At 52.6% G+C, this 230,686-nt stretch carries 202 protein-coding genes and 2 tRNA genes (1 of these 204 running past the window's edge); 115 read left to right on the top strand and 89 right to left on the bottom strand.

The annotated features are described in order from the left end of the window. The 25 genes from R3I13_RS16525 to R3I13_RS16405 form a co-directional block, all read left to right on the top strand. Window positions 1-96, top strand: partial view of an aminopeptidase P N-terminal domain-containing protein gene (locus R3I13_RS16525; protein WP_346319058.1) — the final stretch only. The gene continues 1,197 nt to the left of window position 1, outside the view; the window shows 96 of its 1,293 coding nt (coding positions 1,198-1,293); its start codon lies off the left edge, out of view; it ends in the stop codon at window positions 94-96. Between the two features lie 138 nt (window positions 97-234). After that, window positions 235-1,002, top strand: a complete 768-nt coding sequence (locus R3I13_RS16520) for a CDP-alcohol phosphatidyltransferase family protein (protein ID WP_346319057.1) — start codon at window positions 235-237, stop codon at window positions 1,000-1,002. A 66-nt stretch (window positions 1,003-1,068) separates the two neighbouring features. Beyond that, window positions 1,069-1,314, top strand: coding sequence for a phosphoribosylformylglycinamidine synthase subunit PurS (purS, locus tag R3I13_RS16515; RefSeq protein WP_120518552.1), 246 nt, complete (start codon window positions 1,069-1,071; stop codon window positions 1,312-1,314). 2 nt (window positions 1,315-1,316) lie between these two features. After that, window positions 1,317-1,991 carry a 16S rRNA (cytidine(1402)-2'-O)-methyltransferase gene (gene rsmI, locus R3I13_RS16510; protein ID WP_346319056.1) on the top strand — a complete coding sequence of 225 codons (675 nt, stop codon included), beginning with the start codon at window positions 1,317-1,319 and terminating at the stop codon, window positions 1,989-1,991. Between the two features lie 216 nt (window positions 1,992-2,207). Further along, the gene (locus R3I13_RS16505) at window positions 2,208-2,801 is read left to right on the top strand and encodes a DUF4255 domain-containing protein (RefSeq protein ID WP_346319055.1); all 594 of its coding nucleotides are present in this window, start codon (window positions 2,208-2,210) and stop codon (window positions 2,799-2,801) included. A gap of 9 nt (window positions 2,802-2,810) precedes the next feature. Beyond that, the gene (locus R3I13_RS16500) at window positions 2,811-3,566 is read left to right on the top strand and encodes a hypothetical protein (protein WP_346319054.1); all 756 of its coding nucleotides are present in this window, start codon (window positions 2,811-2,813) and stop codon (window positions 3,564-3,566) included. A gap of 15 nt (window positions 3,567-3,581) precedes the next feature. Further along, window positions 3,582-5,027, top strand: a complete 1,446-nt coding sequence (locus R3I13_RS16495) for a phage tail sheath C-terminal domain-containing protein (RefSeq protein ID WP_346319053.1) — start codon at window positions 3,582-3,584, stop codon at window positions 5,025-5,027. An 18-nt stretch (window positions 5,028-5,045) separates the two neighbouring features. Next, a complete protein-coding gene (locus tag R3I13_RS16490; RefSeq protein ID WP_346319052.1) occupies window positions 5,046-7,070 on the top strand; it encodes a phage tail sheath C-terminal domain-containing protein in 2,025 nt (674 codons plus the stop codon). Window positions 7,071-7,106: 36 nt separating this feature from the next. Next, the gene (locus R3I13_RS16485; protein ID WP_346319051.1) at window positions 7,107-7,538 is read left to right on the top strand and encodes a phage tail protein; all 432 of its coding nucleotides are present in this window, start codon (window positions 7,107-7,109) and stop codon (window positions 7,536-7,538) included. A 5-nt stretch (window positions 7,539-7,543) separates the two neighbouring features. Then, window positions 7,544-8,056 (top strand): phage tail protein, encoded by a 513-nt coding sequence (locus tag R3I13_RS16480; RefSeq protein ID WP_346319050.1) that lies wholly within the window; start codon window positions 7,544-7,546, stop codon window positions 8,054-8,056. Between the two features lie 12 nt (window positions 8,057-8,068). Then, entirely contained in the window at window positions 8,069-8,254 is a 186-nt protein-coding gene (locus R3I13_RS16475; RefSeq protein ID WP_346319049.1) for a DUF5908 family protein, read from the top strand. A 3-nt stretch (window positions 8,255-8,257) separates the two neighbouring features. Next, window positions 8,258-9,034, top strand: coding sequence for a hypothetical protein (locus R3I13_RS16470; RefSeq protein ID WP_346319048.1), 777 nt, complete (start codon window positions 8,258-8,260; stop codon window positions 9,032-9,034). Then, window positions 9,031-10,767, top strand: coding sequence for a type VI secretion system tip protein VgrG (vgrG, locus tag R3I13_RS16465; RefSeq protein WP_346319047.1), 1,737 nt, complete (start codon window positions 9,031-9,033; stop codon window positions 10,765-10,767). The genes R3I13_RS16470 and vgrG overlap by 4 nt, the downstream gene beginning before the upstream one ends. A gap of 6 nt (window positions 10,768-10,773) precedes the next feature. Next, a complete protein-coding gene (locus R3I13_RS16460) occupies window positions 10,774-11,064 on the top strand; it encodes a PAAR domain-containing protein (RefSeq protein WP_346319046.1) in 291 nt (96 codons plus the stop codon). Between the two features lie 125 nt (window positions 11,065-11,189). After that, complete coding sequence (locus tag R3I13_RS16455) at window positions 11,190-11,591, top strand: GPW/gp25 family protein (RefSeq protein ID WP_346319045.1); 402 nt, start codon at window positions 11,190-11,192, stop codon at window positions 11,589-11,591. A gap of 1 nt (window position 11,592) precedes the next feature. After that, window positions 11,593-14,889 (top strand): baseplate J/gp47 family protein, encoded by a 3,297-nt coding sequence (locus R3I13_RS16450; RefSeq protein ID WP_346319044.1) that lies wholly within the window; start codon window positions 11,593-11,595, stop codon window positions 14,887-14,889. Between the two features lie 19 nt (window positions 14,890-14,908). Further along, a complete protein-coding gene (locus tag R3I13_RS16445) occupies window positions 14,909-15,964 on the top strand; it encodes a tail fiber domain-containing protein (protein WP_346319043.1) in 1,056 nt (351 codons plus the stop codon). A 3-nt stretch (window positions 15,965-15,967) separates the two neighbouring features. Continuing rightward, window positions 15,968-19,300 carry a hypothetical protein gene (locus R3I13_RS16440; protein ID WP_346319042.1) on the top strand — a complete coding sequence of 1,111 codons (3,333 nt, stop codon included), beginning with the start codon at window positions 15,968-15,970 and terminating at the stop codon, window positions 19,298-19,300. Continuing rightward, window positions 19,287-20,921, top strand: a complete 1,635-nt coding sequence (locus R3I13_RS16435) for a contractile injection system tape measure protein (protein WP_346319041.1) — start codon at window positions 19,287-19,289, stop codon at window positions 20,919-20,921. Before R3I13_RS16440 ends, R3I13_RS16435 begins: the two co-directional genes overlap by 14 nt. A 54-nt stretch (window positions 20,922-20,975) precedes the next feature. Beyond that, window positions 20,976-23,273 carry a VWA domain-containing protein gene (locus tag R3I13_RS16430; RefSeq protein ID WP_346319040.1) on the top strand — a complete coding sequence of 766 codons (2,298 nt, stop codon included), beginning with the start codon at window positions 20,976-20,978 and terminating at the stop codon, window positions 23,271-23,273. A 20-nt stretch (window positions 23,274-23,293) separates the two neighbouring features. After that, on the top strand, window positions 23,294-24,691 hold the full coding sequence (locus R3I13_RS16425; protein WP_346319039.1) for a DUF4157 domain-containing protein: 1,398 nt from the start codon (window positions 23,294-23,296) through the stop codon (window positions 24,689-24,691). After that, on the top strand, window positions 24,684-26,048 hold the full coding sequence (locus R3I13_RS16420) for an ATP-binding protein (RefSeq protein WP_346319038.1): 1,365 nt from the start codon (window positions 24,684-24,686) through the stop codon (window positions 26,046-26,048). The genes R3I13_RS16425 and R3I13_RS16420 overlap by 8 nt, the downstream gene beginning before the upstream one ends. 28 nt (window positions 26,049-26,076) lie before the next feature. Continuing rightward, entirely contained in the window at window positions 26,077-26,751 is a 675-nt protein-coding gene (locus tag R3I13_RS16415; RefSeq protein WP_346319037.1) for a chitosanase, read from the top strand. Between the two features lie 2 nt (window positions 26,752-26,753). Continuing rightward, window positions 26,754-31,127, top strand: a complete 4,374-nt coding sequence (locus R3I13_RS16410; RefSeq protein WP_346319036.1) for a DUF4157 domain-containing protein — start codon at window positions 26,754-26,756, stop codon at window positions 31,125-31,127. Window positions 31,128-31,198: 71 nt separating this feature from the next. Beyond that, window positions 31,199-33,076: a M1 family metallopeptidase gene (locus R3I13_RS16405; protein WP_346319035.1), complete on the top strand. Its 1,878-nt coding sequence runs from the start codon at window positions 31,199-31,201 to the stop codon at window positions 33,074-33,076. An 86-nt stretch (window positions 33,077-33,162) separates the two neighbouring features. On the opposite strand, the gene R3I13_RS16400 is transcribed toward R3I13_RS16405, so the two are convergent. From R3I13_RS16400 to R3I13_RS16375, 6 genes are all read right to left on the bottom strand, one after another. Continuing rightward, window positions 33,163-34,167 (bottom strand): patatin-like phospholipase family protein, encoded by a 1,005-nt coding sequence (locus tag R3I13_RS16400; protein WP_346319034.1) that lies wholly within the window; start codon window positions 34,165-34,167, stop codon window positions 33,163-33,165. A 20-nt stretch (window positions 34,168-34,187) separates the two neighbouring features. Continuing rightward, entirely contained in the window at window positions 34,188-34,709 is a 522-nt protein-coding gene (locus R3I13_RS16395) for a hypothetical protein (protein ID WP_346319033.1), read from the bottom strand. Window positions 34,710-34,901: 192 nt separating this feature from the next. After that, a complete protein-coding gene (locus R3I13_RS16390; RefSeq protein ID WP_346319032.1) occupies window positions 34,902-35,462 on the bottom strand; it encodes a DinB family protein in 561 nt (186 codons plus the stop codon). Between the two features lie 19 nt (window positions 35,463-35,481). Then, window positions 35,482-35,718 (bottom strand): hypothetical protein, encoded by a 237-nt coding sequence (locus R3I13_RS16385; RefSeq protein WP_346319031.1) that lies wholly within the window; start codon window positions 35,716-35,718, stop codon window positions 35,482-35,484. Between the two features lie 16 nt (window positions 35,719-35,734). Beyond that, window positions 35,735-36,118, bottom strand: coding sequence for a hypothetical protein (locus R3I13_RS16380; RefSeq protein WP_346319030.1), 384 nt, complete (start codon window positions 36,116-36,118; stop codon window positions 35,735-35,737). A 10-nt stretch (window positions 36,119-36,128) separates the two neighbouring features. Beyond that, entirely contained in the window at window positions 36,129-36,689 is a 561-nt protein-coding gene (locus tag R3I13_RS16375) for an RNA polymerase sigma factor (RefSeq protein WP_346319029.1), read from the bottom strand. A 113-nt stretch (window positions 36,690-36,802) separates the two neighbouring features. Between R3I13_RS16375 and R3I13_RS16370 the strand changes: the two genes are divergently transcribed. After that, window positions 36,803-37,699 carry a cation diffusion facilitator family transporter gene (locus R3I13_RS16370; RefSeq protein ID WP_346319028.1) on the top strand — a complete coding sequence of 299 codons (897 nt, stop codon included), beginning with the start codon at window positions 36,803-36,805 and terminating at the stop codon, window positions 37,697-37,699. Window positions 37,700-37,957: 258 nt separating this feature from the next. Here the strand turns inward: R3I13_RS16370 and R3I13_RS16365 are convergent, their stop codons facing one another. From R3I13_RS16365 to R3I13_RS16345, 5 genes are all read right to left on the bottom strand, one after another. Beyond that, complete coding sequence (locus R3I13_RS16365) at window positions 37,958-38,896, bottom strand: pentapeptide repeat-containing protein (RefSeq protein ID WP_346319027.1); 939 nt, start codon at window positions 38,894-38,896, stop codon at window positions 37,958-37,960. 219 nt (window positions 38,897-39,115) lie between these two features. Next, the gene (gene rsmG / locus R3I13_RS16360) at window positions 39,116-39,736 is read right to left on the bottom strand and encodes a 16S rRNA (guanine(527)-N(7))-methyltransferase RsmG (RefSeq protein ID WP_346319026.1); all 621 of its coding nucleotides are present in this window, start codon (window positions 39,734-39,736) and stop codon (window positions 39,116-39,118) included. A gap of 1 nt (window position 39,737) precedes the next feature. Next, entirely contained in the window at window positions 39,738-40,877 is a 1,140-nt protein-coding gene (locus R3I13_RS16355; protein WP_346319025.1) for a glycosyltransferase, read from the bottom strand. 58 nt (window positions 40,878-40,935) lie between these two features. Further along, entirely contained in the window at window positions 40,936-41,328 is a 393-nt protein-coding gene (locus tag R3I13_RS16350; RefSeq protein WP_346319024.1) for a helix-turn-helix transcriptional regulator, read from the bottom strand. 17 nt (window positions 41,329-41,345) lie between these two features. Continuing rightward, window positions 41,346-41,639 (bottom strand): type II toxin-antitoxin system HigB family toxin, encoded by a 294-nt coding sequence (locus R3I13_RS16345; protein WP_346319023.1) that lies wholly within the window; start codon window positions 41,637-41,639, stop codon window positions 41,346-41,348. A gap of 126 nt (window positions 41,640-41,765) precedes the next feature. Between R3I13_RS16345 and tgt the strand changes: the two genes are divergently transcribed. From tgt to R3I13_RS16270, 15 genes are all read left to right on the top strand, one after another. After that, window positions 41,766-42,893 carry a tRNA guanosine(34) transglycosylase Tgt gene (gene tgt, locus R3I13_RS16340; protein ID WP_346319022.1) on the top strand — a complete coding sequence of 376 codons (1,128 nt, stop codon included), beginning with the start codon at window positions 41,766-41,768 and terminating at the stop codon, window positions 42,891-42,893. 95 nt (window positions 42,894-42,988) lie between these two features. Continuing rightward, window positions 42,989-44,068, top strand: a complete 1,080-nt coding sequence (locus tag R3I13_RS16335; protein WP_346319021.1) for an LptF/LptG family permease — start codon at window positions 42,989-42,991, stop codon at window positions 44,066-44,068. A gap of 132 nt (window positions 44,069-44,200) precedes the next feature. Further along, complete coding sequence (locus R3I13_RS16330; RefSeq protein ID WP_346319020.1) at window positions 44,201-45,526, top strand: citrate (Si)-synthase, eukaryotic; 1,326 nt, start codon at window positions 44,201-44,203, stop codon at window positions 45,524-45,526. A gap of 126 nt (window positions 45,527-45,652) precedes the next feature. Further along, window positions 45,653-47,764 carry an ATP-dependent DNA helicase RecG gene (gene recG, locus R3I13_RS16325; RefSeq protein WP_346319019.1) on the top strand — a complete coding sequence of 704 codons (2,112 nt, stop codon included), beginning with the start codon at window positions 45,653-45,655 and terminating at the stop codon, window positions 47,762-47,764. 317 nt (window positions 47,765-48,081) lie between these two features. Further along, window positions 48,082-51,654: a PKD domain-containing protein gene (locus tag R3I13_RS16320; RefSeq protein ID WP_346319154.1), complete on the top strand. Its 3,573-nt coding sequence runs from the start codon at window positions 48,082-48,084 to the stop codon at window positions 51,652-51,654. Between the two features lie 11 nt (window positions 51,655-51,665). Then, window positions 51,666-52,685: a PorP/SprF family type IX secretion system membrane protein gene (locus R3I13_RS16315; RefSeq protein WP_346319018.1), complete on the top strand. Its 1,020-nt coding sequence runs from the start codon at window positions 51,666-51,668 to the stop codon at window positions 52,683-52,685. Window positions 52,686-52,769: 84 nt separating this feature from the next. Then, complete coding sequence (locus R3I13_RS16310; RefSeq protein WP_346319017.1) at window positions 52,770-54,176, top strand: FAD-linked oxidase C-terminal domain-containing protein; 1,407 nt, start codon at window positions 52,770-52,772, stop codon at window positions 54,174-54,176. A gap of 84 nt (window positions 54,177-54,260) precedes the next feature. After that, window positions 54,261-54,839 (top strand): hypothetical protein, encoded by a 579-nt coding sequence (locus R3I13_RS16305; RefSeq protein ID WP_346319016.1) that lies wholly within the window; start codon window positions 54,261-54,263, stop codon window positions 54,837-54,839. Between the two features lie 257 nt (window positions 54,840-55,096). Next, window positions 55,097-56,215 carry a TIGR03364 family FAD-dependent oxidoreductase gene (locus R3I13_RS16300; RefSeq protein ID WP_346319015.1) on the top strand — a complete coding sequence of 373 codons (1,119 nt, stop codon included), beginning with the start codon at window positions 55,097-55,099 and terminating at the stop codon, window positions 56,213-56,215. 113 nt (window positions 56,216-56,328) lie between these two features. Then, window positions 56,329-57,834, top strand: a complete 1,506-nt coding sequence (locus tag R3I13_RS16295; RefSeq protein ID WP_346319014.1) for a sodium:solute symporter — start codon at window positions 56,329-56,331, stop codon at window positions 57,832-57,834. A gap of 35 nt (window positions 57,835-57,869) precedes the next feature. Then, window positions 57,870-58,568, top strand: coding sequence for a TIGR00730 family Rossman fold protein (locus tag R3I13_RS16290; protein WP_346319013.1), 699 nt, complete (start codon window positions 57,870-57,872; stop codon window positions 58,566-58,568). A gap of 222 nt (window positions 58,569-58,790) precedes the next feature. After that, a complete protein-coding gene (locus tag R3I13_RS16285) occupies window positions 58,791-59,432 on the top strand; it encodes an O-methyltransferase (RefSeq protein WP_346319012.1) in 642 nt (213 codons plus the stop codon). 45 nt (window positions 59,433-59,477) lie between these two features. Continuing rightward, on the top strand, window positions 59,478-60,842 hold the full coding sequence (locus R3I13_RS16280) for a glucosaminidase domain-containing protein (protein ID WP_346319011.1): 1,365 nt from the start codon (window positions 59,478-59,480) through the stop codon (window positions 60,840-60,842). A gap of 10 nt (window positions 60,843-60,852) precedes the next feature. After that, window positions 60,853-61,389: a hypoxanthine phosphoribosyltransferase gene (gene hpt / locus R3I13_RS16275; protein ID WP_346319010.1), complete on the top strand. Its 537-nt coding sequence runs from the start codon at window positions 60,853-60,855 to the stop codon at window positions 61,387-61,389. An 86-nt stretch (window positions 61,390-61,475) separates the two neighbouring features. Beyond that, window positions 61,476-63,248, top strand: coding sequence for a von Willebrand factor type A domain-containing protein (locus R3I13_RS16270; RefSeq protein ID WP_346319009.1), 1,773 nt, complete (start codon window positions 61,476-61,478; stop codon window positions 63,246-63,248). On the opposite strand, the gene R3I13_RS16265 is transcribed toward R3I13_RS16270, so the two are convergent. The 4 genes from R3I13_RS16265 to R3I13_RS16250 all read right to left on the bottom strand — a co-directional run bounded on the left by R3I13_RS16265 (window position 63,232) and on the right by R3I13_RS16250 (window position 67,475). Then, window positions 63,232-64,620, bottom strand: coding sequence for a sodium:solute symporter family protein (locus tag R3I13_RS16265; RefSeq protein WP_346319008.1), 1,389 nt, complete (start codon window positions 64,618-64,620; stop codon window positions 63,232-63,234). The genes R3I13_RS16270 and R3I13_RS16265 overlap by 17 nt on opposite strands. Before the next feature lie 10 nt (window positions 64,621-64,630). Beyond that, entirely contained in the window at window positions 64,631-65,575 is a 945-nt protein-coding gene (locus R3I13_RS16260; RefSeq protein WP_346319007.1) for a class I SAM-dependent methyltransferase, read from the bottom strand. 96 nt (window positions 65,576-65,671) lie between these two features. Further along, window positions 65,672-66,832 carry a molecular chaperone DnaJ gene (gene dnaJ / locus R3I13_RS16255; RefSeq protein WP_346319006.1) on the bottom strand — a complete coding sequence of 387 codons (1,161 nt, stop codon included), beginning with the start codon at window positions 66,830-66,832 and terminating at the stop codon, window positions 65,672-65,674. A 73-nt stretch (window positions 66,833-66,905) separates the two neighbouring features. Beyond that, on the bottom strand, window positions 66,906-67,475 hold the full coding sequence (locus tag R3I13_RS16250) for a nucleotide exchange factor GrpE (protein ID WP_346319005.1): 570 nt from the start codon (window positions 67,473-67,475) through the stop codon (window positions 66,906-66,908). A 165-nt stretch (window positions 67,476-67,640) separates the two neighbouring features. Between R3I13_RS16250 and R3I13_RS16245 the strand changes: the two genes are divergently transcribed. Next, complete coding sequence (locus tag R3I13_RS16245; protein ID WP_346319004.1) at window positions 67,641-68,813, top strand: class I SAM-dependent rRNA methyltransferase; 1,173 nt, start codon at window positions 67,641-67,643, stop codon at window positions 68,811-68,813. Window positions 68,814-68,966: 153 nt separating this feature from the next. Here R3I13_RS16245 and R3I13_RS16240 read toward each other — a convergent pair whose 3' ends face one another. From R3I13_RS16240 to R3I13_RS16225, 4 genes are all read right to left on the bottom strand, one after another. Then, window positions 68,967-69,317: a T9SS type A sorting domain-containing protein gene (locus R3I13_RS16240; RefSeq protein ID WP_346319003.1), complete on the bottom strand. Its 351-nt coding sequence runs from the start codon at window positions 69,315-69,317 to the stop codon at window positions 68,967-68,969. A gap of 214 nt (window positions 69,318-69,531) precedes the next feature. Further along, on the bottom strand, window positions 69,532-70,557 hold the full coding sequence (locus R3I13_RS16235) for a PorP/SprF family type IX secretion system membrane protein (RefSeq protein WP_346319002.1): 1,026 nt from the start codon (window positions 70,555-70,557) through the stop codon (window positions 69,532-69,534). A gap of 19 nt (window positions 70,558-70,576) precedes the next feature. Then, window positions 70,577-73,408 (bottom strand): PKD domain-containing protein, encoded by a 2,832-nt coding sequence (locus tag R3I13_RS16230; RefSeq protein WP_346319001.1) that lies wholly within the window; start codon window positions 73,406-73,408, stop codon window positions 70,577-70,579. A 72-nt stretch (window positions 73,409-73,480) separates the two neighbouring features. Then, window positions 73,481-78,334: a PKD domain-containing protein gene (locus R3I13_RS16225; protein ID WP_346319000.1), complete on the bottom strand. Its 4,854-nt coding sequence runs from the start codon at window positions 78,332-78,334 to the stop codon at window positions 73,481-73,483. A gap of 202 nt (window positions 78,335-78,536) precedes the next feature. Between R3I13_RS16225 and R3I13_RS16220 the strand changes: the two genes are divergently transcribed. Beyond that, a complete protein-coding gene (locus R3I13_RS16220; protein WP_346318999.1) occupies window positions 78,537-79,142 on the top strand; it encodes a methyltransferase domain-containing protein in 606 nt (201 codons plus the stop codon). 98 nt (window positions 79,143-79,240) lie between these two features. After that, entirely contained in the window at window positions 79,241-79,915 is a 675-nt protein-coding gene (locus tag R3I13_RS16215; RefSeq protein WP_346318998.1) for a rhodanese-like domain-containing protein, read from the top strand. A 68-nt stretch (window positions 79,916-79,983) separates the two neighbouring features. Here the strand turns inward: R3I13_RS16215 and R3I13_RS16210 are convergent, their stop codons facing one another. Next, the gene (locus tag R3I13_RS16210; protein ID WP_346318997.1) at window positions 79,984-81,495 is read right to left on the bottom strand and encodes a carboxypeptidase M32; all 1,512 of its coding nucleotides are present in this window, start codon (window positions 81,493-81,495) and stop codon (window positions 79,984-79,986) included. Window positions 81,496-81,528: 33 nt separating this feature from the next. On the opposite strand from R3I13_RS16210, the gene R3I13_RS16205 reads away from it, so the two are divergent. The 5 genes from R3I13_RS16205 to R3I13_RS16185 all read left to right on the top strand — a co-directional run bounded on the left by R3I13_RS16205 (window position 81,529) and on the right by R3I13_RS16185 (window position 87,511). After that, entirely contained in the window at window positions 81,529-82,623 is a 1,095-nt protein-coding gene (locus tag R3I13_RS16205) for a Nif3-like dinuclear metal center hexameric protein (protein WP_346318996.1), read from the top strand. A gap of 3 nt (window positions 82,624-82,626) precedes the next feature. Then, a complete protein-coding gene (locus R3I13_RS16200; protein WP_346318995.1) occupies window positions 82,627-83,379 on the top strand; it encodes a C4-type zinc ribbon domain-containing protein in 753 nt (250 codons plus the stop codon). A 139-nt stretch (window positions 83,380-83,518) separates the two neighbouring features. Then, entirely contained in the window at window positions 83,519-84,958 is a 1,440-nt protein-coding gene (locus R3I13_RS16195) for a tetratricopeptide repeat protein (RefSeq protein ID WP_346318994.1), read from the top strand. A 39-nt stretch (window positions 84,959-84,997) separates the two neighbouring features. Beyond that, on the top strand, window positions 84,998-86,650 hold the full coding sequence (gene recN / locus R3I13_RS16190; protein WP_346318993.1) for a DNA repair protein RecN: 1,653 nt from the start codon (window positions 84,998-85,000) through the stop codon (window positions 86,648-86,650). A 48-nt stretch (window positions 86,651-86,698) separates the two neighbouring features. Beyond that, the gene (locus R3I13_RS16185) at window positions 86,699-87,511 is read left to right on the top strand and encodes an SDR family oxidoreductase (protein WP_346318992.1); all 813 of its coding nucleotides are present in this window, start codon (window positions 86,699-86,701) and stop codon (window positions 87,509-87,511) included. A 128-nt stretch (window positions 87,512-87,639) separates the two neighbouring features. Here R3I13_RS16185 and R3I13_RS16180 read toward each other — a convergent pair whose 3' ends face one another. Beyond that, a complete protein-coding gene (locus R3I13_RS16180; RefSeq protein ID WP_012794455.1) occupies window positions 87,640-87,861 on the bottom strand; it encodes a DUF2795 domain-containing protein in 222 nt (73 codons plus the stop codon). Between the two features lie 100 nt (window positions 87,862-87,961). On the opposite strand from R3I13_RS16180, the gene R3I13_RS16175 reads away from it, so the two are divergent. Continuing rightward, entirely contained in the window at window positions 87,962-88,615 is a 654-nt protein-coding gene (locus R3I13_RS16175) for an ABC transporter ATP-binding protein (protein WP_346318991.1), read from the top strand. Between the two features lie 4 nt (window positions 88,616-88,619). On the opposite strand, the gene rfbD is transcribed toward R3I13_RS16175, so the two are convergent. The 6 genes from rfbD to R3I13_RS16145 are packed head-to-tail and all read right to left on the bottom strand — an operon-like array spanning window position 88,620 to window position 94,509. Beyond that, complete coding sequence (gene rfbD / locus R3I13_RS16170; RefSeq protein WP_346318990.1) at window positions 88,620-89,471, bottom strand: dTDP-4-dehydrorhamnose reductase; 852 nt, start codon at window positions 89,469-89,471, stop codon at window positions 88,620-88,622. Window positions 89,472-89,477: 6 nt separating this feature from the next. After that, the gene (rfbC, locus tag R3I13_RS16165) at window positions 89,478-90,038 is read right to left on the bottom strand and encodes a dTDP-4-dehydrorhamnose 3,5-epimerase (RefSeq protein ID WP_346318989.1); all 561 of its coding nucleotides are present in this window, start codon (window positions 90,036-90,038) and stop codon (window positions 89,478-89,480) included. Next, the gene (rfbB, locus tag R3I13_RS16160; protein WP_346318988.1) at window positions 90,038-91,096 is read right to left on the bottom strand and encodes a dTDP-glucose 4,6-dehydratase; all 1,059 of its coding nucleotides are present in this window, start codon (window positions 91,094-91,096) and stop codon (window positions 90,038-90,040) included. Before rfbB ends, rfbC begins: the two co-directional genes overlap by 1 nt. 7 nt (window positions 91,097-91,103) lie before the next feature. Then, window positions 91,104-92,048: a UDP-glucuronic acid decarboxylase family protein gene (locus tag R3I13_RS16155; RefSeq protein ID WP_346318987.1), complete on the bottom strand. Its 945-nt coding sequence runs from the start codon at window positions 92,046-92,048 to the stop codon at window positions 91,104-91,106. Between the two features lie 12 nt (window positions 92,049-92,060). Further along, window positions 92,061-93,374, bottom strand: a complete 1,314-nt coding sequence (locus R3I13_RS16150; protein WP_346318986.1) for a UDP-glucose/GDP-mannose dehydrogenase family protein — start codon at window positions 93,372-93,374, stop codon at window positions 92,061-92,063. A gap of 7 nt (window positions 93,375-93,381) precedes the next feature. Then, complete coding sequence (locus R3I13_RS16145; protein ID WP_346318985.1) at window positions 93,382-94,509, bottom strand: DegT/DnrJ/EryC1/StrS family aminotransferase; 1,128 nt, start codon at window positions 94,507-94,509, stop codon at window positions 93,382-93,384. Window positions 94,510-94,610: 101 nt separating this feature from the next. On the opposite strand from R3I13_RS16145, the gene R3I13_RS16140 reads away from it, so the two are divergent. Continuing rightward, a complete protein-coding gene (locus R3I13_RS16140; protein WP_346318984.1) occupies window positions 94,611-95,876 on the top strand; it encodes a glycosyltransferase N-terminal domain-containing protein in 1,266 nt (421 codons plus the stop codon). Here R3I13_RS16140 and R3I13_RS16135 read toward each other — a convergent pair. Further along, window positions 95,846-96,625: a hypothetical protein gene (locus tag R3I13_RS16135; protein WP_346318983.1), complete on the bottom strand. Its 780-nt coding sequence runs from the start codon at window positions 96,623-96,625 to the stop codon at window positions 95,846-95,848. The two genes, R3I13_RS16140 and R3I13_RS16135, sit on opposite strands and share 31 nt — an antisense overlap. Before the next feature lie 89 nt (window positions 96,626-96,714). Between R3I13_RS16135 and R3I13_RS16130 the strand changes: the two genes are divergently transcribed. Beyond that, on the top strand, window positions 96,715-97,314 hold the full coding sequence (locus tag R3I13_RS16130) for a thymidine kinase (RefSeq protein ID WP_346318982.1): 600 nt from the start codon (window positions 96,715-96,717) through the stop codon (window positions 97,312-97,314). Here R3I13_RS16130 and R3I13_RS16125 read toward each other — a convergent pair. Together R3I13_RS16125 and R3I13_RS16120 are read right to left on the bottom strand one after the other, a co-directional pair. Then, window positions 97,292-97,771 (bottom strand): GtrA family protein, encoded by a 480-nt coding sequence (locus R3I13_RS16125; RefSeq protein WP_346318981.1) that lies wholly within the window; start codon window positions 97,769-97,771, stop codon window positions 97,292-97,294. The two genes, R3I13_RS16130 and R3I13_RS16125, sit on opposite strands and share 23 nt — an antisense overlap. An 89-nt stretch (window positions 97,772-97,860) precedes the next feature. Continuing rightward, complete coding sequence (locus tag R3I13_RS16120; protein ID WP_346318980.1) at window positions 97,861-99,351, bottom strand: acetyl-CoA carboxylase biotin carboxylase subunit; 1,491 nt, start codon at window positions 99,349-99,351, stop codon at window positions 97,861-97,863. A 79-nt stretch (window positions 99,352-99,430) separates the two neighbouring features. Between R3I13_RS16120 and R3I13_RS16115 the strand changes: the two genes are divergently transcribed. From R3I13_RS16115 to R3I13_RS16100, 4 genes are all read left to right on the top strand, one after another. Further along, complete coding sequence (locus R3I13_RS16115; RefSeq protein WP_346318979.1) at window positions 99,431-100,093, top strand: heme exporter protein CcmB; 663 nt, start codon at window positions 99,431-99,433, stop codon at window positions 100,091-100,093. Window positions 100,094-100,229: 136 nt separating this feature from the next. Next, window positions 100,230-100,895: a cytochrome c biogenesis protein CcsA gene (gene ccsA / locus R3I13_RS16110; protein WP_346318978.1), complete on the top strand. Its 666-nt coding sequence runs from the start codon at window positions 100,230-100,232 to the stop codon at window positions 100,893-100,895. After that, on the top strand, window positions 100,888-101,142 hold the full coding sequence (locus R3I13_RS16105) for a CcmD family protein (protein ID WP_346318977.1): 255 nt from the start codon (window positions 100,888-100,890) through the stop codon (window positions 101,140-101,142). Before ccsA ends, R3I13_RS16105 begins: the two co-directional genes overlap by 8 nt. 62 nt (window positions 101,143-101,204) lie before the next feature. After that, window positions 101,205-102,641 (top strand): Glu/Leu/Phe/Val dehydrogenase, encoded by a 1,437-nt coding sequence (locus tag R3I13_RS16100; RefSeq protein WP_346318976.1) that lies wholly within the window; start codon window positions 101,205-101,207, stop codon window positions 102,639-102,641. 206 nt (window positions 102,642-102,847) lie between these two features. On the opposite strand, the gene R3I13_RS16095 is transcribed toward R3I13_RS16100, so the two are convergent. Further along, on the bottom strand, window positions 102,848-103,348 hold the full coding sequence (locus tag R3I13_RS16095; RefSeq protein ID WP_346318975.1) for a type I restriction enzyme HsdR N-terminal domain-containing protein: 501 nt from the start codon (window positions 103,346-103,348) through the stop codon (window positions 102,848-102,850). Window positions 103,349-103,413: 65 nt separating this feature from the next. Here R3I13_RS16095 and R3I13_RS16090 point away from each other — a divergent pair, with 65 nt between their 5' ends. From R3I13_RS16090 to R3I13_RS16075, 4 genes are all read left to right on the top strand, one after another. Next, complete coding sequence (locus tag R3I13_RS16090) at window positions 103,414-104,184, top strand: AMP nucleosidase (RefSeq protein WP_346318974.1); 771 nt, start codon at window positions 103,414-103,416, stop codon at window positions 104,182-104,184. Beyond that, a complete protein-coding gene (locus tag R3I13_RS16085) occupies window positions 104,181-105,908 on the top strand; it encodes an ABC transporter ATP-binding protein (RefSeq protein WP_346318973.1) in 1,728 nt (575 codons plus the stop codon). Before R3I13_RS16090 ends, R3I13_RS16085 begins: the two co-directional genes overlap by 4 nt. A 66-nt stretch (window positions 105,909-105,974) precedes the next feature. Continuing rightward, window positions 105,975-107,024 carry a tRNA preQ1(34) S-adenosylmethionine ribosyltransferase-isomerase QueA gene (gene queA / locus R3I13_RS16080; protein WP_346318972.1) on the top strand — a complete coding sequence of 350 codons (1,050 nt, stop codon included), beginning with the start codon at window positions 105,975-105,977 and terminating at the stop codon, window positions 107,022-107,024. A 79-nt stretch (window positions 107,025-107,103) separates the two neighbouring features. Beyond that, window positions 107,104-107,787 (top strand): 2-C-methyl-D-erythritol 4-phosphate cytidylyltransferase, encoded by a 684-nt coding sequence (locus tag R3I13_RS16075; RefSeq protein ID WP_346318971.1) that lies wholly within the window; start codon window positions 107,104-107,106, stop codon window positions 107,785-107,787. Between the two features lie 2 nt (window positions 107,788-107,789). Here R3I13_RS16075 and R3I13_RS16070 read toward each other — a convergent pair whose 3' ends face one another. Both R3I13_RS16070 and R3I13_RS16065 read right to left on the bottom strand, forming a co-directional pair. Continuing rightward, complete coding sequence (locus R3I13_RS16070; protein ID WP_346318970.1) at window positions 107,790-108,128, bottom strand: hypothetical protein; 339 nt, start codon at window positions 108,126-108,128, stop codon at window positions 107,790-107,792. Window positions 108,129-108,183: 55 nt separating this feature from the next. After that, on the bottom strand, window positions 108,184-109,161 hold the full coding sequence (locus R3I13_RS16065) for a Gfo/Idh/MocA family oxidoreductase (protein WP_346318969.1): 978 nt from the start codon (window positions 109,159-109,161) through the stop codon (window positions 108,184-108,186). Between the two features lie 91 nt (window positions 109,162-109,252). Between R3I13_RS16065 and R3I13_RS16060 the strand changes: the two genes are divergently transcribed. Beyond that, on the top strand, window positions 109,253-111,277 hold the full coding sequence (locus R3I13_RS16060; protein WP_346318968.1) for a gliding motility-associated C-terminal domain-containing protein: 2,025 nt from the start codon (window positions 109,253-109,255) through the stop codon (window positions 111,275-111,277). 171 nt (window positions 111,278-111,448) lie between these two features. Here R3I13_RS16060 and radC read toward each other — a convergent pair whose 3' ends face one another. Continuing rightward, entirely contained in the window at window positions 111,449-112,201 is a 753-nt protein-coding gene (gene radC / locus R3I13_RS16055) for a DNA repair protein RadC (protein ID WP_346318967.1), read from the bottom strand. A gap of 127 nt (window positions 112,202-112,328) precedes the next feature. Between radC and R3I13_RS16050 the strand changes: the two genes are divergently transcribed. The 4 genes from R3I13_RS16050 to R3I13_RS16035 all read left to right on the top strand — a co-directional run bounded on the left by R3I13_RS16050 (window position 112,329) and on the right by R3I13_RS16035 (window position 115,379). Next, complete coding sequence (locus R3I13_RS16050; RefSeq protein WP_346318966.1) at window positions 112,329-113,279, top strand: ribose-phosphate pyrophosphokinase; 951 nt, start codon at window positions 112,329-112,331, stop codon at window positions 113,277-113,279. A 36-nt stretch (window positions 113,280-113,315) separates the two neighbouring features. Continuing rightward, window positions 113,316-113,906, top strand: coding sequence for a 50S ribosomal protein L25 (locus R3I13_RS16045; RefSeq protein WP_346318965.1), 591 nt, complete (start codon window positions 113,316-113,318; stop codon window positions 113,904-113,906). A gap of 92 nt (window positions 113,907-113,998) precedes the next feature. Further along, a complete protein-coding gene (pth, locus tag R3I13_RS16040) occupies window positions 113,999-114,574 on the top strand; it encodes an aminoacyl-tRNA hydrolase (protein ID WP_346318964.1) in 576 nt (191 codons plus the stop codon). 193 nt (window positions 114,575-114,767) lie between these two features. Further along, a complete protein-coding gene (locus tag R3I13_RS16035) occupies window positions 114,768-115,379 on the top strand; it encodes a fumarylacetoacetate hydrolase family protein (RefSeq protein WP_346318963.1) in 612 nt (203 codons plus the stop codon). Window positions 115,380-115,455: 76 nt separating this feature from the next. On the opposite strand, the gene R3I13_RS16030 is transcribed toward R3I13_RS16035, so the two are convergent. Further along, a complete protein-coding gene (locus R3I13_RS16030; RefSeq protein WP_346318962.1) occupies window positions 115,456-115,890 on the bottom strand; it encodes a MarR family winged helix-turn-helix transcriptional regulator in 435 nt (144 codons plus the stop codon). A gap of 73 nt (window positions 115,891-115,963) precedes the next feature. On the opposite strand from R3I13_RS16030, the gene R3I13_RS16025 reads away from it, so the two are divergent. The 3 genes from R3I13_RS16025 (at window position 115,964) to R3I13_RS16015 (ending at window position 119,047) form a co-directional block, all read left to right on the top strand. After that, complete coding sequence (locus R3I13_RS16025; RefSeq protein ID WP_346318961.1) at window positions 115,964-118,045, top strand: thiamine pyrophosphate-dependent enzyme; 2,082 nt, start codon at window positions 115,964-115,966, stop codon at window positions 118,043-118,045. 35 nt (window positions 118,046-118,080) lie between these two features. Next, window positions 118,081-118,157: transfer RNA gene (locus R3I13_RS16020), tRNA-Met, on the top strand. A 335-nt stretch (window positions 118,158-118,492) separates the two neighbouring features. After that, complete coding sequence (locus tag R3I13_RS16015) at window positions 118,493-119,047, top strand: hypothetical protein (RefSeq protein WP_346318960.1); 555 nt, start codon at window positions 118,493-118,495, stop codon at window positions 119,045-119,047. A gap of 572 nt (window positions 119,048-119,619) precedes the next feature. Here the strand turns inward: R3I13_RS16015 and R3I13_RS16010 are convergent. The 3 genes from R3I13_RS16010 to R3I13_RS16000 form a co-directional block, all read right to left on the bottom strand. Next, entirely contained in the window at window positions 119,620-119,925 is a 306-nt protein-coding gene (locus tag R3I13_RS16010; protein WP_346318959.1) for a hypothetical protein, read from the bottom strand. Window positions 119,926-120,074: 149 nt separating this feature from the next. Next, a complete protein-coding gene (locus R3I13_RS16005) occupies window positions 120,075-120,815 on the bottom strand; it encodes a serine hydrolase (RefSeq protein WP_346318958.1) in 741 nt (246 codons plus the stop codon). Window positions 120,816-120,989: 174 nt separating this feature from the next. Next, window positions 120,990-121,484: a thioredoxin family protein gene (locus R3I13_RS16000; protein WP_346318957.1), complete on the bottom strand. Its 495-nt coding sequence runs from the start codon at window positions 121,482-121,484 to the stop codon at window positions 120,990-120,992. A 146-nt stretch (window positions 121,485-121,630) separates the two neighbouring features. Between R3I13_RS16000 and R3I13_RS15995 the strand changes: the two genes are divergently transcribed. After that, window positions 121,631-122,224 carry a hypothetical protein gene (locus tag R3I13_RS15995; protein ID WP_346318956.1) on the top strand — a complete coding sequence of 198 codons (594 nt, stop codon included), beginning with the start codon at window positions 121,631-121,633 and terminating at the stop codon, window positions 122,222-122,224. A gap of 12 nt (window positions 122,225-122,236) precedes the next feature. Further along, the gene (locus R3I13_RS15990) at window positions 122,237-123,004 is read left to right on the top strand and encodes a hypothetical protein (RefSeq protein WP_346318955.1); all 768 of its coding nucleotides are present in this window, start codon (window positions 122,237-122,239) and stop codon (window positions 123,002-123,004) included. A gap of 18 nt (window positions 123,005-123,022) precedes the next feature. On the opposite strand, the gene R3I13_RS15985 is transcribed toward R3I13_RS15990, so the two are convergent. From R3I13_RS15985 to R3I13_RS15975, 3 genes are all read right to left on the bottom strand, one after another. Next, window positions 123,023-124,357, bottom strand: coding sequence for a serine hydrolase (locus tag R3I13_RS15985; RefSeq protein WP_346318954.1), 1,335 nt, complete (start codon window positions 124,355-124,357; stop codon window positions 123,023-123,025). Between the two features lie 126 nt (window positions 124,358-124,483). Then, entirely contained in the window at window positions 124,484-125,527 is a 1,044-nt protein-coding gene (locus R3I13_RS15980) for a right-handed parallel beta-helix repeat-containing protein (protein WP_346318953.1), read from the bottom strand. Between the two features lie 335 nt (window positions 125,528-125,862). Continuing rightward, the gene (locus tag R3I13_RS15975; protein ID WP_346318952.1) at window positions 125,863-126,147 is read right to left on the bottom strand and encodes a hypothetical protein; all 285 of its coding nucleotides are present in this window, start codon (window positions 126,145-126,147) and stop codon (window positions 125,863-125,865) included. Window positions 126,148-126,265: 118 nt separating this feature from the next. Between R3I13_RS15975 and R3I13_RS15970 the strand changes: the two genes are divergently transcribed. From R3I13_RS15970 to R3I13_RS15960, 3 genes are all read left to right on the top strand, one after another. Further along, window positions 126,266-126,649, top strand: coding sequence for a hypothetical protein (locus tag R3I13_RS15970; RefSeq protein ID WP_346318951.1), 384 nt, complete (start codon window positions 126,266-126,268; stop codon window positions 126,647-126,649). Window positions 126,650-126,709: 60 nt separating this feature from the next. Continuing rightward, the gene (locus R3I13_RS15965; RefSeq protein ID WP_346318950.1) at window positions 126,710-127,219 is read left to right on the top strand and encodes a hypothetical protein; all 510 of its coding nucleotides are present in this window, start codon (window positions 126,710-126,712) and stop codon (window positions 127,217-127,219) included. A gap of 139 nt (window positions 127,220-127,358) precedes the next feature. Next, complete coding sequence (locus tag R3I13_RS15960; RefSeq protein ID WP_346318949.1) at window positions 127,359-128,039, top strand: hypothetical protein; 681 nt, start codon at window positions 127,359-127,361, stop codon at window positions 128,037-128,039. Here the strand turns inward: R3I13_RS15960 and R3I13_RS15955 are convergent. Genes R3I13_RS15955 through R3I13_RS15945 form a run of 3 tightly spaced genes read right to left on the bottom strand, consistent with a single transcriptional unit; the run spans window position 128,033 to window position 129,623 of the window. Next, on the bottom strand, window positions 128,033-128,479 hold the full coding sequence (locus R3I13_RS15955) for a DUF4265 domain-containing protein (protein ID WP_346318948.1): 447 nt from the start codon (window positions 128,477-128,479) through the stop codon (window positions 128,033-128,035). The two genes, R3I13_RS15960 and R3I13_RS15955, sit on opposite strands and share 7 nt — an antisense overlap. After that, a complete protein-coding gene (locus tag R3I13_RS15950) occupies window positions 128,480-129,235 on the bottom strand; it encodes a class I SAM-dependent methyltransferase (RefSeq protein WP_346318947.1) in 756 nt (251 codons plus the stop codon). 13 nt (window positions 129,236-129,248) lie between these two features. Then, complete coding sequence (locus R3I13_RS15945; RefSeq protein ID WP_346318946.1) at window positions 129,249-129,623, bottom strand: hypothetical protein; 375 nt, start codon at window positions 129,621-129,623, stop codon at window positions 129,249-129,251. 137 nt (window positions 129,624-129,760) lie between these two features. On the opposite strand from R3I13_RS15945, the gene R3I13_RS15940 reads away from it, so the two are divergent. After that, window positions 129,761-130,273: a hypothetical protein gene (locus R3I13_RS15940; protein ID WP_346318945.1), complete on the top strand. Its 513-nt coding sequence runs from the start codon at window positions 129,761-129,763 to the stop codon at window positions 130,271-130,273. Between the two features lie 57 nt (window positions 130,274-130,330). Here R3I13_RS15940 and R3I13_RS15935 read toward each other — a convergent pair whose 3' ends face one another. Further along, window positions 130,331-131,017 carry a GNAT family N-acetyltransferase gene (locus tag R3I13_RS15935; protein WP_346318944.1) on the bottom strand — a complete coding sequence of 229 codons (687 nt, stop codon included), beginning with the start codon at window positions 131,015-131,017 and terminating at the stop codon, window positions 130,331-130,333. A 166-nt stretch (window positions 131,018-131,183) separates the two neighbouring features. Between R3I13_RS15935 and R3I13_RS15930 the strand changes: the two genes are divergently transcribed. After that, entirely contained in the window at window positions 131,184-133,649 is a 2,466-nt protein-coding gene (locus tag R3I13_RS15930; RefSeq protein ID WP_346318943.1) for a mechanosensitive ion channel domain-containing protein, read from the top strand. 36 nt (window positions 133,650-133,685) lie between these two features. Here the strand turns inward: R3I13_RS15930 and R3I13_RS15925 are convergent, their stop codons facing one another. After that, window positions 133,686-136,199 (bottom strand): phospholipase C, phosphocholine-specific, encoded by a 2,514-nt coding sequence (locus tag R3I13_RS15925; protein ID WP_346318942.1) that lies wholly within the window; start codon window positions 136,197-136,199, stop codon window positions 133,686-133,688. A gap of 96 nt (window positions 136,200-136,295) precedes the next feature. After that, complete coding sequence (locus R3I13_RS15920) at window positions 136,296-140,648, bottom strand: caspase family protein (protein ID WP_346318941.1); 4,353 nt, start codon at window positions 140,646-140,648, stop codon at window positions 136,296-136,298. 226 nt (window positions 140,649-140,874) lie between these two features. On the opposite strand from R3I13_RS15920, the gene R3I13_RS15915 reads away from it, so the two are divergent. The 6 genes from R3I13_RS15915 (at window position 140,875) to R3I13_RS15890 (ending at window position 150,891) form a co-directional block, all read left to right on the top strand. Then, a complete protein-coding gene (locus tag R3I13_RS15915) occupies window positions 140,875-141,417 on the top strand; it encodes a sigma-70 family RNA polymerase sigma factor (RefSeq protein ID WP_346318940.1) in 543 nt (180 codons plus the stop codon). 18 nt (window positions 141,418-141,435) lie between these two features. Beyond that, window positions 141,436-142,548: a FecR domain-containing protein gene (locus R3I13_RS15910; protein ID WP_346318939.1), complete on the top strand. Its 1,113-nt coding sequence runs from the start codon at window positions 141,436-141,438 to the stop codon at window positions 142,546-142,548. 177 nt (window positions 142,549-142,725) lie between these two features. Next, window positions 142,726-146,172: a TonB-dependent receptor gene (locus tag R3I13_RS15905; protein ID WP_346318938.1), complete on the top strand. Its 3,447-nt coding sequence runs from the start codon at window positions 142,726-142,728 to the stop codon at window positions 146,170-146,172. A gap of 18 nt (window positions 146,173-146,190) precedes the next feature. Further along, window positions 146,191-148,020, top strand: coding sequence for a RagB/SusD family nutrient uptake outer membrane protein (locus tag R3I13_RS15900; RefSeq protein WP_346318937.1), 1,830 nt, complete (start codon window positions 146,191-146,193; stop codon window positions 148,018-148,020). 36 nt (window positions 148,021-148,056) lie between these two features. Beyond that, on the top strand, window positions 148,057-149,352 hold the full coding sequence (locus tag R3I13_RS15895) for an IPT/TIG domain-containing protein (protein ID WP_346318936.1): 1,296 nt from the start codon (window positions 148,057-148,059) through the stop codon (window positions 149,350-149,352). Between the two features lie 21 nt (window positions 149,353-149,373). After that, window positions 149,374-150,891 carry a right-handed parallel beta-helix repeat-containing protein gene (locus R3I13_RS15890; protein ID WP_346318935.1) on the top strand — a complete coding sequence of 506 codons (1,518 nt, stop codon included), beginning with the start codon at window positions 149,374-149,376 and terminating at the stop codon, window positions 150,889-150,891. Between the two features lie 9 nt (window positions 150,892-150,900). On the opposite strand, the gene R3I13_RS15885 is transcribed toward R3I13_RS15890, so the two are convergent. Next, the gene (locus tag R3I13_RS15885) at window positions 150,901-151,173 is read right to left on the bottom strand and encodes a hypothetical protein (protein ID WP_346318934.1); all 273 of its coding nucleotides are present in this window, start codon (window positions 151,171-151,173) and stop codon (window positions 150,901-150,903) included. A gap of 108 nt (window positions 151,174-151,281) precedes the next feature. Between R3I13_RS15885 and R3I13_RS15880 the strand changes: the two genes are divergently transcribed. From R3I13_RS15880 to R3I13_RS15870, 3 genes are all read left to right on the top strand, one after another. Continuing rightward, on the top strand, window positions 151,282-152,064 hold the full coding sequence (locus R3I13_RS15880; protein WP_346318933.1) for an NIPSNAP family protein: 783 nt from the start codon (window positions 151,282-151,284) through the stop codon (window positions 152,062-152,064). Window positions 152,065-152,093: 29 nt separating this feature from the next. Then, the gene (gene yiaA, locus R3I13_RS15875; RefSeq protein ID WP_346318932.1) at window positions 152,094-152,504 is read left to right on the top strand and encodes an inner membrane protein YiaA; all 411 of its coding nucleotides are present in this window, start codon (window positions 152,094-152,096) and stop codon (window positions 152,502-152,504) included. A 168-nt stretch (window positions 152,505-152,672) separates the two neighbouring features. Next, window positions 152,673-153,818 carry an MFS transporter gene (locus R3I13_RS15870; RefSeq protein WP_346318931.1) on the top strand — a complete coding sequence of 382 codons (1,146 nt, stop codon included), beginning with the start codon at window positions 152,673-152,675 and terminating at the stop codon, window positions 153,816-153,818. A gap of 121 nt (window positions 153,819-153,939) precedes the next feature. Here the strand turns inward: R3I13_RS15870 and R3I13_RS15865 are convergent, their stop codons facing one another. Together R3I13_RS15865 and R3I13_RS15860 are read right to left on the bottom strand one after the other, a co-directional pair. Beyond that, a complete protein-coding gene (locus R3I13_RS15865) occupies window positions 153,940-155,904 on the bottom strand; it encodes a M56 family metallopeptidase (RefSeq protein WP_346318930.1) in 1,965 nt (654 codons plus the stop codon). 10 nt (window positions 155,905-155,914) lie between these two features. Then, the gene (locus tag R3I13_RS15860) at window positions 155,915-156,307 is read right to left on the bottom strand and encodes a BlaI/MecI/CopY family transcriptional regulator (protein ID WP_346318929.1); all 393 of its coding nucleotides are present in this window, start codon (window positions 156,305-156,307) and stop codon (window positions 155,915-155,917) included. A gap of 147 nt (window positions 156,308-156,454) precedes the next feature. Between R3I13_RS15860 and R3I13_RS15855 the strand changes: the two genes are divergently transcribed. Continuing rightward, window positions 156,455-156,925: a group II truncated hemoglobin gene (locus R3I13_RS15855; RefSeq protein WP_346318928.1), complete on the top strand. Its 471-nt coding sequence runs from the start codon at window positions 156,455-156,457 to the stop codon at window positions 156,923-156,925. A gap of 124 nt (window positions 156,926-157,049) precedes the next feature. Then, window positions 157,050-157,123 (top strand) — tRNA-Met (locus tag R3I13_RS15850). Here the strand turns inward: R3I13_RS15850 and R3I13_RS15845 are convergent. From R3I13_RS15845 to R3I13_RS15830, 4 genes are all read right to left on the bottom strand, one after another. Further along, on the bottom strand, window positions 157,105-158,628 hold the full coding sequence (locus R3I13_RS15845; RefSeq protein WP_346318927.1) for a recombinase family protein: 1,524 nt from the start codon (window positions 158,626-158,628) through the stop codon (window positions 157,105-157,107). The two genes, R3I13_RS15850 and R3I13_RS15845, sit on opposite strands and share 19 nt — an antisense overlap. A 365-nt stretch (window positions 158,629-158,993) precedes the next feature. Further along, on the bottom strand, window positions 158,994-159,248 hold the full coding sequence (locus R3I13_RS15840) for a hypothetical protein (RefSeq protein ID WP_346318926.1): 255 nt from the start codon (window positions 159,246-159,248) through the stop codon (window positions 158,994-158,996). Beyond that, the gene (locus R3I13_RS15835; RefSeq protein ID WP_346318925.1) at window positions 159,229-159,603 is read right to left on the bottom strand and encodes a hypothetical protein; all 375 of its coding nucleotides are present in this window, start codon (window positions 159,601-159,603) and stop codon (window positions 159,229-159,231) included. The genes R3I13_RS15840 and R3I13_RS15835 overlap by 20 nt, the downstream gene beginning before the upstream one ends. A gap of 663 nt (window positions 159,604-160,266) precedes the next feature. Next, entirely contained in the window at window positions 160,267-164,034 is a 3,768-nt protein-coding gene (locus tag R3I13_RS15830; RefSeq protein ID WP_346318924.1) for a hypothetical protein, read from the bottom strand. Between the two features lie 300 nt (window positions 164,035-164,334). On the opposite strand from R3I13_RS15830, the gene R3I13_RS15825 reads away from it, so the two are divergent. Beyond that, window positions 164,335-168,147 (top strand): hypothetical protein, encoded by a 3,813-nt coding sequence (locus R3I13_RS15825; protein WP_346318923.1) that lies wholly within the window; start codon window positions 164,335-164,337, stop codon window positions 168,145-168,147. A gap of 57 nt (window positions 168,148-168,204) precedes the next feature. Here the strand turns inward: R3I13_RS15825 and R3I13_RS15820 are convergent, their stop codons facing one another. Beyond that, entirely contained in the window at window positions 168,205-168,966 is a 762-nt protein-coding gene (locus R3I13_RS15820; protein WP_346318922.1) for a relaxase/mobilization nuclease domain-containing protein, read from the bottom strand. Further along, window positions 168,963-169,325 (bottom strand): hypothetical protein, encoded by a 363-nt coding sequence (locus R3I13_RS15815; RefSeq protein ID WP_346318921.1) that lies wholly within the window; start codon window positions 169,323-169,325, stop codon window positions 168,963-168,965. The genes R3I13_RS15820 and R3I13_RS15815 overlap by 4 nt, the downstream gene beginning before the upstream one ends. Before the next feature lie 434 nt (window positions 169,326-169,759). Here R3I13_RS15815 and R3I13_RS15810 point away from each other — a divergent pair, with 434 nt between their 5' ends. The 5 genes from R3I13_RS15810 to R3I13_RS15790 all read left to right on the top strand — a co-directional run bounded on the left by R3I13_RS15810 (window position 169,760) and on the right by R3I13_RS15790 (window position 172,834). Further along, window positions 169,760-170,320: an SMI1/KNR4 family protein gene (locus R3I13_RS15810; protein WP_346318920.1), complete on the top strand. Its 561-nt coding sequence runs from the start codon at window positions 169,760-169,762 to the stop codon at window positions 170,318-170,320. A 188-nt stretch (window positions 170,321-170,508) separates the two neighbouring features. Then, window positions 170,509-170,985, top strand: coding sequence for a DinB family protein (locus tag R3I13_RS15805; protein ID WP_346318919.1), 477 nt, complete (start codon window positions 170,509-170,511; stop codon window positions 170,983-170,985). A gap of 84 nt (window positions 170,986-171,069) precedes the next feature. Then, entirely contained in the window at window positions 171,070-171,726 is a 657-nt protein-coding gene (locus tag R3I13_RS15800; protein WP_346318918.1) for an alpha/beta family hydrolase, read from the top strand. 94 nt (window positions 171,727-171,820) lie between these two features. Next, window positions 171,821-172,315: a DUF1569 domain-containing protein gene (locus R3I13_RS15795; protein ID WP_346318917.1), complete on the top strand. Its 495-nt coding sequence runs from the start codon at window positions 171,821-171,823 to the stop codon at window positions 172,313-172,315. Between the two features lie 21 nt (window positions 172,316-172,336). Further along, window positions 172,337-172,834: an SRPBCC domain-containing protein gene (locus R3I13_RS15790; RefSeq protein WP_346318916.1), complete on the top strand. Its 498-nt coding sequence runs from the start codon at window positions 172,337-172,339 to the stop codon at window positions 172,832-172,834. Window positions 172,835-172,847: 13 nt separating this feature from the next. Here the strand turns inward: R3I13_RS15790 and R3I13_RS15785 are convergent, their stop codons facing one another. The 6 genes from R3I13_RS15785 to R3I13_RS15760 all read right to left on the bottom strand — a co-directional run bounded on the left by R3I13_RS15785 (window position 172,848) and on the right by R3I13_RS15760 (window position 178,527). After that, window positions 172,848-173,426, bottom strand: a complete 579-nt coding sequence (locus tag R3I13_RS15785) for a hypothetical protein (RefSeq protein WP_346318915.1) — start codon at window positions 173,424-173,426, stop codon at window positions 172,848-172,850. A 23-nt stretch (window positions 173,427-173,449) separates the two neighbouring features. Beyond that, the gene (locus tag R3I13_RS15780; protein ID WP_346318914.1) at window positions 173,450-173,911 is read right to left on the bottom strand and encodes an NUDIX domain-containing protein; all 462 of its coding nucleotides are present in this window, start codon (window positions 173,909-173,911) and stop codon (window positions 173,450-173,452) included. A 109-nt stretch (window positions 173,912-174,020) separates the two neighbouring features. Next, a complete protein-coding gene (locus R3I13_RS15775) occupies window positions 174,021-175,352 on the bottom strand; it encodes a hypothetical protein (RefSeq protein WP_346318913.1) in 1,332 nt (443 codons plus the stop codon). Window positions 175,353-175,507: 155 nt separating this feature from the next. Next, entirely contained in the window at window positions 175,508-176,257 is a 750-nt protein-coding gene (locus R3I13_RS15770; protein ID WP_346318912.1) for an AAA family ATPase, read from the bottom strand. A gap of 46 nt (window positions 176,258-176,303) precedes the next feature. Beyond that, window positions 176,304-177,812 (bottom strand): hypothetical protein, encoded by a 1,509-nt coding sequence (locus R3I13_RS15765; protein WP_346318911.1) that lies wholly within the window; start codon window positions 177,810-177,812, stop codon window positions 176,304-176,306. Window positions 177,813-177,984: 172 nt separating this feature from the next. Further along, the gene (locus tag R3I13_RS15760; protein ID WP_346318910.1) at window positions 177,985-178,527 is read right to left on the bottom strand and encodes a hypothetical protein; all 543 of its coding nucleotides are present in this window, start codon (window positions 178,525-178,527) and stop codon (window positions 177,985-177,987) included. Window positions 178,528-178,776: 249 nt separating this feature from the next. On the opposite strand from R3I13_RS15760, the gene R3I13_RS15755 reads away from it, so the two are divergent. Next, a complete protein-coding gene (locus R3I13_RS15755) occupies window positions 178,777-180,864 on the top strand; it encodes a polysaccharide lyase family 8 super-sandwich domain-containing protein (RefSeq protein ID WP_346318909.1) in 2,088 nt (695 codons plus the stop codon). Between the two features lie 5 nt (window positions 180,865-180,869). On the opposite strand, the gene R3I13_RS15750 is transcribed toward R3I13_RS15755, so the two are convergent. Further along, window positions 180,870-181,994, bottom strand: a complete 1,125-nt coding sequence (locus tag R3I13_RS15750) for an alpha/beta fold hydrolase (protein WP_346318908.1) — start codon at window positions 181,992-181,994, stop codon at window positions 180,870-180,872. 80 nt (window positions 181,995-182,074) lie between these two features. Here R3I13_RS15750 and R3I13_RS15745 point away from each other — a divergent pair, with 80 nt between their 5' ends. Continuing rightward, the gene (locus R3I13_RS15745; RefSeq protein ID WP_346318907.1) at window positions 182,075-182,470 is read left to right on the top strand and encodes a c-type cytochrome; all 396 of its coding nucleotides are present in this window, start codon (window positions 182,075-182,077) and stop codon (window positions 182,468-182,470) included. Between the two features lie 50 nt (window positions 182,471-182,520). On the opposite strand, the gene R3I13_RS15740 is transcribed toward R3I13_RS15745, so the two are convergent. Continuing rightward, window positions 182,521-182,964 (bottom strand): YqgE/AlgH family protein, encoded by a 444-nt coding sequence (locus R3I13_RS15740; RefSeq protein ID WP_346318906.1) that lies wholly within the window; start codon window positions 182,962-182,964, stop codon window positions 182,521-182,523. 15 nt (window positions 182,965-182,979) lie between these two features. Then, window positions 182,980-183,372, bottom strand: a complete 393-nt coding sequence (locus R3I13_RS15735; protein WP_346318905.1) for a DUF2809 domain-containing protein — start codon at window positions 183,370-183,372, stop codon at window positions 182,980-182,982. Window positions 183,373-183,485: 113 nt separating this feature from the next. On the opposite strand from R3I13_RS15735, the gene R3I13_RS15730 reads away from it, so the two are divergent. Next, window positions 183,486-184,664: an acyltransferase gene (locus R3I13_RS15730; protein ID WP_346318904.1), complete on the top strand. Its 1,179-nt coding sequence runs from the start codon at window positions 183,486-183,488 to the stop codon at window positions 184,662-184,664. Between the two features lie 25 nt (window positions 184,665-184,689). On the opposite strand, the gene R3I13_RS15725 is transcribed toward R3I13_RS15730, so the two are convergent. From R3I13_RS15725 to R3I13_RS15695, 7 genes are all read right to left on the bottom strand, one after another. Next, window positions 184,690-185,781 (bottom strand): suppressor of fused domain protein, encoded by a 1,092-nt coding sequence (locus R3I13_RS15725; RefSeq protein WP_346318903.1) that lies wholly within the window; start codon window positions 185,779-185,781, stop codon window positions 184,690-184,692. A 32-nt stretch (window positions 185,782-185,813) separates the two neighbouring features. Beyond that, window positions 185,814-186,338, bottom strand: coding sequence for a DinB family protein (locus R3I13_RS15720; RefSeq protein WP_346318902.1), 525 nt, complete (start codon window positions 186,336-186,338; stop codon window positions 185,814-185,816). Between the two features lie 18 nt (window positions 186,339-186,356). Then, a complete protein-coding gene (locus tag R3I13_RS15715) occupies window positions 186,357-187,496 on the bottom strand; it encodes a VCBS repeat-containing protein (protein WP_346318901.1) in 1,140 nt (379 codons plus the stop codon). Between the two features lie 208 nt (window positions 187,497-187,704). Next, window positions 187,705-188,103, bottom strand: a complete 399-nt coding sequence (locus tag R3I13_RS15710; protein ID WP_346318900.1) for a hypothetical protein — start codon at window positions 188,101-188,103, stop codon at window positions 187,705-187,707. 83 nt (window positions 188,104-188,186) lie between these two features. Beyond that, on the bottom strand, window positions 188,187-188,783 hold the full coding sequence (locus R3I13_RS15705; RefSeq protein ID WP_346318899.1) for a hypothetical protein: 597 nt from the start codon (window positions 188,781-188,783) through the stop codon (window positions 188,187-188,189). A 101-nt stretch (window positions 188,784-188,884) separates the two neighbouring features. After that, complete coding sequence (locus R3I13_RS15700; protein ID WP_346318898.1) at window positions 188,885-190,201, bottom strand: AarF/UbiB family protein; 1,317 nt, start codon at window positions 190,199-190,201, stop codon at window positions 188,885-188,887. Window positions 190,202-190,220: 19 nt separating this feature from the next. Further along, window positions 190,221-190,847: a TetR family transcriptional regulator C-terminal domain-containing protein gene (locus tag R3I13_RS15695; RefSeq protein ID WP_346318897.1), complete on the bottom strand. Its 627-nt coding sequence runs from the start codon at window positions 190,845-190,847 to the stop codon at window positions 190,221-190,223. Window positions 190,848-191,054: 207 nt separating this feature from the next. Between R3I13_RS15695 and R3I13_RS15690 the strand changes: the two genes are divergently transcribed. Then, the gene (locus tag R3I13_RS15690; RefSeq protein ID WP_346318896.1) at window positions 191,055-191,450 is read left to right on the top strand and encodes a VOC family protein; all 396 of its coding nucleotides are present in this window, start codon (window positions 191,055-191,057) and stop codon (window positions 191,448-191,450) included. Next, entirely contained in the window at window positions 191,434-191,691 is a 258-nt protein-coding gene (locus R3I13_RS15685) for a hypothetical protein (RefSeq protein WP_346318895.1), read from the top strand. Before R3I13_RS15690 ends, R3I13_RS15685 begins: the two co-directional genes overlap by 17 nt. Here R3I13_RS15685 and R3I13_RS15680 read toward each other — a convergent pair. The 4 genes from R3I13_RS15680 to R3I13_RS15665 all read right to left on the bottom strand — a co-directional run bounded on the left by R3I13_RS15680 (window position 191,688) and on the right by R3I13_RS15665 (window position 194,870). Continuing rightward, window positions 191,688-193,007: an MFS transporter gene (locus tag R3I13_RS15680; protein ID WP_346319153.1), complete on the bottom strand. Its 1,320-nt coding sequence runs from the start codon at window positions 193,005-193,007 to the stop codon at window positions 191,688-191,690. The two genes, R3I13_RS15685 and R3I13_RS15680, sit on opposite strands and share 4 nt — an antisense overlap. Then, a complete protein-coding gene (locus R3I13_RS15675; protein ID WP_346318894.1) occupies window positions 193,004-193,249 on the bottom strand; it encodes a hypothetical protein in 246 nt (81 codons plus the stop codon). Before R3I13_RS15675 ends, R3I13_RS15680 begins: the two co-directional genes overlap by 4 nt. A gap of 41 nt (window positions 193,250-193,290) precedes the next feature. Continuing rightward, window positions 193,291-193,851: a helix-turn-helix domain-containing protein gene (locus R3I13_RS15670; RefSeq protein WP_346318893.1), complete on the bottom strand. Its 561-nt coding sequence runs from the start codon at window positions 193,849-193,851 to the stop codon at window positions 193,291-193,293. A gap of 650 nt (window positions 193,852-194,501) precedes the next feature. Continuing rightward, window positions 194,502-194,870, bottom strand: coding sequence for a hypothetical protein (locus tag R3I13_RS15665; protein ID WP_346318892.1), 369 nt, complete (start codon window positions 194,868-194,870; stop codon window positions 194,502-194,504). A 132-nt stretch (window positions 194,871-195,002) separates the two neighbouring features. Between R3I13_RS15665 and R3I13_RS15660 the strand changes: the two genes are divergently transcribed. The 12 genes from R3I13_RS15660 (at window position 195,003) to R3I13_RS15605 (ending at window position 212,794) form a co-directional block, all read left to right on the top strand. Continuing rightward, entirely contained in the window at window positions 195,003-196,166 is a 1,164-nt protein-coding gene (locus tag R3I13_RS15660) for a PepSY-associated TM helix domain-containing protein (RefSeq protein WP_346318891.1), read from the top strand. A 58-nt stretch (window positions 196,167-196,224) separates the two neighbouring features. Then, a complete protein-coding gene (locus R3I13_RS15655; RefSeq protein ID WP_346318890.1) occupies window positions 196,225-196,719 on the top strand; it encodes a cupin domain-containing protein in 495 nt (164 codons plus the stop codon). Window positions 196,720-196,767: 48 nt separating this feature from the next. After that, window positions 196,768-197,460 carry a GntR family transcriptional regulator gene (locus R3I13_RS15650; RefSeq protein ID WP_346318889.1) on the top strand — a complete coding sequence of 231 codons (693 nt, stop codon included), beginning with the start codon at window positions 196,768-196,770 and terminating at the stop codon, window positions 197,458-197,460. A 584-nt stretch (window positions 197,461-198,044) separates the two neighbouring features. Then, on the top strand, window positions 198,045-201,410 hold the full coding sequence (locus R3I13_RS15645; RefSeq protein WP_346318888.1) for a SusC/RagA family TonB-linked outer membrane protein: 3,366 nt from the start codon (window positions 198,045-198,047) through the stop codon (window positions 201,408-201,410). Between the two features lie 17 nt (window positions 201,411-201,427). Further along, on the top strand, window positions 201,428-202,915 hold the full coding sequence (locus R3I13_RS15640) for a RagB/SusD family nutrient uptake outer membrane protein (protein ID WP_346318887.1): 1,488 nt from the start codon (window positions 201,428-201,430) through the stop codon (window positions 202,913-202,915). 2 nt (window positions 202,916-202,917) lie between these two features. Beyond that, window positions 202,918-203,847, top strand: a complete 930-nt coding sequence (locus tag R3I13_RS15635) for a dihydrodipicolinate synthase family protein (RefSeq protein WP_346318886.1) — start codon at window positions 202,918-202,920, stop codon at window positions 203,845-203,847. Window positions 203,848-203,865: 18 nt separating this feature from the next. Beyond that, on the top strand, window positions 203,866-206,424 hold the full coding sequence (locus R3I13_RS15630) for a sodium/solute symporter (protein ID WP_346318885.1): 2,559 nt from the start codon (window positions 203,866-203,868) through the stop codon (window positions 206,422-206,424). Beyond that, window positions 206,421-207,557 (top strand): sialidase family protein, encoded by a 1,137-nt coding sequence (locus tag R3I13_RS15625; protein WP_346318884.1) that lies wholly within the window; start codon window positions 206,421-206,423, stop codon window positions 207,555-207,557. The genes R3I13_RS15630 and R3I13_RS15625 overlap by 4 nt, the downstream gene beginning before the upstream one ends. Before the next feature lie 67 nt (window positions 207,558-207,624). Next, window positions 207,625-209,043 (top strand): glycoside hydrolase family 125 protein, encoded by a 1,419-nt coding sequence (locus tag R3I13_RS15620; protein WP_346318883.1) that lies wholly within the window; start codon window positions 207,625-207,627, stop codon window positions 209,041-209,043. 47 nt (window positions 209,044-209,090) lie between these two features. Continuing rightward, the gene (locus R3I13_RS15615) at window positions 209,091-209,441 is read left to right on the top strand and encodes a PadR family transcriptional regulator (RefSeq protein ID WP_346318882.1); all 351 of its coding nucleotides are present in this window, start codon (window positions 209,091-209,093) and stop codon (window positions 209,439-209,441) included. A gap of 10 nt (window positions 209,442-209,451) precedes the next feature. After that, window positions 209,452-210,942: a glycerol kinase GlpK gene (gene glpK / locus R3I13_RS15610; protein WP_346318881.1), complete on the top strand. Its 1,491-nt coding sequence runs from the start codon at window positions 209,452-209,454 to the stop codon at window positions 210,940-210,942. Window positions 210,943-211,246: 304 nt separating this feature from the next. Next, complete coding sequence (locus R3I13_RS15605) at window positions 211,247-212,794, top strand: glycerol-3-phosphate dehydrogenase/oxidase (RefSeq protein ID WP_346318880.1); 1,548 nt, start codon at window positions 211,247-211,249, stop codon at window positions 212,792-212,794. A 4-nt stretch (window positions 212,795-212,798) separates the two neighbouring features. Here the strand turns inward: R3I13_RS15605 and R3I13_RS15600 are convergent, their stop codons facing one another. From R3I13_RS15600 to R3I13_RS15585, 4 genes are read right to left on the bottom strand one after another with little or no spacing between them, the layout of a single operon-like run. Further along, window positions 212,799-213,371 (bottom strand): nitroreductase, encoded by a 573-nt coding sequence (locus tag R3I13_RS15600; protein WP_346318879.1) that lies wholly within the window; start codon window positions 213,369-213,371, stop codon window positions 212,799-212,801. Beyond that, window positions 213,368-213,808 (bottom strand): thioesterase family protein, encoded by a 441-nt coding sequence (locus tag R3I13_RS15595; RefSeq protein ID WP_346318878.1) that lies wholly within the window; start codon window positions 213,806-213,808, stop codon window positions 213,368-213,370. The genes R3I13_RS15600 and R3I13_RS15595 overlap by 4 nt, the downstream gene beginning before the upstream one ends. After that, window positions 213,795-214,382, bottom strand: a complete 588-nt coding sequence (gene rdgB / locus R3I13_RS15590) for an RdgB/HAM1 family non-canonical purine NTP pyrophosphatase (RefSeq protein ID WP_346318877.1) — start codon at window positions 214,380-214,382, stop codon at window positions 213,795-213,797. Before rdgB ends, R3I13_RS15595 begins: the two co-directional genes overlap by 14 nt. Before the next feature lie 41 nt (window positions 214,383-214,423). Continuing rightward, window positions 214,424-214,921, bottom strand: a complete 498-nt coding sequence (locus R3I13_RS15585; protein ID WP_346318876.1) for a hypothetical protein — start codon at window positions 214,919-214,921, stop codon at window positions 214,424-214,426. A gap of 124 nt (window positions 214,922-215,045) precedes the next feature. Between R3I13_RS15585 and R3I13_RS15580 the strand changes: the two genes are divergently transcribed. From R3I13_RS15580 to rpsG, 4 genes are all read left to right on the top strand, one after another. Next, window positions 215,046-216,152: a branched-chain amino acid aminotransferase gene (locus tag R3I13_RS15580; RefSeq protein ID WP_346318875.1), complete on the top strand. Its 1,107-nt coding sequence runs from the start codon at window positions 215,046-215,048 to the stop codon at window positions 216,150-216,152. A 347-nt stretch (window positions 216,153-216,499) separates the two neighbouring features. Next, the gene (locus tag R3I13_RS15575) at window positions 216,500-216,799 is read left to right on the top strand and encodes a hypothetical protein (RefSeq protein ID WP_346318874.1); all 300 of its coding nucleotides are present in this window, start codon (window positions 216,500-216,502) and stop codon (window positions 216,797-216,799) included. Between the two features lie 136 nt (window positions 216,800-216,935). Next, window positions 216,936-217,316: a 30S ribosomal protein S12 gene (gene rpsL / locus R3I13_RS15570; RefSeq protein ID WP_026751391.1), complete on the top strand. Its 381-nt coding sequence runs from the start codon at window positions 216,936-216,938 to the stop codon at window positions 217,314-217,316. A 32-nt stretch (window positions 217,317-217,348) separates the two neighbouring features. Beyond that, window positions 217,349-217,816: a 30S ribosomal protein S7 gene (gene rpsG / locus R3I13_RS15565; protein ID WP_346318873.1), complete on the top strand. Its 468-nt coding sequence runs from the start codon at window positions 217,349-217,351 to the stop codon at window positions 217,814-217,816. A gap of 433 nt (window positions 217,817-218,249) precedes the next feature. Here rpsG and R3I13_RS15560 read toward each other — a convergent pair whose 3' ends face one another. The 4 genes from R3I13_RS15560 to R3I13_RS15545 are packed head-to-tail and all read right to left on the bottom strand — an operon-like array spanning window position 218,250 to window position 223,460. After that, window positions 218,250-221,360 (bottom strand): hypothetical protein, encoded by a 3,111-nt coding sequence (locus R3I13_RS15560; protein ID WP_346318872.1) that lies wholly within the window; start codon window positions 221,358-221,360, stop codon window positions 218,250-218,252. Window positions 221,361-221,365: 5 nt separating this feature from the next. Further along, window positions 221,366-221,749: a hypothetical protein gene (locus R3I13_RS15555; protein ID WP_346318871.1), complete on the bottom strand. Its 384-nt coding sequence runs from the start codon at window positions 221,747-221,749 to the stop codon at window positions 221,366-221,368. 26 nt (window positions 221,750-221,775) lie between these two features. Further along, window positions 221,776-222,936: a type IX secretion system outer membrane channel protein PorV gene (gene porV / locus R3I13_RS15550; RefSeq protein WP_346318870.1), complete on the bottom strand. Its 1,161-nt coding sequence runs from the start codon at window positions 222,934-222,936 to the stop codon at window positions 221,776-221,778. Between the two features lie 17 nt (window positions 222,937-222,953). Further along, window positions 222,954-223,460, bottom strand: a complete 507-nt coding sequence (locus tag R3I13_RS15545) for a T9SS type A sorting domain-containing protein (protein WP_346318869.1) — start codon at window positions 223,458-223,460, stop codon at window positions 222,954-222,956. Between the two features lie 640 nt (window positions 223,461-224,100). On the opposite strand from R3I13_RS15545, the gene fusA reads away from it, so the two are divergent. Continuing rightward, window positions 224,101-226,248: an elongation factor G gene (fusA, locus tag R3I13_RS15540; protein ID WP_346318868.1), complete on the top strand. Its 2,148-nt coding sequence runs from the start codon at window positions 224,101-224,103 to the stop codon at window positions 226,246-226,248. A gap of 67 nt (window positions 226,249-226,315) precedes the next feature. On the opposite strand, the gene R3I13_RS15535 is transcribed toward fusA, so the two are convergent. The 4 genes from R3I13_RS15535 to R3I13_RS15520 form a co-directional block, all read right to left on the bottom strand. Beyond that, window positions 226,316-226,756, bottom strand: a complete 441-nt coding sequence (locus tag R3I13_RS15535; RefSeq protein WP_346318867.1) for a hypothetical protein — start codon at window positions 226,754-226,756, stop codon at window positions 226,316-226,318. Between the two features lie 9 nt (window positions 226,757-226,765). Then, window positions 226,766-227,164 (bottom strand): helix-turn-helix transcriptional regulator, encoded by a 399-nt coding sequence (locus R3I13_RS15530; protein WP_346318866.1) that lies wholly within the window; start codon window positions 227,162-227,164, stop codon window positions 226,766-226,768. A 10-nt stretch (window positions 227,165-227,174) separates the two neighbouring features. Then, window positions 227,175-227,624 (bottom strand): hypothetical protein, encoded by a 450-nt coding sequence (locus R3I13_RS15525; protein ID WP_346318865.1) that lies wholly within the window; start codon window positions 227,622-227,624, stop codon window positions 227,175-227,177. A gap of 170 nt (window positions 227,625-227,794) precedes the next feature. Then, the gene (locus tag R3I13_RS15520; protein WP_346318864.1) at window positions 227,795-228,904 is read right to left on the bottom strand and encodes a PQQ-dependent sugar dehydrogenase; all 1,110 of its coding nucleotides are present in this window, start codon (window positions 228,902-228,904) and stop codon (window positions 227,795-227,797) included. 192 nt (window positions 228,905-229,096) lie between these two features. Between R3I13_RS15520 and R3I13_RS15515 the strand changes: the two genes are divergently transcribed. Beyond that, on the top strand, window positions 229,097-229,696 hold the full coding sequence (locus tag R3I13_RS15515) for a hypothetical protein (RefSeq protein WP_346318863.1): 600 nt from the start codon (window positions 229,097-229,099) through the stop codon (window positions 229,694-229,696). A gap of 60 nt (window positions 229,697-229,756) precedes the next feature. Here R3I13_RS15515 and R3I13_RS15510 read toward each other — a convergent pair whose 3' ends face one another. Continuing rightward, complete coding sequence (locus R3I13_RS15510) at window positions 229,757-230,536, bottom strand: energy transducer TonB (RefSeq protein ID WP_346318862.1); 780 nt, start codon at window positions 230,534-230,536, stop codon at window positions 229,757-229,759. Between the last annotated feature and the right edge of the window lie 150 nt (window positions 230,537-230,686).

Genomic DNA, 230,686 nt, shown 5'->3' with positions numbered 1-230,686 from the left:
GAGAACAATATCTGGGTGAAATCTACCGGCAACGTAGACCTGATGAAGAACATCCCCATCACGGCGGAAGAGATCGAAGCCCTGATGAAGCGATAAATCAACAAAACATACAAGGCTGGCCGGAATATACAAACTGTTCCCGGCCAGCCTTTTTTTGACCCGCCCTAAAACAGGTTTATACCCGGGATGACTGGAAAAAATGTATAACTTGCCCCGCTGAAGAAAATCCGATCAATGAAACAGATTCCCAATATCCTTACGCTTTCCAACCTCTTTTGCGGTGCGCTGGCCATCATCTTCATTTTGCATGCGCCGGAATACATCGCAGAGTTCAACGGCACCACGTACACCGTTACCAATCCCGAGCCCATCTACTGGGCTTCCGGCCTGGTGGTGCTCGCCGGTATCATCGATTTTTTTGACGGATTTGTGGCCCGTTTGCTGAAAGTGGCTTCCCCCATGGGCCGGGAGCTGGATTCACTGGCGGATGTAGTAACGTTCGGCGTAGTGCCCGGCATGATCCTTTTCCGGCTGCTGCGCAGCGCCTACCTGCAAACCCCCGATGTGTTCGACGTTTCTTACTTTAACCTGGCCCCGGCCCTGCTGGTGCCCTGTTTTGCCGCATACCGCCTCGCCGTGTTCAACCTTGACACAAGGCAGAGCGAGCATTTCATCGGCGTGCCTACTCCCGCGGTAGGTTTCCTGGTGGCTTCATTCCCGCTTATCGTGCTCTACAATCCCTTTAACCTCGCGCCGCTGTTCGGTAATGTCTGGATACTGTATGCCATCATTGCCGTGCTGTGTTACCTGATGGTGAGCTCCCACCCCATGATCAGCCTGAAGTTCAAGAACCTCTCCGTGAAAGACAACTGGCCCCGCTTTTTGCTGGTGCTGTTCACCATTGCCAGCATCCCGGTGCTGAAGTATGCCGCCGTGCCTTTTGTGTTCATCGTATACGTGGGCCTTTCCCTGGTGGTGCCTCCAAAGGCCAGCCATGGCTGATCTTCGAAATTGGTAAACCGGAATTCGTAATAAATTGCTAGGTTTGCGTCTAAATTTTTTAGAAAAATGACATTTACTGCGCATATCAACGTGATGCCGTTGAAGGAACTGCTGGACCCTCAGGGTAAGGCTGTATTGGGCGGATTAAAGAACCTGGGCCTTGGAAATGTACACGACGTACGCATTGGCAAACATATTACCCTGCAAATTGAAGCTTCCAGCCGCGAAGAAGCGCAGCAGATAGCAGAGAACGCCTGCCAGAAACTGCTGGCCAACCAGGTAATGGAATTTTACGAAGTTAATATCCAATAAAATTGTCCCGGCTCTACCTCATTCCTTCACCCATCGGCAACCTGGCGGATATCACTTACCGCGCCGTGAAAGTATTGGAGAGCGTGGAGCTGGTGCTGGCGGAAGATACCCGTACTTCGGGCGTTCTGCTGAAGCATTACAATATCAACAAGCCTGTAACGCCTTATCATCAGCACAATGAGCATAAGGTGTTGCAGCACCTTGTACAGCAGCTGCAAAGCGGCAAACAAATGGCCCTGCTTACGGATGCGGGCACGCCGGGCGTTTCAGACCCCGGTTTCCTGCTGGTGAGGGAATGCATCCGCGAAGGCGTGCCGGTGGAATGCCTGCCGGGCGCCACTGCCTTTGTACCCGCGCTGGTGAACAGCGGCATCCCCATGAACCGCTTTGCGTTTGAAGGTTTCCTCCCTCCCAAAAAAGGCCGCCATACTTTACTGACGCAACTCTCCACGGAAGAACGCGCCATGGTGTTCTACGAATCTCCCCACCGCCTCGTCAAAACGCTCGAAGATTTTATACAGTATTTCGGCCCGGGAAGACAATGCTGCGTATCCCGCGAGCTCACCAAAATGTTCGAAGAAAACAAACGCGGCACCTTGCAGGAAGTGCGCGACCACTTCCATGAAAAAGGCGTAAAAGGCGAAATTGTGATCGTCGTGGAAGGGTTTGCCGGTTAATATATGCAGGTCATATTTGAAAACGCATTCATTGAAATTTTTTGCAGATTGAATTTTATTACCTAATATTACAACGAGCATTTAGTAGAAGTTAGAATAGTAGATTTACCCCAAAGGAAAAAAGAGCATAACAAGATTCTGACAAAGATTCGAATAAAGAGTAGCATAACCCCGGTTTCAAACGACATATAGCTGGACCCCATAAATCTTAAATCAATGATTGATCAGGTATTGAGCGCAATCATTAGTAAGCTGAATACGTATATCGGTACCCTTGACCCCGAAGTAACGCCCGGGAACATATCCTTTGCCGATGCTTTCCAGGATACGCCCTCGCAAAACCTGACCGATAAGATCGTGGTGTCTGTTGTGAACATCCAGCAGGAAGAAAGCCTGCGCAACATCCCGTTCCGCCGCACCGTGCAGGTGGGCGGCCTACCCCAGGGCGTGGAGCAGCAGGCTGAAATTTACCTGAACGTGTATGTGCTGTTCAGCGCCAATAAAAACAATTACCTGACGGCGTTGCAGCGCATCTCACAAGTGATCGCATTCTTCCAGCGGCAATTCGTTTTTACCCCGGCGGATACGCCCGTGCTCACCGCCCTGAACCTGAACAAACTCATCTTCGACCTGTACAGCACGCGTTTTGAAGAACTGAACCAGTTGTGGAGCATGATGGGAGGGAAGTACATCCCCTCCGTTATTTACAAGATGCGCATGGCCGTGATACAGGATGCACCGGTGAGCGACGCTGGCATTATTACCGAGATCAATCTGCAATCCCAGTTGCTGAGTACACAAACTGAATAGCATTCCGTTATGGAAAAAATTGTTTGGCGATACACCCCCGAATTCAGGATCGGCATCCGTGTGAACGGCAACGATCCGGGAGAGACCTTCCGCCTGCGCCCTTCCCCGGCCAGCGCCGAAACGATCCGTAATTACGGGTTGCTCACCAGGCCCGTGCCCGGCGGACTTGTGGCATATATGAAACAACACCATAACGGCATCGCCTGGGTGCCCGCGGTGCCTATCACGCAGCCCATACTTTTTTCTTTCTGGCTCACGGTGGCCAATGGCACACCTTTTCCTTCGATAGATTTTTTTGAGCAAGGCACGCAGCAGTTGGGAAGAAAAATATTCTATGCGAATAATCTTTCCGCCGCAGGCGCTATTGATGCGAACCTGGCTGCCAATACCGTGGTGCTCACTGCCGCGGCTGCAGCAGGCAACGCCGAGCGCGGCGCACTGAGCGGTTTCCTGCTTTCCAAAAAAGTAGCGCCGGGCGCATTTACACAAATAAGAGCGGGGAAGATCGCGGCAGGCGCGCCGGTGAGCTTTACGCTTAACAACGCCATCGCCGCTACGCAGGAGCTGGTGGGACTTGACCTCCGGCTGCTGCCCAAAGGCGCGTACGTAGTGCGTTTGGAAGGAGGCAGTCCTGTTGAAGAACGCGTGGTGTTCGACCAGCAGGCGGCGGGCGGAGAAGTGAGCGGCATGATCGACCTGTATAAAAGTGCATGGCATATGGCTCCCCAGCCACGGGAATACACGATTAATTTTTTAAGTACTTGATTAAACTTTTCGCAAATGTTAAATCTAGCTAACCTCAAAACACCCGGCGTATACATCGACGAGGTGCCTAAGTTTCCGCCCTCCGTGGCGCAGGTAGAAACGGCCATCCCCGCATTTATCGGGTACACCCGTTTAACCACCCTCAACGGGGAATCACTCATCAACAAACCGGTGCGCATCACCTCGCTCGTGGAATACGAAGCTATTTTCGGCGCCCGGCTGGAAACCTTTACTGCCGCGGTGAACACCGTTACCGGCGTGAACGTGGTGGCCACTCCACCCGCTGCGCCCACGGCCCTGTACAGGATGTACTATTCCCTGCAGATGTATTTCTCTAACGGCGGAGGGCCCTGCTACATCGTTTCTATCGGAGCTGACACTACCACCCCCACCACTTTGCTGAACCACACCGCCGGGCTTGCCGCCATTGGCAAGGAAGATGAGCCTACGCTGCTGGTGTTTCCCGATGCGCTGTCGCTTGCCCGCGGCGATTTCTATAACCTCTACGCCCTTGCCCTGGCGCAATGCGCAGAGCTGAAAGACCGCTTCGCTATCATCGACGTGTTCAACGGCCACCTGGACTACACCATTCCCGCCGGCGACAATGTGATAGACGACGCCACCAACGGCTTCCGCACGCTCATCGGCAACAGCAACCTGCCTTATGGCGCGGCGTATTACCCCCAGCTGGAAACATCGCTTTCCTTCAACTACAACGAAGAAGCGGTGACTATCACCGGGACGCTTAACGGCGCGCCCGTGGTGGCCAACTCGGTGCTGCGCATCTTTGAGCCCGCCAATGCGGCGGCAGAAGCGCGTTCGCTGTACCATGTATCCAACAAACTATACCACGAGATAAAGAACAGGATCACGGCCATGCCGCTTGTATTGCCGCCCAGCAGCGCGATAGCGGGCATTTATGCACAGGTAGACGGTACGCGCGGCGTGTGGAAAGCGCCGGCCAACGTAAGCCTCCGCTTCGTGCGCCGCCCGATGGTAGCGGTAGACGACAATTCGCAGGAAAACCTGAACGTGCATACCACCGGCAAATCTGTGAACGCCATCCGCACCTTCAGCGGCAAAGGCGTGCTGGTATGGGGCGCAAGAACGCTTGCAGGCAACGACAACGAATGGCGTTATGTGAGCGTTCGCCGTTTCTTCAACATGGTGGAAGAATCTACCAAAAAAGCCACCGAGCCTTTCGTGTTTGAACCGAACGACGCCAACACCTGGATCAAGGTACGCGCGATGATCGAGAACTTCCTCATCCTGCAATGGCGCGCAGGCGCATTGGCCGGCGCAAAACCGGAACATGCTTTCTACGTGAGCGTGGGCCTGGGCCAGACCATGACCGCGCAGGATATCCTGGAAGGGAGGATGATCGTGGAAATAGGCATGGCCGTTGTGCGCCCTGCCGAGTTCATCGTGCTCCGCTTCAGCCATAAAATGCAGGAATCTTAATCACTAATCTGAACGAACATGGATTATAAAACCCCGGGCGTATTCGTGGAGGAATTGCAGCTCATCCCGCCTTCAGTAGCCTCCGTTGCCACGGCCATACCGGCCTTCATCGGCTATACCGCCATCACGGCAGACGCCAAAGGCGCCACCCTGGTGAACGTGCCCGTCCGCATCACTTCGATGCTGGAGTTCACCACCGTTTTCGGCGGCGGTTATTCCCCCGCTTCCTATACGATCAGGACAGACGCACAGTTCAATATCACCAGGATAACACCCGTGAACGGCAGGCGCTACCACCTCTTCGACGCCATCCAGCATTACTTCGATAACGGCGGAGGCCCCTGTTACATCGTGACCGTAGGGGATTACACCGCGGACATTATCCTCGGCACTGCCACCACCGGCCTGTTGGGCGGCCTTCAATCCCTCGAAAAGGTGGATGAGCCCACGCTGCTCGTTTCGCCGGACAGCGTTTCCCTCCACCTGCCCGACGGCTCGCCGGATTACATCAACGGCGGCAATTTCCACCAGGCCGTGATCGAACAATGCGCGCGGCTGCAGGACCGCTTCGGCATACTGGATATGCTGGGCGGCGGGCTGGCGCTCAGTCATGCAGACAATCCCGTACAGAAATTCAGGACCGGCGTGGGCAACCAGGAATTAAAATATGCCGCAACATATTATCCCTGGCTGCAAACCTCTTACCTGAAAGACATCAGCTACTCCCAGCTCAACATCGTAGATGCCGGGGATGTGGCCGTTACCCCCGCAACGCTGGAAGGCATGCTGCAGAACCCTGCGCTGGACGGGCTGGTGGTTGACATGCATACACGGCTCGCAGAAGAGAACCGCGTGTTCAGCAAGATCACGGCGCCGGCGTTGAACAGGAGCAACTACAACCCGATGTCTGCCCATCTCGCGCGGCTGCGCCAGGATGTAGTACTGGCGGGCAATGCAACCCAGGCGCGTAATGCTTTTTCCGCACTCATTAAATTTGTGCGCGATCTTGCACTGGCGCTCCGCGACCTGGAAGATGATGCAGGCAACCCTCCCGGCATGATCCACGTGATCGCCGGGCTGAAGGCCAACACGGCGTTGCGCACACAGATCATCAATCTCATTGCTTTCGAGAAGAACCAGCATGTGCGGGGCTCTGTGGCCGCAGGCCGTTTAGAGACCCATGTGGATACGGATTATGTCACATTAAATACGCAGGATTGGGTAGCCGGCGCTGCTATTAATACCATCGGCGCCAATGGCACCAACTTTGATGGCGGCACCGTACAGGCCACGGCTATTAACGTTGCCAACGCAGTAATGCTGCAAACTGCTTTCGAAGCCATTTCCGGCGCTTACCTCGCCATTTTACAGGATGCCATTTTCAGGACGGACCAGGCGCAGCAGCAGCTGTTCCTCAAACATCCGTTCTTCAAAGCCGTGTACGAACGCGTGCGTGCAGAGATGAGCCTGCTGCCGCCTTCGGGCGCAGTGGCCGGTATCTATGCCGCTACAGACCGTTCGCGGGGCGTATGGAAAGCGCCTGCCAATGTGAGCCTCCGCTCAGTGGTAACGCCCGCATACAAGCTCACGGACCAGGAGCAAAGCTCGCTGAACGTACATGAGACCGGCAAATCCATCAACGCCATCCGCGCCTTTACCGGCAAAGGCATCCTCGTTTGGGGCGCGCGCACACTGGCGGGCAACGATAACGAATGGCGCTACATCAACGTGCGGCGTTTCTTCAATTACGTGGAAGAGTCCACCAAAAAAGCGTCCGAGCCTTTCGTGTTCGAAGGCAACGACGCCAATACCTGGGTACGCATCCGCGCAATGATAGAAAATTTCCTCACGCTGCAATGGCGGCAGGGCGCGCTGGCAGGGGCTACCACCAAACAGGCTTTTTATGTGAAAGTGGGACTGAACGAAACAATGACAGCGCAAGACATTCTCGAAGGCCGGCTGATCGTGGAAATAGGCATGGCGGCCGTACGCCCCGCAGAATTCATCGTGCTGCGCTTCAGTCACAAAATGCAGGAATCTTAATCACCATTGATAATTAACATCCAAAAACCATAAGTTATGGCGAATTATCCGCTTCCCAAATTCCACTTCCAGGTTGAATGGGGTGGTGCCAGCATCGGGTTCACAGAAGTTTCCGGGCTGGACGTGCAGACCGACCCCATCGAATACCGGGACGGCGCTAACCCTGAATATGTAAAGACCAAAATGCCCGGCATGCAGAAATTCAGCAACATCACCCTGAAACGCGGCACGTTCAAAGGCGACAACGAATTCTACGCCTGGTGGAACACTGTAGCACTCAATACCATCGAACGCCGCAACGTTACCATCAGCCTGCTCAACGAAAACCACGAGCCGGTGGTAGTATGGAAGGTGAAGAATGCCTGGCCCATCAAAGTGCAAAGCACAGACCTCAAAGCCGATGGCAACGAAGTAGCGATAGAATCCATTGAACTGGTACATGAAGGCCTGGTGATCCAAAACGAATAACCGATATGTCTGCATTTGATACCCCGCAGGTCGGGTTCCATTTCCTGGTGCTGTTCGAAATACTGCCCCAGTTTCCCAACGATGTGCGCTTCCAGGAAGTATCCGGGCTGAGCGTGGACATTGAGATGGAAACGAAGCCGGAAGGCGGCGAGCACCGCTTCGTGCACAACCTGCCTGTGCGCACCAAGTACGGGGATGTAACGCTGAAAAGAGGCAAGTTCCTCGGCTCAGGTATCCTGCACTGGGCGCGGCAGGCGATAGACGAATTCAAATTCAAACCGAGCAATGTCATGATCTCCCTCATGAATGCCGATCATGTGCCGCTGTACAACTGGTACCTGATCAACGCCATTCCCAAAAAGCTGGAGGTCAGCGGCATCAACGCCGGCAACAACGAGATCGTGGTGGAAACGCTGGTGCTGTCGTACCAGTATTTCAAATACTACGACCCCGTGAGCGTGGCGCTCGACCTGGCCGCAGGGCTTACTGCTTCGGTAAGTGTTGATATCAGCATCTAAAAAAATGCACACATGCCCATAGAGATCCGAGAACTGGTGATACGCGCGCGCGTGGAGAACAGTCCGCAGGCCACATCCGGCGGCAGCTCCGGCGGTTCGTCCCCGCAAAGGGGCATGAGCCCCGCAGATATGCAGCAGATCATTGCCAGGTGTGCGGAAGAAGTCATGAAAGCGCTCAATCAACAAAAAGAAAGATAACCGATGTTGGACTCCTTATTTGGCACCGGCAAGCTGGAGAAGATGATCATTGTCGCCTTCAATCCCCCGCAACAAGCGGGAGAAGCGCCCGTGCTGAGCACAGACGATAAGGACAAATACAGCGTGCAGGTGAACCCGGATAATTATACCATCAATTACCAGGTGAACTACGACCGCGCACCCGCTCCCGGCAACTCCGGCAGCGATGCCAAATATGTGAGCACTTCCCCGCCCGCGCTGGAATTCACTTTCCTGTTCGACGGCACCGGCGTGATACCGCCGCCAGCCGGCCCGCTGGATAATGTGCCCATCGCAGGCGCGGTGGCCGGCCTGTTCAGCGGCGACGAGCCGTACGATGTGACCAAAGAGCTGCAAAAATTTGCCAAGGTCGTATACACTTTCGACAGCAGCGGCCACTCGCCCCGGCGGGTGCAGCTCACCTGGGGCAAGCTCGTGTTCGAAGGCGTGCTCGGGAGCCTTTCACTCAACTACAAACTTTTCGGGCCCGACGGTTCACCGCTTCGCGTGGAAGCGCGGGCCACTTTCGAAGGTTCCATTTCAGACATACTGCGCGAGCTGGAAGAAAACAAGAACTCGCCGGACCTCACGCACGTGCGGAAAGTAGTGGCCGGCGACAATATCCTGCTGATGAGCAACAGCATTTACGGCACGCCGGGTTATTACATCGAAGTAGCGAAGGTGAACAAACTTTTCAATTTCAGGCAACTCAGGGAAGGACGGGAAATCTTCTTTCCTCCCGCTAAAAAAACTAAACCATGAGCGGCGTTGGATTATTACCGGTAGAGCAGGACATGGGCCTGGTAACCTTCACCGTGAATGTAAACGGACAGCCCATACCCGGCGACATCCCCGTGTATTCTATTTCCGTTCACAACGAGGCCAACCGCATTCCTTCCGCATGCATCGTGATCTCGGATGGAGACGCTGCGCTGGCAGACTGGCCCGTGAGCAACCAGGACCATTTCCTTCCCGGCAACGAGATAGAGATACTGGCAGGTTACCGTATGGTGGATGAACTGATCTTCAAAGGGATCATCACCCGCCATTCCATCCGCGTGCGCCAGCAACGGTCTGAACTGGTGGTAGAATGCCGCGACAAGGCCGTGCTGCTCACCATTGGCCGCAATAGCGCTTTGTATGAAGAGATGAAGGACAGCGATATCGCCTCCGCCATTCTCGACAAAGAAGGATTGACCGGCGACGTGGAAGACACGCCTGTAACGCATGCCGGGATGGTGCAGTTCGATTGCACAGACTGGGATTTCCTCGTGAGCCGGATAGAATCCGTGGGTTTCATCACGATTGCGCACGATGGGAAAATAGACGTTAAAAAACCGTTGGTGGAATCCACCGCGCTGGCTACGTTGCGTTATGGCACGAACCTCATTGAGTTCGACGCGGAGATAGATGCCAACAACCAATACGGCAGCGTGAAAGCCCAGGCCTGGGACCCCGCCGGCCAGGCTTTGCTGGAAGCGGAAAGCAACGACCCGGGCTGGACGACGCCCGGTGATCTTGACCCCGCGGAACTGGGCATACCGCTTTTCACCGTACGCCAAACCGGGCGTATGAGCGAAGAAGAAGTGCAGAACTGGGCAGATGCCCGCGCGCTGCGCAGCCGCATGGCATTTATGTGCGGCAGGGCCAGGGTGCAGGGGTTTTCAAAAGCGCTGCCGGGCATCACCGTGGCGCTGGAAGGCGTGGGCACGCGTTTCAACGGCATGGGCTGGGTGAGCGGCGTACGCCACGAGATCAGCTGCGGCAACTGGCTGTGCGACCTGCAATTGGGGATGACGCCCGAACTGCATACCGAAAAATTTGACGTGCAGGCCAAAGCCGCCGGCGCATTGCTGCCCGGCATCAATGGTCTGCATATCGGGATCGTGACCGCGCTGGAGGGCGACCCCGAAGGCGAAGGGCGCATCAGGGTGAAAGTGCCGTCTGTAGACCTGGAAGGCGAAGGCGCCTGGGCGCGTGTATCCACGCTGGATGCAGGCGGTTCCCGCGGCAGCTTCTTCCTCCCTGAAGTGGACGATGAAGTGATCGTAGGTTTCCTGGACGACGATCCGCGTTACCCCGTAGTGCTGGGTGCCCTGCACAGCAGCGCAAAAGCTGCCCCGCTTACCGCGGCTGACGATAACCACGAAAAAGGTTTTGTGACCCGCAGCGGCATGCGCATCCTTTTCAACGACGACAAAAAAACACTCACCATAGATACCCCCGGCGGCAATATGCTCGTGATGGACGAAGACGCGAAAGAGATAAAAGTGGAAGACCAGCACGGCAACAAGATCGTGATGTCGCAGGACGGTATCAGCATCGAAAGCGCGAAAGACCTGGTGATGAAAGCCTCCGGCAGTGTGAAGCTGGAAAGTTCCACCGGTTGCGAAGTGAAGGCCGGCACACAGTTCAAAGCGGAAGGATCGGCGGGGATGGAGATCAGCTCGAGCGCGAATACGGTGATCAAAGGAGCGATTGTACAGATAAACTGATCAGATATGTCATTGGCAGCAAGAGTAGGCGATATGCATGTTTGTCCCATGGTAACGGGAACAGTGCCCCACGTGGGCGGCCCCGCACTGCCGCCGGGCGGCGCCACGGTGATGATAGGAGGAGTGCCCGCGTTGCGCGTGGGCGATATGTGCACCTGTACCGGCCCGCCGGACACAGTGGTGAAAGGCTCCGCCACTGTGATGATCGGCGGAATGCCCGCGGCCCGGCTCGGCGACAGCACAGCGCATGGCGGCACGATAGTGGCAGGCTGCCCGACCGTGATGATCGGCGGTTGAAGATCACGCTGCTTGTTTGAAATTACACGTTTGAAGACAGTATGATGTTCCCCAGGACGAAAAGAAAGTTTGTTGTGCGCCCCGGTTGATTAATGAAGACCTGAAGAATTAAAAATTGTTTTGCGATGCCCCAGGAAAATGCTTTTCTCGGAAGAGGATGGAGCTTCCCGCCCGTCTTCTCCAAACTCGACAAAGAAGTGAAAATGCTGGAAGCGGAAGAAGACATCCGCAGCAGCATCTCCCTGATCCTTTCTACGGAACTGGGTGAGCGCGTTATGCAGCCCGGCTTTGGCTGGAAGCGCGACCGCTGGATATTCGAATCGCTCGGTACTACCACCGCTACCGCTATCCAGCATGAGATCAGGACAGCGCTCCTGCTGTACGAACCCCGCATAGACCTCAACGAAGTGAAGCTGTTGCCCGAAGACAGGGAAACCGGCAAAGTGAGCATCCATGTGGATTACACCGTCAGAAGCACGAACAGCCGCAGCAACCTGGTATTTCCTTTCTACCTAACAGAAAAGTAACATGAGCATTACCAGTAAAAATATTTTTCAATACCTGCTGTCTACCGACGGCGTGAACCAGACTGCCCGCGTGCAGCCCGCGCTGGACCCCGGTACCGTGAAGATAGACGGCCGTACAACCAGCGAACTGGTACGCTTTGTACATCAGATGGCCGGGCAGATCAGGTATTACGATGAAAACAAAATGCCGCAGGGCGACTGGCAGGCCTTCTTCGACCTTTTAAAGAACATGGACGAAACCGGGCTCCAGGCCTTCCTTGCCAATACCCGTGACCTCAGCCCGCACCTGGCCCTGCTGCTGGCCTACCTCCGCGTATATGCCATTGCGCGCGACGATATGAACCAGCTCACCAAAAAGCGCCTCGACTATTACTACGAAGAAGTTCTGCAGCTCAAAAGAAATCCCGCCACGCCCGATAAAGTGCATGTGCTGTTTGAGCTGGCGAAGAACGCGGCGCCGCTGCTGGTAAACGCCGGCACCCTGCTGGATGGCGGGAAGACCGCCACGGGCCTGCCATTGCATTATGCGCTGAATAACGACCTCGTGATCACGCAGGCCGCCGTGGGCATGCTTCGCAGCAGCTTTACCGAATATTCCATCAACAACAAGGGCATCATATTTAAAGCAGACGATGCAACGCAGGTGCTCAACAGCACGGCCACCGCTTTCAGGCCGTTCGGGGCGCGGCAGTTGTCTACCCCGCAGGAATCGCGGCTGATGCAAACGGCCTCTCTCGGGTGGGCGGTTGCTTCGCCGAATCTTTTCCTTTCAGAAGGCAAAAGGGTGATCCTTATGAAAGTGCGGCTCAAGTCCCTCCCGGGATTCAAACATCCCTTCCAGATATTCACGCCTTTTTTTGAACCGCAGCTCACCACCGAAAAAGAATGGCTGAGAACCGGTATGGAAACCAAAGTGGAACTGAAACCGGATCTGACCGTTCCTAACCAGTCCAGTACTTTACAGAATGATTTTACGCTGGAAGTGACCGTTACCCTGAATGAATCGCTGCCCGCTGTTACGGCTTATAACGAAGCCGTGCATGCAGCGTCCTTTGGCACCGCCTGGCCCGTGATGCGGGTGTTGCTGCTGCCGGATAGTTTCCTGATGGAGACCTTCCGGAATTTCACCGTGGAAAGCGTGACGGTGGATGTGGCCGTAACAGGGATGAAGAACCTCGTACTGCAAAACGACCAGGCCATACAGCCTTCAGACAAACCGATCCTTCCCTTTACGGCGCAGCCGCTGATCGGTTCCAACTTTTATATCGGCAACAACGAGATCTTCAGCAAAACGCTGAAGTCGCTGAACATAAAACTTGAATGGCAGGACGCGCCCGCTGATTTTGGTTCCCATTACGCCCACTACGGCAGCAATGAAGAACTGAGCCCTTTAAGCTTCCATGTGGCGATAGACCTGCTTAGCAAGCGCAACTGGAACACGCGCCTGCTGCATACCTTCCCGATATTCGACGCGGGAAATACAGCTAATCCCAAAGACCTCACCGTCAACGAATTCACCTTTTCGCTGAAAACAGCCAACGCGCCTTTCGTGCGTGACCCCTCGCTGCAGATCGGCGCAGGTTTCACCAACATGGTGAACCAGGGATTTTTGCGCGTGGTGCTTACGGGCCCTACCAAAGAAGAGCTGGGCAATGCTTCATCTGAAGCACCTTTCGAAGCTTTTGGCCACAAAGCGTTTTCAGCCGCTTATACCAAACAGGTGATCGCATTGAGCAAACATACCGGCAGCAGCGCTACGGCGCCCAAGCTGCCGAAACCGCCGTATACGCCTACGCTCAAGACTGTCACGATGGACTATGCCGCAGCGGACACTTTCCGCCCGGATGCCCCCAACGGTACAGACCAGTTCTTTTTGCAGGATGTGTTCGGTCCTGCTGAATCGCAGAAGAGCGATATCTCTCCATTGATCCCCGCGCAGCCCGGCGATGGCGCTTTATATATCGGCCTGCAAAATGCGAATGCGCCGCAATCCGTATCGCTGCTGTTCCAGGTAGAAGAAGGCAGCGTGGAAGGCGATGCATTGCTGGACAGCAACGACCTGCAATGGAGCTATCTCGCAGGCCACCGCTGGCAGCCTGTAGCCGTTGCGGATATTCTTGAAGAAAGCACCGGCGGCTTCCAGAAGCCCGGCATCATTAGGCTGAATATGGGGCGCGATGCATCGCTACAGCACAGCCTGATGCCTGCGGGCATGCGCTGGCTGCGCGTGCACGTAGCCAATAATCCCGGCGGGGCGGCGGCCATTGGCAAGATATTTACGCAGGCCGGCACGGCCACACTGGTGTTGCCCGATGCAGGGGCCGCGGGCTACGAAGCGCACCTGGCGCAGCCGCTGGCGCCCAATACCGTGGGCAAGCTGGTGCGCAAAGTGCCTGCGCTCAAAAAAGTAACACAGCCTTACCCTTCATTCGGCGGCCAGCATCCCGAAGCGGACGCCGCTTTTTACCGCCGCGTAAGCGAAAGGCTGCGGCATAAGAACCGCGCTGTGGCGGGCTGGGATTATGAAAGGCTCATCCTCGAATATTTCCCCGAACTGTTCAAAGTAAAATGCCTGCCCCATACCGATACCGAAGACTGGTTCAGGCCCGGCAACGTACGCCTGGTAGTGGTACCGGATTGGCGGCAGCGGCCCACCGGCGACCCGCTTCAGCCCAAAGTGAACCTCCAGCGGCTGCGCGAGATCGGCACTTTCATGAATGAAACATTCACTTCACCCTTCGTGAAGCTGCATGTTACCAATCCCGTGTACGAAACATTGCTGGTGGATTGCAAAGTAAGCTTCCACCCTGAGTTCGACCCCGGGTATTATGCAATAGTGCTGGAAGAAGAGATCAAAAAATTCCTCAGCCCCTGGGCTTACCGGGAAGGGCAGGACATCATGTTCGGCGGCAAGCTGCATGCATCTGAGATACTGGCTTTCATTGAAGGGCGCGGGTATGTGGATTTTGTAGTGGACTTCGAATTATACCACCGCCACAACAGCAACATCGGCGGTGGTATCGGGGAAATGGAGATCGGCGCGGATTTTATCATCGGCTTTTCACTGGAACCCTCCGTGTCTGACTCCGTGACGGGATTAGGCGGGAAGGCCATCAACGTGGATTTTGTGATCGGCGAGCCCGTGGATGTGGCCATGGCAACAAGGCCAGACACCATCCTGGTATCCAACACCGCGCACCGCATCGAGGCATTGCAGGCAGGCGCTTCCGTTTGCCAGGGCACGCAGATCGGTATCGGGCAAATGATCATCGGACTTGATTTCATTATTATTTCATAATTGTTTAAAAACTTTCATCATGGCGGAACGTAGCAAAACCCATTTAAAACAGGAATTCAGAGATGGGGAACGCCCAACCGGAGCAGATTTTGGAGACCTCATCGATTCCTTCATCAACAAGCTGGACGATTCAGTGACCGTTGACCCGGTGAACAGGAATCTCAACATCCCCGCCGGCCTCAACCTGGCGGATGCTACCGTGGGCAAACCCGGTACCCTGCGCTTCAACAGCGGGCAGGTGCAATTTTTCAACGGCGCAGTATGGGGGGCCGTAGCCGGCGCCAGCGGCCCGTTTGTATCTGTTGCCAACAGTCCGCACTTCGCTTATGGCGCCGGCAACATCGGCCTCGGCAACTTTGGCGTGCCGCCGGTGAACAGGCTGGATGTGAACCTGGCCAGCAACGAAGTAGCAGGCGAACGCGTGCGTTTCGGTACAGCGGTGATCAGCAACGGACAAGGCGGCTCAGTGAACATGGCGCAGTTTGCGCATGTGAACCAGGCCACCGGTAATAACACCTTCGCTTTAAGGCAGGGCCCCAACGGCGACGTGAACATCAACGCGCCGGCAGGCCAGCCCATTGCTTTCACACATGGCCGCCTTACTCCCCGCATGCATATCGATCTGAACGGCATCGTGATCATAGGCAACAATGCAGTGCTGCCCACGACAGACGGCACGCACCTGCTGCAGGTAGCCGGACACGCCGCCAAATCAGTAGGAGGCGGCACCTGGTTCGCCGTTTCGGACGAGCGCGCCAAACAGAACGTGCGCGACTTTGAAGACGGCCTGGAAAAACTCATGAAGGTGAGGACCGTACGTTTTAACTACAACGGCAAATACAACACGAACCCCGACATAGAAGAATTTGGCGTGATAGGGCAGGAGATCCGCGAGATATTTCCCTACATGACCTCTACCGGCGCTGTTACAGACGATGGTTCGAAAAAAGAGGAAGACCTCGTGATGTTCAACAGCAGCCCGCTGATCTTCGTGATGGTAAACGCCATACAGGAGCTGACGCAGCGGGTGGCGGGCCTTGAAGCGCGCATCAAAAAACTGGAAGGAAAAAAATAACCGATGGACGAAGTAACCCACATCTATACCGGTCCGCCTGAGATGAAGAGCCAGGACTTCGCCTTCCTCCGTGAAGAAGGCCTGAAGCTCCTGCGCAGCGTGGCAGCTACCAGCTGGACGGATCACAACCTCCACGATCCGGGTATCACGCTGCTGGAAGCATGCTGTTATGCCATCACCGAAATGGGCCTCAGGAGCAGCATGCCCATGCGCGACCTGCTGGCCAGCGATGCAAACGGCCGCCCGCAGGACTTCGTGACCGCCGCCAACATCCTGCCCGTAGCGCCTGTCACCCAGAGGGATATACGAAAAATCCTCATCGACCACCCGATGGTGCAGAACGCATGGGTGTTCCCGCTGGAATCAGAACCCGCCGGCAAAATAAAGGTGCTGCTGGAATTCGCGGACAAGCAGCTCAACAGCAACAATTTTGCCGTAACCGTACTGCCATTGCTGCTGGGGTTTGAAGTGGAAATAGATGTGGCCCTGCCTTTCTGGGACGAAGAAGAAGCCCGTCCTTTCAGCCAGGATGTAACTCTGCAGGATGTGACCTTCCAGGCTTTTGCCCCCGGCGTATTCTGGACGCCGATCGAAGGCACTACCTCCTGGTTTGCCCGTATCACCGTGCAATACCAGCCGCCGGTAGGCCCCGTAGCCAACCAGGACCTTACCATAGTGGCGCAGATCAACACTCCACTGGCGGACCCGCTGACGCAAATACCGATTGTGCTGAACGAGCTGATGACCTTGATAGACACGCTGGGCGATAATTCCCCGGCAGACCAGTCGGTGATGAAACAATACAACCGCTGGGTAACACGCGCCGGCAGCGCCGTACAAACCATCCAGCGGCACATGGCCGCTTACCGCAATCTCTGCGAAGATTTCACCGCGTTCAAGGCCGTGAGGTTACAGGAAGTGGCCGTTACCGCGAACATCGACGTGAATGCCGGCGTGATACTCGAAGAACTGCTGGCAGACATCCTGCTGAGCATAGACCGTTATATTACACCTGTAAACCTCTTCCGTAGCCTGCCTGCGCTGCAGCGGCAACTGGAAGCAGATGATATCTTCGAAGGGCCGCAGATGGCCTCCGGTTTTTTGCCGGATGCTGAGCTGACGGCTACCAACCTGCCGGAACACGTATTCACTTCAGATATCCTGCGCCTCATTCTCCAGCACCGCGATTCGCGCCTTACAGACGTAGAGCAGCGCGAAGACGTGACCTCCCGCCGCATCAGTGCTGTGCGCAACCTAAGCCTGGCGCTGTTTATGGACAACCGGGTGATCACCACCAATGCCCGCGACGCACTCTGCCTGATCAACAGCCAGCAGCATGTGCCGCATCTCAGTCCTACCAAATCGAAGATCGTATTTTACAGGAACGGGCTGGCCATCCCTTACGATCTGAACCTGGCCATCACCTTGTTTGAAACCCGGAAGCAGGAAGAATTGAGCAGTCCCGTTACAGGGCCTGACGACATCCCGCTGCCTTCCGGCGACAATTACCCCGTATCTTCTTATTACCCGATCCAGCAGGATCTGCCGGTGGTGTATGGCGTAGGTTATGCCGGCCTGCCGGAAACCGCCACTGAGGCCCGACGTGCGCAGGCTTTGCAGTTGCAGGGTTATCTTTTCTTTTTCGAACAGCTCACTGCCGGCCTCTCCAGCCAGCTGGGCAATCTGAATTCATTCTTTTCCACTGCGCCTGATGAGGAAAGGACCGTGTTCCAGCAACCGCTGTATCACCTGCCGCAGGCAGCGCAACTGCTGCGCGGCTTTAACGGTACAGACTTCGGGCAGTTCATGAACGACGAAAATAACAGCTACCGCACTGCGCTGACGCAGGCCTCCGAAAGCAGGGAGCAGTTCCTCGCGCGCCGCAACCGCGTGCTGAATCATTTGCTGGCCATGTTTGGCGAAGACATGTATGATACTACTTCGCTGGCGTACCATGAAGCTTCCATTGTGCCGAACGCCGCATTGCTGACTCTGCCGCAGCTGTTGCAGGTGCAGCAGGCACAGCGTGACCAGGCTTCGCAACAGCTGATCCGCGAGAAGTCTGCCTTCCTGCGCGACCTGCCTGCCCTCAGCCGGCACCGGGCGCAATCATTCGGCAATCCCGTGTGGAATGCGGCGCACCTGCTGCGGGTATTTCCCGCACAAGGCGCTACCGGCTGGCAGCTGCTGGATGCCGCGGGTGTGCCGGTACTGCGCCATGCCGTGCCGGTAGCCTCCGAAGCCGTTGCGCATATGAATGCGGCCACGGCTATGGCGCTTGCCAAATTCACCGCGAACTTCAGCACGCAGGCCGAAGGCGCATCGCTGAGAGTAGTGCTGAAGCCGCATCCTGATGAAGACGCCGTGGCAGTAAGCCAGGTCGTATTCCCGGATCCGGCAGCGGCTACTGTTGCGATCAACTCCATTGTGGACGCGATGTTGCAGCACTGGAGAACCTATTCTTTGACACCCCTGGAACGCCGCCTGCACCACCTGCTGGAAGTAGTGGTGAAAGAACGCAGGCCATTGCTTTTTGAGCCGGGCGTTTATTTTGAAATATACGACGAGCCACCGCCTATCCAGAAGATGTTCAGGTTATGGTCGCTGCCGGGCTTTGCCGGCGTGGAACTGCTGCGCAGCAGCGCCGGGTACACAGCCGCTACGGACCCGCTGGCCGTTGCCGCCGCGGAAGCCGCCATTCAAACTACGATCAGCCGCGGTCTGCGTTATGATAATTTTCACATCACCCAATCGGGCCCGAACTTTTTCGGCGTGGAGCTGCGCCTGCAAGATGGTACACCGTTAGCGGAGGCGCCGGCGGTATTCGCCACCATGGCGCAGGCCAAGGCCGCTGTAATGCAGATATGGCAGCATCTTCACCGCTTTATGAGTGCGGAAGGCTTTTATATGGCCGAGCATATTTTGCTGGCGCCGAAAGAGCCGCCTGCTACGGAGCTGGCGATCAAGGATGTGAAAGACCCGTATTCATTCCAGGTGACTTTTGTATTCCCTTCAGGATATGCGCAGGACTTCAACGGCGGGCCAAGAGTGCTTTCCCGCCCGGAAAAATACCGTGACGCCGAGTTCCGGAAACATGCGGAGCAGCAGGTACGCAAAAGCTGCCCTTCACATATTCTCCCGCGCGTGTTGTGGGTAGACCGTGAGTTGCCCGGCGCGCCGGTGAACCCGCCAGGCTTCGGGAATTTCGAGACCCGGTACCGTGCATGGCAGGAAGCATGGATCGCAGATGAAACCAATGAAACAGTGATCGCGCCATTGAGGAATTCGCTGGTAACAGTGCTCAACCTTATTTACGAAGATCTTGAAAACGGATAAACATATCATCCAGAAACAGGTATTCGAAATGCAGGGCGATAGCAAGCGCCCTGGTTTTGAATGGGAGCAGTCTGTGGCAAACCACCACAGGACTATCATTGCGCCTGGCATTGAAGAATGTTTTGATGCGCTGCCGCCCTCGGATGAGCACCTGGTCATCGATTCCATTGAAATTGACCTTGGCGTTTTTACGCAGGAAAGTTTCGTGAAGGAAGGGCGAGGACGGCTCGTGCAAATGCTTAGCGAGCGCCTGCTGGAATGCAGGGAAAAAGCAATCGCGCAGGAAACACTTGTTTCTCAACAAACAGCCAGTCAATCATCTGCTAGTGTTTCCCCGGCTGAAGTTCCGCCTGAAAGAGTATTGAACACTGCCACGGCAGATGAGGAAGCGCTGTTATATTTTTTATCGGAAGGCCGGTTGCCCTGGTGGTTTACGGCAGCCGAAAGACTTTTCAATGCCAACATCTTCAGCGAACAACTCATTTCCCGGCTGCTGCAATTATTGATGAGGAACGAAGTTGCGCTGGTGAGGGCCATTAATCATTTTCCTGATGAAATGATGCTGGAATTCCTGCACCGGTGCGGATTACATGGCATGTCGGCAAAGAAAGAGTGGGAAGTGTTCGCGGATGTTGTGAGGAAAGATATTTCCATGTACCCGTACTTCCGCGAGCGCTTTTGGAAGGCCCGCGTGAATGCCACGGAGGAGATGCTTTCCAGGGAAACAGTCCTGCTGCTCTTTTCAGAATGCAACAAAGAAATTGTCGCTGGAATATATGCAGCATGCGCTGAACGAAAGGATCATGAGGCTTTGAGGCAATATGCCCTTTACCTGGAGCCGCTGGTAACCGGGCCAGGGAAATATGATGTCGATAAAAAATCTGCGGAGGCTGACGAACATGTACCGGTTAAAGACCCCGGCAAACTTAATACCCGCAAGGAAACTCCTGATGTAGAAGCAGGAGATACAGCGGCAGGGAAATCTTCCGGCAGCGAACAGGCATCAGGAAAACAACAAACATCTCAGCATACCGCAGCAACAGCGAATGCTCCGAAACCTGGTTATGCCGGAGAGAAAGGAGAACCAGCATTCCCCGCACTCCGGAAACTATTACCGGACGAGGCTTTATATGTGGAAGCGGCCGGCCTCATATTGTTACACCCCTTTCTTACTGAACTGTTCAGCAGCACCGGCCTGTGGAAAAACAAACAATGGTCCTCCGCGGCAGCGCCTTTTCGTGCGGTGCGGCTGATGGCATACCTCACGTACGGCAACAGCGAAGTGCCGGAATACAGGTTGTTGTTCCATAAAATACTGGCCGGCATGGATGCTGCCACGCCTTTACCCGCCGAAGAGCCGCTGCTGCCTGAAGAGACAGCCACCTGCACGGAACTGCTCGAAGCAGTACTCCGCCACTGGACAGCCCTGCGCAATACCACGGCAGACGGCTTACGCGAAGGATTCCTGTCGCGCAATGGCAAGCTGCAACAATCGCCGAAAGGCATCCAGCTGGATGTGGAGCGCCTCGCGCAGGACGTGCTGCTGGCGCGCCTTCCATGGGGCTGCTCTACCGTGAAGCTGCCCTGGCTGGAACCGTTGCTGCTGGTAAACTGGATGTAGAACTAAAACAAAAAACCAAATATCATGAAGCCAAAAGTGAAAAACTTACTTCAAATGTTCAGGCAGCTATTCCTGTGCATCCTTGTTGTATCCCTCCCCATCCTGGTAAATGGCCAGGAAACGATCAATGTAGGCGTGGTGAATCCAGACCACATCTATAACCTCCCTATCAACGTAGCCATACCCATGGGATCCCCATTAACGATCAAGCCAGGCGGCACCGGTGGTACCGTGTTATGGGAATTTGCCGCGGCGTTCCCCGGCGGGGCAGTTGCTTTGCCAGGCGGCGACGGGTTCACCAAAGACGGCCTTACCATTCAGCTGCCTGCCGCTGAAAACGCGCCGATAAGCGACCTGGAGACGGTGAAGATATTCGGTACCCCCACAGTAGCGGACGCCTGGAGCTTTTCCCTCCGTGTAACAGACCAGGCTTCTGCCACCAACGGAACGCGTAATTTCGAAATACGCGTCACCCAATCGCTGGACCTTGTGCTGGTGCTGGACCGGTCAGGCAGCATGCTGTCGCCCACCTCGGCCGATGCCGGCGCGCCCACCCGCTGGAATGCCCTCAAGGAGGCAGTGAGCGGGTTTGCTAACCTCTACCAATCCATCGGCGGCAGCAACCGCCTTGGCATCACTTATTTCGCCACTACGCCCACACCGGCTTCCACCTGCTGCGGAACGCTTCGCGCGGTAGACAATACGCTGGCCACAGCAGTGGGTACAGATATCGATAATGTTGCCGTAACGCCTGTTCCTACCGGCATGACCGCGTTGGGCGCAGGCCTGAAATCAGCCACCACCATGCTTTCCGACGCAACGAAAGCCCGCAGCATACTCGTGTTCACCGACGGTGAGCAGAACCAGTTGCCCATGGTTAACGCGATGGGCACAGGTTACAGCGATGGCACCACTATTCCCGGCGGCGCAGGCGCGGGCGGTATTAAAATAGCGACCATCGGCATCGGCAGCCCCAGCGGCCCTTTCCATACTACCTTGCTTGCATTGGCCACCGCCAACCGCGGCAGTTACAACACCACGCTGGACGGTACCAACTTCACCTTCGTGGGCGGTCTGGCAAGCGGCAGCCTGTCTATGGGCTTCGTGAACCAGTTCGTGACCATGCTCTCGCAGTTCAGCCCGCAGATCGTAACCACTGCGTTCAAATCGTTACCCACCATGGGCGCCGTTCCCGTAGAAACATTCCCGCTCAATAAAAGAGTAGACAAGCTCCTGCTTGAATTCACCGTAGGCCGCAAGCTGGAAGTGCCGCAGCTGATGCAGGTATACAAACTTCTCCGCGTGGAAAAGGACGGGAAGGATGTGAAAAATTATGCCAGGGTGACCTGGGTAGGCAATTATACCAACAGCATCCTGCTCACGATCGATTTCAGCGATCCCCCGGAAAGCCATCCCCCGCTGGATCCGGCCGGCAAATGGAGCGTACAGGCAGCAGATTCGGGCATGAACCTGCGTTTCGTGAACCTGAATGTATTGGCAGACGATCACCGGCTGCACATGAAACGTACGCTGGGCAATACTGCGCCGAAAGTGAACGACAAATTGCCCATTTCATTTTTGCTCGATAAACTGCGGCTGCCTGTTAAAGACGCCGACGTGAAATGCGTGGTGCTGCGCCCCGGCGAAGACCTGGGTGATGTGCTGGCCCGCAGTGAAAAGAACATAAAGCCGGATGGTACAGACTCCGCATCGGCAGGCGTACAGAAATACAACAAGCTGTGGGAAACGGATTCCGCTTTCCGCGCGCTCTTTAAACCAGTGGAAAACATCGTGCAGCTTAAACATACAGCCGACGGGAAATACGAAGGCAGCTTCGATGGTTTATCCGTAGCCGGCGTGTACAAACTCGTGTACCTCGTGAAAGCGAAGAACGACGACATTGGCGAGTTCCAGCGTACATTCATGGAAAGCATATATGTGACCTTCTCCAGCGTGGACCTTTCCAAATCCGAAGTGACCTCCACCATCCAGAACGGCCAGCTGGTAATGAACCTCAGGCCCATGACCAGTTACGGGAAGTATGTCGGTCCTGCTATGGGCCCCGCTTTCTCCGTTTCCAATACAGATATAAAGATCGCGGGCGTGGTAGACCACCAGGACGGCCGTTACACCATCACCTTCACCGGCGCGATAGACCAGCCTACCAAACTGGTGTTGCTCGGCCAGGAGATCTATACCGGCAAGCTTGAAAATGCAGGCAAGAGCGATTCTTTCATAGACAAGATCAAAAAATGGCTGGAATCCATCGGGCTGCCGGCATGGAGCATCTGGATCATCCTGTTGCTGATCATCCTGCTGCTGTGGCTGTTGTTCAGGAAAAAGAAACCGTAAAGTTCTTTTAACCACGGATCATGAACAGAGAATTAAAGGCTAATACTGCAAAAAGGCATCCTCCTGTTCCTGGAGGATCGCCTTTCTTCCAGCCCAAGCTCACCGTAAACGAGCCGGGCGATGCGCATGAAAAAGAAGCCGATGCGATGGCAGACCAGGTGATGCGCATGCCTGCCGCACAACCTTCCTTTTTCGGCAACGGCGTGCCCGGCCTACAACGCAAATGCGCTGCATGCGAGAAAGAAGAAAAAGAACATGCCCAGCGAAAGCCGCTGGCAGACGGCATTAGGCCCGTTCAGCGGCATGGCGCGGCACCTGTGCCCGCTGTAGGCGCGCATACCGAAGGCGCGATCAACAGCAGCCGCGGCGGCGGGCAGGCTATGCCCGGCGAAACGAGAGACTTTATGGAATCTCGCTTCGGGCGGGACTTTAGCGACGTGCGCATACATTCAGACAGCAATGCCGCGCAGCTCAGCAATGCGCTCAGCGCGCGGGCATTCACTACCGGTAAGGATATTTATTTCAACAAAGGCCAGTACTCCCCGGATTCGACATCCGGCAAACAATTGCTGGCGCATGAACTGACGCATGTGGTGCAGCAGAACGGATCGCTGCAGCGGAAAGTGATACAACGTTATCCATGGCCGTACCGGCTGCATATGCGCCGCGAGGTGAACGAGTCGCAGACGGAAACCATTTCCAACGCGCCCGCCGCCTTTGCAGCGTGGAACGGCACTTTCACCTGGGATGCGAAATTCACCATTGATCTCGATGCTATTTTCGGCAGGGTTTCCCTCATCATGCGCCTCAACTCCACCGCGCCGCGTGCCGTGAGAAGGGCCTGGGAACGGGCGATTGAACGGAAATGGAGCAACCGCATGTTCCTGCGCATCACACCTCCGGGTGTGGCTGAAGGGCCCTGCAAGCTGCCTATTATTGTCAACATTCAATGGGTGACAGACCCTGCGCGGGCCCACTATACCATCAACCCGCAGGCGCCCGGAACGGTTTCCCCCGGCGGCATTGCCGGCCTGGGCGGCACCACCAGCATGACGGACTGGGGCACGGGAGACACTGTGGATGTAACCCATGAGTTCGGTCATATGATCGGCAATGCAGAAGAATATTTCACTACCAACGGCACCAATTTCGCCACGGGCGGCCGTACCGGGTTCAGGGATCCGGGTGGCGGAGTGATGAACAATCCCGCCGAACGCGCGCACCGGCGGCACTTCAATCTTTTCCGCGAGCAGGTGGCCGCCATGCTCGGGCTCAGCACTTCCCGCGTGCGCGTGATCTACGACAACGACGCTCTCCCCAATTGCCAGGCGGACATTGGCGACTTCCCCGTTCCTGAAAGAGAACCCGGGGATTTTCCCGTAACGCCCGGCACAGATACTGGAACCGCAAATGCTTAAACCATCCAACATAACGCCCCCGCGCGCAGCCGCCAACGGCCTGCAGGACCCTTACCTCGTAACGGGCCTTGAATACCTCCGCGCCTTCGCCCATGCACGCCTGGCTTCGCATTTCAGGAATGAGGCCATGACCGTTCCCGAAGCGCCGCAGCCGCTGAAAACAGATGATTCTTCTTTCGCAAAATTTGTGCGGCACGCACAGCCTGCGCCGGAAGAGCTTGTGCTGTTGCTGAGCACGCTCGCGCCTTTCGTGGTCACCGGGTTCTTCGATCAGCTCATCCAGCAATTCCTGCCGCAGGGCGGGGAGTTCCCCGAATTCGGCGGCGTAAAAGGCGCCAACCACCGCGGCACGCTGGCTACCGGGGAAACCGTGCTCTTCCTGCTCGCAGGCGCCGATGCAGCGGCGAGGCTCAGAATGCTGCCATTGTTTGCCGAAGAAAGTTATTTCTTCAAACACAAGATACTCAGCATCGAAACCGTACGCCCGGGAGAACCCGCGCTGAGCGGCCGCCTCATTGCCGACCCCGAATATTCCGAAGTGTTCACCACCGGCAGGATCGGCCTGCCCCGCCTCAGCATGCACTTTCCCGCGGAGCACATCACTACTATGATGGAATGGGACGACCTTGTGCTGCCCGACGGCGTATGGCGGCAGATACGCGAACTCGAAAGCTGGATCAAACATCATGATACCCTCATGCAGGATTGGGGCATGAAACGCAAGCTGAAGCCCGGTTACCGCGTGCTGTTCTACGGCCCGCCCGGTACGGGGAAAACGCTCACCGCCACGCTGCTCGGCAAATACACCGGCCGCGAAGTGTTCCGCATAGACCTGTCGATGGTCATTTCCAAATACATCGGCGAAACAGAAAAGAACCTCGCTTCGCTGTTCGACAAAGCGGAGCATAAGAACTGGATCCTGTTCTTCGACGAAGCGGACGCCATTTTCGGGAAACGCACCGGCGTTCGGGATGCGCATGACAAATATGCCAACCAGGAAGTGTCTTACCTGCTGCAGCGCATCGAAATGCATTCCGGGCTTACCATCCTGGCGTCCAATTTCAAGAACAACATGGATGATGCGTTCATCCGCCGTTTCAGTTCTATCATCTACTTCCCGCCGCCCAGGCCTGAAGAGCGTCTGCAGCTGCTGCAGAAGGCCTTCCCAGGCGAGGTGAAGCTGCAAAAGGATGTGGATCTTCCGGCTATCGCCGCGGCGCACGAGCTGACGGGTTCCCACATCATGAACATGGTGCAATACGTTTGCCTGAATGCGCTGGAACGGGGGAACCTCGCGCTTTCCCACCAGGATATTCTCAGCGGCGTAAGGCGGGAGCTGGAGAAAGAAGGAAAATAATTTACTCACATCACCATAAACATGCATTATGATCACACCCGCAATTAAGAATAAGATCATGTCTGTCGTGAACGTATTCGAAACCGGCACGCCGGAAGGCAAATACGATGCGATCGCGATATTTCCCGACGGCAGGAACGGGAGCCGCCAGATCACTTATGGCCGCAGCCAGACCACCGAGCAGGGCAACCTGCGCAACCTGCTGGAACGGTACATTTCCCTCGGCGGAAAATTCGCCGGCGAATTCTCGGCCTTCCTCCCGAAAGTAGGTTCCGTACCGCTGGTAGACAACAAGCCGTTCAAGGACCTGCTGAAGCGCAGCGCGCAGGAAGACCCGCTGATGCGGCAGGCGCAGGATGAAACTTTCGAGATACTGTACTTCCAGCCGGCGCAGCATTTTTTTACGGCTGAGCAGTTTGCATTGCCATTGAGCCTGCTGGTGATCTACGACAGTTACATCCATTCCGGTTCCATCCCCGGTTTTCTCCGCACCCGTTTCCCTGAGCGCACGCCGTTGCGCGGCGGGGATGAAAAGGCCTGGATCACCGCCTATACCAAAGCCCGCCAGAACTGGCTGGCCACGCATAAGAAAAAAGTATTGCACCCGACGGTTTACCGCACCAAAACCTTCCTGGACCAGATGAGCAAAGGGAACTGGATGCTGGATCAACCGGTGACCACGCAGGGTAAAACGATCGCGTAGTTGTGGAGACTGTTGCCAAAACGGGTACTGCCGGGCATGTACATGCCGGGGCTGCGGCGTTGCATCACAACGCCGTACCGGATGTTGCGCCTGCAACGGAAGGGGCGCTACCTTTTTTTGGCGGATTGCCTGTGCAGGCAAAGCTGGAAGTGAGCCCGCCGGACGACCCGCAAGAGCGGGAAGCCGATGCCGCGGCAGACGCTGTGATGCGGATGCCGGAGGCGGGAGATATGGTACAGCCTTATACAGAGCCCGTTTCAGACGTAGTGCAACGAAAATGCGCATCCTGCGAAGCAGAAGACGCCGTTCATCGTTTCCCTGAGGCCGCCGTTTCCCGCCCAGATATTGTGCAGCGTAAATGTGCGGCTTGTGAACAGGAAGAACAGGTGCAACGCACATGCGCATCCTGCGAAGCAGAAGACGCCGTTCATCGTGTCCCTGAGGCCGCCGTTTCCCGCCCAGATATGGTGCAGCGTAAATGTGCGGCTTGTGAACAGGAAGAACAGGTGCAACGCACATGCGCATCCTGCGAAGCAGAAGACGCCGTTCATCGTGTCCCTGAGGCCGCCGTTTCCCGCCCAGATATGGTGCAGCGTAAATGTGCGGCTTGTGAACAGGAAGAACAGGTGCAACGCAAATGCGCATCCTGCGAAGCAGAAGACGCCGTTCATCGTTTCCCTGAGCCCGCCGTTTCCCGCCCTGATATTGTGCAGCGTAAATGTGCGGCTTGTGAACAGGAAGAACAGGTGCAGCGCAAATGTGCATCCTGCGAAGCAGAAGAAATGGTTCATCGTTTCCCTGAGCCCGCTGTTTCCCGCCCAGATATTGTTCAGCGTAAATGTGCGGCTTGTGAACAGGAAGAGCAGGTACAGCGCAAATGTGCATTCTGCGAAGCAGAGGACACCGTTCATCGTTTTCCGGAACCGGCTGTTGCGCGTCCGGATATTGTGCAGCGTAAAAACGCGGACTGTGACGCCGGAATGCCCGTTCCGCGCCGTTCCACGGCACATCATACTAACATCATCCAGCGGAGCTGCGATGAGTGCAGCATTGAGAAAGCTACGCCGGAAGAAACCAGTGAAGAGAAAGAAACCGAAAACCAGGAGGTGGAAGCCGGCAGCGACAACGACGAAGCAGGACCGGGCGGTGGCGGTACGGTAAATCCCAAAGCCGCCCCGGGCGGGCCGGGACCAGTGTCTTCCCAGTTCGAGGCAGGCCTGCAGGCATCCAAAGGCGGCGGCCAGCCCATGAACGCGCCGCTGCGCAAAAGTATGGAGAACCGGTTCGGGCAAGACTTCAGTCATGTCCGGATACATAACAACCACGCCGCGGGCAACCTCAGCGCAAGCATCAACGCGCAGGCCTTCACACACGGTTCGGATATTTATTTCAACCAGAATAAATTCGACGATACCTCCGCCAGCGGCCAGCGCTTGCTGGCACACGAGCTTACGCATGTGATCCAGCAAACAGGGCCTTCGGCCGTCAAACCGAAAATACAACGGGAAGAAGAAGACAAGATCAGCAACTGGGCGCATACCTGGATCGAGAACCGCATGCGCAAAAAAGACGGCAACCTCATCACCGAAGCAGGCGTGCCGGGTGCGGTGCGCTGGGGTAAAGGCATCAACCTGGCAGGCTTTGCGGACCTGTATAAAGCTGATGACAGCATCGTATCCGGCATGCAGGCCCATTATTCCAAGGCGAAAAAGAATTACGACTACATCCGTTTCATGGATAGCGGCAAAAGACTGGCGGAGATGAGGCGGGACGGCGGTCCTGTGAAACGCGGCCCTGTTAAAAAGCCGGACAATACATGGGATTTCACTATCAACTTCCCGCCCAATTTCGAGATAGGGGAGATCAAACCTTTGTTCATTACTGAATTCGGGCTTAAGTCCGCCGGGCTCGTAGGCAAAGGCATAGTACAGCAAAGCAATTACATCCTGGGTTTCAAAGAATTCGTAGAGCATGTGCATTCCGTGTTCCCCGATTCCATTCCTACTACCAAAGGTAAGACCATGGATCTTTCCAAGCTGCTGCCTAACTCGCTGAACTACGACCTCTTTGACCAGGAGCACACCAAGATGGATGCCGACGCAGTGATGAAACGGAATTCTAACCAGCGCCTATGGGTGGCCCTGCTGGGCGACGGCCTGGCAGGATACTTCCTGATGCCGCACCCCTACATTCCCAAAGAATATGCGGAAGACAAAAAGAAACACCGCGCGAAACTGGATGCGCTCATTTTATCCCTGAGAACAGAAGCGGGCAAATCCAAGATGCCGGGCGCTATTTCCCGCAAACCGATCCAAAGGAAAGTCATTCAAAGAAAAGACAACCCCAATGCCGCTGCCGAAGCCTGGGAGAAAAAACGGAAAGCATGGGCGAACGGAACGGAAGGAGACGTGCCGCAGAAGCCGAAAAAATTCCTGAAAGAGCGCGCGAAAGGCTTGCTCAAGCGGCATAAAGTGGATAAAGAGCTGAAAAAGACCACTCCTCCCGATCCCGCAAAAGAGATCAAAGATGTGAAGGACGTGAAGTTCTGGAGCAGCTTCAAAGGCCGCGTGTATGGCGCTTTGCGCTTCCGCTTCAGAAGGGCCTTCGATAAGATCGAGGAGCTGTTCAAGAAGATAAAGACCAAATTCGAAAAGCACCGCGAAAAATCCAAGACCCTGAAAGGCGGGGAGACGATGGAGTTTTCCTGGAAGAAACAGGCCGTGAACCTGATCGTCAAGCTGGCGGTAGACATCTTCCAGAAGATGATCGCCATTGCGTTCGAAGGATTTTCCAAATGCATGGACACCATCGTGGAGGCCGTGATCGGCAAATACGAAAAAGCGCTGGAAACCGCGGCGGAAGAACAGCTCAAGGAACACGAGCCCCTGTGCTGCAAGATCATGGAGTTCAAGAACAAGTGGGAGGCAGAGATAGACAAATACGATAAAACGATCGAAACATTCACCCTCACTGTGGATAAAATGCGGGAATGGACTGCCATCCTCGACAAAGTGGAACTGGCCGTGCGGCTGGGCGTTCAGATCATTTCCTGCGGCACGCCGCCCGCTTTGGGATGTTTATGGGGATTGGTGGCGCAACTCGGCATATCGGCCGGCATGGCTTTGCTGCAAAAAACGGATTTCTGGGAGCAGAATATTGCGAAGCCCGCCGCTCAGTCACTGATGGATGCCATCGTGGGCGATAAGCTGCATAACCTGATGATCGAAGCGCTGAAAGGCACGCCCCTGGCTGCATATATGGGAGATAAAGCCTGCCAGCCCAGGGCCAAAGGCGCTGGTGGCGGCGGTTTGGGAGCCATCGGGCAGGGGCTGGATAAAATAGACCCCAACGATCCTGCCATCGCCAAGGCCCGCGCGGAATGGGAAGAACAATACAAAGACCAGATCATGGCCGATCTGAAAGAAGTGTTCGAGTCCGGGGAAAAAGGGAAGAAACTCACACCGGAAGACATACAAAAGCTGGTGGACGCCATCAAAAAATCGGGCAAGACGCCGGAAGACATCAAAAAAATGATCGAAGCGGGCAGGAATGTAAAAACAGGCAAGGTGGATATGACAAAAGCGCTGACCACTGTAAACAGCGGCACCGTACCCGCTGATCAGCCGAAAAAAGAAAGGAAGATCAATTACGCTAAAGCAACCGCCAACAATAAATATTACGCCAGCGTTCTCGGCTGGCTCGCTACTTTTTTCATCAAGAAACCCGGCATCCAGCCCGGTTCAGAAGAATTTGCCGATGCCGTTTATGATATGCAGGAAGCGCTGGGCATCAAGGCAGACGGCATTGCAGGCGGCGCCACCACCCAGAAATTCTACGAAGCCAACGGTATTTCCAAAGACAAAGTGTACAACAAGGCAGGCGAAGTGCTGGCCCGCGAAAAAGAAGCAAGGGAACAGCAAAAAGTGCTGGCCGAAAAGAAAGAAGAACTGGAAGCCCTTCTCGCCGATCCCAAGGTGGAAGAGGCTTTGAACAAATCTTTCCCCTCTGAGAGCCAGCTGAAAAAAGACCTCAACAGTTATGCCGACTGGGACCAGATAGCGGCCGGTACAGGGAAGTTCGTGGATTTTAACGGCAGGATGGCCGTCGTGATCGTAACGGCGAATGGCGCTAAAATAGGCGCTTACCTGAAATCCGTAGAAAGAGATGAGAATGGCGAAAAAGTGACCAGGATACTGACCAACGGGCCATTCTATGCGATAGACGCTGTAGTGGAAGACGCCTTTGCCATGGAAGGCAAAGCGAAAGACGGGAAAACGCAGATCGTGCTGCTGTACTTCCTGAAGGACCAGGCTGCCGGCTCCGTTGCTCACCAGAACGAGCTTTTCTTCTTCAGCCTGCGCCCGCCCAAACCATGACCACACATCCCAATATGCCGCGCTCTCCCGCGAAATTTCCTATTTTCGCCCCTTAGACCAATGATCTGAGTATGAGAAAATCAATCATCCCGGCGCTAATCATTCTGCTGGGAGCTTCTTCAGCCATGGCACAGACGGACCGCTGGCAGCAACGCGTAAAGTACAAAATGGACATCCGGATGGATGTTAAGACCAACCAGTTCACCGGCAAACAACAGCTGGAATACACCAACAACTCACCAGATACGCTTTTCCGCGTTTTTTACCACCTCCAGTGGAACGCGTTCCAGCCCAACAGCATGATGGACGTGCGCAGCCGCGAGCTGGGCAGGATCATTGTCGGGAAAGACGCCAAGGGCGTGAATAAACATGATTGGGACAGCCGCGTCACAGACCGTATTTCCAAACTGCAACCCAACGAGATCGGCTACCAGAAAGTGCGTTCGCTCACCATGAACGGCCGCCAGCAACAGTTCCGCACCGAAGAGACCATTCTCGTGGTGGACCTGGACAAGCCCATCCTGCCCAGATCTGCCGTTACCTTCGATATGGAATTTGAAGCGCAGGTGCCCGTACAGATCCGCCGCAGCGGCCGGAATAACAAAGAAGGCGTGGATTATTCCATGGCCCAGTGGTATCCCAAAATGGCCGAATACGACTACGAAGGCTGGCATCCCACGCCTTACATTGCCCGCGAGTTCTACGGCATATGGGGCGACTTTGACGTGAAGATCACCATCGATAAAAAATATGTGCTGGCCGGCACCGGCTACCTGCAAAACCCGCAACAGACCGGCTACGGCTACGAAACAAAAGGCGCCAAAGTAACGCGGCCGGCGGGCAATACGCTCACCTGGCATTTCGTGGCGCCCAATGTGCACGATTTCGTTTGGGCGGCAGACCCGGATTATAAACATATCACGCAGCAGGTAGACGATTTCACGGCGCATTTCTTTTACATCGAAAACGATACCACGCGCAGCACCTGGCCGCAGCTCGCAAAGATGATCCCTGCGGCTTACGAATACATCAAAAAGCATTACGGAGCTTACCCGTATAAGCAATATTCGTTCATACAGGGAGGAGACGGCGGCATGGAATACCCCATGGCCACGCTCATCCTGGGAAATGGCAAATTGCCCGGCCTTTACGGCGTAGCCATGCACGAATGGATGCACAGCTGGTACCAGGGCATGCTGGCCACCAACGAAAGCCTGTACCCCTGGATGGACGAGGGTTTTACCACCTTTGCTGAAGACAATACCATTGGCAATACCGTAGATTCGCTGGCAGGCAGATGGCACCAGGCAGACAGCTACCGCAATTATTTTGCCCTCGTGCGCAGCGGCTTCGAAGAGCCGATCAGCACGCATGCGGATCATTACAATACCAATTATGCATACAGCGTCAGCTCTTATTCCAAAGGCGCCGTTTTCCTGGAGCAGCTCGGTTACGTGATCGGCGCTGCCAACAGGGATGCGGGTTTGCTGAGGTATTACAACGACTGGCGTTTCAAACATCCCAACGCCAATGACTTTATCAGGGTCATGGAAAAAGAAAGCAGCCTCCAGCTGGACTGGTACCTGCAATATATGCGGAACACCACCAAACACATCGACTACGCGCTGGACAGCATTTATGAAACGAACGGGAAAACCATAGTGGTGCTGCGCCGCGCAGGCGAATTCCCCATGCCCATAGATCTGCTGGTGGAGATGAAAGACGGGCGGAAAGAAATGCATTACATCCCGCTCACCATCATGTTCGGCAACAAACCCAATGAAGACGATAGTATAAAACGCATTGTGCACGACGGCTGGCGGTGGACGCATCCTACTTATTCGCTCACGCTGGATGTGCCCATCGGCCAGCTGCGCAGCATCAATATCGATCCCAGCATGCGCCTGGCAGACATCGACAGGAATAACAACAAAGCGGTGGCTCCTTAAGCTCCGCCGGGAAAATACAGCAAGGGCGCTCCGCTATCCGGGGCGCCCTTTTTTATGGAGGTTTTCCAATATTACGCGCAGTCTCTTTAGAGGTTCTCGAAATACTTGCGCGCAATTTCTTCGCCGTAGGCTACCATTTTTTTCATTTCAGGAGGATCGAAGGTGAGGCCGCCGGGGCCGCCGTTGAGGGGCTTTTCAGGGCGGATGATGTGCAGCTTCAGATCAGTTTTGCCAAGGAAAGGATTGTCGAACGGGATGTTGAAGAAAGACTCGATCTCCTTCGGTTTAAGGCCCGCTTCTTTCATTTTCGCTTTCACGGCTTTCAGGTATTCAAGGCTGCGGTTGATGTACTTCGGCATGCGGAGATCGTTCACCGCTACGTCCATCGTGAACCAGTCCATCGTTTGCTGCAGTATCTCGAAAGGGCTTTTATATACATGCTCTTTTTCCACGGGTTCCTCCGGCGTGAGCAGGATAGCGTATATCTCGGTAGCTCCCGTATCTATCGCGAGGTCTACCGGCGCATATTCGCGCAGGCCGCCGTCTACATACTGCCGGGACTGACTTTCTATTACCTGGTATGGCGGCATGAACACGGGCTGGCAGGCGGAGGCGAACATGGCGCGCCGGAAAGTGCTGGCGTCCGGTATGCGGATCACGTCGTATTCCGGGGAGGTCATGGGCAGGTCGCTGGTGGTGAAGTAGGTGATGCGCCCGGTTTGCAGGCATACGGTGGTAAGGTAAAGCGATTTGCCGCTGTCCAGTATCGCCTGGAACATACCGTCCGTAAAGGTTTTTTTGATAAGCAGGCTCAGCGGCTGCGCATCGAAGAGGGAATAGGTGTCTTTCCCCGCGAAGCGGTTGATCACGTTGCCGGTGATGATGATGTCGCTGGTGGTGTGAGTGGTGTATAATTTCTCCAGCAGGTTGATCTCCCCGATGGAGGCCAGGGGTATGATGAGGGAGCCGGTGCTGGTTCCGCAGAGCGTGTCGAATTGAATTTTAGGCGTAGCGGCCATGTATTTAAGCACGCCCACGGCGAATGCCCCTTTGGAGCCTCCGCCGCTGATCACCAATGCTGTTTTGGACATGATGAGGATTTTTTTAAGGGTTACAATTCAGGGAGTTTGGGGGCTTTCTTTTTAAAGCAGTGAATGCCGAGGCTGCCGGTGAACCACCAGCTGTTCCAGGCATAGTCGCGGTGCACTTTGGCGCTGATGGTGGCCATCTGCCCGATCTCCGTGGCAAAGCCGCCGCCCACCAGGCGCTGGTTCTTTGTGCCGAACAGGTATTCGCCTACCAGCTGTATGTTCAGCACGGTGCTTTCCAGCACTTTCGGGCCTTGTGACAGCATCAGCGATACGCGCCCGCCGCCGGTGCCGTATATACGTTTGTTGTAAAAAGCGCCTCCGCCGGTAAGCCCCAGCCGTAGCCTGCCGGGCACAACCGTTACCTGCGGCGAAAAAGCCAGCGTAGCAACAAAAAGATCGGGATCGGCGCCGTGAAAAGATGTCACCATGCCTCCTCCCATTTCCAGCGGAAATATCCATCCCTTCGGGAACTCGCTCTGGGCTTGCACTTTAGGGGCAATGCACAGCAGCAGCAGAAAAGCAGTAAGCCATTTAATTTTCATGCACACAATATTTTGCAGCAGGCAACGGCGTGGAAATATTTGGGGTAGCCTGGAGCCTGCCTGAGTTAGCAGATTGGGGTTTCGCTGAAGGTACGAATTTGCCGCGGTTTGGCCATAGGAGGATATACGCTTTCTGAAAAAACAAACCCGTTCCCGGGAAGGGAACGGGCCGTAAGAACTTAAGAGCACAGGTTAGAATATCGCCCTCTCCAGCTGTTCATGCCAGGGTTGGTCCGGCTGTTCGCGGAGCTGCAGGGTATGCAGGTGGTGATAATTGTGATAGGCTGTGAAGTATAATATTTCGCGGATAGTGAGCTTGCCCATCAGCGGGTGCGGGCCCTGGTAGCGGTCCAGTTCCTCTTCGCTCCAGTTGTCTATCTGCTGTATCATTTTGTCTTTCTGCAAAGCGAACTGCTTCAGCAATGGCTGTTTCTGTTCTGCTTCGGTTACATGCGGCACATAAGGCCGGGTGGTCACCGCGCCGTTTTTCAGCAGTGTGCGGTAGTTTTCCTTTATGTCTTCGAAGGAGCGGGAAGGCGCGGCGGGCGTGCCAAACCAGCGGAGGAAGAACCGGGGAAAGCCAAGGGCTTTATTCACCGGCCTGGCGCTCCTGATGAGATGGTCCAGCTGCTGGGCGGCAGACCATTTCCCTTCGGGAGACACAATAAAACGATGATCCGAAAGTGTTTCGATAAATGCAGCGAAGTCCGTAAAGCTGTTGTTCAGTAGGGTCTGTATGTCTGTCTTTTGCATAAGGTCCGGTTAAAATGTTTCATTCAAGCACTTCGCAGTGGAACCCCTGTTCCTGTACAAAGCGGATGATGGAATGCTCATCCACTTTCATATCTACCACGCGCAGCACTTTGTCGCAATCTTCAATGTCTACGTTGCAGGAGGATACTTCAAAGTTACTGCAAATTGCGCGGATGATGAGGTTCCGGTCGTGGTACGTTCGGATATTCGTTTTGAAGATGCCGATCATGGCGCGGGTGTTTGATTCGGGTTGCATAAGGTTAGGTTGTAGGTTATTGCTCTTCTGCTGTTCCGGGCTTTTCTGCTTCTTCGCGGGTTTTGAACCCCCAGCGGCCGGACATGCAGCGGTCAAAATGGTTCTTTACTTTCTCTTTTTCTTCCGGGGAAAGGTGTTCCATCCTGTTCTTTACGTGTTCCCTCCACCTTTCCTTGTTCCAGCGCCAGTGTTTTTTCTCATGATGCCCTTTCGGGAAGCCGAACAGCAGCTTGCAGAGCAGCAGCAGTCCCAGCGCCTGCCAGAAAGTGATCACCGGGCCGGAGAAAAGTGCGGGTACCAGCCAGTTCCAGAGGTACATGGTGGCAAATCCGAAAGCTGTAACGAAAACAGCGCCCAGCACAATGCCGCCCAGAATTTTCCACACAATATATTTTTTCATGTCAGTACTTTTAATCGTTCAGTAATTCTTTATACAATTGCGCCAGCCTTTCGCGCAGGCTCAGCACTGCGTAACGTTTGCGGCTCAGCAGGGTGTTCACGGAAATGCCCGTTTCGGCTGCAATTTCCTTGAATGAACGCCCTTCCACCTCATGCTGCAGGAACACGTAACGCTGTTCCTCCGGCAGCTCGTCGATAGCCTCGGTGATGGCCTCGGACATGAATTTACGCAGCATGGGCACGTCTGTTTGCGCGGAAGCGTCGGGCAGGATGTCTGACAGGTAGAGGGGCCCCTCGCCGTCTGCCATTTCGATGGCTGTGTCCGAAAAACGGTCTTCTTTCTTTTTCCTGAACCAGTCTGTAATGCGGTTGCGCGTAACCGCGAAAAGCCAGCCGGTCAGTGAATCAATATCCGAACCCAGGCGGAGGTATTGGGTGAACTGGTACAGCACGTCCTGGAGAATGTCTTCCGCATCGGCCACATTATCCACCCGTTTGCGGATGAATTGCAGGAGCCGTTTGCGTTCCTTCTCCACCGTTCGCTGTATGCGCTCGTTTTGTTCCAGTGCCATGGGTTTTTTTATGGAAAGCCACTCGTTCATCTTAGTTAGGTAGACGAACCAGCGGATCGCTTATTGTAATGCTGCCGTATTTTTTTTAAACAGGTCTTCGTATTTTTAATATAATGCACGATCATGCTCACGCTCCCACAGGAGCTTCCCACCTGAACAGGGCCTTCCTGGCGGGCATCGGCCTGAACCTCGCCTTCGTGGCCGTGGAAGCGGTTGCTGGTTTTACCACCGGCTCCCTGGCCCTTTTGTCTGACGCGGGGCACAACCTCAGCGACGTGGCGAGCCTGGCCCTGTCCATGCTGGCTTTCCGGCTGGCCCGCATCCCGCCCAGCAGCAGGTACACCTATGGTTACCGCAAAAGTACTATCCTGATCTCATTATTAAACGCCATTATCTTGCTGATTGCCGTCGGGGCCATTGGTTATGAGGCGATTATGCGTTTCAGCCATCCCGTTGCCCTGGCCGGAGGCCCGGTGGCCATCGTGGCGGGCATCGGTATTGTCATCAATTCAGCCTCTGCCTTTCTTTTTTTCCGTGACAAGGAAAAAGACCTGAACGTGAAAGGCGCCTACCTGCACCTGGTGGCCGATGCGCTGGTGTCTCTCGGCACGGTGGCGGCAGGTTTGCTGATGGTGTATACCCGCCAGTACTGGATAGACACCGCCGTGAGCCTGCTCGTGATGGCCGTGATCGTTTACGGCACCTGGGGCCTGCTGCGCGACAGCCTTCGTTTATCCCTCGACGGTGTGCCCGTTGGCATTACCGTTTCGGAAATAGAGGCCGCCGCCAAAAAGATCCCCGGGGTGGCAGACCTGCACCATGTGCACGTCTGGGCCGTGAGCACCACGGAAAACGCCCTTACCGCCCACGTCACCGTTCAGCCCGGACTGGCCCCGGAGCAGGTGGACAAGCTGAAAACCGAGCTGAAGCACATGCTGCATCACATGAATATCACCCATTGCACGCTGGAAACGGAACTCAGCCATACGGACGAGGATATCGGGTTCTGAGAACATAATATGGGAAATTTTCCCCGTATTTTATATACCGCCTCCGCAAAATGGCCTCTTACCCCCGTTTCTTATACGTCTTGTTTCAGCAGGTAGATAGGATTTTGACGATCATCGTCTTGCCCGCGGCGTTGGAACCGAGGAGGGCGAAAATGCTGCCCTTTTCCACCTCGAAATCTACGCCCTTCAGGACATGAAGCTCCCTATAGGACTTTTGAAGTCCTTTCACTTGAATTGAATTTTGCATGTATTTTTTCTTTAGATGATGGTGACTTTCGACAGATCGGCTCCGATACCTTTGAGTGCGGCGAAGGTGAGCTTATCCATCATTGCGCCGTCGAAGCAGATGGTTTTGATGGCGCGGTAGTATTTGTTGGTCAGGGCAAACGTTGGGATGAAAGACACATTTTTAAGTGTTGCGCCCTTAAACGAAACCTCGTTCAGCGTCGCTTTGTCGAACTTGACGCCGGTAAAGGTCAACCCGTCAAGACTCAGCCCCCGCAGGTCGCAGTATTTGAAGTCGGTATTATTGAAGGTGCATTTTTCAAAGACCGTATTTCTCAGGTCGAGCATGGTCAGCCTTACGCCGGTCAGCGTTATATTGGTGAATCTTGCCCCGTCCAGCCCCGTCTTGTTGAATTCGGTGCGTACAAGAATGGTCTTGTTGAAACTTGTACCGGCCATATCATTCACAGAGAAAAGGCAATCTGTGAGGTTTGCGCCGTCGAAATTGGCTTCGCGCATATCGCTGACCTTAAATGAGCTGCCGGTCAGGTCCGCGCCCGAAAAGTCGGAGCCGGCCAATGTACTTGCATCAAATTTACTTTTATGTGCGGTGACGCCGGCGAAGTCGCTTTTAGCCAGGTTGCCCGCGCTGAAGTCCGTTACCAGCTGCCGCTCGGGGCCAGGGAAATGGGGGATATCCTGTGTTTCAGTGTCGTCAGCATTATTAATGGGCGCCTTCACTGCTGTTTCATCAACCGTGGATTGGAAGTTTTCTGAAAAGTAATTAAGGTCAACGCCCAGGATTTCCGCGAGACTGTTAAAGGTGGTGATATCGGGCATCGATTCCCCGCGTTCCCACTTTCCAACTGCCTGGGAACTGATGAACAGGCGCTGGGCAAGTTCTGCCTGGGAGATATTTACCTTTTTTCGTGCTTTGGCGATCTTCTCGCCGATCATCTTTGCGTTCAACATACGTACAATGTTTTTGTTTTTTTTTGACACTTCAAAGGTATCCACTTCATTTGCAGGATCAGTAAAAACAGCCGCCACTCTTAGTTGTGAACACGCCACTTTTAGTTGTTATTTGACAACCGGGGGTAGTTTATGCCGGAATTTAAGATGAATGTCCTGTTTACGACAGGAAATCACGGGCGGTCATTATATTATGGAGAGAGAAATCCGGGTCCTGGTCTATCTTACCGCCACCACATATTTTTCCTGGAAAAACTCTTCGGGAAAGAGTTTATAGATATTCACCATTTTGGGCCTGGTGCCGCTTTCGGAGATCTCCTGCGCCAGGTCGCCCCCTTTAAGGCAGATGAGGCCGCCGGGCCGGTCTTCCGCCGTGTTCTTCTTGATCAGAGGCTTGCTCCACTGCCAGAGGTCTTTCAAAGGCGCTACTGCGCGGGACACCACCAGGTCGAACTTGCGGTTTTTGATGTCTTCCACCCGGGAATGGGCGGTGGTCACGTTCTGGAGGTTCAGGGCTTCGGCAACGCCTTCCACTACTTTTATCTTTTTACCGATGGAATCCACCAGGTGAAAATGTACTTCAGGAAAGAAAATAGCCAGGGGAATGCCGGGGAAACCGCCGCCGGTGCCAAGGTCCAGCACCTGCAGGCCGTCGGGGAGGTCTGCCACCGCTGCAATGGCGAGCGAATGCAGCACATGTTTCTCATACAGCGCATCGATATCCTTACGGGATATCACGTTGATCTTCTCGTTCCATTCGCTGTAAAGATGCCCCAGCGCCCGGAACTGGTCCAGCTGCTTGGGTGTAAAGTCACTGAAATATTTTAAAACGGTCTCCATGCTATTTCCACTTGCTTCTCCCTTTCTGGAAGAACAATGCGGGCGTGAAGATAACATAATAAAGGAACATGAGGATGTCCATCAGCCAGCTGTACCAGAATAAGTCCTTCTCATCCAGCTTCTTAAGTGCGAAGAAAGTGATCACGGACTGGATCAGGATCTTGCCGCCCAGGATGCCCAGGGTGATGTACAGCATGGGCATGTAGAACAGCGCCGCCATCATGGCGGGGTAGAAGAGGAAATGGGAGAGGGAGAACAGTCCCAGCAATACTTTATGGCCGAAGCGGTAATGTTTGCCGGTGCTCATATGCCTTGTTTTCTGTGCGAACCAGTGTTTCCACTTCGTTTTGGGCTCGGAGTAGGCGAAAGCGTGTTTGTTGATCACCACGCCCACATTGCTGCCGTTGGCTGCGCGGTTCACGAACAGGTCGTCGTCGCCGGAGGCGATGTGCTGGTGGGCGGTGAAACCTTTATGTTTAAAAAAGAGCTCCTTTTTATACGCCAGGTTGCGGCCCACGCCCATGTAGGGAATGCCGGCCATGGCGTAGGAAAGGTATTGAAGGGCGCTGAAGTAGGTTTCGTAACGGATCACCTTGTTGAGGAAGCCGGGCTTTTTGTAATAAGGCCCGTAGCCCAGCACGATCTCTTTACCATTCTCAAATCCCTGCGCGATCATAGACAGCCAGTGGGTGCTGCCGGGCTTGCAGTCTGCATCCGTGAGCACCACCGTATCATATTTGGCGCCTTTGATGCCGATAGACAGCGGGTATTTTTTCCCGGGGATAAACTGGGCCGCCTGTTTGATCTCGATATGCCGGTAATGGGAATAGCCGTTTTCGATGGAGGCGAGATAATATTTGGAATCGTCTTCCGAATTATCGTTTACCACGATCACTTCGTATTCCGGCTGCTGGTGGATGTGATAGCGCTGCTGGAGCACGGTGGGCAGGTTCCTGGGCAGGCTTCTCTCTTCATTTTTGGCGCAAATGATGACAGACATGGCTTCCTGCGGCGGATGATCTTCATCAAACCGGCGTTTGTAGAATGCTACTCTCGAAAAAAAGACGAGGTAATACAATACCTGAATTCCCGCCGCAGCGGCGAAAACGTAAAAAATGATGATCCCCAGGTTGTCCGACATAGTGGGGGCAAAAATATATGTTTTTATTTATCTATGTAAGGTTGTGGAAAAATTAATACTAGGCATGATCAAGGATAAATTTGGGATCGAGGTGAAGTTTATGGTAAATGACCTTGAGAAATTCCACATCCGGTTCCCTTTTTTGATTCAGGATCTGGGAGAATTTTGAAGGGGAAATACCAAGGAATTCAGCCATTTCCTTTTGGTTCATTTTCTTATGGAACATTTTCAGTTCGATCATGCCCAATAGCGTATCGGGCCTGGGCAGGCTGATGTAATGGTCTTCGTAATCCTCTGCGATCTTTACCAGCACCTGCAATTCATCTACATCACCCTCTGTAAGCGCGGCCGAACCCTTTTTCATCAAAAGGTCGATACGGGCCATGATGCGCTCATATTCCGCCGCAGATGCAATTTTGGGTTTGCGTGATTTGATGGTCTTTTTCATCATGTTGATAATTTGGGGGATCATAATTTTTTAAGCTGTACAAGGTCATATTCGTGATGTGTGCCTATCCATCGTATAAATACCGTCCTTACCCTGAAAATGATCCGTGCAATAAGCCGGTACCTGTTGCCGCGGATATTAAACACGTATAGATCATTCCCGACATAATCCACGCTGTTGAATGTTTCTTTTATATCCTTCAGGCAACTCCAATCCGATTCGCAGGTAAGCCTGAACCAGGCTAACAAAGCATCGGAGGAACCGGGCTGTTCTTTTGAAAAATCTTTCAGGATTTTCCTGCTAATAACTGTCATACAAAATTACGGTTAATCAAACAATATTTCAAATATTGAAATTTTTACTAAATAAATTAGTTAATTGCCCGTTAATGATCCTCCTCAATATTCAATACCTTTGCCCCCTGAAAAATACAGACCATCTTGCAATTTGATCTCATCACCACCGATCCTTCCGGAGCCAGGGCCGGTACCATCACCACCGCGCATGGTACTATCCAGACGCCCATTTTCATGCCCGTAGGCACCGTTGGCTCCGTGAAGGCCGTTACCCAGGAACAGCTGCGCAGCGATGTCAACGCGCAGATCATCCTCGGCAACACCTATCACCTCTACCTGCGCCCCGGCATGGACGTGCTGAAGCAGGCCGGCGGCTTGCACAAATTCAACGGCTGGGACCGCCCCATCCTTACGGACAGCGGCGGATACCAGGTGTTTTCCCTCGCCGCCAACCGCAAGATCAAAGAAGAAGGCGTGGTTTTTCAAAGCCATATCGACGGCAGCCGCCACCTCTTTACCCCCGAAAACGTCATGGACATCCAGCGCACCATCGGCGCGGATATTATCATGGCCTTCGACGAGTGCCCGCCTTACCCCAGCGAATACGGCTACGCCAAACGCAGCATGGAGCTGACCCACCGCTGGCTGGACCGTTGCATCAAACGCCTCGGCGAAACCGCGCCGGCATACGGGCACGAACAAACGTTGTTCCCTATCGTGCAGGGCAGCACCTATAAAGACCTCCGGAAAATATCCGCCGAAGCCATCGCTTCCCGCAACTGTGCGGGCAACGCCATCGGCGGGCTAAGCGTGGGAGAGCCGGAAGCGGAAATGTATGAAATGTGCGGGCTGGTAACCGAAATACTGCCGGTAGAGAAACCCCGCTACCTCATGGGCGTGGGCACACCCTGGAATATCGTGGAGAACATCGGGCTGGGCATCGATATGTTCGACTGCGTAATGCCTACCCGCAACGGGCGCAACGGCATGCTGTTCACCTGGCAGGGCGTCATCAACATCCGCAATAAAAAATGGGCGGATGATTTCAGCCCGCTGGATGAACAAAATCCTTGTCCTGCTAGCCAGAACTACTCCAAGGCCTACGTACGCCACCTGTTCGTTGCCGGTGAGATACTGGGCATGACGCTTGCCAGCATCCACAACCTCTGTTTTTACCTGGAACTGGTAAAGGCCGCGCGGGAACAAATATTGCAGGGCACTTACGGCGCGTGGAAGCAACGGGTGATACCCCAGCTGAAAACAAGGCTGTAGTATTTATGTTAAAATTGCACATCATAGAATAAAATTGCATATTAGATGCAAGCGGAATACTAGCTTTGCACCTTTAAGCCCGGCCGCCTCATAACATGAAGAAGATAGACTGGTACATATTACGCAAGTTCATCGGCACGTTCGTTTATTCCCTGATGATCCTGCTGGTGATCTCGGTAGTGATAGACATCACGGAAAAGATCGACGACTTCCTGGAGCATAACCTGTCCATTGGGTTCGTGTTCATGCACTATTACATCGGCTTCATCCCCCACATCGCGGCGCTGCTTTTCCCTTTGTTCATCTTCATTTCGGTGATATTTTTCACCTCCAAGCTGGCCTATAAAACAGAGATCGTCGCCATCCTGAGCGCGGGCGTGAGCTTCAGGCGTTTCCTGCGGCCTTACTGGGTAGGCGCCATTCTTTTCGCCTCCATTCTCTGGGCAGCCAACCGCTGGGTAGTGCCGGCCGCCAACCGCATCCGTACTACTTTTGAGAATAAATATGTGAGCGCGCCCAAAGATGCCGAAACGATGAAAGACCGGACCATGCGGGTAGACAGCCTCACTTATATCACCTTCGGTTTTTACGATCCCAACTATAAGAACGGTTCCAATTTCGTGATGAAGCGCATCAAAGGCCAGCAGGTGATCTACAGCCTCAAGGCCGACCGTTTTTCATGGGATTCCGTGGGCCGCAAATGGAAGCTGGACTTCGTTACCGTGCGCACCATCAGCGGCATGAAAGAAACCCTGCACACCCGCAATGACACCACCGTCAAAATACCCCTTCACCCTGCGGAGCTGATCGAAGAAAAAAATAAAGAGCAGGCCATGACGACCCCCGAGCTGAACCGTTACCTGGCCAGGGAAGAGCTGCGCGGGGCGGAAGGGCTGAACGTTTATTACGTGGAAAAACACCGGCGTACCTCTGCGGCCGTGGCGGTGATCATCCTGGTACTGATCGGGGCCATTATTTCCAGCAAGAAGGTAAGGGGCGGCAGTGGCCTGCACCTGGCGCTGGGCATCGTGATCTCCGCCCTGTATATCCTCTTCATGCAGTTCTCCACCGTATTTGCCACGAAGGCCGATCTGAATCCCTTGCTGGCGGCATGGATACCCAACTTCGTTTTCGCCGGGCTGGCCCTTTATCTCTATTTCCGCGCCCCGAAGTAGTTGTTTTGACGTTTTTGATCAAAAGCCTGAAATAATACGTTAAATCTCCCCTTAAGGGTACGGTTTTTATGATTTATCATTACTTTTGTCTATTGATCGATTTTGTTAATTTTTCTAAATCATTGCGGGAAAATGAGTTATATAAAAGAGAAATTCAAGGCTAAGGCAGATGAACTGGGCGCAGAGGTAAAGGACCTGCTCAAGAATCATGGTACAAAGAAAGTAGATGATGTAACAGTGGCCCAGGTTTATCAGGGCATGCGCGGTATTACCGGGCTGGTTACCGAAACCTCCCTGCTGGATGCCAATGAAGGTATCCGCTTCCGCGGTTATTCCATCCCCGAATTAAGGGAACATCTTCCGAAAGCCCCGGGTGGCGCAGAGCCCCTGCCGGAAGGGTTATTTTATCTCATGCTGATCGGCGAGCTGCCTACCGAAGCGGACGTGCAGAACCTGAGCAGCGTACTGGGCCGCCGCAGCCATGTGCCGAACCATGTATTCGACGCCATTGAAGCGCTGCCTGTTTCCACTCACCCCATGACCATGTTCACCGTGGCCGTTATGGCTTTGCAGACCGAATCCGTGTTTGCAAAAGCGTATGCTGACGGGATGAATAAAAAAGACTACTGGAGCTACATGTATGAGGACACCCTGAACCTCATCGCGCGCCTGCCGCGTGTAGCCGCTTATATCTACCGCCGCAAATACAAAGACGGCAAGCACATCCAGCCCGATGGCATGCTGGACTGGGCGGCCAACTTCGCCCACATGCTGGGGTATTCAGACGAAGGATTTAAAGAACTGATGCGCCTTTACATGGTGATCCATGCGGACCACGAAGGCGGCAACGTGAGCGCTCACACCACGCACCTCGTAGGTTCCGCTCTCAGCGACGCTTACCTGTCGTTCGCAGCCGGCATGAACGGCCTTGCAGGCCCGCTGCATGGCCTGGCCAACCAGGAAGTGATCAAATGGATACTGAGCATGCGCGAAGAACTGGGCGGCGGCGTTCCCACCAAAGAGCAGATAGCGGCTTACGTAAAAAAGACCCTCTCCGAAGGTAAGGTGGTGCCGGGCTATGGCCATGCCGTATTGCGCAAAACCGATCCCCGCTTTACTGCACAGATGGAGTTCGCGAAGAAACACCTCCCCGAAGATGAGCTGGTGCGCATCGTTTGGGCGATATATGATACCGTGCCCAACATCCTGCAGGACCTGGGTAAGGTGAAAAACCCATGGCCTAACGTAGACGCACATTCCGGCGCACTGCTGGTGCACTACGGCCTGGTGGAATACGAATTCTACACCGTACTGTTCGGCGTAAGCCGCGCCCTCGGCGTATTGGCCTCCCTTTGCTGGGACCGTGCGCTGGGTCTCTCTCTCGAAAGGCCCAAATCCGTTACTTCTGAATGGATGAAGCTGTTCGTGGAAGGGAAAGTGGAAGCGATCGCTGAATAATTATTTTTATGATACTGGCCGGCCTGGAAGCATTGCAGCTTCCGGGCCGGTCTTTTTTATGCGCCGCTGCTGTTTGCCTTTTTTTCTGAAATTGCCGTACTTCGTACCCTCATTCAACATGCGTTCTTGAACTATATCTCTTCCATATTATCCAATCCGATCGAATACCTGAAAGGCGTAGGCCCCCAGCGGGGCGAACTGCTGCGGAAGGAGATCAGTCTCCATACTTTCCGCGACCTGCTGGAATATTACCCGTTCCGGTATGTGGACCGCACCAAGGTGGAAAAGATACGCCAGCTCAGTGGTATGGAAGAATTCGTGCAGATCAGGGGGCGCATTGTGCATATGGAAGTAGTGGGAGACAAGCGCTCCAAGCGGCTGGTAGCCACACTGCAGGACGAAACAGGCCGCATAGACCTTGTTTGGTTCCAGGGATGGCAATGGATGCAGAAGTCGCTGCGCGAAAATGCCGGCTATCTTGTGTTCGGCAGGCTGTCGCAGTTCAATGGCATTTTGCAGATGGCGCATCCCGAAATGGACCTGCTCACAGAAGAGACCGCTGCCGGCAAACAACACCTGGAACCGGTGTATTACACCACTGAAAAACTGAAAGCCCGCGGCCTTACCGCCAAGGCCATTGGCAAGCTGACGCATAATTTGCTGGAACAGCTGTCGCTGTCTGAGATCAGGGAGAATATCCCTGCCCCGGTATTGCAGCAGTTCCGCCTGATGCCGCGGTCGCAGGCTTATTTCAAGATACACCTCCCCGCCACGGAAGAAGAAGCACGGCAGGCGCAGCGGAGGCTGAAGTTTGAAGAGCTTTTCCTGGCGCAGATCCGCATCTGCCGCCTCAAGATCCGCCGCCATAAAGCCAGCCACGGTTTCGTCTTCAACGCCGTAGGCGACGTGTTCAACACCTTTTATAACAACCACCTGCCTTTCGCCCTCACCGGCGCGCAGAAGCGTGTGCTGAAAGAGATCCGGAAAGACACGACCACCGGCCGGCAGATGAACCGCCTGGTACAGGGGGATGTTGGCTCCGGCAAGACCATGGTGGCGCTTCTTTCGCTGCTTATAGCCATAGACAACGGTTTCCAGGGCTGCCTGATGGCGCCGACTGAAATACTGGCGCAACAACATTACAAAGGCATTTCAGAACTGCTGAAAGACATGCCGCTGAAAGTGGCACTGCTAACCGGCAACATCAAAGGAAAGGCCCGCAAACAAATACTGGCCGACGCTGAAGCCGGGAACATCCATATCCTCATCGGCACCCATGCCCTGCTGGAAAACGAAGTGAAATTCCATCACCTGGGCCTGGCTATCGTAGACGAACAACACCGCTTTGGTGTGGCACAGCGCGCACGGCTCTGGGAAAAGAACGATATGCCCCCGCATATCCTCGTGATGACCGCCACGCCCATCCCCCGTACCCTGGCCATGACCGTGTACGGCGACCTGGACGTGTCTGTGATAGACGAGCTGCCGCCGGGCCGCAAGCCCATTACTACGGTGCACCGTACAGAATACCAGCGGCCGCAGGTCATGGATTTTATCAAAGACGAGATCCGCAAAGGCCGGCAGGCGTATATCGTATACCCGCTCATCGAAGAATCCGCCAGCCTTGATTTTGAAAACCTTACAAAAGGATACGAGGAAGTAAAGGCCTTTTTTCCCGAACCGAAATATTACATCAGTATGGTGCACGGCCGCATGACCAACGAGTTGAAAGATGCGAACATGCACCGCTTCGTGACGGGCGATACGCAGATCATGGTGGCTACCACGGTGATAGAAGTAGGCGTGAACGTGCCCAATGCTTCCGTGATGGTCATCGAAAGCACCGAGCGCTTCGGGCTGAGCCAGCTGCACCAGCTGCGCGGGCGCGTGGGCAGGGGAGCGGAACAGAGCTACTGCATCCTGATGACGGGCAACAAGATCGGGAAAGACAGCAGTGAAAGAGTGAAAGTGATGGTACAGACCAACGACGGTTTCGTGATCTCGGAAAAAGATATGGAGTTGCGCGGCCCCGGCGATATTGAAGGCACCCGCCAGAGCGGCCTGCTGGACCTCAAGCTGGCAGACATTGTACAGGACCGTGCCATGCTCCAGGCCGCCCGCGACTGCGCCGAAAAAATACTTTCCGAAGACCCCGACCTCGAACTCCCTGAAAATAAACCCCTGCACGATTTCCTGGCCACACAAAGGTCAAAATCTGCATGGAGTAAAATATCATGACGGCTTTTACGTTGAATTCTCGGAATGACTGGCAGGGATGGTTGATCCTGAATATGTTGCTTGCCCAATACCTTCGTGGACCGTCCTCTGCCAGTCGCCAACCAATTCCGCTGCCGTAACATTTTGACGGTTCTATCCGTTAAATAAAGTATATTAGTTATTACTAGGCACAATCTTAAATACGAAACCGCTTGAAATCTTCGCGCCCTACCGGTCTTACCAGTGCTTTGCAAGTTTGGATACTGTTTATGATGATTGGATCACCTGCCTTTTCACAGGACCATCAGCACAGCCCAAATTCTTCCCCATTGGAATTTGTGGAAAACAAAGGGCAGTGGAACACAGATTTCCGGTACAAAGCTTCCCTTGGCGGCGCCAGTATTTTCCTCCGCAACAACAGCTTCCGGATATTGCTGATGCACCCTGAAGACATGGCACGCCTGGAAAGGTCCCGCCACGGCACCGTAAAGGATTCAGGCTACACGTATTACCCGGACGGCGTTCCGAAAGACAGGCAGCGCAACGATGCCAACAACAAAGTAAGCGCGCCGGCAATTCCTACCCCCGGTGGCGGCACGGGCGGCAATCCGGCGCCGCCGGTCAGGGTAAGAGGCCATGCTTACGACATACAATTCCTGAACGCGGCCGCTAATCCCGAGATCATTCCCTCCAAAGCCACCCAGGACAATATCAGCTACTTTATCGGCAGCGACCCGTCCAAATGGAAGTCCGGCATCGGCGCCTATACGAATATCCTGTACAAAAATATGTACCCTGATGTGGACGTGCAGGTATACTCCGAGTCCGGCCAGATGAAGTACGATGTGATCGTGCATCCCGGCGGCAATCCCGGTAATGTGAAACTGCAATACAACGGCGCCTCTTCCATGTCGCTTAAAAAAAATACCCTGCGTATTCAAACCTCTGTTGGCGAGGCCATTGAGCTGGCTCCTTATGCATATCAATACGTCAACGGGCAGCGTAAAACGGTGAAAGTGGAATACCAGCTTTCCGGCAATACCGTGAGCTACAAAGTTTCCGGCCGTTATGACCCGCAATATCCGCTGGTGATAGATCCGACCGTGGTTTTTGCGACACTTACCGGTTCCCGTGCGGACAACTGGGGATTTACCGCCACTTACGACGCCGCCGGCAATTTTTACGGAGGAGGCATCATATTTGGCCAGGGCTACCCTACCAGCACAGGCGCGTACGACGGCGGCTTTAACGGTGGCACGATAGACATTGCTGTTACCAAATTTAACCCGGCAGGCAGCCGCATTATATATTCCACTTATATCGGCGGCTCGGCAGACGAGCTGCCCTGCAGTATGTTCGTGGATGCTGCCGGCAACCTGGTGATATCCGGCAGAAGCAATTCCACTGATTTTCCCGCCCTGACTAAAGCAGGCGCAGGCGGCGGCTACGATATCATAGTGGTAAAACTTAACGCCAATGGTACGGCGATGATCGGTTCTATGATGATCGGCGGCACCGGCACAGACGGCGCGAATATGAGGCCGGACAAAGGTACGGGAACGGATGTGCTGCTTCGCAATTATGGCGACGATGCCCGCAGTGAGGTAGTGGTAGACGGCAGCGGGAACATTTACGTGGCCAGCTCCACCCAGTCAGCCGACTTCCCCTTTACTCCCGGCGCTTTCCAGACCACTTACGGCGGCGGCCGGCAGGATGGCGTAGTGATGAAGATCAATCCCAATTGCAACGCATTGATATGGTCAAGCTTCCTGGGCGGCGGCGCTGAAGACGCGGCATATGTGCTTGCATTGAATGGCGGCAACAGCGTGTATGTGGCCGGCGGCACCGCCAGCAGCAATTTCCCGATGCGTGGCAGCGGCGTATGGAGCAGCTATCGCGGCGGGGCATGCGATGGTTATATTGCGCACTTCTCTGCGGATGGCAGCACCTTGCTGCAGTCCACCTTTGTTGGTTCAGACAACGGGAAGGCAGACCAGGTGTACGGCATCCAGCTGGACAGGCAGGGCTCTGTATACGTGATGGGCACCACCGAAGGCGACTGGCCTATCCAGCAGCCGGCCGGCACGCCCACTTTCTACAACGACAATTCCAAACAGTTCATCACCAAGCTGCGGCCTGACCTTTCAGGGCTGATATATTCCACCACCTTCGGTAAAAACGCAAGCTCTCCCAGCATAAGCCCAGTGGCTTTCCTGGTAGACCGCTGCCAGAACGTTTACGTTTCCGGGTGGGGCGGCGATTTGAACTCCGGTTCGGGCCACGCCAATTCCGGCACCCGCAACCTGCGGGTAACACCCGATGCGCGCAAGTCCAGATCCGATGGCAGCGATTTTTATTTCTTCGTGATGAAAAGAGATGCGCTCGGCATTCTTTATGGTTCTTTTTACGGCGGCGACGGCCTGCTTGAACACGTGGACGGCGGCACCAGCCGCTTCGACCAGAACGGCGTGATCTACCAGGCCATCTGCGCTTCCTGCCAGCTTCACCAGGGGCCGGCCATACGTTTCCCGACAACGCCCGGCGCTTATTACACCGGTTACACCACCAACTGCAACCTCGGTTCCCTCAAGATCGCATTCAACCTCGATGGCGTGCGCGCCGGCTTCACTACGCAGGAAAGAAGACGGAACTATTGCGTGCCAGCCAATATCGATTTCATTGACACCACCGGCGTAACCGCGCAGAGCTGGACCTGGAACTTTGGCGACGGCTCGCCCGACGTGGTGACCACCGTACCCAACACTTCGCATTCTTACCCGAACGTAGGCAATTACCGCGTGCGGCTCATCAAGTATGACCCGGCCAGCTGTAACCTGGCAGATACTGCGTATATGGATATCCGTGTGCGGGAAGACCGCGCGCCGATGGGCTTCACGGAGCAACGCCTGCCGCCATGCACCGCGCTGGAATATCTTTTCGTGAATACCTCCACACATCCGCCGGGCAAACCTTTTAAAAATAATTCCTTCACCTGGGATTTCGGGGACAATACCCCGCAGGTGATAACAGATACCACGCGCCAGCGGCACCGCTTCGCCTCCGAAGGCATTTACAACGTAAGCCTGACGCTTACCGATACCAACTATTGCAACGCCCCTGAAACGCAAACCATTCAATTGCGTGTAGCCGCCAACGTGGTAGCTGCATTTACAATACCAGACAGCAGTTGCGCGCCTTTCATTGCCAACTTCGACAATATTTCCAAAGGCGGCGTTACCTTCAACTGGGACTTTGGGGATGGTACCACCTCCACCGATGCATATCCCACCCACGTTTACAACACGCCGGGCCGCTACCCGGTAAGGCTCGAGGCATATGACCCGAACACCTGCAACCAGCGGCACGATACGACGATCATCATCACCGTAATGCCGCCGCCCACCGCGCAGTTCACCTTCCAGCCCAACAAGCCGGTGGAGAACACGCCGCATATGTTCACCAACCAGAGCACGGGGGCCGCGCGTTATCATTGGGATTTCGGCGATGGCAATACTTCCACTGAAGTGAATCCTACCTACCAATACCTGCGCACCGGCACTTACGACGTATGCCTGATCGCGATCACCGAGTTCGGCTGCCAGGATACGGTATGCCAGGAGGTAAGCGCCATCGTGAACCCGCTGTACGATGTACCCACGGCATTTTCTCCGAATGGGGACGGGGTGAACGATATCTGGGAGATCAAAGGTTTCGGTATAATTCATTACGACATGAAGGTGTTCAACCGCTGGGGCCAGCTGGTGTTCCAGAGCAACGACATGAAACTGGGATGGAACGGCCGCTTCAATGGCACCATTCAGCCGATGGACGCTTACGCCTTTGTGTTGAACATTGAATTCACGGACGGCAATAAGGTTACCAAAACAGGGAACGTTACATTATTAAGATAAAGGGTTTGGTTATGAGAAAGTACGTCTACCATATTGTCCTGATTTGTTGCCTCGCGGGCGCCATACCGGCTTCCGCGCAAGACCTGCATTTTTCGCAGTTCTTCAATTCACCGCTTTCCACTAACCCCGCCAACACCGGTTTTATCCCCGACGGCAACTACCGTATCGGGATCAATTACCGCAACCAATGGGCTACCATACCGGTGCCGTACAAAACCATGTCTGCCTTCGGCGACTTCCAGCTCTTCCGCGACCAGCTTACCTATGGCTGGGTCGGCGTAGGCGGCATGCTGCTGCGCGATGTGGCGGGCACCGGCAACCTCACGTCCACCAAGGCTTATGGCTCTGTGGCCTATCACCAGCTGATGGGGCAGAGCAGCCTGCTGAGCGCGGGTTTTAACGTGGGATATGCAGACAAAAGGGTAGATCTCACCAAGCTCACCTTCGGCAGCCAGTGGAACGGCCAGTTCTTCGACTCGCAGATGTTTTCCGGCGAACCTTTCACCGCGGCTTCAGTAGGTTATTTCGACATGCAGGTGGGGATGAATTACGCATACTTCCCGACCGATAACATTTACATCAACGGCGGATTTTCCGTACATCACATCAATACGCCCCGCGAAACTTTCTATAACGGCAACAACCAGATAGACCGGCGTTACATCGGCTTCCTGAATGCCAGCCTGAAGCTTAACGACAAAGTGATCCTCAACCCGGGCGGCTATTATGCCCGCCAGGCAGGCTCCAGCGAAACCATGGCAGGCGCGTACGCCGCCTACAATCTCTCCGGCGACGGCAACCAGCAGTTGTTCGGCGGCCTGTATTACCGTTTGAAGGATGCCTACGCATTCCTCGTGGGCTACCAGGTGGCCAATTTCAGGCTGATGTTCAATTACGACGTGACGTCCAGCACGCTGTCTGCCGCCAACAGCCGCCAGGGCGCATATGAGCTGAGCCTGCTGTACATCGGGCTATACCCTAACAGGAGCTTTTCCCATGCCAAACGCTACACGCTCTGCCCGTCTTTCTAAACCTGTTATTTTCCGGGGAAATAACGGCTCGGCCTTCCGGGTTTGTCTGTATAGTTATTCCGGATTGATAACTATTTTTGCTGCATGAGCACATTCGCTAAAGTCACTCCCGCTCACATAGAAGCCCTGAAAGGCATTGTAGGGGAAACCTATGTTTTGACAGACGAAGAGAACATAGAAAAATACGCGCACGACGAAACCGAGGATCTCCGCTTTCCGCCGGAAGTGGTCGTGAAGCCCGCTACCACGGAAGAAGTAAGCCGCATCATGGGGTTCTGCAACGAATCGCTGTTGCCCGTAACGCCCAGGGGCGGCGGCACCGGCTTAAGCGGCGGCGCGCTGGCCCAGCATGGCGGCGTATTGCTGTCTACCGAAAGACTGAACAGCATCATTGAAATAGATGAACGCAACCTCCAGGTAACCACCGAGCCCGGGGTGATCACGCAGGTATTGCAGGAAGCTGTAAAAGAAAAAGGCTTGTTCTACCCGCCTGACCCCAGCAGCCGCGGCACCTGTTTCATCGGCGGCAACATTGCCGAGAACTCCGGTGGTCCGAAGGCTGTAAAATACGGTGTGGTAAAGGACTATGTGCTGAACCTCGAACTCGTGCTGCCGAATGGCGATGTGATCTGGACGGGCGCCAACGTACTGAAAAATGCTACCGGTTATAATCTTACCCAGCTGGTAGTAGGCAGCGAAGGCACATTGGGCATCGTCACCAAGATCGTGCTGCGGCTCATCCCGCTGCCGAAGCACGACCTGCTGATGCTGGTGCCCTTCAACTCCGCGGAATACGCCTGTGCCGCCGTGAGTGCTATTTTCCGCGCTGGATACACACCTTCGGCCTTAGAGTTCATGGAAAGGGATGCGCTGCTGTGGGTAACGCAGTTTGTGGACAGCAGCATGGTGAAAATAGATGACGACGTGCAGGCCCATTTGCTCATTGAAGTGGACGGCAACCACCCGGACATGCTCTTCCAGGAAATGGAAGCCATCGCCGCGGTAGTGATGGAATTCGGCGCGGGGGAAATACTTTTCGCAGACAGCCACCAGCAGAAAGAAGAGCTCTGGAAGCTGCGCCGCAGGGTAGCCGAAGCCGTGAAATCCAATTCCATTTACAAAGAAGAAGATACCGTGGTGCCGCGCGCTGAGCTGCCTTTGCTGCTCAACGGCGTGAAAGCCATCGGGCAGCGGTTTGGGTTCAGGTCCGTGTGTTACGGGCATGCGGGCGACGGTAACCTGCATGTGAATATCATTAAAGGCGACCTGACAGAAGAAGCCTGGAACGGTACGCTGAAAGACGGTATCCGCGAGATATTTGAGCTGGTGAAGCGGCTGGGCGGCACTATATCCGGCGAGCATGGCATCGGGCTGGTGCAGAAAGATTACATGGAGATCATTTTCAGCCGGCAGCAGCTGCGGCTGATGAAACAGATCAAGCAGGTGTTTGACCCGAACAACATCCTGAACACCGGGAAAATATTTGACTGAGATAAGATACCCGATTAAAGAAACGTTAATGCGCATGGCAGACCGCCGAAAATCAGATAATTTAGCTTGTAATAAAGTATGATCATGAAACGTATATACCTGGCCGTTATCCTGTTAGTTTGCGCGCAGGCAGCCACTGCGCAGTTTTATAAGACCGATACCGCGCGGGGCTTCGACCGCAGCCGGTTAATGGTGGGTGGCAGCTTTGGCGCAGGCTTCGGGGATTATACGCTGGTGAACGTCTCACCCATCATTGGTTATCGTTTTTCCCCGATGTTCGCAGCCGGTATTGCAGTGAATGCACAGCTTTCCTGGGAAAAGCTGAGAGCTTTTAACGGGGAAATTATTTCACGCTATAATTACAATATGTTCGGCGGCGGGCTCTGGGGCCGGTTTTATCCCATTCCCCAGCTATTCCTCCAGGCGCAGCCGGAATACAACAGCATCGGCGAAAAGCTCAGGGATTATACACGCGATCCTGTTACCACTACCAAAACCCGCTATGGCGCGCCGGCGCTGCTGCTCGGAGGTGGCTACGCGCAGCCGATCGGCATGGGCAATTCCGCTTTCGTGATCATGATCCTGTATGATGTACTGCAGGACGATAGATCTCCCTACAGGAACCGCCCCGTGATCTCCGCAGGGGTGAATGTTGGATTCTGATATCACCAGCCATTATTGCGTGAAAATCCGTCATTGCGAGGAGCAATAGGGAATTTTTATGCAACAGAAGGCGCGACGAAGCAATCTCCAGATATGGAGTATGTCAATCCTATACAGGAGATTGCTTCGTCGCACCCCCGCCTTGGCTTTGCTGCTCCTCGCAATGACGGATTACTGGAATGAGCACAAAATAAATTTTATGTTATTTTGTATATAATAACTAAACAATTATTTACAAATACTGCTATATTTGTTCCATGCAACAAGCAGACTGCGCCGTTGTAGGCGCCGGGATCGTAGGGCTGGCCATGGCCTACCACCTTGCCCTCAAAGGAAAAAAGGTGGTTGTTTTTGAACGCAACCCGCGCGCCACCGGCGCGTCTTACCGCAATTTCGGGCTGGTGTGGACCATCGGGCAGCAGGCGGGTCAGGTGTATGAACGCGCTTTGTACGGGCGTGGCATCTGGAAAGAAATAGCGGGCAGAACAGGTCTTTCCTGCAAGGAAACCGGCTCTTTGCACTTAGGTTATCACGACGATGAAGTGAGCGTGATGGAAGAATTTGCGCGTACCGGCCATGCTCATTGCGAAGTGCTCACAGCTTCCGCCGCTGCTGAAAAAAGCAGCGCCTTTCAACCTAAAGGCCTTAAAGCTGCACTATGGAGCCCCATGGAAATGATGCTGGACCCCCGCGTGGCAAGCGCCACCATCGCGGCTTTCCTGCATTCAGAATACAAGGTGGACTTTCATTTCCACACCGCTGTGAACGGCATCAGCATGCCCTTCGTTGAAACAAAAGAAGGCAAATGGAAAGTGGAACAGATATACATATGCAGTGGCCAGGACTTTGAAACCCTTTATCCATCGGTGTTTGATGCCGCCCCCATCACCCGCTGCAAGCTGCAGATGATGCGCACCGTTACCCAGCCGGGCAACTGGAAGCTGGGCCCCGCCCTCAGCACCGGCCTCAGCATGCTGCACTACGCATCTTTCGCACAATGCCCTTCACTGCCTGAGCTGCGCAAAAGAATTGAATCCACCCTGCCGGAATACCTGCAATACGGCATTCACCTGCTGGTATCGCAAAACGGCGCTGGGGAGCTTTCCTTAGGCGACAGCCATGAATATGGAAAAGAAGTAGATCCATTCGATAAGGAACATATCAATCAACTCATTCTTCAATACATCCGGACATTCCTGCTCGCGCCGTCTTTCGCCATACAGGAACGCTGGCATGGCGTGTATCCGAAGCTCACCAATGGTGAAACGGACCTTATACTGCGGCCTGAGCCGGGTGTTACCATCCTCAACGGTCTTGGCGGCGCAGGCATGACGCTCTCCTTCGGTCTCGCGAGGGACGTTGTAGCAGGGCTTTGACAATACATTGTATACAGTGAACAGGGGCAGCGGAGAAGCTGCCTTTTTTTATGCTTTCTTGGCTGAAATCCCTATTTTTATTTTTATTCTAACGTTTACGTCAAAATCTGTACATGGCACCTGACCAGAACCAGTTCATGTCGCCTGGGATATTTATCGTTTTTATCGCCAGCTACTTTTTCCTGCTATTGCTTATCTCATATCTGACCACGCGGAAAGCGGATGCACAATCTTATTTCATCGGCAACCGGAACTCCGTATGGTATCTCGTGGCCATCGGGATGATCAGCGATTCCTTATCGGGCGTTACTTTCATTTCCGTGCCGGGCAAAGTGGAAACTGGTTCTTTCTCTTACCTGCAAACCATACTGGGCTACATCCTGGGTTATGTGATCATTGCCACGGTATTGCTGCCTTTATATTACAACCGTAATCTCACTTCGATCTATACGTACCTGCAACAACGTTTCGGTCCCATCACGCAGAAAACAGGCGCGGTGTTCTTCATCCTTTCCCGGCTGGTGGGCGCGGCGGCGCGCTTATTCCTCGTTGCCGGCGTGCTGCAGCTTTTCGTGTTCGACTATTATAATGTTCCCTTCGTTTTATCCGTTTCCATCATGATCGCGCTGATGCTCGTGTATACTTACCGCGGCGGCATTAAAACGCTGGTGTGGACGGACGCCATGCAATCCACTTTCCTGCTGCTGGCCGTAGTGCTCACCATCGTGGTGATCTGTTCGGACCTGCATTGGGGCCTGGGCGATCTTATCAGCAATGTGGCCAATAACCCGCGGTCGAAAACATTTTTCTGGGATTGGAAAGCCGCCAACTTTTTCCCGAAAGAATTTTTCGGCGGCATGATGATCGCCGTAACCATGACCGGCCTGGACCAGAACATGATGCAGAAGAACCTCAGCTGCCGCTCCCTCGGCGAAGCGCAGAAGAACATTTATTCCTTCAGCATTATGCAGCTGGTGGTGAATGTGTTCTTCCTCAGCCTGGGCGTGCTGCTGTACGAATACATGAGCGCAAACGCCCTGCAGATCCCGCTGGGCGCGGATGGAAGGAAACTCACCGACCAGGTGTTCCCCATGCTGGCGCTCACGCAACTGGGCACTTTCGCCAGCATTATTTTCATTGTAGGCTTAACAGCGGCCACTTTCTCCAGTGCAGACAGTGTGCTTACCACGCTCACCACTTCCTTTTACATAGACATCCTCGGCCATCCCACCGAGGGCATGGACGCCCGGCGGAAGCGCACCAGGAACATCATACATATAGGCTGCGCCGTTGCCTTGCTGCTGACCATCCTTTTATTCAAGGTGTTCAACCAGAGCGCGATAATAGATACCGTACTGTTCCTCGCTACCATCACCTACGGGCCGATGCTGGGACTGTTTGCCTTCGGCATCCTGAACAAGCGGCCCACGGCGGATTATGGCTCGGTGATCGTATGTCTCATTTCACCAATCCTTTGTTTTATCCTCAAACAATATTCAGAACAATGGCTGGGCGGGTATAAATTCGGGAATGAACTGCTGATCGTGAACGGCCTGTTTACGTATATCGGTTTATGGTTGTTTTCCAAAAGCAGGGCGTCCCTGCAACCGTTGCAGTAAAAATGTGTAGATTGTAAAACAAAATAGAACAGCAGATGAATGATATGTTAAAGAACCTGCAGATGCGGGACTGGACGGAAACCAAAGCCCATTCCAGCTGGCAGATATTCAAGATCATGGCGGAGTTTGTGGAAGGGTTCGAAGCGCTTGCAAAGATTGGCCCCTGTATTTCCGTATTCGGTTCCGCCCGCACCCGCGAAGGCAATCCCTATTACGAGCTGGCCTGCGAAATAGCGCAGCGCCTGGCTGAAGACGGCTTCGGTATTATCTCCGGCGGCGGCCCCGGCATTATGGAAGCGGCCAACAAAGGCGCCAAAAAAGCCAATGGTAAAAGCGTAGGGCTCAACATCGAACTGCCGCACGAACAATATGCCAATCCTTTTATCGATAACGACAAAAGCCTCAACTTCGATTATTTCTTCGTCCGCAAAGTAATGTTCGCCAAATATTCCCAGGGCTTCGTGATGATGCCCGGCGGCTTCGGCACGATGGACGAATTCTTTGAAGTAGCCACCCTCATCCAGACGAAAAAAATGACCGAGACACCGCTGGTGCTCGTTGGAAAAGAGTACTGGAGCGGCTTGCTGGCCTGGATCGATGCGGTGATGATGAAAAAAGAAAGCAACATTCACCCCGAAGACCTGGACCTGCTGAAGGTGTTTGATACTGCCGACGAAGTGGTGGAATACTTCCGCGTGTTCTACACCACCAACAAACTCCGTCCCAACTTTTAGTATTACTCCATTAACATATACATATGGATGATATTTATCCAGTGTAAAAAAATTAAATACATTTATACAGTCACAGCCTATAGCGGACCATTACAAGATTTGTTATATGGTCAATAGTTGTGTCTTTTAATGGTTAACATGGGGTAAAGAGCCTGATAGTACTATCAGGCTCGATTTGTTTGTGGCTGACTGATAATTGCTTAGGTTTGCAAAAAAAAAGGCATGGAGGTAATATCGCAGGACATTCAGGCGTTTGCAGAGAAGTACACCACTCCTGAAACGGAGTTGTTATACCGTTTACACCGCGAAACGTACCTGAAAGTGGACCAGCCTCATATGCTGAGTGGCCATGTGCAGGGCCGTTTTTTAACAATGGTGAGCCAGATGATGCGTCCGCAGCGCATCCTTGAAATAGGTACATACACCGGTTATTCCGCCATCTGCCTGGCGCAGGGCCTCGCAGATAACGGGCATCTGCATACGATAGATATCAACGAAGAGCTGGAAGAAATGAGCGGCCGTTATATTACCGAAGCCGGTTTAAGGGACCGCATCACGCAGCATACCGGCAAAGCCGCGGAGATCATCCCGCAGCTGAATGAAGTGTTCGATCTCGTGTTCATCGATGCTGACAAGGCCGGTTATATCGGTTATTACGATCTCGTTTGGGAAAAGCTGCGGCCCGGCGGATTCATGCTTGCAGACAATGTGCTGTATCACGGCGAAGTAGTGCTGGCGGAAGAAGAACAAAGCAACAACGCCAAAGCCATGATCAGCTTCTGCCGGAAAGCAGTGGCAGACGAACGCGCTGAAACACTGCTGCTGAGCCTGCGCGACGGCGTGCTGATGATCCGGAAAAAATAGAACGAGGATCATCCCGGAACAAGACCCATTAAATTCAACATATACATGCAAAGAAAGTCATACTGCCTGGCCATCTGTCTGCTTATCTGCTTGTCTATAGGCGCAGCTGTAAACGCAGTTGCACAGAACATCAGCACCACCCAGTACATAGACACGTATAAGAACATCGCCATGGAAGAGATGCGCCGCTCCGGCGTACCTGCGGCCATCAAACTGGCGCAGGGCATCCTCGAAACCCAATCCGGCAACGGCTGGCTGGTGCTGAACAGCAACAATCACTTCGGCATTAAATGCAAGAACAACTGGACCGGGCCTTCCGTGAACTACGACGACGACGCGCGCCAGGAATGTTTCCGCAAATACGGATCCCCCGCAGAATCCTGGAAAGATCATTCAGAATTCCTCCGCAACAATCCCCGTTACAAATTCCTGTTCGACCTGAACCCGGACGACTACAAAGCCTGGGCCTACGGTCTTAAAACGGCGGGTTATGCTACAGACAGGAATTACCCGCAACGCCTGATCCAGATCATAGAAACTTACCAGCTGCAGCAATACAACGCCATTGCCATGGGCAAACAGCCCATCCCCGCAAGCCCGTCACTGGCCGGCGATCCATCATCATACGAACCGGTACAATCGCCGGACCGTGACAACGTGATCACGCCGCAACCTGCCGCAAAAAAATATCCCGTTGATACAGAGTTCCGCATCAACAACCGCAAAGTAATATTTGTGAAAGAAGGCACCGCATTGATACAGATCGCCAGCCAGTACGACATCCGCCTCAGCTCACTGCTCAAATACAACGATCTTGCCGAAGACCTGCCGCTTGAAAAAGACATGCTGATCTTCCTGCAAAGCAAAAGCAAACGCGGCCAGAACGACTACCACATCGTAACGCCCGGCGAATCGCTGCACGATATTGCGCAGGCCGAAGGCGTTCAGCTCCGCTGGCTGCGCAAGCGCAATAAGCTGGATGAAGGCGATCAGCCCGCCGCAGGCGAAAGAGTGGCGCTGGACGGGTTTGCATCTTCCAAACCGCGCCTGGGCAGCAATTCAGTAGCGAAGGTGGACGATCACAAAGACCTGGAGCCGAAAAAGATCATCAAAGAAATAAAAGAAGAAATAGCCAAAGCCAGGACCGCGCCCGAACCCGCGCCGGCCACCTCCGGCCCTGCGCGCGCAGAAGAAAGGAGCACCGGCATCCCGCCGTCTATGGTGGAAGACCTGAAAAAAGCCGGCAGCACGGTAACGCCCGCCGGCACGCAGTACCACACCGTAACGGAAAAAGAAACGCTGTACAGCATTTCACGGCGGTACAACATCACCGTGGCGCAGCTCCAGCAATGGAACAACCTCCAGGATAACGGTATTAAAATAGGACAGCAGCTTGTAGTCCGCAAATAATCCATCGCCCATGACGACGATACAGGTACACGATAAAAAATTCATCCCCTTCATCAGCGAAGCCGACCTGCAGGCGCGCATCAAAGAGATGGCGAAACAGCTCAGTCACGACCTCCGGGGCGAACGCCCGCTGTTCATCGGCATCCTCAACGGCTCGTTCATTTTCGCGGCGGATATGTTCAAACACCTCAGCATCGAAGCGGAAATATCCTTCATCAAACTGGCTTCCTACAAAGGGACCAAAAGTACCGGCAACGTGATCACGGCCATCGGGCTGGAAGAAGACCTGTATGGCCGCACCGTGGTGATCGTGGAAGATATCGTGGACACGGGCAAAACGCTCAGCCAGTTCCTCCCGCAGCTGGAGCACCAGCAACCGAAGCAACTGATGGTAGTGGCGCTGCTGCACAAACCCGACGCAATGACGCATCCCGTCAAGATCGATTACCTGGGCTTTTCAGTGCCCAATAAATTCCTGCTGGGCTACGGCCTCGATTACGACGGGCTGGGCCGCAACCTGCCGGAAATATACCAGCTGGCCGAGTAAAGAATTACCACGCAAATTTTAACCGGGTACACCAACTGATTAAAAATTTTCTTAATTTAGATATCGTTGGATGTAATTAGATTACTATGCATAAGCTCCTCATGCTGCTCTGCTGGCTTTGCGGGAGCATGATGGCAGAGGCACAACAAAAGACCAGGGGAGTAGTGTCTGGCGCAGTGCTGGACAGTGTGAACCAGGGCCCTTTGCAGGGCGTGCGCGTGAGCATTCTGAAAGATACGGTTACGGTTAAGACAAACCAGTATGGACTATTTCGTATAGACGTTCCCGATGGCAGCACGCACCTTGTATTTGAATATCCCGGTTATCACACCAAAACAGTGCCCCTCAACCATTATGATCGCATGCTCATTGAGCTGAACCCGTTATCGAAAAATCCCGGTACGAATGGCGACGTTGCCAAAGCCAGGGCCCGGGCGAGGTTTGCCCATAGCTCCAACCCCAATTACGGCAACGTGGGCATGGGCGTGTCCGCCTTTTTTGATGAAACTTACGGCAAGCTTTACGAGAATAAATTCGTGGACGCTGAAAAGAGCAACCACTCGTCTTTCGCGCTGGATGTGGATCGCGCGGCCTATAGCAATATGCGCCGCTTCGTGAAGCTGCGGGAACATATACCCGTGGATGCTGTGCGGATAGAGGAGCTGGTGAATTATTTCCATTACAGCTACCCTTTGCCGCGCGGCGACAGCACCTTTGCATTATACGCCCATTACACAGACTGTCCCTGGGCGCCCGGCCACAACCTGCTGGAGATCGCAGTGAGGGCGCAGCAGATCGAGACGGACAGCCTGCCGGCCAGCAACCTCGTTTTCCTGATAGATATCTCCGGCTCCATGGGCACGGCCAACAAGCTGCCGCTGCTGCAGGCCGCCTTCCGCGTACTGGTCAACAATCTACGCCCGCGCGACAGGGTGGCCATCGTAGCTTACGCCGGTACACCCGGGCTGGTATTGCCCTGCACACCGGGAAATGAAAAGGAAAAGATCCTCAACGCCATCGACTACCTCAGCGCAGGCGGCGCCACCGCCGGGGAGGCTGCTATTAAAATGGCGTACCAGATCGCGGAAGAAAATTTCATCCCCAACGGCAACAACCGCGTAATAATGGCCACAGACGGCGATTTTAACGTAGGGCAAACCAGCGACCAGGATATGGAAGACCTTATCCTGCAAAAAAAAGAAAGCGGCGTATTGCTCACCTGCCTTGGTTTTGGCATGAAAGATTATAAGGACAGCAAGCTGGAAACCCTGTCGAGCAAAGGCAATGGCAACTTCGCGTATATCGACGATATGGAGGAAGCCAATAAAGTATTCGCCCGCGAATTCGGCAGCACCCTATTCACCATCGCGCGCGACGTGCGGGCGGAGATCACTTTCAATCCCCGGCGGGTAAAGGCTTACAGGTTGATCGGTTATGAAAACAAAGTACTGAAGGAAGATAATTCCAATGGCGAACGGATCGTCGGTGGCATTGTAGGTTCAGGCAACTGCGTGGTGGCGCTGTATGAGATCATTCCCGAAGAACAGGATACCAACGGACAATTGGGCGTAACCCGCATCACTTACCGCACTGAACAGGACACTACTTTGCGTGTCATGCAAAAAGAGATCGCCGGTTCGCGCCAGGTATTTGCCGCCGCGCCGGACGATTTCCGCTTTGCCGCGTCTGTAGCACTGTTCGGCATGCTCGTGAAGAACTCCGCATACAAAGGCACAGGCAATATCGCTATGGTGACAGACATTGCGAAAAAAGCGCAGGGGCCCGATAAAGGCGGCTACCGCATGGAATTCCTGAAGCTGGTAAAACTGGTGAAGAAAAATACTACCTGGCTAAAGTAACGGCGAACCGCTTCCATCCGAAAGTGCCCGCCAGCATTCCCGCTATACTGCAAAGCAAACCCACGAATAAAGAAGGCGTTTCCGTGCCTGCAACTTCACTGTAGATGTAACCCGCTGTGCCCAGGATAATGGAAAGGATGGCCCCGCCTTCGTTCGACCGCTTCCAGTAAAGCCCCGCCGTGAGCGGCACAAAGAGGGAAACAAGGCTCAATACGGAAGAAGATGCTACCAGCTCGTAAATATCCTGGCTGCCGAAAGCCATGCCCATTGAAATGGCAGATACGATCACCACTGAAATGCGGATCACGCGCAGGAACTGTTTGTCTGTAATGTCTTTGAAGAACGGGCGGATGATGTTTTCCCCCAGCACTGTGGCCGGCGCCAGTATTGCGCCGCTGGTGGTGCTCATCACGGCAGACAGCAGCGCGCCGAAGAACAATACCTGTATGAAAAGGTTGCCGTGCTGTAATACCATGTTCGGCAGTATTTTTTCCGTGCCTTCCGCGGCCAGCCCGGGATACAGCTGCTGCGCGCACAGCACGATCAGCAAAGGCACCGAGCCGATCACGAGGTACATCAGCGCGCCGAGATAAGAAGAATATTGCGCCACGCGTTCGCTCTTGCTGCTCATGAGCCGCTGGAACACGTCCTGCTGCGGAATGGAACCCAGCCCGATGGTGAACCATGCCGCGAGGTAATGCAGCCAGCTGTTCCAGTCCTTTTCCGGCAGGAAGCGGAAAGTGCCTGCCGGCGCGCGTTCTATCACCGTTTGCATACCGCCTGCATCATCCACCACTATCACCGCGATCACCACGATGCCCACGATGATCATGATGGTTTGTATGAAATCCGTGATGGAAACGGACCACATGCCGCCCATGTAAGTGTAGGCCATCACGATCAGCCCGCTGGCTATCATGGCAGTGCCATGCGGAACCCCCATCACGGTGTTGATCACGATGCCCATGGCCACGATCTGCGCGGCGATCCAGCCGAAGTAAGAGGGGATCATGAGCAGGGCAGACACTACTTCTGCCTTCCTTCCATATCTTTCCCGGAAATAATCGCAGAAGGTAAGCAGGTTGGTGCGGTACAGCTTGCGGGCGTAGAACAATCCCACGAGCAACAGGCACAACGAAGCGCCGAAGGGGTCTTCCATAACGCCGATGAGCCCGTGCTGCGCAAATTCGCTGGTAGCGCCCAGCATGGTCTCGGAACCGAACCAGGTGGCGAATATCACGCAGGTGCTGATGCCCAGCGGCAGGCTGCGCCCCGCCACGATGAAGTCTCCCGCGCTTTTCACTTTGCGGGCGGCCCAGCGGCCGATAAGTATGGTGATCAGGAGATAAACGAGTACGAATGCAGTGAGCATCGGCGGTACTTTATTTGATGATGCGGAAACAATGCCTCAGCAGCTTGCCCTGGAAATCGAAAGGAACGGTTTGCGCGGTGATGTTCTTAATGGACGAAGCTTTGATGGCGGGCTCGTCCAGCTCGAACCTGCGCAGGTTGTTGCTGAAATACAGCACACCGTCTTTTTTTATGGTCAGCAGCACTTTATTGACAAGCTCCACATGATCCCGCTGGATGTCCAGGAAGTCTTTCATGCGTTTGCTGTTGGAAAAGGTGGGAGGATCCAGCACCACGAGGTCGTAGGTGTTCAGCTTCAGCTCGTCCAGGTACTGGAGCACATCTGCGTGGATATATTGATGCCTGGCCGGGTCCAGCAGGCCGTTTAGCCGCATGTTCTCTTCAGCCCAGGCCAGGTAAGTCTTTGAAAGGTCTATGCTCGTTACGGATGCGGCCCCGCCCGCCGCCGCATACACGGAAAAGGAACCCGTGTAGCAAAAGAGGTTGAGCACCTTTTTGTCTTTGGCTTCTTCGCGCACCATGTGGCGGGTGATGCGGTGGTCGAGGAAAAGACCGCTGTCCAGATAATCGCTGAGGTTCACTTTGAATTTGAGCCCGTCTTCCTGCACGATCAGCTCTTCTCTTGAAAAATCTATTTTTTCGTACTGGCTTTGCCGGTTCTGCTTTCGCTGGCGGGTGCGCAGGTACAGGTCGTCGCGCTGCACGCCCAGCACTTTGGCGACCACATCCAGGCTGCCCTGCAGCCAGGCTTCGTAAGCGTCTTCGTCCAGCTTGTGGTCACTCTGGTATTCGGCTACATATACCTTATCCTCGTACAGCTCAATGATGAGGGGGAATTCAGGCAGGTCCCTGTCGTAGAGCCGGAAGCAGGTAATACCCTGGCGCCTGGCGGTTTTACGGAGGTGCTTTTCTACTTTGCTGAGCCTGTTCTCAAACATCTGGAACTTGTCTGACATAGGTGCAAATATGGGATTTTTCGCGCGCTTATGCCAGCGCAAAAAAATCCCCGGCCTGGGTAGGGCCGGGGACCGGGAATATTTTGATCAGCTTTATCAGCTGAAGATATCTTTTACTTTTTCAAAAAATCCTTTCTCGTTTTTTTCAGGGTTCGGCTTGAAGTTGCCGGACTCCTGCATTTTTTCCAGCATGGATTTTTCTTCTGAAGTGAGCGACTGCGGCGTCCATACGTTCACATGAATAAGCTGGTCGCCTTTTTCGTAGCTGTTCACGGAAGGGAAACCTTTGCCTTTGAGGCGGAAGATCTTGCCGCTCTGCGTGCCCGCCGGTACTTTGATCTTGGCTTTCCCGTCGATGGTAGGCACTTCCAGCGATACGCCGAAAGCCGCGTCGGGAAAGGAGATGTGAAGGTCGTAGGCCACGTTCAGCCCGTCACGTTGCAGTTCCGGGTGCGGTTCTTCCTCGATGAGGATGAGCAGGTCGCCGGGTGCGCCGCCTCTTTCGCCGGCATTGCCTTTGCCGCTCATGCTCAGCTGCATGCCTTCCATTACGCCGGCCGGGATGTCAATAGACACGGTTTCTTCACCGTATTGGCGGCCTTCGCCTTTACAGGTGGTGCATTTATTGGTGATGATCTGGCCTTCCCCGTTACAGGTAGGGCAGGTGGTCACGGTCTGCATCTGGCCCAGGAAAGTTTGGGTCACTTTGCGCACCTGGCCGGAGCCCTGGCAGGTGGTACAGGTCTGGAAGGAATTGCGGTCCTTGGCGCCCAGCCCGCTGCAGGTAGTGCAGGTCACGTGTTTTTTTACCTTGATCTTTTTATTGGAGCCTTTGGCTATTTCTTCGAAGGTGAGCTTGATCTTCACGCGGAGGTTGCTGCCGCGGGTGCCGCGGTTCCTTCTCGCTCCGCCGCCCTGGGCGCGGCCGCCGCCGAAGAAGCTGCCGAAAATGTCTTCGCCGAAAATATCGCCAAAGTTGGAGAAGATATCGTCCATGTTCATATGGCCGCTGCCATAGCCGCCGCGGTTGCCCATGCCCGCATGGCCAAAGCGGTCGTACTGCGCCCGCTTATCGGGGTCGCTGAGCACTTCATAGGCTTCTGCGGCTTCTTTGAACTTTTCCTCCGCCTCTTTATTGCCGGGGTTACGGTCAGGGTGAAACTGCATCGCTACCTTGCGGTAGGATTTTTTGATCTCATCCTGGGAGGAGGATTTGGAAACTCCTAGTATTTCGTAATAATCTCTTTTGGTGGACATGTTTATACACTTGAAAAGCCCACTCCATTAAGCGGGCTGTGATAATGATTCACTGGGTATGATGCTGCGCGGGTTATTTTCCAACCACCACGCGTGCATGTCTGATGATCTTGTCGTTCAGGTAGTAACCTTTTTGCAATACGTCCAGCACTTTCCCTTTCAGTTCTTCTGTGGGGGCGGGTATTTCGGTGATGGCATCGTGCAGGTCTGCGTCAAATTCCTGGTGCAGGCTATCCATAGGCTTCAGTCCTTTGCTTTGCAGCGCGCTGTACAGCTTGTTGAATACGAGCAGTACGCCCTCTTTCACGGCGTCCACATCAGTGGCTGTTTCCAGCTGTTTGGCGGCCCTTTCGGAATCGTCCAGCACATCCAGTAAGGCGATAATTACTTCCTTGTTGGCTGTATTTATAAGCTCAATGCGCTCTTTGGCATTGCGTTTCTTGAAATTATCGAAATCCGCGTTCAGCAGCAGGTACTTTTTTTTCAGCTCCTCCAGTTCAGCCCGCAGTTTCCCCGCTTCATCCTCTTCAGGCAGGGCATCGTTCAAATGAGTAGACCCGCTCTGGTTCTCGTCTGCGTTTATGTCCATATCATTCGGCACGGTCTGCCCATTTGCCTGCATATCTTTGTCTTTTTCTGTCATGATGGTATAAATTGTCTGCAAAGGTACCACCGTCAATAATTTTGCCAAGCACTCCGGCGGGACAATTTGGCAGGAAAAACCAGGTAGTTATTATGGTAATTCATAATAACATGGCATCCATTTCTTTAGAATGATAGTTGTATTTTTGCGCACGAATTGCAATAAATGACTAAAGTTTTTTTAAAGAAGAAGATACAGAACCGCGTGCTGCTTGGGCATCCGTGGATCTTCGGGAATGAAGTGGGCCAGATCGAAGGAGAGGTGAATGCGGGCGATACGGTAGACGTATTCCTGCACAACGGCTCTTTCCTGGGCCGCGGCTACATCAATCCCCAGAGCCAGATACTGGTGCGCCTGCTCACCCGCGACCGCAAAGAAGAGATCAACGAAGGGTTTTTCCTGCACCGCCTGCAAAAAGCCTGGGATTACCGTAAAAAGATCGGTTACGTGGAAAACTGCCGCCTCGTGTTTGGCGAAGCGGATGAGCTGCCCGCCCTCATCATCGACAAATTCAATGACTACCTGGTGATCCAGACCCTCGCCCTCGGCATGGACCGCTGGAAACCCGCCATCGTGGATGCGTTGAACAAAATATTCTCCCCCAAAGGCATCTACGAGCGCAACGATGTACCCGTGCGCGAGCTGGAAGGCCTGCCCCAGCAAAAAGGTTTCCTCAGCGCCCCCTTCGATACCAATATTATCCTCAACGAAAACGGCCTCCGCTTTCATGTGGACATTGAGAACGGTCAGAAAACCGGCTATTTCCTGGATCAGCAGGACAACCGGCGGGAGATCAAGCATATCGTGAAAGGAGCCGACGTGCTGGAAGCATTCTGCTATACCGGCACCTTCAGCTGCCATGCCGGCTATTATGGCGCTAAAAGCGTGCTGGGACTGGATATTTCCGAGCATGCCGTGGCCACCGCCCGCCGCAACGCGGAGCTGAACAACCTGCAGGATATCTGTAAGTTCCAGGCCGTGAATGCTTTCGACCAGCTGAAACAATGGACCAAAGAAGAAAAGAAATTCGACGTGGTGATCCTGGACCCACCGGCCTTCACCAAAAGCCGGGAGAACATCCAGAAGGCGATCACCGGGTATAAGGAGATCAACCTGCGCGGCATGAAACTGCTGAAACCGGGCGGCTTCCTGGTCACCGCCAGCTGTACCAACCTGGTAAACCCTTCTATGTTCCTGGAAACGATCGATATGGCAGCGAAGGATGCGAGAAAGAAGCTGCGGCAGGTTACGTTCCAGACGCAGGCGCAGGACCATCCCATTCTCTGGAATATCGAGAACACGACCTACCTGAAGTTCCTGATCGTGGAAGTACAATAAAACTGATGGTATTTTCGCCCTCTTCGCGGAGGGCTATCCTTTATCTATCCCATAACTATCCTATATGGATCGTATAGGTGGAAGGATTGGGTAAAATAATATTAAAAAGGCCGCCCCGGTGAGGGACGGCCTTTGGCTTTATAAAGAATATTTTTATTTGACGACGTTGAATTTCCCCGATTCTACCAGCGTTCCGTTCTTCTCACGTAGCTGGAAAATATATAAACCGCTGTAGTAGTTGTCGAGGGGTACTTCAGTGCGGCCAGCCAGATTTTTAATGTGATCCACTTTCTTTCCAAGGAAGTTGTATACAATAATCTCGTAAACCTTATCGTTATTACGCTGGATTTCGAAATAGATCTTACTGGTCGCAGGGTTAGGATATGCCTTAACAACTTTACTCGCACCCTCCGTAGTTTCAGGAAGGGATTTGCTTTGGGACCACGCCGGGAAGGACAAGGTACAGAGCAAAATAAATAAGATGAGAGTAGAGTTTCGTAACATAGTATTCCAAAGATAATGATTTTTTTAAATATTTGCCAAATGTTTCTGAGTTTGGTTCTATTATAAAGATAACAAACGGCGAGCCAAATTGTGTGGATAAATTGTGCTTTTTTTGAAAATTTTAACGCTTGTTAACAGAACCGCCCATTTCTCCCCCGATCGTCAAAAAACAGCCTCATTCCATCCTTGAAATTAATTGGTTGCAAAGCGGAGTTTAAAAGCTGGGACACGTAACGCTGTTCAGCGTGGTGTTACGGCTGTTCAGGAAATTCTTGAAAACCATGCTTACTTCAAAGCCTCCCATGGCCTGGCTGGCCGTTCTCAGTTTTGAAACGTTCACATCATAACTCATCCCGATCTCGTAAGCGCCCATATCCAGCCTGATCACCGGCACAATAGCATCGTTCCAGCGGAAGAACAGGCCGCCGTAAAAGCCCCTGTCAGACTCCAGTCCCTGGTCCATCAGCCCGTAACCCAACAGCGCCCCGCCGATGAATTCCGAGTAGGCGCCCTGGTGCACCTGGTTGTAGTGTGCCACTACTTTCACCCTTTCCGAAACGGGAACGGTTATCCCCATGTTGAAGCTAAGTTTCGCATCCAGTTCCACCTCCGAATCGTTGTAAAAAGAAACCCTGGGATTGTTGAAATGGTAATAGGCCGCCCCGATGTAGTAGAAGGTGCCTTCATTCAGGTCGCCATTGTAGCTCATGCCCACGCCCATATCCCAATACCCGTACCCGATCTTGGCCAGCCTGCCTTCTTCGCCGGTAGGGGCAAACGGGTCGAAGCGGCCGCCGGTGTACTGGTTGTTGAAGGTCATATGCTGTGGGTCGAACTGGCGCTGGACATAGCCGCCGGTGAACCCGAGGGAAAGAAAGCTGCTCCTGTCTTCGCTCAGCGACTTGTGGTAATTGATGGCCGGCAGGATCTGCACAGAGCGCAGGTTGGAGGTGCCCGCCTTATCGTAGGTGAGCTGCATGCCTGCGGTCACGTGGTCGTTGTAGTTCCCTACCGGGAATTTCATTTCCCCGCTCAGCGTGCCCGTCTGGTAAGGGATAGTCACACTGTTCCACTGGTTGCGGTACACGCCCTGTATACGCACGTCTCCCTTGAAAAGCCCGATCAGTGCGGGGTTGCGCAGGATGGGCGTTTCCGCGAACTGGGACAAATGGATATCCTGCGCCTGCGCGCCCAATGCTCCCGTTGCCAGGAGAGCGGCGCTTAACCACAGCTTTTTCATGTTTTGCAGCATTTTCACGTTATCGTAATAAGGTTACATTTCCTTTTAATTCAAATCGTTCCCCGGAGTCGCAAAGGCCGTCGAACAGCCAGATATATACATCCGGGCTCAGCGGCCGGCCGTTCACGGTGCCGTTCCAGCCCTGGCTCATATCGTCTATATTGAAATTCTCCCTTCTGAATACTTCCTGCCCTGTGCGGCTGTAAATGCGCAGGGAATGGATGGTGCGGATGCCTTTGCCGCGCGGGTAAAAGATGTCGTTCATCCCGTCGCCGTTAGGTGAAAAACCGTTCGGGAAAAACACCACGCCCTGGTCGCAGAACAGCTTCACATTCATTACATCTGTTTTTTTGCAACCCTGGTTGTTTGTCACCTCGAAGGCATAATCTGTTGCAATGCGCGGCATGGCCACGGTTTGTGGGCAGGTCGCACAATCGATGTTCGTATTGGGCTTCCATTCACCGCTTACTACATCGGCGCTGAAAGTGGCGGTAAGATATACCACGCTGCCTACGGTCACCACCTGGTCTGGCCCGGCATTCACGGTGGGAGCGGGTTTCACGGTCACGGTCACCTGCGCCGCCGCGGAAGGGCAGGCTGCATCGTTGCCGGCGGTTACCGTATAAGTGGTAGTAGCTTCGGGCGTTACGATGGGCATGGCGGTGTTGGCGCCGCTGATGGTGTTGGGCGTCCAGCTGTAGATAGTGGCGCCTGCTGCGCGCAGCTGTGCGCTCGTGCCCTGACAGATGGCCGTATCAGGGCTCATCACGAGATTTACCGTTGGCACCACTTTGATCTGCACGGTGTCTTCTGTGGTGCAGCCGAAGTTGTTGGTGGCAATGGCTTTGTATACGGTATCGATCAGCGGTGTAGCCACGGTGTTGGCGCAATTGGTGCAGCTAAGCCGGTAAGCGGGCTGCCATTGTACGCTGCCGTTGCTTACGCCCGTGAGGCTCACGCCGGCGCCCTCGCATATTTTGGATTGGGCGGCCACAGCGTTGATGAACGGCGTAGGGTTTACGGTGATCTGCCGGCTGATGGAATCCACGCAGTTCCGTGCATCGGTCACCACCAGCTTCACGGTGTAGTTGCCGCTGGCGTTGTAAGTGGTAGCGGCGGGAACGGATTGGGTGGACTGCCCGCCGTTGCCCAGCGTCCACCGCCAGGTGGTAAGCGGTATGTTGGGCGAAGGCAGAGACATTTGCGTGAATGTAACGGGCTGGCCTTCGCAGGGATTGGCCGCCAGCACAAAGTCCGCCTGTGGCGCAATTACCTGGAGATGATCCGTTTTTACGATGGTATCGCTGCAATAAGCAGGGTCTTTGTAGTGGATGATCAGCATATCCGAAAACGTGCCGGTCACTTCCACTTTACGGCGTATATCCACGTCCGTAGTAAGCAGCGTGGTGCCGTCGCCGAAGCGCCAGTCGTAGCTTTCCACCAGCGTATGCGGCACATGTACTACGCCGTAGGGTACTTCGCTGCTGCGGCAGATGGTGCCTACGCCGGTATGGAAATCGGCGGAAAATACCTGTATGGTGTGGTAAATAGAGCTCATGCAATTCTGCGCGGCGTTCCGCACGGTCAGCCTTACGTTGTAGGTGCCGGGCTGGCTGAAAGTGTGGGTGGGATGGGCGCTGTTGTCTGCCGGCGAATTATCATCGAAATACCATTCGTAGGTATCGGTAGGCGAGCCGGCGGAAGTATTGGTAAAGTTGAAGGTATTCTTTGAATCGCAGCGGCGCAGGAAGCCGAAACTGGCCACTGGTCCGGTGCTGCTGATGGTGACGGGCGCGGCCTGGGCATAGCACCCGTTCGAGCCGGCGCTGAGTTGTATGGTCACGTTGCCGGATGTACGGAAAGTGTGGTTCACATCATTTTCCGGTCCTTCGTGCGAAGTACCGTCGCCAAAATCCCAGCGGTAGTGATTGGCGCCCGTGGCGGAAGCCAGCAGGCGGGCGCTGGTGCCGGCGCAGTTATCCGGCCGGGTCACGGAGAAGCTGACGTTTTGCGGCGCTACGCCTGCCTTTACCAGCTGCGGGAAATTTTTCAGCACAGTGCACCCTTGCCGCGTGGTAACGGACAGGCTTACGTTGTAAGCCCCCGCTGTAGTGTATACATGGGAAACATCGGGCGTGGCGGAATTGGCGCTCTGCCCGTCCCCGAAGATCCAGGAATATTGTGTAACGGGGTCGTTGTTGCTGGAAGTAACAGTCACGTCCATATTGGCGGTGAAGGGAATGCAGCCTTCCAGCTGCGGCGTGTTCAGCGTGATCACAGGCGCGGCTATCATGATGTAACCGGGTTGGATAAGGGTAGAGGCGCAACCGGTGGCGTTCACGACGGTGAGCTTTACATCAAACGTATCTACCCGTGTATATTGGTGTTGTACTACGGCGTCTGTAGTGGTAACCGGCGCGGTGCCGTCCCCGAAATCCCAGGTGCGGTGATGGCCGCCGGGCGTGTTGTCTGTAAATGTCGCGGTGTAAGGGCCGCAGCCTTTCTGGTTGTCCACGGAAAAGGCGGCTACGGGCACCGGGTAAATATCGAAGTTTCTTGTAGCGGTGGCAGTGGCCAGCGTATAATAGGCCGTCAATTTTACGGATACGGGCCCGGGCGTGGTAAATGTGATCACAGGGTTGGTTTCGGTAGACGTACGCCCGTCACCAAACTCCCAAAGATAATTGAGGGGGCTGCCGGTGCTTGTATTCTGAAAAGCAACCTTTACCGGGGCGCATTGGCTCAATGGCTCGGCTGTATAGGAAAACCCCGCCTGCTGGGCTCGCACCAGGGCAGGACAGGCCAATAGGCTGATAATCACTGCATACAGGTTTTTCTTAGGTAACTTCATTTTTCACAGATATGGGACACTATAGGTTATAAATTACACAAATCTATAATATTATTTCTATATAACCAGCGCTTATCGCAGCAGGGTTATATTTCCTTTCAGCAGCATCTGCTCATTCCCGTTACAAACCACTTCCACGTAGTAGATATACACATCGGGGTTCAGCAGCGCGCCGCCAAAACGGCCGTCCCACCCGCAGGAGGGGTCGTCGCTCTGGCAATTGTTCCTTTCAAACACCTGTTGCCCCCAGCGGGAGAAGATCCGGAAAGATTTCACCGCGCTGATACCTTTGCCGCGCACATAGAAAATATCGTTCATGCCGTCGCCGTTCGGGCTGAAAGAGTTGGGTATGAACGCTGTGCTGCCGTTGCAGAACAGCTTGATGGGCAGCAGGGCAACGGTCACGCAGCCGAAGCGGTTGGTGGCGGAGATGTTGTAGGTCACGTTGGTTAGCGGCGTTGCTTCCGGGCTGGGACAGTCATAGCAGTTCAGGAATTTTTCCGGGAACCAGCTCCAGCTGATGATGTCTTCGCTGCCGGCAATGTTCAGCACCTGCGAAGTGCCCGCGGGAATGATCCTTTCCCCGCCGGTATTCACTTCCGGTGAGGGATTAACGGTAACGGTTACACGGGTAGTGTCTGTAAAGCAGGCGTCACTGCCATAGCCCACCACCTGGTAAGTGGTCGTTTGGGCCGGGCTGGCCACAGGATTGGCCACATCACTGTCGCTGAGGCCGGTAGCGGGTATCCAGCGGTAACGTACGGCGCCGGCTGCGCTGAGCACGGTCTGCCGGCCATGGCAGATCGTGGCATTGGCGGAGCGCACTTCAAAGGGGTGGCTCACGGTAACGCGCATGGAATCGCTGCGTATGCAGCCGAAGCTGTTCACGGCTGTTACCCTGTACGTGGTATCGCGTACAGGGCTCACACGGGGTGAAGGTGATGCAGGGTCAGAGATGTTGTAATCCGTCCAGCTGAATTGGGCCGGTGAAGCGTTGGTTTGTAATTGCAGGTCGTCTCCTTCGCATACCACGGCCTGCCTTGGCGTTACGTTCAGCACGGGCAGCGGGTTCACGTTAAAGTTGACGGTGGATGTATCGGGGCAGGTGCCTTCGTTGTTGCGGATGATCAGGCTGACGGTATGGGTGCCGGGCTGGTCGAATGGCAGTCTCAGCGCGGTGGCGCCGGTGTTGAAAGGCGCATTGTCTACCACCCAGCTCCACCTTGTACCAGGCATGTTCTTATTCTCAAGGCCGTTGATGAGAGCGGTTTCTCCTTCGCAGATAGGCGTTACGGGTTGAATGAGCGCATCGGGTTTGGGAGATACTTTCACCGGCATCGTTTTCGTATCGGTGCAGCCATAGCGGCTGGTAGCAGTAAGGGTCGCGGTGTAAGCGCCTACGGCGTCATAGAGGAAGCGCGGGTTCTCGGCGCCGCTCACATCGTCTGTGCGGTTGGTCATGCCAAAATCCCAGGCATAGGTAAGCGCATCGCCATGGTTGTCTTTGGAAAGCGCGGTAGTGGTGTTATTGAACAGGATCTCGGCCTGGTCGCAGGCCTGGCTGTCGTCCAGGGTGAAAGAGACTTTTACTTCATCCACAATAACGCTGTCTCTCGGCCCCTGTGCGGGCACCTTACAACCCTGCACATCTTCCAGCACCACGCGCGGGTAATACACGCCGGCCCTGTCGTATTTGTAAGTGATGGAATTAGTGGTAGTGGTTTGAACGGTCCCATTGTCAAGATCCCAGATATATCGCACGCTGTTGGCAGATGATGCGCTGAGCGTAATGTCGTGCGGCACGCAGCCGGTAAGCGGCGAGATCGTACGTGTGCCGATGGGGCCGTCTATCCTGATCTCTTTTTCGAGAGATGCGGGACATTCACCGTCTGAATACACCTCCAGCCGGATGGTATACGTGCCCGGAAGGTTGTAGATATGCCCGGGCGATTCCAGGTCTGAACGGCTGCCGTCGCCGAAATCCCATACGGAGCGTACGAATTCTGTGCTCTGGTTGGTAAGCTGCACCAGCGCGGGCGGACAAACATTCAGTGTAGGCGGCACCGTGAAATCCGCTTTCGGATCGGGCACGGTAATATATTCGATCTTTTCTATGGAGGAAGAACAGCCTTCGTTGTCTGCAATATTCAGCTTCACGGTGTATTTGCCGGGCGCGGTATATACTTTAACGGGATGAAGGGCGGTGCTGGCGGTATTGTCCCCAAAATCCCAGGCGTAGCTGAGGTTTGCGCCGGTGGAGGTATTGCTGAACTGTATGCCGAGGTTCTGGCAGGCGATCTGCGTGGCAGTATTGAAATTTGCATTCACGGCAATCACAGTCACCGGTTTCGTGACCTCGGTGCGGCAGCCGGCCGCGTCTACGATAGACAACCGCACATCGTACGTGCCGCGGGTGCTGAAGATGTGCTGGTAATCCTGCGGCCTGGTCTGCACGGTTTCTTCCGGTGTGCCGTCGCCAAAGTTCCAGGTCCAGGAAGTGATGCTGTAACCATGCAGGGAGGTGGAGGCGTCGGTAAACAGCCGGTCTTCGTTCACACAGCGAAGCCCGCTGGCATTGAAGTTGGCGATGGCGCCATTTACCTGGATGGGCAGTACGTTGGATTCGGACATGCAGTTATTCCGGTCCGTGATCCGCAGCACCACGTTGTAGGTGCCGGGGTTGCGGTATTCTTTGGAAATGCCGTTGCCTCCGTTGGGGGAATAGGTACCGTCGCCCCAAAGCCACTCCCAGCGGTCGATATTATTTTCGTTCAGCGTGTTGCGGGAAATGGTCACGGATTCGCCTGCGCATATCTCGGATTCGTTGCTGGTGATCACGGGCTTTTCGTCTATCACTTCCAGCGTGAGGCGCATAATCGATTCGCAGTTCCCGTCGGAAACGGTGAGGGTGATTGTGTACTCGCCCGTTTGTGCGTATACGTGAGCGGGGGATTGTACGTTGGAAGTATTCCCGTCCCCGAAATCCCAGCGCCAGAAACGCGGTGTTCCCATGATCGGCCCGAAATCAGACCGGTCTACGAACTGCACGCGATAGCGGTCGGTGCACACGCGCGTGAAGGTGAAGTCTGCCACAGGCGGCAATATCCTGATGAAGTCTACTTTGGTGAGGCTCCTGCGGCAACCGTAGTTGCTCACTTCCAGGGTAACGTCGTGCAGGCCGATGCGGCGGAAAATATGGTCAGGGTTCTCCGCATTTTCTTCGCGGTTGTTGTCTTCAGGGAATATCCAGCGCCATTCGGTGCCGCGCGGTACAGACAGGTTGGTGAAATGCACCGGTTCGTCTGCGCAGGGCGCTTTGGGTGTTCCGTCAAAATCCACAACGGGTATTTCGCCGGCGCGCACAGCGCCCGTCAGCACAAGGCGGCAGCCGCCGCTGATCTCCAGTGTAACAGTGATAGTATAAATGCCTTGCCGTGTATAGGTATGCGAAGGGGTGGGCAGGTTGGAGGTGGCGCCGTCGCCAAAATCCCAGCGGTAACTTGTGATACTCCCGGCAGTGGCGAGCGTCACGTTGAAGCTGGTGGCAAGCGGTATACAGCCCTCGCGTTCGCTGATATTGAGCTGTGCCCGCGGCTCTTCCACGCGGATGTAATCCGTGATGGCCACCTGGTCTGTGCAACCCTGTGCGCTCGTCACCCGCAGCGAAACATCGTAAAAGCCAAATGCATTGTAAGTATGACTGGGATTGGCGGCCGTGCTGGTTTGCCCGTCGCCGAAGGTCCACTGGTAGCTGGCTGCGCCGATAGATTGGGAAGTGAACTGCGTGGTGAACGGCACTGCGCAACCGTTTTGCGGGTTGGCGGTAAAGCTGGCCTGCGGCGGCTCGTGCACGGTGATCGCTTTCGTAATGGTCTCCTCGCAGCCGGGCGTGCCGGATGTAAGGGTGACGTTGTATGTACCAGGTTGCGCAAAGAAGAAGGACGGGTTGGTGGCATTGGAGGTACGCCCGTCGGCCAGCGTCCAGAGGCTGGAACTGGGCGCGGGCGTGGTGGTATTGCGCAGCGTTACGTTGGATCCGGCGCAGGCCGGGCCGTCTACTGCAAAATCCGCTCTTGTTCTTTCGATGAGAATAAAAGCCGGTTTGGTGACCACGCTCCGGCAACCGAGGGTAGTTGTGGCTGTAAGCGTAACGCTATAGCGGCCTTCAGCATTGTAAGTATGTGAAGGGAATTGCGCGGTGGAAGTGTTGTTGCCTCCTGAAGCGGCGTCCCCGAAATTCCAGGCGTAGGTCAGCCCGCCGGGACCGGTGCTGCGGAAGTTGACGGTATGGGGCGTGATGCAGCTGCCGGGCGCATCCGCTGTGAAGTCCACGCGGGGCGTTTCATCCACCCTGATGACATTGGGCATGGTCACGCTCTTCCTGCAGCCAAAGCTGTTTTCCACGATGGTGGTCACGGAGAAGCTGCCGCCCACCGTGTAGGTATGCGCGGAGGTGGCGCCTTCAGCAGTATTGCCGTCCCCGAAGTCCCACACGATCCTGCTGATGGTACCCGAGCCGGGCGTGCTGTTGTCTGTAAACGATACAGCCAGCGGGGTACAGCCGGAGGTGATGGAAGGGGTGAAGGCCGGTGAAGGAACGTCGTGCACGGTGATGGTGACGGTGGCTGTCCTGGTGCCGCCCGGGTAAGTAACTGTTAATGTAACGTTATAGGTACCGGGATCGGTGAAAACCTTGCTCGCATCGCGCGTGGTGGCGTGGGCGCCAAGGCCGAAGTTCCAGTCGTAAGCTGTAGCGCCGTTATCTGAATTGTTTGTAAACGAAACAGTAAGCGGGGCGCAACCGGATGTGGCATCAGCGGTAAAACCGACATTTTGGGCATGGGCAGGCAACACAGCTGCCAGGATAGCCAGCAGTAAGCCCGGAAGAAATTTCTTCCAGTGGCTGGAGCTTAGTCGGTGGTTCATAGGTGGTTCCTGATGTAGGTGTAACGTTGCAGCATTACTGCTGCTAATAAAACTTAAAAGTAATATTTAAAAAACAATTATCTGTCTATATTAACATTATGTTTTCAATGTGTTAACTGATTTATTGCTTATTTGCCACAAATAAGGAAGTGTACCTTTTACATGATCCTCATAACGTAATCAGTACAAACAGTATATGGACATGCAAGCATTGGATAAAGCTTACTGGAACGCACGCTATGAGCGTGGGGAAACGGAGTGGGATATGGGTGCCGTATCGCCCCCGTTGAGGAATTACATTGATCAGTTACCGAACAAGAACCTGCGCATCCTGATCCCGGGCGGCGGCAACAGCTACGAAGCGCGTTATTTGTGGGATAGCGGGTTCAAAGACGTGACCGTGCTGGACATTTCTTCCGTGGCCGTGGAGCGCCTGAAACGCGAGCACCAGGGCACAGGGATCAAATTCGTGGCGGGCGATTTTTTTGAGCATGAAGCCGAATACGACCTGATCATTGAGCAGACCTTTCTTTGCGCGCTGGACCCCGCATTGCGGCAGGCTTATGCGCGGCATATGTACGACCTGCTCTGGGAAGAAGGCCGCCTGGTGGGAGTCCTCTTCAACCGGGAATTCGACCAGCCCGGCCCTCCTTTCGGCGGCGGCATCAAAGTGTACCGCCGCATGTTCGAGCCATATTTCGGTTTCAAAACATTCGCGCCCTGTTACAATTCGCACCCCGCCCGCCAGGGTAAAGAGGTGTTCATCAATTTCAGGAAGCTGGACAGCCTGGCGAAACGCCGTAATTAACGACTACTCTTGAGTTTGGCGATCTTCCCGGGAAACCGGATACCCGCGCAAATGCTTATCTTTACAAGCATTATTCTCCATTAAAAGACAAAACCAGGATGAAAAAATTGATATGGACCGCCTGCATCATGCTGGCCGCAATGGCCGCCTGGGCGCAGGATGCGGTAACGCCCGACGCTTTTGAGAAAGGCATGAAGCAACCTGGCGTGCAGGTGCTGGATGTGCGTACCGCGAAGGAATTCAATACCGGCCATTTGCCTGATGCGTTACAGGCCGATTTCACCAAAAAAGAAGAGTTCTACCGCCGCCTGCAATCCGTAGACAAAACGAAACCCGTGTACATCTACTGCCTTAGCGGCGGCCGCAGCACCGCAGCCGCAAAATGGATGCGCGAAAACGGTTATAAGAAAGTGATTGAGCTGAACGGCGGCACCATGGCCTGGAAGCAGGCAGGAAAACCGCTTGCCGGCACAGAGCGCGTAGCGCAGATGAGCGTTGAAGCGTTCGGCAAAGCAATCGCCGGTAAATGGGTGCTGGTAGACGTTGGCGCCGACTGGTGCCCGCCCTGCCGTAAAATGGAGCCCGTGGTGAAGCGGTTCATTAAAGAAAATAAAGTGAAGCGGGTGAATGTGAACGGCGGAAACGATATCGAAGTGATGAAGAAGATCAATACGGCAACGTTGCCCACTTTTGTGTTGTACAAAGATGGGAAGGAAGTGTGGCGGAAAGAAGGGATCGTGAGCCTGGAAGAATTCCAGGCAGCGATGAAATAGGTTGAAATACTTGAAGAACGGGCGCCGGCGTGCATTCGCGGTGCCCGTTCTTTTTTTATTTAAGCATACTACAGGTTATAGATCCCCCCGAATTTCTCCGTAGCATATTCAAGAAAATAACGAAAATCCAGTTTCTCCCCCGTCACTTTTTCGCATAATTCGTTGGAAGTCCAGAACCTGCCGTGGCGGTGGATATTTTCGCGCAGCCAGTGCAGCAGCTTGTCGTATACGCCGGAAGCGATGTCGTTTTCCAGCCCCGGTACCTGCTTTTTGGCGGCGGAATACAATTGCGCCGCGTAGAAGCTGCCGAGGGAATAGGTGGGGAAATAACCGAAGCTGCCGTGACTCCAGTGGATGTCCTGCAAAATGCCGTGCAGGTCGTCCGTTACGGTGACCTGTAAAAAATCCTGGTAATATTTGTTCCACACGTCGCGCAGGTCGCTGGTTTTGAGGTTGCCGGCGATCAGTTCCTTTTCGATCTCGTAACGGATCATGACGTGGAAGTGGTAGGTAAGCTCGTCCGCTTCGGTCCTGATCAGCGAGGGCTGCACGAGGTTGATGGCCCTGTAGAAATCCTGGATGGGAATGGCCAGCAGGTTGCTGCGGAACAATCCCTGGAGGTTGCCGTAATGGTGCTGCCAGAAAATGAGGCTGCGGCCTACATTGTTCTCCCAGAGCCGTGATTGCGATTCATGAATGCCGAGGCTGGCCGCTTCGCCGCAGGGCAGGCCGTATTCCTCGATGGGCAGGCCCTGCTCGTAGAGCGCGTGACCGCCTTCGTGGATGCAGCTCCAGGTCATATTGCCCAGGTCCTGCTCGTCTATGCGCGTGGTCACGCGCACATCCTGCGGGTTGAAGCTGGTGGTGAAAGGATGTTCGGACACGTCCTGCCTGCCGGCCTTAAAATCATAGCCCATGGCCTTCAGCAGTCCCAGCCCGAATTCCCATTGCTGGTCTTTGGGATAATGGCGGGAAAGGAATTTTTTCTCCGGCACGTCCTGCAACGCGATCTTTTGCAGCAGCGGCAGCAGGGAGCTGCGCACGTCACGGAAAATAGCGTCCAGCATGGCTACGTCGGCTCCTTTTTCGTATTCGTTGAGCAATGCGTCGTACGGATGGCCAGTATAGCCCAGGATGGCGGTTTCCTGCTGTTTGAGCGCTACCATTTTTTCGAGAGCGGGCTCAAACACGGCATAGTTCTTTTCCTTGCGGGCGCGTATCCAGGCGTGATAGGCGGTATTGGTGGCGTTGGAAAGCTCGGCCACGAATGCGGCCGGGTATTTCCGGTTCTTTTCATAGTCTTCCAGCGAAAGGGCTATGTTCTTTTGCTGGATGGCGGTGAGGTCGCGCCGCTGGTGGAGTTCCTGCAACAGGTTGCCCAGGGCTTCGTGGGTAAACAGCTCGTGTGCCAGGGTGCTGAGCGTGGTGAGCTGCTGGCCGCGGAAGGCGGCGCCCTTTTCCGGCAGGTAGGTTTCCTGGTCCCAGCCCAATACGGCCATGGCATTCCGTACGTCTGCTATCTGCTGCATCTTTGCTTTGTACTGTTCGTATAGCTCTGCTGAAGTTTTTTGCACTGTCATGAAAAGGGTTTTAATTTACAAATCTATTAAGATATGACCATCCGCGATATTATACAAGTCATCGAAACATTTGCACCCCTGAGCTACCAGGAGCACTACGACAATGCCGGGCTTATTTTCGGGCGGCCCGAATGGGAAGTGAAAGGTGCGCTGCTCACCCTGGATGCTACAGAAGCCGTGCTGGACGAGGCATTGGAAAAAGGCTGCAACCTGGTGATCGCCCATCACCCCATCGTTTTCGGGGGGCTTAAAAAGATCACCGGGCGCAATTACGTGGAAAGGGTGGCCATTAAAGCGATCAAGCACGACATTGCGGTTTATGCCGCTCATACCAATCTGGACAACGTGAGGGCGGGGGTGAGCGCCATGATGGCGGAACGGCTGGGCCTCACCGGCACTAAAGTGCTGGATCCCAAGCGGGAGCTGCTGCGCAAGCTGTTCACCTTCGTGCCGGCAGATAAAGCCGGAGCGCTGCGCGACGCCCTTTTTGCCGCGGGCGCGGGCCATATCGGCAAATACAGCGAATGCAGCTTTTCCCAGGAAGGCACCGGCACTTTCAAAGGCGCGGCGGATACCGATCCCTATGTGGGCAAGCCCGGCGAAAGGCATGCCGAAGGGGAAACGAAGGTGGAGGTGATCTTCCCGGCCTGGATGGAAGGGAAAGTAATAGCCGCCCTGCTCAAACATCATCCTTACGAAGAGGTGGCCTACGACATCGTAAAGCTGGAAAACAGCTACGCAGAGGTGGGTTCGGGCCTCGTAGGGCAATTGCCGGGGGAAATGGAGGAAATGGACTTCCTGCGCCTGGTAAAAGAGCGTTTCCGGACGGGTTGCGTGCGATACACCCCTCTGCGGGGCAAAAAGGTGAAGAAAGTGGCCGTTTGCGGCGGGGCAGGCAGCTTTTTGCTGAAGCAGGCCAAAGCGGCGGGGGCGGACGCTTACGTGAGCGCCGACTTCAAATACCATGAATTTTTTGATGCTGAAAATCAATTAATTATAGCGGATGTCGGACATTTTGAGAGCGAACAGTTCGCGGTAGACTTATTTTATCATATATTGACCGAAAATTTTCGTAACTTCGCGCCTCTAAAATCTACCATCAACACAAACCCGGTAAATTATTTGTAATACATGGCTACTGTTAAAGAATACAACGTTGAGGAAAAGCTGGTTTCTGTACTGCGGTTACAGAAGTACGATTCCAAGTTGGACGAAATCCAGATCCTGAAGGGTGAGTTGCCGATCGAAGTGCGGGACCTTGAGGATGAGATTGAAGGGCTGAACCACCGCCAGGCTCATATTGAAGATGAACTGAAAGGCATCCAGGATTTCGTAGCCGCCAAAAAAGCTGCCATCAAGGAAGCGGAAGCGCTGGCCAAGAAATACGAGAAGCAGCAGGATAATGTAAAGAACAGCCGTGAGTTTGAAGCCATTTCCAAAGAAGTGGAAATGCAGAACCTGGAGATCAAGCTGGCTGAGAAACATATCAAAGACGCCAACGAAGAAATAAAAGAAAAATCCCGCGCCCTGGAAGTGGCTAAAAAGGCTGTATCTGATAAAGAACTGAACCTGAAGCACAAAAAAGGCGAACTGGAAAAGATCATCGGCGAGACTGACAAAGAAGAGAAAGCATTCCAGAAACAATCTGAAGAAGCCCGCGAAAAAGTGGACGCACGCCTGCTGGCCGCTTACGAGAAGATCCGTAAGAACTACCGCAACGGCCTGGCTGTAGTAACCGTTATCCGTGATTCCTGCGGCGGTTGCTTCAACGCCATCCCCCCGCAAAGGCAGGCTGAGATCCGCCAGCGCAAAAAGATCATCGTTTGCGAACACTGCGGCCGCATCCTGGTAGACAACGACCTGGAAGCTACCGTTACTATCTGATAGTATCTAAACGGTCCCGCGGAACCTCCGCGAAAAGATATAAAGGAACTCCGCGCATGTCCATTGCGCGGAGTTCCTTATTTTTGTCCCTATGCGTTTCATTTTTCTCATAGCCTTTTTTTGCAGTATAACCGTAACCGTGAGTGCGCGGCAAAAAAAGTTCGAATTCAATGCCCGCTGCCAGGAAGCTTACGACGCCATCATGCAGCTGCGTCTTAATACCGGCAAGGCCCTTCTTGAAGAAGAAAAACGCGCCAACCCAGACAACCTTATTCCTTATTTCATCGAGAACTACGCGGATTTTTTTATCCTTTTCTTTAATGAAGACCCGGCCGTATACGCCCGCCAGCGCAAGCAGCGCGCCGCGCGGCTGGACCTGATGGAACAGGGGCCTGAAGATTCGCCCTATTACCTCTACACGCAGGCCGCCATCAAATTCCAGTGGGCCATGATCAGGGTGAAGTTTGGCGAAAAATGGGACGCCGTGTGGGAGATCCGCAAAGCCTACCTCACGCTGAAAGACAACCAGCGCAAGTTCCCGAAATTCCTGCCCAACAATATGATCGCCGGTTCCATGCAAACCGTGTTCGGCACCATTCCCGAAGGTTATAAATGGATCACCAACATCCTCGGCCTCAGGGGCAGCATCAAAGACGGCATGGCTTCGCTGCAAACCGTGATAGACAGCAACGATCCCACTGCGGCGCTCTTTAAGGAAGAATCCTATTACTATTACTGTTACCTCAAACTTTTCATAGAGAACAAACCCGAGCAGCTGTGGGCCTTCATACAACGCAAGCAGCTGGACACGAAGAACAACTACCTCTTCGCGCTGATGGTGGCCAACCTGAGCCTGAATAACCAGAAGGCTGACCAGGGCATCAGGGTGCTGGAAGAACGCAACCAAAGCCCTGAGTACGCCGAGATCTGGTACAAGGAATACGTGCTGGGCCTCATGAAGCTGGAGCGCCAGGATGACGACGCCATTGCGCACCTGGAGCGGTTCGTGAACAATTTCAAAGGGAAATTCTACGTAAAAGAAGCCCTGCAGCGCCTGAGCTGGGCGTATTACATGAAGGGAGACATGGCCGGCGCCAACCGCTACCGCAGCATGATCGCCCAGCGCGGCAACACCGAAACGGACGCAGACAAACAGGCGCAGAAAGAAGCCAAAAGCGGCAGGTGGCCGGACCCGCTGCTGCTGAAAGCCCGGCTGCTGAGCGACGGCGGATTTTACGAACAGGCGAGGCAACTGCTGCTCACCAAAAGGGCGAACGACTTCCCGACCGTTGAACTCAAACTTGAATATGCTTACCGCCTCGCGCGCATCTACGACGAAATGGGCATGGACAGCAGCGCCATCAAGCTCTACGAAGCGACCATTAAAATAGGCAGCAACCGGCCTGAATATTTCGCCGCCCGCGCGGCCCTGCAATTGGGGTATATTTATGAAAAAATGGGTGATAAGGCCAAAGCGAAACAAAGCTTCCAGACCTGCCTGGACATGGAAGGGCACGACTACAAGAATTCGCTGGACCAGCGCGCAAAATCCGGGATGCTTCGCCTGGAAGGGAAATAATTCGCAATTAATTAAGAACTTAGACCTGGAAAATCTTATATGCTATACCGCTTAGTTATTCAGAATTATGCGATCATCGACAACCTGGAGGTGGATTTCTCCCGGAACCTCAATGTGATCACCGGTGAAACAGGCGCCGGCAAATCTATCCTGCTGGGCGCGCTCAGCCTCATCCTGGGAGAGCGGGCAGACCCTTCGGTGCTGTTCGACAAAACCCGTAAATGCGTGATAGAAGGCATGTTCAAAGTGAAGCCGCAGCAAGTGCAGGCTTTTTTTGATACCCATGAGCTGGATATGGATGAAGCGCTGATCATCCGCCGGGAGATCAGCTCCGCCGGCAAAAGCCGCGCGTTTGTGAACGATACCCCGGTGAACCTTTCCCAATTGAATGAACTGAGCAGCCTCCTGGTGGACCTTCACCAGCAGTTCGACACGCTGGAGCTTGAAAAATCCGGTTTCCAGCGCGAAGTAATAGACGCGCTTGCCGGCCACCAGGAACAACTGGCCGCCTTTACCCGTCAATACCAGCAATACGCGCGCCTGCAAAAAGAGTTGAACGACCTTCGTCATCAGCGCGAAAATGCCAATAAAGAATCCGATTACAACAAGTTCCTGCTGGATGAGCTTTTAGAGATCAACCTGCAGGAAAATGAAATAGAGATGCTGGAAGCCGAGCAGCAGCTGCTGAGCCATGCCGAAGAGATCAAAGGCACGCTGAACCGTATTTATTTCCAGCTGAAAGAAGATGAAACGCCGGTACTGCAGCAATTGCGGCAGCTGCAATCGTCCCTGCAAACGCTGGCCGCTTTCCATAAAGAAGTGCCGGCCCTTGCGGAACGCATGCAAAGCTCTTACGTGGAGCTGCAGGATATTGCCGCCGAAGTGGAACGCCTCAACGACCAGGTGCAATACGACGGCGAGCGCATGGAACAACTGAACGAAAGGCTGGCGGCGGCTTACAGGCTGCAGAAGAAACACGGTGCGCAAAACACGGCGGAGCTGCTGCAGATCAGGGACAACCTGCAGCAAAGCCTGGACGGCGTATTGAACCTGGACGACCGCATCCAGGAACTGGAAGAACAAAGCGCCGGGGCATTGGCTTCACTGGATGCAACAGCCGCACAGCTGTCTGCCCGGCGCAAGGCGCAGGTAGAACCCTTCGAACAGAAGGTGAACGCCCTGCTGGCGCAGGTGGGCATGCCCAATGCACGCATCAGGGTGGATACACAGGAATGCCCCCTGCATGCTTTCGGGAAAGATAACATAGAATTCCTTTTCGACGCCAATAAGAGCAATAACTTCGGGCCTATCCGCAAAGTGGCCTCAGGCGGCGAGCTAAGCAGGCTGATGCTCTGTATCAAGAGCCTGGTGGCGCGTTCTGTGGCATTGCCCACGCTCATATTCGATGAAATAGACACCGGTATTTCAGGTGAAGCGGCCAAACAGGTGGGCGTGATCATGAAAGAGCTGGCCAGGGGCCACCAGGTGATCTGCATCACGCACCAGCCGCAGCTGGCCGGCAAGGCAGATGCGCATTATTTTGTGTACAAGCACATGGAAGATGACAAGGTGAAGACGCACGTGCGGCTGCTTTCGCAGGATGAGCGGATCACCGCCATCGCCAAAATGCTGGGTGGCGAAAAGCCAACAGCAGCAGCGATCGAGAATGCGCGGGAGATGGTTATGCAATAACATTTCAATTTTCGACTTTAACTACTAAATTTGCCCAAATTTTAATCAATGGCCCACAACTTATTACAAGGGAAGAAAGGTATCATCTTTGGCGCGCTGGACGAGAATTCCATTGCCTGGAAAACCGCAGTGCGCTGCGTAGAAGAAGGCGCGCAGATCGTGCTCACCAATGCGCCTATCGCATTGCGCATGGGTGAGATCAACAAGCTGGCCGAAGCCTGCAAAGCCCCGGTAATACCGGCTGATGCCACCAGCATGGAAGACCTGAACAACCTCTTCACCAAATCCATGGAGCATTTCGGCGGCAAGATCGATTTCGTGCTGCACTCCATTGGCATGAGCGTGAACGTAAGAAAAGGCAAACCCTATACAGACCTGGATTACGACTTCTTTCATAAAGGGCTGGACATTTCAGCGATGAGCCTCCACCGCGTGCTGCAAACCGCTTACAAGCTGGATGCGCTCAACGAATGGGGTTCCGTAGTGGCGCTCACGTATATCGCAGCGCAGCGCGTGTTCCCCGACTACAGCGATATGGCGGATGCCAAATCCATGCTGGAATCCATTTCCCGCAGCTTTGGCTACCACTATGGCGTGAAAAAGAAAGTGCGCATCAACACCATTTCACAGTCCCCCACCAGGACCACGGCGGGCAGCGGCGTGAAAGGCTTTGGCGACTTCATCAGCTACGCTGAAAAAATGAGCCCGCTGGGCAACGCTTCTGCAGACCAGTGTGCTGACTACACCGTAACGCTGTTCTCAGACTACACCCGCATGGTGACCATGCAGAACCTGTTCCACGATGGCGGTTTCTCTTACACCGGCGTATCGCAGGCAGTGATCGAATCAATGGGAGAATAAGACTGGAAAAAGGCTCAGGCCTGAAAAATAAAAACCGTCCCGGTAGTGCTTTACCAGGACGGTTTAATTTTTTCCAGCATAGGCAAACGCTGTGGGGCGAGTGATGATGGGGCGGAAGAGGCGAAGGGCTAATATTCGTCTTCGTTGAAGAAGAAGTCGTCTTGCGACGGGTAATCAGACCAGATATCCTCTATGCCTTCATAAATTTCACCCTCATCCTCCAGTTCCTGAAGGTTTTCGATAACTTCGATGGGTGCACCGGAACGGATGGCGTAATCTATGAGTTCGTCTTTTGTGGCTGGCCATGGAGCATCCTCCAGGTACGAGGCCAATTCTAAGGTCCAGTACATCGTATATAAATTTTTACTTTTCCAAATTTTCGCAAAAGTATTATTTAATTTGAAATAAACAACTATTACTATTTTAACGGCTAATTTACTTCGCTTGGTTATGCTTACCGCTCGCAATGTTACCAAAAATTATTCCAACCTCCAGGTACTCCGCGGGGTGGATATTTCTGTCAGTAAAGGGGAGATCGTTACCATTGTCGGCTCTTCCGGGGCCGGGAAAAGCACGTTGCTGCACATCCTGGGTACGCTGGACAGTCCTACCGGCGGGGATATCTCTATAAACGGGATACAGACCAGCACCTTGCAGGGCAGGCGCCTGGCAGACTTCCGGAACCGTCATATCGGCTTCATTTTCCAGTTCCACCACCTGCTGCCGGAGTTCAACGCGCTGGAGAACGTGAGCATTCCCGGGTACATTGCCGGCGCAAAGAAGGTTGCGGTGAAGGAAAGGGCGGAATACCTCCTGGAAACGCTGGGGCTGAAAGACCGGATGGATCACCGTCCGAAGGAGCTTTCAGGCGGCGAGCAGCAGCGGGTGGCGGTGGCCAGGGCGCTGATCAATAACCCGGCCGTGATCATGGCAGACGAGCCTACCGGCAACCTGGATTCACGCAATGCCCGGGAGCTGCACCAGCTTTTCCTACAGCTCCGCGACCAGTTCAACCAGACTTTTATCATCGTCACCCATAACGAAGAGCTGGCCACGCTCAGCGACCGCCAGCTCGTAATGAAAGACGGGAAAATAGTCAGTTAAGGGATCATTTCCCCAGGCAAACTGCCAAACTGTCCCTCCAGTAGGGTATTTGTAACCCGAAAACCGATTTGATCTTTTCTTTGTTTAAGACGCTATAAGCCGGTCTTTGTGCCGGGGTGGGGTATTGATCCGAAGTGACGGGATTCACCGCGCATTTGGACCCCGTAAGCTCCTTTATGGCCACTGCAAAATCGTACCAGCTGGCCACTCCTTCGTTGCTATAGTGGTAAATGCCGCCTTCGGCCAGGGATGGGTGCCCGAGCATGGTGAGAATGGCGTTGGCGAGGTCGGGCGCATAGGTGGGCGTGCCCGTTTGGTCGAACACTACGTTCAGGCTTTCCTTTTCCTTCATCAGTTCCTGCATGCGCAGCGCGAAATTGACGCCGGTACGGGAATACAGCCACGATGTGCGGATGATCACCGCCCGGGGATGGTAACCCAGTACAGCGGCTTCTCCGCGCAGCTTTGACGCGCCATATACGCTCTGGGCGGAAGTCTCATCTTTTTCGGTATAGGGCCGGTTGCGGCGGCCGTCAAAAACATAATCCGTGGAAACCTGGATAAACGCGCTGTTGTGCTGTGCGGACACTTCAGCCAGTATCAGCGGCGCCTGGAAGTTCAGCAGGAACGCGGCTTCCTCGTCCTGCTCCGCTTTGTCCACAGCCGTATAGGCGGCGCAGTTGATCACAGCGTCTATTTGCCGGCTGCCGAAAAAGGCGTTCACCGCTTCCGCATCGGTGATGTCAAGTTCTTCCCTGTCTGTATAGATCAGTTCAAAATCAGGATACTGCGCGGCTGTGGATTGCAGCGCCTGGCCCAGCTGGCCTTTGGCGCCTGTTACCAGGATGTGTTTCATATTCGTTTATTGCTGAAAGATAAAATTATGTTGAACGTCTGCCAGCAGCGGCAATACTTTGTCTTTTTCAGACACCACTGCTTCCGTGAGGGGAATGCCCCAGTCTATCGCCAAAGCAGGATCGTTGTACAGGATGCCGCCTTCGCTGGCCTTGTTATAAAAATTATCGCATTTGTACATTACTTCCGCGGTAGGGCTCAGCACGGAATACCCATGAGCAAAGCCCTGCGGTACCAGCAGCTGGAGTTTGTTCTCGGCAGACAGCTCAATGGAAAACACTTTGCCATATGCGGGCGACCCTTTGCGGAGGTCCACCACGACGTCAAGAATACGGCCGTCGAGGGTGCGTATCAGCTTGGCCTGCGCATGGGGGGGCAGCTGGAAGTGCAGGCCGCGTAATACCCCGTAGTTGGAACGGGCCTGGTTGTCCTGCACAAACTGTATCTCCACGCCTTCATCCCGGAAAGTGCTCTCGTTGTAGCTTTCGAAAAAATATCCCCTTTCATCTTCATGCACCTTCGGTTCGAAGACCAGGAGACCGGGTATACCTGTTGGTCTGAATGGCATTATCGTTGCTGGTATTGTTCCTGGTAATATTGTTGATAAGCCCCGCTGGTAACGTGTTGCAGCCATTCTTCGTTGGCAAGGTACCAGTCTACGGTCTTTTCGAGCCCTTCTTCGAACCGGAGGCTTGGCGCCCAGCCGAGTTCTTTGTTTAGTTTGGTGGCGTCTATGGCGTAACGCAGGTCGTGGCCGGCCCTGTCTTTCACGAAAGTGATGAGCTTTTCGGAAGTGCCTTCTTTACGCCCCAGTTTGCGGTCCATCACTTTGCACAGCAGGCGGATGAGGTCTATGTTCTTCCATTCATTGAACCCGCCGATGTTGTAGGTTTCGCCAATGCGGCCGTTGTGGAAAATAGTATCGATCGCGCGGGCATGGTCTTCCACGAACAGCCAGTCACGCACGTTTTCGCCTTTGCCGTAAACAGGCACGGGCTTGTTGTTTTTGATATTGTGAATAGCCAGCGGGATCAGCTTTTCAGGGAAATGATTGGAGCCGTAATTGTTGGAGCAGTTGCTCAGCACCACGGGTAAATGGTAGGTGTGGTAATATGCTCTCACAAAATGATCGGAGCTGGCTTTGGAGGCGGAATAAGGAGAACGCGGATCATAAGCGGTCTCTTCGGTGAAAAAACCTTCCTCTCCGAGTGAGCCGTATACTTCGTCGGTAGACACATGATAGAAACGTTTGTTCTCCACATCGTCTTTCCAGTATTTGCGTGCGGCATTCAGCAGCACGGCAGTGCCCAGCACATTGGTCCTGATAAAGGCCAGCGGGTCCTGGATGGAGCGGTCTACATGGCTTTCTGCCGCGAGATGGATCACTCCGTCAAATTTATACTTTTCAAAGAGGCCATTCACAGCATTTTCGTCTGTGATGTCCACTTTTTCAAAAATGTAATTGGGGCTGTCTTTAACGTCAGACAGGTTTTCGAGGTTACCGGCGTAGGTGAGGGCATCACCGTTAACAATGGTGTAGGAAGAGTATTTGTTTACAAATAACCGGACCACATGGGAGCCGATGAAACCGGCTCCTCCTGTGATCAGTATAGTTCTTTTCTTCATACGAAGATTATTTTCCCAATGCTTTTTTGAAATATTCGTATGTGATCTTCAATCCTTCCTTGCGGTCCACTTTCGGTTCCCAGCCCAGCAATTGTTTCGCTTTGGTGATGTCCGGCTTCCGTTGCTTCGGATCATCTTTCGGCAGGGGATGGAATACGATCTTCTGTTTGGTGCCGGTGAGTGAAATGATCTCTTCCGCGAATTGCAGGAGCGTAATTTCCGCCGGGTTGCCGATGTTCACGGGCAGGTGGTAATCGCTCAGCAGCAAGCGGTAGATGCCTTCCACGAGGTCGTCCACATAACAGAAAGAGCGTGTCTGCGAGCCGTCCCCGAACACGGTAAGGTCCTGCCCGGTAAGCGCCTGGCTCATGAACGCGGGCAGCGCGCGGCCATCGTCGAGCCGCATGCGGGGGCCGTAGGTGTTGAAGATACGGATGATACGGGTTTCCACGCCATGGAAGTTATGATAGGCCATAGTGATGGATTCCATGAAACGTTTGGCTTCGTCGTACACACCGCGCGGGCCTACGGGGTTCACATTACCCCAGTATTCCTCCGGCTGGGGATGCACGTTCGGATCACCGTATACTTCCGAGGTGGATGCTACCAGGATGCGCGCGTTCTTTGATTTGGCCAGGCCCAGCAGGTTGTGAGTGCCCAATGAACCCACTTTCAGGGTCTGGATGGGCATCTTCAGGTAGTCGATAGGGCTGGCAGGTGAGGCGAAATGAAGGATATAATCCAGCTCGCCCGGCACATGCACGAACTTGGTAACATCGTGATGGTAATATTCAAATTCCTTGAGCGGGAAAAGATGCTCAATGTTTTTGATATTGCCCGTCAGCAGGTTATCCATGCCGATAACATGATAGCCTTCTTTAATGAAGCGGTCGCACAGGTGGGAGCCCAGGAACCCGGCAGCACCGGTGATCAGTACGCGTTTTTTAGTCATAGTGTATATATTTTAGCGCTTTACCGCCTGGCGGCCAACGCTTTCATAATGGAAACCAAGTTCTTCCATGCGCGGAACTTCGAAGAGATTCCGGCCGTCGAAAATGGTTTTATTTTTCAGGGTACTTTGAATTTTATCGAAATCGGGCGTACGGAATACGCTCCATTCTGTTGCGATGATCAGAGCATCTGCATCCTGCAGGGCTTCGTACTGGTGCTCCGCAAATTTGATCTTGTCGCCGACCACCTGTTTCACATTGGCCATGGCCTCGGGGTCGAAAGCGGTAACGGTTGCGCCTGCGGCCGTCAGCGCATCGATGATGTACAGGGCCGGGGCCTCGCGGATGTCGTCTGTATTGGGTTTGAAAGCCAGGCCCCACAGCGCGAAGTGTTTCCCTTTCAGGTTACCTCCGAAATAAGCTTCGATCTTGGGCAGGAGGAACAGTTTCTGTTTTTCGTTCACATCCATAACGGCTTCCAGTATTTTAAAATCGTATTGGGCTTCCTGCGAAGATTTCACCAGCGCCTGCACGTCTTTCGGGAAGCAGCTGCCGCCATACCCGATGCCGGGGAAGAGGAAGCGTTTGCCGATGCGGTCGTCGCTGCCGATGCCGCGGCGCACCATGTCCACATCCGCGCCCAGCCTCTCGCAAAGCACGGCGATCTCGTTCATGAAAGAGATCTTGGTGGCGAGGAAAGAGTTGGCAGCGTATTTGGTCAGCTCGGCGGATTTTTCATCCATAAAGATCACCGGGTTGCCCTGGCGCACAAACGGCGCATACAGATCGCCCATGATCTTGCGCGCACGTTCGGATTGTGTACCGATCACCACGCGGTCAGGCTTCATGAAATCCTCAACGGCAACGCCCTCGCGCAGGAATTCCGGGTTGCTCACCACGTCGAATTCAACTGTCGCATTTTTGGCGATAGCAGCGTGCACTTTGTCTGCTGTACCAACAGGAACGGTGCTTTTGTCTACAATAACCTTGTAATCTTTCAGCATTTTCCCTAACTGGTCTGCCACCCTCAGGATGTAGGAAAGATCAGCGGAGCCGTCTTCCCCCGGAGGAGTGGGCAGGGCCAGGAAGATCACCGCTGCATCGCGGATGCCTTCTTCGAGGTCGGTGGTGAAATGCAAACGCTCTTCTTTCAGGTTGCGTTCAAATAATTTTTCCAGGCCAGGTTCGTAAATGGTGATCTGTCCGGAAGAGAGCTTTTTTACTTTGTTGACATCTATGTCGACACAGGTTACATCATTGCCGGTCTCGGCAAAACAGGTACCGGTAACGAGTCCTACGTATCCGGTGCCTACTACGGTAATTTTCATGCGGGGGCTAGTTTAAAAATGATTTAATCGAATAAATAATATGGTCTAACTGGTCACGATCCATTTCCGTGTGAATGGGCAGGGAAATACATTTCCCGGTCAGGGCATCTGTTACAGGCAGGAGCATGTTGGTTGCGGTCATGCCTTCGAACATTTTCTGACGGTGTGCCGGAACAGGATAATAGATCATGGACGGTACTTGTTTCTCGGCCAGGTACGCCTGGAGCTTGTTGCGGTCCGCGCCTTCCAGCTGGAGGGTGTACTGATGGAATACATGTAGCTGGTTGGGAGCCTGGTAAGGTGTTATGATCTGTGGGGTATTGGCAAAGGCAGTGTTGTAAGCGTTGGCAACTTCCCTTCTGGAAGCGATATATTGATCCAATAATTGCAGCTTGATGCGGAGCACTACGGCCTGAACGGTATCCAGCCTGCTGTTCACGCCCACTTCGTCATGGTAATACCGCTGGCTCTGGCCATGGTTGGCGATCATCCTGATCTTTGCAGCCAGGGCATCGTCGTCGGTGAACAGGGCGCCGCCGTCTCCATAACAACCCAGGTTTTTGCTGGGGAAAAAGGAGGTGCAGCCGATATGGCCGAAGGTGCCCACTTTTTTGGTGGTCCCGTCTTTTTTCGTGTAATGGCTGCCGATGGCCTGCGCATTATCTTCTATCACGTAGAGATTATGACGCTGCGCTATGTCCATGATCGCCTCTATATCAGCGCTGTGGCCGTACAGGTGAACGGGCACGATGGCTTTTGTTTTGGGAGTGATGGCTTTTTCGATCGCCTGCGGGTCAATGCAGTACGTTTTCGGATCGATATCCACGAACACGGGTTTGAGCCTCAAAAGGGCGATCACCTCCGCGGTGGCGATAAAAGTAAAGGAAGGAGTGATCACTTCGTCGCCCGGCTCAAGGCCCAGGGCCATCATGGCTATCTGGAGCGCATCGGTTCCGTTGGCGCAGGGGATCACGTGTTTCGTGCCCAGGTATTGACCCAGTTCCTGCGAAAACTGTTGTACGGGGGCCCCGTTAATGAAAGCGGCACTTTCCAGCACATCCTGAATGGCTGCATCTACCTGCGGTTTAATTTTGCTGTACTGGCGTTTCAAATCCACCATCTGAATAGGAACCATGTAGGATACTAATTTTAGAGTCCGCAAATTTACAAATTTTGGGATAGGTGTAGGGACTATATTTGCGAAGGATTCGATTTATTGGATTAATTATCAATTCTGTGAGTTTATCGATTTTTTGCTATAACGCCGGCATCCGTGCCTACCGGGCGGTTTTGGGGCTGGCGGCAGGTATCGGGGGGAATAAAAAAGCGCAATTGTGGCTGAATGGCCGGAAAGACCCCTGGCCCGCCCTGGAAGCTGCTTTGAAGGGAGCGGAACGGGTGCTTTGGGTGCATGCGGCCTCGCTGGGGGAATTTGAACAGGGGAGGCCCGTGCTGGAAGCGCTCCGCAAAGAATATCCCGGCCTGCGCATCCTGCTCACTTTTTTTTCGCCTTCAGGCTATGAAGTGCGGAAAAACTATCCCGGCGCCGATCACGTTTGTTACCTCCCGCTGGATACCCCCGCCAACGCCCAACGTTTCCTGGATATTGTGAAACCTTCCCTCGCCATCTTCATCAAATACGAATTCTGGTATCATTACCTGCATAATATGTATGCCCGCAAAGTGCCTGTGATCCTCGTTTCCGGCGTTTTCCGTCCCGGGCAGGTGTTCTTTAAATGGTACGGCGGCATGTTCAGGGGGCTGCTCAGGGGCATGGACCGGCTTTTTGTGCAGGATGATGCTTCCCTTCGCCTGCTGAACGATCACGGCATCAGCCAGGCGGCGGTGGCGGGCGATACGCGGTTCGACCGGGTATGGCAGCTGCGGCAGCACCCGGTGAGCCTGCCGGAAATAGAGCGGTTCATTACCGCAAACGACGTACTGGTAGCGGGCAGTACCTGGGAAGCGGATGAAAAAGTGATTGCCGGATGGTGGTATGGCGGCGGCCGGGAAGGCCGCCAGCTGGTGCTGGCCCCGCATGAGATCAATGCATCGCATATTGAGGATATACAAACGCTGTTCCCCGATGCGGTAAAATATTCGGAATTTGCCGCGGGCAAGGCCGGACCGGCAGCGGTGCTGATCATCGATAACGTGGGCATGCTGTCTGCCCTGTACCGTTATGGCCGTACGGCATACGTAGGAGGCGGTTTCGGGAAGGAAGGCATTCACAACCTGCTGGAGCCCGCCACTTACGGGAAACCGGTGATCATCGGCCCCGTTTTCCACCAGTTCCTGGAAGCGGAAACGCTGGTGCAAAACCGCGGTGCGATCGTGATCAATAATGCGGAAGAATTACGCAGGGCTGTGGACGCGCTGCAAGACCCCTATTTTTACGGGCAGGCGGAGGAGACCGCCGGGCGCTTCGTAGAGCAGAACCAGGGCGCCACGGAAAAGATCGTGCGGTATATTCAGGAAAAACGTTTCCTCACGAGCGAATAGAACTGTTTCACCAACTGGTCCGATTCATCCCATCCCAGCTTGATCTTCAGCTCGCGCTCTATCCAGTATTCGGCGTCCTGGAGGGAAGCGGCCTCGTTGATGGTTTTGAGCGAACGCTCGTACATATTATGATCGCCGCGGAAAAGCTCCTGTATGAACTGGAACTTGTCGTTGATGCCGATGGCGCTTTTCAGGTCGTTGATGCCGGCGCCGCTCAGCTTTTCACCTACTTCAAGATTATTTTTACGGAGCGTATCGTTCAGGGAAGGGGATTGTTTGCCTACGAGCTCGTTCAGCTCTTTGCGGATATTGTTGCCGTTGGTATGCTCGGGCTGCGCAGGTTTGGGCTGCACGGGAGGCGGCGGATCGAACAGGGTGGCGGCGGCCGGCCTTTCTTCAGGGCGCGGCGGTTTTACCGGCACACGGTCCGGCGCATAACCGTTCGGTTGTACATTGGATGGCAGCACCTTTTCCTGGACAGGCTGGGCCTTTTCCGCGGCCGGCTGAAATTTCTCAGGCGAAGGCTCCTGCGGGGGAGGCGGAACAACCTGTTTTTCCATAACAGGCATATGCGCGGGCATGATCACGGCCACATGGCCATTGCCCCGCTGCTCCTGTTGTTTCTGCAGGTTGCGCTGGTGAAGTATTTCAGCCTGGAGCAACTGCGTGTAGTAGGATATGGTTTGCAAACCGGCAGCTGAATTTTTCAGTTCCTGCAGTTTGTCAATTAATGCATTTATTTTTTCCATGCCTTAATTGTTAACGCCATCTAATGGAAATTATTTTAATTGCACTAAGTTATACTTTTTTAACCACTTAATAATCAAAATACTATAATATGTTTATTGAACCTTCTCTTACGGGAGGTCGCCGCGGATGGATCGAAGTGATCTGCGGCTCCATGTTCTCGGGCAAAACGGAGGAACTGATCCGCAGGCTGAAACGCGCCCGCTTTGCCAACCTGGGAGTGGAAATATTCAAACCCGCCATCGATACGCGCTATGATGAAGAACAGATCGTGTCTCACAACGAGAACAGGATCTTGTCTACGCCGGTAGACAGCTCGCAGCAGATATTGCTGCTGGGCCAGGGTGTGGATGTAGTGGGCATAGACGAAGCGCAGTTTTTTGACATGGAGCTGCCTAATGTTTGCGACCAGCTGGCGCTTGCAGGCATGAGGGTTATTGTGGCGGGGCTGGACATGAATTTCCAGGGAGAGCCTTTCGGGCCTATTCCCGCATTGCTGGCCAAAGCGGAATACATTACGAAGCTGCATGCCATCTGTGTGCAATGCGGCAACATCGCCACGCACAGCTACCGGAAAAGTAAAAATAAACAAGCGGTATTATTGGGGGAAACCGATCTGTACGAGCCGCGGTGCAGGGTTTGTTACAACCGGGGCGACGAATTGCCTTCTACCGTTCCACCTTCACTTTAAAAGTGAATTTCTTTTGCGTGATATAGCTGAAAGACACGACGATAACGGTGGTGAGCACCTTGGCCACCGTCGGGTAAAAATGGCAGTATTCCACGAACAGCTTCATGCATATATAGTTCAGCAGCAGGCAAACGCCCACCAGCATGAAATACCGCACCAGCTGCACCCTTCCGCGCAGGTTGGAATCCGAGAACACGATGTATTTATTCAGCAGGAACCCGGTGGGAAAGCTCACCAGGAAAGCCATAAGCACCGCCGCGATATGCGGGCTGATGGTGAGGAACGGCAGGTGCACCATCTGTTTGTTGAGAATGAAATTGTAGCTGATGAAGAACAGGAAAATATCCAGCAGCGTATTCCCTCCTCCGCAGGCAATATAGCGGAAGGTCTGGAAGGGCATTATTTTAGCGAAAGGCTTGTAAAAGAATGCCAGGATATTGAATATCAGCTGTTTCATTGGTAAAACGCTGCAAAGCTACAAACGGAATTTTAATTATGACATACGGGAGCGGGATTTTAACATCACTATAATGTAGCCCTCGCCTGCTACCGGTATGTTTTCCTCGACTTCCATTTTGAAACAGGCGCTTCTGCTACGCCATTCAGCGCCGCTGCGGGCCGGGCCGCGGATTGCCAAAGTTGTGCCGCCAGGATGGCCGCTGCGCGGGCAATCTCTTCATCTTTATTTTCCAGCGCCTGCGGCGTGAAATACCGGGCAATGAAATTGGTGTCGAATTTCCCTTCGATGAACGGCGCCTGCTGCAGGGCCCATTTGCCGAAAGGCAGGGTGGTGCGGATGCCGGTTACGCGGTATTCGTCTATTGCCCGGAGAAGCCTTTCCCTGGCTTCTTCCCGGTTGGCGCCCCAGGCAATCAGCTTGGAGATCATAGGGTCGTAGAAAATGGGGATGTCCATGCCTTCTTCATATCCATCGTCTACCCGCACGCCGTATCCCTGCGGGCGGATGTAGGTTTCGAGCCGGCCGGTATCGGGCAGGAAGTTGTTGGCGGGGTCTTCGGCGCAGATGCGCAGTTCTATGGCATGACCGTTGATCTTCAGTTCGTTCTGCGTAAAGGGCAGCCTGCCGCCGTCTGCAATGCGGATCTGTTCTTTCACCAGGTCCAGCCCGGTGATCATTTCGGTGACGGGGTGCTCTACCTGCAGGCGGGTGTTCATTTCGAGGAAATAAAAATTCAGCTGGTCGTCTACCAGGAATTCCACGGTGCCTGCGCCGTAATAGTTGCAGGCGCGGGCCACGTTCACCGCGCATTCGCCCATGGCCGCGCGGATGGCTGGAGTGAGCACGGAAGAAGGCGCTTCTTCGATCAGCTTCTGGTGGCGGCGCTGGATGGAACATTCCCTTTCGAAAAGATACACGCAGTTGCCATGCTGGTCGCCCAGCACCTGTATTTCAATATGCCGCGGGGCGGTCACATATTTTTCGATGAACACGGCATCGTCTCCAAACGCGCTGAGGGCTTCGCTTTTGGCGAGCCGCACCTGTTCTTCCAGCTCGCTTTCCTGCTGCACGACGCGCATGCCTTTGCCGCCGCCGCCGGCGGATGCTTTGATGAGGATGGGGAAACCGGTCTTTTTCACCACTTCCCGCGCCTCTCCGATGCTGCGAAGCGGCGTTTCCGTGCCGGGCACCATGGGCACGCCGAACTGCTGTGCCGCCTGTTTGGCCGCCAGCTTGCTGCCCATTACTTCAATGGAAGCGGCGGAAGGGCCGATGAAGATGAGGCCAGCTTCGGTCACCGCGCGGGCAAAACCGGCGTTCTCGCTCAGGAAGCCATAACCGGGATGGATCGCGTCAGCCCCAGTTTGCCGCGCCACTTCAATGATCTTGCCGCCCAGCAGGTAGCTCTGGCTGGAAGGGGCGGGGCCGATGCAAACGGCTTCATCTGCATATTGCACGAATGGCATGGTGCGGTCCGCTTCCGAGTATACTGCAACGGTGGCAATGCCCATTTCCCTGGCTGAACGCATAACGCGGAGGGCTATTTCCCCGCGGTTGGCAACTACGATCTTCTTCATACGGTATTGTTCGCTGGTTGAATCAAAGGGCTAAAGTTAATGGATTTCAATTTCGCCGGGCAAAGTTATCTTTGCTCCCGTGAAAAGTCCTTTATCGCAGATCGCTGCGCTCGTAAAAAAAGACCTGTTGCTGGAATGGCGGCAGCGGCATGCCCTGTTCGGCATCCTGCTCTACGTATTCTCCACCGTGTTCGTGATCAACCTGATGGTGAAGGAGCCGGAGGATAAGATGTGGAACGCCATGTTCTGGGTGGTACAGCTGTTCGTATGCGTCAATGCGGTGGCGAAAAGCTTTATGCAGGAAAGCCGCGGCCGGCTGCTGTATTTTTATTCGTTGGTCCATCCCCGTTATTTCATCACGGCCAAGCTGATCTACAACGTACTGCTAATGCTGGTTTTCAGCGTGGTAACGCTGGTGTGCTGCCTCCTTTTCCTGGGCAACCCGCTCAGCCACGGCCTGTATTTCCTGGGCGTGGCCCTGCTGGGCGGCATCAGCCTTTCCCTGCTGTTTACCATGCTGGCGGCCATTGCGGCGCAAGCCAGCCAGAACGCGGCGCTGATGGCTATCATGGGTTTCCCGCTGATCATGCCCATCCTGATGCTGCTGAGCAATATTTCCCAGAGCGCTTTTGCGCCGGTGGTACAGCCGGGCCTGGCAGGCATGTTCCTGCTCCTGGCGGGCATGGACGTGCTGGTGATCGCCCTGGCGCTGATACTTTTCCCTTTCCTCTGGAAAGAATAAATTTTAACAAATACCCTCCGGGGGTATAGGTTTTTCAACGATCGGGCAGCCTGTTGCACGAACGTCAAAATCGGCAAATTGCTTTGCCGTTAGCGTTAAATCGTGTAGGTTTGCCCCCACATATTTCAATTGAATAATGGCTAAAAACTGGTGGAAAATCGCCTGCGTACTTATTCTCCTCTATGTGATCATCGGAGGTTTCAGCGTTAGGGTGCCGTCTATCGGCAACAACCTGCAGGCAATCAGGGGCATTTTCTTTCACTTGCCGATGTGGATGGCAATGTACACCCTGCTCACTATTTCCGTCGTAAATTCCGTGTGGTACCTGTCCACCAACGACCTCCGCCGCGACATCCGCGCTTCCAGCGCAGGCAGCGTGGGCGTACTGTTCGGCCTCATGGGCTTTGCCACCGGCATGCTGTGGAGCACCTATACCTGGGGCGGCACCATCGTGAGCGACCCCAAACAGATGACCACCGCCATCGCCCTCACCATTTACATGGCTTACCTCGTGCTGCGCCTCTCGTTTACCGACCTGGACAAAAGAGCCCGCGTATCCGCCATCTTCAACGTTTTTGCCTTTGCCCTGCTGATCCCGCTGACGTATATCATCCCGAGAATGGTGGAATCCCTTCACCCGGGCAGCGCCAGCAGCCCCGGGTTCAGCTCGCAGGACACTGCCGGCACCATCAGGATGGTGCTCTGGCCCGCATTCCTCGGCTGGACGCTCCTTGGCATCTGGATCTATACTTTACGGAACCGCTACAAAAGATTAGAGCTTAAAAATATCCTTCATGGCTAAAAGACTTTCTTATCTCCTCTTCGCATGCCTGATGCTTTCCCTTACCAGCGTTTTTGGACAAGACACAGCACGCGCGGTAACGGAAACCGTTCAGCAGCAAAACACCGAAACCGGCCCCGTCAACGAATTCTTCCGCAGCAACGACAAGATCTACGTGGTAGTGGGCCTGCTGGTGATCATTTTTGGCTTTATCGTGTTTTACCTGGTACGGCTGGACCGGCGGCTGGCCAAACTTGAAAAAGAATAAGACCGGATTTTTCTATACCCTGCTTACAACAACACCAAAACAACATATCTAAACCGTTTTTTATGGCTAAAGCAAAAGCGCTGACGCAAGAACAGCACTATAACTTTTTCCACAGCGTGGAAATGAGCTTCGACAAAGCCGCTCAGTTCACCAAATGGGAAAAAGGGATACTGGAACAGATCAAAGCCTGTAACGCTGTATACCGTATTAAATTCCCCGTGAGAGTAGGGGACAGCATCGACGTAATTGAGGCATACCGTGTGCAACACTCCCACCACAAACTGCCCTGTAAAGGCGGTATCCGCTTCAGCGAAGAAGTGAACCAGGATGAAGTGATGGCCCTCGCCGCGCTGATGACCTACAAATGCGCCATCGTGAATGTGCCTTTCGGCGGCGCGAAAGGCGGCATCAAGATCAATCCCCGCAACTACACCCCCTTCCAGCTCGAAAACATTACACGCCGCTACACTGCGGAACTGGTGAAGAAGAACTTCATCGGCCCCGGCATCGATGTGCCCGCCCCGGATTATGGTACCGGCGAACGTGAAATGAGCTGGATACTGGATACCTACATGAGCCTCCGCCCCGGGGAAATTGACGGTTACGGCTGCGTAACCGGTAAACCCGTGCCTATGGGCGGCGTGCGCGGCCGTAAGGAAGCCACCGGCCTCGGTGTGTTCTACGGTCTCCGCGAGCTGTGCAATGTGAAGGAAGACATGAAAAAGATCGGCCTGGAGCCCGGCATCGAAGGTAAAACCGTGGTGGTGCAGGGTATGGGCAACGTGGGTTACCACGCCGCGAAATATTTCCATGAAGCCGGCGCCAAAGTGATCGGCCTTATTGAGTACGACGGCGCTATCTACAACTCCAAAGGCATGGACCCCGACGCTGTGCTGAAACACCGCAACGAAACCGGCTCCATCACCGGCTTCCCCGGCTCCAAGACCCTCAAAAAGAATACAGACGGCCTGGAACTGGAATGCGACATCCTGATACCCGCCGCGCTGGAAAACGTGATCCACGAAGAGAATGCGCCCCGCATCAAGGCGAAGATCATCGGCGAAGCCGCCAACGGCCCGCTGACGCCTGAGGCAGACGAGATCCTCGCCAAAAAAGGCGTGATCGTAGTGCCGGACATGTTCCTGAACGCCGGCGGCGTGACCGTTTCTTATTTCGAATGGCTGAAAAACCTCAGCCACGTGCGCTACGGCCGCCTCGGCAAACGCTTCGATGAGAACATGAACGTGCACATCCTCGGCCAGATCGAAGAGCTGACCGGTAAAAAGGTATCTGAAAAAGAAAGGAAATTCATCGCTCACGGCGCTGATGAGGTGGACCTGGTGTATTCCGGCCTGGAAGAGACCATGATCACCGCCCTCCACGAAGTTCGCGAGAAATCACTCGAACATAAGAAGATCAGGGACATGCGTACCGCGGCTTATGTTTGCGCCATCGACAAGGTGGGCGTGGCATACGAGCAGCTGGGCATTTTCCCCTGACCGGATTTTATTTTTAAAGGCGGAGATGGCCGGGCGCATGCCTGGCCATTTTTCGTTCAGGCATCCTTATGGTTTGAACGCTTTTACCCTATGGTATCCTTACGGTTTCAACGCTTTTACCATATAGTTTGAACGCTTTTACCCTACGGCATCCCTACGGTTTGAACGCTTTTACCCCCAAACGGGCTTGTATTGTTACAGGGAGATCATGCCCCGGGAAGTTCAGGGTGATGCGGCATTTCAGGCTCCGCAGGTGGTGCAACAGGCGGGTAATCCGGCAGGTCGTTCTCAAATTCCCAGCTCCCCGCTTCGGTGTTCAGCTTGCAGCACCAGGTATTGGTACCGTTCGTGATCACCAGGTAAGGCGCCGGCAGGGCCATATGGTACCGCACGATCTGCTCCAGCACCGGCAGCCCCAGCGGCACGCCCATTTCCTTGCACTCCACGATCATCCAGGGAGCGGCCTCCCGGGTGTACACCACGATGTCGCAGCGTTTTCTCAGCTCTCCCAGGTTCATTTCCTTTTCTATGCTCAGCAGTGCGCCGGGATATTGCCGGCTTTTGACGAGGTAATTGAGGAAATTCTGTCGCACCCACTCTTCCGGCGTCAGGCTCACGTATTTTTTACGGAAGGGGTCAAAGATCATCTCCTGCCCGTTGCTGGCGGTGATCTTGAAATCGGGAGGGGGGAACTGTATCGCGATCATGCTGTAAAACTATGCAACTCGCGGCGCTTTCGGGAAAAAACATTACATTCACTTGTCAAAAAGCTATGAAGACGAAAGAAGAGATAGTAGCTAATTGGCTTCCCCGCTACACAGGAGAGAAGCTGGAGAACTTCGGCTCGCATATCCTGCTCACTAATTTTTCCAATTACGTGACGATGTTTGCCAAATGGAACAATGCCAAGATCATTGGCGCAGACCGGCCTATGCAATGCTGTACTTCCGGCGACATTACCATTATAAATTTCGGGATGGGCAGCCCCGGCGCGGCTACCGTAATGGACCTGCTCAGTGCCATTTCTCCCAGCGCCGTGCTGTTCCTCGGCAAATGCGGGGGACTGAAAAAGAAAAATGCCATCGGCGACCTGATACTACCCATTGCGGCCATCCGCGGGGAAGGTACTTCCAACGACTATTTTCCCGCCGAAGTGCCCGCCCTTCCTGCCTTCGCCCTTCAGAAGGCCATTTCCACCACCATCCGCGAATACGGCTGCGACTACTGGACGGGCACCTGCTACAGCACCAACCGCCGCGTGTGGGAGCACGACGCCGAATTCAAAAAATACCTGGAACGCATCCGCGCCATGGCGATAGACATGGAAACGGCCACCATCTTCTCGGTAGGCTTCTATAACAAGATCCCGACCGGGGCGCTGCTCCTCGTGTCTGACCAGCCAATGGTGCCCGAAGGCGTTAAGACAGAAGAAAGCGATAAAAAGGTGACCAATGAATACGTGGAACGTCACCTGAAAATAGGGGTGGATTCCCTGAAGAACCTGATCAACAGTCACCAAACCGTTAAACACCTGCGCTTTTGAGTTCCGCTCCGCTCGTATCCATCCGCAACTTAGAGGTCACTTTCCGTACTGAAGAAAGTCTTGTAACGGCTGTAAAAGGCATTTCACTGGACATTCAGCCGGGAGAAATTCTCGGCATCGTCGGCGAGTCCGGTTCCGGCAAGTCCGTGACGGCGCTGAGCCTGATGCGGCTGATCGCTGCGCCGGGTAACATCAGCGGGGGAAAGATACTGTATCAGCCGGATGGCAAAGCGGCCACAGATTTGCTGGAACTGCCGCCCATGGCGCTCCGCAGTTACCGCGGGCAGGAAATAGCCATGATCTTCCAGGAACCCATGACCTCGCTGAACCCGCTGCATACCTGCGGGCGGCAGGTGGCGGAGGCGATCAGGCTGCACAAAAAGGTTTCCGTGGCTGCCGCGAGGAAACAAACCATCGCCCTGTTCGAACGGGTGCGGATACCCGATCCGCAGGAGGCTTTCGACAAATACCCGCATGAGCTGTCCGGCGGGCAGAAACAGCGGGTGATGATCGCCATGGCCGTATCCTGCGGGCCGCGCCTGCTGATTGCGGACGAGCCCACCACCGCGCTGGACGTTACCGTGCAGAAAACTATCCTGGAGCTGCTCCGCGAATTGCAGCAGGAGATGGGCATGAGCGTTATTTTTATCACCCACGACCTGGGCGTGATCGCCGAAATTGCCAGCCGGGTAGCCGTGATGTACAAGGGTGAGATCGTGGAAGAAGGCGCCGTGGAAGATATTTTCAACAGGCCGCAGCATCCCTATACCAAAGGGCTGCTGGCCTGCCGCCCCCCGCTGGACCTTCGCCTCCGGCGCCTGCCCGTAGTGCGGGACTTTACAGAAGGCGGCCAGGCGGCCAATGTGGACGCGTTCGTGCGCTCGCTGGTATTGCCCGATGCAGCGCAAAAAGCAAGAGAGGATTTGCTGAGCACCCGCCCGCCATTGCTGAAAGTGGAGGGCCTCAGCACCTGGTTCCCGGGTAAAAAGAGCCTGCTGGGCAAGGTGCGGAGCTATACCAAAGCGGTGGATGACGTAAGCTTTGAAGTGCGGGAAGGTGAAACGCTGGGGCTGGTAGGGGAATCGGGCTGCGGGAAAACCACCCTCAGCCGCACGCTTTTAAGGCTGATAGAGCCTACCCACGGCAGTATCCATTACCGGGGCAAAGACCTCCGCAGCCTGGGCGCCAAAGAGATGCGCGCCATGCGCAGGCATATCCAGCTGATCTTCCAGGACCCATATTCTTCCCTCAATCCCCGCCTTACCGTGGGCCAGGCCATCCTGGAACCGATGGCGGTGCATGGTTTGTACGACAATGACCGTACCCGCAGGGAAAAAGTGCTGGAACTGCTGGAAAAGGTGAACCTCCTGCCTGAGCACTATCACCGGTACCCCCACGAATTCTCCGGCGGGCAGCGGCAGAGGGTGGTGATTGCCCGGGCGCTGGCCGTGAACCCGGAGTTCATCATCTGCGACGAATCTGTTTCCGCGCTGGACGTGAGTGTGCAGGCCCAGGTGCTCAATTTGCTGACCCGGCTGCAGCAGGAATTCAATTTCACCTATATTTTCATTTCGCACAACCTTTCCGTCGTGCATTTTATGAGCGACCGGATGATGGTGATGAATAAGGGTAAGATCGCGGAGATCGGCCATGCGCGGGAAGTTTACCATCACCCGAAGAGTGCTTATACCCGTGAACTGATAGCCGCTATCCCGGGGCGGTGAACCTTTTTTCGTAAAGTATGTTATATTCCGTACCTTTGCACACTTTAAATTCATTCATACCGTAATATGAAATTATCACAATTCAAGTTCGATCTGCCGTTAAACCTGATCGCACAACATCCCTCCAAGACAAGAGACGAGAGCCGCCTGATGGTTGTCAACCGCGCAACAGGCAAGATTGAGCACAAGGTATTCAAAGACATCCTCGGTTATTTCAACGACAAAGACGTAATGGTGGTAAACAACACCAAGGTATTTCCTGCGCGCCTTTACGGCCGTAAGGAGAAGACCGGCGCCAAGATCGAGGTGTTTTTGCTCCGTGAGCTCAACAAGCAGAACCGTCTCTGGGACGTGATCGTTGATCCCGCGAGGAAGATCAGGGTAGGCAACAAGCTGTATTTTGGAGATGATGAGAGCCTGGTAGCTGAAGTGATCGACAACACCACCTCCCGCGGCCGTACCATCCGTTTCCTGTTCGAAGGCAACGATGAGGAGTTCAAAGCTGTGCTGGACAGCCTGGGAGAAACACCCCTTCCCAAGTACATCAAGCGCAAACCGGAAGAAGACGATAAAGAGCGTTACCAGACCGTTTACGCCAAGTACGAAGGAGCAGTAGCCGCGCCTACCGCCGGCCTGCACTTCAGCCGCGAGCTGATCAAACGCCTGGAGATCAAGGGCGTGAAGTTTGCGGAGGTGACCCTGCACACCGGTCTTGGTACTTTCCGCCCCATCGAGGTGGAAGACCTGAGCAAGCATAAAATGGATGCGGAATATTTCCACATCGATGAATATGCGGTGAAGATCGTAAACAAGGCGAAAGAAGAGAACCGCAAGATCTGCGCGATCGGTACCACCACCGTGCGCGCCGTGGAATCTTCCGTTACTGCGCAGAACCACCTGAAAGCAGCGGAAGGCTGGACCAACACCTTCATTCACCCGCCGTACGATTTCTCTATCCCGAACGCGCTGGTGACCAATTTCCACCTGCCCAAAACCAGCCTCCTGATCATGGTATGCGCCTTTGCCGGTTACGACCTGATCATGGAAGCGTACCAGCAGGCCATCAAGGAAAAATACCGCTTCTTCAGTTATGGCGATGCAATGCTCATCATCTGATGAAACAAAACATTACCGGAAAGGCAAACAGTAACACGCTGTTTGCCTTTTTTTATAAAAATTACCTTACTTCGTATTCATGGCCGACAGGATCAAAATAGCCGTTATCGTTGCCGGAGGTTCCGGTACCCGGATGGGCAGCGCCACGCCCAAGCAGTTCATGGAAATCGGCGGTAAGCCTTTGCTGTATCATACCATCAGCGCGTTCCTGCAGGCGTACGACGATATGCATATCGTGCTGGTGGTGCCGGAAGCGCACCAGGGTTACATTGCAACATTGCTCACGGCTTTTGACAGGCCGCCTTCCATTACGCTGGTGCATAGCGGTGAAACCCGTTTCCATTCTGTGAAGAACGGCCTGGATGTGATCCGGCAGAGCGCTGTCATTTTTGTGCACGACGGGGTGCGCCCGCTGCTGAGTCCTTCGTTGATCCGTCGCTGTTATGAAGGCGCGCTGGCGAAAGGTAATGCCATTCCCGCTGTTGAAATGAAGGACAGTATCCGCGAAGTGGACGACGAAGGGAATATGGCTGTAGACCGCAGCCGCTTCAGGATCATACAAACGCCCCAGACATTTTTATCCGAAGTGCTGCAACCTGCCTTCACACAGCCTTACGATCCTTTATTTACGGATGAAGCCAGTGTAGCGGAAAGGGCGGGAGAAGAAATTCATCTCGTGGAAGGAGAGGAGCAAAATATCAAGATCACCCGGCCCGTGGATCTGGCAATCGCCAACGCTTTCCTGGCCGGGCATGGTTTATAGCATTATCGTTTCGTGAAACCCAGATCTTCCGCTTTCTTCACGTCATCGGCACTTACGCCGATCCTGATCTCATGGCCGGTTTTGCAGTGGCAGGCGTAACAGCCATCGCCCGCACTAACCCTGACGATTTTGAGTTCATGCGCCTGGATATCTTTTTCCTCATCCAGCCATTTACGCAGGCTGACTTCCAGCGCGACGTTGCCGTCAATTTCAGCGGACCAGGGGTTGGAACAGCCGGTTGTTTCATACCCAAGCTGGATATAAGGCGACGGAGTTTTGTTGCGTTTGCAGGCAAGTGCGCAACAGGCAAATACGAGTAAGCAGTACAGGGTTGTTTTCATCTTCCAGGTTTAAAATGAAACGGTGCTGTACGCCGGAATGTTACAGCAGGGCTGTCTACTCGGGCTGCTGCTGGCCTTTCCCGATCTTTTGCAGGATCTGGTGCGCGGCTTCAAGCGCCTGGAAACCATCTATCACGTTCACAGCCACGGGTTTGTTTTCGAGGATGGCGTCGCGGAACAACTCCAGCTCCATGCGGATGGCGTTGGATTGTTTGATCTCCGGGTTCGCGATGGCAATGGTCTTTTTGCCGTTGTTGGTAGCGATGTCCAGCGTAAAGAGCCCTTCGTCTGCAGGCGTTTTGAGCTTGATGATCTCTGTTTTTTTGTCCAGGAAGTCGATACCGATGTAAGCGTCTTTCTGGAAGAGGCGCATCTTTCTCATTTTTTTGAGGGAAATGCGGCTGGAAGTAAGGTTGGCCACGCAGCCGTTGTGGAACTCGATACGTACGTTGGCAATATCGGGCGTATCGCTCATGACGGCCACACCGCTTGCGGAAATGCGGCTGATGCTGGATTTCACAATGCTCAGCACGATGTCGATGTCATGGATCATCAGGTCCAGGATCACGCTCACGTCCGTACCGCGCGGGTTGAATTCAGCGAGGCGGTGCACCTCGATGAACATCGGGTTGAGGTCTACACCCTTCAGCGCGAGAAAGGCCGGGTTGAATCTTTCAACATGCCCCACCTGGAATTTGATATTGGCTTCCTCCACCAGTTTTACCAGCAGTTTGGCTTCTTCCATGGTATTGGTCATGGGCTTTTCCACGAATACATGCTTGCCGTTGCGGATAGCCATTTCGCAGAGTGAAAAATGTTGGGTGGTAGGGGCAACAATGTCTATGGCATCCGAAGCCATGATCAGTTCTTCCGCGGAATCGAAACGTTTGATCTCGTATTGCTCGTGAACGCCGCGGGCATTATCATCATTGGGATCAAAAAATCCGGTTACTTCCACATCTTTCATCGTGGCAAGCTGGGATAAATGGATCTTGCCTAAATGCCCTACACCGAACAAACCTATTTTGAGCATGAATTGAGTTTTTATAGAAAATTCCTGCAAATGTAACAAAAGCGTATGTTATTACTTTATATATTAATTCTATATTGGCTCAAATAATTCCATGCGTTTTTTCTTCCTGATCATATTGACCCTGGTGCTGACAGTTCGCTGCGCGATGGCGCAGAACTGTACCGTGATAGGCCAGACGCCGCAAAGCGCGTTCCCCATCTGCGGTACCAAAGAGCTGAAGCAGGCATCTGTGCCGCCCTGTGCGGGCAGGAAGATCAATATGCCTTCCTGCCGGGACGCTAACCCGCCTACCGAGTTTACCGACAGGAATCCCTTCTGGTATAAGTTCACCTGCTACCAGGCAGGCACGCTGGGTTTTACCATCACTCCCAACAACCTGAACGATGATTACGACTGGCAGTTGTTTGACGTGACCGGCCGGAACCTGAACGAAGTATACACTAATGCTTCCATACAGGTGGCGGGCAACTGGAGTGAAATAGAAGGTCTTACCGGCGCCAACAACACCGGCACGCGCCTGATGAACTGCGAAGGCAGGGCATACCCGAAATGGAGCAGCATGCCGACGCTCCAGGTAGGGCACGATTATCTTTTGCTGGTGAGCCACTTCACCGATCACAACCAAAGCGGTTATGAGCTCGCTTTCGGCGGCGGCACTGCCGTGATCACCGATCCTAAAACAGGAGAGTTCTCCCGCGCCGAATACCGCTGCCTCAATAACAGGATCACTGTCAAATTCAACAAGTTGTTCCGCTGCAATACGCTCGCCGCCAATGGCAGCGATTTTGTACTGACCGGCAGCACGGCCAATATCATCAGGGCCACCGGGGTGAATTGCGGCAACGGGTTCGATATGGATTCGGTGGTGCTGATGCTGGACCGTCCTTTACCCGCGGGGAACTATACACTGCAGGTAAAAACTGGTTCAGACGGCAATACGCTGCTCGACGCCTGCGACAATCCCATCGCCGCGGGCCGCAGCATCGCCGTCAGCGTACCTGTGCCGCAGGCTGTGCCTTTCGACAGGATAGCGCCAATCGGCTGCAAGCCTGACAGGATCAGGGTGCTGTTGAGCAGTCCTGTATTGTGCAGCTCCGTAGCGGCCAACGGCAGCGATTTCAGGATCAGCGGCACCGGTCCTGCCGTGAATGTAGTGGCTGCAACCACCAATTGTGCCGGCCAGCTGGCTGACACCCTCGAGCTGCTGCTCAACGGCCCGGTATACCTGGAAGGCAATTTCAGGATAGACCTGGTGCGTGGCACAGACGGCAATACGCTCGTCAGCGAATGCAGCGTGGAAACACCGCTGGGCCAGATGGTGCCCTTCGCGACCAGGGATACCGTTAACGCCCGCTTCGACAACCGCGTGCGCCTGGATTGTACCTACGACACTATCTTCCTCCATCACAACGGCGCCCACGGCGTCAATTCCTGGAACTGGACTTTCGAGGACGGCGATACCCGCAACACGCAATCGCCCATCAAAGTGTACAGCCTGTTCGGCCAGAAAACAGTGAACCTGAAAGTGAGCAACGGCGTCTGCGAAGCGGAGCATACCGAAAATATCCTGCTGAATAATACGCTCACCGCAGCTTTCACGATAGGCACGCCTGTGCTTTGCCCGTTAGACATGGCTACTTTTACCAACCAGAGCATAGGTAATATCACTGGCCACCGCTGGGATTTTGGTTTTGGCGCCGGTACGCGGCTCGCAACGCCGCAGCCTTTCCGCTTCCCTATGAACAGCCGCGAGCAGGTATACCAGGTAAGATTGATCGTAACCGATAACCTGATGTGCGAAGACACAGCGGTCCATACCCTGAAAACCGTTCCCAGCTGCCGTGTGGCCGTGCCCACGGCCTTTACGCCGAATAACGACGGCGTGAATGATTTCCTGTACCCGCTGAACGGGTATAAAACAGCGGACCTTGTGTTCCGCGTGTTCGCGCGGAATGGCCAGCTGGTGTTTGAATCGCGCAGCTGGACGCATAAATGGGACGGCAAGATCAACGGCTCTCCTGCAATGACCGGCACCTACGCCTGGGTGCTTGAATATACGGATACAGAACTGGGGAACCGGGTGTTCCAGAAAGGGGTGGCAACGTTGCTGCGGTAGCGTTGTTTCCACCGACACTTCCTTCATTACCCGCTTCACGAAGGCGAATACCAGTTTTCTCCTGATCCTAAACCGGTTCGTCCTTTCAAAAGCGAAAGGCCGGCATCGCCGTTACCACAACTTCCCCGGTCGCCTCTTTCTTCAAAAAACGAAAATACTGCGGCCTCCTCCTCAATCGTCCATCAGCCCGTCTTCCAAAAGACTGAAGTATCCGTTTTCGGTAACGATGATATGATCTACTACCTGGATATCCAGCATATTGCCGCCCTGCTTCAGCTTGCGGGTGATGCTCACGTCTGCCCGGCTGGGCCGGAGGTTGCCGGAAGGATGGTTGTGAACCAGGAAAAGCTTGGTGGCCTTGTAGTTCAGGGCTGTTTTGAAAACCACCCGGGGATCGACGGTGGTGGATGTAATGCCGCCGGTGCTGATGCAGGCATGATGCAGCAGGCGGTTGGCGTGATTGAGGAAGAGCACGTAAAAGCTCTCATAGAATTGGTCGGTTAGCAGCGGCCGCAGCCAGCAGGAAGCTTCCCTGGCCGTGCGCACCAGGGCCTTGCGGCGGAGCGGGCCGATCTGCTTGCGCCTGCACAACTCCAGCGCCGCCAGGATAGTTACCGCCTTTTTGACCCCGATGCCGGGAAAGCTGCATAACTGCGAAATTTCGAGGCGGCTGAGCTCGGTAAGATTGTTGTTGCAGCTGTGGAGGATATCTTTGGCCAGCTCCAGCGCGGAGCGTTCCTTATTGCCGCAGTTGATCAGGATGGCCAGCAGCTCCGCATGGCTAAGCGTACGAACGCCGTTGTACAGTACTTTCTCACGGGGCCTGTCATCTTCAGGCCAATCTTTAATGGCCGGCAGCCTGGAAGGCAGAAAAGCAGAGATCGGGGGTAACAGCCCCTGGTTAACAAACATCCTTTTTTCCATACCCAAATGTACAAATCCTCCTCTGGTTTTGCTAATATTTTTAGCATTTTCTTTTCAACATTTCCCCCTGATTTTTTTTCTGACATATCCACTATAAAGTCATAGTTTTGCAACTTCTTTCTTTATCATGAATCCATCGGTAAAAATCTTCACAGGGAACAGTAATCCCGCACTGGCAGAGCGTATCGCCGCCAGATATGGAAACGGGCTGGGTAAGGTGAATATTCAGAAATTCAGTGACGGCGAATTTCAGCCGGTTTTTCTGGAAAGCATCCGCGGCCATTATGTTTTCCTCGTCCAGGGCACCAGTGCGCCTTCTGACAACCTCATGGAGCTGCTGCTCATGATAGACGCCGCCAAGCGCGCCTCCGCAGGCTATATCACGGCTGTTATCCCGTATTTCGGGTTTGCCCGGCAAGACAGGAAAGACAAACCCCGTGTGGCCATCGGTTCCAAACTGATCGCCAACCTGCTCACCGCGGCAGGGGCTAACAGGGTGATAACCATGGACTTACATGCTCCGCAGATACAGGGTTTCTTCGATATCCCGGTGGACCACCTGGACAGTTCTGCCATTTTTATCCCGTATATAGAGAATCTGAAGCTTAAAAACCTTACCTTTGCGTCCCCTGACGTGGGTTCTACCACCCGGGTGCGCGAAGTGGCCAGCTATTTCAACGCCGAAATGGTGATCTGCGACAAGCACCGCAAAAGGGCAAACGAAATTGCCTCCATGGTGGTGATCGGTGATGTGACGGACCGGGATATTGTGCTGATAGACGACATCTGTGACACAGCGGGAACCCTCACCAAATCAGCCGCCCTGCTGATGGAAAAGGGAGCAAGAAGCGTAAGGGCATTCTGTACGCATCCCGTATTCAGCGGCAAAGCGTACGAGAACATTGAAAATTCGGTGCTGGAAGAACTGGTGGTATGCGATACCATCCCGCTCAAACAGCAAAGCTCAAAAGTGAAAGTGATCAGCGTGGCAGACCTTTTTGCAGTGGCGATCCGCAACATGCATGAGAACAAGTCCATCACCAGCCTGTTCGTTCACAGCAACCGCCGGATGCAATAAACAAGTGTATTCTTTTATATCATAAATGTTTAAACAATGAAAACAATAACCATCGAAGGACAACTCAGGAGCGAATTCGGCAAACAAGCCACCCGCCTTCTCCGTTCTGAGGAAAAAGTGCCTTGCGTTATTTACGGGGGTGCAGATACAGTGAGCTTTTCCGCTCCTGCCACTGCGTTTAAGAGCCTGGTGTACACCGCTGACTTCCAGCTTGCTGAGATCAAACTGGACGGTAAATCTTACCGCTGCATCCTGAAAGATCTCCAGTTCGACACTGTTACAGACGAGCTCACACACGTGGACTTCCTGGAACTGGTGGAAGACAAAAAAGTGGTTGCCACCCTGCCGCTGAAACTCACCGGCCAGTCCATCGGCGTAAAAGGCGGTGGCAAACTGGTAGTGAAAATGAAATCACTGAAGGTTAAGGCGCTGCCGAAACACCTCCGTGAGAACCTGGAAGTGGACATCACCAACCTGGACCTCAACGAAAACATCCGTGTGGAAGACGTGAAAGCTGAAGGCATTGAAATCCTCAACTCTCCCCGTATCCCGGTTGCTTCCGTTGTAATGACGCGTCAGCTGAAACAGGAAGAAGCTGCTGCAGAGAAGGATGCCAAGAAAAAATAAATACGCAAAATATTTATATAACAAAGCCCGGCGTAAATTCAGCCGGGCTTTTTATTTTTGGCATCCTGTTATCAATCGTATAGCAAAGAAGTATGAAATATCTGATCGTAGGATTAGGCAACATCGGAATGGATTACCATCACACCCGGCACAACATCGGTTTTGATGTGGCGGATGCATTCGCTGCGAAACACGCTGCCCTGTTCCGGAGCGACCGGCTGGCAGACGTAGCGGAGATCAAATGGAAAGGGCGCATACTTGTTGTGATAAAACCAACCACTTACATGAATCTCAGCGGCAAAGCCGTGAAGTACTGGATGGACAAGGAAAAGATCCCCGCGGAAAATATCCTTGTGATCATGGACGAACTGGCGCTGCCACTTGAAGTGATCCGCCTCCGCCCCGGAGGAAGCGACGCAGGCCACAACGGCCTGAAAAGCATACAGGAAGCCATCGGCACCAATCAATACCCCCGTCTTCGTTTCGGTATCGGCAACGATTTCCCGAAAGGCAGGCAGGTGGATTATGTGCTGGGAAGATGGACTGCAAAAGAAGAACCTGTGGTGCAACAAAAGATCGATAAATGCACTGAAGTGATCGAAAGTTTCGCTTCTATTGGTTTACAGCGGTCTATGAACAATTATAACAACCTTACTTTTCCATTATAGAAGTAAATTGTATATTTCATGCCTGAAAGGTACCCCTACCTTAACCGCTATAGGTCATGATCCGTGTACCACTGATCGTTATATCACCGGCATTGAAGATGCCAATCCGGGGGATAGTGCGCACAGTGGGCAATGTATTGTGGGCTATGGGTAAAACCATAGGCTTTATTTAACCTTACAAAATACACGCATTATGAAAATTATCTGCGTTGGAAGAAACTATGCCAAACATGCAGAAGAATTGAAGAACGAAGTGCCCTCCGAACCCGTGATTTTCATGAAACCAAAGAATGCCCTGCTGCAAAACAACCATCCTTTCTACTATCCGGAATTCACGGATAATCTCCATTATGAATGCGAGCTGGTATTGCGGATATCAAAAAACGGGAAACACATTCAGGAAAGATTTGCCAGCAAGTACTACGACAGCATTTCCGTTGGGATCGACTTCACGGCCAGAGACCTCCAGGAAAAACAAAAAGCGAAAGGCCTGCCCTGGGAAATAGCCAAATCGTTCGATAATTCAGCCGTGGTAGGCAAGTTTGTTCCCATTACCGAAGCAACAGATCTGAAAGACCTTAACTTTTGCCTGTACAAGAACAAAGAACTTGCGCAACAAGGAAACACGAAAGACCTGCTCTTCACATTCGACAAGCTTATCGCCTATATCTCGAGATTCTTTACGCTCAACATCGGCGATCTCGTATTCACCGGCACTCCCGAAGGAGTAGGGCCTGTGGAGATCGGCGATTCCCTTGAAGCGTTTATTGAGAACGACAGCCTGCTTGAATTCATGGTAAAGTAGCCCACAGCATGGGCCTTAAAAAGTAAAAATTAAAAAGTTAAAAGAGTGCGGCTTTTTTCTTTTTAATTTTTTCTTTTTACGGGATGTTCGCGTAGATCACATCCAGTATCCGGGTCAGTTCATTATAATCTTTCTCGCTCAGGTTGTTCCAGCCTGTTTTCCGCATTTCCAGCACCAGCGGCCGCACTTCCTTATACTTGTTCACCCCCTGGGGCGTCAGCTGCACAAATACCTTTCGGCGGTCGTCTGTAGACCCCTGCCTTTCCACCAGGTCCTTTTTCACCAGCAATTCGATAATGCGGGATACCGTAGTGATATCTTTCGAGGTGAGACGGGCTAACTCGTTGTGGGTTATGCGTTTATGTTTGTAGAGGTTCTCGATCAGCAACCACTGGTCCACCGTAATGTCCATCTGCCGGGCATCGAAATTCTTCTGCCAGTAGTTACGAATTTTTTTGAGGGTGGCATCCAGCTTAAAAAAAGATGGATTGCTCACAAAAGTATCGTGCATATTATTTAATTTGCAGTAGCAATAGTTGTTATAGCAACTAATATTTAGTCTGGTTACACCAAAACTCTGTTACGTGCTTAAAGATAACATAAGCGTTCCGACTTTTAAAGCCACCATTACTCACCGGGAGCGTGATCCGGAATTCCAGGCCCTGCTGCTGAAGGCTTACCGCATCATGTTCACCGCCCGTACGATGTCTGAAAAGTACGAAGCCAACCGTTCCATCTGCAAATACGTTCATTCCACTTCCGCAGGGCACGAAGCCATCCAGATCGCAGCCGGCCTGCAGCTCAGGGCCTGCGATTACGTGAGTCCCTATTACCGGGACGATAGCATGATGCTCGCCATGGGCTACGCTCCGCAAACGCTGATGATGCAGCTGCTGGGTAAAGCGGGAGACCCTTTCAGCGGCGGCCGTTCCTATTATTGCCACCCAAACAGCCGCCAGCCAGGCAAACCCGTCATTCCACACCAGAGCAGCGCCACCGGCATGCAGGTGATACCCACTACTGGCATGGCACAGGGCGTGCAATACCTTGAAAATGCCGGTCTGCTGCATGATGCCGATAATCCTGTAGTGCTTTGTTCCCTTGGCGACGGCAGCGTAACGGAAGGAGAGGTGAGCGAAGCCCTGCAGTTTGCCGTGCTGAAAGATCTTCCCATTATCTACCTCGTGCAGGACAACGAATGGGGCATTTCCGTTAGCGCCGGCGAAGCCCGCGTGATGGATGCATTTGAATATGCCGCCGGCTTCAAGGGCCTGGAACGTATCAGGGTAGACGGCAGTGATTTTGAGGCCAGCTACCATGCCATGGAATCGGCTATCCGCTACGTGCGCTCGGCGCGCAAGCCGGTGCTCGTGCACGCCACTACGCCCTTGCTGGGCCATCACACTTCCGGGGTGAGAAAAGAATGGTACCGCTCAGACGAGGATTATGCCAAACATCTTTCCCGCGACCCGCTGCCTCGGCTGCAACAGCTGCTGGCCGACCAGTCGGACCTCCGCCTGATCGAAGAAGAAGTGATACGCGAAGTGAATGAAGCCTTTGAAGAAGCCGCCGGCAGTGCCGATCCCGATATTTCCACTGTAAAAGATCATGTGTTCGCACCCACGCCCGTCGCCATAGAAGCCGGCACCCGCGTGCCTTCCGGCGGCAGCAAGGTGGTGATGGTGGATGCCGCCCTGCATGCCATTGAAGAGATCATGCGCGACCATCCCGAATCTATCCTTTTCGGCCAGGACGTAGGCCGGAGGCTGGGCGGCGTATTCCGCGAGGCGGCTACGCTGGCGGAAAAATTCGGTGATCACCGCGTTTTTAACACCGCCATCCAGGAAGCATATATTATCGGGAGCACCGTGGGCTTATCGGCGGTAGGCGTGAAACCCATTGTGGAAGTGCAGTTTGCAGACTATATCTATCCCGGTTTCAACCAGCTGGTCACCGAAATATCCAAGAGCTGTTATTTGTCCATGGGCAAATTCCCTGTGCAAACGCTCATCCGCATTCCCATCGGCGCATACGGCGGCGGCGGGCCATATCACTCCGGCTGCATCGAAAGCACGCTGCTCACCATCAAAGGTATCAAGATATGTTACCCTTCCAACGCCGCTGACCTGAAAGGATTGATGAAAGCCGCTTTCCTCGATCCCAACCCGGTGATCATGCTGGAACATAAAGGTCTTTACTGGAGCAAAGTGCCCGGCACGCTGGAAGCCATGACCATAGAGCCTTCCGCCGATTACATCCTCCCACTGGGCAAAGGCAACACCGTACTGGAAGCCAATGAAGGCATGACCATCATCACCTACGGCATGGGCGTATACTGGGCAAAAGCCGCTGCTGCAAAGTTCCCCGGCCGCGTGGAGATCATTGACCTGCGTACGCTGTACCCGCTGGATGAAGAACTGGTATTTGCTTCCGTGCGCAAGCTGGGGAAATGCCTGGTGCTGACAGAAGAACAGATCACTAACTCCTTCGCGGAATCGCTGGCCGCAAGGATCTCCAAAGCCTGCTTCCGCTGGCTGGATGCGCCGGTGCATACGATGGGCGCGCTGGACCTGCCCGCCGTGCCGCTTAATATGGCATTGGAAAAAGAAATGCTTCCCACCGCGGATAAAGTGGCGGATTGTGTGCGGGAAATACTGGAATTTTAAGTTTCCTTTTCTATCTTTGGCCTTCCAAAAAACATGGCGAGGTAGCTCAGGTGGTTAGAGCGTTGGATTCATAACCCAAAGGTCTCGGGTTCAACTCCCGATCTCGCTACCAGAAAACTTACAAGGATTTAAGCTATCATTTATTATGGTAGCTTTTTTCTTTTACTATACGTTGATAGTTAGCGCTTCAGTATAAAAATTTTCTAAGTTGATTAGATTTTCCCAATTGTGCTTAAAATTCAAGCAAGTTTTTCAGGTTGTAACGAGAAAAAGGAAGATAATATATCCAAATATTTCATCAAATTTTAGTAATCTTAATGCCTGGAAATCGTTAGGTTGACGTGTCCACTCTTGTAGTATTCCACATGAAATCCCGATACCGCAATATCGCTAAGCCCCGGCTATAAGCGGCAAGTTTGTAGGGCATCGCGTAAACAACAAAAAAAGATGCAAACGATTAATAATGAGATTTTTGATATTGCAGCCCAAGCCAGCTTAAAAATTACAGTTGACAACAATAACGTGGACATAAAACACAAATTTCGTTTGGGTGACAAATCATTTTGGGGAGTGTTGTTCTTTTTATTCGGTTGTTTCTTAATTGCGGCTCCTTTTATCAAAACATCAAATACGACATCTAAAGTAATAGGGGTTACAATAGGACTTCTATTTTTGACATTATCAATTTTGTCACTTATTCGACAAGCTGCTGACAGCCTAAAAATTACAGGTACAGAAATCAAATTTCGATATAATCTACGCCGGACGACAATACCTCTTGGCAGGCATATGACAGTAGAAATGAAAACGGAAATAATGAAGATTAGAAGATTTGGAACATTGGGTTCGGACTTCATTATTATTTCTTATTATCTGCAAGATTTGAACAGTGAAATTCCCATTCTGAAATTTCAAATGGACAATTTCTATGCAGACAAAGCAAGAAAATTGGGAAACGGAATAACTCAAATAGTTAATGACAAAATTCGACAAATAACCTGACAAGAAAGCAACTGCTAATACGGGTTTTTTGCGTCAGACACTTTAATAATGAAAAGCACCAGAATCATTATCCATATACTTACGTGGCTTTTTTTGTCGCTGTGCTACTTTTTCCTGGCAGAGCCCATTACTGCATATTTATTTCCAGGAATATCCAATGTAGGCATATGGTTAGCGGTACTGTCGGTAGGGCTTCTCTTAATTTTTATAGGTACTTTGATCTCACTAATCGTAAGTCTTAAAAAGAGGAACAGAATCTGATGTTTATCAGTAATTGATAATCAATTTTTTGTCAGTTTATTTATTTGGTCTATTTGAAATGATGATATCAATTTCCCTTTGATTCTCTGTCGACCGTTTCCTGTGATTCAAATCCAATAAATACATTACTTCTTGCTTGTTGTGGATAACTATGCGTTTCGAGTAATGACCTTAACGTTACAAGTAGGTCCTTATTAGCTTCCAGTTTTTTCTTCATCACGTCTCTTTAAATGATCAGCCTACCTCCATACATCAACAAAAAAAGGGATGAACAAACCGCCCATCCCTTTCTTGTTTTAAATTAAAACCAGTTAATACGTCCAGGCATTTTCATATGCCGCAATGATCACATCCTTCACAACACCGATCTCGTTCGCAATGGAATTCGTATTCCAGGTCAGCTGCACATTGTTGGCAAAATGCACGATCATCGTATTGGTGCCGCAGAAGTTGCTGTCGTAAGACATGCCGGTCTTCCAGTAGTAGGTGCCATGCCGTCCCCTGTATTTGCCGTCGAAGCCCATGAGTTTGTCTTTCATCCGCTGGAACATTGCGGCAGATACCAGTTTTTTCGACTCCGCCGCTGCATGGACCAGCGCCATTTCAGTTGGGTTCATGTACCAGTTGCCCGCGCCGCCTGATTTGTAATCCGTGTAGATGGTGGAGCCGTGGAAAACGGGCTCTGAGTAATTATAGTACAGTGTTTGGGAACTCCCGGGGGAATTGGGTTTTGAAACGAGGCCCAGTTCATTCCAGGCGGTAAGGTCTATAAGATGGAAGTAGGCACGCCGGAAGGGTAAAAGATCAGTTGGCGCACATAGTTGCGGTGGAATTGGGATACGGCTTCATCGGCATTGTGATCGGGCATTACTGCATACCACCCTGCGCCGTTTACGATACAAGCCAGCAATACGCGGCAAAGATGGTAGTTCACCGCGGTGTTTTTAAAATAAGCATCTCCGTAACCGGTGGTGGGCGTTTGCATGGTGGCGCGCAGTGACGCATAGTCGTAACCGATATACTTCAGGCCGGATTTGTGTGACAGCAGGTGGGCAACGGTGATCTTCCTGTTTGCTGCGGGAATGTTCCAGTTGAGCGGCAAAAACTGCCATACATATGTGTTTTCATCCAGACCTTTGGCTTCCAGCGCTTTTAAAACGGCCAGCGCGGTGATCGTTTGTGTAGCGTCGGACGTTCCCTGCCTTGTGGTTGGCAAATAAGGATGATGCCCGTCCATGAGCCGGCGTGAATCGCCGCCTGATATCTTTGTGACCACCCCGCCGTTTTGTGCGATGGCGAAACCGTACCCCGTTGTTTTACCTGTAAAACTGTTCATCAGGTTTTGAGCGAAAAGGGCTGAGTTGAATTTGAGGGTGGCGCCCGGTTCCAGGGCGAGGGCGCCGTTTAATTTTTCTTTGGGGAGGACGTCGCCCGGCTTTTCACAGCCGGCCAGCAGGGCAGCGGCAAGCATCAGTGTAACAGTGGATTGTCTGAGTAATGTTTTCATTTTTCCGGTTTGAGGTTTTATGCCTCAAAGATGCGGCGCGCAAAACGACAGCATGTCCACGTTTTAATGAATGTGGCAATTGGGTTAACGGATGTGGGTCTTCAACAAAAATAAGCGGGCTGGCGCCATGCCAGCCCGATCTACACTGTCCGTATACAGGAGCTTAAAAAATTTTTACCTGGCTGCCGGCGGTTTCAACGCCTCCGGCGACCATTGCCTGAAGAACTGCAACACCTTCTTACTGCTGTGCCCTTTCCCTTCCTCCAGGTATTCAGAGTTTTGTGTATGGATGCGCTCGCCCTTGCCATTGAGGATCACGAACACCGGGAAGCCAAAACGTTCCGGGTGCGCGAGTGATGCGAAAACTGCTTCGTTCTTGTTCTCCTGGCTGTAGTTCACATGTACTACTTCATAGTTCTGTTCCAGGCAGGTTCGTAAAGTATCGTTGGCCTTCACCAGCTTATCAAAAGCGATGCACCAGCCGCACCAGTTACCGCCCATTTGCAGGAATACATGTTTGCCGGAAGCAGCGGCTTTCTTTACTGCGGCGTCTATGTCGGCCCGGGCATCTGCCTGTGGATTGTAGAGTTGCGGCTTGAGAGCTGCTTGTGCAAAGAGCGCGGCACTCCATAAGAGCATGCCGCAGAGCAGGAGCGTTATCTGTTTCATGATGGTTGATTTTTCAGGTAGAAGATACAAAAAATACGAATTTTTGGTTTCTTCTTACCGGGACATACCATATTGCTGGTATATGGAATAACCGGCGCCGTCCTTAAATTTGCCCGGTAATATACTCTGAAAGAATTTTTATGAGAATGAAGTTCACATTTTTCGCTGCTTTATTTGCCCTGGTGAATACGGCCCTTTATGCCCAGGAGCAAATTAATGTCGTATTGCCCGCAACCCCGTTCAACAAAGAGGAGACGAAAAATATGCTGGCGCCGGGCACGGCTACCATGAAAGGATTTGTTATGAAGAAGAAAAGAAATGCCCGCAATACTTACCTGGGTATAGTGGTAGCGCTTTTTCCCTGCACGCCTTATTTCAATGAATGGTATGAATTGCAGAAGAAGAACAAAAAAGGGAAAACCCTGGCCGTAATGTCACCCGAAGCATATTCTTACCGCATATTGACCAAAGCCTCCGATACGGATGGTTCCTTTGAGTTCCGGGATTTAAAACCGGGGAAATATTACCTGCAAACAACGGTCCGGCAGGGACAAATGGAAGAAATGTGGAACCGGGTAGGCACCGCCACCAGCACCGGCTACAACATCTATGGCCAGGCTGTTACCTCTTTTGAAAAGCCTATTTACGAGGATTTTAAATTGTTTTATGAAACGACAGACCTGGTAAAGACCTTCGTGGAAATTACCTCCGAAGGCCAGGTTGTAAATGTTAAGCTTTAAACCGGCGCCCTTATGTATACGAGAATCACGATATGCTTTTCCCTCCTGGTCATGCTTGCGTCCGCTTCACAAGCACAGGTCGTGCAAATACCCGATGCCGGTTTCAGGCAAGCGCTGATCAAGAAAGGTGTGGATACCAACGGGGACGGGCAGATACAGCTGGCTGAAGCCCAAAAGGTCACCAAATTGTACCTGGACGGCGGCAAGGGCGTTGAATTCTCTTCCATGGAAGGGATAAAATCGTTCACCAATCTCGTGGAATTCGGAACCTATGAGATAAGGATGAAACATGCGGACGTGCAAGGCATGACAAGCCTTAAAAGATTATACCTGCAGGCCGGTGGGATTGAATCGGTGAATATCAAAGGCTGCAGCAACCTGGAGCATTTATACCTGACCGGGAACCGCTTAACATCGCTTGACATCTCCGAACACCGGAGGCTGACAGAACTATATGTACCTTATAACCAGCTGACAGACCTGGTGATCAGCGATTACCCCAACCTGGAAAAAATAGCGGTGAAAGAAAACAAGATCAGCAATTGCAGGATCACCGGCTGCCCCAGGCTCAATTTCCTGGACATCAGCAAAAACAATATAGCCGGCCGGCTGGATCTTTCTGTTTTCCCGGAGCTTGTCTATTTCTCGGCAGACAGAAATCCCATTACCGCTGTAAATATAACCGGCTTAAGTAAGCTGGAATCTTTTTCCTGCCTGTATTGCAGCATTGTGACCCTGAATCTGAGCGGCGCCGAAAGATTGAAGGACCTGATCTGGTAAGATAAAAGCGTTATTCGTTTATTCCCTCTTAAAATACCGCCGTTCTCCCCGTGCTTCTGCTTCCACTCCCATAACATTCCCTTCTCCATCCTGCTGAAATGTAAAGTGTACATTCACTTTTTTACCAAAGAACCGGCCCTTCTCTTCAGGGAATATCTCAAAAGCAGGATTATTTCCCAGCTTAGCATACAGCCGGCCCTCGAGCAGTTGGATGTTCAACTCCTGCGACTGCTGCGCATACCGGCCTGCAAATGCCTGCAGTTCCCCGGCGCTCAGCTGGATGGCGCGATCGGTCTTCAATTCAAACGGTTCGTTGAAAATGATCTTTTCAATATCACTCCACATCTCGTTGACGGGCAGTACGGACACATTGCTTAGGATAACCACTGATATTTTTTCATCCGGGTACCAGGCGGATATTGCAGAGCAGCCGAAGGTTCCGCCGCCATGAAAGTACGCGCGCCTTTTACCCTGCCGGATGAACCACCCATAGCCATATGCGGGCGTTTGCTGCGTATGGGCTGTAAAAAGCAATTCCTGCAGGTTGTCATTCCAGGTGCTGTTGCCGGAGAAACTGTAGTTCCATTTTGCCAGGTCTTCTGCAGTGGAATACAGGTCGCCTGAACCTTTCATCAGGGAAAGGTCCCGGTGAGGGGCTGCTATGAGACTATCATTGAGCAGGTGGTAAGCGGATGCCATGCCCGGAACGATCCTGCCCGTGGTGAGCACCCCGGTATGCTTCATTTGCAACGGCTGTAATATCTTTTCTTCCAGGATGGCCGCGTAGGGCCGTTTATAAGCTGCTTCGAGAATGCACGCCAGCAGGAAATAGGCGGGGCTGGAGTACTTCATGCCTGTTCCCGGAGTGAATAGCAGCCTCATGCCGAATATTTCCGTGAGCGCCTGTTCTTTTGAAAGTGGCAAGCGGGATTTTAATATCCAATAATCGGTAATGCCTTCGTTATGGGGTACGCCGGAAGTATGGGACAGCAGCTGTTTCAGGCTGATCCGGCGCCATAGCGTGTCTTTTAGCGCAGGAAAGAACACAGCCAGAGAATCATCCAGCCGGAGCCTGCCTTCCTGCGCTGCCAGTGTCACCAGCATGGCGGTAAACTGCTTGCTGATAGACGCGATCCTGAACACAGCGTGGGGGCTCATGGGTACATTGAGCTCTTGCGAGGCTTTCCCGGTAATTTCCTGGTAAAGCGTCCTGCCATTTTTTGTAACCAGCACCACGCCGTTAAAACCAATTCTTTCCTGCTGAGCTGAAAGGTATTGATGCAGTAACGCCGATTGCCCGGAACATATTACCGGGAACAGCAGCGCAAAAAAGATCTTGATGGTCTTTTGCATATTTGATATTTACGGTATTAGTTGCCTGGGTCACTAAAAACTTACAGGAAAGGAAAAATAAAATAGTATGAGGGCCGCCCCTCAGGAAGCAGCCCTCAAATGAAAAGTATTTTAGCCCTCGTGATATCAATTATGCGTATTCGGTACAAACACGCAATTGGTAGTATCCTTCGCATAGATCTGCTGGCGCACCCTGTTCAATACAAAACGGTTATAGTTGATGGTGGAATTCTGGACATGCAGCACGTAGCAACTGTAAGCATTTTCATGGATATAGTTGTTGGTCACGAAGATATTCCTGACCTTGGCCGTGGTGGTCGTTTTGGCATTCATTTCAATCCCGTTCCCTACGTTGTTGGCGATCTCGCAGTTCCGGATGTACACATTCTGGGCGGTATCGCTGTCGGGCTCAATGTCGATGCCGTCTTGCGGGGCGGTGCCGTTGGTGTAGGTCAGCAGGCAGCTGTCTACTTCGAGCCCGTTCACACCGCCGATAGTGAGGGCCTGGCGGCGGTTGTTGGTGCTGGTTACTCTTAGCAGCGTTACGTCGCGGCTCACAACGGTTATATTGCTTGCATTCTTGCGTGCTCCCACCACGATGCCGTCGCCCCAGCAGTTTGAAACATGTGTGCGGTTCACTTTTACATCAGTGCTGCCATAAATGGCGATCCCCATGCCCCATTCCCCCGTAGTGCCGGTATGCTGATTACGGTCGCCCACTATTTTGCCGCCGAAAATGCTGACATCATTTACGAATTCCGCCAGGATAGCGTGATAGCGCGTAGACGCGGTAGGCCTTACGATCAGCTTGCGCGTGGTGTCATACATATACAACACCACATGATCTTTCATCCTGATGGAGGTGTCGGCGTCGATATAATAATTGCCGGTCCGCACTCTTACAATGCCGCCTCCCAGGCTGGCCATGGAGTCGATGGCTTTTTGAAATGCCCAGGTATCGTTCAGCGCATCAGTACCATTGGCGCCTACATCGTTCACATAGATCTCCGGTACCGTCAAAGTTTGATGATTGCTGAGTTTGGACAGACCCTCCGGGGAAACGGGCGCCTTCATTTTATAGCAGGCGGCAAAGATCAGCAGGGCTCCCAGGAAGAAAAGAAGCCTTCCTACAGACATAACAGGCATGCTTGCATACATTTTCCGGTTCATAACGAATTGAGTTTTGGTTTATAAAATGAATAATAAGAAAGCAAAAGGGGGGGCATGCCCATCCTTCACAAAAGCAATAACATGCCCTTCATGGCCGCGGGACCAGTGTACAGGCCAGCCTGGGGCGGCGGCCTAATGATAAGACAATCGGAAAACGGGCAGGGAGTACCCGGAATTAAAAAAAAGAAAGACGGGAATCAGCTGTGGGCTAGATGTTGATATAGTTTGTGTTTTGGGCGGAAAGGTACGCATGCCGTCAGGCCAAGGCTTATTGCGACCAGCGCAATCATAACTTTCAGCTTGTTCATTGTATAGGTAATGATGGTGAATGAAGCTCACACTTTCCGGAACTCCTGCTCACGCCCCGAACGGTCTTTTATCCTGAACGCCGTGATCACATCCTCCTCTTTTTGAAGAACGGTGAATAGATACGTCTCCTCTCGGGCATAGTTAAAAGCAATTTCCAGGTAATTGCCCTGCCGGTTGCTGTAAAACCGCCAGGTGCCAAGCTTTCCCGTGCCTTCCCACATAAATTTATAACCTTCCTCCTCCGGGTAGAACCGGATCGTTTGGCCGGATACGGCATCCCTGAAAACGGCAGCGAAAGGGAACGGCAACATGGTATCCTGTTTCGATCCATAATATTAGCAAAAAATCACAAGGGCAATAACCCGCAGCCCTGCTTCGTTAAATCTGCAGAGTCATAGCCATATCCATGTCGCATTAAATATAACATATATGCGTTTGCCGTTGTTGATAGTAACCATCCTGCTGTTCCTGTTCAGTTGTGCCCGCGTCAGTCATGTTTTTGAGCGTAAACAACGGGTCTACCAACCCCCGCGTATCGGGGCGGAGCATCGTTTCGAGGAAGGGCTCAGGAGAGAAAAGCGCCCGCAGGAGCTGTTCAGCAGGAAAGAAAGAAGGGATATGGAAAAAATGGGCCTCATCACCCCGAGGAGCCGCAATGCTCCCCAGGAACGGATCACGATCGGGCAGGCAGACAGCATCCTGACCGGCAAAACAAGAGACACAGCGAAAACTCCCGCAGCAGACAGCACAAAGGCCATCCCCGCCGATTCCACACTTCCCCGCCCGGCAGATACCACCAGGGATCAACAATAGCCGGTACATTTCCTGCCATTTGACAGGCAATGAGTATCATTTTTACGCTATTTTACAATTATGAAAACATCCATCACCGCCCTGGTAACCCTTTTGTTGCTGACCACCGGAAGCAATGCCCATCCACCATCCCCTCACCGGAGCGACAGCCTTTTTAAAAAAGCAATTGAGCGCTTCAGGGAAAAAATAACCGGGACAGACACCGGTTACGCGTTCTCTTCCCCGCGCGACTCCGTAGCATTTGTAAATTATTTCACCGGGTTGCTCGACAGGGAACTGAAAACCAAATTCCAGCGGCAACACCCGGCTTATGCCGACAGGTCGTTCGAAACACCAGGCTTCAGGTTAGCCATCCAGCAACTGGTATTCCGCCAAACCATTCCCCCGCTTGCATCCCAGGTCATAAGACCGGTAACCAAGGCGCCGCTGGAGTTTAAATTCCTCCACGTAAAAAACCGCCTGATCATTTTTTCCTATACGCCTTTTCAAAAAAGCGAGGCCCGCGATAAGGCCATTGCGGATTTTGAGAAAATTTACCTGGAATTGCTGGATGAGGTCAATAACGATTAATAGCATATTCCAAACCACAACGGTCATTTTCCTCCTGGCCGTCTCGGCTTTATCCTGCCGCAGCACTTGGGAGCTTCCCTTGCAGCCCCGGCAGCCGAAAGCCCTTACCGGCAGCGCATTCTACAAAGAAGTGGGCAGCATGAAATGGAATACCCGTGAACTCGTTGCGCTGAACGAAATATTATCCGGAAATGTGCCATCGTTTCTCCGGAGGTTCGTGCCTATCCACAGTTCCGTTACCGGGCCTGATGGAAAGAGGATCTCCGCCACATGGTTTGTTGCGCCGGATTACCTGTCTGTCGGGAGTGATGAGGACTTTGCAAGGATTCCCCTCACACCCATGACAGCCCAGCGGATCGCAGACAGCCTGCAATGTTTCCTGCCCACCCGGAAAATGGTGAACGACATCTACCTGGCCGCGAAAGTAAAGCTTGAACCCGTCCCGCTCTACGCTTTCCGCGACAGCGCCATCATTTTCCTTCACCATCACCTCATCATAGAAGGACAGCGGAAAGGAAGACGGGGGCTTATTGCAGGCATTAAGAAAGATGTGGTGATCAGCAGCAAAATATCCGCGGACCCGCGTCCGGAGCGCGTTGCCATTTACGGCTGGCACAAGCCTGACGGTAAACCGATCCAGCCTTTGTATACAGGGCATGTGAATTGGTATGTGGATTATTCCCACGGCATCAGGCTGGTATACCGTAAGATAAGAGTGGACGGGCGGTGGATGGACTATACAGAAGTACTGAAACACCCGGCGTATAAGGTGTTGCTGTGCGATGAAGATGTTTGCGGTTATTTCCGGTATGCTCAGTGATTCTCAGAAAGACAGGCTTCCGCGTAATCGAGTATGCCTTTGTCCAGCAACAGTTCCAGCTTCAGCTTGACCGGCCCGTAATCCATATCGGCGGGCACTTCCATCACGAAATAATTGTTTCCTTTTCCCTCGGATTCGCACCCCATTTCCCTGAATATTTCCCGCACGTCTTCCACGTTCTTCGAATGGTCCATCACGATCACCTGTATGGTGGAATTGCCCGATGGACGGATGGTTTCGCGATAGGTGAGGGCCGCTTCGTCGTCATCGAATTCGGCGAATACGATATCGCCGCAGGCGAGCCGGGGAACGTAAAAAGGAATGCTGTCTATCCGGTAATGGCCTTTGTCGCCGTTTATGACGGAGGCCCTGAGCGTTTCCACTACTGTTTCGTCTAATGTATCGCTGTGAAAGCGGAATAATATTTTTACTGAAGCCATTTATTTTAACCTTCCTGAATAAACTTTTGTTTCATAACTGATCCTGATCATGCCATTCTCCTGGTGTTTGTTGAAGAGGGTTGCAAGATCGCGCATCATTTCATCATGACCGGGCTCATGGCTCAGCAGTGCATAAGATGATGAAGAAAGCCGGCCCTTCAGCCCTTCCAGGTCAAACTGCTGGCCGTTGGCGAACAATGCCGTTTCCATCCGGAATGGTTCGAAGTATGCGGCAATGCGCGCGCTGTCTATATTCCGGTGTGGTTTTTTTGCGTAGTCCTTCGCATGTTTGTCTATCAGCAGATCATATTCTTTTTCGAAAGCGGAAAGCCTGTTGCGTTCGTTCCATATCAGTACGGCAATGCCGCCCGGCCTCAGTATCCGCTGGAATTCCGTTTTGCTTTTGTCTGCATCGAACCAGTGAAAGGCCTGCCCCGCGATTATTGCATCCACGCTTTCGTTTGCCAGCGTTGTGTTTTCGGCGGAGCCGTTCACAGCGTGGAACCCAGGGAATTTGCCCAGCGTTTCAACGGCTTTATGCAGCATTTCCATATTAGGCTCCACGGCAAATACGGTGTAGCCTGCTTTGAGGAACAAGGCTGTTGAAATACCCGTTCCCGCGCCCACGTCCGCTAATATTTTGCCTGGCGTCAGGCCGTGCTTTTCCTGCAGGTAAGCGACCACTTCCACCGGGTAATCCGGGCGGTAAGCGGCGTAGTTTTCCACGCGGTTGTTGAATCTTTGTGTATTGTCCATACCATAAAGTTTTTCAAAAAGAACCTGACTGCTGCCGCAAAAAGTCTTCAAGCCGTTTGCGCGTAATGGTCTGGTTGCCGCGGAAGAACGGCTCGGAGTCATTCAGCCGCGCCAGCGATGCGGTGGATTGAAAGGCAAGCCAATCCACAAAGGCTTTCCTGCTCCCGAACTTCGAAGGAGCTTTCAGAAGGCCGTCCATATAGCCATCGTGCAGCTCCCCGTAAAGGTATTCGCCTTTATCATTTTTCTGCAGCCCCATCCCGCAATAATCGCGGTGGAAATAACCGAGGGAATGCCCTTCGTCCAGTTTACCTGCTACCTGCGAGGCAAGGTGATAGCCGAAAAAAGCAGTGTCTGCCGCCAGTTCCTGAAGGTATGAAGCGCTCAATGGATACAGTTTTGCGGCAAGTTAACTAAACCCCGCCTGAAAAAAAATCCGGGTGCTTGTAACTTTTTCATTTTCACCGCCGTTTAAACCATGTTGCTTGAGGTATTTAACCTAACTATTATCTAAAATCGAAAAACATGATGAAAAACACATTGCAGTCGCCGGGGAAGGCACTGCTTGCCACTGCTTTGTTCGGGATCTTCTTTGCGGCCTGTAACGACGACGACACACCGAAACCTCCGCCCAAACGCAGTAAGGAATACGCGCTGACCGTATCCAACGGCACAGGCGGCGGCAAGATAACAGCCAAAGAACTCACGGACAGTACGTTCGACCTGATCATCCGTATCGACAAGTCCACCCGCGACACCACCTACAATTTCGCCCTCTACAAAGGCAAAAAAGAAGACGGCACGCTGGAGCTTTTCCAGAACATCACTTCCATCAAAAGCCAGACCACCGGCGCTGCCGTTGAAGCCAAATGGGCGAATGTGAAAAGTATAACGATAGGCGGGCAAACGAAAAAATTCAATTACGACAGCCTGCTGAAGTACAAAGCTTTTGCGCGTGTATCGTTCGTGAAGAAAAATGTTACGCCGAATGCGGACAGCGTGGTGGCTGTTGGTAACCTCGGCGGAAGCGCCCAGTAGTAGTTTCCCCCAGTTTTAAGTTGATATCGGAGAGCTGTTCCATACCGGAACAGCTCTTTATTTTAGTTTGGTTGTGAGCCGGAAAGAGATTTTCCTGCGCGTGGCAAACCCCATATGCTCATACAGCCCGATAGCCCTTTCGTTTTTTTCGGATACATGCAGGAAGGGGATCTTCCCTGCATCAAGATTACTGTTCACCAAATGCGTGATCAGCTGCTGTGCGTATTTGCGCCCTGTAAAATCCGGATGGGTGCAGATAGCGCTGAGTTCCGTGAACCGGTCCGTGCGCATGCGCTCCCCTGCAATGGCCACCAACTGGCCTTCCTGGCGGATGCCATAATAATGGCCCATGCGGTGGGTGCCCAGCAGGTAATAACCTGGCTGCACAAGCTGCACGAGGTCGTACATTTCCTGTGCATGTTTTTCTTCCAGGGGCTGAATGCCGCTGCTGGTGGGGTTTTGAGCTGACGAGCCGTATACCATCTGGAGGCAGACCAGTTCGTTCTTCACTTCCCAGCCCGCAGGCAATGGCGGCAGATCGCCAATAATGAAGAAATGTTCACCTGTCTTCATGAACGGGTCCAGCGAAGCCGTGGCCGCGGCGCTGGGTTCCGCAAATGCGGTAAACGATACGATATCAGGCCGGTACCGTTTCGCCAGGCTGCCGCCAACGGCAAACTCCTGGTGCTGGCTGGTGAGCGCGCTCCAGGCGGGGTTGTCCAGTTCGGCATATTGATCTTTCATTTTTTCTTTTTAAGCGGCTATAAAGATAATGCAAAGGCCCCCGTATGAAAACCGCTTCCCCGCTACAGGCAAAATAGGGGATCATACATCCGCATGCGTCATTTATATGATTATTTCTTATACATAACTTCTTTTCATAGATTAGCAAAGCAAAACAACCGACCTTATGAAGTACCGCTTGCGCCAGCTCCTCATTTGCAGCCTGTTATTGATGACCGGGCTGGCCATTCAGGCCCAGGACACTGTGCAGCCCCGGCAGCTCCGCCCGGGCGACGGCCGCCAAAGAGCTGAACCTGATACCGGCCGCAGGCGCTGGGATGGAGACACCAGCCGCAGGCGGCCCGGCGATTCCACCCGCCGCCGGGGAATGGGAGGCATGGCTTCGCTGTTTGCCGATTCCGCCAAAATGACCAGCAGCGATTACCAGCTGCAGATCGAGAATGCTTACGTGATACTCAGCAATGTGGAGAATAAAAGCGAGCTGCCCATTACCGTAGAGCTGGTGGCCATCAAGCTGCAGGACAGTGATTCGGTGCTTTCCGTATTGAAGGACAATGTGCTGAACAACAGCCGGGCGCTTAACCTCCGCAATTTACAAGTGTTCCGCACGTTGTTGCAGAACATCCAGCTGGACCTGCGGGAGCATCGCAAGCTACTGGACAGTACTGAGAATAAACTGAACAACCTCCGGACCAGCCTGAAACCAATCGTGGGCGATACCGTACTGCGCCAGCTGATGCGCGACTCCGCGCTTCGCCAGGAATTTGCGCCGCAGCTGAAAGACATGCGGGAAGCTTTCCGTGGCAGCACCCGTGCCCTGCGGGAAAGCCTTGCCCGGGTGAACAGCCTGCAGACGCATACTTCCGCCAATGCGATCACCACCAGCAAGCTGCTCGAAAAAGTGAACAACCTGCTGAACACTTCCGCCGCAAGGATATTCGGGAAAGAATATAACTACCTCTGGGAAAAAGATACAATAAACATCACTTCGGGCACACGCTCCTCTTTCGGCAAAGCCTATGAAGGGGAAAAGAAGGCGCTGAACTATTATTTTAAGGACAGCGGCAACAAACGCCTGTTCCTGCTGCTGATCGGCCTGCTCTTTTTTATCTGGATCTTCCGCAGCATCCGCACCCTCCGCCGGAGGGACGCACTGGGCGCCATCGGCGACCTGGGCTTTGTATACCTGCCTTCAGGTTACATCGTTTCTTCCTTCATCACCATGTTCGCCATCGCCCCGCTGTTCGACCTGCATGCGCCTTCCGCCTATATCGAATCCATGCAGTTCCTGCTCATCCTGATACTGACCATCATCTGCTGGAAAAAATGGCCGCGCAGGCTCTTCCTGTACTGGATCGCCATGGTGCTGCTGTACATCTGCTTCTCGTTCACCCATCATATCGTGGACCCCGGCTTCGGGCAGCGCCTGTGGCTGATATTGCTGAACGGGCTGTCTATATTGTTCGGCGTCCTGTTCCTGTCGCGGATGAAGGAGCACTTGCCGCTCAAAGGATTTTTGCGGTATGTGATCATCCTGCACAACGTGATGAATGTATTGTCTATCCTCTGCAATCTCTGGGGCCGGTTTTCCCTCGCCCAGATCTTCGGCAACGCTGCAATATTTTCTTTCACGCAGGCCATTGGGCTGGCGGTGTTCAGCAAGATATGCATGGAGGCGATCCTGCTGCAGATCGTGGCCAGCCGCGTGAAACGGGGCGTGCAAAGCCGCATCGACTACCAGCCCGTACTGGACAGCTTCCGGCGGCCGGTGCTTTTCCTCGTGGTCATCCTCTGGCTCATCGTATTCACCACTAACCTGAACGTCTATACGGTAGTGCTGAACGGGTTGATAGAAATATTGCAGGCAGACCGCAATATCGGCAACGCAACGTTTACCATCGGCGGCATTCTCCTTTTTTTCCTCATCATCTGGATCGCGCACCTGTTGCAGAAATACGTGGGTTACTTTTTCGGCGATGCGGGGCTGGACGAAGAGATCAGCAACAAAGGCCAGCGCAGCCGCCTGCTGATCGCCAGGCTGGTACTGCTTTGCCTCGGCTACCTGTTGGCGGTGGCGGCTTCCGGCGTGCCGGTAGACAAGATCACGATCGTGCTCGGCGCCCTCGGCGTTGGTATCGGTTTAGGTTTGCAGAATATCGTGAACAACTTCGTGTCCGGCATCATCCTCATTTTCGACCGGCCTTTGCAGATCGGTGATGTGGTGGAGATCGGCGATAAATCGGGAAAAGTAAGAGAGATCGGCCTGCGCTCCAGCACGCTGCTCACGCCAAACGGCGCGGAAGTGATCATTCCCAACGGAGACATCCTGTCGCAGCAGATCGTGAACTGGACGCTGAGCAACAACCAGCAGCGCCTGGACATGGAGCTGACCGTAAGCGGCAGCAACGATATGGAAACGGTGTCTACCGCGGTAAAGAAAGCGATCCGGGGTTCAAAATATGTGCTTGAGAACCGCGAACCGCAGGTGCTGTTCACCAAAGTGCATGAGAACGGATTCGACCTGAAAGCATACTTCTGGTGCAAAGACGTAGCACGCTCGGAGGAAGCGATGAGCGAGATATTGCTGCTGTTGCACAAAGGGTTGAATGAAGTGAATATCACTATTGAATAAAAAGAAAAAAGCAGCCAGCCGGCTGCTTTTTTCTTTTTATATTGTTCTTCCCATCACAGGGTCGGTAAACGATTCTTTTCCTGTTTCCACTCTCCCGGCATACCTTCTTTCGAAATCCTGCGATCCTTTTGCGAGCACGCTGAAGTCGTACCAGCCGTGCTGTTTGCCCAGCGGCAATATCACATCTTTGCTGCCGCCTTTGGGGATTTCCAGGGTTTTGTCCGCCTGTTTGTAACCATGATCTTTAAACACCACGGTGGCGGCCTCGCCGGTGTTCTGCACTTTCACCAGCAGGTTGCCTGTGGGTTTCTGCGCCCTGTCCAGCTCGTAGGTACAGCTTACTTCCAGGGAAGGGTCTTTTTTGCTGCCGCGGAACTCGCGGAAGAAACCGTTCGGGCCATGCAGGCGGAGGTGGTAGCGCTGCGCGTCAAATTCTTTAACGGGCCATTCGTATTGGATGGTATCGCCTGCAACAACGCCGAAATGCCAGTTGCGGGATACTTCGCCATCGAAGCGGGCAGGCGCGTACACGGTAAACGGCGAGCCCTGCGACCTTTTGCCGAATACCCGGTTGCCTGCGGACATACGGATGGTGAAATGATCTTTTTGACCGTTCCAGTTGCCGTCTGCATACAGTTCATACGGTAATGCGCTGGAGGGGCGGATGCCCTTTTCCTGCGCTGCCAGCGGGTTGGCGGTAGCAGGGTTGGCAATCATGCCGGAAATTTCTTCAGCGGTCAGTTTTTTATAACCGGAAGGCACATCTTTGAACTTCGCATTGTAAATGTCTTCCACGAATTGCGTCCTGTCCAGGAATGGCAGCTTGTCGTTGCCTTCGTTATACGGACTGAAGGCGGAGGTGAGGTCGCCGCAAACGGCGCGGCGCCATTTGCTGATATTTTCAAGGTGGATATTTTTCTTGAACTTGTTGTTCACAAAATGCTCCAGGAACTGGATGGTAGAGGTATGATCAAATACCTGCGAGCATACTTTACCTCCGCGGCTCCAGGGCGAAGCGATCATCATCGGTACCCTGTAACCCAGTCCGATGGCGGCTCCGCGGGCTTGCCGCTTAGGAATGCCCTGCGCAATTTCATTTTCCAGGCGCACGAATTCCACTTCAGTGTCTATGCCTTCAGATACTTTACCGGTGCCTGGTTTTTTGTTGTCGGGGATGGAGAAGGGCGGCACATGGTCGTAATAGCCGTCGTTTTCATCATAGGTAACAATGAAAATGGTCTTTTTCCAGACTTCCGGGTTGCTGGTCAGGATGTCCATTATTTCGGAGATGTACCAGGCGCCATACCAGGGCGCGCTCGGGTGGTCGGAATAATTCTGCGGGCTGGCCAGCCACGATACGGTGGGCAGCTTGCCTTCTTTTACATCCTGGCGGAACTGGTAGAACAGGTCGCCGGCGGGCACGGTGAGTTCGCGTGCATTGCCGCTGTCGCTGTATTTCAGCTGGGTAAGCTTGCGGAATTCAGGGTCGGCGCTGTTGATCACGAACGCGCGTTCGTACAACTCTTTTTCCTTCGGGGAAAGTTTTTCGAAATTTTCCCTGTTCCACTGCGCCAGTTCAGCCTTTGCATTATCCAGCGCTTCCTGTTTCTTCGCGATGGCGGCTTTCCGCTTTTTGGTTTCATCGTCGGAGCCGGAAGTGGCTTCGTTCAGTTTATTGATCTCATCGGGCAGCGTGTCTGCCAGTTTTTGCAGGTTACGCACGTAGCGTTCGGAGAATTTTACATTGAAGGCTTTGTAGAACTCCAGGTTATTGCAGCCGAAATTGGCCAGCCAGCTGCGTTCTTCACCCACGTAACCGCCGCCGCAGCTGAGGTCGTTCTGGTAGAATTTCCAGTTCACGTCATTTTCCGTCAGCAGCTCGGGGAAAGTTTTCCAGGGCTGCTTGCCATAGGTATAATCGGTATTGCGGATGTTGGCTTTGGGCAGGCCGGCTTCTTCGCTGAAGATCTGCCCGGTCCAGAAGTAGGCGCGGTTGGGCGTGGTGCTGGTCATTGCGGAACAGAAGTTCTGATCGCACACGGTGAAAGCGTCTGCCAGCGCATAATTGAACGGAAGGTCCTCGCGGGTGTAATACCCCAGGGTGAGGGGAATATGCCAGTATTGTTTATTACCCGGTTTCTTGGACAGCAGCCACTTATCGTATTTGCCGCCGTTGTTGGCGTCTACCTGGTCGTGGCGGCCATGGGGCAATGCGCCCATCCAGGTCACCTTGGTGTCTTTGATGTGCAGCCGGAACGGTGAATAGGTTTCACCCTGTTCGTTGGTTTGCAGCCATACCGGCTTTTTGTCGGGCAGGGAAATGGCGCGGGGATCGTTGAACCCGCGAACGCCCTGGAGGGTGCCGAAGCAGTGGTCGAACGAGCGGTTTTCCTGCATGAGGATCACGACGTGCTCCGCATCCAGGAAGGTGCTGCCCGGGGCGGGATTGATGGCCATGGCCCGTTGGATAGAGGCTGGCAGAAAGGCTTGCAGTCCGGCTGCGCCGGATAAGAGCATTGATTTCTTAAGGAATTCTCTTCTGTTATCCATTATGAAAAAAGTGATTTGAGTAGCGGTTTTTCCGTAATCAAGGGACAAAGTATAAAAATATGTCAGCCGGGTGTACTTTCCAATGTTAATTCTATTTTATTTCATTTGGTTTCGTAAATCTTTTTTTAGGTCGTGCCTGAGAGGGGCAGCGAAAGATAATTTAAGGGAGGAGAGGATGTAACCGGGGAGGAAATGTTGGCGGAGGAAGCCGTTTTCCAGGGCAAAAACGCTCTGCCCGTCTTCGGAAAAATGGGCGTCCGGGCAGTCGCGGTAGGTGAAAACGCGCTGTTCCTGGAGGTCGAACAGCACGGATTCCTTCCGGCCGTTCACCAGGAAATACTGGCCGTTGAAGGAGAAACGGGTGAATTCCAGGGATTTAACGGAAAAATGGATGTCTTTTTCCAGCTCTCCTTTCATATTGTATTGCTGGGTGATGTATGAATTGTCGAACTGCACGAAAAGTTTATCGTCCGTGCTGAAAACCCTGCTGATGAACCGCCGCCTGGTCTGTACTGTGGCAAGGCGCACGCCTTCCGGCGAAAAAAGATAGAAGGAATCCCGCAGGGCATTGGCCGGCAGCTTGCTGCCCATATGCGAAAGCGGGAGAAAAATGATGCCGCCGCATACGGTCTTCGTCCGGGAAAAAGTAGGCGAGCCGCCCGCGGCCTGGGAGGTGATAAGCTTGCCGGAAAAATCGAAGAACGCCAGCACATGGCCTTCCAGTGAAAGGATGATCCTTTCAGGACCGGGGAGAATGGCGGCCCGGAGAATCGCCTGGTTGGGTTTGATGCTGCATACAAACTGGCCGTTGCGGAAAAGATCCGCATGCCGTTTGTTTAACAGGTGCAATGTATATACGCTACTGTTACCACCTGCAGCAGCCTGTATACGCCCGGGCAATTCAGGATATGCTTTGAGTCCGTTTTCCGCGCGCAGCACATGCCAGAAGTTGTCGCGGGTTTCGATCAGCAGAGTGCCGGAATCTTCCGTGAACGCCATACTGCGGACGTGCTGGGCCTTCAGCGGGCGGCGCACCGGCAGGCTGCCGTCTGTCGGCAACAGCGACAAGGTGCCGCTGCCGTCCATGGTGGCGATCCTTTTTTCATCAGGACTGAAAGCGGAATTTCGCACCTCCGGTATTTTGGCGGAGGAATGCAGCAAGCCGCGGGTAGCGTGATGCAGGTAGCTTTTCCCGGCATGGGCATCGTGCAGGAAGAAGAAATTATTCGCGGGGGAAACGGTGAACTGCCGCACGCCTTCATTCACGGGGAAATGAATAAAAGGAAGGAACTGGTCTTCCCATACCCGCACCTTTCCATCGCCGCCCGCAGTTACGACGGTGCCGGTGCCGGTGCCAGGTATGGCAAGAGCTTTCACGATCTTCCTGCTATGATCGAAAGTGCGGAGCGGCTCGCCTTTAAAACTGGTTTCCACGGCGCTGGAATCAGAACCGGAGATCAGCAGGGTTTCGTCGCTGCCGGCTGCAATATAATTCACCAGTGCTTCGAAGTTGAAGCGGTGCAATACTGCGCCGTTCTTGTCACGCACGGATACGTTGCCGTTTGTGTCTGTACTGAAAATATATTTACCGTCTGCTGTAATGTGCACCACGCCAAGGTCTTCGCGCTGCGATACCACTTTGGTGAGCGCTCCGCTGCGGGAGAGGAAGTACCCGGCCTGGTATGTTTCCACGTATAATTTTCCCTGCTGCGTTTCACGGATATGGCGCACGCCGCTGAGGCCGGCCTTGCCGCTGAGCCGGAAGTTCGCGAAGCTGCGTATTTGCAGTTCGTCGTAAGCAAATAATAGCAGGCTTTTTCCTTTGTTCACCAGGTAAACTTCTGAAAATTCTTCCGGGATGGCTTGCTCATGCACGAGTTTCCCGTTCACATCCCACAACCGCCATTGCCCGCCGCCCAATGCGCCTACCTGCAAACCACCGGTTACGCGCTGCGCCTGGGTTACAGGCTGCCTGCCATTGAGCAGCTGCTTTTGTTTGCCCAGCATCCACAGTTTGCCATGCGAGGTCAGCGCCACTACGGTTTGGTTATCCGCCATCACTTCCACCCATTCTGCTTCGCTGCTTAAAGTATAAGTAAGGTGTTTCCCGTTTTGAAGGTCGATAATGAACACGCGGTTGTCTCCGCCCGCAGAGGCCAGCAGTCGCCCGTTTCCGGATAATGCGATATCGTTCACGGCGCGTTCGTGCACGTATTCCCATTTGTAAAGCCCCCGGCGCTTCAGCAGCCATTCGTTGTTGAACAGCTGGCAGAGTAAGTAATGCACACGGGCGGGCACAAAAATGTCGTGTTTATGGCAGATGCGCACTGCTTCCTCCAACAGGCGTAATGCCTGGGTAAGATCGGATTCTTCCAGCTGTTCAACGCGGTAGGAAATTTCCGAAACGGTGATGAGCGCAATGCGGCGCTGGTGCTGCTGCCGCCTGGTTCTCCGCAGCTCCCGGCTGTCGCGCAGGAAAAGTTCTTCCTGCTGCGTGAGGTACTGCGGATGTGAACGGAGCATATCGGCGAGGTCGTCGAGATAAGGACTGTCGTGCCAGAGCAGCGTTTCTTCCCCTGCGCCTGCAGTGGCTTTGTATTCGTTGGCCACGTCTTCCAGCCGTTTCAGCAACGCGAAGGCCTGCATGCCCAGCTCTTCCACCCACTTTGCGATCTGCGGCCAGGAGCGGAGGAATGATTCATGCGCTACTTCAATATGCAGGCCGCCGGCCACGAGCAGGCGGTAATCCGCGGAGGTCATCAATGTTATCACTGCGTCCATCCGCTGCTGTTCCGCCGGATTGCTGAACACCAGCGAGGACCGGCTGATGCGGCGGGAAATGATGCGGCCGCCGTCTGCATTGATGAGCCGGAAAAGAAGGTGGCGCATCGTGCGCTGGAGGTCTTCTTTGCTGCCTTGCGTTTTTTCATGGATGTGTTCGTACAATTCATCCGCCATGATGCTGATAGCGCCGTATACGCCGTTCAGTTCTCTGTATACTTTTTCCGACAACACATGCCCGCCGGAACGTTTGAATACGATAGACATGGTATACGACAGCAAAGGCAGCGGGCTGGGTGCCTGCGCCAGTTCCGTTACGATGTTCTCTTCCCATCCTTCCGTGCCTTCAAATAAAAGCACTGCCTGTTTAGCTGGCTGCAGCAAGGCTTCGCGCAGTTCGTCGCGGCTCATGGCCGGGATGGGGAAGCGGTTGGTTTGCCAGATGTTGCTGAAAGCGCCGGCAGTAAAATAACGTTCAAAATCGGAGCGCACGGTGATGATAATGCGCGTAGGTAGCGACGCTACCTGTTGCAGGAACGCAGCTGCCTGCGGCAGGCGCAGGGCTTCTTCAAACTGGTCGATGATGAGTATCTCCGGCAGCACAGTGGGCAAACCCTCATCAGGACGTATAATGGCAAGGCTGCGTTTTTCAGCGCGCAGCAACGGCACGAGCCCCGCCATTACCAGCGACGATTTGCCGCTGCCCGAAGAGCCGGTTACCACGGTGAAATCGCGTTCGCTGCAGAAATCATACAGCTCGCGCGTGACCCTTCTTCTCCCGAAAAAGAAATCCGCATCTTCTTCCCTGAATTTTTCCAGGCCTTTGTAAGGATTGAGGCCGGGCGGTTTAGAAGGAAGCGCAGGTGGATGAATATTGGGAATGAAAACGAATTCTCCTTTGTCGTGCCGCGCCAGCGGGAAGATGGCGGGCGTTTGCCGCAGGCTGAGACTGGCGGCCAGGCTGGTTTCTTCCACCTGCCTGCGTAAATAAAGATACAGTTCGGTAGCGGTCACGATGCCGTCGTTGATCATATCGGCTTCCCCGCGGATGCCCCTGAAAAGAAACTCCGCAAAGGGCGAATGCAGGCTGGCGTCAGTTTCTCCTCGGCTGCCAAGGCCCAGCAGCTCGTCGATCGCTTTCTGGTCGTGGGCCGATGAAGTGATCACCTGCCAGGCGGCTTCGGTGGTATACCTTTCAAACAATTCTTTGTACATCACGTTGGGCACGCCTTCGCCAAGGTCCCGCAGCCCGATGGACCAGCGGAATGCTCCGGAAAAACAACAATCCAGCAGCAGCAGGAAATGCCTGCAGGGCAGGGAATTGATGAGCTCAGACAGCCAGGCCATGGAAACGAAAGTGGACACGTCTTTCTGCCCGTCCCGCGGGATAAGCCAGCCTTCGGGCCTGTTGGCATGATCGCGCGCGAGGCCGTGGCCCGCGTAATAAAGTATCACGCGGTCATCTTCCCCGATCTCTTTCCGCATATTCTCCAGGAAATCCGTCAGTTCCTGTTTGTCCGCATCATACAGGTCCTTTACGGTAAACTGCTGCCCGCGCAGCAGCTTCGCCAGTTCTTTCCCGTCGTGCAGGGGTGTTTGCAAACGCGCGAAAGAATGGTAGTTGCTGATACCGATGATATAAGCCTTATGTGCGGCAAAGCTGAACATCAGTGATAGTTTGGCTCTTGATGTAAATTAATCAAATTTATAATGTGTTTGGTTTTTTTCCGCATGGGGATCAGCAGTAGCGATGATACGCCCCGGCTCAAACATTAGGAAATTCAAATTATTGAGTATCTTACCTGCCGCAAATAATCAGCCAGATCGGATTATTGCTGTGCGATCCGCTACTCTCGCATGGCCACACGCAAACCACGGTAAAGAATGTAAGCCAATGAATCATTCTCCGGATACTCTTTTATTGGACCGCCTGAAAGAAGGGGATGAGACCGCTTTTGAAGCACTTTTCGAAAAATATTACAAGATGCTCTGCGTAAACGCCTTTTGGTTCCTGCAACAGGAGCAGGAAGCGAAAGATCTTGTGCAGACGTTTTTCATTGATATCTGGGATAAGAAGCTGTATCATCATTTCCAGGGCGATGTGAAAGGATACCTGCACACCGCGGTGCGCAACCGTTGCCTGAACCATCTCAAAAAACAGCGTATCCGCCTGGATCATCACGAAGCATTTTTCAGCATGCACGAAGCCGAAGGTCATGAAGAGCCTGACGCGCCACTGGACTATTACAAGCAGCTGCATTCTTCCTTGAATAATATCACCGGCCAGAAACGCATGGCCATCCAGATGATCTATTTGCAGGGCAAGCGCTACCAGGAAGCGGCGGAGGAAATGGGCATCAGCCTGAATTCTTTTAAAACGCACCTGAAGCGCGGGCTGAAATTATTGCGGAGCACCGTACAAACTAAAAAATACTAACTTGTTAACCCGGCAACAATGAAAGAGCAGGAACACATATTCCAATTATACATACAGCACCTTTCGGGAGAATTATCGCCCGAAGAGGAAACCTATATCGAGAAAAAACTGAAGGAAGACGAAGGTTTCAGGGCAGTGTGGGCCTCATTTTCCGAAGGCGACCGCGCCCGGCGCACGGAAGCCTTTGCGCGCGATCTTTCCACTGACGGGGCGCTGGCCGAAATGAAAGACCGGAGAATCTCCCGCGGCGGCGTTCGCCGCATATGGTACGCGGCCGCCGCTGTGGTAGCGGGTTTACTGGTTACGGGCGGTGTGCTGATGTGGCCTTCCCAAAAAGATACACCCGCTGCGCAGCTGCCGGAATTGCCGCCCAGCGCGGTGAACCTGGTGCTGGCCAACGGGCAGACCATCACCCTGAACGGCGACAGTACACAAACGATCGCGCTGCAACAGGCTACATTAAGTAACAGCAATGGCACGCTCGCTTACCAAAGCACGGATACTTCCAGCAGCATCCTGCGCGTGCCGGCAGGCGGCAGTTATAAAATGGTACTGGCAGACGGTACCACCGTTTGGCTCAATGCCTCCAGCAGCCTGCGTTTCCCGTTCAGCTTCTCCGGCGCTACCCGCGATGTATACGTGGAAGGCGAAGCTTTTTTTAAAGTCGCCAGCGACGCGCAGCACCCGTTTATTGTCCATACACCCCAAACGAGGGTACGCGTGCTGGGCACTTCCTTTAACATAAACACCTACGAACCCGGCGCCGAGCGTACTTCCCTCGTGGAAGGCAGCGTACAGATGCAGGGCCGCAACGGGCAGCAGCTTATACTGAAACCGGGCCTACAGGCAGACTTCTCCGCCGCCGGCTTCAGCACCGCGCCTTTCGACGAAGAGGAAGTGACCGCCTGGATGAGCGGCGTATATTACTTCCATAAAATGCCCGTAACGGCCATTACCGCCGCCGCATCCCGCTTTTACGGCATCCGCTTCGAGACGGAAGGAGAGCGGTTTGCCAAAGTGACGGTTACAGGAGTGATGGACAGGGCGCGCCTCCAGGAATTCCTCAGCGACCTGCAAACCACTGCCGGCGCGGAAATCAAGATCGAGAATCAGACCGTTTACCTGAAATAAAGATAAGCCCAACATTGACCGGCCAAGGCGACCAATTGGAAACCCGCAATGACGGGCTTTTCCCTGCTTTGTCATTCCTCCGGCTTCAGCCCTGCTGCTTCCTGCAATGATGGAACAGACAATGATTAAAATTTTTTTTCTCCGGCTGTCACCCGTTTCAATTAAACAGGTGTAGTTATGCTGAATATCAACCAAACCAATTGTTCCGAGATGAGAAAATGTATGCGCAACCGGCAGGCTATGCGGCTCCTCGTGCTTAGCTGCATCCTGTTTTCCATGCTCCTGCCGGCCACGGGGCAGGTAAAAGATCCATCCCTTCAAACCCCGGTAACGGTAGCAGGCAGCAACATGAGCCTGTTACAGGTGTTCCGGAGCATCAAAAAACAAACCGGCTTCACCCTCGTATACAGCAACCAGCTGCTGAACGACGGTGAAAAGATGGACCTCAACTTCCGCAATACCCGCCTGAAAGAGGTGCTGGATTTTGTGCTGAAGAACAAAGGCATCGTGTACGAAGTGCGCAGCAACCGCATCGTGCTGGACCGAAAGCCGCCCGAAGAAGCGCCTGCAAAGGTTTCCGCGGTGCAGGACGAAAAGCGGGAAGAAGCCGTGAAAGGGCAGGTGATGGATGGTGAAGGTAATGCCCTGCCCGGCGTGACCGTATCTGTGAACGGCACCAGCCGCGGCGTGATCACAGATGCGCTCGGCATCTTCACCATTTCCGCTGCTCCCGGCGAAGTGCTGAAAGTGGTGATGATCGGCATGAATACCGAGGAAATAAAACTCGCCGGGCAAAAAGTGCTGAAAGTGACCCTCACGCCCAAGATCGACAAGCTCAACGAAGTGGTGGTAGTGGGTTTTGGCAAACAGAAAAAAGTGACCGTAACCGGTTCTGTGGCCACCGTAAACATGCAGGACATGCAGGCGCCCGTGCGCTCGCTTACCAACAACCTGGCCGGTAAAGTGGCCGGCGTTATCTCCATGCAAAGCGGCGGCGGCGAACCCGGCTACGACAATCCCAACTTCACCCTGCGCGGCATCGGCACCTTCGCCGGCAGCGTGAGCCCGCTCATTATCGTAGACGGTGTGCAGCGCGAAGACGTGAACAGCACTTACGGCGGCGCGTTCAACAACATCGACCCGGAAGACATCCAAAGCATCAGCCTGCTGAAAGACGCTTCCGCCACCGCCGTATACGGAGCCCGCGGCGCGAACGGCGTGCTCATCATCACCACCAAACGCGGCGTGGCCGGCAAACCGAAAGTATCCGCCAAAGTAGAAGCAGGATACAATGGTTTCACCAAACTGCCCAGCCTGCTGGACGGCGTGACCTTCATGCAGCTGTACAACGAAGCACAGGAAAACATCGGCGCCGCGCCGGTATATTCAGACGAAACCATCGCCAAAACCGCCAGCGGCCTCGATCCTTATCTTTATCCCAACGTCAACTGGATAGACCGCATTTATAAAGACTGGGCGCCCATGGCCAATGCCAACGTGAACGTAAGCGGCGGCGGCGAAGCCATGCGTTATTACGTATCCATGAGCTTTTACAACCAGGACGGTCAATACAACGTTTCCAAAGCCAACGGCTACAACCCCAACCTCAATTTCAAGCGCTACGATTTCCGGAGCAATGTGGACCTGAACGTTACCAAAACAACGACCTTATCGCTGAACCTCGCCGCCATGCTGGTAAACAGTCGCTACCCCGGTAATTCCGCCAACACCATCTGGTACAATTCATATTCCGCCAATCCCATTTCATTCCCTGTTCAATACCCCGACAATATGTGGGCCGGCCCGCGCAACAACGGCGGCGCCAACCCTTTCAACCTTGTGCAGAACAGCGGCTACAGCACCGAGTTCAGGCCTTCCGTGCAATCCGTGCTTACCCTCACCCAAAAGCTGGACGGCCTCACGAAAGGCCTCAGCGCAACAGGCCGCTTCTCCTTTGACAGCTACAGCGAATTCGGCAACTCCCGTCTCGGTACCAACGACCTCTGGTACGCCGGCTCCCGCACGCCGGATGGCAAGCTGAATTTCGAACGTGTGCGCAACGGCCAGACCTTCCTTGGCTTCAGCCAGTATTCCACCGGCGAAAGAGTCATGTACCTTGAAGGAAGCCTTACCTACGACCGCACCTTCGGCAACCATACATTTGGCGGCCTGCTCGTGGGCACCATCCGCAACCGCCAGTGGGGAACGCCCGGCGATGTGAAACGTTCCATTCCTTTCCGGAACCAGAGCCTGGCCGCAAGGGTTACTTACGGTTTCATGGATAAATATCTTTTTGAAGTGAACATGGGCGCTACCGGTTCGGAAAACTTTGAACCGGGCAAGCGCTGGGGCTTTTTTCCCGCCGTGGCAGCAGGCTGGGTGATCTCCAAAGAAGGATTCATGCAGGGGCAGGAAGTGTTTTCCCTCCTGAAGCTGCGCGCCAGCTACGGTTCCACCGGCAACGACGCGATCAGTGGCGACCGCTTCGGATACCTTACTTACCTCGAAGGAGGTGGAGGCATTTCCTTTGGTTCGTCCCCGCAGTTCTATGGCGGCAATTATGCCCGCGTGATCGGTACGGAAGACCTTACCTGGGAAACTTCCGCCAAGACCAATGTAGGGCTGGATATCGGGATTGCCAATAAGATCAATATCACGGTAGATGTGTTCCGGGACGAGCGTAAAGACATCCTCATCCGCCGCAACTCCATTTCTTCCATCGGCGGCTTCGGCCAGAGCGACATCTTCGCCAATATGGGAGAGATGGTGAACAAAGGAGTGGACGGAAGCATGGAATATCTCGCTCAATTCGACAAAAATATTTCCCTGCGCTTGTTCGGCAATATCACTTACGCCCGCAACAACATCGTGTTTCAGGACAATCCCAAATATCTCTACGACTACCAGCAGCCCGAAGGCCGCATGTGGAGGGAGTATTTCGGCTACAAAGCCATCGGCCTGTTTACCGACCAGGATGATGTGGAGAAAAGTCCCACGCAGCTGCGTACCGTATATCCCGGCGACATCAAGTACGAAGATCTCAATGGCGACGGCGTGATCAACAACAACGACCGTACTTACCTCGGCAAATCCGCTTTCCCGGTATGGTCTTACGGTTACGGCTTCAACCTGGGCGTCCGCCGTTTTGAATTCAGCATATTGTTTGCCGGCGTGGCCGATGTATCTATCATGGCCAACGGTTCGGAAACCACGCTGAACGACGGTTCCGCCAACGGCGTGGGCGTAGTGCCTTTCACCGGCATCGGGCAATACCCTGCGAACATCCTCAGCAATGTTACCGACCGCTGGACCAAAGACAATCCCCGGCAGGATGCCTGGTACCCGCGCCTGACCGTTGCCAACACTTCAGATAACAATTACGTAGACAGCGACTGGTGGCTGAAAGACGGCAGCTTCATGCGTCTCAAGCAGGCTTCGCTGAGTTATAACATCATAACACCCGCCAACCGCGTGAAAGGGGTGAGCCAGCTGCAGGTATATGCTGCCGGTACCAACCTGCTCACCTTTAGCAAATTCAAACTATGGGACCCTGAGCTGGGCTCCAACGGCGCCAAATACCCGTATTCCAAAACCGTCACCCTGGGGCTGAGGGCACAATTCTAACGTTAAAAGGATGATCATATGAACAAGCATACGTACCTGATCCTGCTGTTGTCTTTCGCTTTGTTTTCCTGTTCCAAATACCTGGACAAGAAACCGGACAACCTGCTCACCGAGGAAATGATCTGGACTACCCGCGCCAACGCGGAGAGTTATCTCTACAATGTCTACAGTCATATTTATAATACAGACGGCGGCGATTTCGCCACTATGGGCGCCAGCGATGAGTCGTCCGTTTCCATCGGCACAGTGAACGTGCGGCAGATGGTATCCGGCAACTGGAGCGCATCCAGCGGGTATTTTTATAACTGGGGGCCTTATTACACGGGCATCCGCAAGACCTTTGTATTTGAGCAGAATATAGACAAGGTGCCCGCCCATCAGCTGAGCGCCGAGCTGAAAGCGCAATACAAGGCCGAAGTACTTTTCCTGCGCGGTTATTTCTACTGGATGATCCTGAAACAATACGGCCCGTTTGTAAAAGTGACGGACCTGCTGAGCCCGAACGAAGATTATAACAAATATCCCCGCGCGCCTTTCGATGAATGCGTGGCATATATCAACGAACTGATGGATGCGGCGGCGGCCGTGTTGCCCGATGAATGGGAATCCAGCACCAACCTGGGCCGCCCTACGAAGGGAAGTTGCCGGGCTGTAAAGGCCAAGGCCGCCATCCTGGCCGCCAGCCCGCTCTGGAACGGAAACCCTGCTTTTGCCAATTTTAAGAACCAGGACAATACACCCCTGGCGCCGCTCACCGCCGATCCCAACCGCTGGAAGACCGCGGCGGATGCGGCTAAGAAAGTGATAGACGGTGGTAAGTACAAGCTGTTTACCAATCTTGACAACGGCGGCAGTACCTTCGACCCTTATGCCTCCGTTCGCGACGTGCATCTCACCAACTGGAACAACGAGATCATTTTCGGAGTGGTAGGCTGGAGCCGCTGGGGCTGGACCAAATGTGCGTCTCCCGGCCCGGGCGGATACAACATGTATTGCGCTACACAGAACCTGGTAGATGCATTTAGCATGAAGAACGGCCGTACGATAGACGATCCGCAATCCGGCTACGTAGAAACAGGTTTCGCCGGCTCCGGAGATGCTGCGCGCCCATGGGCGCACCGCCAGGGAGAATGGAATATGTACGCCAACCGCGAAGCGCGCTTCTATGCCAATATCATGTACAACGCAAGACCTGTGGTGCCCGCGCAGAATGCGGACGACCGCAATTATTATTCCTCCGACAACAACGCGGACGGGCAGGGGCGTGCGGAATTCTACTACAATGGCAAATCAGGGCAAAAGTCCGCCGGCAGCAGCACCATTACTGGCTACCTGGCGCTCAAACGTGTGAGCCCCAGCAGCAACATCCGCTACGACAACGTGAGCTTTCACGGCCCGTATATCCTTATCCGTTATGCAGAAATACTGCTGGACTACATAGAAGCCCTCAACGAATACGATCCTTCCAATGCCGATATCGTGAAATACATGAACGAGATCCGCACCCGCGCCGGCCTGCCCGGCATCGAAACCGTATACCCTGACGCGGTGGGCGACAAGGACAAAATGCGCGCGCACATCCTGCGTGAACGGCAGGTGGAACTGTGTTTTGAAGCAGACCGTTATTACACGCTCACGCGCCGCCTGTTGGCAGGCCTGCCCAAATACACCACCATCTATGGCCTCGACGTGAACGCGAACGACAACGGGCTGGGCTTTTCATTCACCCAGTTCTACAACCGGAAAGTATACCAGCAGCGGTACTGGGACAACAAGATGTACCTGTTCCCCATCAACCAGGGCGATATTGAGCGCGACCGTGCATTGGTACAGAACCCCGGCTGGTAATCCATTTTTTATTCAGACCAATCAATCATTCCCGATATGATCAGATCATTTTTCACTTATATCATCGCAGGCAGTCTCATGCTGGCCGCCTGTAAAAAGGACGATGACAACAACAAACACGTGGCCGGCGCGCCGGTAGTGGTGGAGAGTTTCCTGCCGGCACAGGGTGGTGGCGGCACTTCCATCCTCATCAGCGGCAGCAACTTTGGCGATACCACCGAAGTGGAAGTGAGCATCAATGGCAAACGTCTTGCCGTGACCGGCAGCAATACCAGGCAGATCATGGCCGTGGTGCCGAGGAAGTGCGGTTCAGGGAAAGTGGTGGTGAAAGTAGGCGGCAAAGAAGTGAGCAGCGATGTGGAATTCAATTATGTTTTCACGCGCAGCGTGACCACCCTGGCGGGCAGCGGCATAGCCGGCTTCGCGAACGGGAAGGGTGAAGATGCGATGTTCCGCTTCAACAGCGAATCATGGTACCGTGGCAGCGGCATTGCGGTAGACGATGACCTGAATGTATATGTAACAGACCCCGGCAACCATTGCATCCGCAAGATAGATAGCGCCGGCAGGGTAACAACGCTGGCTGGCAGCCCCGAAGCGGGCGACGCCGATGGAACCGGCGCTGCAGCCCGCTTCCAGATACCTTACGGCGTGGCCGTGGACGCGCAGGGCAATGTGTATACCGCTGATCCGGGGAGCTGGAAAATAAAAAAGATCACCCCCGCAGGGGTAGTCACCACCTGGCTGGACGCAGGCACTGAAACCTGGCAGGTGGCCGTGGATAAATCCTCCAACGAAGTATTCTATGCCAACAGCGGCGGCGGAGCGATATACCGCATTCCTTCACAGGGCAATAAAGTATTGGTGGCAGACGGCATCAGCACGCCTGCTGGCCTTGATTTCGACAAACAAGGCAACCTTTACGTGGCTGCCGCTACCAGGCATGTGATCATCCGTTATACCAAAAGCACCTGGGCTCCCACCGTGATCGCCGGCCAGAGCGATGTGCCCGGTTACCTCAACGGCGCAGGCACTGCGGCCAAATTCGCCAATCCATGGGGTCTCGCCGTAGATGCCGACGGCAATATCTACATCGCAGGCAACGGCACCTGGGACGGCGGCGCTTACAACCCCGACCAGAGCATCCGTTTCATTACGCCCAACAACTGGCAGGTAAGCACTTACGCCGGCAGCAATACATCCGGCTACGCCAATGCGATTGGCGAAGCTGCGGCATTTGCGGGCCCGCTGGGTGTAGCCGTGGATAAGAACGGCACCGTGTACGTGGTGGACAAAAATAATAACCGTGTAAGAAAGATCGTATCAGAATAAGAAAAACAGCACCGGACAAAAATGATGAAGACAATATTCCTGTTGAGCCTGATGGCGGTTGCGGGCTGCAGCAAAAGCAGCTCGCCCACCGCTACTGAACCTCCTTCCCGCCAGAACACCTTTTACGTATCACCCACGGGCAGCGATGCTTCGGCAGGCACCCTGCAGGCGCCGCTGAAAGGCATCAATACTGCACTGGCCAAAGCCGCGCCCGGCGATACCGTGATCGTAAGAGCAGGCCACTATTACGAAAAAGTATTTTTCCCCAAACCCGGCAGGCTCGAAAAGATGATCACACTCAAAGCTTATCCCGGCGAGAGGCCGGTGATAGACGGAACAGGGCTCACCGTAAACGGGAAAGAAGCGCTGGTAACCATCCGCAACGCCAGCTACATACAGCTGGAAGGTTTCGATATCTGCAACCTGAAAAGCAGCACGCCATGGGTGAATGTGAACGGCATCCTGGCGGATGCGGGTTCTTCCAACCTTATTATCCGCCGCAACAGGATCTATAATATCGAACACAACGTAGCGAAGGAAGATGGTCGCAGCGGTCATGGCATCGAGATCATCGGGAACACGGAAGTGCCGATGAAGAACATCCTGGTGGAAGAAAATGAAATTCACGACTGCAACACCGGCTACAGCGAAAACCTGACCATCAACGGGTATGTGGACGGGTTCACCATCCGGAAAAATATCATTTACAATGCAGAAAATATCGGCATAGACGCGGCGGGCGGCTATGCGGCGAACACGGTGCCGGCATATAATTATGCCCGTAATGGTCTGATCACCGAGAACACACTCTACAACATCGACATGACGACCGGCCCTGTGGGCGGCGTTCACGGGCATGGCGCCATTGCCATTTATGTGGATGGCGCGAGGAAGATCACCGTAGAGAGGAACCGCATTTACGACTGCGACCGCGGCATCGGCATTGTAAGCGAAACCGATGCCTATCCTACCAGCGATTGTATTGTGCGGAATAATATCGTGACCAATAGTTACCGGACCGGCATTTACCTCGGCGGATACCTGGGCTATACCAGCGGCGGCACACGCAATTGTTATGTGGTGAATAATACATTAGCGGGAAACAACCGCATGCGCGGCGCTTTCGGGGAAATAGAAGGGGAGTTGCGGCTTACAGAACAGTGTTTCGACAATGTGATCCGCAACAACCTGGTAGTAGCAGGGCCGGATGACCTTTTCCTGCACAAATACACCAATACCGGCAGCGGGAACGCGATAGACAACAACCTGTACTATTCAACATCGCCCTCCGGCTGGATCTGGAACACGACCAACGGTACGCCCTATACAGATTTTAATGCGTGGAAAGCCGCCAGCGGTGTAGATGCGAATTCCGTTGCAGGCAGCAACCCGCTGCTGACGCAGGATTACCGGATACCGGCGAACTCGCCCGCCAAACAGGCAGGGTATGTGTTGCCCGCGGACGTGCTCGGCGCCGTGGATTTTTCAGGGCAACCGCGTGTGCAGAATAACAAGGTGAGCATCGGCGCACATCAATAAAACAATGATCTAAAAGGCAGCCAGCAGGATGGCGATGGTAAGGCCCATCCCCACAATGCCGCCCAATATACTGGCAAGGGCATCCATCACGTCGTGATGCCCTTTGCCGGTGACTTTCGAGAAAAGCTCAAACCCGTAGCTGATACCAACCACCGCCAGCAACGCCAGAATAGAGGCCGCTACCATATCACCCGGCGATATGTAATGCGCCACGATCTGTACAATACTCCCCATCGGTATCCCCACCCAAAAATGCCGCCATTTATCTTCCGCTATTTTCATGCTTTGTTGCTGATGTGATCGTAAACTACGAAAAAACCGCTGAACACGGAGATTTGCATCTTTCAGGGATTGGCAGTATTTTATTCGCCGGTAAAAACCTGGTTCTTTATGAAATATTCCACACTTTGTCTTTTCTTCGGCCTGCTCACAGGCCTGTTTACCCATGTTTCAGCCAACACGCCTCCCGGCCGCGAATTCTACCAGATCAAAATTTATCATCTCAAAACGGAATTGCAGGTGCAGCGGGTGGACAGTTTCCTGTCCATGGCCTACCTCCCCGCGCTTCACCGCGCCGGCATCGCAAAGGTAGGCGTGTTCAAGCCCATCCAGCAGGATACGGCTGACCTGAAAATATATGTGCTCGTTCCTTTCCGTTCCCTGGAACAATTTGAAAAGCTGGCGGCCGTGTTGGAGAAAGATGCAGTGCTGGCCAAAACCGGCGCTTCGTACATAGACGCTGCTTACAACGACGTTCCCTACACGCGCATAGAAACGATCCTGCTGAAAGCTTTCCGCGACCAGCCCATGTTTCAACTGCCTAACCTCACCGGCCCCAAAAGTGAACGTGTATATGAATTGCGCAGCTACGAAGGGCCTACCGAAAAATATTACGTGAATAAAGTAAAGATGTTCAACGATGGCGACGAGATCGGCCTGTTCCGCAGGCTGGGCTTCAACGCTGTGTTCTATGGCGAAGTGATTGCCGGCAGCAACATGCCGAACCTCATGTACATGACCACATTCAAAGACCGCGCAGACCGCGACGCCCACTGGAAAACATTCAGCACCGACCCCGAATGGAAGAAACTATCCGGCATGCAGGAATATAAGAACAATGTAAGCCGCAATACCCAGTATTTCCTCCGCCCCGTTGAATATTCGGATATTTGATTAACTTGGCTGTACATTAAACCTATGCCATGAAACAAAAACCATCGTTAGCATTCGTAGCTGCCTCCTGGGTTGCCCTGTTCACGGGCATGCTGGGTTATGTGATCGGTCTCTGGAACGCTGAGATGCAGCTCAATGAAAAAGGGTATTATTTCACGATCCTCATGTACGGCCTGTTTGCCGCTGTTTCTGTACAGAAGTGCGTGCGCGACAGGTTGGAAGGGATTCCGGTAACAGACATCTATTACGGCATCAGCTGGGTGAGCATGCTGCTCACGATCATCCTGCTGATCGTTGGATTATGGAATGCCACGTTGCTGCCCAGTGAAAAAGGTTTCTATGCGTTCGCCTTTTTGCTGAGCGTATTCGGCGCTATTGCCGTACAAAAGAACACGCGCGATGCGCAAGCATTTAAAAACGGTCTGCCCGAAGAAAAGTAGATTTTTTGATTTTGTTATAAGAAGGCCGTTTCCATACTGGGGAGACGGCCTTTTTTATTATTGGATAACGGCAGGCTGAAAGTTGTCTGTCTTACTTACAGGTACGTTATGAAAAATGCGCGGTTGTTTTTCCCACAACGTTCATCACATCGCTAACCTGGTGAAAGCATGTACAATAAGCAAGTGGTTTTTATCGCGGCCTGCGCCGGCCTGCTTTTATTCGGCATCACGCTCATCACCCTTGGCGCCGTGGTGCTGGACCTGCGCCTGAAATTCGGGATGGATGGAGTTGCGGCGGGAACATTGTTTTCCATCATGCCGGTCGGTATTCTCGCAGGATCGCTTCTCTTTGGCCCCATCAGTGACCGCTATGGTTATAAATCCCTGTTGATAATTGCCTGCCTGGGCTTGTGCGCAGGCTTCCAGGGCATTGCGTACGCCGGTTCCCTGGCGCTGCTCAAAGCGTGCATATTTTTATTCGGGCTAAGCGGCGGGATCATGAACGGGGCTACCAATGTGGTGGTGGCAGACATCACTACCCGCGGGAAAGGCGCATCGCTGAGCCTACTGGGCGTTTCATTCGGTATTGGCGCGCTGGGAATGCCGCAGGTATTGGGCGCGCTGAAAAACCACTTCCAGTGGTTCCATATCGTGTCTGCCGTGGGCTGGCTGACGATGGCCATGGCGCTGTTGTTCGCCATGATCCGTTTCCCGCCGGCCAAGCAGCAGCAGGGCTTCCCGCTGGCGCAGGCCGGGCGTTTATTCGCTGACGTTACCCTGGTGATGATCGGCTTCTTTTTATTTTTCCAGAGCAGCTTTGAAGCTATCATCAACAACTGGACCACCACTTACCTCACCGCGGGCGGCCACATGGAAGAGCAGGCTGCTCTGTATGCCCTGTCGCTGTATGTGGCCGGATACACGGTGATGCGCCTGCTGGCAGGAAGCGTGTTCCGAATGGTTTCCCCTGCCAATATGCTCATAATTTCGCTGTTGCTCATGCCTGCGGGCATCGTACTGTTGCAGGTCAGCCACACATTTGTACTGTCCGCAACGGGATTGATATTGCTGGGAGCCGGGCTGGCCGGCGGTTTTCCTGTCATGCTGGGATTTGTAGGCGAACGGTATGCCGCTCATTCAGGCACGGCATTCAGCTTTGTGTTAGTGATCGCGCTGACGGGAAATATGCTGGTAAACTACCTGATGGGGCTCATCGTGCAGCAATACGGCGTACGGCACCTCACAACTGTGGCGTTCGCAGAATGGCTTTTGATGCTGTTGCTGTGCAGCCGCATCGTCAGGAGGTTGAAATAATTCCCCATATGCCTACGAACAATAGTTGGGCATAAAGGCGGAGCAAAAGGTATGAAAAAAGGCTGCCATGACGAAGCAGCCCTTGTTGTAAGTTGTTGAGACTAGTAATCGAAAAAAGGTATCAGCAGTCGGCCACCGGCGGAACGAGGTGCTTTTGCAACTCTGAAGGCAAGGCCTGTCCTGCTTTTTCCCGGAATGTCGGTTTGTTATATCGTGGCTGGTGCCATTTGATCTGTTTTTCGGGCGTTTTCTTCATTTCCTTTTCCGCACTCTTTTTATATGTTGCTTTGGGTTTGGAGGGAACGGTTTTTTCCTGTTCGTATCTACTGTACGTTACAGGTTCGATAAATAGCTCTGTCCTGGCTTCGTATGCTGCATGGGCTGTTGCCTGCATCCGCATGGTATAAGCAGTGGTGGCCTGACCTTTGACGATCATGCGCTGCGGCCTCGTCAGTACCTGAAATGCGGTGGGTCTGGATTCAATTTCCCTCGGGGCAGTTTTTTGTTTGAATTTTTTTATGGAAGAATCAGGCAGGCGTTTGAATTTACGCTCTTTCAGCGAACTGTCTGCCAGTTGCCATTTGTAATAAATAATGGCGCTGTCGTAGTGCAGTTTGTTCAGTTTGGCGGTTCTCATTTTATTGCCCTTGACCAGCACGTATGCGGAATCACTGTGTTTTAATGCGTTGAGGTGATATATCCTCGCCTGGTTTTTAAATGAACTGTCCAACACGATGAACGTTTTGTAAGAACTGTCCACGCTTATTGCCTGCAGCTTCCCTTTCATGGCCTTCAGCCGGGAAGAGTCCATTGCCAGCCGGTAGTATTTATGGATGAGCGTGCTGTCGCCTTTTATTTTATCGCTGTAAACCTTGTAATATACAGAGTCTGCGTGGGCGCGGAATACATGAAGGCTGTCCTTATGTTTGGTTTTGAGCTTATATTTCACCGAATCTGCCCGCCAATGCAGTTTTTTGGGATGTGTTGTATCCCTTTTTACTTTAACGGTCCTGAAAGGTTTTATAGTGGTGTCTTTCACCATCTCCACTATTTCCAGCTGTGCTTTAGGCACAGGTTGTTCCCCGGCCGGTACAAACCCGAATGCGGTGATACCGGCGAGCCCGAGGAGGAGAATGCCTTTTTCCATGATAGTCAGTTTTTTGTTTTCGTTGGTAAGGATGCGTTTCACCCTGTCCAGCAGGTAAAATTTCCTTTGACCTAAGGCCATGCCCAACTGTACTTGCTGGCCGGCGTTTTCGAAGGCCACGAGGGCTTGCAGGTAGCTGGCCTGGCGGGGAGTGTGGGCAACGGCAATGTCGTCGCAGCAGGCTTCCCTTTCCTCGCGGATGCAGGCGGAGATCCACAGCAGGGCGGGGTTAAAGAAGAAAATGATCTCCGCGAAACGCTGCAGGATGTTCACCAGGTAATCGCGGCGGCGGATGTGCGCCAGCTCGTGCAGCAAGATGGCTTCCAGCTGGTCTGCCGGCAGCTGCGCCAGCAGGCCCGCGGGCACATAGATGCAGGGCTTCAGCCATCCTACGGTGAAGGGCATTTGCACCCTGGCGGATTCCATCAGTTTCACCGGCGCATGGATGCCGAGGGAAAGGGCCAGTTGCCTGAGCTTCCCGGCCCATTCCACGGGCGGTTGAATGGTATTAGAATGGCGGATGCGGAAAATGTGGTAGAAGCCTGCGCCCAGCCTGATGCACTTCAACAGGAACACCAGCGCCCAGGCCATCATGATCTGTGCGGAATGCGCGTCTGTGAATTGCAGGAAACGCGTTAACAGGTCTGGCTGCGGCGCCGGTGCGGATGGCACGCCGGAAACTGCTATGACGGCCGTTTGCAGCGCCGGGGCAGGGGAGGCGGACTGCATTTCCAGGTAAAAGGTGAGGCCCGCTCCCCCGAGGAACAACAGCAGCACCGCGCCCAGCAGGTTGTACCGGAGGCTAGCCCTGGAGCGTTTGGTGAGCAGGAGCACCAGCCCGGCCAGCAATGCGGCGGGAATGCCCTGCCAGAGGGAGTGCAGGAAGGTGCGGCAAATAGCCTGCAGAATGTCGTCAGAAAACCATGCGGTAACAGGCATAACGGCAATTTTATTTTTCCATTTTTTTCAGGAGTTCCCTGATAGCGTCCAGTTCTTTTTTGGATGTCTTTTTATTGCCCAGCAATTGCATCATAAGGCTGCTGGCTGAGCCGTTGAACATCGTGTCTACAAACCGGTCCAGCAGGTGGCCTTTGGTGGAGCTTTCCTCCACGGCGGGGCTATAGATATGTTTCATCTGGCTTTCGTCGCGGTTGAGCAGCTTTTTATCCACCATGATCTGCATAAGCTTGAGCGTGGAGGTATACTGCACTTCGCGTTTTTGTTCGTTCAGCACATCGTTCACTGTTCTCACGGTGGAGGGCCCCAACTGCCAGAGCACTTGTAAGATCTCCAGTTCGGAACGGGTAGGCTCAGGGTTCATTTCTTGTTTCTGCTTCTTCATATACTAAAGGTAGGAAAATTTTCGTACGAACAAAATATTACCCGGTAAAAGTATGAGAGGAAGCGGAGGCCGGCTATTTAGTGAATTGATAATCAATGTAAAGGGTGCTTTATTTTCAGGCAAAAAAAATCCTACATTCGTTGTCTTATGAAAACTATTCCAACTTTATATGAATGGGCCGGCGGCCAGGAGGTATTTGAGCGGCTGACGGAGCTTTTCTACGGCAAGGTACTGCAGGATGAGCTGCTGGAGCCTGTTTTCAGGCATATGAGTCCTGAGCACAGCAAACATGTGGCGCATTTTATCGCTGAAGTATTTGGCGGGCCTAAGACCTACACTGAGGGCGACAATGGCAGTCATTCCGGCATGGTGCGCCATCACCTGGGCAAAATGCTCACAGAAACGCAGCGCAGGCGCTGGATGGCTTTGCTGCTGGACAGTGCGGATGAGATCGGTCTGGCGCAGGACCCGGAGTTCCGCTCCGCCCTGGTAGGGTATCTTGAATGGGGAAGCCGCCTGGCTGTGATGAACTCCAATACAGACGACAATCCTGTCAGCGAAAGCGAACCAATGCCGAAATGGGGCTGGGGTGAAACCGGAGGGCCTTACCAGCCATAAGCCGCCACCACAGCGGGATAAAAACTTTTTGCACTGAACTTTTGATTTTAAGCATTTAGCCTGTATCTTTGCACTCCCGAATTTGAAATGGCGGATATTGTCCCGGGTTTCAGGATCGGAATTTGGCGAGGTAGCTCAGGTGGTTAGAGCGTTGGATTCATAACCCAAAGGTCTCGGGTTCAACTCCCGATCTCGCTACGAATGGGAGAATCTCCTAAGTCACTTGAGGGCTGTTCTACAAAGAGCAGCCCTTTTTCTTTGAGCGTCACTTCGTTATGTATTAAGGCCGGATGGAAATAGGGTGTTCTAAATGCCCCTTCGCGATATGTGAGCCCACGTTTGAACACCCCGCGTAACAGATGATGCTTCTGCCTGACGCCGGCGTTTTGATAAATACTTTTGAGGGATGTTAAGTAGGGGAGCACTTGAAAAAGTTTTTCCAGTTTTTCGTGGCGGTTGCGTGTGAGGGAATTGATTTCTTCCGTGAGCAATGCTTTCTGAATCTGGAATTTCTTGTGCCACTTCCGGTACGTTTCCGGTTCTATCATGTCTTCCATAAACCGCTCTTCGTTCTTCTCGATCTTCCGGTTTATTTCTTCCAATTCTTTTGTTTTTATGGCTACCTGCTGGGTTCTTTCGGCGAGGGCTTCGTTCATTCGTTCCTTTGCTTTTTCTGCGATGTAGGTGGTTTGTTCCGGCTTGAAGCTGCACAAGTCGAGGATTTTATCCAGTTGATCGTGGACTTTGGTTGCGGAGAAGTTCAGGTTATTGTGGATGCGGCAGCGATAGTAATTGTAGTATTTCCGCTTGCCTTTGCTTTTGCCCGCGGTCATGTTGAGACCGCAGGTGCAGGTGAGGATGCCGCGTAGAGGCACCTCATCCACTGGCATGCATTTGATGGGTTTGATGTTGCCCAGCAATTCCTGCGCTCTCCAAAACTCCGTTTCTGAAATGATCGGTTGATGGATGCCGGGGATTATTTTCTCCGGGGTTTGTTTGCTGGCGGGAACTTTTATCAGTCCGGCGTACAGGTGGTTATTCAGGATGCGCGGGATGGCGGAGTTACCGGAATAGGTGAACCCGAGGGCGCGGGCTTCCTTGCAGATTTGCCCGAACGGGTGGCCCATCAGGAAATCCCGGAAGATCTTTTTCACGATGAACGAGCGTTCCTCGTCGATCACGATGAAGCCTTTGCCGCCTTCTGCTTTGACGTTTTTATAGCCGAAAGGGGCGCGGTTCACGAAGCGCCCGCTCTCCAGCGCCTGACGAATCCCGGCGGAGGTGCGGCGGCGGATGTTGAAAAGCTCGTTATTCGCCATCATGTATTTGAACGCCCGGGTCATGAAGACGTTGGGATCGGAGGGGTCGAGGTCGATGGGTTCGTTGGTCGCCAGTACCTTGATCCCGAATTTCATTTCCAGATGAGATATTTTGTTGAGGGCTTCCGGGAGGTTCCGGCTGAAACGGTCGTGATCCATGACGATGAGGTACTGGACTTTGCCTTTGTGCTTCTTGATGAAGTCTTCCAAGGCGATCCAGTCGGGGCGGTCGAAGGTGTAGCTGCTTTCGCCGTCGTCCTCGAAGAGGTTGACGAGTTCCAGTTTGTTCCGCTTGCAATAATCCCTGATGCTGTTTTTCTGATAGTCCAGCGAGTATTTGGACTGGTCCTTCGTGCTGATGCGTACATACCCGATTGCGATCATAACGTTTCGTTTAAAATGAGTTCAACAATGATACAGGCCACTAATTCACAAAATTCTTTCTCTTCTTGAGTCATATGCCCGGAGTTTATATTGTGGAGAATAATAAACTGGCTGCTGGGATGCAGTGGAGTGTGGGACGACGAATATACGTTGCGGAAGGGGCGGGTTCCAAATTTTTCTTTGGGAAAAATTGTTAAAATTCAAGCTGGTGGGCGATTATGAACGGAATTGAACAAATTTGAGTAAATAAAACTGTGTTTAAGGAAAGTCTAACGCCAACCATAAACAATGTGTCACAAAATCGCCTCCCCTAAAAATAGGGCGGGATAGATATCCCACCCGTAATAATCCCATTTTCGTCCGAACTAGTATGACTTACTTTCTTTTTTCACTGACGGAGGAGAAAGGAAAAAGGTAACCTCACTATGAAAATGCGGGTTCTCGATTACTTCCGTTGTGTAGTTGAGCGCATTTCCGCATACGCATGGTGTGACGTCTCCGTCCATGTGTACGTTGATGTAAACGGCCTTTATGTCGCTGGAAACATCGTTGAGGATGTCCATAATCCCTTCAAAGTAGAGCATGAAGGCTTCGTAGTTCTTAATGTTCAGCGGTTCCATCGGTAAATTTTTGGGTGAACAAGGAAACATGAGACTTGATGTAGTTGATTTCGCTATTCAGGGATTGGGCCTTTGTCTCTAATGCCGATATGTCAATCGTAAATTCCGTTTCCAGAACGCGGAAATTCTGCTTTATTATTCCCTCCAGCAGTTCATAAGCTACTTTGTGGATAGCTTCCCTTTCGATGTTTTTGGCCTCCCTTGAGGAATTCAGGCTATTATCGAAGGTGGTGGAAGTCCATCCCAGCTCAAGGCATAATTTGGCCTTGAACTCCCTGGATAGGTTGCTTAGCGACTTGAAATAGGAGTACTGATTGGCAATACAGTAGCCAATCCGATGTTTGATTTCTGTCATCGGTCAAGTTTTGGGTGAGGAATGTAAGGGAGACGGGGTAGGAACTAAGGGAAATGAAAATGGCGTGGGTTAGTCCCTACCTGTTCCCGATGGGCTACGACACCCAGACAACGAGATAAGAACGCCCACACCAGTATGATGCAGGCGATTTACCTTATCGCTCGTAGTCTTTGAAAGGTCGTAGTTTTCGGGTACGAGTGAAAAGCAAATGCGCTTGATATTTTCGTCAGACGCCAAAATTAAGCATCTAGGAAGAATTCATGGCTAAGAAGTTTGGTAATTTATTTAACCAAATATAGTGAAAAATTACACAAAACCACACATGTGTGGTTGATATTTTCTTTGGTTAGGCCGTGCTTTACCTCAAAATTCACAATGAAAAGCAAGCCGCACGCATCCAAGATTGATTTGTACGTTATCGAGAGGGTAAAGGAAATGAGAGAAAAGGCCCTGATGCGCCAGATAGACTTATCCCATCACCTCGGGCTTGCGGACAGTTTTGTATCGAATGTGGAGAGCGAGAGCCAGCGGCATAAGTATAATATCCGTCACCTGAACGACCTGGCTAGGATCTTTAATTGTTCCCCGAAGGATTTTTTGCCGGAGAGTGCGATTGGATAACGTATTTAAAAACTTTCTTCGTCGTAACTCTTTTCGTGTATTTTAATTCCAGTCGTTTAGCCCATCTTCGTTCAGACTACTCTCAATATCTCTGTTAAAACTTTTGAGTGCAGAGTGAAGAATTTGAATATTGTCAAATTGATCCTTAAATTTTTCTATAGATTCCTCAAAAAGTTTTTTCATTTCCAAATCTATGGGAAATGGCTGACCTGGGGTGCCAGTTTTAGCGCCAACTGATGTTAGGGCAAAGTAACAATCTGATAGAATTCCGTCTTTAACTTTGGAGGCATTATTAATTTTGTAAGCTACATTGTATAGCCGAAGTGCTAATGTGATAATCTGTTCATTTTTTTTCTTGAAGATTTGAAGAATGCTAGAAAGCCGTTTCAGAAATTCAACATTCGTAATATTAAAGTTCAGCTTATTATCTAGATATTCGAAGATTTCGCTTGTAATTTCATCTTTGGGGCGGAAGTATTTAACGAGATATATTGACTGATCACGATATCCCGGAGAAGGAGACACTGAAAAAAACCATTCTATTGCTTTAACGAAAATTTCAGAAATGTCCGTTTCAGACATTCCTTTTATAATTAAGCCGCTGTTTTCTCTTGGAACGTACTCATAAGTGTAATCATGCCCATTTGTATTTATAAGCTCCAGTTTTTTATCATACCTTCTAAGTAGATATTGCCAAACTGAATCAAAGCCATGTGATTTTATAACTTCGTTTAAGCACCTTTCTAATTCATAAGAAAGGTGGAATCGAACATTTCCCAACAGGATTTTTGTATACTCCTCGTTATAGTTACCAAAGTATGAATATAATGTGCGGAAAAGTAGGTCCGCTTCCCTTTGATTGCAATTAGTTACAAAGTCGGCGATTGCAGTATTCGCTTGACTTGCATTATTGTAATATAATACCCCTAAAACTTGGCTAACTACCAATTGGTTAACAGGCTTTTTAGAATTGTACAGGGAAAGTATTAGCTTGTGATCATCATTGTTAATCTTATCCTTCCAAGGAATACTATAACTGTAAACATCTAAAATTAAGTTTCTTGAAATTTGCGAGTCTTCATCCTGAAGCCGCTGTATGAATTTTGAAAAAGTAAGCCTGTCGTCGTGTCGGAAGCAAAGCGACTGTAAAAAGTATGATCCGTAATGATGGAAGAATTTTCGTCCCTTGAGCCAGGCAAGTTCGAAAAATTCTATACTTTTTATGTGATGATTTTGATGAATCGTTGATACAAATAGTGGAAACCTTGGATTGTCGGGGACTCTGGTGAAAATATCATAGGCGCTATTAAACAAGTCTTCGATTTTAAAGTCAGCGATTAATTGACCAGTGAATTTTCTTACTTTATCGTCACTTTCATCAAAACTAATATTGGAATAGTCTTCAGATAACTGAATCATTATTTTTTCAGTTAATGTTCCCGGGGTTAACTTACTTTCAATTTCATTTAGTTTTGTAATATATGGTTCGTCTTTAAACCACAACTTATAGAGTCGAAGGCTGTTAATTATTTTTGATAAGCATTCGAGGTTTGTCGAATTCAGTACGTTTTCTAACCACAAAAACACCTTCTGTATTTCTAATTCACCTTTGTAGGGATTTTTCCTTGATTTGCTACGAAGAATTGTGCCTGGAATTTCTAGTATGGTATCTAAAATTGCTAACTGTTTTGCGTCATATTTTTCCGTGCTATATCCACAAATTAATAGATCAATTATCTTATTTCTCAGTTGTATTATATCAGCTGTTTCTGGTAAGTAGAATGTCCGAATGTGATATTTTAGTCTATTTCCAGATATAGTGGTTAAAGTGAAATCCAGTTCCAGTAATTTATTTAGCCCATGAATAATAAAATCAGACAAAGTGGACTGCTCTCGTAGTAATTCTTCACTTTTCTGTACAAAAAACATTTGTCTTTCTAAATTGATACCGTAGTAAACTTCTAGCGAGGCATAACCAAATATATCTTGAAAGATGTTTTGATCGAAGGATAAATTATAAATGTCATTAGTGTACTGGAGTATTACGCTAAGATGATCCGAAGTGTTTGCGATGTTCGATAATAAAAATAGGATGGAACGATAGATGGAGCTGTCTTTTACAACTACGTTTGGATGAAAAGTGAGGGTTTTGCCTATGGCATTCAATGCAATTGAAGGATAAATATGAGCAACATGCTCTAATGTGTCAAAGATTTTCTCTAATTCATTAGTATCTTGAGTGTATTCCACTCTACCCAAATATTCAACAAGCATTTTTTCAAGTAGATTTTCCTTGATTTGTCCATCATGAACAGAAGCAATTGAACCTAAATTCCTAATTATATTATCGGTGAAATCTACGTAATTAGCTAAGACCGATTCAACCCAAGGCGTAGTTAGTTCATTATTCAAGTATATATCACTATAGTAATCGGGCTTAATTTCCTTCTTCTTTTGGCCAAAACTGAACTTCTGATTAACCAAGGTATTCAGGATAAACCTAGTTTCGTGTTCTGTTACATTCTCGTTAGATGAAATTTCCTTTAAGATATTTTGGTCATGATAATCAAAAGGCTCCAATAAGCATACTAATTTAATTATCCGACGAATATTTAGTTTCGAAATGTTTGTCTCACTGTTAATGTAATTTATGCAGCTTTCAAAGTAAGAAAGCACGTATTGGATTAAGAAATTTCCATTTTTTATTTCAGGAATAGAAATGTGCTCATGAGCAGCGCGGAGGAGGGCAACAATGAGAATAGGAATGCCTCTAGAAATCTGTACGAGGGAACTCACATGGTCTTCTAGGTAAGTTCCTTTAAGGTGGATTTCTAGATAATCAGAAGTTTCTTCGGGAGTAAACTTCGTAAGTTCAACTGTTTTTACCTTGAAAAGAGATTTTGAATTAATTAATTGCGTGGGGTAATATCCAATGAGGCTTCTGCTTGTAAGAAGAATTTTAATTTTGTTATGAGAACTTTCTGCAACTTTAAATATGTCTAAAATAAGTTGAGGAGAATGATTATGAGCATCATCGATGAAAACTAAATAGTTGGTCGTACCAGACAGTGCTTTGGCAATATCGGTTCCGCTGATATTGCCAGATTCCAATACTATGCAATGCCAGGAATCTATAGTCTGTATGTTATTTTGAATGTATTCTACAGCCAGCCGTGTTTTCCCTAGTCCGGCTTCTCCTGAAATATTTATTAATAATATATCAGGGTTAACCAGTGCTTGATGGACTTCATTCAATTCCTTCGTACGGCCGGCAAATTCGTTGCTTAATGTCTGCATGTTCTGCAAGCCTGCGTTCAATAAATCGCTAAAGGAATATTCAAAGGGTTTTAACTGATGGAAGCGTTCTTCTAGCCACGTATGTAGAATAGGGTATTTTAGATAAAGCGAGTGCAATTTTGCTCCATCCCAGAGTATAATTTGTGTTGTTGCTCCGCCTGGCTTATGTTTATTTCCAATTTCCAGTAATTGATCTTGTTGGGATTTGGAAAGTTCTACATTAGTTAAGAGAACAAAGTGATTTTCGTCTTTTATTTTCTTAGCCTCATTTTTAATGTCTGTTTTCAGACTGCTGAATGCCTTCGCAGTAGGGGTAGAATGATATTTATACTGAAAGCGCCAATTCCCCTCCTCTAAATCATATACTCCCTGGAATGATCCGTCAAATCCTTTGTCTTTTCCTTTAGCCCCATATGGAATAAATTGCTTGCCGACTTCAAAGGTCAGTAAGGAATTGCAGAAAAGTTGGAAGTCATCGGGGGTATAATTAGCCCAAACAATTTTCTTAATCATATTTCCCAAATCGTTGAAAGTTAGGCAATTAGTCTTGTGTTGTATGGTAGAAGATAATATACATAAATGATAGTAATAAAGATAAGATGTTTAATTACATATGTGCCTTGAAATGTTGGGTAATTTGGGGATTTTGAAAGGAGAAGGACGGTGTATTATCCTAAATGTGAATTCGTAAGACTTAAGATTCAATTTTGTTTGCTGATTGCTGTAGCTTAATTTTCTTTAAATTTAGTTTTGGATAAGGCCGGTGCCTTATTAAGATTTCTAATTTTTTTTGGATTTTATAACTATCGCTATATGCCCTTCCTAATATTTTACTCTTGGCAATCCCATACTGAATCTAAATACAATAAAAACTTTATTGAAGATTGCATTAAAAGTGCGATCAAGAAATTGAGGGCGGATTATCAACTGAATAAAGATTATTTTATACTCGATAAAGATACAAAGGATGTTCCCGGGATGCCCAATATCCCAACTAAAATAAGGGAGAAGATTTCACAGGCTGATGTTTTTATTGGTGATATTACTTTTACGGGCGTGAATGACGGTGTTGGAATGTCCAATCCAAATGTATTAATTGAATTGGGTTATGCAGAAGCAGCTATAGGAACTGAAAGAGTAGTGACGGTTTTTAACTTGGAGCATGGCGATCCAAAGGATATGCCATTTGATCTTATCCAAAGTAGATTTCCAATTTGCTATAAATACTCTGCCTCTATAGAAAAGGAGCAGGTTAAGAAAATACTAGTTGACGAATTAAGTAATAGAATCGGTGAGATATTTAAAACCGAATTAGAACGACAGAGAAAGGAGAATGCTCCGTTTGAGAATTGGATTACTTGGAGTCAAACGGTAACGAAACATTTTGGATTCGAAGTCTCTCCCTATACAATAGAACTTTTTGGAAGTTTAGACACACTATTGGCAACTTCTCGATCAGTAGTACGTTTGGTTGGACTTGCAGGATGTGGAAAAACAAGACTATTATTCGAGTATTTTCGGCTAAATCCTGAAGACGCAATTTCTGTATCAAAGTCTAATAAAGTATTATATGTAGACTGTAATCAGAATATAGAATCAGAAATTATAAGTACCCTGAAACAACAACTCATTGGGACTGATGAGAGAGTTTTTATTGTAGATAATTGTCCTAGTGAATTTCATGCAAAAGCTGCACGACTATTAAATGCTTCAAAGTCGAAGTCATGTCTTGTCACTATTGGCATTGATCCAAATGAAAGTGGTGAAGAGGTTATTTATGAGTTTGGTACAAATTACTTGCGGATTGACTTAATAAAAAATAGGGAAGTAGTAAAAGAAATATTAACGTCAAATTTTCAAGAATTTCAAGCTGAAGAAATTCAATTGTTAGTCAATTTCTCTAATGGCCTTCCTTTGCTTGCAACGATTATGGCAAAGAACCCAAACAGAGGCAAAAATCAGCCGGGAACGTTGAGACAAGCTGATTTAATAGAGAGATTGTTAGGCGACTTACACTCAGATAAGAATAAGAGAAACGTTATTACCGCGTGCTCATTATTTGCTTCATTTGGTCTTTTTGATGATTATGAAGTATTTAGTAACGCAATAGCTTTAGATAAGGACATTTGTGGATTAGTTTTTCCTGACGCGAATGAGGAGGATTTAAATGAACTAAAAATCAATTTCTTTCGACAGATTTGTTCCGAAATGTTAGATAGGCAATTGCTGGAGCGAGTCGGAAGAACTGTTTCATTTCGCCCTACGCCTTTAGCTTTAAGTTTGGCCGAAGAATGGTGGAGGAGTTGTACGACTACTAAGTTTGAGAGAGTAAGGAAGTTCTTATCTGAAAATAAGTTAGTTGAATCATTTTGTAAACAGTTTCAGTATTTAAAACATCTTGATAATGCAAAGCGAATAGTTGCTGATCTTTGTAATGGCCCTTTTCGTAATGCGGAAGTTTTAAATTCTGAAGCGGGTTCACGCCTCTTCCGCAGTTTTGTACATGTGAACCCGGATGCATGCGTTTCTGCATTGTATGATGCATTTAAAGATTTAAGTGAAGGCGACATTTCTGATATAAAGGAAGGACGAAGGAATTTAGTCTGGGCGTTGGAAGTATTATGTTTCAGCGAAAAGACATTTTATCAAGCAGTCAAAGTTTTGATAAAGTTTGCAGTTGGAGAGAATGAACCAATCGCAAATAATGCAACTGCACATTTCTTGCAATTGTTTCACATCTATTTACCTGGTACTACAGCAAATCTTGAAATCAGAAAGGAAGTACTTGCAGAAGTATTGAGTAGTTCTAGCGAGAGGGCGCGATTTCTGGGAATTGAAGCATTAAATGCAGCATTAAAATCTGATTCTTTTCACCGTATGGGAATTGAAGGCGGGGGGCGTTTTGAAGGGGATATGATGGATTTTAAACCCAAATCTGAAGATATTCGATCGTATTGGAATTGGGTTTTGGATCAGCTTTTCGCAAAAGTTGGATCTGGTAGTAAGGATGAACAGGAAAAGGCATTGGCAATTATTGTAAAGAAATTGTATTCATTAACTGAAATGGGGCTGGGTAATATTGTATTGCCTAGGCTTTCAAAGGTGTTAGGTAGCGATCAATTGGACAGAGTTGATTTAAAGAATAGAGTATCATTAGTATTAAGTCGTGGCACAGGGAGTGAAGCTGATAAGCAAAAATTGGAGGATATGCTTAAAGAGCTTGAGCCCAGGGACTTTGAAGAGAAAGTTAATTTTTGGCTAAGGAATCCGTCTTCAGCTGAAAAGAGAGTGGAAAGCGGTGAAGGAAGGGAATTGCTGCAGCTATCTAGATATGGAATTCTTAAGGACGATTTGATGTCAAATCAGGCGCTTTTAAGGGAGCGTTTACCATATTTGGCAAAAGGAGGTTTAGTTGAAGGGTTTCAATTCGGTTGGTACGTCTCTCAACATATAGACAGGGAAGAATTATGGACGATGTTAATCTCGTTCATTAATGTTATCAAGGAGATAGAGGAAAATGAGCGGAATTTTGTATTTCTTATGGGTTTAATGCATAAATGCAAGGACTCGCAGATTGTCAATGCACTAATGTCATTAATTACTGATGACTTAGATATCTGTAGGTATTCTTTCTTAGTAGCCAAAACACTTGAATTACCTATAGACAAGTTATTGTCAATGTTAGATATGGTGAAAAATGGACAAATTAGCCCTATCGAACTCGGTCATTTTAGCTTTGGATGGGGGGTAAAACATTTAGATAAAGAGGAAGTTTTTAAATTTTTTGAATCAGCGGTAGATAGTCCAGATGAATGTAAAGTTCAAGCGTTCAATATACTAGTAACATGGGTATCTGAGTCAGAAGAAAGCTGGAGTTTGTTCAGAGATACTTTATTGGAATACTTTTCTGACTTTGGAGAAAAGGTTTTGTACAATCTTCGTGACAATTTGAATGAGTTTTATATATTTCAGTTTTTAGAAAAGGCATTAACAGAATTAAATGATAGCAATTTTGCGGATGTTGTTTGCCTTAAGCTGTTTGAAACATTACGAAGTCCTGACCACTATATTGGGCGTGATTATGAATATAAGTCATTGTTTAGGATAATTAAGAATAAGTATTTTTCGAGTTTGTGGCATTCGTTGAGTGAAGTTTTCGAAAATGCAGATGCTAATGCTTTGTTATTGCTGGATTTGAGAGACATCCTAGGTTCATCAGATTCATCTTTTGGTGTTAATGATGGTATATTGTTTGAAATCGATGATGAAAAATTCGAAATTATACTTCAGTGGTGCATCGAAAATAAGGAGAAGGAACTATCGTTTGTTTCACAAATGTTACCTGTAATTGATACAAGAAATGCTGCTTTGCATAGATATGCGCAAAGATTTATCGACGATTTAGGCGAAAATGAATCAATATTAGATGGCCTAAGTGCCAGAATGGGTACATTTACTTGGGTAGGTTCGTTGGTTGAAAAGCTCGAAATTGAGTTACGGGCAATAGAGAAATTAGAAAGTCATGTGAAACCTAAGGTTCGTGAATGGGCGGCAAATTTGGCTGCATATTATACCAAACGAATAAATTACGAGAAAAATAAGGATGATGAGCTTGCAAATAGTTAGGGTTTTAACTTCTGTATGTTCGAATAGAGTTCAAGGTTGGGGCACTATTTCTTTGGACTAAATTCTCATTCCGCGATTTTGTTGGAGACTCCGGACTTGTCGGTTGTTCAATCGTTCGATTGTCTCCTGAATATTCTGCAAGGAATATCCAATCTCGCTGCCTTTCGTCCTTACCTTTTGGACGTCTACAAAAGCAATCCCCCGGCCCTTATCCACCTCATACCCGCTTAATTGCATCAGTGATAGGAAGGAGTTAAAGTCCTTTGCCGCCAGTAACGCCCTGTTCACCGCACGTTTCAAAGCATTTTTCCGCTGGTCCTCTCGGGGAATCAGTTGGTTTACGGAGGAAAGATACCGGCGAGGATTCAGGACTTTGGTGAGGTTATATTTCTGTTCCGTCTTTCTACAGAACCGGACGATCTGCCTGTAATTATTACTATCCGAAACCGTTTTCCCATTATACCGGACGCGGTTGGCGATAATATGAATATGCTGGTGGTGGGTGTCGTTATGAGAAATCGCGAGATACTGGCAGTCGGCAAACCCCAAATCCTCCGCGCACTCCTGGGCAATAGCCTCCTTTAGCCCTGGCCGAACCTTATCCCCCGGCGCCAGACTTAAAATCACATGCATGACAGGCTTCCCCAAATTAGGATTATGCCCCCTCAGTTCCTCAAACTGCCGGATTAGCTCGTTTTTATCGCCATAACAGTTATTGTAATGAATCACTTCCGCCCGTTCGGCTTGGCCTTGCTTCGGGCTAAGGCAATAACTAATGCAGCCTTTAAAACTTTTCCCGATGATAATTTTCCCGATCATGGCAGGCTGGATTTGATTTCGGAGGATAGTTTTTGCAACGTTTCAAGGCAGGAAACCAAAAGAAGCCGCTCCATTTCACCCAGTGAAAGTCCGCAATTTAGTTTCCGGGCCATCTGGTTTAGGAGCGCGGCGGTGTGGTTTATCCTCCCGGTGAATTGGAGTATCTCCCGGGGGATGTGCTTGATTTTAACAGGTGATCCTTTCCCGGCATGTAACAGATATTCCGAAATGGTGAGGTTAGCTTCCCTTGCTTTCGCCTTAATTACCAACCGATCGACCGGCGTACACATCACCGCCAGTTGCTCGGTTTTCTTAACTTGTTTCCGCGGCCTACCGCCCCTGTTTCGCTTCACTTGCATCGCATATAATTTTAAGAACAAAACGTAATCAATAACTCTCCCTGAATGCCGCAGGCATGAGGGGAGCCAGCGCGTTTTGACGAAGTCAAAACATAGCTGGCTCCTACCAAAAATCTTTTTCTTTCATCGGCCGGCGGGGGAAGAGGGAAGGAGGTGCCGGAGTGGAGTTGATCCGAAATGCCGGTGAAAAGAGAAGATAGGGCCGGGATACCTGTAAATTACTCAATCGGCTCATTTGCAAATATTTACAGGGTTAACAGGTTCGGCGGGGAGGGGTTCGATCACCGGCCCCAAAACCTCCGCCAACTCTAAAAAGTGTTCAAATAATCGCTCCTTCTCGCTACAGAAAGAAAAGGCTTTAGGGATACCCTTAATGCCTTTTTTATTTTATCAAATACCCGCGAGTTAATCCCTATTTTGTTTTTATATTCTTTATGATGAACACCCTGCAAGACTTCAGCATAATAAAACTGGTTGTAGACAAATACTTCGATCTTCTTGAAGAGAAAGGAGGCAACTTTTACATGTCAGAGTTTATCCCGGAGGTCATGCTTGACAGAAGCAAGGAGTATGACGAGGGGTACTCTTATTGGCTACCAGTTAAAAGTACTGTTTCAGAAAAAGATGTAATTGATATGGAGGTTTTTTTGGGGCATCCCCTACCAGAATCCTTCATTTTTTTTCTGCGACAGAGGCATTTTATGGAATTGCAGCTCGGTAGCCACGCTATAAATTTTTTTAGTATTCTCCCTGGAGAAGTGTTGTCAAAGTTTAAGGAGATAATTGAGATGTTATACTGGAATCTGTTGGAAAGAAATTATCTGCCATTTGCCCATGTTAGTGATTGGGGTGTTTTGTGTTTTGATGCAAATTTAAAGAGTCCAACGAACGATTATTCGGTTATTATATTGGATCATGAAGACGGCTATAATAAACCAACATTTTACGCTCGAAGTTTTAAGGATATGTTTAATGAGTTTAATGCTCTTGATTAGAATTCGGTTAGATAATCCACTACTGCATACCCAGCACATTTACCGTCCGTTCGAACTGCTCGGATTTTCCGAACAGTGCTTCCTGATCAAATTCCTTTGAATTGAATATATTTTTTATGCGCTCACAATGTTAGTTTTGCTGCTCTGAAAAGGACCATTTTATTTACGATGAAATAAAAACTCTCATCATGAAAGAAATTCCCACCATCATCAAAAACCTAAAAGAACTCCTGCACGGCGGCCATGCCCATGCTACATTTGAGCAGGCTGTAAAAGATCTGCCCGCCAGTCTGCGCGGCCAGGTGCCCGAAGGTATGCCGTACAGCATATGGCAGCTGGTAGAGCATATCCGCATTACGCAACTGGATATACTGGAATTCTCCCGCGATCCTGGTTATAAATCGCCGGAATGGCCGGAGGGCTACTGGCCAAAGGAACATGCTCCTGTAAATGCAAATGCCTGGGAAGAAAGTATTACGCAGATCGCTACCGACCGGAAAGCATTCATCGAACTGCTGGAAGCGCCGGGCGCCGACCTCTTCACGCCTTTCCAGCATGGCACCGGGCAGAACTTGCTCAGGGAAGCCATGCTGATAGCAGATCATACCAGCTATCATACCGGGGAGATCATTGTGCTGAGAAGGTTGATGGGCGCCTGGAAGTAAGGCTGTCAAGCCAGGTAGTAATGTTTATACTTGTTCAAGGCTCCAAAATGGACCTTAAATTTGTTCACTTGAAACGATCTCATCATGCCCGCACAATCCTTTAAAATAGAAGTTTCTCCTTCAATAGGACCGGTTTCGGCCAGGTATATCGCTCCAAACAAACCTGCCTGCATCTTTACGCTGGCGCATGGGGCAGGAGCGGGTATGGACCACCCGTTCATGGAAACGCTGGCCGGCTTGCTTTCAGATGCGGGCATCGCGACCTTGCGGTTTAATTTCCCATTTGCTGAAAATAAAAAAATAAGGCCCGATTCCCCGGCAGTTGCCCACGCGACGATCGCAGCTGCTATCGCAAAAGCGCGTGAGTTACACCCGGACCTGCCGCTCTTCGCATCCGGCAAATCTTTCGGCGGGAGAATGAGTTCGCAATACCTGTCTGCCAATCCTGAAAGTCCCGTTGATGGTATTGTGTTTTACGGCTTCCCGCTGCATCCCTCCGGCAAACCTTCCACGGAGCGGGCTGAGCACTTGAAAGCGCTGAAAAATCCCATGCTTTTCCTTCAAGGCACTAAGGATACGCTCGCCACCTGGGAGCTGATCGAAACGGTGTGTAAATCTTTGCGAAAAGCGAAGCTGGTAAAACTGGAAGGGGCAGACCATTCTTTTAAAGCAGGAAAAAAAGATATCCTTCCTTTATTGGCGGATGAAACAAGGAAATGGGTGGATAAGGTACTTGGATAGTGAGAAACGATCATATAAAAACACTGTCCTTATTCCCCCCTTAAGTTGACAAAACATCACCCATAGATTTATTTTATTCTGGCTGAAATTTGTTTTGATAAACGCCACATCAAATCATTTTAAAAGCCAGATTATGTTAACAACAATTTTCGATGAACCAGCCAGGAACCAGCTGATTAGCCGGATCAATTTGCTGAATGAAAACAACCAGCGGCAATGGGGGAAAATGAATATCTACCAAATGCTGGGTCATTCCATCTTTTGGAATGAATGGATATTGGGAAAAAATGATCTCGTCTGCAAGCAATCATTCTTAGGACTTATTTTCGGCAAGATGGCGCTGAGAGGCATGGTAAAGGATAACAGCCCGATGAAGAAAAATATGCCGGCGGGCGCCGCTTTTATCGGTAAAGAAAAGGATGGAGATATAGAAACGCAGAAGAAAGAATGGATGGACCTGGTAGCCGGTTATGCTGATTTTTCCAACCCCGGCTTTGTGCATGATTTTTTTGGAAAAATGTCCCGGGAAGAAATCGGTATTTTAGCATATAAGCATACGGACCACCATTTAAGGCAGTTCCAGGCATGAGATCATTAAAAACATCGCAATATGCCCAATATCCATCACCAGCTTATTATAGCAGCTCCTGCTGAAAAAGTTTACCACGCCATCACCACCCAGGAAGGCCTGGCCGCCTGGTGGACGCCGGGTGCAGGGGCAAAGCCCGAACCAGGCAGCACCGCACGTTTCCCTTTTGGCCCGCATTATCATAAGGAAATGAAAATTACAGCGCTGAAACCATTCGAACAGGTGAAATGGCTCTGCCTGGAGGGAGCCCCGGAGTGGATAGATACCACTCTGTCATTCCACTTGAAACCAGGCAACCAAGAGACGCTGCTGCATGCCCATCCTGAAATGCAGGGACAGCTGCAGCAACTGAGCAACAGCGAAAACCTGACGCTCCTGATCTTCCACCATGATAATTGGAAAGACTACACGCCGATGTATGCAGAATGTAATTTTACCTGGGCCCGGTTCCTGCGGAGCCTGAAGTTACTGTGCGAAACCGGGAAAGGCCTGCCCTGGCCGGATCAGCACCGCGTATGAAACAAACGGTTCCCTATTTTTTCCTGTCAGCTTTTCCTTCTAACCCGCTGATAATATTGATGCACGTTTGCAGGCGGGTATAGCAGGTGCTGCCATCGAGGGCCAGGTCTTTTTTCGTGACCTCGAAGCCGGCCAGGAATGCTTCCAGGTGCGACAGGTATTGGTTAGGCTGGGTATATAACGTATTATATATCGCGTCATTGAGTTTATCGCCCTCCTTCCTGAGCTCTTCGTTGGTGAGGTCGGTCACCTCGCGCATGCGCCGCATCACATCGTTCATCTTCAGTTTAAGGGCTTCCAGGTTTTCAGGATCTTTTTTTCCCGGTGCGGCATTGTTCCGGAACAAGCTGTCTGAGAGCCGCTTCCGGGCTTTCATATAGTCGCCGAGGTCCTGTTTCAGGTATGTGAAACTTTCTTTTAGCTGTGCGCTTTTTTCGTGAGTGTAATATTTATTGAAATCATTGTCAAGATGCTTGACCCAGGTTTGCAGCTGGTCGGTAACATCTGTAACCACCGGCGTTTGTCCGTATGCGTTAGTGGTAAAGATCAGGAACAGGAAAAAAATGAACCTGGAAAATACATGGCCCGTCATTGCTTTTTTTTGTGGAATTTAAGTTAAATATCCGGGTTTCCGGCCAGTTCGTCCAGCAGTGCTACCTGCGCGGGGTTGATCTTTTCCCGGGCTTCGGGCAGGGTGAACCATGCGGCCTTATCCACTTCCGGGAACATTTGTTTTTTGCCCGACCGGGGCGGCCATTCCAGCTCAAAGGTATTGCTGCTGATCGCGGTTGCATCCAGGTCGCCCTTCATGGCCCAGGCCAGTATGAGCTTGCCGCCTTTTTGTGTTACGGGTGCCAGTGGTATGCAGGCGCCTTTTTTCACGGGGAGGCCGGTCTCTTCCTGCAATTCGCGCAAAGCCGCATCCAGCGGTTCCTCGTCTCCGGCAAATTCGCCTTTGGGAATAGTCCAGGCGCCGGCGTCTTTATTTTTCCAGAACGGCCCGCCAGGGTGGACAAGCATCACTTCAGGCAGGTTATTCTTAACCCGGTACAGCAATATACCCGCACTTTTTTTCATAATAGAAAGATACTGATTTTGGCGCCGAAGCCGGCCCTCAAAAGAAGAAAGGGAACAGCACCAAACGATGCGTTCCCTTCCTGGTTATTAAAATCAACATTAGCTTTAACTATGACCTTCCGCCGCGCGGAGCCCGGTTGTGTTGTATGCTCCTTTGCGGTGCGCCGCGGTTGATCTGTCCTCCCTGCGGCCTTGAAATGCCAGAGCTGCGATCGAATTGCCGCTGCGGCCTGTCAAAAGAACCGGAGCCGCGGTTTATCTCGCGTGGGGGAGCAGAAGAACGGCGGTCGAACTGGCGTTGCGGCGCCGCGCCGCGATCGAATTCACGGGAAGGCGTGCTTCGGTCTGTGTTCGAATTGCGGTCAAACTGCCGGGAAGGTGTAGTCCGGTCCACGTTCGGATTACGGTCGAACTGGCGGGAAGGCGCAGTTCTGTTCCCATTCGAATTGCGGTCAAACTGCCGTGAGGGTGTAGTCCTGTCCACATCCGTATTCCGGTCAAATTGCCTCGACGGCGTGGTTCTGTCCACTCTGTCCACGTTCGCATTGCGGTCGTACCGGCGGGACGGTGCGGTCCTGTTCCAGTTTGAATTCCGGTCGTACTCACGGGGAGATGTGTTCCTGTCAAACTGCCGCGGCTGCGTGGTCCGGTAATTCGTGCGGTAGTTATTCACCACCACGCGGTTCCTGCTGTAAACGGCCTGGGAAGTTACCCTCATCGGGCGATAGATACGCGGCGCACGCAGTACGCGGTGCGTATGCACTACTATATACCTCGGGCGGTAACGATAGCAGATCGGCTCATAAACGTGCCATGCCAGCGGCTCCCAGGGATCCCACCACACAGGGTAATGGTACCATCTCCAGGGAGATACCCAAACGGTATAATACGGCGCAAACACGAAACGTACCGACGGCCAGAACCACACGTTCACCACCAATCCTGAAGGTGAATAAGCCGCATTCGGCCCATGCGCGCTGGCAAAGGTCATGTTGTCAAAAGTGTCGTCATTAAAAGCGGTCTCATCGCCGGGCGAAGGCTCCACGATCTTTGATACACCGTAAATGTCCTCATCACCTACGATCTGGATCACCGCGCGGCTATCGCCGGTCTTCTCCAGTTCTATCACGGCAACGTCCTGGCTTTCTGAAGCCGACACCAAAGCCTGTAATACAAAGAGCTGCACATCTCCGTCTTTTTTATTGATTACGCGGATATAATCGATATCCCCGTCGTTGTTCAGATCCAGGTTATTTACGCCATTCTCTTTTGTATTCAGCATTTTCTCAAATTCCCCGGGATTTTCGGCCTTTTTGAACATCTCCAGTGCTCCTTCGAGGCTGAAGTTATCCCCAGGCAATCCTGTTGCATCCTGCGCCTGTACGCCCGTTGTCAGCGCCAGGCTGATCAGAAGGACTGGCAATGAATGTAATATTCTCATACAATAGGCTGTTGTTACATATATAAGACGACTAAAGGAGGGAAAAGTTTATACGGCAGTTCTAGTAGAAATGTTAAAGTTTTGGCCCATGTTGGTTTTTCATTCATTATAGTTGACACATTACCAGCCGTATGTGTAAAAATCACAAATTGATGCTATTCGTTGCCCAGCAGGATATTTACCATTTTTTGATAATTGTTCATAAAGTGGAGGGAGGTTCGGTAGTTTTCTGTTTGTGTATAGCTGACAGGTTTTATGCCCGCTTCGGTGATTTCGTAGATATCAGACTCCGGGTAAGCCATTACAATAGGGGAATGCGTGGCGATGATGAACTGCGAATCCTGCTGGATCAATTGGTGCATGCGGGAAAGCATGGCCATCTGGCGGTTGGGAGATAGCGCGGCTTCCGGCTCGTCCAGGATGTAAAGGCCATTGCCCTGGAAGCGGTTCATCAGCAATGCCCAGAAAGATTCTCCGTGCGATTGTTCGTGCAACGGTACGCCGCCAAAACTGTCGATGATCTTCCTGCTGTTTCCAGGTTCCTTATCCAGCTGATCTATATTGGTGGCCACATTAAAAAAGCTTTCACCCCTGAGAAAAAAACCATCTCTGTGTTTCTGGCCTTTCGCCAAAGTGATGAACTGGTGTAATGCGGAATGGGAGGCGTGGGTCGTGAAGTTGAAATTTTTGGAACCGCCTTCAGGATTGAATCCATAGGCGACCGCGATGGCTTCTACCAGGGTTGATTTTCCCATCCCGTTTTCTCCGGAAAAATAAGTCACCTTCGGGTGGAAGCTAAGGCTGGTCAACGTTTTCAGAGCCGGAAGATTAAAAGGGTACTGGTTCGTGGCAGGCACCTTGTCCCGGCGGTAAGTAAGATCGATCAATCCTTTTTTTAAGTTCACGGGACTATCGCAGGTTGTGTTGAACAACCAAGTTACTAATTAAAACCTATTCGCCCAGCCAGCTTTCCAGGATAGAAGCCTGCAATGCATCGGGGTTTTGCATACGGGTGATTTTGAAATCAGCGTCCATCGTAAGGCCCGCATAGCCGAGATATTTCTGGTAATTGATCTCTTTGGTGGTGTAGATGTAATCAAACAGCTCGTCCAGCTTAGTGCCTGCGGTGTTTTCGATGACTGTCCGCAGTTCCTGTTCGGTGAACCCTCTTTGTTTTTGCTGGTAGAATTCCCGGTACAGCTGCCGCATAACATCGTCCAGCGATCTTTGGTTTTTTGTAGCGTGGCGTATCGCGAAATCGAATAACATTCCTACAACGGGGCCTTTGTCGTAATACGAGATCGTTTTGACCACGCTGTCGCCGGTGCGGCCAAAGGGGCCGTCGCGCCAGGTTTCATAGCTCGCTTCTGCCAGTGTCTGGTATAGTTTGCCCGTTTTGGTTTCAAAGGCCATGGTATTCGAGCGGATGTTGCTGAAAAGATCTTCCTCCGTTGAAATGCCCGCTCGCCGCAGGATGAGGTATTCATAATATACGGTCAGCCCTTCAGACACCCACAGCATCTTTGTTTTGCTACCGTGATCGTAGTCAAAAGGTCCCAGTTCGATGGGGCGGATGCGTTTCACGTTATAGTGATGAAAATATTCGTGCGCGATGAAATTCAGCAAACGCAGGCGTTCCTTCGGGGAGCTTAAACCGGAGCCGTTGAAGCTGATGGTAGTAGAGTTGGCGTGTTCGATGCCGCCGGCGCCGGGACCAATGGCAATAAATACGTATTGCCTGTACGGGATGTGCCCGATGATGGCGGAACCGGCTTCCACGATCTTCTTCAGATCGTTCATGAATTTTGCTTTATCGAAATCACCGGGGTTGTATGCGATGAAGCGGTGTGGGATACCGGAGACGGTAAAGGCAGGAAGCTCTTCCAGGTTGCCGATCAGCAGGGGAGAGTCGTACAGCACATCGTAGTTGGGCGCGGTATATGTATACGGCTTGCCTGCAACGGTATCCAGCCCGGTGGCCACGTTTTTCCATGCCGCAAAAGGTTTGACGACCACCTGCACGGGCTGCTGCAATTTGTCCGCAGGGTGCAGGAAAACGCCCGCGGGGGAAATGTAGCCACGGGTTTCATCCAGGTAGGGCGTGGCTACGAAGGGTCTTTTTGTTTTGATGATATACGAAATGGTGAGTGCAGCGGCGCCATTGCTGTGCACCCGCCAGGTATTGTCGCCGTTCTTTTCCCAGGCAAGCGGCCGGGCTTTTCCATCGGTGACGGAAAAACTGTCGACGTGATGGGCGAAATCGAGCCGCTGGTAATAGCCCGGGGTCCACACGGGCATTTTAAGATCCTGGGTCTTTCCTGTCAGGCCGCGGCACTGCATGACCACCCGGAAATAATGTGCGGCGGGGTTTTCCATGGAAACGGTAAAAGTAACGGACTGGGCTGCCGCAGCCAGGGTCAGCAGCAGGCAGAGCGTTGTCAGGTATTTTATCTTTGTCATACAGGGAGCATACTGCGATGAATAGATGTAGATTTTGGTACTGTGGGCCAGGCTAAAAAATTGGCTGTTCTAAAATACGAAAATTACCCGGCACAATATCTTCATGCAAAAAAGGAACTCCCGTTTATTTCACGGGAGTTCCTTTTTATTTTGGCGTTGAAATGCAATAATACTATTTCAGCTGGATGGCAGGCTGATCGCTGATCTCCGCGGCACTGAAGGATTGCTGCGTTCTGCTCAGTGTACCAGTGGCGGTATTCCGGATGATCACGACCCTGATCCTGTGGTGCCACGATTGGGTGGTAGGCGAGCCGTTCTGGTCTTTCCGGAGCATGATACTGCCTATCCTGACCTCTGCGGTCACGCGTATATTCCTTTCCGTGTGATAAGGCACGAACCCCCATCCGCCGCCGAAGTCGGAAGTCATAACATATACGAGAATGGTGCTGTTGGCCAGTACATCGGAGGTGAGCACATTGGGCGCAGGAACGTTGAGGTAAGAATAAGTGCCGGATGCGGTCCAGGTCATGGTGGAAATATCTTTTTCATATATCCGCACATTGGCGTTGCCCTGGGCGCCCTGCGTGCCTTGCGGACCCTGTGGGCCCTGCAGGCCTTGTGGTCCCTGTGTTCCTTCAGGGCCGGCGGGGCCCTCTTTGCTGCAGCTAACAAACAGTAGGGGGAAGACCAGGAGTAACAACAGTAAATGTTTCATAACAACAGATTTTTAGAAAGATGAGGCAGGAACCTCACCCGGGGTCAGGAAAAAAGTATTTGTAAGACTTGTTCAAAATTAGACCGGCGGCGGGGAGAGGACAAGCGTATTAATACGTGTTCCGGGCAGGAGTTTATGCGCGATGATCCCGGTAAAAAATACCGGCAATTTTATTATTTTGGAGTTACACAAACGCTGCCGTGTTGTGCTTACAAACCCGGCGGGACATTGAACATAATTCCACGTAATATGCATCTGAAACACTTTTCCCTATTCATTACTGTTTTATTGTTGATGGTATCCGGCGCGGGCCGCGCCCAGGATATACAAGTCATCAAAGAACGCGTGACAGGCGATCTGCTGGAACCCGCCGTCAGCAACCATTCCATTACACAGCTGGTTCAATCCATCCAGCCCGGTGGAACCTGGCCTGGCATTAATTACCAGGATGTTTCCCGCACCGGTTTCCAGCATAAAGACCATTTGGAAAATATGCTGTCGCTGGCGAGGGCTTATAAAAAGCCGGGCTCTTCCTTCTTCGGTGATCCTTCCGTAAAAAAAACCTTTTCCGCTGCGCTTGATTTTTGGCTGGCAAAGGATTTCAGGTGTGATAACTGGTGGTGGAATGAAATGGGCACGCCCAATTTGATGATCAATATTTTGCTGGTGATGGACAGCAGCCTTACGGAGAAGCAAAGGGTGGAAGGGCTGCGCATCGCCCGCAGGGCCAACCTTGAGACCTTTGGCGCCCGCCCCGGCGGCGACCTTATGCCTATTGCCGGCATGCTCGGAAAGCAGGCATTATTCACCAACAACCCGGATACCCTGCAGCGCGTTATCCGTGTAATGGCCGCGGAGATCAAGATCAGCACGGGCCGTGGGCTGAAGCCGGACATGAGCTTTCACCACCGTACAGACAATGTGATCTCCACGCTCACCTATGGCAGCAACTTTGCCGCTTCTTTTGCTTACTGGGCGTCCAGGATACGCGGCACGCAGTTTTCTTTTCCTGATACATCCATCAGGCTGCTGGTGGATTATTTTCTTGACGGCATCTGCCAGTCGCTGGTATACGCCACCTATCCCGATCCCGGCGCAATGAACCGCGATATCAGCCGGCGGAATGCTTTGAGAAAAGAGGACGTCAGCCTGCCGCAAAACCTGCTGGATGCTGTAAGCTACCGGGTGCAGGAGCTGGAAGCCGTTATCCGTGCGCGCAAAGGGGAAATAAAGTATAACCGCACGCGCGACCGCTATTTCCGGTATTCACATTATTATACCCACCAGCGCCCCGGTTATTATGCTTCCGTGCGTATGCACTCCGCGCGGGCAAACAATATGGAAGAGCCGCACAATGAAGAAGGCATTCAAAACCATCATTATGGCGACGGTTCTATTTTCATTTCACGGACCGGCCACGAGTATTTCAATATTTTCCCGGTATGGGACTGGCAAAAGATCCCCGGCGCCACCATCCTGCAAAAAGCCAATGTGCCCCATTGGCGGCAGCTGGCGAAAAAGGGCCGGACTGATTTTTCCGGCGGAGTATGCGATGGCGTTTACGGCGTGGCGGGATTCGATTTCGCCAGCGTGCACGATCCGCTGAAAGCGCACAAAGCGTGGTTCTTTTTTGATAAGGAGATCGTATGCCTTGGCGCGGGTATCCATGCGGATACGGCGTTGCCTGTGCTCACTACCCTCAACCAGTGTTTATTGAACAAACAGGTGACTGTCGGAGCAGGCAGCAAGGTCAGCACCCTGGAAACAGGTAGGCATGTGCTGCCTGCTGTATCCTGGGTATGCCACGACAGTGTGGCTTACATTTTCCCGCAGCCAGCCAGCGTAAACATCAGCAACGGGGAAGCTGCCGGCAACTGGCGCCGCATCAACCACCAGGCCTGGGCTACGGAAGAAACAGTAAAGGAAAATGTGTTTTCCCTCTGGCTGGATCACGGGGTGCAGCCACAGGATGCGGGCTATGCATGGATCGTGGTGCCTGGAGCAGATGCTGCTTCGGCGGCGGCTTATAGCAAAAGAACTCCTGTAAAAATATTGGCCAATACGGCTGAACTGCAAGCGGTACAACATAGCGGCCTGCAACGGACGGGCATTGTTTTTTACAAAGCAGGATCCGTCAGGATCAATGATAAGCTGACGCTGGCTTCCACGGCGCCCTGCATAGTGATGGTGAGAGCGGAGGGAGCGGCTGTTGAGGCGATTGCAGTGGCTGATCCTACGCAGAAATTAAATGCATTGCAATTAAAGGTGAATGACCGCGCGATAGATGTGGCTTTACCCAAAGGCGCGGAAGCCGGGAGCACGGTCGTGGTGCGGTAAACAGGTCATGGCAGCAAAGTGTGTGCTTCCGGCGTATGTTTCAGCACTTTATCCATCAACCGGTAGGCCTCAAGCCGCTGGGCCGGCGGAAAGTCATGCGTCGCATCGGGGTAACTTGCCCGTAAATGCTGCGGCGCATCAAACAGGGAGTACACCGCCGCCGCATTGGCCATTCCTTCCTTTACACCTTTTACATCGAAATTGCCGTCATTCACAGGCGAGTTGGAGAAGAAAGGACGCGGGGCCAGGGTGGCGATCACTTCATCAAAATCGAAAGGCATGCGCTGCTGGTCCAGCCCATATTTTTCACGCAACATCGGCATATAGCGCGTTTGCGCCCAGGGGCCCAGCCGGCCGCCATAGCGTTTTGAAGCTTCTTCCCCGATATTGTAATACCTGAACTTCGTCCAGCCGCAGCTGGCTGCGATCACTTTGATGCGCCTGTCGAAAGCCGCCACGAACATGGCATTGTGGCCGCCGAGGGAATGGCCGATCACGCCGATACGCGCGGAATCCACATATTCCAGGGATTGCAGCAGGTCGATGCAGCGTATGTGGTTGAAAATGGCTTTCATGGTGCCGGACGCGTAGCGGTCGTGCTCAAAGTCATAGTCCTTCAGGTCTCCAAAGCTGGGATAATCGGGTGCGATCACGACATATCCCCTGTCTGCCAGTTCTTCCGCGTAAGCGCGGTTTGCCTTGCCGCCATTTTCACTGGTAATAGACCGTTTGCCCAACGGGCTGGTGCCATGCAATGCCAGCACGGCGGCATGTTTCCCCTTCCGTAGAGGAACGAACAGGAAAGCGGGCACCGGTTCGTTTTCCGCCGCCATAAAAGTGATCTCATAACGAATGTGGTTGCGCTGGCGGAGGCTGTCTTTTACCACGACCTGCAACGGCACGGCAGGAGTGAGCGCAGGCCGGGGGCCCATGGCCAGCTGCATGCGGTCCAGTATCTGCTGCCGCCTTATTTCCCAGCCGGCAGTAGTTTGTATCTTTTTGACGTTGCCGCCGGCATCGGTATACGTCAGGAGCCTGGCCGCTGTCTGCGCATGCAGCGGAGTGCCGGGGAACAGGGCCACGGCAAAGGCCAGGATCATGAAACTCCGGCGGATAGTACTTCTTGTCATATTAACAAGATAATAAACCAGGAGGGAAAGCGTAACTTTTATAAATAATTTTATTATCTTATTTGATAAATTAGGTCCGTATGATAAAGAAGAACAGTATTTTATTGATAGCATCGGTGTTGCTATCTGTCACCCTTTGTTCGCTTTCGCTGCCGCAGCAGCACGAAAAAGCCAAAAATTTAAAAGTGCTCCCCAAAAACATCAGTCATGAAGAACTGGACAATGTGATGAAAGGATTTAAGGAAGCGCTGGGAGTGAAATGTAGTTTTTGCCATGCTCCCCGTAAAGACGATCCCAAGAAACTGGATTTTGCCAGCGACGACAACGATCACAAAAAGATTGCCCGCGATATGATGCGTATGACGCAGCGGATCAACAAAAAACATTTCAAAGGCCGGACGGCGGAAGCAGTTACCTGCTATACCTGCCACCGCGGCAACGAAGAGCCGCTGACGAGCCCGGAGGTAGCGAAATAAATGCAGACATAAAAACGGCTTTAAGATATTTACTTAAAGCCGTTTTTATGTCAACTGAACAGTGTTCCCGTATCCAGGACCTTCCAGCTGCCTTCAGCTATTTCTACCTCCAGCTCATGGTGATCCCAGCCACAATAGCCGATAAATATTTTAATGTCCTTTTTGTCGAGGATGCCGGTATTTAAATATTTCAGGGCTTCTTTAAAGTCGCCTCCCATAAAGACGCCGTCCGCCACTGGCGTGCCTCCCGGTATCAGGTCTGCCCGGCGGTGCACAAAATAAAGATGCTCCTGGTCTACCGGCCCGCCATGATACAGCGGGAAAGCCATGCCATGCTTAAATTCTTCCAGCTCATTTAATCTTCGTGGAAACCTTTTGTTGACAACAAAGCCGAGCGCACCCTTTTCGTTGTATTCAGTGATAAATATCACTGCTTTCTCGAAAAAGGTATCATCCAGGAGGGAGGTGCTTGTCAAAAAGATACCAGGTTCCATATGCGGCAAAGGTACTTAAGATATCACTTCCGGCTTGCGCGCCGTTCTAAGCTTTTCTACCAGTATTACAAACGCGGTGCCGAGCGTATAAGCGAGTATATCAGCCCAGGTGAAATAATTGCCCAGCACGATATTCGTGATCCGGGAATGTTCGAGCCCGAGATGTTTTACCATATCCAGGTATTGCAGGCCTTCCACCAGGTAGGAGAACAAAAGCACAGCCACGGCCACGGGCACCGCCGGCGCCTGGATGAAACTGCGCACAAAACAATAGATGAGTATCACCACCAGGAAATCACCCGCATAAGGCCGTATGAATTCATCATGCAGGTAGGCGGCGATCAGTACTTCCGTAACGAACAACAGGACCGTAAGGATGAAGTACCAGCGGTTAAAACGTAGTTTCATGGAGGGAAGATAAACAATGTTTTATCACGCAGCAGCAGGATGCCGCAGCTTGCATTTTTCGCGGGAATCTGTATTTTTGTTCATACCCTTCTTAATTGGCGAGCCCAAAGAATATGCCACATACCCTTGCAGAGAAAAACGGAAAACTTGCCGGCCTGGACCACCTGAGGGCCCTGGCTATTATTATCGTGTTGTTCTACCACTACCGCATGTTCCGGCACCCCGGATGGCTGGACGATATCATGGGTTTCGGCTGGACGGGCGTGGACCTTTTTTTCGTGCTGAGCGGGTACCTCATTTCTTCCCAGCTGTTTGCAGCCATGGTGGCGCTAAAACCGGTGTCGCTGCCGGAGTTCTTCATCAAACGTTTTTTCAGGATCATACCGGCGTTCCTCGTGGTGCTGGCTGTTTATTTTTTGATACCGGCATTCCATGAAAGGGAGGCGCTGCCGCCGTTGTGGAAGTTTTTGACATTTACGCAGAATTTTGGGGTCGACCTTAAGAACCTGGGCACCTTTTCGCATGTATGGTCGTTGTGCGTGGAAGAGCATTTTTACCTGCTGTTCCCCCTGGTGCTGGTCACGATGATACATTTGCGGGCTGAAAAACGGGGAGCCTTGCTGCTGCTGGCCGTTTTCATTTTCGGTTTTATCGCGCGCCTGCTGAGCTGGTACCTGTTGATCGCGCCTGATGCGGGCACCCCCAGTTTTATTTTCACCTGGTACAGCCACATGTATTACCCCACCTGGAACCGGCTGGACGGCCTGCTGGCGGGCGTTTCCATCGCCGCGTTATTCGCGTTCAGGCCGTTGGTAAAGGAAAAGATCACGAAGCATGGGAATAAGATACTGGTATTGGGCCTGGCGATTTTAACAGGCGCCTGGTTCCTGTGCGAAGATCAGAGCGGATTTTATGCTTCCATCGCGGGTTACCCGCTGGTATCGGCAGGGTATGGTTTGCTGGTAGTGGCGGCGGTAAGTCCCGGCAGCATGCTTTACAAATACAGCAGCCGCTTCACCGCGCTGATCGCCAAATTATCATTCGGGCTGTACCTGAGCCATAAAGGCGTGATCCATCTCGCGCAGCCGCTGCTGAGCAAAACGGGTATTGAGCCCGAAGGCAGCCTGATGCTGTTGTTATGCTTTACTGTGGCGGTTTTGGCCGCGCTGGCGCTGAATAAGGCAGTGGAAGAGCCCTTCCTGAAGCTGCGGCAGCGGATATTGGAGCGGCGGCGGATAAAGAGCGCGGAATTAAAAAAAGAAGTACCCGGGCAGGAGAAACAAATTGCATAGGCAAAGCGGGTTACATCCCCATATTTCACGTCTTCCTTTTTTGGATGATATGCGTAATTCCATCTGCTATCATTTTTTCAAGCAGGTCATATCCACCGTTGGGTTTGCTGTGAGCACTTTCTCTTTCCTGAAGGGTAATGGGAACCGCCCAATATAAGTTGATGCGGTCTCCTTCCATGGCTGGCAACACTATTTCCGGCCCGCTGTAAAGTGCGGATGAAAGAATAAAGCTATCGTATCCCTTTGGAAGGCCGGAAGAGCTGATGGTGTGACCTTCTCCCAACCAGCTGAGATTTCGCCAGGGACTGTCTGCCATGCCGGATAACGCCTGTGCCATGCTCATGATCTCCGGTTCGGTAAAATCTTTTTTGCTGACGGCGAGACCGAGTTCCATTCTTCTGAAGCCGGGCGCCTGGTCATTGTACAGGAATTCTACCCAGGGCATGGGCCGTATGCTTACGCCAAGGCTGAGAAAATATACGATGTCATCTTTCCCGAACATTGCCAGCGCCATAGGTGGCCATTGCTCCTGGTCGATGGCGTAGTATTGCAATACGCGGCCAAATTGCGCTTCGTATGATTGCAGGAACTGTTGCTGGATGGCAGACCAGGGATTGTTGTTCTCCTCGCTCCATTTATCCCAGAACAGGGATGTTTTTTGAAGACGTTCGTGGAGCGCATCGGCATCCTTTAGCGGGAAAAGGATGTTGTCGACAGGAGCGGTACAATCAAGCGCGTAACATATAAGTTGTTCAGTTGAAAGGCTCCAGCCGGGGATGACGCCGATAGGCTCGTTTTGGTAAAAGACCGCGGCGCCATCGTCTTCTTCGCTCCACATGATGCTCAGGTGCTCTGCCTCTAAGGGTTCACGGCCAAGGGGATGGTTGCAGTAAGGGGCTTCCAGCATGGGAGCGGTCCCTTTTTCCATGGCGGGATAATCGCGTTCTTTGGGGGCGGGTTGCAGGTTCCTGAGCCAGCATGCCCGCATGCCATAGCGGTCGGAGAATTGTTCCGCCGGGTAAATATAAAAATAGGCAGTGCGTTCGTCCTGCTCCACAACGGCAATTAAAGTGCCGCGATTGTTTGGCTGCTCCAGCAATATTTCTGGCTTGTTCATCTGGTAAGTATGATTGTGCTTTGCTTAAGCTATTAATTTAAAGTGGAATTCCTCAATATTTTTACGGTCACATGCAACTGCCCGATATGCCGCATGGTATGCTCCGCCGCATGCACCAGCAGTCCGATCACCGTGGTGGGGATCTGTTTCCGGCCTATGCCGCGGAAATCGTTGAGGGTGGATTCATCCGTTTGGGAGAGTTGCTCCAGCGCCCGGTCTGCCTGATCCCGGAAGCGGGCCAGCAAATGTGCCACTGTGAGCCCCGGTTGGGGAGAAACATTTTCAAGCCGCAATAATTCCAGCTGTTCTGCCGTCAGCACTTCACCGCGGGCGTAGGTAAACAAACGGTCTATTACCCCGGAAAGATGCTGCAGGTGAAAGCCTGGAGAAGCAACGCCGGCAGGCTTTTCCCACAGCAACGTTTCATTGAAATCCTGCATTAAGGCTTCCAGCTCTTCCCTGGCCTGCAGTAAAGAGTGGGCCACCGGCTGCAAAAGAGGAGGGATGCCCTCTACCGGGCCGCGCTGCCATACTTCGGGCGCTGAAGGTGTTGCCATTCTTTTTTTATGGTCAATTTAACGGTTATTCTTCACCTGCTCAAAATAATACACGCCCTTCTTGTTGGACGTGATCACGTCTTTCAGCCCGTCCCCGTTCAGGTCCGTCACCACAAAGCGGTTGCCGATGCCGGAGTTGTTATCGATCTCATGCGGTATCCAGGAAGGCGTTTTTCCGGGTTTGTACTCGAACCAGTATAACACCGCGGGTTCAAACTCGCCGGGGTCTTTGCCGTTGTGCGCGAAGTAACGTTTGCCGGTTATAAGGTCCGGGTGGCCGTCTTTATTGATGTCTTCAAAAACCATGGCATGCGTTTGCGAGAACTGTTTGTTGATCTCGTGCGTAGTAAAGCCCTGCGCCTGCTGCTCATGCCACCAGATGCCGTAGTTATGCGCGGAAGAGCTTACTACGTCCATGTCGCCGTCGCCATCCGCATCCAGCACGAACATATTGGCGCATTCTTTCCCGAGATCTGCGGGGTGGAAGGTCCATTCAGGCCGGGTTACATTGGCCGGGGATTCCCACCAGCCGGTGTTGATGATCACGTCGTTGCGGCCATCTTTATTGATATCGCCCCAGCCAAGGCCATGCGTGTATTTGTGCGTGCCTCTTTCACTGTGGCTGCTGATGATGGTTTTGGTCCACTGCGAGGCGCCCTTGCCGGACGGGGCCTTTAGCCAGATCACCTGTTTGGCTTGGGAATCATTGCAGATAATATCCTCTTCGCCGTCAAGATCCACGTCTGCGAGCAGGGGTGTTTCGTTGCCCGCTGTTTCCAGGATGGTATGGGATTTCCAGGGTACATCCTTTCCCTTCGGGTTTTCGTACCATACGCAAAGGCCGCCCGGCTGGTCGAAGCGGATGAGATCGGGCCAGCCGTCGTTATTGACGTCTGTACAATAATTCAGGAAAGTGGTGCAATAACCAGGCACAGGGTTCAGCGTATCTGCATGTATACGGTGCGGCTTCCAGGAAGGGGCTTCAAACCAGTAAACGCCGGCCAGGATGTCGGTTTTGCCATCCTTGTTCACATCGCCGGTGGCGGCGCCTTCTGAAATGAAAACGGGGTGGATGGCATGTTTTTTAAAGCTGACCTGGGCCTTCGCGGCCAGGGCGCCAAACAGCAGGCTTGCGAGGATCGTTGCGCATGTCTTCATAAATGGAATTTACCTTCTTTTAAAATAGGCAATAAAGCCGGGCTTTCATACAATAAAAGGAAAAACTCCGGGCCCCGCAACCCGCACCATCCTGTTGCAGGCGCCCGGCCGGGACAGTGTAAAGAACATGCGTTTGCACGCACAGGCCACCAATTAACAGGAACCTTGTCATAAAAAAAAAGGACTGTTCGTTTGAACAGTCCTTTTTTTAGTACTCCGATTTGATAATGACTATCTTGACGTCCATTGGCGCGGTGACCTTCACCGGCGCAGTACCGGCGGCGTTCTGCGCGTCGAGGTAGAGCTTGCCGGGGCTGTAGGAATACAGGTAAGAAACGCCCTGGAATACCTGCGGCAACGGTTCCCAGATATTGGAACCAAAGGAAATGTACACCTGGATGGCATCCAGCTCCACCGTTTGCCCGTCCAGCTCGGGGAGGTCCAGCGTAGCCTGGTAGGAATTGTTACCGGTGTTCAGCACCCACATATTCGTTGCAACGCTCCCGATGATGGTCTGGTTCGGAATCACGACTTCGTTGGTTTCCTTTGTGCAGGAGCTGAACAGTACAGCGCCTAAAAAGAGGAATGGCAGAATGAATGTTTTCATGTTGATCGGGTTGAATACAACTGTAAATACCAAAGGCTATGCCAATCAGCATAGCCTTTGGTATGAAAAAGGATGAGCGGTGTTTATCTTCTTATATCATCTATCGTCCCTTTGTCGAACAGTTCTTTCAGTTCGCTTTTGGCCAGCACTTCCGGTTCAGGGTCAAACTCCTTGCCCAGCAAAGCGGAAAGGCCGCTACGCTTGTTGCTTTCGAACATGTTGTGCAGGATGTATACGCTGTCGCCTTCCACGCGGGAAACTTTATAAAGTGTGTAGCTGCCGGGTCCCTGCTTTACTTCGTAGATGTCGCCTGCCTGCGGGGCCAGGATCATTTTGGCGTTTGCGGCGGCGGATTGCCGGGCTGCGAATATGCCCCAGCCTACCAGCAGTGCGAATATGGTTAAGCCTGAAAAGGTCCAGAAAGGTGTTTTGGAGCGGGAACGCAGGCCGTCGTATGAAAGCTTCAGGTCCTGCGGCATTTCTTTAGGTTTCAGTGTTTGTTTGCAATGGGAACAGTTGGAGCCGCCGGTTTTACCGATGGGAAAGGCAGGTATCCAGAATATGTGGGCATATTTTTGAAAGACAAATACCTGGACGGAAAGCATCGTTCCGCAATGGGGACATTTGGAGCCGAGGTCTTCGTGACCGATGGGTGTTGTTCTCCAGCCATAGATGATCATAGTGTATGGGATTTAAGGGTTTAATGGTTATGACGAAGATAACCATTAAATATGATCATTTTACCGGCCCGGGGACTCCTTTAATATATTGATAACCAGCACTAAGCCATCAATTCCTGTATCCGCTGCCGGCTCGTAACAACATCTGCCTTCAGCTCGCTGAGCATGGAATATAGGCCGAAATACGTACGGTTGATATACAGGCTGTGCCTGCTGCCCCTGGCTACTTTCGATTCGCGCACTTCTTTCAGGTTGTAAACGTAGTCCATGTAAGCGTATATCTCGTTGAAATATGCTTCGTTCCCGAAATCGAAACGCTCAACTGTAAAGGGATAGGTAGTGAGGCCGATCATTTTCTGGAACAGCGCGGAGAAAAAGACGATCTCTTTTTCGGTATCGCTCGGGTGGATCATTTCCAGGTTGGTATAGATCTCTCTCCGGCGCGCGTCATCTTTCAGCACTTCCTGGTCGGTGAGCAGAAAATAATTCACGTAAAAATCTTCCGGTATTTCTTTCACGCAACCGAAATCAAAGATGCCCACGGTACCGTCCCCGCGCAGCAGGAAATTGCCGGGATGCGGGTCTGCATGCACTTTGCGCAGCTTATGCACCTGGAACTGGTAGAAGTCCCACAATGCCTGCCCGATCTTATTCCGGATCTCCTGGCTGGGATTGGTTTCCAGGAATTCTTTCAGGTGTTTTCCATGCAGCCAGTCCATCGTAATGATGCGGTCAGACGACATATCGGGGTAATACGTGGGGAACACGAGGTTCGGGATGTGCGCGCATTGCTGCGACAGCTCCTGCGACCTGCTCAGTTCCAGCTTGTAATCCGTTTCTTCCAGCAGCTTGGTTTCGATCTCGTCAAAATATTTATCCATGTCCACTTCGTTCATGCCTACAATGAGCACGGCGAAGGGTTTCACGATCCTCAGGTCAGACTTCACGCTGCTGGCTACACCGGGGTATTGTATTTTCACGGCCAGCTCTTTGCTGTCTTTCTCCGCTTTGTGCACCTGCCCGATGGATGCGGCGTTGCAGGCTTTCAGGTCGAATTTGTCGTAGAGCTGTGCGGGGGATTTACCGAGTGTTTTCACGAAGGTGTTCACCACCAGCGGTCCGGATAACGGGGGAGCGCTGTATTGGCTCATGGCGAAACGTTCGGTATATGCTTTGGGTAGCATGCCCCTGTCCATACTCAGCATCTGTGCTACTTTCAGGGCGCTGCCTTTGAGGTTGCTGAGTGTTTCGTAGATATCTTCCGCGTTCTCCTGGTGCAGGGCTTCCTTGGTAATGGAAGGGTCCATCAGCTTGCGCGTATAATGTTTGATGTAGTTGGTGCCCACTTTAAGCCCGGTAGTCACAAAACGCCCTGCTCTTTCCACTTTGCCGGTGGGGATGTTGGTCTGTTCCTTCATTTTTTTCCTCCAGTGTCCTTTACTTCCTTGTCAAAATAAACTTCCCGAAATCCAGCAGGCTGTCCAGCGTATTGGAATGCATCAGCTGGAAGCTCAGGTTCACGGCCTTTTCGATGGCGGCGTCCGTCATTTCGAAGTTGACGCTGCTGTCTTCGATCCAGTATTTCAGTACGAACAGCGCCTGCACCCAGAAACCATGCACGTATTTATCGGAAATGTATTTGCGTTCCTTGATCTCGGTGGTGGTATATCCTTCCTTGATCAGGTCTGCCGCGTATTCATAGAACGCTTTTTTGAAGGCATTCAGCTGGCCCAGCTGGCTGAGCGGCAGGCGCGAACGGTCTGCCTGCTGGAGAATGTAACTGCGGTCTTCCTTCAGCTTCTGCACCCACAGGAAATAAAAGGCGAGGAGCTTTTCCTGCGCGTTGTATTGCTGGTAGGTTTCGTCTGTTTTCAGCTGGCTCAGTGTGCGCTGGAACACTTCCAGCCAAATATCTTCCTCCACGGCTTCAAATGTGCTGTAATGTTCGTAAAAAGAAGATTCGGGAAGGTCGAGTATTTTACAAAGCGCATACACGGATACGGGCTTTTTGCCGTTCTCCAGCCAGTAGCGTTTGTAAGCTTCGCGGATAGTGCGTTTTTCCATATGAAAGATCGTTTTAACGATGAATATTCGGAGCGGGCCAGGGATACTGTTACAAATTTACGGACGCAATGGACACGGGCCGTTAAAAGAGAGAAAATACTTTTTTAAGATAAGTTGAAACGCCTTACAGGAAAGGGTTACGGCTGATATGTTAAATATTTCCCAACGGAATTATTGCGTATATTCGGCATGACAAAAATCATGTTTATGCCACAACATTTTAAAGGGCTGAGAACAGCCATTTACCGCGTTACCGATATCCGGAAAGGGAAGGAATGGTATGCGAAGGCTTTTGGTGTTGAACCTTATTTTGATGAGCCTTTTTACGTGGGGTTCGAAATAGGCGGGTATGAGCTGGGCGTGCAGCCGGTGGAAGGAGGGGCTGAACATCCCGGCCAGGGCGGGGTAGAAACCTTGTGGGGTGTAGAGGATATCGATGAAGTATACAACCACCTGCTGTCTCTCGGCGCAACGCCGCATCAGCCGCCAACGGGCGTGGGCGGGCCTTTGAAGGTGGCGGTGGTAAAAGACCCCTGGGACAACCTGCTTGGATTGATATATAATCCTTTATTCAACCCGGAAGTGCATGAAAAAAGGAGCTGACCTAAAAGAAGCCGACCAGCGAGAGGAAAGAGCCCGTCATTGCGAGGAGCAGCAGGGGATGCTATGCATCAGGAAGCGCGACGAAGCAATCTCCAAACATTGCGTATATCAATCCAATGCAGGAGATTGCTTCGTCGCCCCACCCGCTTTGGCGCCGCTGCTCCTCGCAATGACGGGCTATCCCGGCTTCATTGAGTGGGCCACACTTTGGCGCTGTTCGTCGCGCAATGGTGCCACTTAATGCGCTGCCGCTACGTTCTCCGGCGGCCTTACACCGGTGTTCGTTTTCTCCGAGGTTATCTGCCGGTTCAGCAACGTGATCATGACGGTCGTGATAATGAGCGCGCCCACGATCACGAAACCCAATGTATCGTAATGTTCCAGGTAACCCGTGCTCGTCTTGTGGATGATCTGCCCGGCCAGTACCGCCGCAAGCCCGCCTGCCAGCTGCTGGATGGATGCGTTGATGCTCATGAAAGCGCCACGGTCCTGCAGCGCAGGCATGGAGGTCATGAGCGCCTGCACCGGTATCATCCTGCCAAATACCCCGATCATCATGATGGAGTTGATAATGATGGCCAGCCACAGCGGCGTGATGCCCCTGTGCGTAAATATCACTACCATCACGGTCGTGATCAGGCTGGCGATGTAGAATACGTTTACCCTGCCGAACTTATCGGTAAACCTGCCGATGAAAGGCGCGGAAACCAGGTTGGCCGCGCCTACCGCCATAAACAGGAAGGTGATCTGCCCGGGATGGATGCCCATGTTATGAATGGAGAATGCATTGCCGAAAGGCATCAGCATATAGCCGCCTGTGGCCATCAGCACCATGGTGCCGAAAGCAAGGGTGTACCGGCGGTTTCGCAGGGTATCCCACAGGTGCCTGAAGGCGTTTTTCTCTGTTTTTTTCGTGAGGTGCTCAGTAATGGGCCTCATATACACAGCGATCAGGATACCCATCATGGTGCCCAGCACGCCGATCATCCAGAAGGGCGCATGCCATTCGAAGCGGATAGCCAGTTCCCAGCCCACGGGGATGCCCACGATCTGGCTGAGGGCAAACGCCATCTGGATAAAACCCATCACGCGGCCTCGCGTTTCAGGCCTGAAAAGGTCCGCCACGATGGCCATGCCGATGGCGCTGATCACGCCGCCGAACAGGCCGGTCACAACGCGGGCGGCCAGCAGCATGATGTAATTGGGCGCCAGGGCGCAGAGATAAGTGCCGATGATGAAGCCGGTGTAAAACACGAGCAGCATCTTTTTGCGGTCGAACTTGTCCGCAAACCCCGCGGCCAGCACGCCGGAAATGCCCGCGCTGAAAGCGTAGCCGGACACAACAAGGCCGAATTGCGCGGCGGTGATGTCCCATTTCCGCATGAGTATTTCGCTCAGCGGGTTCAGCACCATGAAGTCGAGTATAACGGTGAATTGCAGTAATGCCAGGATGGCTATGACAAAGACCTGGTACCTGGTGAAGATCCTTTCTTTAGGAGCGTTGGTGGTGTCCATAAAATGTTTTCGTAGTGTGTGTTGAACAGTGGTTAAGCTCAGCCAGGCAGTTCCTCGCAGAAGAAACCTTCGCGGCTGATCAATTGAATGATCGTTTCAGGCGTTACCTGCATGGATTCAATGCGCAGTACCTTGTCGGTATCTTCGCGGTCCACATTCCATTTCAGCACGCCGGGCTCTTTTTCCAGCGCCGGGCCTATCTGCCGCAGGTCTTTCTTGAAACGGATGTTGGTGCGGAAAACCAGTACTTCGCGGCCGGTGGCGGTTAAATATGCTGTGTTCATGATCATAAGCATTTAGCCAGGTTAAATAATAATATGGTCTTTTACGGTTTGAGGGCTTTTAGTACAAGCTGAAGGGCCTGTTCCATGTCGTCGTTGGTAAAGGTATATTTCTTATGTCCGAAGGTCGTTGCCTGCGTATGAAATTTAATGAGCTGGTACAGCGGCGCAAAAGCTACGGCCCAGTACACTTCAAAAGGCAGCGGTATCAGTTCTTTCCTTGCTACGGAATTGTTGTAGAATTTGCCCATCACCTCCTTGAAGGTCATATGCATACGCTCCGCCACTTTATCGTAGAGGTGTGAGTAGCGCATTTTTTCAATGAACTCCACGTCCAGCGGGTTGTTCAGGAAATACCCGGCCCTGTTCTGCCACTGTTTCCGCAAGCCTTCCTCGAAGGTCATATCTGGACTGAACCCGTCCAGGCTTTCTTTGAGCATTTTGTCGGACACACGGAGGGTTACCTGTAAGATCAGGTCTTCCCTGTCCTTGAAATAAATGTAAATGGTAGCGGGAGACACGCCGGCCGCTTTGGCCAGCTTGTTCACCCCAAACCCGTCCAGCCCTTCCTGCACGATCATTTCCACGGCTTTACGGTGAAGCATGCATATCTTGTTTTCGTCTCTTGCCCGCATTGTAATGCAAATATAAGTGAGCGTTCGCTTACTTAAGAAAATTATTTTTCAGCTAGATAAAAAAACGGGGCAGTTCCCTCAGAAACTGCCCCGTTGCTTTGCGCCCATTGCTGTAAGTTTCCCCGGGAGGGCCGTTCTTAACAGGACGGGCCATGCCCTGTGCGGCCGCGGGAACGGTACTTCCGGGGTGGTGAAACAACCCTGCAAGGCTGTACGGCAGGCTGCCCGGTATGCGCGCAGGTTGAAGCTTCCGCCGGCGAAAGCTCCAGCCTGCGCCGGCATGGGCCGGGGCAACCTGTTCTCATCATGCCTCCAGCGGCGGCTTCCGCCGGCCATCCGGGAATGGCGGCTATCCCGCGCAGGCAATATCCATTGCAGTGAAGCAGGTATCCGCCGGGCAAAACGCAAACGTCAAAAGCATTCGGCGGGCGGGCCTGGTCCGCAACGTTCATTGCGCGGTGCGCTATGCACAGCTGTTCATTCCCTGCGGAAGCCGCATACGGGAACATGATGATCTCACCCGCGGCAGGTCAAAAAAATGATGCCGGTGATGTCTTGGAAACTGGTACGGACGCACGTTTTTTCCAACCGTCAGGTGAAAAGATGACAATAAATAATGATTACATAAAGAGAAGGGAAGCCTTACAGGGAGGATGGAAGATTGCGCTCACCCCGGTGTACCGGTATTGGCTGGGAAGCATGCCGGCAACAGGGCGGGAGGGAAGCAGCACGGGCTTAAGCAGTACGTCGGCGGTAACAGGAACATAATCCTGCACCTTCAGTTCCTGCGGTTTCGCCTGCATATGCTGGTTCCCCGAATAATCGTCGCCAAACGACGCAGCCAGGTGACGGATACACTCGCAATCCACCGCAAGATCGCCGCGGTTCACGATGTAGGCCGTAACCATACATTGCACGTACCCGCTGAGGCGGGCGGCAAACTGCATGCTGAGGGCTGCAAAAAGGCATATGGCGAGTAAAGGTCGCAAAGCATAGTAAATATAGTGAAAATATCGAAAGTGTGTATGGCTTTTTTCCGGATCGCGTATAATATTTTCCCGATCCGAGTTGCGGGGCCGGTCCTGCTTTCGGACTTTTGCAATGAAAGTTTTAAAGGTCAAATGAAGAAGATCATAGGGAAAGTGCATCTATGGCTCGGGCTAACGTCCGGGCTGGTGGTATTTATCATCAGTGTCACCGGCTGCCTGCTGGCTTTTGAATGGGAGATCCGGAGCCTTTTCAGCCGTGATTATTTCCACATTACCCCGCAGGCCAATGTGCAGCCGCTGCCCCCTACGGTACTTCGTGGGATCGCTGAAAAACAGTTTCCCGGCATATCCGCCAACGGCATCAACTACGGCGGGAACAGCTACAGCACCGTAGTGCAGTTCTACGGCGGAGACCCCGAATATTATTACCAGGTATTCCTCAACCCCTACACCGGCGAAGTGCTGAAGGTCTGGGATGCGAAGGAAGACTTTTTCCGCATCATCCTCGAAGGACATTTTTACCTCTGGCTGCCGCATCACATCGGCCAGCCTATTGTCGCATACGCCACGCTCATTTTCTTCCTCATGCTGGTAACAGGGCTGGTGCTCTGGTGGCCGAAGAACAAGGCCGCGCGCAAGCAGCGCTTTTCCATCAAATGGGATGCGAAGTGGCGCCGCCTCAATTACGACCTGCATAACGTACTGGGCTTTTACGCGATGATTGTGGCGCTGGTGCTGGTCATCACCGGGCTGGTATGGGGTTTTGAATGGTGGAGCAATTCGCTTTATTATGCCACTACCGGCAAGTCGCTGAATGACGCGGTATACCCCGTGTCTGACACTACCGCGAAGCAACGGCCTTATACGCTGCAACAGGCCACAGACCTGGCCTGGCGGCAGGTGCGCCGGAAGGCCCCGGCAGGAGCAGGAACCTCGGTCTATTTCAGCGCAGGTACCCAGGGTACTATCAGCGTGGCCGTCAACCACCGCCCCGGTACTTATTATAAAACAGACAATTACCAGTTTGACCAATATACCCTGCAACCCCTGGAGGCCAAAGGCCCGTACGCCGGCAAATACGAGGATAAAGGCGCGGGCGACAAGTTCCGCCGCATGAACTACGATGTGCATACCGGCGCCGTATGGGGCCTGGCGGGAAAGATCCTGATGTTCTGCGCCAGCCTGATATGCGCCAGCCTGCCCGTTACCGGCGTGTATATCTGGTGGGGGCGGAGGAAAAAGAAACCCGTGGCCCAGAAGAAAAAGCTGGCGCAGCAGGTGGTGGCGGCTTCCTGATCCTCTTCTCTTTTTCCCGCTTAAAAGAATTCCCAAAAAAACGCTGTATGTTTAGTGCATGAAAAGAACAGCAGCTTACTGGCGGGATACACTGCAACTGACCAAACACGTGGAAGGAGGTTCTTTCCGTGAAACCTACCGCTCGGCCGCAACAGTGGAGCCTGCTGGTTTTTCAGGTCCCAGGAACGCATCCACCGGCATTTATTTCCTGTTGGAAGACGGTGATTTCTCCGCTTTTCACCGCATAGGTTCCGATGAAATGTGGCATTTTTACGATGGCATTACCCTGCATATTTATGAGATCACGTCCGAAGGACTGCTGAAAGTGCACCGCCTGGGCCGTAATTACCACCAGGGCGAACAATTGCAGCTGGTCATCCCGGCAGGCAGCTGGTTTGCTTCCTGCGTGGAGGAAACAGGCGGCTTCGCGCTGGTAGGATGCACCGTGGCGCCGGGTTTTGACTTTGTGGACTTTGAGCTGGCGGGCAGGGCCGAACTGTCTGAACTATATCCCCAGCATGCGGGGCTGATCGCTTTGCTGACAAGATCGTGATGAGTGAATCATTAATTTGTTCTACATTTATACAAAATACCGAACCCAATGGCAAAAACTGATCTAATAAAGGATCTGGGCCCTATCTCGCAACGCACTATGGCCGATGTAGTGGAAAAGGAGCTGCGGGAATACCTCAAAAAGAAATTGTTTAAACCCGGAGATGCGCTTCCATCGGAGCTGGAACTGGCCGATGCGCTGGGCGTGAGCCGCAACGTTGTCCGTGAAGCCCTCAGCCGCCTGCGTATGCTGGGCATGATAGAAACAAAGAAGCGCCGCGGCATGATCCTCTCTACGCCTGATATATTAGGATCTTTCGAACGCGTGCTGGACCCGCTGATCATAGACGACGGCACACTCCAGGATATATTTGAGCTGCGTCTTACCCTCGAAATGGGATTGGCTGATATACTCTACCTCCGCAAAAAGAAAAAGGACATCGCGGAGCTGGAAGCTATCGCCAAGAGCCAGGACCCTGGCGGGAAAGGACAGGCATTCCGTATCAACAACGAGATCGCTTTCCATGGCAAAATATACCAGATGACGGGCAATGAGACCCTCATGCGTTTCCAGAACATGCTGCTGCCCATATTCGGGTATGTGATCAGCCTTGAAAAAGTACCGCAGATCGGCAAGGTGTCGCACGTGGACCTGGTGAATATCCTCAAAGACGGCACCAAAGAGGAATTCAGGCAGGGGATGCACGAGCACCTGAAGCCGCATTTCAACAGGTTGAAATAATTTACAGGAGAGCGTTTCCTGGCGGGTATTGCCCGCCGGGAGAATCTTTCTTCATTGGTTCAGTGCTTTTTGTTTTGTTTAAACCTTCCTCCAACGCGCTCTATCCACTTGGCTTTGTCAATCCCGTTCAAATCTTCTCAGCTATCTTACTTGCGATCCGCTTTCCGAGACCTCTGCTGAACCTCTTTTCCCGTCGGCAAACCCGTCATTGCGAGGAGCAGCAAGGGATTCAGTGCAGCAGAGAACGCGACGAAGCAATCTCCTCGATGTATTGGAGTATATCAAATTCTATGAAAGAGGTTGCTTCGTCGCCCCACCCCGCATTGGCTTTGCCGCTCCTCGCAATGACGACTTTTTCACTCCCGCTTTAACCCTGCTACTCTGTGCAATGACGGACTTTTTCATGCCCGTATAAACAAGCGGATAAATCTTCCCATATTAAATCTTCCCGCCTCCAAAAAAATTCTTTGAAGATTGAAATTATTTCCCCTATTTTTGATTTATGTAGGACATATATACAAGTCAACTTAGCAATCAATTTTAGTAGCAATCCAATTCCATTACTGTCTAAACAGTGATTCGTTATGAACCTGATCCAATCTATATCTAAATCCAAGCTATGGAGGCTCGCACTCATTGTCTCCATCATCCTGCTTCCACACTTTGCAGGCGCGCAATCTGCCACCGTTAAAGGAAAAGTGACGGACTCCACCGGCAGGGCCATCGAATTTGCCAGCATCCAGATCAAAGGCACCACCAAAGGCGCCTTCACGGCTGCAGACGGCAGCTTCAGCATTGAAGCGCCCGCCAATGCCGTGCTGGTCGTTTCCAGCATGGGGTTCGTTTCCAAAGAAATTACCCTCAACGGGCAAACCGCCGTGAATGTTCAGCTGGGCTCCGCCAACCGCACGCTGGAAGACGTGGTGGTAGTAGGTTACATGCAGCAGTCGCGCACCAAAACGTCTGCTTCCATCTCGAAACTGAACGCGGCGGAACTGAGGAACACCTCCAATCCCAACCCCGTGCAGGCCATGCAGGGTAAGATCGCGGGCGTGTCCCTCCCCATTTCTTCAGGCCAGCCGGGCGCCGGCGCCGCCAACATCATTATCCGCGGCGGCACCAAGCTGAACGTGTACGGCTCCGGTCAGGGCAATTCCGGCGGCACCGTGTCGAGCGTAGACCGTGGCAGCAATGTATTGTTCGTGATCGACGGCGTATTCCGCAATTCCATGAACGACGTAAACCCGGACAACATCGAATCTGTACAGGTGATGAAAGACGCGGCTTCCACCGCCATCTACGGCGCCCGCGGCGCTAACGGCGTAGTGGTGATCAAAACAAAATCAGGAAAATTGGGTTCGAAAATGAACCTCTCCATCAATCACCGTGTTACCTGGGAAACCAAAGCGCGCGATTATAAGTATCTCAACGCCACCGACTATCTCCGTCTCGCCCGTACTACCGTTAAAAATACGGATGACCGCCTGGTGAAAGAGAACCTGCTGAACAACGGCGGTTTCTCCGCGGGTACCCGTGTATATACGGCCCCGGGCCAGTATGGCAAAAATGTCAACCTTACTGCCCTGTACGATAATATCGTGGCCGTTGAAGGACAGGCGTATGTAGATAATCTCCTCGCCAACGGATGGATGACAATGGACGATCCGATCAATCCCGGCACCAAACTGCTTTATGCGGACAACAATTACCAGGACCTGATCTGGAACACCGGTCTTACCAACAATACCAATGTTGCCGTGAACGGTGGTACCGAAAAGGCAAACTATAATGTATCCCTGGGGTATACAGACCAGGCAGGCATTTTCATTGGCACGAAATATAAACGGTACGACGTGCTGGGCAACTTTGGTTTCCAGGCTACGGACAATTTTAAGATAGACGCGTCCGTCAACTACCAGAACGTACTGCCCAACTATGTGGAAAGCTTCACCAACGAGCTCACCCGTGGTACACGCCTCACGCCGCTGATCCGCATCATGAAGGACGACGGCAATCCCGCGCTGGGCGAGCTGTGGTCAGCCCGCAACCGCCTGCATACCATTAAGTACGACGACGTGCGTTCTAACACGGAACGCCTCGTGTCCCGTCTCGCGGGCGACTGGACGATCACCAAAGGTCTTCATTACAGGCCTTCCATCTCTTACCTGCTGCAGGACTACCGTTATATGTTCATGCGCAGTAAAACACCTTCAGACGAGATACAACCTTCCACACAGCGCCAGAAAAATGAAAAGACCGACAACTACCGCCAGCTGATGATAGACCAGGTGCTTCAATATGACTTCTCGCTTCAGAACCGTCATAATTTCACGGTCCTCGGTGGTTTTAACTTTACCAAGGAGAACAACAGCAAGGTCAACATCGGGTCGCAGCGCGCGGCCAACGATTACATTTATACGATCGAAGAACCGCCGATGACCTCTATAGACGGGATACCCGTTACCAATGTAACAGACTTCGGCACGGAGCTGATCGAGGAACGTTCCGCGAGCTTCTTCGGGCAGGTGAACTATGATTATGATTCGAAATATATCGTGGGCGCCACCCTGCGTTACGATGGTTTTTCCAACTTTGCGCCGGGCAATAAATACGCTTACTTCCCCTCTGTGTCTGCGGCATGGAACATCCACCGCGAAAAATTCTGGCATGTAAAACCCGTAAGTTCCCTGAAGCTACGTGCCAGCTGGGGCGTGGCGGGAGATAACAGTCTTCTTATCACGGATACTTACGGCGGATATTCGGGAGTAAATTATGCACTGGGTTCCGGCATCGTGCGCAGCAATATGAGCAACCCGGACCTGAAATGGGAAAGCACCAGGTCTATGGACGTTGCCATAGAAGCGGGTTTCTTTGAGAACCGCATCAACCTTACGGTGGATTGGTACAACAAGCTCACCAGGGACAGGCTGTCTGCCTTGCCGCTGCCTTCGGAAGCTCCTTTCCCGACCGTTATATACAACAACGGTACGCTACAGAACAGTGGCTGGGAGGTGGAGATCGGGGGAACGGTACTCAGGAAAGGCGATTTCACCTGGACCACCAACTTCTCCTTCGCGTATAATAAACAACTGATAAAAGACCTGCCGGACAACGGCCGCGAAAAGAACCGCCAGAACGGCGCGCCCGTGTGGGACCCTGCACAAGGCAGGGAAGTGGAAGTAGGCGGTTATGCTGAAGGTGAAAGACCCTTCGGGCTGTGGGCCTACAAAGTGGAAGGCGTATTCGCCACCAATGAAGAAGCGGAAAAATGGAACCAGACGCATAAAGACATGATGTCTTCCCCCGAAGGCCAGAAGGTGGGCAAACGCGCAGGCGATTTCATCTTCTCGGATCTGAACGAAGATGGCCTGATAGACGCCAGGGACCTCGTATTTATGGGATACCGCACGCCGGACAAGATCGGCGGCTGGCAGAACAGCTTCAGCTACAAAGGCATTTCTCTCAGGATTTCTATGGACTACGCCATGGGCCATATGATCAGCAATGGCGCGCTGGCGCGCTCGTTGGGCCAGGGCCGCGCATACAACGAAGGCGCTCCCGAGCAGGCGCTGGGGCCGGACATCTGGCAGAAATCAGGCGACGTGGGTAAGAAATATGCACGCTTCTCCTTTGCGGACTATGACCTCGGTCAGCGTAACTACCTCCGCAATACTTCACTGGGCGTGAACAACAGTTATTCCTCCGACGTATCCGCCATGATCGAGAAAGGCGATTTCCTGGCCCTCCGCGAGATCACCCTCAGCTACGACCTGCCCGCCGTATGGATGCGCAGGATCGGCTCCAGCGGCATGAACGTGTTTGCCAGCGTATTTAACGTGGGATATCTCACGAAATACACGGGCATTAATCCTGAGAACTACACCGGCTTTGACGCCATCGGCTACCCGAGGCCCAGGCAGTTCTCACTCGGCGCAACACTCCGGTTCTAATCGAAAAAAACATTGTTATGAAGAAAATATTCTTATATATACTCGGCATACTGATCTTCTCCAGCTGCGATTCGCTGCTGGACGTGAAACCGCAGTCCTCCATCACTGAAGCAGTCTATTGGCAGGATGAAAGTGATTTTGAGCCTTACCTGACCGGTATCTATCCTTTCATGCGCCATTTTGCCAACAACGTAACATACGGTACGGAAAGAAGCGAAGAACTGGTTTCCGCGATAACCTCCCGCTTTACCGCGGCATGGTCGCAGAACATCTCGCCCAACTCCGCCGCGCTGAACTACGCAGACTGGTACAGGGCTATCGGCCACTGCAACCTGCTGCTGGAAAAGATCGAAGGTTTCCAGTTCGCGTCCAATCCTGACCTGAAAAAAAGGATACTGGCTGAAACCTATAGCCTGCGTGCTTATTTTTATTTTCACCTCACCCGTATCATTGGAGACACGCCGCTGATGCTGGAAGCGGTGACAGATGTTGAAGTTCCGCTGGTTCCCCGCTCACCTGCTGCCGATGTGATCCGCCAGATCACGGCAGACCTGGATGCGGCCATTGCGCAGTTCAAATCCATCGGCGGCTTTACGCCCGCAATGATCCCGTCTAAATACCGTTTCTCCTACGCTGCCTCACAGGCGCTGAAAGCTGATGTGAAGCTCTGGAGCGCTAAAGTGCTCGGCGGTGGCAATGCGGACCTGAACGCGGCGATCGAAGCCATCAACGAAGTGGAAAAATCCGGTGCAACGCTGGCTGCGGATTTTAAAACCGCCGCTAATTCCCGCGCCGCTTCCAACCCGGAAGTGCTGCTGGCGGCCTTTTTCCTGAGAGATGAATCCACTGCGGCGGCAGGGGGTGTACCTGCGACGCAGCATATCAGTGTGAATGCCTTCCCGGATAAAAGATCCGTGGATGGCGCGGACAACATGGACAGCATCCCTTATGTGGCAACTTCCGCCAACGGGCTGAGCGCATACCAGATCAGCCCCGTTTCCCGCGCATTGTTCACCAACCCGGCTGATAAACGCAAGCCCTACACCTGGGTGACCGAAAGGCGCGGCGGCCAGCTTAAAATATCCTGGATCACCAAGTTCACCGGCACCGTTTACACGGATAGCCGTGTGGCAGACAACGATATACCGATGTACCGCCTGGCGGATATCTTTTTGATGAAAGCCGAAGCGTACGCAGCGCTCAACCAAACTACGAATGCAATTGAGTATCTTGAAAAGGTAAGACTGCGTGCCGGCACCGGCGTCTACACCGGGGCTACCGACAAACAGAGCGTGGAAAAAGAGATACTCGATGAGCGCGGGCGCGAACTGTTTTTCGAAAACAAACGCTGGTACGATCTCGTGCGGTTCCACAAAGGCGGCACCATTGACATATACGCTTATGTGCCCAATCTCATTGGCAAAACCACGCCTTTATACTGGCCGCTGAGCACGACCGTACTGGCCAACAACAGTCTTATTAAACAAACCGAAGGATACAAATAACTATGGAAAAAGTAACAGGACTTATTGCCGCAGCTTTCACCCCTTTTCATGAAAACGGCACTATCAATCATTCGCTCATTCCCGCACTGACAGACAAGCTGGTTGCAGACGGCCTGCGGGGCATTTTCGTTTGCGGTTCCAACGGCGAAGGGCCGAACATGACCACTGCGGAACGGATGGAAGTGGCAGAAGCATTTGTAAAAGCTGCGGGCAAAAGGCTCCTGGTGTTTGTACACGTGGGCCACAGCAGCATTGCCGAAGCGCGCGCCCTGGCTGCGCATGCGCAGTCCATCGGTGCAGACGCGATTTCCGCCGTGGCTGCATTCTATTTCAAACCCACTTCCGTGCAAAACCTGGCGGACAGCATGGCTGAAATAGCCTCCGCCGCACCGGAGCTGCCTTTTTATTACTACCACATTCCGCACCTCACCGGCGTGGGTATGGACATGATCGAGTTCCTGCGCATTGCAGCGCCGGCCATTCCTAACCTGGCGGGCATCAAGTACACGGCCACTTCCCTGCAGGAATACCAGTCCTGCCTCGAATATGAGAACGGCAAGTTCGACATCCTCTACGGGCTGGACGAAATGCTGCTGCCCGCAATGGCAGTGGGCGCAAAAGGCGCTATCGGCAGCACCTACACTTTCGCGGCGCCTTTGTATCTTAAGACCATGGAGCTTTTCAGGAACGGCCGCATAGAAGAAGCGCGGGCTTCACACGCCTATATGGTGGAAGTGATCCGTTACCTGGTGAAATACCCGCCCATCCCCGGGCAGAAGGCCATTATGCAGATGCTCGGCTGGAATTTGGGCCCGTGCAGGCTTCCGCTGACCGCCTTCAGCCAGGAAGCATATGCAAAATTCCACGCAGAACTGGACCGTTTGTCTTTCTTCGACAAAGCGCCCGCGCGGAAAGTAGTTCAAACACCTTAATAACCCGGCATGCGAATATTGAACAGATGGTTAGTGAGCATAGCCTGTTTGCTGACTTTGAATGCATACTCCCAACAAACGCCCGAGGCTTTCTTTTCCTGGAAAGAAGGGGCGCAGTTGCCAGATAAGGACGGCCTGGCCGGCAGTTACGCCGGTGTAAGCAATGGCGCGCTCATTATCGCGGGCGGCGCAAACTTCCCCGGTAATGCACGTCCCTGGTCAGGCGGCGTTAAAACCTGGCACGATTCCATTTGGGTGCTGGAGCAGCCTGGCGGCGAATGGAAAGCCGCGGGAACATTGCCGCGCCCCATGGGCTACGGCGTTTCCCTCACTGCAAACAATGCGCTGATCTGCCTCGGCGGCGGCGACGCGCAGGCGAATTACAAAGATGCGTTCATGCTGCGGTATGCGGACGGGAAAGTGACCCGCGAAGCGTTGCCGGACCTGCCCGCGCCCGTGATCAACGCATGCGGCGCCGTGCTGGACGGAGTGATCTATCTCGCGGGAGGTGTGAACACGATCAACGGTTCAACGGAGCAGCAGTTCTGGAGCCTGCACCTGAATGCCGCAAGCCCGCAATGGAAGGCGCTTCCGGCGCTGCCCGGCGCATCGCGCATGCTGGCCATGGCGGGCGCCCTGAACGGGAAATTCTACATCTTCGGCGGCGTGCATCAACCCGCAGGCGCAGCCAGGCAGTATCTCAAAGACTGTTGGGAATACACGCCCTCTACCGGCTGGAAAAAGATAGCAGACCTGCCGCACCCGCTGGCAGCCGCGCCCACACCGGCTTTCACCGCAGGGCAAAGCCACCTCCTGCTCTTCGGCGGCGACGATGGCGCCAATGCCGCTAAAGTGAATGAGCTGCAGGACGGCCATCCCGGCTTCAGCCAGGAAGTGCTGGCCTATAACACGATCACAGACACATGGTCCGTAACCGGCGCCATGCCCGTGGATAAAAAAGCGGACGCTTCTGAAAATCCGCATGCCAGTGTATACGCTCCCGTTACCACCCCGCTGGTAGTATGGAACGGCAACATCGTGCTGCCGGGCGGTGAAGCAAGGCCTGCCGTGCGCAGCCGTCATGTGCTGATAGCCGCGCCACAACAGCCTGGCGGCCGCTTCGGCGGGCTGGACTGGATGGTGATCGCTCTGTATTTCGCAGTAGTGATCGGCATCAGCGTGTACGTGTCCCGGAAAATGGGAGATACCACGGGAGACTTCTTCCTGGGCGGGCAGAAAATTCCCTGGTGGGCCGCCGGTTTGAGCATTTTCGGTTCCAAACTGAGCGCGCTCACGTTTATCGCTATTCCCGCCAAAGCATATGCCACCAACTGGGTATACATCCTCAACAACCTGATGATCATCGCCGTGGTGCCCATCGTTACCGGTTTCTACCTGCCTTATTTCCGCAAGCTGAAACTCACCAGCGTGTACGAATACCTGCAGGTAAGGTTCGACGCGAAAGTGAAACTGCTCGGGAGCCTCACCTTCGTGATATTCCAGCTGAGCCGTCTGGGCGTGGTGATTTACCTGCCCGCGCTGGTGCTGAGCACGGTAACGGGCACGAACATATTTGCCTGCATAGTGCTCACTACGCTGGTAACCACGCTCTACAGCGTATTTGGCGGCATCGAGGCCGTGGTATGGACGGAAGTGATGCAGGTGTTCGTGCTGCTGGGCGGCGCCCTCGTGAGCTTCTTTTTTATGGCAGCCAATACAGACGGCGGCCTGGGCGGACTGTTCAGCGAAGCCTCGCAGGCAGGGAAGTTCAAGATCGCGGATCTCGGCTGGAGCATGTCTCAGCCCGTGCTGTGGGTGATCGTCGTCGGGGCTTTCCTTACTAACCTGGTCACCTATACCTCAGACCAGGTGGTGGTGCAGCGTTACCTCACTACGCCCACCGAAAAGGAAGCCCGCCGCTCCATCTGGACGAATGCGCTGATGGTGATACCCGCCACGTTCATATTCTTCGGCGTAGGTACCGCACTGTGGTTCTTCTACCGGCATCACGCGGCAGACCTGAACCCGCATGGGAGGGTAGACGATGTGTTCCCCTGGTTCATTTCGCAGCAGCTGCCCGCAGGCCTTTCCGGCCTGGTGATCGCGGGGCTTTTCGCCGCCACGATGTCTACCATCAGCTCCAGCATGAACGCCATTGCCACCGTGCTCACCACTGATTTTTATAAAGGATTCAAAAAAGACGCAACAGACAAACAAAGCCTGCGCTTCGCCAAGATCGTGACCATGTTGCTGGGCGCTACCGGCTGCGGCATTGCCATGTACCTGGTGTATTTGCAGAACGTGTCTATCTGGGACCAGTACCTCAAGATCATCGGGTTGTTTGGCGGTTGCCTGGCAGGGATGTTCGCTGCAGGTATCTTTTTTCCGAAGATCAACAGCAGGGGCATTTTCATCGGTTTCATCCTCAGCAGCATCGGCCTTTATTTCGTGCAAAGCACCGAAGCCATCAGCTTCTTCCTGTACCCCGTGTTCGCCGTGATCGGCTGCGTGGTAATGGGATATATTTTCAGCCTTATTTTCCCGGAAACAAAAGATAAAACGCAAGTCGCATCATGAAAAAGATCTTCAGCACAGTGATAGTCCTCATCGCCTGCCTGCCTGTATGGGCGCAGGTGACCGTATACCAGTCAGGAACAGAAGGATACAGATCATTCCGCATCCCCGGCATCGTGAAGCTGCCGGATGGCACACTGCTGGCCTTTGCGGAAGGAAGGGTAGGCGATGCCAACGATTTCGGGGATATAGACATTGTGCTGAAGAAAAGTACCGATAAAGGAAAAACGTGGAGCGCCCTGCAGGTGGTAGCGGACAATAAAAACATGCAGGCCGGCAACCCCGCGCCCGTAGTAGATCTTACCGATCCCGCCTACCCGCAGGGCCGCGTTTTCCTTTTTTACAATACCGGCAATAACCATGAAAGTGAAGTGAGAAAAGGAAAAGGCCTCCGCGAAGCATGGTACGTTGCTTCCGGCGACGGCGGCAAAACCTGGGACGCACCCGTGAACATCACCGCCATGGTGCACCGCCCGAAACAGGCGCCGTATAATTTCCAGGAAGACTGGCGTTGCTTTTTCAACACGCCAGGCCATGCCATGCAGTTCACCACCGGCAAATACAAAGGCCGCATCTACGTAGCTACCAACCACTCTGCCGGCGACCCGCAGCCCCGCTTCATGGAATACAGGGCCGGCGGCTATTATTCAGACGATCATGGCAAAACCTTTAAGATCAGCGAAGACGTGAGTTTCCCCGGCGGCAACGAAGCCATCGCCGCGGAACTGGGCAACGACAAACTGATGCTCAACATCCGCAACCAGCAGAAAAATGTAAAAGCCCGTATCATCGCCATCAGCAGCGACGGCCGCAGCTGGGATACCGCGTATTTCGACCACCAGCTGCCCGACCCCGTATGCCAGGGAAGCCTGATCACGCTGGGTTTCAAAAAAGGCAAAGCCATCCTCGCTTTTTCCAACGCCGCCGACACGCTGAACCGCGACAACCTTACCCTGCGCATCAGTAAGGACGAAGGCAAGACCTGGACGCAAAACTTCCGGATAGACAGCATCGGCGCAAAGAACAACTCCGCTTATTCAGATATCATTGCCATCGGCAAACGGGAGATCGGCATCCTGTACGAGAAAGAAAATTACAACCGCATTATTTTTACCACCCGCAAATACAGGAAGTAAGAAAAATTCCGGAATTTATTGCCTGATAACCTCCTGATTTCCTATTTTTCAGGATTAATCAAGCAATATGAGCAGAAGAAACTTCCTCCGGCAGTCCGCTGTACTGTCGTCCGCCCTCCTGCTGCGCCCGGCACTGAGCTGGGCCGGTATGCAGGACTTCCCGGTAGTGCGCATCCCCGCGGCGCAAAGAAAGTTCCGCAGCGAGGCCGTCGAAAAGGCCATCGCCGCTGTGAAAAGCAAAAGCAGGAACCATGAATTGTCCTGGCTTTTCGAGAACTGCTTCCCCAATACGCTGGACACCACCGTTGAATTCACCACCGCCAACGGCCGGCCGGACACTTACGTGATCACCGGCGATATAGACGCCATGTGGCTCAGGGACAGCACCGCCCAGGTGTCTCCCTACCTGCCGCTGGTGAAGGAAGACAAGGAATTGCAGCAGCTCATTGCCGGGGTGATCAACCACCAGGTAAAATGCATCCTGAAAGATCCTTACGCCAATGCGTTCTATAAAGACGAGAACAAACAGGGCGAGTGGAAGACCGACCTTACCGATATGAAACCCGGCATCCACGAGCGCAAGTGGGAGATCGACTCGCTGTGTTATCCTATCCGCCTCGGTTACATGTACTGGAAAAATACCGGTGATTCTTCTCCCTTCGACGATACCTGGAAAAGCTCCATCGCGCTGACCCTGAAGACATTCAAAGAGCAGCAGCGGAAAGACGGCCCCGGCCCTTATCATTTCCAGCGCAATACCTCCTGGGCCACGGATGGCGTGCCTTTAAGCGGCTACGGTTACCCCGTGAAGCCCGTGGGCCTCATCTGCTCCATCTTCAGGCCCAGCGACGACGCGACCATCTTCCCCTTCCTCATACCTTCCAACTTCTTCGCGGTGGTGAGCCTCCGCCAAGCTGCTGAAATGGTGCAGGCTTTCCATAAAGACGCCGCGCTGGCGGGCGAATGCCGCGCGCTGGCTGCTGAAGTGGAAAAAGCCATCCAGAAATATGCGATCGTAACGCACCCGCAGTTCGGCAAAGTATATGCCTTTGAAGTGAACGGCTTCGGCAGCTTCAACCTGATGGACGATGCGAATGTGCCCAGCCTGCTGGCTTTGCCATACCTCGGCGCCGTGAAGGCGAACGATCCTGTGTATGCAAACACCCGCCGCCTGATACTTTCAAAAGAGAACCCTTTCTACTTCGAAGGAAAAGCAGGCAAAGGCATCGGCAGCCCGCACACCGGCATGCAGCGCATCTGGCCTATCAGCGTAGTGATGCAGGGGCTTACCAGCAACAACGAAGCAGAAATAAAACAATGCCTGTCCATCCTGCAGAAATGCCATGCCGGGAAAGGCTTCATGCACGAATCTTTCCAAAAGGACGATCCCGCACAGTTTACCCGCGCATGGTTCGCCTGGGCCAATACGATCTTCGGGGAATTCATCTGGAAAATATACCGTGAAAGGCCGCACCTGCTGGCATAAGCGATTATTGCTTATTTTTAACCGTCTTATAACGTACCCGATCCCTTATGGAGAATAAGCAAAATGCCTATTTCATCACCAGGTGGCAATCCCAGATCAAGAAAGGACTGTTTGAATACATCATTATGCTCCTGCTGCAAAAGAAGGAACGGTACGGTTATGAGCTTATCAGCGAGATCAAGAAGCTGGCGGACATGGACATTGCCGAAGGCACCATTTACCCCCTTCTGAGCCGGCTGAAAAAAGAGAAGCTGGTAGACAGCCGCTGGGTGGAAATGGACGAAGGCGTGCCCCGTAAATATTACAAGCTAACTGACCAGGGCAATGAATACCTGGAAACCATGTACCAGTATCTCGGCGAGCTGATGAAGGCGATCACAGACCTGAAGGATGTTTAAATAACAGGAAATGAACGGCGACAAGAAATATATACTTTCCCTTGATCTGGGTTCCAGCGCGGCAGGCGCAGTGCTGTTCAGCCGGCAGGGCCAGGTGGTGAAGCAGCTGCAGAAAGAATACGAAAAACATTACCCGCAGCCGGGCTGGATAGAAGTGGACCCAAACGAGATATGGTACACCATGCTCTCCGTCATCGAAGAGCTGGTGGCCACTACAGGCATTCATGCTTCGGAGATCGCGGGCATCGGCATTGCCAGCCAGCGCGAGACCACCGTAATATGGGACCGTGGCACCGGCGAACCGGTGTATAATGCCATTCCCTGGCAGGACAGGCGGACGAGCAAGCTGGTAGATGAATTCCGCTACCAGGGCTTCTCCGGCCTGGTGCAGCGAAAAACCGGCCTCATCCTCGACGCTTATTTTTCCGCCAGCAAAATATCCTGGATACTCGATCACGTGCACGACGCGCGTATCCGCGCGGAGCAGGGCCAGCTGGCCTTCGGCACGATAGACGCATGGCTGATCTGGAAACTCACCGCGGGTAAGACCCACGCGAGCGACCTCACCAACGCCAGCCGCACGATGCTGTTCAACATTCACACACTGGAATGGGACGAAGAACTGCTGCGGCTTTTCAACATCCCGCACCAGCTGTTGCCTGCTATCTGCAGCAACAGCGAGATCATTGCGCATACCGCGCCCGGCATCCTGGAAGCCAGCATTCCCATCGCGGGGGTGGCGGGCGACCAGCAGGCGGCCCTTTTCGGGCAGATGTGCCTGGAACCGGGCATGGTGAAAAATACTTACGGAAGCGGCTGCTTCGCGTTGATGAACACCGGCTCCAAACCCATCGTGTCTGACCATCACCTGCTGACCACCATTGCCTGGCGGATCGGCGGGGAAGTGACCTATGCGCTGGAAGGCAGTGTGTTCGGCGGCAGCTCCGTGTTCCGCTGGATCAGGGATGGGCTGGGATTGATAGAATCCACCGCTGAAATAGAGGCCCTGGCGCAAACCGAGCCCGACAATGGCGGGGTGCTGTTTGTGCCTTCGCTTTCGGGGCTGGGTACCCCGCATTGGGACCCATACGCCCGCGGCATGATCATCGGCATCACGAGAGGCACTTCCAGCGGCCATATTGCCCGCGCAGCGCTGGAAGGCGTGGCGCTTGGCATTGCGGATGCGCTGGAAGCGATGGAAAAGGACAGCGGCAGGGCCATTACCGAACTGCGGGTAGACGGTACTTCGGCTACTTACGATTTTTTTATGCAGATGCAGACCGACCTGCTGCAATATCCCGTGATGCGCCCGCAGGTGATGCCGGCCAGCGCCACCGGGGCGGCTTACCTGGCAGGGTTGGCCACCGGCTTCTGGACCCTGCAGGAGATCAAAGAACAATATACCATCGCCCGGGTGTTTACCCCGGAAGCGCAGGACAATACGAAATTGCGTGAAAAGTGGCAGAAAGCGGTAGCCCGGGTGAAGAACTGGGACTTTTAAGATAAGGGCTATAAAATGCATGTGAAAGGCGGAAGGGAATGGAAATCCTCTTCCGCCTTTCGTTTTATTTCATTCTACTTTCGATTTTTTACAAAAACTATTTAAAATGCTTTCAAATTCCATCGTAATGTCATAACTTCCAACCAAATATCCGCGTTAGATGTTATCGTTAAGAGCCTTAAAACACCAACGAATATGTGCTGTAACAGAAATTTCTTCCCGAAACCTGCCGCAAATCGATTAAATTTGCCAGTATCGGAATGCGATGTATATTGTATAATAATGCCTTGAACATATAGAGAAAATGAACCGTACAGAACAACTGAAAAAGATCGGGAATAACGGGGAGTGGGATGTAGTCGTGATAGGAGGGGGCGCCACTGGTTTGGGCGCAGCATTGGAAGCTACTACCCGGGGATATAAAACACTGCTGCTCGAGCAATCTGATTTCGCGAAATCCACGTCCAGCAAAGCTACCAAGCTCCTTCACGGCGGCGTCCGTTACCTGGCGCAGGGCGATGTGGCCCTGGTAAGGGAAGCCAGTATAGAACGCGGGCTGTTGCTGAAAAACGCCAGGCACCTTGCCAAAAATCTCTCCTTTGTAATACCCGCCTACAGCTGGTGGGAAGGCATTTTTTATACCGTGGGCCTGAAAGTGTACGACTGGATGGCGGGGCGCCTCAGCCTCGGCAGTTCCGTTCACCTCTCCCGCAAAAAGACCATTGAAAAGCTGCCCGGTCTTAAGGAAGATCATCTCTCCGCCGGCATCCTTTACCACGACGGGCAGTTTGACGATGCGCGCCTGGCGGTGAACCTCATGCAGACCATCTACGATAAAGGCGGCATTGCCCTGAATTATATGAAAGTGACCGGCCTGAAAAAGAACGGCGGCGGCCAGTTGGGCCTCATAACCGTAGAAGACGTGGAGACCGGCCGCAGCTACGTGATCCACACCAAAGGCATCATTAACGCCACCGGCGTGTTCGTGGATGATATCCTGGAAATGGACGATCCCACTATCAAACGTAAGATAGTGGCCAGCCAGGGCGTGCACCTGGTGCTGGACCGCAGCTTCCTGCCCGGCGAGAACGCCCTCATGATCCCCAAAACCAGCGATGGCCGCGTATTATTCGCCGTGCCCTGGCACAACAAGATCGTGGTAGGCACTACAGACAACCCGGTAAACGAGATCAGCCTCGACCCGGTGGCCATGGAAAAAGAGATCAAATTCATCCTCGAAACTGCCGGCCAGTACCTCGAAAAAACACCCACACGCGCAGACGTGAAAAGCGTTTGGGCGGGCCTCCGACCGCTCGCCAAGCCAGAGAAGAGCGAGAAAACGAAAGAAATATCCCGTAATCACAAAATAATGGTATCGGCCACCGGGCTGGTCACCATCCTGGGCGGCAAATGGACTACCTACCGCAAAATGGGTGAAGATGTGGTGGACAGGCTGGAGAAAGTAAAGCAGTGGAAGCCCACGCAATCCGTGACCCGCAACCTGCCTGTGCATGGCTCCGCAGAGAAGCTGGACGAAAACGATCCTTTATATTACTATGGTTCCGATGCGGCAGAAGTGAAAAACCTGCCCGGCGCAAAAGAAGTACTGAGCAATTCCCTGGGCATCGTGAAAGCGCAGGTGCTGTGGGCGGTGCGCACCGAAATGGCGCATACGGTGGAAGACGTGCTGGCAAGGAGAACCCGCGCACTGTTCCTGGACGCTGAAGAGGCATTGCGCGTAGCGCCGCGGGTAGCGGCCATCATGGCGGAAGAAACCGGGAAAGACAAACAGTGGGAAGAACAACAGGTACGTTCTTTCCATGAGCTGGCCAGAACGTACCAGTTGCAATAAAATATTACATCCACTTCACTTTTTCTTCAAGAGGCTTCACGCGCCTGCCGGTGCGTGGAGCCTCGTCTGTATAACCGAGATACAGGAAGCCTAGCACTTTATCTTCATCGCGGAGGCCAAGGTAATCCTGCATGGCGGGGTGGTAGGTCATGCCGCCGGAGCCCCAGTAGGCCGCCAGCTGCCTTGCGGTAGCTGCCAGCCAGATGTTCTCCACCGCGCAGGCCACTGCCGCGATCTCTTCTATCTCCGGTATTTTCGGGTTGCTGCCGCGTTTCATGCAAATGGCGATCACGTGGCTGGCAAGGTCGCCCTGTGTTTTCAGCTTCTCGTAATTCCCGGGGATGTATTGCGCCTGTGGCGTGAAGGTTTTATATAACTCCGCATGGGCTGTGCAAAACTCCTGCACTTTTTCCCCGCCGAATACGACGAAATACCATGGCTCGGTGAGGCCGTGGGTAGGCGCCCAGTCTGCCAGCTGCAATAATTCCTGTACCGTTGTGTCGTCCACCTTTTTGCCGTTCATACTGGTTGGTTTTACCGTGCGGCGGTGGGTAATGATCTGTGTGATATCGTTCATGCTGTTGTATTGCTGAATTGTTGTTTAAAAGCTTCGGGCAGCCGCGCTACTTTGCGGGTTTTGTAATCGAAGCATATCATGCCGGTTTTGGCTTCGGCAATGGCCAGGGGCTTGCCTTCGCGGGTGGTGCTGAGGCGGTAGAGCACGTCGAAGCCTGCGCTGCCCAGTTCGTCTGCCGTTACTTCCACGGTGAGCGTATCGCCATAAAAGCTTTCCCCTTTGTAGACGATTGCCAGGTCGCTCATGATGAGCGCGGCGCCGAAAAATTCCAGCTCGGTGCAGCCGAGGGATTGCAGGAACTGCATCCTGGACTCGTGCAGGATAGACACGATCGCGTCGTTGCCCAGGTGCCCGCCGTAGTTCACATCCGTGATCCTCACCGGGATGCTGGCGCTGAAGCGGAATGTGGCCGGCATATCGATCTTAACTCTTGCCATGCTGTTGTTGTAAAAAAGCGATCAGCTTTTTGAATGCTTTCGCCCGGTGACTGTATTGATTCTTTTCTGAAAGTTCCATTTCCGCGAAACTCTTTTCCGAGCCCAGCGGCTGGAAAATAGGATCGTAGCCGAAACCTTCGCCGCCTTTGCGTTCATGAAGTATCACGCCTTCCGCTACGCCTTCAAACTGGTGCTCCTGCCCGTCGGCGATCAGTGAAATGACCGTGCGGAAACGGGCGCTCCGCGCTTCTTTCCCTTTCATCAGCCGCAGCACTTTATCGATATTGTCCGACGCGCTTTTTTGTTCGCCGGCATAACGGGCGGAGAGCACGCCGGGTTCCCCGTTGAGCGCGTCGATCTCAAGACCGGTGTCTTCCGAAAAAGAATTTTTACCGGTCATGTTGAATATAACGGTGGATTTTTCCCGTGCATTTTCTTCCAGCGTGTCGTGCGGTTCGGGGATGTCTATATCGATCCCTGTTTCCTGGAGGGTGATGATGGAGAAGGCATCGCCCAGCATGGAGCGGATCTCCTTTATTTTGTTATTGTTGTTGGTGGCGAATACGAAGGTCATGGTTTGTTTGTTGCGGGAGCGAAGATAAACGCGTTTGAAAATTAAATGCCGAATAATTGTTTTAATCCCATCCAAAGCCTGCCTTTCAGGTTCTTGTCTGTTGCAATCAGTTGCAAGCCTTCCGAATAAAGGCAGGGCAACTGTTCATGCGTCTCCAGCTGGAAGGTTTGCATCGGTGGAAGCCCAATATTGACGGGCGGTACCGCGAAAATGATGCATTGGCGGATGGGGATGGCGTTTTTATAATCAGCGAGGGTCAATCCCGGGTAAGTTGCCGCGTTCACCAATGCAACATCCTGCATCCCGAGTTTGCATGCATTCAAAATATTGGTGAGGAGATTGAATAATTCCTCATTTAAATATGCTTCGCTTTCATTTTGTATCAGCAGCAGTATGTTTTTTTGATTTTCGCCTAAATATTTCACTTTGGGCATCGCTTTCTCCACTGCGGGAGCCGCCTTGCGCGCCTCCGGGATGATAGGCTGGTCGTACATTTGCGCCAAAAGATAAGGGTCCAGCTGCAATTGCTCAAGGCTCATAAATATTCTGTTAAGGTTTAATGTGACGATCCCTTCTCAGGGAAATAACGTTTATTTGCGGATCGTTCGGTGGAACGGTACCTGCTTAAGATCTGTAAAAATATTGAGATTAAACTGATAAACCATGATGGCAGTTGAGTATCCCACCGCTAAATCTACAGTAATGGAAGAGGCGAAAAGGAGAATTAAAGTCACCAAAACAACGAAGAGCCGCCTGGCTGAAGTGGATTTTAACAATCTGGTTTTTGGTAAGAAGTATGCCGACCATATGCTGGTGGCTGATTTTGACGGTAAGGAATGGAAGAACGCAGAGATCCTGCCTTTCCAGAACCTGAACGTAAGCCCTTCCAACGCCGCCTGGCATTACGGGCAGGCGATCTTCGAAGGCATCAAAGCGTACAATGACCAGGAAGGCAACCCGATGATCTTCCGCCCATACGACAACTATGCCCGCTTCAACAAAAGCGCGGAAAGGATGGGGATGCCCGATGTGCCGGAATGGCTTTTCATTGGCGGGATGGCCATGCTGATAGACCTGGACCGCAGCTGGGTGCCGTCTAACGAAGGTTGTTCCCTGTACCTGCGTCCTTTTATGATCGCGGCGGATGAGTTCATTGGCGTCCGTCCTTCTGATACCTATAAATTCGCGATCATCAACAGTCCTTCAGGACCGTATTTCAACAAACCGATCCACCTGCTGGTGCAGGATAAATATATCCGCGCGTTTCCCGGCGGCGTAGGCTACGCGAAGGCTGCCGGCAACTACGGCGGCGCGATGTACCCTACCATGCAGGCCCGGAAAGACGGCTACGACCAGATACTCTGGGTAGACGGGCAGGAACACAAATGGCTGCAGGAATGCGGCACCATGAATGTGTTCGTGATCATCGGCAACCGCGCCCTCACGCCCGACCTTACGAACGGTACCATCCTGGCCGGCGTTACCCGCGCCAGCGTGATGGACGTGCTGGCGGATATGAGGCTGGAAGTGGAGGAAAGGCCGGTTTCCATTGAAGAAGTGGTGGCCGCATACCAGGACGGAACGCTGCGCGAGGTATTCGGAACCGGCACTGCCGCCAGCGTGGCTTACGTGGAGCAGCTGGATTATAAAGAGCACAAGATCAGCATGGATACCACCAAATACGATATCGGCGCCGAGGTGATCAACCGCCTGGATGCGATCCGTACCGGCAAAGCGGAAGACAGCAGGGGCTGGAATTATCATATTTGATCCTGTTAATATTATTTGTCGTAAAGGGCCCTTTTTGGGGCCCTTTTTACTTTTCTTCAGATTGTCGTTAATCCGGGTCCGGGTAAATCTCCCGTCTAATATACGTCCAGGCTACATCTAACCTGCATCTTATCTGCGTCTTCTCCTCCTGAACCAGGGAGTAAAAGCGTTCTAACAGTATACCTATAGTAGGGCTTTAGTAAGGCTTTAGTAGGGATACCGTAGGGGAACCGTAGTAAAACAATTTAGAAAAATTGATATGTGTTGAGCTTTAAGAGGAAACACAGGTATGTCTTATACAACTGCCTGTTGCCCGGATGCATCTCTGTTTGTATCTTTGCGGCCTTATGACGATCGCTGCTTTTAAGACCTCCCTGGACAAGCAGGCCCCGCCTGCCGGGCTTACCCCGGCGCTGCTGGCGCTTTGGTGGGATGGTAAGGGGGATTGGGACCGGAGCCATGATATCGCCCAGGAAGACCATTCCCGGGCCGGTTCCTGGGTGCATGCCTACCTTCACCGCAAGGAGGGCGACGCCGGCAATGCGGCCTATTGGTATGCACGGGCGGGCAAAGCGGTGTTCCGCGGTGCGCTGGAAGCAGAGTGGGAGCAGATCGCGGGGGCTTTATTATTGGAAAATGCCGGGTAATCCTGCTTTTTTCGAATTTTCCCTTCCACAATTTTGGTTTATAATTAGAAAGTGATACCTTTGCCCTCCCAAATTCTCATAATGGGCTATTTGGATTGTGATTGTAAACAAGCAGAAAAATATAAAATAGGTAAGAATGCCTACAATACAACAATTAGTAAGAAAAGGAAGAGAAATTATCCGGGCCAAGTCCAAATCCAGAGCGTTGGATGCTTGTCCTCAGCGTCGTGGCGTATGTACCCGTGTGTACACTACCACCCCTAAGAAACCGAACTCCGCTTTGCGTAAGGTAGCGAAAGTGCGCCTGACCAACAAAGTAGAGGTGATCGCTTACATCCCGGGTGAAGGCCACAACCTGCAGGAACACTCCATCGTACTGATCCGCGGCGGCAGGGTGAAAGACCTTCCGGGTGTTCGTTACCACATCGTGCGTGGTTCCCTGGATACTGCCGGTGTGAAAGACAGGAAACAGAGCCGTTCCAAGTATGGTACCAAAAAGGAAAAGGCTAAGAAATAATCAATTATAAATAGTTACAATTTTTCTAATAAATGAGAAAGCAAGCTGCGAAAAAATTACCCCTGGCTCCGGATCCAAGATTCCAGGACAAACTGGTAACCCGCTTCGTGAATAACATCATGGAACAAGGGAAAAAAAGCATTGCCTACAGAATTTTCTATGATGCGGTAGACCGCGTTAGCCAGATGACTAACGAAAATGGCTACGAAATCTGGAAAAAAGCATTATCCAACGTTACGCCTGCCGTAGAAGTGCGCAGCCGCCGTATCGGTGGCGCTACCTTCCAGATCCCCGCTGAAGTACGCGCAGACCGTAAAGTATCCCTCAGCATCAAATGGCTGGTGCGCTACGCCGGTGAAAGAAACGGTAAGAGCATGGCCGAGAAACTGGCGAACGAGATCGTTGCTGCCAGCAAAGGTGAAGGCGCCGCTTTCAAAAAGAAAGAAGACACCCACCGTATGGCTGAAGCTAACAAAGCTTTCTCCCACTTCAAAGTTTAGTACATTCCCGCCTCCGGCGGTATGCATATAACTCAGCGAACATCCTCTGCAATGGAGGATGTTCGCTTTTTTGTGTATTCCGGAGGCCTATTACCCGCTGAAATGAAAACCGATCTCAGGCTGACTTGTGCTATAGCGAGGACCTGGCCAGGGATGTTCTTCGTACAAGATTATTGTTCGGGGTAATTTTTAATCTAATATAGAGCCTTCAGAAAGCTCACACAGGCACAAGTGAGCGCACACACCCACCACCCTCGCCTCAGACTTGCGCCAGCGCTGTTTTCCTGCTGCAGATCAGCAAACCATATTTCTTCCTCCAGGCCCAATAAGAAAGGGCCGTTCCAGATGGAACAGCCCCCTCACAAAACCAGACATTACCTTGCTCTCAAAAGCCGGGTACTGGTTATTTTGCCGGGTTCAACCGGTTCTCTTTTTATTTAACATTCACTAAAACTTTGATCTTCCCGGAGCCTGAAGGCAGCTCCTGTAAAGCTTTCCCGATCACCTGGCCGGGTTTGATCTTCTCAGGATCGGCCTTCATGGCGTAGCCTTTTTTGCTGGAAGTCACCAGCAGGTCGCCACGTTTGATGGGGCCGCCTTCATCGCAAACCTTGGTGGGTATTACGCCTACCACGCCCATAGGGATCTGGTCTGTGATATCTTCCACGCCTTCCTGCTCGGTGAGCAGCACGCCCGGTTTGGTGGCGTATACGCCGGCTACCAGGGTGGAATAGGGGGTGGATGATTTTTCCATGGTACGGTCTGTGTCGGTGGAGATCACCATCACATCACCGGGTTCGTATCCGGAAATTTCGCCGGTTACATCGAACGCTTCGGCAATGTCCGCACCGCTGTTCTGGGTACCGCCATTAAAGAAGCCCCTGCCGGCGGAGTTGATACGCGCTACGTTCACGGTACCGGGGTTGCCGGATTTGAACAGGGCGATGGAGCCGTTGCTGTGCTGTTCTACGGTGAGCACGGGGTTGGTGTTACTTGTATTAAAGTTTGCGAAACGGCCGGCCCTTCCCTGGCCGAAGTTGGGTATCCAGCCGTAGACGGCGGCGCCGGTGCCGTCTGCCGTGGCTTCCACACCATCGCCGGTGTTACTGGCGTTGGCGGTAATACCGTTGCCGTTGCCGTCTGCAATGGCGATCAGCGCAGGACCGTTACCAGCCGGGTTGCTGGCATGAAAGAGGCCCGCATAGCCACCGGTACCGGAGGAAATGCCGTAAATGCCGGCAGTGCCGAAGTTGGCGAACTGGGAGTTTACTTCCCCGCGTACTGCCGGAGAAGTGCCGGTCACCTTGTCTACCTTGAAATTGCCTGCAATGCCGTTACCTATGGTCTTTGCGCTGATTACGTCGCTGGTATTGTTTTCATTGAAAATTTCGAAGCGGCCTGCCCTGCCCGTGGCAAAAGTCGGTACCCAGGCATACAGGGCATTGCCCCCACCGTCGATGTTGGCTTCTACCGCATTGCCGTCTTTGCTGGCGTTGGCGGTGATGGCATTGCCGTTACCGTCCTGGATCGCTACAACGGCGGGACCGTTGCCACTGGTATTGGAGGAATGGAACAAACCTGCAAAGCCACCGGTACCGGAGGATATGCCGAAGATGCCGGCTGCGCCGAAGTTACCGAAGATGGTCTTCACTTCGCCGCGTACCGCTGCGGCCACGCTGTTGGTATTATTCACCAGGAAAGATGCGGCGTTGCCCTGTGTGTTGTCGGGAATATTGCCGTTGCCATTGGTTTCCACCTCCAGCGTATTGCCCGTGGTATTGGTCGCGTTAAAGTTCTCGAACCTGCCTGCGCGGCCGGTGCTGTTGTTCAGCCCCACCTGCCCGAGTACGCCAATGGCGGTGCCGGAGGTATTGGTGGCGATGAAACCGCGTACGCCATAACCGCCGCCGTCATTACGGCCTACTACCGCGCCTGCGATATCGCTGGTGGTGCGGCCTACCACAGCCTCGCCACCCCCGTTGTTATCGCCTACAACCCCTGCGGAAGTTTGGGAGCTGGTAATGCCATGCACGCCGAAACCGGCGGCAGTAGAACTGCGTACACCTGCGCCGTTGCCGGAGGTGGTAACGTTTACGACAGTACCATTGCCGACACTATTGGCAACCACCACATTGTTGTTATTTGCATTGTTGTAAATAGAAAAGTTGGCAGGGATACCGTTGTTACTGGTCGCGTTAAGCCCGGTGCCGGTGTTACTGTTCGCATATACACCGTAACCGTTTGCGGACGCATTACCGTAAACGCCAAGGCCATTGGGAGTAACGCCGTACACGCCCCAGCCTGAGCCATTCTGGGAACCATATACGCCCACACCAAGACCGCCGGTGCCATTGTTGATCCCTCTTACGCCGGCAGAAAAACCGCCGGGTGCCGCACTGCTGATAATGCCCCTTACCGCAGCAACGTTAGACGTTGCAGTGTTGTTCACGCCTTCCACGGAAGTACCGTCGCCATCATTTGTGATGGAGAACAGGGTGCCGGCATTGTTCTCAACCACTACATAAGGGAGCGTAAAGCCGCCGCCGCCGGGAATGGTTGCAGGCGCCCAGCTAACGCCGTTGAACTTCAGTACCTGGTCCAAAACAGGCGCTGCATTTGAAATGCCTTTGCCTTGTATGCCCACCACTAAGGGATTAGGATAAGTGCCGCCAAGATCACCACCGGCGGGACCAGCGAGGGCGCCAGCAGGACCTTGCGGGCCAGCAGGGCCAGCAGGGCCAACCGGACCAACGGGACCCGCAGGGCCAACAGGGCCGGCAACACCAGCGGGACCAACCGGGCCAACGGGTCCAACAGGACCAGCCGGGCCGGCAACACCGGCAGGACCAGCGGGGCCAACAGGACCTACTGCACCAGCGGGACCAGCAGGGCCAATCGGACCAGGAAGCCCCATATCGCCTTGCGGGCCAACCGGTCCTTCAGCGCCAGCAGGACCAACAGGACCTACCGGACCTGCAGCACCCACCGGGCCAGCGGGGCCAACGGGACCCACTGCACCAGCCGGGCCAACCGGACCTACAGCGCCGGCGGGGCCGGCAGGACCAACGGGACCAGCTACGCCGGCGGGACCAACGGGGCCAACCGGGCCTGCAGGACCAGCCGGACCGGCAGGGCCAGCCACGCCGTTAGCGGAAAATTGTGCAAAGGGCACGCTCATCAGCTGGCTGGCGCCCAGCGCCACGAAACCGCTGCCGGGGTTTACTTCCACCTGCAGGAACTGGTTTGCGTTTGCCCAGGGTACGGCCGCAAACGTGCCACTCACGGGCGTACCGCGGCCTACCTGTAAGTTGAAAAGGCCGAGGGTATTGGTGTTTACATTATGTGTTTCCTGGTATTGCACCGGGCCTGCGGCTGAGCCGCCACGGATGGTGAACCGTACGGTCAGCGCCTGGTTGGCCAGCACGGTGCCGTTGTTGTTGCGGGCTACGGCCTGGTAGTTAAAACCGGACATCCCGTTCTGTGAAAAACTCTCCTGCGTTATCAGCAGCAGCATTGTTATAGCAAGGAATAATATTTTTTTCATAGTGCTCAGTTTTTGGGTTTGGGGCTATTGTCCGGCCCTTGGTCTGGTTTAGGGGTGATTTTTTTATGAGCTGCACGGTCGGCTTCTACCTCCTTGTTTGCGTCAGCTTCGGATTTGGCGGACGACAGGTTTGCCGCCGCTGTTTTTTGCACTGAACGCGGAGCAGGGCTGGCCGTAGGTTTCTGGTAGTTAGTGAAAATGCGGCTCAATATGGCTTCCCTGCTGGAAAGGGTAGCTTCCACCGGCTTTACCGTGGGGGAAGCTGCTTTAAGTTTGGCCTGGTCGCTGGCGTAGTTGGGGAACAATATGTCCCTCGTTTTCTGCTGTGCGCTGGCGGAATAAATGCCGGCCATCGCAAAGCAGAGGATGAACAGGAATAATGCTTTCATATTTCAGTGTTTGTGAGGTTTTAGGATTATTTGTTTTTGATGAAAGGTGAATACATGAGGGTGAAGTTGAAGCTCCTCCTCCTGGTCTGGCTGTTGCCGGTGGGCATGAGATAAGCCATATCCACCTGGAATCCCTGGATATTGACGCCGATACCTGCTGTAAAATGCTGGCGGTTGCCTTTGTGCGGATGCTCATAGAAATACCCGGTGCGCACAAAGAAGGTATGCTGGTAGTTGTATTCGATGCCACCGGCAATGGAAAACTCCCGCAGCTCTTCCCTGAACCCGTCCGGCGCATCGCCGAAAGAGGAAAAGATGGCTTCCGCCACGCCCCGGTTGGGATCTTTGCCGCTTTCGATCTCGCTGGTAGGCTGGCCGTTGATGTCCAGCTTGTAGACCGGCGGGGTGGGCACCAGGAGCTTGTTAACGTCCGCTGCCAGGGTGAAGGTGTGGTCTTCGGTATGGACGAAGGAATAGCCGCCGCCGATGCGCAGGTTCATGGGCAGGAAGGTCTTTTTGGTATTGTCGTCGGTATATTTGAGCCTGGAACCAAGGTTGGTAAAGCTCACACCCCAGCAATAGCGGTTACCGCCTTCGATGTGGTTGGCATAACCCTGGTAATACAGGCCTACGTCGCCGGCCACGGCATTGGCGGGCTGCAATTGCTGGCCGTTGAAAGTGCCGGACCCCATCTCGCTGCGGATATAACGCAGTGCCACGGCCAGGCTGAATTTTTGGCCGAGCTTACGGGCATAAGTGGCGTCGATGGCGTATTCCTTGGGGCGGTATTGCTGCAGCTCCATGCCGTTCTCGTCGCGGAAGGTGACGTCGCCATAATTGAAATATTTCACGGACACGCCGACGCTCTGCTGCTCATCAAAGGTTTTGAAGGCAGAGACGTAGGCCATGTGCGTTTTGTGGTCGTTGAGGTCAAACATCCAGGGGGCGTAGGATGCGCTGACGCCCCATTGGCCGGCAAAAGGCAGCTTGGCGGCATTGCCGAACATGCTGTTGGCGTCGGGCTCCACGCCTGTCACGGCGTCTCCCATGCCGCTGGTGCGGGCATCGGGGTTCACCAGGAGGAAGGAAGCGCCGATATTGAGAGGCTGCTGCTGGGATTTCTGGGCCCTCAACGGATGTACCGCCAGCAGGGCCACCAGCAGGGGTAACATGATCAAATGCTTCATGGTCGATCTGTTTTAGGCTACTGAACAATGAGTTTTTCGGTGAACACATGGCCGTTTACCTTGAAGATGACGGTGTAAATCCCGGAAGCGAGCTTATCGACGGGTGTGGGAATGAGTATCTTCCCGGCCCCGTAGGTCTTGACATCCTGGTAGATCACCTGTCCGGCGGTATTCATGAGCATGAACACGACGGTGGCATCGGTAAGCAGGTCAAATGAGATCTTGACGGTGGTGAGCGCCGGGTTGGGGAATAGCATAAGATCTATGACCGGACTGGCGCCCAAAGGCGGTTTGGGGATGACCTCGGGCTGGTGAAAGCCCTGTGAGAGGATCATGTTGCCGCTTGTCAGTGTGAGCACGGCGGGTTCACCGATGGTATAGTCCAGCTGGAGGCTGCCGGCGGTGCCGCCGCCGCCGCTGCTGGCCACTACTTCCCTGACGAGCACGAGCTGGGAGCGTGCAGGCATCCATGCCAGGGCCAGGAAGACGGCCATGAGGAGGAGTTTTGTAGAACAATGTTTCATACATGTGTGGTTATGTGATGGTTTTGGAAAATGCTGACAATAAAAAGCCGATACGCGGAATTTCCGCGATGCAACACTAGCTCCAGTAGGTTCTGATCCTTATTTGGTTACTGCTTTCTGGTTCTTATAGGTACAAGCTTCCCGAACGATCTGGGGCGTACAGGGCTCGACGATCCGATTAAGCGATTTAAGGTTAATAACATCAGAATTAACAATGGGTTCATTCAGGCTTTTTTGACGGTACAAATGTAACAACTACCCACTTCCGGGTATGGGCCATTTCATTTTCGGCGGATTTGGAATGACCAATGGTTGAATATGGATGATAATTATTCGCTGAGATCAGCCATCCCGGTATATATGAGAGTTTAACTATCATACCTTATATAAGGGTCTAACTGCTTCATAATTAATTATATGCGATTGCCATAATACCACTCTTCCCGGCACAGCCCGGCGGGGAAAAGAAAGGATTACCTTTACGGACTTTCCCGTTTTCGCCGGATAGATGGCGGCGCCGGGAAACAAACGCGGCGGGCGAAGGGATTTAACAATTATGCAAAGAGATCATCTTTATTTATTGATAAATAATGATTACCTTTGCCCCCCAAATTGCATTACTTATAGTCATTTTACTTTTATGGCAGACTTAAGATTTCAAAGAAACTTTGGTATTGCGGCGCACATCGATGCCGGTAAGACCACGACCACAGAGCGTATCCTGTATTATACAGGGAAGACCCACAAAATCGGTGAGGTTCACGAAGGGGCAGCTACCATGGACTGGATGGCCCAGGAGCAGGAGAGAGGTATTACCATTACATCTGCTGCTACCACCTGTTTCTGGAACTTCCCGACCAACCAGGGAAAAAATACGCCGGATACCAAACAATATAAATTCAACATCATCGATACCCCGGGCCACGTGGACTTTACCGTGGAAGTAGAGCGCTCCCTGCGCGTGCTCGACGGCCTGGTTGCGCTGTTCTGCGCTGTATCAGGTGTTGAGCCCCAGTCTGAGACCGTATGGCGCCAGGCTAACAAATACCGCGTTCCCCGCGTTGGTTTCGTAAACAAAATGGACCGCTCCGGTGCAGATTTCCTGAACGTGGTAAAACAGGTGAAGGAAATGCTCGGTGCCAACCCCGTTCCCCTGATGCTGCCCATCGGCGCTGAAGACAGCTTTAAAGGCGTGGTAGACCTGATCACCATGAAAGGTATCATCTGGGACGAAGAAGGTAAAGGCGCTACCTACCAGGAGATCGAGATCCCTGCGGACATGAAGGCTGAAGCCGAAGAATGGCGCGCGAAACTCGTGGAAGCGGTTGCTGAATACGACGACAAACTGATGGAGAAGTTCTTCGAGGATCCCAATTCAATTTCTGAAGACGAGATCCACGAAGCGATCCGCAAAGCCACTATCGACATGGCGATCATCCCGATGATGTGCGGTTCTTCCTTCAAAAATAAAGGCGTTCAGAAAATGCTGGACGGCGTTTGCCGCTACCTGCCTTCCCCGATGGACGTTGAGGCTGTAAAAGGCACTAACCCTGACACCGGTGAAGAGATCGAGCGTCACCCCAATGCAAAAGAACCTTTTGCAGCCCTGGCGTTCAAGATCGCTACAGACCCCTTCGTAGGCCGTCTCGCGTTCTTCCGGGTTTATTCCGGCCGCCTGGATGGTGGTTCTTATGTGCTGAACACCCGCACCGGCAAAAACGAGCGTATCAGCCGTATCATGCAGATGCACGCTAACAAGCAAAACCCGATCGACTTCATCGAAGCAGGCGACATCGGTGCTGCTGTTGGTTTTAAAGATATCAAAACAGGCGATACGCTGTGCCACGAAGATCACCCGATCGTCCTGGAATCCATGTCGTTCCCTGAGCCCGTGATCCACATCGCCATCGAGCCTAAAACTCAGGCGGACGTTGATAAAATGGGTATGGCTATCGCCAAACTGGTAGAAGAAGATCCTACCCTGAAAGCGAAAACCGACGAAGAAACCGGCCAGACCGTACTGAGCGGTATGGGTGAACTTCACCTGGAGATCATCGTAGACCGTATGCGCCGCGAATTCAAAGTGGAAGTAAACCAGGGCGCTCCCCAGGTTGCTTACAAAGAAGCGCTTACCAAGAACGTTGAACACCGCGAAGTATTCAAGAAACAAACCGGTGGCCGTGGTAAATTCGCGGACATCCAGATCGAGATCGGCCCCGCTGATGAAGAATGGCTGAAAGAGAACGAAGGCAAATCTTCCTTCCAGTTCGTGAACGACATCTTCGGTGGTGCTATCCCGAAAGAGTTCATCCCCGCGGTACAGAAAGGCTTCGAACAATCCATGAACAATGGTGTTCTCGCCAACTTCCCGCTCACGAGCCTGAAAGTACGCCTGTTCGACGGTTCTTTCCACGCGGTGGACTCCGACGCAATGTCCTTCGAGCTTTGCGCCAAATCCGCCTTCCGTGAAGCCGGCCGTAAAGCTAAACCGGTTCTGCTGGAACCCATCATGAAAGTGGAAGTAACCACCCCCGACCAGTACATGGGCGACGTAACAGGTGACCTGAACCGCCGCCGTGGTATGCTGGAAGGTATGGAAAGCCGCAATGGCGCACAGGTGATCAAAGCCAAAGTGCCCCTGAGCGAAATGTTCGGTTACGTAACGCAGCTGCGTTCACTGTCTTCCGGCCGCGCTACTTCCATCATGGAGTTCTCTCACTACAACCCTGCACCGAACAACATCGCTGAAGAAGTGGTGGCTAAGGTAAAAGGTAAAGTGAATGCCTAATTAGCACAAGTTGATAGATAGAAATAAGAAAAAGGCCCCGGCGTTTGCCGGGGCTTTTTTTATGTTTTTATTCTTTAGAAGCAGGAGATATTTCGTTCGGATCAAAAACAGGTAACACTATTTTCCCAATTAAGTGATTTTCCCCACGCTGTCTCACCAAGCCCCTTGTAGAATCATAAGCTATCCTGATAAGTTCAGATTTGAGTTCATTATCGACGAGATAAAGATTTCCCTGCCTTTTTATAAGGTTATCCCAGTCGTCGATCAAAAATTCGGTTAGAGTATCCACTGAACCAATGAGCATGGGTTGAGATTTTTCGTCCTGGGGATCATCCAGGTAAAACTGGATCATTACTTTAACGGCCAACTCTTTTTCCGGGGCTTTTGCATTCACTGAAGCTCGTATATTTAATGTTCCTCTGGGTTTGGTCAAATTATCCAGGGAAATTGTACTATCCACCGTATAATTTGTTATATCCAAACCTATTATCCTGATTCCGTATTTCATGTGGGCTATTTAAAAAGAAAGCTTCCTTTTAATTTCGAAAAGTTGGGTAAATCCTTCCAGGGTAGCATTAATTTCTTTACCGCCTGAAGACGGGTCCAGGTAGATAGTTTTTACTACATTAATTTGTCCGATCACATTACGCTCTCTTCGGGGAGAAGTATCCAATATAGTTTGCTCTAATGCAACTTCTATTTTTGCAATAGTTTCCAAAGTGAAGTTATGCGTTCCTTTCATCCATCGGCTGATTTCAGATTCCTTCTTGGATAATTTATCTGCCAGATCTTTCTGCGTCCAGCCTTTTTCATCCAATATGTCAAGAATTCTTTCACTGATGTCAAAGGATTTGGATACCATCAGTTTTGTATGTTCCGGTACCCTGTCGTAAACCTGATCTAATTTTGTAGCCATAATTTTATTATTAACAGTCACCTAATTCAAAATACAGATCGCCCGCCAGTTCAGAATACATTAAATTCCCATCCCATTTTTCCTGCCAATAAATGCTTTTATCCTGCATTCTGCTTCTGAATGCTTTATCAAGCGCAACCATTAGATCCCAGGCTTTTTTGCATTCAGGTACTTCCTGGGTGAGTCTTTTATTTTTAAAGCATCCATTTCCAACGATGAGGGAATTTTCAGAACAGGGTATAATGTATAGCCGCAATTGACCGGGACCTGCTAACAAAGCATCTACGGGCCCTTCGCCTTTTGGCCTGAATCTTCTCCTGTCTACGCCCCTCTTTGCAAATTCCCTTAAGGCCGTGGCAATTTGGTTGATATTATCTGCATTTTCATCATTGTCATATATCGAGAGAAAGTTATCTAACTCGCATTCCTTATAGCCTTCCTGGTGAAAACTGTACAGCATAAATCCATTCAGGCGTTGATATAGAATTAAAGACCCCTTAACGCACTTCACTTTTAAGTTAATTTCAAAGTTAACACTATTTATCGAGAATGACCACCTTAATGGTAATCAATAAACGAGGAATCGAAAATAGTGTATTTAACTATGCAAAGATTTTTAGTATTTGTTCATTATTCCGGATCACTAACCTCGATGATCTTGCCCGGCGAAGTATCCGTGCAAATGTACACCCGCCCGCCGGGCGACACGCAAACGTCCCGGAGGCGGCCGAAACGGTTGGCGAAATAGTTTTTGGAACTGCTCACCGTTTGCCCGTCGGCGGAGAGTTTTAGCTGGTAAAGCGTGGCGTTCTTAAGGCTCACCAGTATCAGTGAATGTTTCCACTGCGGGATGCGGTCGTGGTTATAGTAATCCAGTCCTGATAACGCGAAAGTGCCGCCGCCGGTGCTCCAGATCGGCGGTTTCACATTGTTTGTGTTGCAAAAAGTGACCTCGCCGCCGTTGCAGGGGCCTTCCACCTCGGGCCAGCCATAGTTGCGGTTCTTTTCGATGATATTCACCTCATCTTCCACTCCGGCGCCATGCTCGGAAGCATACAGGATATTGTTCACATACACGAGCCCCTGGGGATTGCGGTGGCCGAAGCTCCACATGGGATTGCCCGCAACCGGGTTGTCTGAAGGAATGCTGCCATCCAGGTTCAGCCGCAGCACCTTGCCGCTGCGCGAGGTAGTAGTTTGTGCGTTGTCTGCCTGGCTGGCGTCTCCCGTGGTATAATACAGCTTCCCGTCCGGCCCTATCACCAGGCGGGAACCATTGTGGATGCCGGCTGCGGGAATATTGTCGATGAGAATGGCTGGCTGGGCAAGCGTGCCGTTCTGGTAAATGTAGCGCACGACCTTTTCCCGGTAAGGATTGCCATAGTTGTACACGATAAACACATGCGGCGTTTGCGTGAAATCAGGATGCAGCACCATGCCTAGCAAGCCGCCTTCGCCGTTGGCCACGATGTCCGGCAGGGTGAGTAAGGGCTTCAGTTTGCCGGTCTTGGGATCTACCCGGCTGATCTTGCCGCCGCGTTCGGTCATCCAGATGTGATTGTCGGGGCCCCAGAGGATCTCCCAGGGGCGGGAAATATTCTTATCCAGCACTACCCTCACTTTATCAGTTGGCCAGTCGGGATCTTCATCAGGCGGTTTGGGGTTGCCGGAATTCTTTTTGCAGGCTAAAGTGGCGCCAAGGAGGCAGAGGAACAGGGTTGATATGGCCAATGGTTTCATAGTTGCGGATTTATGTAAAGAACAGAACAAACAGCAACAAATTGTCTGCCAGCCTAAAAAAATGCGGAATGCAGTCAACTTTTTTAAACCCCGGCTGTTAAAAGTAAAGCTATCGCGTTCATAATCAACTATATCCTGTTATCCCCTGCCTGGAAAAGTTCATCGCAAGCAATTTCATCAAAAACAAATACTATGAAGAAAATTGGTTACTTAACCCTCATCCTGGCAGGCGTTTTATTTACAACGAACATCAAGGCACAGACGCAGAAGGGAAATGTGCTGGTAGGCGCGCAGCTGGCGAATATCGGCGGCACATTCCAGGACGGCGGAAGTACGTTCAGCCTGAACCTGACACCGCAGGCGGGATGGTTTATCAAAGACGACCTGGCCGTCGGCCCCATGGTGAACCTGGGCCTGACCACCGGCAACGGGTCTACGACATTTACCTACGGTGTTGGCGCATTTGGCCGGTATTACATCAAGGATAAGAGCATTGAAGTGCTGGACAAGACCCGCTGGTTCCTGGAAGGCAATGTGGGCGTGAATGGTGTGAACGTGGACGTGGACGGTGGCGGCAGCACCAATACCAATGGTCTTGGCGTTGGTTTCGGGCCTGGCCTGGCGTATTTCATTACACCGAACATCGCCCTGGAAGGCCTGCTGAAATATGACCTGACCGTGGGCTTCGGCAGTTCCACCACTGCGCACAGGGTGGGGTTGAACCTGGGTTTCCAGATCTACCTGCCTGGCAGGAAAATGCAGCGGCAGATCGAGGCTGATATGAAAAAATAACACCCGGAAAAGTAAGGAATATACCCTGCGGACGGGCTGGTACGCGCTGGAAAGCGGGTATCAGTCCGTTTTCACTTTTGGGGCGGCGGATCTGGGCAGTTCGAAGCGGATAACGACCTTATGTTTGGCCGTAACGGGCTTCCCGTCCAGCCGGGCGGGGATCCAGCGGGGCATTTTTTCCACGATGCGCACGGCTTCCTCTTCCAGGCCGTAGCCGATCACTTCGCCGAGGGTGCCTGCGTTGCCGACCGTACCGTTGGACATGACGAGGAACTCTACCGTAATGGCGCCGCTGACGCCTGCTTTACGCGCTTCCGGCGGGTATTGCAGGTTTTTACGGATGAAGTAGGCCAGGGCCTGGTCGCCGCCGCGGTATTGCGGCAGGTTGCTGAGCTCGGGCACGGGTACTTTGTAGGGTTTGCGTTTGGAGTTGCCCAGGTTGACGGTGACGGGCAGCGAAAGCTGGAGGCTGACAGGTTTGCGGTCCAGGTAACCCGGCTGCCAGGGGGGCATCTGGTTGAATACGGTGAGCACTTCTTTGTCCAGCTGGCGGAAGCCGGGCGTGCGGACGCGGGCGTTGGTGACCTCGCCGGTATGTTCCACGGTAAAATCGACCATAATGGTAACCGTGGTATCGTTATCGAGGCGGAGGTAGGGGATCACGAGGTTGGTGAGGATGTAGTTGCGGAGGCGGTTGTTGCCCCCGGGGAATACGGGGAGCTGGTCTGCCTGGAGATCTTCGTAATAGCCGGGGTCTGGTTCCCGGGGGATGGAATCCCGTTGCTGGGCGGGGGCGGGGAGGGAAAAAAGGATAAATATAGTGATCAGGCGGATTCGCATGGAAAAGTGCCGTATTAAGCCGGTAAACGGCTGGAAATAAAAAAGTTAAATAAAATGGGTACCTTGCGCGGGTTGGCCCGGATGTATATAAAACTATGGAAACAGCGGCAAAAAGTCAATATTCTCCTGAAATATCCCCTAAAATTATTT

Origin of the sequence: Chitinophaga sp. YIM B06452 (genome assembly GCF_039655965.1) — a bacterium.
Taxonomy (GTDB): Bacteria; Bacteroidota; Bacteroidia; order Chitinophagales; family Chitinophagaceae; genus Chitinophaga.
Note: the sequence above shows the minus strand (reverse complement) of the source record. Positions and strands in the feature narration are given on the sequence as shown.

Excerpts from the sequence above, each read along its gene's own strand:
- R3I13_RS15930 (WP_346318943.1), top strand. The coding sequence starts at position 131,184 with ATGAAGTACCGCTTGCGCCAGCTCCTCATTTGCAGCCTGTTATTGATG.
- purS (WP_120518552.1), top strand. The coding sequence starts at position 1,069 with ATGACATTTACTGCGCATATCAACGTGATGCCGTTGAAGGAACTGCTG.
- R3I13_RS16345 (WP_346319023.1), bottom strand. The coding sequence starts at position 41,639 with ATGACAGTTATTAGCAGGAAAATCCTGAAAGATTTTTCAAAAGAACAG.
- R3I13_RS16180 (WP_012794455.1), bottom strand. The coding sequence starts at position 87,861 with ATGTACTGGACCTTAGAATTGGCCTCGTACCTGGAGGATGCTCCATGG.
- R3I13_RS15940 (WP_346318945.1), top strand. The coding sequence starts at position 129,761 with ATGATGAAAAACACATTGCAGTCGCCGGGGAAGGCACTGCTTGCCACT.
- R3I13_RS16120 (WP_346318980.1), bottom strand. The coding sequence starts at position 99,351 with ATGAAGAAGATCGTAGTTGCCAACCGCGGGGAAATAGCCCTCCGCGTT.
- fusA (WP_346318868.1), top strand. The coding sequence starts at position 224,101 with ATGGCAGACTTAAGATTTCAAAGAAACTTTGGTATTGCGGCGCACATC.
- R3I13_RS16405 (WP_346319035.1), top strand. The coding sequence starts at position 31,199 with ATGAGAAAATCAATCATCCCGGCGCTAATCATTCTGCTGGGAGCTTCT.
- R3I13_RS15705 (WP_346318899.1), bottom strand. The coding sequence starts at position 188,783 with ATGATCATCTATGGCTGGAGAACAACACCCATCGGTCACGAAGACCTC.
- R3I13_RS16230 (WP_346319001.1), bottom strand. The coding sequence starts at position 73,408 with ATGAAGTTACCTAAGAAAAACCTGTATGCAGTGATTATCAGCCTATTG.
- R3I13_RS16370 (WP_346319028.1), top strand. The coding sequence starts at position 36,803 with ATGCACGATCATGCTCACGCTCCCACAGGAGCTTCCCACCTGAACAGG.
- recN (WP_346318993.1), top strand. The coding sequence starts at position 84,998 with ATGCTATACCGCTTAGTTATTCAGAATTATGCGATCATCGACAACCTG.
- R3I13_RS15775 (WP_346318913.1), bottom strand. The coding sequence starts at position 175,352 with ATGAGAATATTACATTCATTGCCAGTCCTTCTGATCAGCCTGGCGCTG.
- R3I13_RS16455 (WP_346319045.1), top strand. The coding sequence starts at position 11,190 with ATGCCCCAGGAAAATGCTTTTCTCGGAAGAGGATGGAGCTTCCCGCCC.
- R3I13_RS15600 (WP_346318879.1), bottom strand. The coding sequence starts at position 213,371 with ATGAACGATATCACACAGATCATTACCCACCGCCGCACGGTAAAACCA.
- R3I13_RS15670 (WP_346318893.1), bottom strand. The coding sequence starts at position 193,851 with ATGCTTCACCGTAAAGCCGTGGAAATGATCGTGCAGGAAGGGCTGGAC.
- R3I13_RS16395 (WP_346319033.1), bottom strand. The coding sequence starts at position 34,709 with ATGAAAATTAAATGGCTTACTGCTTTTCTGCTGCTGCTGTGCATTGCC.
- R3I13_RS16030 (WP_346318962.1), bottom strand. The coding sequence starts at position 115,890 with ATGCACGATACTTTTGTGAGCAATCCATCTTTTTTTAAGCTGGATGCC.
- R3I13_RS15960 (WP_346318949.1), top strand. The coding sequence starts at position 127,359 with ATGAAATGGAATACCCGTGAACTCGTTGCGCTGAACGAAATATTATCC.
- R3I13_RS16240 (WP_346319003.1), bottom strand. The coding sequence starts at position 69,317 with ATGTTACGAAACTCTACTCTCATCTTATTTATTTTGCTCTGTACCTTG.
- R3I13_RS16250 (WP_346319005.1), bottom strand. The coding sequence starts at position 67,475 with ATGACAGAAAAAGACAAAGATATGCAGGCAAATGGGCAGACCGTGCCG.
- glpK (WP_346318881.1), top strand. The coding sequence starts at position 209,452 with ATGAACGGCGACAAGAAATATATACTTTCCCTTGATCTGGGTTCCAGC.
- R3I13_RS16065 (WP_346318969.1), bottom strand. The coding sequence starts at position 109,161 with ATGCTCAAAATAGGTTTGTTCGGTGTAGGGCATTTAGGCAAGATCCAT.
- R3I13_RS16280 (WP_346319011.1), top strand. The coding sequence starts at position 59,478 with ATGCAAAGAAAGTCATACTGCCTGGCCATCTGTCTGCTTATCTGCTTG.
- R3I13_RS15625 (WP_346318884.1), top strand. The coding sequence starts at position 206,421 with ATGAAAAAGATCTTCAGCACAGTGATAGTCCTCATCGCCTGCCTGCCT.
- R3I13_RS15925 (WP_346318942.1), bottom strand. The coding sequence starts at position 136,199 with ATGGATAACAGAAGAGAATTCCTTAAGAAATCAATGCTCTTATCCGGC.
- R3I13_RS15635 (WP_346318886.1), top strand. The coding sequence starts at position 202,918 with ATGGAAAAAGTAACAGGACTTATTGCCGCAGCTTTCACCCCTTTTCAT.
- R3I13_RS16430 (WP_346319040.1), top strand. The coding sequence starts at position 20,976 with ATGTTCAGGCAGCTATTCCTGTGCATCCTTGTTGTATCCCTCCCCATC.
- R3I13_RS15750 (WP_346318908.1), bottom strand. The coding sequence starts at position 181,994 with ATGACAAGAAGTACTATCCGCCGGAGTTTCATGATCCTGGCCTTTGCC.
- R3I13_RS16520 (WP_346319057.1), top strand. The coding sequence starts at position 235 with ATGAAACAGATTCCCAATATCCTTACGCTTTCCAACCTCTTTTGCGGT.
- porV (WP_346318870.1), bottom strand. The coding sequence starts at position 222,936 with ATGAAGCATTTGATCATGTTACCCCTGCTGGTGGCCCTGCTGGCGGTA.
- R3I13_RS15510 (WP_346318862.1), bottom strand. The coding sequence starts at position 230,536 with ATGCGAATCCGCCTGATCACTATATTTATCCTTTTTTCCCTCCCCGCC.
- R3I13_RS16310 (WP_346319017.1), top strand. The coding sequence starts at position 52,770 with ATGAGCACATTCGCTAAAGTCACTCCCGCTCACATAGAAGCCCTGAAA.
- R3I13_RS15885 (WP_346318934.1), bottom strand. The coding sequence starts at position 151,173 with ATGAAAATAGCGGAAGATAAATGGCGGCATTTTTGGGTGGGGATACCG.
- R3I13_RS16415 (WP_346319037.1), top strand. The coding sequence starts at position 26,077 with ATGATCACACCCGCAATTAAGAATAAGATCATGTCTGTCGTGAACGTA.
- R3I13_RS16175 (WP_346318991.1), top strand. The coding sequence starts at position 87,962 with ATGCTTACCGCTCGCAATGTTACCAAAAATTATTCCAACCTCCAGGTA.
- R3I13_RS15660 (WP_346318891.1), top strand. The coding sequence starts at position 195,003 with ATGAAGAAGATCATAGGGAAAGTGCATCTATGGCTCGGGCTAACGTCC.
- R3I13_RS15890 (WP_346318935.1), top strand. The coding sequence starts at position 149,374 with ATGATGAAGACAATATTCCTGTTGAGCCTGATGGCGGTTGCGGGCTGC.
- R3I13_RS15900 (WP_346318937.1), top strand. The coding sequence starts at position 146,191 with ATGAACAAGCATACGTACCTGATCCTGCTGTTGTCTTTCGCTTTGTTT.
- R3I13_RS15815 (WP_346318921.1), bottom strand. The coding sequence starts at position 169,325 with ATGCAAGTGAAGCGAAACAGGGGCGGTAGGCCGCGGAAACAAGTTAAG.
- R3I13_RS16420 (WP_346319038.1), top strand. The coding sequence starts at position 24,684 with ATGCTTAAACCATCCAACATAACGCCCCCGCGCGCAGCCGCCAACGGC.
- R3I13_RS15860 (WP_346318929.1), bottom strand. The coding sequence starts at position 156,307 with ATGAAGAAGCAGAAACAAGAAATGAACCCTGAGCCTACCCGTTCCGAA.
- R3I13_RS15895 (WP_346318936.1), top strand. The coding sequence starts at position 148,057 with ATGATCAGATCATTTTTCACTTATATCATCGCAGGCAGTCTCATGCTG.
- rdgB (WP_346318877.1), bottom strand. The coding sequence starts at position 214,382 with ATGACCTTCGTATTCGCCACCAACAACAATAACAAAATAAAGGAGATC.
- R3I13_RS15955 (WP_346318948.1), bottom strand. The coding sequence starts at position 128,479 with ATGGCTTCAGTAAAAATATTATTCCGCTTTCACAGCGATACATTAGAC.
- R3I13_RS16400 (WP_346319034.1), bottom strand. The coding sequence starts at position 34,167 with ATGTCCAAAACAGCATTGGTGATCAGCGGCGGAGGCTCCAAAGGGGCA.
- R3I13_RS15910 (WP_346318939.1), top strand. The coding sequence starts at position 141,436 with ATGAAAGAGCAGGAACACATATTCCAATTATACATACAGCACCTTTCG.
- R3I13_RS16480 (WP_346319050.1), top strand. The coding sequence starts at position 7,544 with ATGTCTGCATTTGATACCCCGCAGGTCGGGTTCCATTTCCTGGTGCTG.
- R3I13_RS16425 (WP_346319039.1), top strand. The coding sequence starts at position 23,294 with ATGAACAGAGAATTAAAGGCTAATACTGCAAAAAGGCATCCTCCTGTT.
- R3I13_RS15965 (WP_346318950.1), top strand. The coding sequence starts at position 126,710 with ATGAAAACATCCATCACCGCCCTGGTAACCCTTTTGTTGCTGACCACC.
- R3I13_RS15805 (WP_346318919.1), top strand. The coding sequence starts at position 170,509 with ATGAAAGAAATTCCCACCATCATCAAAAACCTAAAAGAACTCCTGCAC.
- hpt (WP_346319010.1), top strand. The coding sequence starts at position 60,853 with ATGACGACGATACAGGTACACGATAAAAAATTCATCCCCTTCATCAGC.
- R3I13_RS16440 (WP_346319042.1), top strand. The coding sequence starts at position 15,968 with ATGGACGAAGTAACCCACATCTATACCGGTCCGCCTGAGATGAAGAGC.
- R3I13_RS15745 (WP_346318907.1), top strand. The coding sequence starts at position 182,075 with ATGATAAAGAAGAACAGTATTTTATTGATAGCATCGGTGTTGCTATCT.
- R3I13_RS16300 (WP_346319015.1), top strand. The coding sequence starts at position 55,097 with ATGCAACAAGCAGACTGCGCCGTTGTAGGCGCCGGGATCGTAGGGCTG.
- R3I13_RS16485 (WP_346319051.1), top strand. The coding sequence starts at position 7,107 with ATGGCGAATTATCCGCTTCCCAAATTCCACTTCCAGGTTGAATGGGGT.
- R3I13_RS15920 (WP_346318941.1), bottom strand. The coding sequence starts at position 140,648 with ATGTTCAGCTTTGCCGCACATAAGGCTTATATCATCGGTATCAGCAAC.
- R3I13_RS15845 (WP_346318927.1), bottom strand. The coding sequence starts at position 158,628 with ATGATCGCAATCGGGTATGTACGCATCAGCACGAAGGACCAGTCCAAA.
- R3I13_RS15785 (WP_346318915.1), bottom strand. The coding sequence starts at position 173,426 with ATGACGGGCCATGTATTTTCCAGGTTCATTTTTTTCCTGTTCCTGATC.
- R3I13_RS15840 (WP_346318926.1), bottom strand. The coding sequence starts at position 159,248 with ATGGAACCGCTGAACATTAAGAACTACGAAGCCTTCATGCTCTACTTT.
- R3I13_RS16200 (WP_346318995.1), top strand. The coding sequence starts at position 82,627 with ATGGCTACTGTTAAAGAATACAACGTTGAGGAAAAGCTGGTTTCTGTA.
- R3I13_RS15685 (WP_346318895.1), top strand. The coding sequence starts at position 191,434 with ATGAAAAAAGGAGCTGACCTAAAAGAAGCCGACCAGCGAGAGGAAAGA.
- R3I13_RS15695 (WP_346318897.1), bottom strand. The coding sequence starts at position 190,847 with ATGGAAAAACGCACTATCCGCGAAGCTTACAAACGCTACTGGCTGGAG.
- R3I13_RS15595 (WP_346318878.1), bottom strand. The coding sequence starts at position 213,808 with ATGGCAAGAGTTAAGATCGATATGCCGGCCACATTCCGCTTCAGCGCC.
- R3I13_RS15790 (WP_346318916.1), top strand. The coding sequence starts at position 172,337 with ATGCCCAATATCCATCACCAGCTTATTATAGCAGCTCCTGCTGAAAAA.
- R3I13_RS16265 (WP_346319008.1), bottom strand. The coding sequence starts at position 64,620 with ATGCTCACTGCATTCGTACTCGTTTATCTCCTGATCACCATACTTATC.
- R3I13_RS15740 (WP_346318906.1), bottom strand. The coding sequence starts at position 182,964 with ATGGAACCTGGTATCTTTTTGACAAGCACCTCCCTCCTGGATGATACC.
- R3I13_RS15905 (WP_346318938.1), top strand. The coding sequence starts at position 142,726 with ATGCTGAATATCAACCAAACCAATTGTTCCGAGATGAGAAAATGTATG.
- R3I13_RS16350 (WP_346319024.1), bottom strand. The coding sequence starts at position 41,328 with ATGATGAAAAAGACCATCAAATCACGCAAACCCAAAATTGCATCTGCG.
- R3I13_RS16375 (WP_346319029.1), bottom strand. The coding sequence starts at position 36,689 with ATGGCACTGGAACAAAACGAGCGCATACAGCGAACGGTGGAGAAGGAA.
- ccsA (WP_346318978.1), top strand. The coding sequence starts at position 100,230 with ATGGCTAAAAACTGGTGGAAAATCGCCTGCGTACTTATTCTCCTCTAT.
- yiaA (WP_346318932.1), top strand. The coding sequence starts at position 152,094 with ATGAAACAAAAACCATCGTTAGCATTCGTAGCTGCCTCCTGGGTTGCC.
- dnaJ (WP_346319006.1), bottom strand. The coding sequence starts at position 66,832 with ATGTCCACCAAAAGAGATTATTACGAAATACTAGGAGTTTCCAAATCC.
- R3I13_RS16380 (WP_346319030.1), bottom strand. The coding sequence starts at position 36,118 with ATGAAAAAATATATTGTGTGGAAAATTCTGGGCGGCATTGTGCTGGGC.
- R3I13_RS16215 (WP_346318998.1), top strand. The coding sequence starts at position 79,241 with ATGAAAAAATTGATATGGACCGCCTGCATCATGCTGGCCGCAATGGCC.
- R3I13_RS16460 (WP_346319046.1), top strand. The coding sequence starts at position 10,774 with ATGTCATTGGCAGCAAGAGTAGGCGATATGCATGTTTGTCCCATGGTA.
- R3I13_RS15995 (WP_346318956.1), top strand. The coding sequence starts at position 121,631 with ATGAAGTTCACATTTTTCGCTGCTTTATTTGCCCTGGTGAATACGGCC.
- R3I13_RS15760 (WP_346318910.1), bottom strand. The coding sequence starts at position 178,527 with ATGAAACATTTACTGTTGTTACTCCTGGTCTTCCCCCTACTGTTTGTT.
- R3I13_RS16145 (WP_346318985.1), bottom strand. The coding sequence starts at position 94,509 with ATGGTTCCTATTCAGATGGTGGATTTGAAACGCCAGTACAGCAAAATT.
- R3I13_RS15640 (WP_346318887.1), top strand. The coding sequence starts at position 201,428 with ATGAAGAAAATATTCTTATATATACTCGGCATACTGATCTTCTCCAGC.
- R3I13_RS15690 (WP_346318896.1), top strand. The coding sequence starts at position 191,055 with ATGCCACAACATTTTAAAGGGCTGAGAACAGCCATTTACCGCGTTACC.
- R3I13_RS15700 (WP_346318898.1), bottom strand. The coding sequence starts at position 190,201 with ATGAAGGAACAGACCAACATCCCCACCGGCAAAGTGGAAAGAGCAGGG.
- rpsL (WP_026751391.1), top strand. The coding sequence starts at position 216,936 with ATGCCTACAATACAACAATTAGTAAGAAAAGGAAGAGAAATTATCCGG.
- R3I13_RS16100 (WP_346318976.1), top strand. The coding sequence starts at position 101,205 with ATGGCTAAAGCAAAAGCGCTGACGCAAGAACAGCACTATAACTTTTTC.
- R3I13_RS16105 (WP_346318977.1), top strand. The coding sequence starts at position 100,888 with ATGGCTAAAAGACTTTCTTATCTCCTCTTCGCATGCCTGATGCTTTCC.
- R3I13_RS15735 (WP_346318905.1), bottom strand. The coding sequence starts at position 183,372 with ATGAAACTACGTTTTAACCGCTGGTACTTCATCCTTACGGTCCTGTTG.
- rfbD (WP_346318990.1), bottom strand. The coding sequence starts at position 89,471 with ATGAAACACATCCTGGTAACAGGCGCCAAAGGCCAGCTGGGCCAGGCG.
- radC (WP_346318967.1), bottom strand. The coding sequence starts at position 112,201 with ATGGAAAAAAGGATGTTTGTTAACCAGGGGCTGTTACCCCCGATCTCT.
- R3I13_RS16125 (WP_346318981.1), bottom strand. The coding sequence starts at position 97,771 with ATGAAACAGCTGATATTCAATATCCTGGCATTCTTTTACAAGCCTTTC.
- R3I13_RS16495 (WP_346319053.1), top strand. The coding sequence starts at position 3,582 with ATGTTAAATCTAGCTAACCTCAAAACACCCGGCGTATACATCGACGAG.
- rpsG (WP_346318873.1), top strand. The coding sequence starts at position 217,349 with ATGAGAAAGCAAGCTGCGAAAAAATTACCCCTGGCTCCGGATCCAAGA.
- R3I13_RS16295 (WP_346319014.1), top strand. The coding sequence starts at position 56,329 with ATGGCACCTGACCAGAACCAGTTCATGTCGCCTGGGATATTTATCGTT.
- R3I13_RS15915 (WP_346318940.1), top strand. The coding sequence starts at position 140,875 with ATGAATCATTCTCCGGATACTCTTTTATTGGACCGCCTGAAAGAAGGG.
- R3I13_RS16075 (WP_346318971.1), top strand. The coding sequence starts at position 107,104 with ATGGCCGACAGGATCAAAATAGCCGTTATCGTTGCCGGAGGTTCCGGT.
- R3I13_RS15880 (WP_346318933.1), top strand. The coding sequence starts at position 151,282 with ATGAAATATTCCACACTTTGTCTTTTCTTCGGCCTGCTCACAGGCCTG.
- R3I13_RS15535 (WP_346318867.1), bottom strand. The coding sequence starts at position 226,756 with ATGAAATACGGAATCAGGATAATAGGTTTGGATATAACAAATTATACG.
- R3I13_RS16185 (WP_346318992.1), top strand. The coding sequence starts at position 86,699 with ATGGCCCACAACTTATTACAAGGGAAGAAAGGTATCATCTTTGGCGCG.
- queA (WP_346318972.1), top strand. The coding sequence starts at position 105,975 with ATGAAATTATCACAATTCAAGTTCGATCTGCCGTTAAACCTGATCGCA.
- R3I13_RS15615 (WP_346318882.1), top strand. The coding sequence starts at position 209,091 with ATGGAGAATAAGCAAAATGCCTATTTCATCACCAGGTGGCAATCCCAG.
- rsmG (WP_346319026.1), bottom strand. The coding sequence starts at position 39,736 with ATGGAGACCGTTTTAAAATATTTCAGTGACTTTACACCCAAGCAGCTG.
- R3I13_RS15990 (WP_346318955.1), top strand. The coding sequence starts at position 122,237 with ATGTATACGAGAATCACGATATGCTTTTCCCTCCTGGTCATGCTTGCG.
- R3I13_RS15855 (WP_346318928.1), top strand. The coding sequence starts at position 156,455 with ATGAAAACTATTCCAACTTTATATGAATGGGCCGGCGGCCAGGAGGTA.
- rfbC (WP_346318989.1), bottom strand. The coding sequence starts at position 90,038 with ATGCCATTCAGACCAACAGGTATACCCGGTCTCCTGGTCTTCGAACCG.
- pth (WP_346318964.1), top strand. The coding sequence starts at position 113,999 with ATGAAATATCTGATCGTAGGATTAGGCAACATCGGAATGGATTACCAT.
- R3I13_RS15730 (WP_346318904.1), top strand. The coding sequence starts at position 183,486 with ATGCCACATACCCTTGCAGAGAAAAACGGAAAACTTGCCGGCCTGGAC.
- R3I13_RS16505 (WP_346319055.1), top strand. The coding sequence starts at position 2,208 with ATGATTGATCAGGTATTGAGCGCAATCATTAGTAAGCTGAATACGTAT.
- R3I13_RS16305 (WP_346319016.1), top strand. The coding sequence starts at position 54,261 with ATGAAACGTATATACCTGGCCGTTATCCTGTTAGTTTGCGCGCAGGCA.
- R3I13_RS16450 (WP_346319044.1), top strand. The coding sequence starts at position 11,593 with ATGAGCATTACCAGTAAAAATATTTTTCAATACCTGCTGTCTACCGAC.
- R3I13_RS15575 (WP_346318874.1), top strand. The coding sequence starts at position 216,500 with ATGACGATCGCTGCTTTTAAGACCTCCCTGGACAAGCAGGCCCCGCCT.
- R3I13_RS15545 (WP_346318869.1), bottom strand. The coding sequence starts at position 223,460 with ATGAAACATTGTTCTACAAAACTCCTCCTCATGGCCGTCTTCCTGGCC.
- R3I13_RS15820 (WP_346318922.1), bottom strand. The coding sequence starts at position 168,966 with ATGATCGGGAAAATTATCATCGGGAAAAGTTTTAAAGGCTGCATTAGT.
- R3I13_RS16235 (WP_346319002.1), bottom strand. The coding sequence starts at position 70,557 with ATGAAAAAGCTGTGGTTAAGCGCCGCTCTCCTGGCAACGGGAGCATTG.
- R3I13_RS16045 (WP_346318965.1), top strand. The coding sequence starts at position 113,316 with ATGAAAACAATAACCATCGAAGGACAACTCAGGAGCGAATTCGGCAAA.
- R3I13_RS16245 (WP_346319004.1), top strand. The coding sequence starts at position 67,641 with ATGACTAAAGTTTTTTTAAAGAAGAAGATACAGAACCGCGTGCTGCTT.
- R3I13_RS16090 (WP_346318974.1), top strand. The coding sequence starts at position 103,414 with ATGAAGACGAAAGAAGAGATAGTAGCTAATTGGCTTCCCCGCTACACA.
- R3I13_RS16130 (WP_346318982.1), top strand. The coding sequence starts at position 96,715 with ATGTTTATTGAACCTTCTCTTACGGGAGGTCGCCGCGGATGGATCGAA.
- R3I13_RS16095 (WP_346318975.1), bottom strand. The coding sequence starts at position 103,348 with ATGATCGCGATACAGTTCCCCCCTCCCGATTTCAAGATCACCGCCAGC.
- R3I13_RS15835 (WP_346318925.1), bottom strand. The coding sequence starts at position 159,603 with ATGACAGAAATCAAACATCGGATTGGCTACTGTATTGCCAATCAGTAC.
- R3I13_RS16490 (WP_346319052.1), top strand. The coding sequence starts at position 5,046 with ATGGATTATAAAACCCCGGGCGTATTCGTGGAGGAATTGCAGCTCATC.
- R3I13_RS15975 (WP_346318952.1), bottom strand. The coding sequence starts at position 126,147 with ATGTTGCCGTTCCCTTTCGCTGCCGTTTTCAGGGATGCCGTATCCGGC.
- rfbB (WP_346318988.1), bottom strand. The coding sequence starts at position 91,096 with ATGAAGAAAAGAACTATACTGATCACAGGAGGAGCCGGTTTCATCGGC.
- R3I13_RS15675 (WP_346318894.1), bottom strand. The coding sequence starts at position 193,249 with ATGAACACAGCATATTTAACCGCCACCGGCCGCGAAGTACTGGTTTTC.
- R3I13_RS16205 (WP_346318996.1), top strand. The coding sequence starts at position 81,529 with ATGACCATCCGCGATATTATACAAGTCATCGAAACATTTGCACCCCTG.
- R3I13_RS15585 (WP_346318876.1), bottom strand. The coding sequence starts at position 214,921 with ATGAGCCTTGAGCAATTGCAGCTGGACCCTTATCTTTTGGCGCAAATG.
- R3I13_RS16060 (WP_346318968.1), top strand. The coding sequence starts at position 109,253 with ATGCGTTTTTTCTTCCTGATCATATTGACCCTGGTGCTGACAGTTCGC.
- R3I13_RS16070 (WP_346318970.1), bottom strand. The coding sequence starts at position 108,128 with ATGAAAACAACCCTGTACTGCTTACTCGTATTTGCCTGTTGCGCACTT.
- R3I13_RS15715 (WP_346318901.1), bottom strand. The coding sequence starts at position 187,496 with ATGAAGACATGCGCAACGATCCTCGCAAGCCTGCTGTTTGGCGCCCTG.
- R3I13_RS15810 (WP_346318920.1), top strand. The coding sequence starts at position 169,760 with ATGATGAACACCCTGCAAGACTTCAGCATAATAAAACTGGTTGTAGAC.
- R3I13_RS16315 (WP_346319018.1), top strand. The coding sequence starts at position 51,666 with ATGAGAAAGTACGTCTACCATATTGTCCTGATTTGTTGCCTCGCGGGC.
- R3I13_RS15655 (WP_346318890.1), top strand. The coding sequence starts at position 196,225 with ATGAAAAGAACAGCAGCTTACTGGCGGGATACACTGCAACTGACCAAA.
- R3I13_RS15725 (WP_346318903.1), bottom strand. The coding sequence starts at position 185,781 with ATGAACAAGCCAGAAATATTGCTGGAGCAGCCAAACAATCGCGGCACT.
- R3I13_RS15825 (WP_346318923.1), top strand. The coding sequence starts at position 164,335 with ATGCCCTTCCTAATATTTTACTCTTGGCAATCCCATACTGAATCTAAA.
- R3I13_RS15710 (WP_346318900.1), bottom strand. The coding sequence starts at position 188,103 with ATGAAAACATTCATTCTGCCATTCCTCTTTTTAGGCGCTGTACTGTTC.
- R3I13_RS15865 (WP_346318930.1), bottom strand. The coding sequence starts at position 155,904 with ATGCCTGTTACCGCATGGTTTTCTGACGACATTCTGCAGGCTATTTGC.
- R3I13_RS16355 (WP_346319025.1), bottom strand. The coding sequence starts at position 40,877 with ATGTCGGACAACCTGGGGATCATCATTTTTTACGTTTTCGCCGCTGCG.
- R3I13_RS16390 (WP_346319032.1), bottom strand. The coding sequence starts at position 35,462 with ATGCAAAAGACAGACATACAGACCCTACTGAACAACAGCTTTACGGAC.
- R3I13_RS15515 (WP_346318863.1), top strand. The coding sequence starts at position 229,097 with ATGAAGAAAATTGGTTACTTAACCCTCATCCTGGCAGGCGTTTTATTT.
- R3I13_RS16015 (WP_346318960.1), top strand. The coding sequence starts at position 118,493 with ATGCAAACGATTAATAATGAGATTTTTGATATTGCAGCCCAAGCCAGC.
- R3I13_RS16500 (WP_346319054.1), top strand. The coding sequence starts at position 2,811 with ATGGAAAAAATTGTTTGGCGATACACCCCCGAATTCAGGATCGGCATC.
- R3I13_RS15870 (WP_346318931.1), top strand. The coding sequence starts at position 152,673 with ATGTACAATAAGCAAGTGGTTTTTATCGCGGCCTGCGCCGGCCTGCTT.
- R3I13_RS16050 (WP_346318966.1), top strand. The coding sequence starts at position 112,329 with ATGAATCCATCGGTAAAAATCTTCACAGGGAACAGTAATCCCGCACTG.
- R3I13_RS15520 (WP_346318864.1), bottom strand. The coding sequence starts at position 228,904 with ATGAAACCATTGGCCATATCAACCCTGTTCCTCTGCCTCCTTGGCGCC.
- R3I13_RS15935 (WP_346318944.1), bottom strand. The coding sequence starts at position 131,017 with ATGAAAGATCAATATGCCGAACTGGACAACCCCGCCTGGAGCGCGCTC.
- R3I13_RS15605 (WP_346318880.1), top strand. The coding sequence starts at position 211,247 with ATGAACCGTACAGAACAACTGAAAAAGATCGGGAATAACGGGGAGTGG.
- R3I13_RS16010 (WP_346318959.1), bottom strand. The coding sequence starts at position 119,925 with ATGAACCCAACTGAAATGGCGCTGGTCCATGCAGCGGCGGAGTCGAAA.
- R3I13_RS16000 (WP_346318957.1), bottom strand. The coding sequence starts at position 121,484 with ATGAAACAGATAACGCTCCTGCTCTGCGGCATGCTCTTATGGAGTGCC.
- R3I13_RS15950 (WP_346318947.1), bottom strand. The coding sequence starts at position 129,235 with ATGGACAATACACAAAGATTCAACAACCGCGTGGAAAACTACGCCGCT.
- R3I13_RS16470 (WP_346319048.1), top strand. The coding sequence starts at position 8,258 with ATGTTGGACTCCTTATTTGGCACCGGCAAGCTGGAGAAGATGATCATT.
- R3I13_RS15755 (WP_346318909.1), top strand. The coding sequence starts at position 178,777 with ATGCATCTGAAACACTTTTCCCTATTCATTACTGTTTTATTGTTGATG.
- R3I13_RS16260 (WP_346319007.1), bottom strand. The coding sequence starts at position 65,575 with ATGTCAGACAAGTTCCAGATGTTTGAGAACAGGCTCAGCAAAGTAGAA.
- R3I13_RS15780 (WP_346318914.1), bottom strand. The coding sequence starts at position 173,911 with ATGAAAAAAAGTGCGGGTATATTGCTGTACCGGGTTAAGAATAACCTG.
- R3I13_RS16270 (WP_346319009.1), top strand. The coding sequence starts at position 61,476 with ATGCATAAGCTCCTCATGCTGCTCTGCTGGCTTTGCGGGAGCATGATG.
- R3I13_RS16135 (WP_346318983.1), bottom strand. The coding sequence starts at position 96,625 with ATGGAAAAAATAAATGCATTAATTGACAAACTGCAGGAACTGAAAAAT.
- R3I13_RS15765 (WP_346318911.1), bottom strand. The coding sequence starts at position 177,812 with ATGACAAAGATAAAATACCTGACAACGCTCTGCCTGCTGCTGACCCTG.
- R3I13_RS16210 (WP_346318997.1), bottom strand. The coding sequence starts at position 81,495 with ATGACAGTGCAAAAAACTTCAGCAGAGCTATACGAACAGTACAAAGCA.
- R3I13_RS16150 (WP_346318986.1), bottom strand. The coding sequence starts at position 93,374 with ATGAAAATTACCGTAGTAGGCACCGGATACGTAGGACTCGTTACCGGT.
- R3I13_RS15970 (WP_346318951.1), top strand. The coding sequence starts at position 126,266 with ATGCGTTTGCCGTTGTTGATAGTAACCATCCTGCTGTTCCTGTTCAGT.
- R3I13_RS15580 (WP_346318875.1), top strand. The coding sequence starts at position 215,046 with ATGATGGCAGTTGAGTATCCCACCGCTAAATCTACAGTAATGGAAGAG.
- R3I13_RS16285 (WP_346319012.1), top strand. The coding sequence starts at position 58,791 with ATGGAGGTAATATCGCAGGACATTCAGGCGTTTGCAGAGAAGTACACC.
- R3I13_RS15830 (WP_346318924.1), bottom strand. The coding sequence starts at position 164,034 with ATGATTAAGAAAATTGTTTGGGCTAATTATACCCCCGATGACTTCCAA.
- R3I13_RS16220 (WP_346318999.1), top strand. The coding sequence starts at position 78,537 with ATGCAAGCATTGGATAAAGCTTACTGGAACGCACGCTATGAGCGTGGG.
- R3I13_RS15620 (WP_346318883.1), top strand. The coding sequence starts at position 207,625 with ATGAGCAGAAGAAACTTCCTCCGGCAGTCCGCTGTACTGTCGTCCGCC.
- vgrG (WP_346319047.1), top strand. The coding sequence starts at position 9,031 with ATGAGCGGCGTTGGATTATTACCGGTAGAGCAGGACATGGGCCTGGTA.
- R3I13_RS16330 (WP_346319020.1), top strand. The coding sequence starts at position 44,201 with ATGAGTTATATAAAAGAGAAATTCAAGGCTAAGGCAGATGAACTGGGC.
- R3I13_RS16225 (WP_346319000.1), bottom strand. The coding sequence starts at position 78,334 with ATGAACCACCGACTAAGCTCCAGCCACTGGAAGAAATTTCTTCCGGGC.
- R3I13_RS16385 (WP_346319031.1), bottom strand. The coding sequence starts at position 35,718 with ATGCAACCCGAATCAAACACCCGCGCCATGATCGGCATCTTCAAAACG.
- R3I13_RS16475 (WP_346319049.1), top strand. The coding sequence starts at position 8,069 with ATGCCCATAGAGATCCGAGAACTGGTGATACGCGCGCGCGTGGAGAAC.
- R3I13_RS16005 (WP_346318958.1), bottom strand. The coding sequence starts at position 120,815 with ATGAAAACATTACTCAGACAATCCACTGTTACACTGATGCTTGCCGCT.
- R3I13_RS15530 (WP_346318866.1), bottom strand. The coding sequence starts at position 227,164 with ATGGCTACAAAATTAGATCAGGTTTACGACAGGGTACCGGAACATACA.
- R3I13_RS15985 (WP_346318954.1), bottom strand. The coding sequence starts at position 124,357 with ATGCAAAAGACCATCAAGATCTTTTTTGCGCTGCTGTTCCCGGTAATA.
- R3I13_RS16445 (WP_346319043.1), top strand. The coding sequence starts at position 14,909 with ATGGCGGAACGTAGCAAAACCCATTTAAAACAGGAATTCAGAGATGGG.
- R3I13_RS15645 (WP_346318888.1), top strand. The coding sequence starts at position 198,045 with ATGAACCTGATCCAATCTATATCTAAATCCAAGCTATGGAGGCTCGCA.
- R3I13_RS15650 (WP_346318889.1), top strand. The coding sequence starts at position 196,768 with ATGGCAAAAACTGATCTAATAAAGGATCTGGGCCCTATCTCGCAACGC.
- R3I13_RS15720 (WP_346318902.1), bottom strand. The coding sequence starts at position 186,338 with ATGGCAACACCTTCAGCGCCCGAAGTATGGCAGCGCGGCCCGGTAGAG.
- R3I13_RS16155 (WP_346318987.1), bottom strand. The coding sequence starts at position 92,048 with ATGACTAAAAAACGCGTACTGATCACCGGTGCTGCCGGGTTCCTGGGC.
- R3I13_RS15560 (WP_346318872.1), bottom strand. The coding sequence starts at position 221,360 with ATGAAAAAAATATTATTCCTTGCTATAACAATGCTGCTGCTGATAACG.
- R3I13_RS15800 (WP_346318918.1), top strand. The coding sequence starts at position 171,070 with ATGCCCGCACAATCCTTTAAAATAGAAGTTTCTCCTTCAATAGGACCG.
- R3I13_RS15525 (WP_346318865.1), bottom strand. The coding sequence starts at position 227,624 with ATGCTGTACAGTTTTCACCAGGAAGGCTATAAGGAATGCGAGTTAGAT.
- R3I13_RS16365 (WP_346319027.1), bottom strand. The coding sequence starts at position 38,896 with ATGTTGAACGCAAAGATGATCGGCGAGAAGATCGCCAAAGCACGAAAA.
- R3I13_RS16335 (WP_346319021.1), top strand. The coding sequence starts at position 42,989 with ATGAAGAAGATAGACTGGTACATATTACGCAAGTTCATCGGCACGTTC.
- R3I13_RS16290 (WP_346319013.1), top strand. The coding sequence starts at position 57,870 with ATGAATGATATGTTAAAGAACCTGCAGATGCGGGACTGGACGGAAACC.
- R3I13_RS16035 (WP_346318963.1), top strand. The coding sequence starts at position 114,768 with ATGAAAATTATCTGCGTTGGAAGAAACTATGCCAAACATGCAGAAGAA.
- R3I13_RS15555 (WP_346318871.1), bottom strand. The coding sequence starts at position 221,749 with ATGAAAGCATTATTCCTGTTCATCCTCTGCTTTGCGATGGCCGGCATT.
- R3I13_RS15980 (WP_346318953.1), bottom strand. The coding sequence starts at position 125,527 with ATGAACCGGAAAATGTATGCAAGCATGCCTGTTATGTCTGTAGGAAGG.